The 228684-nt window shown below is 73.1% G+C and carries 210 protein-coding genes, 2 tRNA genes, 1 other RNA gene and 3 pseudogenes (1 of these 216 only partly in view); 139 read left to right on the forward strand and 77 right to left on the reverse strand.

What is annotated here, in order from left to right; all coding sequences use genetic code 11:
• A pseudogene (locus AB0I41_RS01505) lies at positions 1 to 910 on the forward strand (serine/threonine protein kinase); the annotation flags it as partial.
• Positions 911 to 1062: 152 nt separating this feature from the next.
• On the opposite strand, the gene AB0I41_RS01510 reads toward AB0I41_RS01505, so the two are convergent.
• Positions 1063 to 1818 carry a GH25 family lysozyme gene (locus AB0I41_RS01510; RefSeq protein WP_357100544.1) on the reverse strand — a complete coding sequence of 252 codons (756 nt, stop codon included), beginning with the start codon at positions 1816 to 1818 and terminating at the stop codon, positions 1063 to 1065.
• A 123-nt stretch (positions 1819 to 1941) separates the two neighbouring features.
• Positions 1942 to 2493 carry a Uma2 family endonuclease gene (locus tag AB0I41_RS01515; RefSeq protein ID WP_357100547.1) on the reverse strand — a complete coding sequence of 184 codons (552 nt, stop codon included), beginning with the start codon at positions 2491 to 2493 and terminating at the stop codon, positions 1942 to 1944.
• 101 nt (positions 2494 to 2594) lie between these two features.
• Between AB0I41_RS01515 and AB0I41_RS01520 the strand changes: the two genes are divergently transcribed.
• The 3 genes from AB0I41_RS01520 to AB0I41_RS01530 all read left to right on the forward strand — a co-directional run bounded on the left by AB0I41_RS01520 (position 2595) and on the right by AB0I41_RS01530 (position 4866).
• Entirely contained in the window at positions 2595 to 3338 is a 744-nt protein-coding gene (locus AB0I41_RS01520) for a M50 family metallopeptidase (protein WP_357100550.1), read from the forward strand.
• A gap of 131 nt (positions 3339 to 3469) precedes the next feature.
• On the forward strand, positions 3470 to 3961 hold the full coding sequence (locus tag AB0I41_RS01525) for a SigE family RNA polymerase sigma factor (protein WP_357100553.1): 492 nt from the start codon (positions 3470 to 3472) through the stop codon (positions 3959 to 3961).
• Positions 3961 to 4866 (forward strand): hypothetical protein, encoded by a 906-nt coding sequence (locus AB0I41_RS01530; protein WP_357100556.1) that lies wholly within the window; start codon positions 3961 to 3963, stop codon positions 4864 to 4866. Before AB0I41_RS01525 ends, AB0I41_RS01530 begins: the two co-directional genes overlap by 1 nt.
• Positions 4867 to 4916: 50 nt before the next feature.
• Here AB0I41_RS01530 and AB0I41_RS01535 read toward each other — a convergent pair whose 3' ends face one another.
• The gene (locus AB0I41_RS01535) at positions 4917 to 6500 is read right to left on the reverse strand and encodes an acyl-CoA carboxylase subunit beta (RefSeq protein WP_357100559.1); all 1584 of its coding nucleotides are present in this window, start codon (positions 6498 to 6500) and stop codon (positions 4917 to 4919) included.
• Positions 6501 to 6585: 85 nt separating this feature from the next.
• Here AB0I41_RS01535 and AB0I41_RS01540 point away from each other — a divergent pair, with 85 nt between their 5' ends.
• Together AB0I41_RS01540 and AB0I41_RS01545 are read left to right on the forward strand one after the other, a co-directional pair.
• A complete protein-coding gene (locus AB0I41_RS01540; RefSeq protein WP_357100561.1) occupies positions 6586 to 7461 on the forward strand; it encodes a biotin--[acetyl-CoA-carboxylase] ligase in 876 nt (291 codons plus the stop codon).
• 129 nt (positions 7462 to 7590) lie between these two features.
• The gene (locus AB0I41_RS01545) at positions 7591 to 8163 is read left to right on the forward strand and encodes a PH domain-containing protein (protein WP_357100564.1); all 573 of its coding nucleotides are present in this window, start codon (positions 7591 to 7593) and stop codon (positions 8161 to 8163) included.
• A gap of 94 nt (positions 8164 to 8257) precedes the next feature.
• Here AB0I41_RS01545 and AB0I41_RS01550 read toward each other — a convergent pair whose 3' ends face one another.
• On the reverse strand, positions 8258 to 8974 hold the full coding sequence (locus tag AB0I41_RS01550) for a GtrA family protein (protein ID WP_357100567.1): 717 nt from the start codon (positions 8972 to 8974) through the stop codon (positions 8258 to 8260).
• Positions 8975 to 9037: 63 nt separating this feature from the next.
• Positions 9038 to 9574 carry a GtrA family protein gene (locus AB0I41_RS01555; RefSeq protein ID WP_357101191.1) on the reverse strand — a complete coding sequence of 179 codons (537 nt, stop codon included), beginning with the start codon at positions 9572 to 9574 and terminating at the stop codon, positions 9038 to 9040.
• Positions 9575 to 10023: 449 nt separating this feature from the next.
• Between AB0I41_RS01555 and AB0I41_RS01560 the strand changes: the two genes are divergently transcribed.
• From AB0I41_RS01560 to AB0I41_RS01575, 4 genes are all read left to right on the forward strand, one after another.
• The gene (locus tag AB0I41_RS01560) at positions 10024 to 11868 is read left to right on the forward strand and encodes a phosphoenolpyruvate carboxykinase (GTP) (protein WP_357100570.1); all 1845 of its coding nucleotides are present in this window, start codon (positions 10024 to 10026) and stop codon (positions 11866 to 11868) included.
• A gap of 37 nt (positions 11869 to 11905) precedes the next feature.
• Positions 11906 to 12763 (forward strand): hypothetical protein, encoded by an 858-nt coding sequence (locus AB0I41_RS01565; protein ID WP_357100573.1) that lies wholly within the window; start codon positions 11906 to 11908, stop codon positions 12761 to 12763.
• 229 nt (positions 12764 to 12992) lie between these two features.
• Positions 12993 to 14120: a geranylgeranyl reductase family protein gene (locus AB0I41_RS01570; RefSeq protein WP_357100576.1), complete on the forward strand. Its 1128-nt coding sequence runs from the start codon at positions 12993 to 12995 to the stop codon at positions 14118 to 14120.
• A gap of 46 nt (positions 14121 to 14166) precedes the next feature.
• On the forward strand, positions 14167 to 14937 hold the full coding sequence (locus AB0I41_RS01575) for an isoprenyl transferase (protein WP_357100579.1): 771 nt from the start codon (positions 14167 to 14169) through the stop codon (positions 14935 to 14937).
• A 181-nt stretch (positions 14938 to 15118) separates the two neighbouring features.
• Here AB0I41_RS01575 and otsB read toward each other — a convergent pair whose 3' ends face one another.
• The 3 genes from otsB to AB0I41_RS01590 all read right to left on the reverse strand — a co-directional run bounded on the left by otsB (position 15119) and on the right by AB0I41_RS01590 (position 16992).
• Entirely contained in the window at positions 15119 to 15943 is an 825-nt protein-coding gene (otsB, locus tag AB0I41_RS01580) for a trehalose-phosphatase (protein ID WP_357100582.1), read from the reverse strand.
• 92 nt (positions 15944 to 16035) lie between these two features.
• Positions 16036 to 16389 carry a hypothetical protein gene (locus tag AB0I41_RS01585; RefSeq protein ID WP_357100585.1) on the reverse strand — a complete coding sequence of 118 codons (354 nt, stop codon included), beginning with the start codon at positions 16387 to 16389 and terminating at the stop codon, positions 16036 to 16038.
• 162 nt (positions 16390 to 16551) lie between these two features.
• Positions 16552 to 16992 carry an XRE family transcriptional regulator gene (locus AB0I41_RS01590; RefSeq protein WP_357100588.1) on the reverse strand — a complete coding sequence of 147 codons (441 nt, stop codon included), beginning with the start codon at positions 16990 to 16992 and terminating at the stop codon, positions 16552 to 16554.
• Positions 16993 to 17256: 264 nt separating this feature from the next.
• On the opposite strand from AB0I41_RS01590, the gene AB0I41_RS01595 reads away from it, so the two are divergent.
• The 6 genes from AB0I41_RS01595 to AB0I41_RS01620 all read left to right on the forward strand — a co-directional run bounded on the left by AB0I41_RS01595 (position 17257) and on the right by AB0I41_RS01620 (position 22595).
• Positions 17257 to 17601 carry a hypothetical protein gene (locus tag AB0I41_RS01595; protein WP_357100591.1) on the forward strand — a complete coding sequence of 115 codons (345 nt, stop codon included), beginning with the start codon at positions 17257 to 17259 and terminating at the stop codon, positions 17599 to 17601.
• Between the two features lie 31 nt (positions 17602 to 17632).
• The gene (locus tag AB0I41_RS01600) at positions 17633 to 17998 is read left to right on the forward strand and encodes a hypothetical protein (RefSeq protein WP_357100594.1); all 366 of its coding nucleotides are present in this window, start codon (positions 17633 to 17635) and stop codon (positions 17996 to 17998) included.
• Between the two features lie 348 nt (positions 17999 to 18346).
• On the forward strand, positions 18347 to 19762 hold the full coding sequence (locus AB0I41_RS01605) for a PhoH family protein (RefSeq protein WP_357100597.1): 1416 nt from the start codon (positions 18347 to 18349) through the stop codon (positions 19760 to 19762).
• Between the two features lie 287 nt (positions 19763 to 20049).
• Complete coding sequence (locus AB0I41_RS01610) at positions 20050 to 20739, forward strand: lytic transglycosylase domain-containing protein (RefSeq protein ID WP_357100600.1); 690 nt, start codon at positions 20050 to 20052, stop codon at positions 20737 to 20739.
• Positions 20740 to 20854: 115 nt separating this feature from the next.
• Positions 20855 to 21508, forward strand: a complete 654-nt coding sequence (locus tag AB0I41_RS01615; RefSeq protein WP_357100603.1) for a rhomboid family intramembrane serine protease — start codon at positions 20855 to 20857, stop codon at positions 21506 to 21508.
• A 118-nt stretch (positions 21509 to 21626) separates the two neighbouring features.
• Positions 21627 to 22595, forward strand: coding sequence for an NAD(P)/FAD-dependent oxidoreductase (locus tag AB0I41_RS01620; protein WP_357100606.1), 969 nt, complete (start codon positions 21627 to 21629; stop codon positions 22593 to 22595).
• 136 nt (positions 22596 to 22731) lie between these two features.
• On the opposite strand, the gene AB0I41_RS01625 is transcribed toward AB0I41_RS01620, so the two are convergent.
• A complete protein-coding gene (locus tag AB0I41_RS01625) occupies positions 22732 to 23421 on the reverse strand; it encodes a TetR/AcrR family transcriptional regulator (protein ID WP_357100609.1) in 690 nt (229 codons plus the stop codon).
• Positions 23422 to 23561: 140 nt separating this feature from the next.
• On the opposite strand from AB0I41_RS01625, the gene AB0I41_RS01630 reads away from it, so the two are divergent.
• Positions 23562 to 24476 (forward strand): NAD-dependent epimerase/dehydratase family protein, encoded by a 915-nt coding sequence (locus AB0I41_RS01630; RefSeq protein WP_357100612.1) that lies wholly within the window; start codon positions 23562 to 23564, stop codon positions 24474 to 24476.
• A 36-nt stretch (positions 24477 to 24512) separates the two neighbouring features.
• Here the strand turns inward: AB0I41_RS01630 and AB0I41_RS01635 are convergent, their stop codons facing one another.
• Both AB0I41_RS01635 and glpX read right to left on the reverse strand, forming a co-directional pair.
• Positions 24513 to 25484, reverse strand: a complete 972-nt coding sequence (locus tag AB0I41_RS01635; RefSeq protein WP_357100615.1) for a DMT family transporter — start codon at positions 25482 to 25484, stop codon at positions 24513 to 24515.
• Positions 25481 to 26515 carry a class II fructose-bisphosphatase gene (gene glpX, locus AB0I41_RS01640; protein ID WP_357100618.1) on the reverse strand — a complete coding sequence of 345 codons (1035 nt, stop codon included), beginning with the start codon at positions 26513 to 26515 and terminating at the stop codon, positions 25481 to 25483. Before glpX ends, AB0I41_RS01635 begins: the two co-directional genes overlap by 4 nt.
• 158 nt (positions 26516 to 26673) lie before the next feature.
• Between glpX and AB0I41_RS01645 the strand changes: the two genes are divergently transcribed.
• Both AB0I41_RS01645 and AB0I41_RS01650 read left to right on the forward strand, forming a co-directional pair.
• Positions 26674 to 27486, forward strand: coding sequence for a DUF4245 family protein (locus tag AB0I41_RS01645; RefSeq protein ID WP_357100621.1), 813 nt, complete (start codon positions 26674 to 26676; stop codon positions 27484 to 27486).
• 194 nt (positions 27487 to 27680) lie between these two features.
• Positions 27681 to 28523, forward strand: coding sequence for a hypothetical protein (locus AB0I41_RS01650; RefSeq protein WP_357100624.1), 843 nt, complete (start codon positions 27681 to 27683; stop codon positions 28521 to 28523).
• Positions 28524 to 28586: 63 nt separating this feature from the next.
• Here AB0I41_RS01650 and AB0I41_RS01655 read toward each other — a convergent pair whose 3' ends face one another.
• Positions 28587 to 28799: an exodeoxyribonuclease VII small subunit gene (locus AB0I41_RS01655; RefSeq protein WP_357101193.1), complete on the reverse strand. Its 213-nt coding sequence runs from the start codon at positions 28797 to 28799 to the stop codon at positions 28587 to 28589.
• A 22-nt stretch (positions 28800 to 28821) separates the two neighbouring features.
• Positions 28822 to 29988, reverse strand: coding sequence for an exodeoxyribonuclease VII large subunit (gene xseA / locus AB0I41_RS01660; RefSeq protein ID WP_357101195.1), 1167 nt, complete (start codon positions 29986 to 29988; stop codon positions 28822 to 28824).
• Between the two features lie 286 nt (positions 29989 to 30274).
• On the opposite strand from xseA, the gene AB0I41_RS01665 reads away from it, so the two are divergent.
• Positions 30275 to 31261 (forward strand): 4-hydroxy-3-methylbut-2-enyl diphosphate reductase, encoded by a 987-nt coding sequence (locus AB0I41_RS01665; RefSeq protein ID WP_357100627.1) that lies wholly within the window; start codon positions 30275 to 30277, stop codon positions 31259 to 31261.
• A 38-nt stretch (positions 31262 to 31299) separates the two neighbouring features.
• The gene (locus AB0I41_RS01670) at positions 31300 to 31764 is read left to right on the forward strand and encodes a hypothetical protein (protein WP_357100630.1); all 465 of its coding nucleotides are present in this window, start codon (positions 31300 to 31302) and stop codon (positions 31762 to 31764) included.
• A gap of 72 nt (positions 31765 to 31836) precedes the next feature.
• On the opposite strand, the gene AB0I41_RS01675 is transcribed toward AB0I41_RS01670, so the two are convergent.
• From AB0I41_RS01675 to AB0I41_RS01685, 3 genes are all read right to left on the reverse strand, one after another.
• Positions 31837 to 35061: a S8 family serine peptidase gene (locus tag AB0I41_RS01675; protein ID WP_357100633.1), complete on the reverse strand. Its 3225-nt coding sequence runs from the start codon at positions 35059 to 35061 to the stop codon at positions 31837 to 31839.
• A gap of 375 nt (positions 35062 to 35436) precedes the next feature.
• The gene (locus tag AB0I41_RS01680) at positions 35437 to 38733 is read right to left on the reverse strand and encodes a S8 family serine peptidase (RefSeq protein WP_357100636.1); all 3297 of its coding nucleotides are present in this window, start codon (positions 38731 to 38733) and stop codon (positions 35437 to 35439) included.
• 149 nt (positions 38734 to 38882) lie between these two features.
• The gene (locus AB0I41_RS01685) at positions 38883 to 40046 is read right to left on the reverse strand and encodes a DNA recombination protein RmuC (protein WP_357100639.1); all 1164 of its coding nucleotides are present in this window, start codon (positions 40044 to 40046) and stop codon (positions 38883 to 38885) included.
• Positions 40047 to 40100: 54 nt separating this feature from the next.
• Between AB0I41_RS01685 and AB0I41_RS01690 the strand changes: the two genes are divergently transcribed.
• Positions 40101 to 40913, forward strand: coding sequence for a hypothetical protein (locus tag AB0I41_RS01690; protein WP_357100642.1), 813 nt, complete (start codon positions 40101 to 40103; stop codon positions 40911 to 40913).
• A gap of 63 nt (positions 40914 to 40976) precedes the next feature.
• Here AB0I41_RS01690 and ppc read toward each other — a convergent pair whose 3' ends face one another.
• A complete protein-coding gene (gene ppc, locus AB0I41_RS01695) occupies positions 40977 to 43763 on the reverse strand; it encodes a phosphoenolpyruvate carboxylase (protein WP_357100645.1) in 2787 nt (928 codons plus the stop codon).
• A gap of 241 nt (positions 43764 to 44004) precedes the next feature.
• On the opposite strand from ppc, the gene AB0I41_RS01700 reads away from it, so the two are divergent.
• Positions 44005 to 45045, forward strand: coding sequence for a S66 peptidase family protein (locus AB0I41_RS01700; RefSeq protein ID WP_357100648.1), 1041 nt, complete (start codon positions 44005 to 44007; stop codon positions 45043 to 45045).
• A 15-nt stretch (positions 45046 to 45060) separates the two neighbouring features.
• Here the strand turns inward: AB0I41_RS01700 and AB0I41_RS01705 are convergent, their stop codons facing one another.
• Together AB0I41_RS01705 and AB0I41_RS01710 are read right to left on the reverse strand one after the other, a co-directional pair.
• Positions 45061 to 45819 (reverse strand): cyclase family protein, encoded by a 759-nt coding sequence (locus AB0I41_RS01705; RefSeq protein ID WP_357100651.1) that lies wholly within the window; start codon positions 45817 to 45819, stop codon positions 45061 to 45063.
• Between the two features lie 781 nt (positions 45820 to 46600).
• Positions 46601 to 47503 carry a helix-turn-helix transcriptional regulator gene (locus AB0I41_RS01710; RefSeq protein WP_357100654.1) on the reverse strand — a complete coding sequence of 301 codons (903 nt, stop codon included), beginning with the start codon at positions 47501 to 47503 and terminating at the stop codon, positions 46601 to 46603.
• A 163-nt stretch (positions 47504 to 47666) separates the two neighbouring features.
• Between AB0I41_RS01710 and mfd the strand changes: the two genes are divergently transcribed.
• The 4 genes from mfd to AB0I41_RS01730 all read left to right on the forward strand — a co-directional run bounded on the left by mfd (position 47667) and on the right by AB0I41_RS01730 (position 54884).
• Complete coding sequence (gene mfd, locus AB0I41_RS01715; RefSeq protein WP_357100657.1) at positions 47667 to 51320, forward strand: transcription-repair coupling factor; 3654 nt, start codon at positions 47667 to 47669, stop codon at positions 51318 to 51320.
• A gap of 63 nt (positions 51321 to 51383) precedes the next feature.
• Positions 51384 to 52169, forward strand: a complete 786-nt coding sequence (locus tag AB0I41_RS01720; protein WP_357100660.1) for a hypothetical protein — start codon at positions 51384 to 51386, stop codon at positions 52167 to 52169.
• Positions 52170 to 52171: 2 nt separating this feature from the next.
• Positions 52172 to 53170, forward strand: a complete 999-nt coding sequence (locus tag AB0I41_RS01725) for a nucleoside triphosphate pyrophosphohydrolase (protein ID WP_357100663.1) — start codon at positions 52172 to 52174, stop codon at positions 53168 to 53170.
• Between the two features lie 94 nt (positions 53171 to 53264).
• On the forward strand, positions 53265 to 54884 hold the full coding sequence (locus AB0I41_RS01730; RefSeq protein WP_357100666.1) for a DUF885 domain-containing protein: 1620 nt from the start codon (positions 53265 to 53267) through the stop codon (positions 54882 to 54884).
• 19 nt (positions 54885 to 54903) lie between these two features.
• On the opposite strand, the gene nudC is transcribed toward AB0I41_RS01730, so the two are convergent.
• Both nudC and AB0I41_RS01740 read right to left on the reverse strand, forming a co-directional pair.
• A complete protein-coding gene (gene nudC / locus AB0I41_RS01735; protein ID WP_357100669.1) occupies positions 54904 to 55839 on the reverse strand; it encodes an NAD(+) diphosphatase in 936 nt (311 codons plus the stop codon).
• Positions 55836 to 56528: a hypothetical protein gene (locus tag AB0I41_RS01740; RefSeq protein ID WP_357100672.1), complete on the reverse strand. Its 693-nt coding sequence runs from the start codon at positions 56526 to 56528 to the stop codon at positions 55836 to 55838. Before AB0I41_RS01740 ends, nudC begins: the two co-directional genes overlap by 4 nt.
• 233 nt (positions 56529 to 56761) lie before the next feature.
• On the opposite strand from AB0I41_RS01740, the gene eno reads away from it, so the two are divergent.
• From eno to AB0I41_RS01760, 4 genes are read left to right on the forward strand one after another with little or no spacing between them, the layout of a single operon-like run.
• Positions 56762 to 58045, forward strand: coding sequence for a phosphopyruvate hydratase (gene eno, locus AB0I41_RS01745; RefSeq protein WP_357100675.1), 1284 nt, complete (start codon positions 56762 to 56764; stop codon positions 58043 to 58045).
• 30 nt (positions 58046 to 58075) lie between these two features.
• Positions 58076 to 58699, forward strand: coding sequence for a septum formation initiator family protein (locus AB0I41_RS01750; protein ID WP_357100678.1), 624 nt, complete (start codon positions 58076 to 58078; stop codon positions 58697 to 58699).
• Positions 58700 to 58733: 34 nt separating this feature from the next.
• Entirely contained in the window at positions 58734 to 59288 is a 555-nt protein-coding gene (locus AB0I41_RS01755) for a DUF501 domain-containing protein (RefSeq protein WP_357100681.1), read from the forward strand.
• Position 59289: 1 nt separating this feature from the next.
• Entirely contained in the window at positions 59290 to 59802 is a 513-nt protein-coding gene (locus AB0I41_RS01760) for an amino-acid N-acetyltransferase (RefSeq protein ID WP_357100683.1), read from the forward strand.
• 34 nt (positions 59803 to 59836) lie between these two features.
• Here the strand turns inward: AB0I41_RS01760 and AB0I41_RS01765 are convergent, their stop codons facing one another.
• Positions 59837 to 60082 carry a hypothetical protein gene (locus AB0I41_RS01765; RefSeq protein ID WP_357100686.1) on the reverse strand — a complete coding sequence of 82 codons (246 nt, stop codon included), beginning with the start codon at positions 60080 to 60082 and terminating at the stop codon, positions 59837 to 59839.
• On the opposite strand from AB0I41_RS01765, the gene AB0I41_RS01770 reads away from it, so the two are divergent.
• The 17 genes from AB0I41_RS01770 to AB0I41_RS01850 all read left to right on the forward strand — a co-directional run bounded on the left by AB0I41_RS01770 (position 60081) and on the right by AB0I41_RS01850 (position 76762).
• Positions 60081 to 60626: a sigma-70 family RNA polymerase sigma factor gene (locus tag AB0I41_RS01770; RefSeq protein WP_357100689.1), complete on the forward strand. Its 546-nt coding sequence runs from the start codon at positions 60081 to 60083 to the stop codon at positions 60624 to 60626. The two genes, AB0I41_RS01765 and AB0I41_RS01770, sit on opposite strands and share 2 nt — an antisense overlap.
• Before the next feature lie 10 nt (positions 60627 to 60636).
• A complete protein-coding gene (locus tag AB0I41_RS01775; RefSeq protein WP_357100692.1) occupies positions 60637 to 61815 on the forward strand; it encodes a CU044_5270 family protein in 1179 nt (392 codons plus the stop codon).
• Positions 61816 to 61886: 71 nt separating this feature from the next.
• Positions 61887 to 65276 carry a S8 family serine peptidase gene (locus AB0I41_RS01780; protein WP_357100695.1) on the forward strand — a complete coding sequence of 1130 codons (3390 nt, stop codon included), beginning with the start codon at positions 61887 to 61889 and terminating at the stop codon, positions 65274 to 65276.
• Positions 65277 to 65479: 203 nt separating this feature from the next.
• Entirely contained in the window at positions 65480 to 66421 is a 942-nt protein-coding gene (locus AB0I41_RS01785; protein WP_357101197.1) for a Ppx/GppA phosphatase family protein, read from the forward strand.
• A gap of 35 nt (positions 66422 to 66456) precedes the next feature.
• Positions 66457 to 66660: an Arc family DNA-binding protein gene (locus tag AB0I41_RS01790; RefSeq protein ID WP_357100697.1), complete on the forward strand. Its 204-nt coding sequence runs from the start codon at positions 66457 to 66459 to the stop codon at positions 66658 to 66660.
• Positions 66657 to 67034 carry a Fic family protein gene (locus AB0I41_RS01795; protein ID WP_357100700.1) on the forward strand — a complete coding sequence of 126 codons (378 nt, stop codon included), beginning with the start codon at positions 66657 to 66659 and terminating at the stop codon, positions 67032 to 67034. The genes AB0I41_RS01790 and AB0I41_RS01795 overlap by 4 nt, the downstream gene beginning before the upstream one ends.
• 248 nt (positions 67035 to 67282) lie before the next feature.
• Positions 67283 to 67615 (forward strand): PadR family transcriptional regulator, encoded by a 333-nt coding sequence (locus AB0I41_RS01800; RefSeq protein ID WP_280837751.1) that lies wholly within the window; start codon positions 67283 to 67285, stop codon positions 67613 to 67615.
• A complete protein-coding gene (locus AB0I41_RS01805) occupies positions 67612 to 68676 on the forward strand; it encodes a hypothetical protein (protein ID WP_357100704.1) in 1065 nt (354 codons plus the stop codon). The genes AB0I41_RS01800 and AB0I41_RS01805 overlap by 4 nt, the downstream gene beginning before the upstream one ends.
• A 107-nt stretch (positions 68677 to 68783) precedes the next feature.
• Positions 68784 to 69293, forward strand: coding sequence for a hypothetical protein (locus tag AB0I41_RS01810; protein ID WP_357100707.1), 510 nt, complete (start codon positions 68784 to 68786; stop codon positions 69291 to 69293).
• A gap of 226 nt (positions 69294 to 69519) precedes the next feature.
• Entirely contained in the window at positions 69520 to 70206 is a 687-nt protein-coding gene (locus AB0I41_RS01815; RefSeq protein ID WP_357100710.1) for a dienelactone hydrolase family protein, read from the forward strand.
• A complete protein-coding gene (locus AB0I41_RS01820; protein WP_357100713.1) occupies positions 70199 to 70939 on the forward strand; it encodes a uracil-DNA glycosylase in 741 nt (246 codons plus the stop codon). Before AB0I41_RS01815 ends, AB0I41_RS01820 begins: the two co-directional genes overlap by 8 nt.
• Before the next feature lie 20 nt (positions 70940 to 70959).
• Positions 70960 to 71703, forward strand: a complete 744-nt coding sequence (locus AB0I41_RS01825; protein ID WP_357101199.1) for a DUF4129 domain-containing protein — start codon at positions 70960 to 70962, stop codon at positions 71701 to 71703.
• 61 nt (positions 71704 to 71764) lie between these two features.
• Positions 71765 to 72325, forward strand: coding sequence for a hypothetical protein (locus AB0I41_RS01830; protein WP_357101201.1), 561 nt, complete (start codon positions 71765 to 71767; stop codon positions 72323 to 72325).
• Positions 72325 to 73332, forward strand: coding sequence for a MoxR family ATPase (locus AB0I41_RS01835; RefSeq protein ID WP_357100716.1), 1008 nt, complete (start codon positions 72325 to 72327; stop codon positions 73330 to 73332). Before AB0I41_RS01830 ends, AB0I41_RS01835 begins: the two co-directional genes overlap by 1 nt.
• Positions 73332 to 74708: a DUF58 domain-containing protein gene (locus tag AB0I41_RS01840; RefSeq protein ID WP_357100719.1), complete on the forward strand. Its 1377-nt coding sequence runs from the start codon at positions 73332 to 73334 to the stop codon at positions 74706 to 74708. Before AB0I41_RS01835 ends, AB0I41_RS01840 begins: the two co-directional genes overlap by 1 nt.
• A 55-nt stretch (positions 74709 to 74763) precedes the next feature.
• Positions 74764 to 75324 carry a hypothetical protein gene (locus AB0I41_RS01845; protein WP_357100722.1) on the forward strand — a complete coding sequence of 187 codons (561 nt, stop codon included), beginning with the start codon at positions 74764 to 74766 and terminating at the stop codon, positions 75322 to 75324.
• Between the two features lie 103 nt (positions 75325 to 75427).
• A complete protein-coding gene (locus AB0I41_RS01850) occupies positions 75428 to 76762 on the forward strand; it encodes an NAD(P)/FAD-dependent oxidoreductase (RefSeq protein ID WP_357100725.1) in 1335 nt (444 codons plus the stop codon).
• Positions 76763 to 76858: 96 nt separating this feature from the next.
• On the opposite strand, the gene AB0I41_RS01855 is transcribed toward AB0I41_RS01850, so the two are convergent.
• Positions 76859 to 78694: a hypothetical protein gene (locus AB0I41_RS01855; RefSeq protein WP_357100728.1), complete on the reverse strand. Its 1836-nt coding sequence runs from the start codon at positions 78692 to 78694 to the stop codon at positions 76859 to 76861.
• 102 nt (positions 78695 to 78796) lie between these two features.
• On the opposite strand from AB0I41_RS01855, the gene AB0I41_RS01860 reads away from it, so the two are divergent.
• From AB0I41_RS01860 to AB0I41_RS01875, 4 genes are all read left to right on the forward strand, one after another.
• Positions 78797 to 78877, forward strand: a tRNA-Leu gene (locus AB0I41_RS01860).
• Between the two features lie 108 nt (positions 78878 to 78985).
• Complete coding sequence (locus AB0I41_RS01865; RefSeq protein ID WP_357100731.1) at positions 78986 to 79804, forward strand: Bax inhibitor-1/YccA family protein; 819 nt, start codon at positions 78986 to 78988, stop codon at positions 79802 to 79804.
• A 186-nt stretch (positions 79805 to 79990) separates the two neighbouring features.
• Complete coding sequence (locus AB0I41_RS01870) at positions 79991 to 80749, forward strand: Bax inhibitor-1/YccA family protein (protein ID WP_357100734.1); 759 nt, start codon at positions 79991 to 79993, stop codon at positions 80747 to 80749.
• Between the two features lie 37 nt (positions 80750 to 80786).
• The gene (locus tag AB0I41_RS01875) at positions 80787 to 81107 is read left to right on the forward strand and encodes a hypothetical protein (protein WP_357100737.1); all 321 of its coding nucleotides are present in this window, start codon (positions 80787 to 80789) and stop codon (positions 81105 to 81107) included.
• A 13-nt stretch (positions 81108 to 81120) separates the two neighbouring features.
• Here the strand turns inward: AB0I41_RS01875 and AB0I41_RS01880 are convergent, their stop codons facing one another.
• The 3 genes from AB0I41_RS01880 to AB0I41_RS01890 all read right to left on the reverse strand — a co-directional run bounded on the left by AB0I41_RS01880 (position 81121) and on the right by AB0I41_RS01890 (position 84430).
• Positions 81121 to 82383, reverse strand: coding sequence for an acetyl-CoA C-acetyltransferase (locus tag AB0I41_RS01880; protein ID WP_357100740.1), 1263 nt, complete (start codon positions 82381 to 82383; stop codon positions 81121 to 81123).
• Between the two features lie 90 nt (positions 82384 to 82473).
• Positions 82474 to 83277: an SGNH/GDSL hydrolase family protein gene (locus AB0I41_RS01885; protein WP_357100743.1), complete on the reverse strand. Its 804-nt coding sequence runs from the start codon at positions 83275 to 83277 to the stop codon at positions 82474 to 82476.
• A 97-nt stretch (positions 83278 to 83374) separates the two neighbouring features.
• Positions 83375 to 84430 (reverse strand): SGNH/GDSL hydrolase family protein, encoded by a 1056-nt coding sequence (locus AB0I41_RS01890; RefSeq protein WP_357100745.1) that lies wholly within the window; start codon positions 84428 to 84430, stop codon positions 83375 to 83377.
• 183 nt (positions 84431 to 84613) lie between these two features.
• Here AB0I41_RS01890 and AB0I41_RS01895 point away from each other — a divergent pair, with 183 nt between their 5' ends.
• Together AB0I41_RS01895 and AB0I41_RS01900 are read left to right on the forward strand one after the other, a co-directional pair.
• The gene (locus AB0I41_RS01895) at positions 84614 to 84970 is read left to right on the forward strand and encodes a DUF1232 domain-containing protein (protein ID WP_357100748.1); all 357 of its coding nucleotides are present in this window, start codon (positions 84614 to 84616) and stop codon (positions 84968 to 84970) included.
• 75 nt (positions 84971 to 85045) lie between these two features.
• Entirely contained in the window at positions 85046 to 86416 is a 1371-nt protein-coding gene (locus AB0I41_RS01900; RefSeq protein ID WP_357100751.1) for a cystathionine beta-synthase, read from the forward strand.
• A gap of 118 nt (positions 86417 to 86534) precedes the next feature.
• On the opposite strand, the gene AB0I41_RS01905 is transcribed toward AB0I41_RS01900, so the two are convergent.
• The 3 genes from AB0I41_RS01905 to AB0I41_RS01915 form a co-directional block, all read right to left on the reverse strand.
• Complete coding sequence (locus tag AB0I41_RS01905; protein ID WP_357100754.1) at positions 86535 to 87044, reverse strand: GNAT family N-acetyltransferase; 510 nt, start codon at positions 87042 to 87044, stop codon at positions 86535 to 86537.
• Positions 87041 to 87970 carry a ribonuclease Z gene (locus AB0I41_RS01910; protein WP_357100756.1) on the reverse strand — a complete coding sequence of 310 codons (930 nt, stop codon included), beginning with the start codon at positions 87968 to 87970 and terminating at the stop codon, positions 87041 to 87043. Before AB0I41_RS01910 ends, AB0I41_RS01905 begins: the two co-directional genes overlap by 4 nt.
• Positions 87971 to 88271: 301 nt before the next feature.
• Positions 88272 to 89246, reverse strand: coding sequence for a YafY family protein (locus AB0I41_RS01915; protein WP_357100759.1), 975 nt, complete (start codon positions 89244 to 89246; stop codon positions 88272 to 88274).
• A gap of 63 nt (positions 89247 to 89309) precedes the next feature.
• Between AB0I41_RS01915 and AB0I41_RS01920 the strand changes: the two genes are divergently transcribed.
• Complete coding sequence (locus tag AB0I41_RS01920) at positions 89310 to 90437, forward strand: epoxide hydrolase (RefSeq protein ID WP_357100762.1); 1128 nt, start codon at positions 89310 to 89312, stop codon at positions 90435 to 90437.
• Between the two features lie 34 nt (positions 90438 to 90471).
• Here the strand turns inward: AB0I41_RS01920 and AB0I41_RS01925 are convergent, their stop codons facing one another.
• The 7 genes from AB0I41_RS01925 to AB0I41_RS01955 form a co-directional block, all read right to left on the reverse strand.
• Entirely contained in the window at positions 90472 to 91656 is a 1185-nt protein-coding gene (locus AB0I41_RS01925) for an osmoprotectant NAGGN system M42 family peptidase (RefSeq protein ID WP_357100765.1), read from the reverse strand.
• Complete coding sequence (gene ngg / locus AB0I41_RS01930) at positions 91653 to 93470, reverse strand: N-acetylglutaminylglutamine synthetase (protein ID WP_357100768.1); 1818 nt, start codon at positions 93468 to 93470, stop codon at positions 91653 to 91655. Before ngg ends, AB0I41_RS01925 begins: the two co-directional genes overlap by 4 nt.
• A gap of 2 nt (positions 93471 to 93472) precedes the next feature.
• Positions 93473 to 95257: an N-acetylglutaminylglutamine amidotransferase gene (locus tag AB0I41_RS01935; protein ID WP_357100771.1), complete on the reverse strand. Its 1785-nt coding sequence runs from the start codon at positions 95255 to 95257 to the stop codon at positions 93473 to 93475.
• Positions 95258 to 95523: 266 nt separating this feature from the next.
• The gene (gene msrA, locus AB0I41_RS01940) at positions 95524 to 96186 is read right to left on the reverse strand and encodes a peptide-methionine (S)-S-oxide reductase MsrA (RefSeq protein WP_357100774.1); all 663 of its coding nucleotides are present in this window, start codon (positions 96184 to 96186) and stop codon (positions 95524 to 95526) included.
• A gap of 74 nt (positions 96187 to 96260) precedes the next feature.
• Positions 96261 to 96686, reverse strand: a complete 426-nt coding sequence (locus AB0I41_RS01945; RefSeq protein ID WP_357100777.1) for an HIT family protein — start codon at positions 96684 to 96686, stop codon at positions 96261 to 96263.
• 57 nt (positions 96687 to 96743) lie between these two features.
• A complete protein-coding gene (locus tag AB0I41_RS01950) occupies positions 96744 to 97436 on the reverse strand; it encodes a nucleotidyl transferase AbiEii/AbiGii toxin family protein (protein WP_357100780.1) in 693 nt (230 codons plus the stop codon).
• Between the two features lie 2 nt (positions 97437 to 97438).
• Positions 97439 to 97765 carry a hypothetical protein gene (locus AB0I41_RS01955; RefSeq protein ID WP_357100783.1) on the reverse strand — a complete coding sequence of 109 codons (327 nt, stop codon included), beginning with the start codon at positions 97763 to 97765 and terminating at the stop codon, positions 97439 to 97441.
• A 94-nt stretch (positions 97766 to 97859) separates the two neighbouring features.
• Between AB0I41_RS01955 and AB0I41_RS01960 the strand changes: the two genes are divergently transcribed.
• The 4 genes from AB0I41_RS01960 to ilvA are packed head-to-tail and all read left to right on the forward strand — an operon-like array spanning position 97860 to position 102619.
• Positions 97860 to 98999 (forward strand): cystathionine gamma-synthase, encoded by a 1140-nt coding sequence (locus AB0I41_RS01960; RefSeq protein WP_357100786.1) that lies wholly within the window; start codon positions 97860 to 97862, stop codon positions 98997 to 98999.
• A gap of 16 nt (positions 99000 to 99015) precedes the next feature.
• Positions 99016 to 100425 carry an amidase family protein gene (locus AB0I41_RS01965; RefSeq protein ID WP_357100789.1) on the forward strand — a complete coding sequence of 470 codons (1410 nt, stop codon included), beginning with the start codon at positions 99016 to 99018 and terminating at the stop codon, positions 100423 to 100425.
• Between the two features lie 50 nt (positions 100426 to 100475).
• Positions 100476 to 101402, forward strand: coding sequence for a DUF4328 domain-containing protein (locus AB0I41_RS01970; protein ID WP_357100792.1), 927 nt, complete (start codon positions 100476 to 100478; stop codon positions 101400 to 101402).
• Positions 101399 to 102619, forward strand: coding sequence for a threonine ammonia-lyase (ilvA, locus tag AB0I41_RS01975; protein WP_357100795.1), 1221 nt, complete (start codon positions 101399 to 101401; stop codon positions 102617 to 102619). Before AB0I41_RS01970 ends, ilvA begins: the two co-directional genes overlap by 4 nt.
• Before the next feature lie 75 nt (positions 102620 to 102694).
• Here ilvA and greA read toward each other — a convergent pair whose 3' ends face one another.
• Both greA and AB0I41_RS01985 read right to left on the reverse strand, forming a co-directional pair.
• Positions 102695 to 103195: a transcription elongation factor GreA gene (greA, locus tag AB0I41_RS01980; protein ID WP_357100798.1), complete on the reverse strand. Its 501-nt coding sequence runs from the start codon at positions 103193 to 103195 to the stop codon at positions 102695 to 102697.
• 145 nt (positions 103196 to 103340) lie between these two features.
• Complete coding sequence (locus AB0I41_RS01985) at positions 103341 to 103775, reverse strand: DUF4307 domain-containing protein (RefSeq protein WP_357100801.1); 435 nt, start codon at positions 103773 to 103775, stop codon at positions 103341 to 103343.
• A 188-nt stretch (positions 103776 to 103963) separates the two neighbouring features.
• Between AB0I41_RS01985 and mca the strand changes: the two genes are divergently transcribed.
• The 4 genes from mca to AB0I41_RS02005 all read left to right on the forward strand — a co-directional run bounded on the left by mca (position 103964) and on the right by AB0I41_RS02005 (position 110075).
• The gene (mca, locus tag AB0I41_RS01990) at positions 103964 to 104845 is read left to right on the forward strand and encodes a mycothiol conjugate amidase Mca (RefSeq protein WP_357100804.1); all 882 of its coding nucleotides are present in this window, start codon (positions 103964 to 103966) and stop codon (positions 104843 to 104845) included.
• A 48-nt stretch (positions 104846 to 104893) separates the two neighbouring features.
• Positions 104894 to 105187, forward strand: a complete 294-nt coding sequence (locus tag AB0I41_RS01995; protein ID WP_357100807.1) for a hypothetical protein — start codon at positions 104894 to 104896, stop codon at positions 105185 to 105187.
• 247 nt (positions 105188 to 105434) lie between these two features.
• Positions 105435 to 107897 (forward strand): bifunctional diguanylate cyclase/phosphodiesterase, encoded by a 2463-nt coding sequence (locus tag AB0I41_RS02000; protein ID WP_357101203.1) that lies wholly within the window; start codon positions 105435 to 105437, stop codon positions 107895 to 107897.
• A gap of 141 nt (positions 107898 to 108038) precedes the next feature.
• Positions 108039 to 110075, forward strand: a complete 2037-nt coding sequence (locus tag AB0I41_RS02005) for a thioredoxin domain-containing protein (RefSeq protein ID WP_357100810.1) — start codon at positions 108039 to 108041, stop codon at positions 110073 to 110075.
• On the opposite strand, the gene AB0I41_RS02010 is transcribed toward AB0I41_RS02005, so the two are convergent.
• Positions 110068 to 110616 (reverse strand): PadR family transcriptional regulator, encoded by a 549-nt coding sequence (locus AB0I41_RS02010; RefSeq protein ID WP_357100812.1) that lies wholly within the window; start codon positions 110614 to 110616, stop codon positions 110068 to 110070. The two genes, AB0I41_RS02005 and AB0I41_RS02010, sit on opposite strands and share 8 nt — an antisense overlap.
• Before the next feature lie 96 nt (positions 110617 to 110712).
• Between AB0I41_RS02010 and AB0I41_RS02015 the strand changes: the two genes are divergently transcribed.
• From AB0I41_RS02015 to purE, 3 genes are read left to right on the forward strand one after another with little or no spacing between them, the layout of a single operon-like run.
• Positions 110713 to 111186 carry a hypothetical protein gene (locus AB0I41_RS02015; RefSeq protein WP_357100814.1) on the forward strand — a complete coding sequence of 158 codons (474 nt, stop codon included), beginning with the start codon at positions 110713 to 110715 and terminating at the stop codon, positions 111184 to 111186.
• A gap of 47 nt (positions 111187 to 111233) precedes the next feature.
• On the forward strand, positions 111234 to 112394 hold the full coding sequence (locus AB0I41_RS02020) for a 5-(carboxyamino)imidazole ribonucleotide synthase (protein WP_357100816.1): 1161 nt from the start codon (positions 111234 to 111236) through the stop codon (positions 112392 to 112394).
• On the forward strand, positions 112391 to 112882 hold the full coding sequence (gene purE / locus AB0I41_RS02025; protein ID WP_357100818.1) for a 5-(carboxyamino)imidazole ribonucleotide mutase: 492 nt from the start codon (positions 112391 to 112393) through the stop codon (positions 112880 to 112882). The genes AB0I41_RS02020 and purE overlap by 4 nt, the downstream gene beginning before the upstream one ends.
• Positions 112883 to 113004: 122 nt before the next feature.
• Here the strand turns inward: purE and AB0I41_RS02030 are convergent, their stop codons facing one another.
• On the reverse strand, positions 113005 to 117918 hold the full coding sequence (locus AB0I41_RS02030) for a permease (protein WP_357100820.1): 4914 nt from the start codon (positions 117916 to 117918) through the stop codon (positions 113005 to 113007).
• Between the two features lie 156 nt (positions 117919 to 118074).
• Positions 118075 to 119502 carry a UDP-glucose/GDP-mannose dehydrogenase family protein gene (locus AB0I41_RS02035; RefSeq protein ID WP_357100822.1) on the reverse strand — a complete coding sequence of 476 codons (1428 nt, stop codon included), beginning with the start codon at positions 119500 to 119502 and terminating at the stop codon, positions 118075 to 118077.
• A 246-nt stretch (positions 119503 to 119748) separates the two neighbouring features.
• Here AB0I41_RS02035 and AB0I41_RS02040 point away from each other — a divergent pair, with 246 nt between their 5' ends.
• Complete coding sequence (locus AB0I41_RS02040) at positions 119749 to 120912, forward strand: acyl-CoA dehydrogenase family protein (RefSeq protein ID WP_357100824.1); 1164 nt, start codon at positions 119749 to 119751, stop codon at positions 120910 to 120912.
• 46 nt (positions 120913 to 120958) lie between these two features.
• Here AB0I41_RS02040 and AB0I41_RS02045 read toward each other — a convergent pair whose 3' ends face one another.
• Positions 120959 to 121624, reverse strand: a complete 666-nt coding sequence (locus AB0I41_RS02045) for a hypothetical protein (RefSeq protein WP_357100826.1) — start codon at positions 121622 to 121624, stop codon at positions 120959 to 120961.
• A 23-nt stretch (positions 121625 to 121647) separates the two neighbouring features.
• On the opposite strand from AB0I41_RS02045, the gene AB0I41_RS02050 reads away from it, so the two are divergent.
• Together AB0I41_RS02050 and AB0I41_RS02055 are read left to right on the forward strand one after the other, a co-directional pair.
• On the forward strand, positions 121648 to 122166 hold the full coding sequence (locus tag AB0I41_RS02050) for a hotdog domain-containing protein (RefSeq protein WP_357100828.1): 519 nt from the start codon (positions 121648 to 121650) through the stop codon (positions 122164 to 122166).
• Positions 122167 to 122339: 173 nt separating this feature from the next.
• A complete protein-coding gene (locus AB0I41_RS02055; protein ID WP_357100830.1) occupies positions 122340 to 124325 on the forward strand; it encodes an acetoacetate--CoA ligase in 1986 nt (661 codons plus the stop codon).
• A 125-nt stretch (positions 124326 to 124450) separates the two neighbouring features.
• On the opposite strand, the gene AB0I41_RS02060 is transcribed toward AB0I41_RS02055, so the two are convergent.
• Positions 124451 to 125140 carry a TIGR03089 family protein gene (locus tag AB0I41_RS02060; RefSeq protein WP_357100832.1) on the reverse strand — a complete coding sequence of 230 codons (690 nt, stop codon included), beginning with the start codon at positions 125138 to 125140 and terminating at the stop codon, positions 124451 to 124453.
• 151 nt (positions 125141 to 125291) lie between these two features.
• On the opposite strand from AB0I41_RS02060, the gene AB0I41_RS02065 reads away from it, so the two are divergent.
• Positions 125292 to 126437 carry a glycosyltransferase family 1 protein gene (locus tag AB0I41_RS02065; RefSeq protein ID WP_357100834.1) on the forward strand — a complete coding sequence of 382 codons (1146 nt, stop codon included), beginning with the start codon at positions 125292 to 125294 and terminating at the stop codon, positions 126435 to 126437.
• Positions 126438 to 126500: 63 nt separating this feature from the next.
• Positions 126501 to 127592: a sugar phosphate nucleotidyltransferase gene (locus AB0I41_RS02070; RefSeq protein ID WP_357100836.1), complete on the forward strand. Its 1092-nt coding sequence runs from the start codon at positions 126501 to 126503 to the stop codon at positions 127590 to 127592.
• Positions 127593 to 127616: 24 nt separating this feature from the next.
• Here AB0I41_RS02070 and AB0I41_RS02075 read toward each other — a convergent pair whose 3' ends face one another.
• On the reverse strand, positions 127617 to 128213 hold the full coding sequence (locus tag AB0I41_RS02075; protein WP_357101205.1) for an NUDIX hydrolase: 597 nt from the start codon (positions 128211 to 128213) through the stop codon (positions 127617 to 127619).
• Between the two features lie 108 nt (positions 128214 to 128321).
• Between AB0I41_RS02075 and AB0I41_RS02080 the strand changes: the two genes are divergently transcribed.
• Both AB0I41_RS02080 and AB0I41_RS02085 read left to right on the forward strand, forming a co-directional pair.
• A complete protein-coding gene (locus tag AB0I41_RS02080; RefSeq protein WP_357100838.1) occupies positions 128322 to 129362 on the forward strand; it encodes a hypothetical protein in 1041 nt (346 codons plus the stop codon).
• A 274-nt stretch (positions 129363 to 129636) separates the two neighbouring features.
• Positions 129637 to 130641, forward strand: coding sequence for a winged helix-turn-helix domain-containing protein (locus tag AB0I41_RS02085; protein WP_357100840.1), 1005 nt, complete (start codon positions 129637 to 129639; stop codon positions 130639 to 130641).
• Between the two features lie 19 nt (positions 130642 to 130660).
• On the opposite strand, the gene AB0I41_RS02090 is transcribed toward AB0I41_RS02085, so the two are convergent.
• Both AB0I41_RS02090 and cofD read right to left on the reverse strand, forming a co-directional pair.
• The gene (locus AB0I41_RS02090; RefSeq protein WP_357100842.1) at positions 130661 to 131749 is read right to left on the reverse strand and encodes a coenzyme F420-0:L-glutamate ligase; all 1089 of its coding nucleotides are present in this window, start codon (positions 131747 to 131749) and stop codon (positions 130661 to 130663) included.
• Positions 131746 to 132693, reverse strand: coding sequence for a 2-phospho-L-lactate transferase (cofD, locus tag AB0I41_RS02095; protein WP_357100844.1), 948 nt, complete (start codon positions 132691 to 132693; stop codon positions 131746 to 131748). The genes AB0I41_RS02090 and cofD overlap by 4 nt, the downstream gene beginning before the upstream one ends.
• A 97-nt stretch (positions 132694 to 132790) precedes the next feature.
• Between cofD and AB0I41_RS02100 the strand changes: the two genes are divergently transcribed.
• The 5 genes and pseudogenes from AB0I41_RS02100 to AB0I41_RS02120 all read left to right on the forward strand — a co-directional run bounded on the left by AB0I41_RS02100 (position 132791) and on the right by AB0I41_RS02120 (position 137545).
• A complete protein-coding gene (locus AB0I41_RS02100; RefSeq protein WP_357100846.1) occupies positions 132791 to 133741 on the forward strand; it encodes a hypothetical protein in 951 nt (316 codons plus the stop codon).
• A gap of 130 nt (positions 133742 to 133871) precedes the next feature.
• Entirely contained in the window at positions 133872 to 136382 is a 2511-nt protein-coding gene (locus AB0I41_RS02105; protein WP_357100848.1) for a bifunctional FO biosynthesis protein CofGH, read from the forward strand.
• Positions 136383 to 136397: 15 nt separating this feature from the next.
• A pseudogene (locus AB0I41_RS02110) lies at positions 136398 to 136556 on the forward strand (DUF4331 family protein); the annotation flags it as partial.
• Positions 136556 to 136816, forward strand: a complete 261-nt coding sequence (locus tag AB0I41_RS02115; protein WP_357100850.1) for a phospholipase — start codon at positions 136556 to 136558, stop codon at positions 136814 to 136816. The pseudogene AB0I41_RS02110 and the gene AB0I41_RS02115, both read left to right, overlap by 1 nt.
• Before the next feature lie 471 nt (positions 136817 to 137287).
• Positions 137288 to 137545, forward strand: a complete 258-nt coding sequence (locus AB0I41_RS02120) for a WhiB family transcriptional regulator (protein WP_007455784.1) — start codon at positions 137288 to 137290, stop codon at positions 137543 to 137545.
• A gap of 85 nt (positions 137546 to 137630) precedes the next feature.
• Here AB0I41_RS02120 and AB0I41_RS02125 read toward each other — a convergent pair whose 3' ends face one another.
• Positions 137631 to 138080: a metallopeptidase family protein gene (locus AB0I41_RS02125; RefSeq protein ID WP_357100852.1), complete on the reverse strand. Its 450-nt coding sequence runs from the start codon at positions 138078 to 138080 to the stop codon at positions 137631 to 137633.
• Between the two features lie 154 nt (positions 138081 to 138234).
• On the opposite strand from AB0I41_RS02125, the gene AB0I41_RS02130 reads away from it, so the two are divergent.
• Entirely contained in the window at positions 138235 to 138603 is a 369-nt protein-coding gene (locus tag AB0I41_RS02130) for a DUF3499 domain-containing protein (protein ID WP_357100854.1), read from the forward strand.
• A gap of 103 nt (positions 138604 to 138706) precedes the next feature.
• Here the strand turns inward: AB0I41_RS02130 and AB0I41_RS02135 are convergent, their stop codons facing one another.
• The 4 genes from AB0I41_RS02135 to AB0I41_RS02150 all read right to left on the reverse strand — a co-directional run bounded on the left by AB0I41_RS02135 (position 138707) and on the right by AB0I41_RS02150 (position 143131).
• Complete coding sequence (locus tag AB0I41_RS02135) at positions 138707 to 140083, reverse strand: FAD-binding oxidoreductase (RefSeq protein ID WP_357100856.1); 1377 nt, start codon at positions 140081 to 140083, stop codon at positions 138707 to 138709.
• Positions 140083 to 140787 carry a pyridoxamine 5'-phosphate oxidase family protein gene (locus tag AB0I41_RS02140; RefSeq protein ID WP_357100858.1) on the reverse strand — a complete coding sequence of 235 codons (705 nt, stop codon included), beginning with the start codon at positions 140785 to 140787 and terminating at the stop codon, positions 140083 to 140085. Before AB0I41_RS02140 ends, AB0I41_RS02135 begins: the two co-directional genes overlap by 1 nt.
• Positions 140772 to 142118: an aspartate aminotransferase family protein gene (locus AB0I41_RS02145; RefSeq protein ID WP_357100860.1), complete on the reverse strand. Its 1347-nt coding sequence runs from the start codon at positions 142116 to 142118 to the stop codon at positions 140772 to 140774. Before AB0I41_RS02145 ends, AB0I41_RS02140 begins: the two co-directional genes overlap by 16 nt.
• A gap of 500 nt (positions 142119 to 142618) precedes the next feature.
• On the reverse strand, positions 142619 to 143131 hold the full coding sequence (locus AB0I41_RS02150) for an Lrp/AsnC family transcriptional regulator (protein WP_357100862.1): 513 nt from the start codon (positions 143129 to 143131) through the stop codon (positions 142619 to 142621).
• Positions 143132 to 143340: 209 nt separating this feature from the next.
• On the opposite strand from AB0I41_RS02150, the gene AB0I41_RS02155 reads away from it, so the two are divergent.
• From AB0I41_RS02155 to AB0I41_RS02210, 12 genes and pseudogenes are all read left to right on the forward strand, one after another.
• Complete coding sequence (locus tag AB0I41_RS02155) at positions 143341 to 144525, forward strand: spermidine/putrescine ABC transporter substrate-binding protein (protein WP_357100864.1); 1185 nt, start codon at positions 143341 to 143343, stop codon at positions 144523 to 144525.
• A gap of 5 nt (positions 144526 to 144530) precedes the next feature.
• A complete protein-coding gene (locus AB0I41_RS02160) occupies positions 144531 to 145682 on the forward strand; it encodes an ABC transporter ATP-binding protein (RefSeq protein ID WP_357101207.1) in 1152 nt (383 codons plus the stop codon).
• Positions 145679 to 146587 (forward strand): ABC transporter permease, encoded by a 909-nt coding sequence (locus AB0I41_RS02165; protein ID WP_357100866.1) that lies wholly within the window; start codon positions 145679 to 145681, stop codon positions 146585 to 146587. The genes AB0I41_RS02160 and AB0I41_RS02165 overlap by 4 nt, the downstream gene beginning before the upstream one ends.
• Entirely contained in the window at positions 146584 to 147426 is an 843-nt protein-coding gene (locus tag AB0I41_RS02170; RefSeq protein WP_357100868.1) for an ABC transporter permease, read from the forward strand. The genes AB0I41_RS02165 and AB0I41_RS02170 overlap by 4 nt, the downstream gene beginning before the upstream one ends.
• Positions 147423 to 148844 carry an FAD-dependent oxidoreductase gene (locus tag AB0I41_RS02175; protein ID WP_357100870.1) on the forward strand — a complete coding sequence of 474 codons (1422 nt, stop codon included), beginning with the start codon at positions 147423 to 147425 and terminating at the stop codon, positions 148842 to 148844. Before AB0I41_RS02170 ends, AB0I41_RS02175 begins: the two co-directional genes overlap by 4 nt.
• Positions 148844 to 150046 carry a saccharopine dehydrogenase C-terminal domain-containing protein gene (locus AB0I41_RS02180; RefSeq protein WP_357100872.1) on the forward strand — a complete coding sequence of 401 codons (1203 nt, stop codon included), beginning with the start codon at positions 148844 to 148846 and terminating at the stop codon, positions 150044 to 150046. The genes AB0I41_RS02175 and AB0I41_RS02180 overlap by 1 nt, the downstream gene beginning before the upstream one ends.
• The gene (gene speB / locus AB0I41_RS02185; protein ID WP_357100874.1) at positions 150043 to 151056 is read left to right on the forward strand and encodes an agmatinase; all 1014 of its coding nucleotides are present in this window, start codon (positions 150043 to 150045) and stop codon (positions 151054 to 151056) included. The genes AB0I41_RS02180 and speB overlap by 4 nt, the downstream gene beginning before the upstream one ends.
• Before the next feature lie 646 nt (positions 151057 to 151702).
• Positions 151703 to 152155 (forward strand): DUF559 domain-containing protein, encoded by a 453-nt coding sequence (locus tag AB0I41_RS02190; protein ID WP_357100876.1) that lies wholly within the window; start codon positions 151703 to 151705, stop codon positions 152153 to 152155.
• Between the two features lie 205 nt (positions 152156 to 152360).
• Positions 152361 to 153095: a LamG-like jellyroll fold domain-containing protein gene (locus AB0I41_RS02195; protein WP_357100878.1), complete on the forward strand. Its 735-nt coding sequence runs from the start codon at positions 152361 to 152363 to the stop codon at positions 153093 to 153095.
• A 186-nt stretch (positions 153096 to 153281) separates the two neighbouring features.
• Positions 153282 to 153628, forward strand: a pseudogene (locus AB0I41_RS02200) (type II toxin-antitoxin system RelE/ParE family toxin).
• On the forward strand, positions 153612 to 153923 hold the full coding sequence (locus tag AB0I41_RS02205; protein WP_357100880.1) for a helix-turn-helix transcriptional regulator: 312 nt from the start codon (positions 153612 to 153614) through the stop codon (positions 153921 to 153923). The pseudogene AB0I41_RS02200 and the gene AB0I41_RS02205 overlap by 17 nt, the downstream one beginning before the upstream one ends.
• Before the next feature lie 211 nt (positions 153924 to 154134).
• Positions 154135 to 154329: a hypothetical protein gene (locus tag AB0I41_RS02210; protein WP_357100882.1), complete on the forward strand. Its 195-nt coding sequence runs from the start codon at positions 154135 to 154137 to the stop codon at positions 154327 to 154329.
• A gap of 227 nt (positions 154330 to 154556) precedes the next feature.
• On the opposite strand, the gene AB0I41_RS02215 is transcribed toward AB0I41_RS02210, so the two are convergent.
• The 5 genes from AB0I41_RS02215 to AB0I41_RS02235 all read right to left on the reverse strand — a co-directional run bounded on the left by AB0I41_RS02215 (position 154557) and on the right by AB0I41_RS02235 (position 159774).
• Entirely contained in the window at positions 154557 to 155546 is a 990-nt protein-coding gene (locus AB0I41_RS02215) for a transporter (RefSeq protein ID WP_357100884.1), read from the reverse strand.
• A complete protein-coding gene (locus AB0I41_RS02220; protein ID WP_357100886.1) occupies positions 155543 to 156433 on the reverse strand; it encodes an ABC transporter ATP-binding protein in 891 nt (296 codons plus the stop codon). Before AB0I41_RS02220 ends, AB0I41_RS02215 begins: the two co-directional genes overlap by 4 nt.
• Before the next feature lie 11 nt (positions 156434 to 156444).
• On the reverse strand, positions 156445 to 156861 hold the full coding sequence (locus tag AB0I41_RS02225; RefSeq protein WP_357100888.1) for a GntR family transcriptional regulator: 417 nt from the start codon (positions 156859 to 156861) through the stop codon (positions 156445 to 156447).
• Positions 156862 to 157000: 139 nt separating this feature from the next.
• Positions 157001 to 158272: a 4-aminobutyrate--2-oxoglutarate transaminase gene (gene gabT / locus AB0I41_RS02230; RefSeq protein WP_357100890.1), complete on the reverse strand. Its 1272-nt coding sequence runs from the start codon at positions 158270 to 158272 to the stop codon at positions 157001 to 157003.
• A 65-nt stretch (positions 158273 to 158337) separates the two neighbouring features.
• The gene (locus tag AB0I41_RS02235) at positions 158338 to 159774 is read right to left on the reverse strand and encodes a gamma-aminobutyraldehyde dehydrogenase (protein ID WP_357100892.1); all 1437 of its coding nucleotides are present in this window, start codon (positions 159772 to 159774) and stop codon (positions 158338 to 158340) included.
• A 141-nt stretch (positions 159775 to 159915) separates the two neighbouring features.
• Here AB0I41_RS02235 and AB0I41_RS02240 point away from each other — a divergent pair, with 141 nt between their 5' ends.
• Positions 159916 to 161355 carry an aldehyde dehydrogenase family protein gene (locus AB0I41_RS02240; RefSeq protein ID WP_357100894.1) on the forward strand — a complete coding sequence of 480 codons (1440 nt, stop codon included), beginning with the start codon at positions 159916 to 159918 and terminating at the stop codon, positions 161353 to 161355.
• 117 nt (positions 161356 to 161472) lie between these two features.
• Here AB0I41_RS02240 and AB0I41_RS02245 read toward each other — a convergent pair whose 3' ends face one another.
• The gene (locus tag AB0I41_RS02245; protein WP_357100896.1) at positions 161473 to 162705 is read right to left on the reverse strand and encodes an SUKH-3 domain-containing protein; all 1233 of its coding nucleotides are present in this window, start codon (positions 162703 to 162705) and stop codon (positions 161473 to 161475) included.
• 75 nt (positions 162706 to 162780) lie between these two features.
• Here AB0I41_RS02245 and AB0I41_RS02250 point away from each other — a divergent pair, with 75 nt between their 5' ends.
• Together AB0I41_RS02250 and AB0I41_RS02255 are read left to right on the forward strand one after the other, a co-directional pair.
• Complete coding sequence (locus AB0I41_RS02250; RefSeq protein WP_357100898.1) at positions 162781 to 163212, forward strand: YbaB/EbfC family nucleoid-associated protein; 432 nt, start codon at positions 162781 to 162783, stop codon at positions 163210 to 163212.
• Positions 163205 to 163549, forward strand: a complete 345-nt coding sequence (locus tag AB0I41_RS02255; protein ID WP_357100900.1) for a hypothetical protein — start codon at positions 163205 to 163207, stop codon at positions 163547 to 163549. The genes AB0I41_RS02250 and AB0I41_RS02255 overlap by 8 nt, the downstream gene beginning before the upstream one ends.
• A gap of 161 nt (positions 163550 to 163710) precedes the next feature.
• On the opposite strand, the gene AB0I41_RS02260 is transcribed toward AB0I41_RS02255, so the two are convergent.
• Positions 163711 to 164085 (reverse strand): hypothetical protein, encoded by a 375-nt coding sequence (locus AB0I41_RS02260; protein ID WP_357100902.1) that lies wholly within the window; start codon positions 164083 to 164085, stop codon positions 163711 to 163713.
• On the opposite strand from AB0I41_RS02260, the gene AB0I41_RS02265 reads away from it, so the two are divergent.
• Both AB0I41_RS02265 and AB0I41_RS02270 read left to right on the forward strand, forming a co-directional pair.
• Positions 164066 to 167968, forward strand: a complete 3903-nt coding sequence (locus AB0I41_RS02265; protein WP_357100904.1) for a toxin glutamine deamidase domain-containing protein — start codon at positions 164066 to 164068, stop codon at positions 167966 to 167968. The two genes, AB0I41_RS02260 and AB0I41_RS02265, sit on opposite strands and share 20 nt — an antisense overlap.
• Positions 167961 to 168395 carry a hypothetical protein gene (locus AB0I41_RS02270; protein WP_357100906.1) on the forward strand — a complete coding sequence of 145 codons (435 nt, stop codon included), beginning with the start codon at positions 167961 to 167963 and terminating at the stop codon, positions 168393 to 168395. Before AB0I41_RS02265 ends, AB0I41_RS02270 begins: the two co-directional genes overlap by 8 nt.
• A 258-nt stretch (positions 168396 to 168653) precedes the next feature.
• On the opposite strand, the gene AB0I41_RS02275 is transcribed toward AB0I41_RS02270, so the two are convergent.
• Positions 168654 to 168881 carry a winged helix-turn-helix domain-containing protein gene (locus AB0I41_RS02275; protein ID WP_357100908.1) on the reverse strand — a complete coding sequence of 76 codons (228 nt, stop codon included), beginning with the start codon at positions 168879 to 168881 and terminating at the stop codon, positions 168654 to 168656.
• Between the two features lie 274 nt (positions 168882 to 169155).
• Here AB0I41_RS02275 and AB0I41_RS02280 point away from each other — a divergent pair, with 274 nt between their 5' ends.
• The 12 genes from AB0I41_RS02280 to ahcY all read left to right on the forward strand — a co-directional run bounded on the left by AB0I41_RS02280 (position 169156) and on the right by ahcY (position 179417).
• Positions 169156 to 169548: a hypothetical protein gene (locus AB0I41_RS02280; RefSeq protein ID WP_357100910.1), complete on the forward strand. Its 393-nt coding sequence runs from the start codon at positions 169156 to 169158 to the stop codon at positions 169546 to 169548.
• Positions 169545 to 169763: a hypothetical protein gene (locus AB0I41_RS02285; protein WP_357100912.1), complete on the forward strand. Its 219-nt coding sequence runs from the start codon at positions 169545 to 169547 to the stop codon at positions 169761 to 169763. The genes AB0I41_RS02280 and AB0I41_RS02285 overlap by 4 nt, the downstream gene beginning before the upstream one ends.
• Entirely contained in the window at positions 169760 to 169936 is a 177-nt protein-coding gene (locus tag AB0I41_RS02290; protein WP_357100914.1) for a hypothetical protein, read from the forward strand. Before AB0I41_RS02285 ends, AB0I41_RS02290 begins: the two co-directional genes overlap by 4 nt.
• A 50-nt stretch (positions 169937 to 169986) precedes the next feature.
• Positions 169987 to 170571, forward strand: a complete 585-nt coding sequence (locus AB0I41_RS02295; protein ID WP_357100916.1) for a DinB family protein — start codon at positions 169987 to 169989, stop codon at positions 170569 to 170571.
• 89 nt (positions 170572 to 170660) lie between these two features.
• Positions 170661 to 171302, forward strand: a complete 642-nt coding sequence (gene nfi / locus AB0I41_RS02300) for a deoxyribonuclease V (RefSeq protein ID WP_357100918.1) — start codon at positions 170661 to 170663, stop codon at positions 171300 to 171302.
• A 153-nt stretch (positions 171303 to 171455) separates the two neighbouring features.
• Positions 171456 to 172562, forward strand: coding sequence for a hypothetical protein (locus tag AB0I41_RS02305; RefSeq protein WP_357100920.1), 1107 nt, complete (start codon positions 171456 to 171458; stop codon positions 172560 to 172562).
• Between the two features lie 69 nt (positions 172563 to 172631).
• On the forward strand, positions 172632 to 174014 hold the full coding sequence (locus AB0I41_RS02310; protein ID WP_357100922.1) for a phosphomannomutase/phosphoglucomutase: 1383 nt from the start codon (positions 172632 to 172634) through the stop codon (positions 174012 to 174014).
• A 62-nt stretch (positions 174015 to 174076) separates the two neighbouring features.
• The gene (locus tag AB0I41_RS02315; RefSeq protein WP_088963849.1) at positions 174077 to 174262 is read left to right on the forward strand and encodes a Trm112 family protein; all 186 of its coding nucleotides are present in this window, start codon (positions 174077 to 174079) and stop codon (positions 174260 to 174262) included.
• Positions 174259 to 175455 carry an SIS domain-containing protein gene (locus tag AB0I41_RS02320; protein WP_357100925.1) on the forward strand — a complete coding sequence of 399 codons (1197 nt, stop codon included), beginning with the start codon at positions 174259 to 174261 and terminating at the stop codon, positions 175453 to 175455. The genes AB0I41_RS02315 and AB0I41_RS02320 overlap by 4 nt, the downstream gene beginning before the upstream one ends.
• On the forward strand, positions 175452 to 176459 hold the full coding sequence (locus AB0I41_RS02325; RefSeq protein ID WP_357100927.1) for a cation diffusion facilitator family transporter: 1008 nt from the start codon (positions 175452 to 175454) through the stop codon (positions 176457 to 176459). Before AB0I41_RS02320 ends, AB0I41_RS02325 begins: the two co-directional genes overlap by 4 nt.
• A 2-nt stretch (positions 176460 to 176461) precedes the next feature.
• Positions 176462 to 177625 carry a mannose-6-phosphate isomerase, class I gene (gene manA, locus AB0I41_RS02330; RefSeq protein WP_357100929.1) on the forward strand — a complete coding sequence of 388 codons (1164 nt, stop codon included), beginning with the start codon at positions 176462 to 176464 and terminating at the stop codon, positions 177623 to 177625.
• Between the two features lie 304 nt (positions 177626 to 177929).
• Positions 177930 to 179417 (forward strand): adenosylhomocysteinase, encoded by a 1488-nt coding sequence (gene ahcY, locus AB0I41_RS02335; protein WP_357100931.1) that lies wholly within the window; start codon positions 177930 to 177932, stop codon positions 179415 to 179417.
• A 231-nt stretch (positions 179418 to 179648) separates the two neighbouring features.
• On the opposite strand, the gene AB0I41_RS02340 is transcribed toward ahcY, so the two are convergent.
• The gene (locus tag AB0I41_RS02340; protein ID WP_357100933.1) at positions 179649 to 179801 is read right to left on the reverse strand and encodes a hypothetical protein; all 153 of its coding nucleotides are present in this window, start codon (positions 179799 to 179801) and stop codon (positions 179649 to 179651) included.
• Positions 179802 to 180083: 282 nt separating this feature from the next.
• Here AB0I41_RS02340 and efeU point away from each other — a divergent pair, with 282 nt between their 5' ends.
• Genes efeU through efeB form a run of 3 tightly spaced genes read left to right on the forward strand, consistent with a single transcriptional unit; the run spans position 180084 to position 183452 of the window.
• Positions 180084 to 180962, forward strand: coding sequence for an iron uptake transporter permease EfeU (efeU, locus tag AB0I41_RS02345; RefSeq protein ID WP_357100934.1), 879 nt, complete (start codon positions 180084 to 180086; stop codon positions 180960 to 180962).
• A gap of 28 nt (positions 180963 to 180990) precedes the next feature.
• Positions 180991 to 182124, forward strand: coding sequence for an iron uptake system protein EfeO (gene efeO / locus AB0I41_RS02350; protein ID WP_357100936.1), 1134 nt, complete (start codon positions 180991 to 180993; stop codon positions 182122 to 182124).
• A 23-nt stretch (positions 182125 to 182147) separates the two neighbouring features.
• Positions 182148 to 183452 carry an iron uptake transporter deferrochelatase/peroxidase subunit gene (gene efeB / locus AB0I41_RS02355; RefSeq protein ID WP_357100938.1) on the forward strand — a complete coding sequence of 435 codons (1305 nt, stop codon included), beginning with the start codon at positions 182148 to 182150 and terminating at the stop codon, positions 183450 to 183452.
• Positions 183453 to 183541: 89 nt separating this feature from the next.
• Here the strand turns inward: efeB and AB0I41_RS02360 are convergent, their stop codons facing one another.
• Positions 183542 to 184534, reverse strand: a complete 993-nt coding sequence (locus tag AB0I41_RS02360; protein ID WP_357100940.1) for an RDD family protein — start codon at positions 184532 to 184534, stop codon at positions 183542 to 183544.
• 41 nt (positions 184535 to 184575) lie between these two features.
• Here AB0I41_RS02360 and AB0I41_RS02365 point away from each other — a divergent pair, with 41 nt between their 5' ends.
• Entirely contained in the window at positions 184576 to 185589 is a 1014-nt protein-coding gene (locus AB0I41_RS02365; protein ID WP_357100942.1) for a stage II sporulation protein M, read from the forward strand.
• Positions 185590 to 185779: 190 nt separating this feature from the next.
• Here the strand turns inward: AB0I41_RS02365 and AB0I41_RS02370 are convergent, their stop codons facing one another.
• The 5 genes from AB0I41_RS02370 to AB0I41_RS02390 are packed head-to-tail and all read right to left on the reverse strand — an operon-like array spanning position 185780 to position 190893.
• A complete protein-coding gene (locus AB0I41_RS02370; RefSeq protein WP_357100944.1) occupies positions 185780 to 187090 on the reverse strand; it encodes a DUF58 domain-containing protein in 1311 nt (436 codons plus the stop codon).
• On the reverse strand, positions 187087 to 188079 hold the full coding sequence (locus AB0I41_RS02375; RefSeq protein ID WP_357100946.1) for a MoxR family ATPase: 993 nt from the start codon (positions 188077 to 188079) through the stop codon (positions 187087 to 187089). Before AB0I41_RS02375 ends, AB0I41_RS02370 begins: the two co-directional genes overlap by 4 nt.
• Complete coding sequence (locus AB0I41_RS02380; RefSeq protein ID WP_357100948.1) at positions 188076 to 189476, reverse strand: DUF4350 domain-containing protein; 1401 nt, start codon at positions 189474 to 189476, stop codon at positions 188076 to 188078. The genes AB0I41_RS02375 and AB0I41_RS02380 overlap by 4 nt, the downstream gene beginning before the upstream one ends.
• Positions 189473 to 190045 carry a DUF4129 domain-containing protein gene (locus tag AB0I41_RS02385; RefSeq protein WP_357100950.1) on the reverse strand — a complete coding sequence of 191 codons (573 nt, stop codon included), beginning with the start codon at positions 190043 to 190045 and terminating at the stop codon, positions 189473 to 189475. The genes AB0I41_RS02380 and AB0I41_RS02385 overlap by 4 nt, the downstream gene beginning before the upstream one ends.
• On the reverse strand, positions 190042 to 190893 hold the full coding sequence (locus AB0I41_RS02390; RefSeq protein ID WP_357100952.1) for a hypothetical protein: 852 nt from the start codon (positions 190891 to 190893) through the stop codon (positions 190042 to 190044). The genes AB0I41_RS02385 and AB0I41_RS02390 overlap by 4 nt, the downstream gene beginning before the upstream one ends.
• Positions 190894 to 191117: 224 nt before the next feature.
• Here AB0I41_RS02390 and mtrA point away from each other — a divergent pair, with 224 nt between their 5' ends.
• From mtrA to raiA, 5 genes are all read left to right on the forward strand, one after another.
• Positions 191118 to 191807 (forward strand): MtrAB system response regulator MtrA, encoded by a 690-nt coding sequence (mtrA, locus tag AB0I41_RS02395; RefSeq protein ID WP_357100954.1) that lies wholly within the window; start codon positions 191118 to 191120, stop codon positions 191805 to 191807.
• Positions 191808 to 191894: 87 nt separating this feature from the next.
• Positions 191895 to 193574 (forward strand): MtrAB system histidine kinase MtrB, encoded by a 1680-nt coding sequence (mtrB, locus tag AB0I41_RS02400; RefSeq protein WP_357101209.1) that lies wholly within the window; start codon positions 191895 to 191897, stop codon positions 193572 to 193574.
• A 17-nt stretch (positions 193575 to 193591) separates the two neighbouring features.
• Complete coding sequence (locus AB0I41_RS02405) at positions 193592 to 195406, forward strand: LpqB family beta-propeller domain-containing protein (protein WP_357101211.1); 1815 nt, start codon at positions 193592 to 193594, stop codon at positions 195404 to 195406.
• A 49-nt stretch (positions 195407 to 195455) separates the two neighbouring features.
• Positions 195456 to 196121 (forward strand): ComF family protein, encoded by a 666-nt coding sequence (locus AB0I41_RS02410; protein WP_357101213.1) that lies wholly within the window; start codon positions 195456 to 195458, stop codon positions 196119 to 196121.
• A gap of 246 nt (positions 196122 to 196367) precedes the next feature.
• Entirely contained in the window at positions 196368 to 197000 is a 633-nt protein-coding gene (raiA, locus tag AB0I41_RS02415; protein WP_357100956.1) for a ribosome-associated translation inhibitor RaiA, read from the forward strand.
• Positions 197001 to 197077: 77 nt separating this feature from the next.
• Here raiA and AB0I41_RS02420 read toward each other — a convergent pair whose 3' ends face one another.
• Together AB0I41_RS02420 and AB0I41_RS02425 are read right to left on the reverse strand one after the other, a co-directional pair.
• Positions 197078 to 198187 carry a GNAT family protein gene (locus tag AB0I41_RS02420; RefSeq protein WP_357100958.1) on the reverse strand — a complete coding sequence of 370 codons (1110 nt, stop codon included), beginning with the start codon at positions 198185 to 198187 and terminating at the stop codon, positions 197078 to 197080.
• Positions 198184 to 199341: a GNAT family N-acetyltransferase gene (locus AB0I41_RS02425; protein WP_357100960.1), complete on the reverse strand. Its 1158-nt coding sequence runs from the start codon at positions 199339 to 199341 to the stop codon at positions 198184 to 198186. Before AB0I41_RS02425 ends, AB0I41_RS02420 begins: the two co-directional genes overlap by 4 nt.
• Before the next feature lie 169 nt (positions 199342 to 199510).
• On the opposite strand from AB0I41_RS02425, the gene secA reads away from it, so the two are divergent.
• Positions 199511 to 202411, forward strand: coding sequence for a preprotein translocase subunit SecA (secA, locus tag AB0I41_RS02430; protein WP_357100962.1), 2901 nt, complete (start codon positions 199511 to 199513; stop codon positions 202409 to 202411).
• Positions 202412 to 202575: 164 nt separating this feature from the next.
• Here the strand turns inward: secA and AB0I41_RS02435 are convergent, their stop codons facing one another.
• Both AB0I41_RS02435 and AB0I41_RS02440 read right to left on the reverse strand, forming a co-directional pair.
• The gene (locus AB0I41_RS02435) at positions 202576 to 203160 is read right to left on the reverse strand and encodes an Rv3235 family protein (protein ID WP_357101215.1); all 585 of its coding nucleotides are present in this window, start codon (positions 203158 to 203160) and stop codon (positions 202576 to 202578) included.
• Between the two features lie 104 nt (positions 203161 to 203264).
• Positions 203265 to 203492 (reverse strand): helix-turn-helix domain-containing protein, encoded by a 228-nt coding sequence (locus AB0I41_RS02440; protein ID WP_357100964.1) that lies wholly within the window; start codon positions 203490 to 203492, stop codon positions 203265 to 203267.
• 201 nt (positions 203493 to 203693) lie between these two features.
• On the opposite strand from AB0I41_RS02440, the gene AB0I41_RS02445 reads away from it, so the two are divergent.
• Positions 203694 to 204203, forward strand: coding sequence for a hypothetical protein (locus AB0I41_RS02445; RefSeq protein ID WP_357101217.1), 510 nt, complete (start codon positions 203694 to 203696; stop codon positions 204201 to 204203).
• A gap of 49 nt (positions 204204 to 204252) precedes the next feature.
• Here the strand turns inward: AB0I41_RS02445 and AB0I41_RS02450 are convergent, their stop codons facing one another.
• A complete protein-coding gene (locus AB0I41_RS02450) occupies positions 204253 to 205254 on the reverse strand; it encodes a hypothetical protein (protein WP_357100967.1) in 1002 nt (333 codons plus the stop codon).
• 354 nt (positions 205255 to 205608) lie between these two features.
• On the opposite strand from AB0I41_RS02450, the gene pruA reads away from it, so the two are divergent.
• From pruA to AB0I41_RS02500, 10 genes are all read left to right on the forward strand, one after another.
• The gene (gene pruA / locus AB0I41_RS02455; protein WP_357100969.1) at positions 205609 to 207237 is read left to right on the forward strand and encodes an L-glutamate gamma-semialdehyde dehydrogenase; all 1629 of its coding nucleotides are present in this window, start codon (positions 205609 to 205611) and stop codon (positions 207235 to 207237) included.
• A 232-nt stretch (positions 207238 to 207469) separates the two neighbouring features.
• Positions 207470 to 207985 (forward strand): PadR family transcriptional regulator, encoded by a 516-nt coding sequence (locus AB0I41_RS02460; RefSeq protein ID WP_357100970.1) that lies wholly within the window; start codon positions 207470 to 207472, stop codon positions 207983 to 207985.
• Between the two features lie 64 nt (positions 207986 to 208049).
• The gene (gene prfB / locus AB0I41_RS02465; RefSeq protein WP_357100972.1) at positions 208050 to 209171 is read left to right on the forward strand and encodes a peptide chain release factor 2; all 1122 of its coding nucleotides are present in this window, start codon (positions 208050 to 208052) and stop codon (positions 209169 to 209171) included.
• Between the two features lie 118 nt (positions 209172 to 209289).
• Complete coding sequence (gene ftsE / locus AB0I41_RS02470; RefSeq protein WP_357100974.1) at positions 209290 to 209970, forward strand: cell division ATP-binding protein FtsE; 681 nt, start codon at positions 209290 to 209292, stop codon at positions 209968 to 209970.
• Between the two features lie 70 nt (positions 209971 to 210040).
• Positions 210041 to 210916: a permease-like cell division protein FtsX gene (gene ftsX, locus AB0I41_RS02475; protein ID WP_357100976.1), complete on the forward strand. Its 876-nt coding sequence runs from the start codon at positions 210041 to 210043 to the stop codon at positions 210914 to 210916.
• Between the two features lie 138 nt (positions 210917 to 211054).
• Positions 211055 to 211534 (forward strand): SsrA-binding protein SmpB, encoded by a 480-nt coding sequence (smpB, locus tag AB0I41_RS02480; RefSeq protein ID WP_210774828.1) that lies wholly within the window; start codon positions 211055 to 211057, stop codon positions 211532 to 211534.
• Between the two features lie 107 nt (positions 211535 to 211641).
• Positions 211642 to 212017, forward strand: a transfer-messenger RNA (tmRNA) gene (ssrA, locus tag AB0I41_RS02485).
• A 79-nt stretch (positions 212018 to 212096) separates the two neighbouring features.
• Entirely contained in the window at positions 212097 to 212774 is a 678-nt protein-coding gene (locus tag AB0I41_RS02490; RefSeq protein WP_357100978.1) for a hypothetical protein, read from the forward strand.
• A gap of 119 nt (positions 212775 to 212893) precedes the next feature.
• Entirely contained in the window at positions 212894 to 213358 is a 465-nt protein-coding gene (locus AB0I41_RS02495) for a hypothetical protein (RefSeq protein WP_357100980.1), read from the forward strand.
• Between the two features lie 40 nt (positions 213359 to 213398).
• Complete coding sequence (locus AB0I41_RS02500; protein ID WP_357100982.1) at positions 213399 to 214346, forward strand: hypothetical protein; 948 nt, start codon at positions 213399 to 213401, stop codon at positions 214344 to 214346.
• A gap of 3 nt (positions 214347 to 214349) precedes the next feature.
• Here the strand turns inward: AB0I41_RS02500 and mdlC are convergent, their stop codons facing one another.
• The gene (gene mdlC, locus AB0I41_RS02505; RefSeq protein WP_357100984.1) at positions 214350 to 215945 is read right to left on the reverse strand and encodes a benzoylformate decarboxylase; all 1596 of its coding nucleotides are present in this window, start codon (positions 215943 to 215945) and stop codon (positions 214350 to 214352) included.
• Positions 215946 to 216091: 146 nt separating this feature from the next.
• Entirely contained in the window at positions 216092 to 216895 is an 804-nt protein-coding gene (locus AB0I41_RS02510; RefSeq protein WP_357100986.1) for an S-methyl-5'-thioadenosine phosphorylase, read from the reverse strand.
• Between the two features lie 150 nt (positions 216896 to 217045).
• Here AB0I41_RS02510 and AB0I41_RS02515 point away from each other — a divergent pair, with 150 nt between their 5' ends.
• Both AB0I41_RS02515 and AB0I41_RS02520 read left to right on the forward strand, forming a co-directional pair.
• Positions 217046 to 217636, forward strand: coding sequence for a YqgE/AlgH family protein (locus tag AB0I41_RS02515; RefSeq protein WP_357100988.1), 591 nt, complete (start codon positions 217046 to 217048; stop codon positions 217634 to 217636).
• A 90-nt stretch (positions 217637 to 217726) separates the two neighbouring features.
• Positions 217727 to 217799, forward strand: a tRNA-Ala gene (locus AB0I41_RS02520).
• 390 nt (positions 217800 to 218189) lie between these two features.
• Here AB0I41_RS02520 and AB0I41_RS02525 read toward each other — a convergent pair.
• Together AB0I41_RS02525 and AB0I41_RS02530 are read right to left on the reverse strand one after the other, a co-directional pair.
• Positions 218190 to 218738 carry a WHG domain-containing protein gene (locus AB0I41_RS02525; protein ID WP_357100990.1) on the reverse strand — a complete coding sequence of 183 codons (549 nt, stop codon included), beginning with the start codon at positions 218736 to 218738 and terminating at the stop codon, positions 218190 to 218192.
• The gene (locus tag AB0I41_RS02530; RefSeq protein ID WP_357100992.1) at positions 218735 to 219151 is read right to left on the reverse strand and encodes a hypothetical protein; all 417 of its coding nucleotides are present in this window, start codon (positions 219149 to 219151) and stop codon (positions 218735 to 218737) included. Before AB0I41_RS02530 ends, AB0I41_RS02525 begins: the two co-directional genes overlap by 4 nt.
• Before the next feature lie 138 nt (positions 219152 to 219289).
• On the opposite strand from AB0I41_RS02530, the gene AB0I41_RS02535 reads away from it, so the two are divergent.
• From AB0I41_RS02535 to AB0I41_RS02545, 3 genes are all read left to right on the forward strand, one after another.
• Positions 219290 to 219739, forward strand: a complete 450-nt coding sequence (locus tag AB0I41_RS02535; RefSeq protein ID WP_357100994.1) for an AraC family transcriptional regulator — start codon at positions 219290 to 219292, stop codon at positions 219737 to 219739.
• Positions 219740 to 219744: 5 nt separating this feature from the next.
• On the forward strand, positions 219745 to 220155 hold the full coding sequence (locus AB0I41_RS02540) for a VOC family protein (protein ID WP_357100996.1): 411 nt from the start codon (positions 219745 to 219747) through the stop codon (positions 220153 to 220155).
• Positions 220156 to 220539: 384 nt separating this feature from the next.
• Positions 220540 to 222924: an excinuclease ABC subunit UvrA gene (locus AB0I41_RS02545; RefSeq protein WP_357100998.1), complete on the forward strand. Its 2385-nt coding sequence runs from the start codon at positions 220540 to 220542 to the stop codon at positions 222922 to 222924.
• A 241-nt stretch (positions 222925 to 223165) separates the two neighbouring features.
• Here AB0I41_RS02545 and mgrA read toward each other — a convergent pair whose 3' ends face one another.
• On the reverse strand, positions 223166 to 224161 hold the full coding sequence (gene mgrA, locus AB0I41_RS02550) for an L-glyceraldehyde 3-phosphate reductase (RefSeq protein WP_357101000.1): 996 nt from the start codon (positions 224159 to 224161) through the stop codon (positions 223166 to 223168).
• A gap of 57 nt (positions 224162 to 224218) precedes the next feature.
• A complete protein-coding gene (locus AB0I41_RS02555) occupies positions 224219 to 224782 on the reverse strand; it encodes a TetR family transcriptional regulator C-terminal domain-containing protein (RefSeq protein WP_357101002.1) in 564 nt (187 codons plus the stop codon).
• Positions 224783 to 224829: 47 nt separating this feature from the next.
• Between AB0I41_RS02555 and AB0I41_RS02560 the strand changes: the two genes are divergently transcribed.
• The 5 genes from AB0I41_RS02560 to AB0I41_RS02580 form a co-directional block, all read left to right on the forward strand.
• Positions 224830 to 225696, forward strand: a complete 867-nt coding sequence (locus tag AB0I41_RS02560; RefSeq protein WP_357101004.1) for a hypothetical protein — start codon at positions 224830 to 224832, stop codon at positions 225694 to 225696.
• Positions 225697 to 225811: 115 nt separating this feature from the next.
• Positions 225812 to 226780, forward strand: a complete 969-nt coding sequence (locus AB0I41_RS02565) for an aldo/keto reductase (RefSeq protein ID WP_357101006.1) — start codon at positions 225812 to 225814, stop codon at positions 226778 to 226780.
• 5 nt (positions 226781 to 226785) lie between these two features.
• On the forward strand, positions 226786 to 227283 hold the full coding sequence (locus AB0I41_RS02570) for a hemerythrin domain-containing protein (protein WP_357101008.1): 498 nt from the start codon (positions 226786 to 226788) through the stop codon (positions 227281 to 227283).
• Positions 227284 to 227371: 88 nt separating this feature from the next.
• The gene (locus AB0I41_RS02575) at positions 227372 to 228679 is read left to right on the forward strand and encodes a histidine kinase (RefSeq protein ID WP_357101010.1); all 1308 of its coding nucleotides are present in this window, start codon (positions 227372 to 227374) and stop codon (positions 228677 to 228679) included.
• On the forward strand, positions 228676 to 228684 hold the 5' portion of the coding sequence (locus tag AB0I41_RS02580) for a response regulator transcription factor (RefSeq protein WP_357101012.1). Its footprint extends 642 nt past the window's final position; the window shows 9 of its 651 coding nt (coding positions 1–9); the start codon lies at positions 228676 to 228678; its stop codon lies beyond the right edge, outside the window. Before AB0I41_RS02575 ends, AB0I41_RS02580 begins: the two co-directional genes overlap by 4 nt.

Below are 228684 nucleotides of genomic sequence, written 5' to 3' on the forward strand. Positions count from 1 at the left end.
ATCGGCGGCGGCCTTGCCGGCGGCCGCCGATGACGCGACCGCCACGGTGCCCCCCGGCGCGGACGCCGCGCCGACCGCCAAGGTGGACCGGCCGGAGCCTGCCGCCGACGCGGAGCCGACCAGCCGGGTCGAGCCGCCGAAGCCGACCACCCCCACCTCCGTCATGCCGGCCCCGGTGAGCCCGCCGGCCGCGCCCGCGGGCCGCGTCCCCGGTTCGGTGTACGACGGGACGAAGCGCGGCAACCGCAGGCGCAACCTGCTGATCGGCGCGGTGGTGCTGGCGCTGCTGGTCGGCCTCGCGGTGCTCGTGCCGCTGCTCGGCCGGGGTGACGACGACCCGGAGCAGGGCGGGCAGCAGGCCGGCCCGACCAGCGCCGCCGGGACGTCCGCGCCGGCTGCGCCCCCGCCGGCCAGCGCCGTGGCGAGCCCGACGCCGTCGACCAGCCCGTCCACCGACCCGAACGCGTTGCCGGCGGGCTGGAAGCTGCACCGGGACCCGGCGGGCTTCGCGTTGCCGCTGCCGGAGGGCTGGGTGCGCCGCAACGCCGGGGCCGACACGGTGGTCTTCGACGAGCCCAACGGGGTGCGCGAGCTGCTGGTCCAGTGGACCGGCACGCCGAAGTCGGACGCGAAGGCGGAGTGGAAGCGGATCGAGCCGGACCGCAAGAAGTTCGTCAACGACTATCAGTACCTCAGCATCGAGCGCTGTGACTTCTGGAAGACCTGCGCCGACTGGGAGTGGCTGGAGACCCGGGACAACACCCGGATCCATGTGCGCAACCGGGGCTTCGTCACGGCCAGCAACCGGGGCTACGCCATCCGGTGGGAGGTCGCGGAGAAGGACTGGCGGGCCAACCTCGCCAACTTCGACCTGATCGCCAAGGGGTTCAAGCCCGACCGGCAGGACTGACCCACGGGAATCGCGCCGCTGCGAATCCGTGCCCGTGCCGATGGCAACCGACGGCGGGTTTGAACGCGAACGGCGACGGCGGCAGCCGGACCGGGTGTCGACCCCGAGGGTGACCGCCGGTCCGGCTGCCGCCAACCTGTGTCCGGCGCCCGTCAGGCGGTGTTGTTGGCCAGCGCGATCAGCCGGGTCCGGTCGCCGTTCCAGTAGTTGCGGTCGACGTTGCCGCTGATCCCAGAGACGCTGCCGGTGCTGGTGTACTGCCAGAAGCTCCAGACCGGGGCGCCGGCCGGGAGGGTGCCCGGGGTGCTCGACCAGCGGGCCAGCCAGAGCGGGTGGTTGGCCCACGGGCCCGTCCAGCTGCCGGTGCACTGGTTCCACCAGCTCGTCGTCGTGTAGATGACCGCGTACCGGCCGGTGCGGGACCGGTAGGTGTTGAGGAAGTCCTGGATCCAGTTGCGCATGCCGGTCGTGCTCAGGCCGTAGCAGTAGCCGCCGCTGTACGGGTTGGCCTCGATGTCGAGCGCGGCGGGCAGGGTACGGCTGTCGGCCGACCAGGCCCCGCCGTTGCTGGCCAGGTAGCCGGCCTGGGTGGCGCCGGAGGAGATGTTCGGCCGGGCGAAGTGGTACGCCCCGCGGATCACCCCGGCGTAGTAGGAGTTGGTGTAGTTGGCGTTGAAGCTCGGGTCCTTGTAGCTCGTACCCTCGGTGGCCTTGATGAAGGCGAACTGGATGCCGGCGTTGCGGACGCTGGTCCAGTTGATGCTGCCCTGGTAGTTGGAGACGTCGATGCCGGGGGTGGTGGCCGCGGCCGCCGGCCCGGTGGTGGCGACGAGGGCCGCGGCGGCGGTGGCGGCGACGGTGAGGCCGGCGGCGAGGAGCCGGCGCAGCGAGAATCTGGTACGGGTCATGGATGCCTCCGAGGACGCGATCGACTGACGCCAATCCTTGGAGGTGGTTGCCCAAGATCGCAAGAGGGACCGAGGAAACCTTCATCGACGTCGGCCGTTGGCTATCAGCCTGATCGGTATCGGTCAGCGAAGCGACGCGGGATCGAGTTGCCAGCGGAACGGCTCGGTGAGGCTCAGCGTCTCGCCGGCCTTGGCCACCCGGTCCTCGACGTAGTGCGCGCCGTCGAGCCGGTACAGCCGCAGCGCGTGGGTCTCGCCGTCCTGCTCGACCAGCAGGTACCACGGGATGCGCGCGATCGCGTAGAGCTGCATCTTGACGAGGCGGTCGGCGGCGGCATTGCCCGGCGAGACGATCTCGCAGACGAGACACACTCGGCCAACGTCGAGATAGGTTCCTTCGTCGTCGGCGTCGGTCACGACGAGATCCGGAATGACGATCCGGTCCACACCCAGCCGAACATTGATCGCGTCGTAGACGGAAAGTCCTCGAGGTTCTGCCGCGGCCTCGATGCTGTTCGCCAGTCGGCGCGCCACCCGCTGGTGCCGTCGGCTCGGGGCAGGGCTCACCAGCAGGCTCCCGTCGAGCAGTTCGATCCGGTCAGGCGTCTCGCCCAGGGCGAGGTAGTCGGCCTCGGTCCAGAGGCCGACGTGGTGTTCCAGGGGAGCCGCGCTCACCGGCGTCCACCTCCCGATCCGCTCGCCACCCGGTCAGTCTCACACGATACGAGGCCGCACCCACGGAACGACACCAGCTCGGGCCGGTAGGCTCCCCGCCCATGGTGTCGATCGACGGGCTCGGCGACCTCTGGGACAAACTCCTCGGCGCGCAGCCCGACCCACCCCCACTCCTCGTCCTGGTCACCGCCGTCATCGCGCTGGCGGTGGTCGCCACCCGGCTGCCCTGGCGGATCGCCCGCAACGCGGTGACCATCGCGCACGAGGGCGGCCACGCGCTGGCCGCCCTGCTCACCGGGCGTCGGCTGCGCGGCATCAGGCTGCACTCGGACACCTCCGGCCTCACCCTCTCCGCCGGCCGTCCCACCGGCCCCGGCATGATCCTCACCCTGCTGGCCGGGTACGTCGCCCCGTCGCTGGTCGGCCTCGCCGGCGCCGGGCTGCTCGGCGGCAACCGGATCACCCTGCTGCTCTGGGTGGCGGTGGCGCTGCTGTTGGCCATGCTGGTGCTGATCCGCAACGTCTTCGGCGTGCTGTCGCTGCTGGTCACCGGCGGGGTGGTGCTCGCCGTCTCCTGGTACGCCGCGCCGCAGGTGCAGGCCGCCTTCGCCTGGACCTCGGTCTGGTTCCTGCTCCTCGCCGGGGTACGGCCGGTCGTGGAGCTGCAACGACTGCGCAGCCGGGGAGGGATGCCGCAGTCCGACGCCGACCAGCTCGCCCGGCTGACCCCCTTCCCCGCGCTGTTCTGGGTGACCGTGTTCGGTCTGGTGAACCTGCTCGCCCTGGCCGTCGGCGCGGCGCTGCTCGCCGGCCCGATCCTCACCGACGCCGGCCTGACCATCTGAACGGGACGGCGGGAACCGGGACGGCCGGCGGCTTCCCGCCGGCCGAGCCGGCGAACATGATCGGCTGATCCGGCAACCGGCGGGGTGCCGCCGCGCGTGTCACCTCCGACCGCCACGGGGAGGTAATGCAGGTGCCGGACGTCGACGGGTTCGACGAGTTCTACCGGGGCAGCCGGCAACGGTTGCTCGGCTTCGTCTACGTGCTGACGGGCAACCTGGCCGAGGCGCAGGATGCCGTCCAGGAGGCGTACATCCGGGCCTGGCAGCGCTGGTCGACGGTGGGCGGGTACGACGACCCGGAGGCGTGGGTGCGGGTGGTGGCCTCCCGGATCGCGGTCAGCCGCTGGCGCAGCCTGCGCAGCCGGGCCCGGGCGTACCTGCGGCACGGGGCCGAGGAGAGCGTGCCCGCCCCCGGCGTCGACACGGTCGACGTGGTCGCCGCGCTGCGCCGGCTGCCCGAGGAGCAGCGCACCGCCCTCGCCCTGTACTACCTGCTCGGCATGCCCGTGGCCGAGGTGGCCCGGCAGACCGAGGCCCCCGTCGGCACGGTGAAGGCCCGGCTCTCCCGGGGCCGAGCCGCGCTGGCCGGGCTGCTCGCCGTCTCTGACCTGGAGGAGGCCTGATGCGTGAAAACCTGAGCTTCGTCGACCGGCTGCACCGGGACCTGCGCGAGGTCCGCTGGGCCGAGCCGGCGGAGATCCGGGCCCGGGCCCGGCGGCGCAGCCGGCGTACCGCGACGCTGGCGGCGGCCGCCGTGCTCGCGGTGCTGTCCGGTTCCGCGTACGCGGTGGCCGGGCGGTCGGAGACGCCGGCGCCGCCGATCGCCGCCACTCCGGTGTGGACGGCGGCCCCGGGACGGGCCGAGATCCCGCAGGAGGCCCTGCTCTCCCCCGGGGACGTACGTCTGAAGACCGGCGTGCGACTCGGCGAGGCCGGCCTGGGAGAGACGGTACGGGTCGACCCGGTGCTGGAGTCGTGCGGCCGCGAGCGGGGCGTGCCGGCGACGGCGGTCACGTCCCGCTCTTCTCGGTCGCAGACGCTGCTGCGGCCGGCGGCGGACCGCTCCGCGTTGTCGGGTCCGGTGCTCAGCCAGGACGTCTACCGCGTCGACCCCGGCCATGGTCAGCTGCTCTTCGGCACCGTCACGCTGCTGCTCCGCGCCTGTGCCGAGTGGCAGCTCGCCGGCACCATGCCGCTGAAGGGCGGGATGGTGCCGACCGTGAACACGCACCGGTGGGAGCTGTCGGACAGCAGGTTCGCCGGCGACGAGTCCGTGATGCTGCGCCACAGGTCGCTGGCGCCGCGCAGCCGGGCCGCCGGGAAGACGACGGAGCCGACCCCGCCGGTCGAGGTCACCATGGTGGTACGGGTCGGCGACCTGGTCACCGTGATCGCGACCGGCCCGGGCACCGTCAAGGACGCGGTCGAGGACGCCCCTCCCGATTCCGGCCTGAGCTACCCGGAGCTGGAGACGCTCGGTCGCACCGCCGCCGGTCGGCTCTGCGTCGCCGCCAACCCGCGCTGCTGAAACGGAGATCCCCGCGACCACGAGGGACGCGGGGATCTCCGGAACACCTGCTACAGCGGGATGTTGCCGTGCTTCTTCGGCGGCAGGGTCTCCCGCTTGGTGCGCAGCACCCGCAGCGCGCGGACGACCTGGGCGCGGGTCTCGTGCGGCGGGATCACGCTGTCGACGTACCCGCGCTCTGCGGCGATGTACGGGTTGGCCAGGGTGTCCTCGTACTCGGCGATCTTCTCCGCGCGCACGGCGGCCGGGTCCTCGGCGCCGGCCAGCTCGGAGCGGTAGAGGATGTTCACCGCGCCCTGCGCGCCCATCACCGCGATCTGCGCCGTCGGCCAGGCGAAGTTCAGGTCCGCGCCGAGGTGCTTCGAGCCCATCACGTCGTACGCGCCGCCGTAGGCCTTGCGGGTGATCACGGTGACCTTCGGGACGGTCGCCTCGGCGTACGCGTAGATCAGCTTCGCGCCGCGGCGGATGATGCCGTCCCACTCCTGACCGGTGCCGGGGAGGAAGCCGGGAACGTCCACGAAGGTCAGCACCGGGATGTTGAACGCGTCGCAGGTACGCACGAACCGGGCCGCCTTCTCCGAGGCGGCGATGTCCAGGGTGCCGGCGAAGTGCATCGGCTGGTTGGCCACCACGCCGACCGGGCGGCCCTCGACCCGGCCGTAGCCGATCAGCAGGTTCTGCGCGTAGAGCGGCTGCACCTCCAGGAACTCGCCGTCGTCGAGCACGTGCTCGATGACCCGGTGCATGTCGTACGGCTGGTTGGCCGAGTCCGGGATGAGCGTGTCCAGGTCCCGGTCGGAGTCGCTGATCTCCAGGTCGGCCGGGGCCTCGTACACGACCGGCTCGTCGAGGTTGTTCGACGGCAGGTACGACAGCAGCGCCTTGACGTACTCGATCGCGTCCTCCTCGTCGGTGGCGAGGTAGTGCGCGTTGCCGCTGCGCGAGTTGTGGGTGCGCGCGCCGCCCAGTTCCTCCATCGCCACGTCCTCGCCGGTGACCGTCTTGATGACGTCCGGGCCGGTGATGAACATGTGCGAGGTCTGGTCGACCATCACGGTGAAGTCGGTGACCGCCGGGGAATAGACCGCGCCGCCCGCGCACGGGCCCATGATCAGCGAGATCTGCGGGATGACGCCGCTGGCCCGGACGTTGCGGAAGAAGATCTCGCCGTAGAGGCCGAGGGAGGTGACCCCCTCCTGGATCCGCGCGCCGCCGGAGTCGTTGATGCCGACCACCGGGCAGCCGATCTTCATGGCCAGGTCCATCACCTTGACGATCTTCTCGCCGAACACCTCGCCGAGAGAGCCGCCGAAGACCGTGAAGTCCTGGGCGAAGACGCAGACCTGCCGGCCGTCCACGGTGCCGTAGCCGGTGACCACGCCGTCGCCGTACGGGCGATTCTTCTCCAGCCCGAAGGCCGTCGACCGGTGCCGGGCCAGCTCGTCCAGTTCGACGAAGGAGCCTTCGTCGAGCAGCAGCTCGATCCGCTCCCGGGCGGTCTTCTTACCCCGCGCGTGCTGCTTCTCGACCGCGCGCGCCGACCCGGCGTGCACCGCCTCGTCGACCCGTCGCTCCAGGTCCGCCAGCTTGCCCGCGGTGCTGTGGATGTTGATCCCGGTCTCGGTAGTCACCCAGGGAATATAACGATGGTTCAGGACGACGCCGCTGTGCAGTACACCTCAGTACGCTCCGTCGCCGGGCCCGTAGGCTGGCGGGATGCCGGGCTCGCCGTACACCGATCTGGACCGCCCGCCGCTGCCCGCGGCGCGGCTGGCCCGCGCGCTGACCGCGCCGCACGGCCCGTGGCGCCGGCTCGACCTGCGGGCCGAGACCGGCTCCACCAACGCCGACGCGGAGGCGGCCGCCCGGGCCGGCGAGCCGGAGGGCCTGGTGGTGGTCGCCGAGCGGCAGACCGCCGGGCGCGGCCGGCGCGGCCGGGTCTGGCAGTCGCCGGCCCGGGCGGGCATCGCGACCAGCGTCCTGCTCCGGCCCGGTGAGGCCGTCGCCCATCCCGGCTGGCCGCCGGCGCCCCCCTCCGGGTACGGCTGGCTGCCGCTGCTCGCCGGCGTCGCGCTGGTCGAGGCGGTGGCCCGGCTGGCCGAGCTGGACGCCCGGCTGAAGTGGCCGAACGACCTGCTGGTCGGCGACGCCAAGTGCGGCGGCATCCTGGCCGAGGCGGTGCCGGGCACGTCCCCGGCGCAGCCGCCCGCGATCGTGCTCGGGATCGGGCTCAACGTCACGCTTCGCGCCGACGAGCTGCCGGAGAACCCGACCGGCCTGCCGGCCACCTCGCTGCAACTGGCCGGCGCGGCGGCCACCGACCGGGACCCGCTGCTGCGGGCGCTGCTCCGCTCGCTCGCCGACTGGTACGACCGCTGGCGCACGGCTGGCGGCGACGCGGTGGGCAGCGGCCTGCGCGACGCCTACCTCGCCTCCTGCGCCACGATCGGCCGGCGGGTACGGGTGCTGCTGCCCGACGGCGACGAGCTGACCGGCCTCGCCACCGGGGTGGACGCCGACGGCCAGCTGCTGGTCGACACGGGCGCCGGCGAGCGGCGGCTCGCCGCCGGGGACGTGCTGCACCTGCGCTGAGGACCCGCGGTCCGGGGGCGGCCGGTGGTCCGTTCGTGCGCGGAGCGCGATCGGGGCCGCCCGCTGATCCGCCGGGTCGCGGCGACCGGTTACGGTCAGCGCGTCCGATCCGTGCCGAGGAGGTTTCCCGTGGCGTTCCCCGAAGACGTGCTCACCGAGGACGAGCACGTCGTCCTGCACCTGCACCCGCACTGGAAGGCGCTGCTGCGGCCGATCCTGGTGCTGGTCCTCGGCGTCGCCGCCGTGGTGGCGGGCTGGGTCCTGCTGCCCGAGGGCGACGGCGGCACGATCGCGCTGTACGTGATCGCCGGGCTGGTCCTCGCGCTGGCGCTGTGGCTGGGCCTCTGGCCGTTCCTGGTCTGGCGCACCACGCACTACCTCTTCACCAACGAGCGGGTGCTGCTCCAGCAGGGTGTGCTCTCCCGGGACCGGCGGGACATCCCGCTGACCCGGATCAACGACCACGCGATGAGCCAGCGCTTCGTCGAGCGGCTGCTCGGCTGCGGCACGCTCACCATCGAGTCGGCGGGTGAGCGCGGCCAGTCCGTGCTGCGCGACGTCCCGTCCGTGGGCCAGGTCCAGACCAAGCTCTACGAGCTGGTCGAGGCCCACCACGACAAGCACTCGCTGGGTGACGGCGAGATGCGCGACATCCTGGCCGACATGCGCGAGGGCAAGCCGCTGCGCGATCCCACCAGCTGACCGGTCGACTCCGGTACGTCGCCGTGGCGGTGTCCGAGACGCTCGGACACCGCCACGGCGGAGACAGGCAGGGCTGCGGGTGGCCCGGGACGGGTCAGCGGCGGGGGCGGCGGGTTCCGGCGTGCAGCTCCGCGGCCAACTCGGCGTCGAGGTCGGCGCCGACCGTGCTACCCAGGCCCGCGTCGAGCGGGGCCGGGCGTCCCTTCGGCTGCTTGAAGACCGGCTCGGCGGCGGGGGCGCCCTGGCGTTGCCCCGGCTGCGGCTGGGCCTCCTCCAGCTCGCCGACCGACTCGGCCAGTTCGGCCACCGGGTCCATCTCGGCCATGGTGTCCCACTCGTCCCGCTGGATGGTGTGCCAGGTCTCCTCGGCGTGCGCGGGCACCGGCTGGAACACGAACGTCCGGTAGGACCAGAACCGGAACAAGGTGGCCAGCAGCACGCCGCCGGTCTTCGCCACGTTGAGCGCGAGCAGGCTGTGCACGCCCAGGCCGTACTTGGCGGCGGCGAGGACGCCCAGCTCGATCACCAGGCCGGTCGCGTTGAAGAGGAAGAACAGGGCATATTCCCGCTTCAACGCTGATTTGGGTCGGTCCCGGTACGTCCAGTGCCGATTCATCAGGTACGACGTGATCGTCGCCACCACGGTGGCGATGACCGTCGCCTTCAGTTGGCCGTCGACAAAAACGGTGAGTGCCAGGACATTGAACACCGCGTAATTGATGACGGTGTTGATGCCCCCGACGACGCCGAATTTGAGCGCCTCGTGGATGAACTTCTGCCAGCGCTCGGGCAGCAGACGGACAAGACGCATGCGGAACACCTTAGGGCAGTGGACGGGGCCGGCAGGTTCCGGCCGGACGGGGTGGGCGGCAGGTCACGCCCCTGACGGCCGGTCGTGCGCCGCCTCCGGAGCCGGGGGTTTTCCCGCTTCCACGAAGACGAACCGTCGGTACGCCCAGAAGCGGAACAGCGTCCCCAGGCCGGTGCCGGCGATGAAGCTGGCGATGTTGTCGGCCAGTGGCGTCTGGAACACCGCCGGCCAGATGCTGCCCAGGCCGTACCGGCTGATCGCCAGGCAGGCCACGGCGATGCCCAGCCCCACCCCGTTGAAGAAGAAGAACAGCGCGTACTCGCGGGCCGGGTTGGAGCGCTTGCGGTGGCGCCAGGTCCAGAACCGGTTGCCCACGAAGGCGACGGTGGCCGCGAGGACGGTGGAGATCGTCTTGGCGGTCACCTGCTCGACGCCGCGCACGTTCGCCAGGTAGTTGAAGAGCGCGAAGTCGAGGAGGAAGGCGATTCCGCCCACAGTGGCGAACTTGCTCAGCTCGCGGACGAGGTGACCGAAGCGGTCCAGCAGTGTGCGGACCAGACCCGGGCGGGTCTGCGGGGACCCTGGCTGGTCCCCGGTCATCGTCGCGGCCACCCGCCGAGCGTACCGGTCGGGAGCGAGCCGGACGCGCAGCAACGGCGAGCCGGCCCGGATCACCTTCCGGCGGGCTTCCGACGCCGCCCGGAGGTGAGCGGGGGGTGACTCTTTGTGGACCGATCGCCGTTCGGCTCGCCCCGTCGGCGTGCCTGTCACCGGAAGCCCTGTTCCTCCCTTCGCCGTCGTCCGTTCCGACGGCCGACAACAGTTCGCCGCAGGAGTTGCGTGAAACTGCGCGCAAAAGCGGGTATTAGCTCGTGATGCCGCAGCTGGGCCGTACCTTGTGCAGTTCTTCACAACCAGTACCACTGACTCGCGGCTCGGCCCGGTTTACGCTGAGCGCAATCCCAGGTTTCCACGACGGCGACGCGGCTCGCGCCCGCCAGACTCGTGCATCCATAGAACGGTCAGCGTCGACCACAAGGAGATGTGTCATGGTTGCTCCGGCTACTGTTCGGGGTATCGATCAGGCCCCGACTGCCCACCCCAAGCTGCTCGCCTGGGTCAGAGAAGTCGCGGAACTGACCACCCCCGACCGCGTGGTCTGGGTGGACGGGTCCGAGGAGGAGTGGCGGCGCCTCACCGACGAGTTGGTCGAGGCCGGCACCCTGATCCGGCTCAACCCGGAGAAGAAGCCCAACTCGTTCTACGCGCGTACGGACCCGACGGACGTCGCCCGGGTCGAGGAGCGCACGTTCATCTGCTCCGTCGACGAGGCGGACGCCGGCCCCACCAACAACTGGATGGCGCCGGCCGAGATGAAGCGGACGATGACGGAGCTGTACCGCGGGAGCATGCGCGGACGCACGATGTACGTCATCCCGTTCTGCATGGGCCCGGTCGAGGCCGAGAACCCCATGTTCGGCGTCGAGATCACCGACAGCCCGTACGTGGTCGCCTCGATGCGCATCATGACCCGGATGGGCGCCAGGATCCTCGAGGCGATGGGCGACGACGCCGACTTCGTGCACGCGCTGCACTCCATCGGCGCCCCGCTCGCCCCCGGCCAGCAGGACGTCGCCTGGCCGTGCAACGAGACGAAGTACATCTCGCACTTCCCGGAGACCCGGGAGATCTGGTCCTTCGGCTCCGGCTACGGCGGCAACTCGCTGCTCGGCAAGAAGTGCTACTCGCTGCGCATCGCCAGCGTGATGGGCCGCGACGAGGGCTGGCTCGCCGAGCACATGCTGATCCTCAAGATCACCTCGCCGGAGGGCAAGGTCCACCACATCGCCGGCGCCTTCCCGTCCGCCTGCGGCAAGACCAACCTCGCGATGGTGGAGCCGACCATCCCGGGCTGGAAGGTCGAGACCATCGGCGACGACATCGCCTGGATGCGCTTCGGCTCCGACGGCCGCCTCTACGCGGTCAACCCGGAGTACGGCCTCTTCGGCGTCGCGCCGGGCACCGACTGGAAGACCAACGCCAACGCCATGCGGACGCTGGACCGCGGCAACTCCGTCTTCACCAACGTGGGCCTCACCGACGACGGCGACATCTGGTGGGAGGGCATGGGTGAGCCGCCGGCGCACCTGATCGACTGGAAGGGCAACGACTGGACGCCGGAGAGCGACAGCCTCTCCTCGCACGCGAACAGCCGGTTCTGCACCCCGATCACCCAGTGCCCGATCCTCGCCGAGGACTACTACGACCCGAACGGCGTGCCGATCGACGCGATCCTCTTCGGCGGCCGTCGCCGGGACACCATCCCGCTGGTGACCGAGGCCCGCGACTGGGTGCACGGCGTCTACATGGGCGCGACGCTCTCCTCGGAGACCACCGCCGCCGCCTCCGGCGCGGTCGGTGTGGTCCGCCGCGACCCGATGGCGATGCTGCCGTTCATCGGCTACCACGCCGGCGACTACTTCCGGCACTGGATCGAGATGGGCAAGGGCGTCGACGGCGACGCCGCCAAGCTGCCCAAGGTCTACTACGTGAACTGGTTCCGCAAGGACCCCGAGGGCAACTTCCTCTGGCCGGGCTTCGGCGAGAACTCCCGGGTGCTCAAGTGGGTCGTCGAGCGGATCGAGGGGCAGGCCGACGCGGTCGAGACCCCGATCGGCATGGTGCCCGCGCAGGACGCGCTGGACGTCGAGGGCCTGGACATGACCCCGGAGGACGTCCGGATCGCCCTCAAGGTGGACCCGGAGGAGTGGCGCGCGGAGCTCCCGCTGATCACCGAGTGGTTCGAGAAGTTCGGCGACAAGCTGCCGGGCGTCCTCTGGGCCGAACTGGACGCGCTGCGCGCCCGGCTCGACGCGGAGCAGCCGCAGAGGTAGGTGTGACGGTTGCCCCTATCGGGCAACATCGGATCCCATGAGGACGGCCGCCGCGACCACCGAGGTCCGGCGGCCGTCCGCCGTCCGGGCGCTGACCACGCTGCTCGTCGTCACGGCGGCGGCCACCGTCGTGGTCGAGCTGCTCAACTGGTGGTACGCCCCGGAGCAGGAGTTCGGCCTGGCCGTGCGTACCGGCTGGGCGATGCTCCGCTCGCTCGGCTTCCTGGTGCTGGTCGGGCACGTCGACCGGGGTCGTACCGTGGCCCGGCCGTTCGGGCTGATCCTCGCGGTGACCACCGTCTTCGCGGTCGGCCGGCTGGTGGTGCCCCGGCAGGGGGTGCCGCCGCTGCCCGGGCTGCTCGGCTTCGCCCTGCTCACCGCGCTCTGCGTGAGCGTGGTCGCGCTGCTGCACCGTTCGGAGGCGGTCGGCGGGCACCTCGTCCGGCACCGGAAGACCCTGGTCGTCTCCGGCGGCACGATCTCCTGGCGGGAGGTCGCCCCGAAGCGGCCGCCGGTCACCGGGTGGCTGCTCACCAGCCGGGTCGCCGCCTTCACGTACAGCCCGCTGATGCTGGTGCCGGCGCTGGTGGCCGGGGGCGCCATCCTGGACGGTCGGCTGATCGCCGCGCCGGCGGTGCTGATCTGGTTCCTCGCCGGCATCGCGGTCAGCTACGCCGTGCTCTTCTGCACCGCGTTCCTCATGCGCGGCCGGCGGTGGGCCCGCACCCTGCTGGCGGCGATCACCCTGGGCGTGCTCGCCGTCCACCTGCCGCTGTGCTGGTGGCTGCTCGGCGTCGACGGCCTCGTCCGCGACGGCGGCCCACTCGTCGTCGCCGCCGCCCTCGCGCTCTACGGCCTCCGGCGCGCCGCCCAGGCCGAACCACCCCCACCCTGACCATCCACCACCCGCCCCCAGCCCGGCCCCCGCCCACGGCCCGTCGGCGCGGCCCCACCCGCACGATCAAGAAGTCTGGGTCGGGATCGGCCTGGTCCCTGACGCGGACCTCTTGATCGGTCCGGCCGGGCGGGGTGCCGGCGGCGGGGTGTTCGGTGCGGCAGCGGGGTTCGTGGACGTACGGCGGGCAGGATGGGCCGGTGGGCGGCTGCGGGCGGGAGGCGACGCGGTGAGCGACGAGTTCGACCTGATCGTGGTCGGGGCGGGGCCGGCCGGTGCGGCCGCCGCGCTGGCCGCCCGCCGCGCCGGGGCCCGGGTGCTGCTGCTCGACCGGTCCGACTTCCCCCGGGACAAGGCCTGCGGGGACGGCATCGCCGCGCACGCGCTGGACGTCCTCGCCGGGCTGGGGGTGACCGACGCGGTGACCGGGTACGCCTCGCTGCCCGCGCTGCGCCTGGTCGGCCCGGGCGGCGGGGCGGTGGCCCGGGCGCTGCCCCGGCCCGCGTACACCGTGCCCCGTGAGGTCTTCGACGCCCGGCTGGTCGCCGCCGCGGTGGCCGCCGGCGCGGTGCTGCGCCGGCACACCGTCCGGCGGGTCGAGCCGTTCGACGACCGGGTGGTGCTCGACGGGGAACTGGCCGCGCGGGCGGTGGTCGGCGCGGACGGCGCCGGATCGGTGGTACGCCGCGCGCTCGGCCACCCGGCCAACCCGGACCGCCACCTCGCGCTCGCCATCCGGGGGTACGCCCCGGCCCTGCCCGGCCCGCCCGAACAGCTCATCGTCACCTCGGCGTCGCGCTGGCCGGCGTACGCCTGGTCCTTCCCGATCGGCGACGGACGGGCGAACGTCGGGTACGGGGAGGTGCTGCGGGGCGAACCGCTGAGCCGCGCGCACCTGCTGGACCGGCTCGCCGCGCTGCTGCCGGCGACCGACCCGGCCACGGTGTCGGGGCTGCGCGCCCACCACCTGCCGCTGTCGACGTACCGGCCGTCGCCCGGCCGGGGCCGGGTTGTGCTGGCCGGTGACGCGCTCTCCCTGATCAACCCGTTCACCGGCGAGGGGATCTTCTACGCGCTGCTCTCCGGGGCCCTGGCCGGCGCGGCCGCGGCGGCGGCACCGGGCCGGGCGGCCGACCGGTACGCGCCGGCGCTGCGCCGGCGGCTCGGCACCCACCTGCGGCACAGCTCGGTGGCCGCCGCGCTGGCCCGGCACCGGCGGGTGGTCGACGCGGCCGTCCGGGCGGCCCGCCGCGACGACCGGGTCTACCGGAGCGTGGTCGAGTTGGGGCTGGGTGACGGCCGGCTGGACGCACGTACCCTCGCGATGATCGGCATCGGTCTCTCGGCGCGTAGTTAACCTCCGAGGTCACCATCGGCCCGGCGGGTCGCTACCCTGCAAGGTGATGACTCTGCGGAACCTCCTCTACTCCGTGTACGAACGTCGGCTCACGGCATCGCTCGCCGGCAAGCCGGTGCCCCGGCACGTCGGCGTGATGTGCGACGGCAACCGCAGATGGGCGCGGGAGATGGGCTTCGTCGACCCCAACGACGGGCACCGGATGGGCGCCGAGCGGATCAAGGAGCTGCTGCGCTGGTGCGACGCCGCCGGTGTGGGCCACGTCACGCTCTGGCTGCTCTCCACCGACAACCTCTCCCGGCCCGCGGAGGAACTGGACCCGCTGCTCCAGATCATCGAGGACCTGACCACCGAGCTGGCCGAGGACGGTAACCCCTGGCGGCTGCGGATGGTCGGCGCGCTGGACGTGCTGCCGGCGCGCCACGCGCAGGCCCTCAAGGCCGCCGAGGAACGCACCCGAAACCGCGCCGGCGGCGCGCAGGTCAACATCGCCGTCGGGTACGGCGGCCGGCGCGAGATCGCCGACGCGGTGCGCTCCCTGCTGCTGGAGCACGCCGCCAACGGCGGCACCATCGAGGAGCTGGCCGGCTCGCTCGACGTCGACCACATCTCCGAGCACCTCTACACCAAGGGCCTGCCCGACCCGGATCTGATCATCCGGACCAGCGGTGAGCAGCGCCTGTCCGGCTTCATGCTCTGGCAGTCGGCCCACTCGGAGTTCTACTTCTGCGAACTCAACTGGCCCGACTTCCGCCGCGTCGACTTCCTCCGCGCCCTGCGCTCCTACGCCACCCGCCAACGCCGCTACGGGGCCTGACCCCCGCCCCGCCCCGCCCCGCCCCGCTCTCTGCGCGATCTTGCACTTGCGGCCCGGTTCATGCCCTGTATGTGCTGGATGTCCGGGCAGAAAGTGCAAGATCGCCGGGCTGGCTGGCTGGCGGGCTGGCGGCGGGGGCAGGTCAGGGGGGGGCAGGTCAGGGGGGGGCAGGTCAGGGGGGTCAGGTCAGGTGGGGCAGGGCCCGGGTGAGGAAGTCGCCGAGAGCGGCGGGGGAGTCGAGGGTGAGGTCGGCGGCGTCGGCGACCTCGTGACCGGTCTCCGGGTTGGCCACGGCGACGCAGACGCCGAGGAAGTCCGGGTCGGCGGCGGCCCGGGCCCGCAGCGCGGCGAAGGCCTTGATGTCGGAGACGTCGTCGCCGAAGTACCAGGCGCCGCCGGCGTCGCGTACCACCTCGCCGATGACCAGGCCCTTGTCCCGGTCGACCGGGGGCTTGAGCTCCAGCACCATCCGGCCGGCCTGCACCTTCAGCCCCAGCCGTTCGGCCTGCGCCCGGCCCCACTGCTCGACCTGCGGCCCCAGTTCCGGCGCGGTACGCCAGTGCAGCGCGACGCTCAACCGCTTGAACTCCACCAGCGTGCCGGCCGGCAGTTCGGCCCGGGCCAGGTCGGCCAGCTCGGCCATGGTCGGCACCCAGGGCAGGGCGGCCGGCTCGGTCACCGTCTCGCCCCCGGAGTGGCTGTGTTCCAGGCCGTACAGGCCGTAGAGGTCGATGCCGGCGAGGCCGCCGAGGTGGTCGCGGAGGAACTCGACCGGGCGCGCGGAGACGATCGCCACCCGCTGCACCACCGGGGCGAGCGCCTCCAGCGCGGCGAGCACCTTGGGCGCGGGCTGCACGGCGGTGGGGTCGTCGTCGACCGGCGCGAGGGTGCCGTCGAAGTCGAAGAAGAGCACGGTGTCGGCCGCCCGCGCGGCGGTGGCACGCCAGGCGTGCTCGGCGTCCAACGGGGTCCTCGGCTGCTGGTTGCCCAGATTCAACGGCGGCACGCGCGACAGCGTACCCCGGCGGTGGCGGCTCATTCATGGCCGCGAGATGACGCCTCGACACCGCCGTCGGTGGGGCGATTCCGGGTGCTCGATCAGCGTTCGGCGGCTCCCCGGCGCGGGCGTCCGAACGGCACCACCGTGGCCTCCTGGCCGTGGCTGAGCAGGTAGCCCTCGACGAATCCGGTGTTCCGGTCGCCGGCGTGCGCCTCGATCTCGTTGAGCCGGGCGACCAGGAACTCGGTCAGCGCGCTGACCCGGTCGTTGAGCCGCTCGTGCAGCTCGGCGACCACGGCCAGCACCACCGCGGTGCCGGCGGTGGTGAGCGCGAACAGGTTGACGACCAGCGGCAGCTGGTCGCCCTCGACGGCGCCGATCGCGACGTTGGCGGTCACGCACGATGTCAGTGACACCACCGCGACCACGACTGCCCACCATTTCAGGGTCATGGACAGACCCCTCCTTCTGTCCCGCAGGGCTGGGTTCGGCCTTGTCCCGTCCCCCCGCCGACGACGAGCCCAAGCAGTACGAATACGGACGCTAGCGTGCCCGTTCCCGACCCGTAGCGGAACGAAGAGGTCTGACCAGGCGTTCTTTCGCCATCTGAGGAACTACCCGGCCCGTTCGTCTCGTTTTCCGACGTCGACCGGCATGGTCGGGCGGTAAGCGAGGTAACGAATGGTTTCCCGGATGTGGAACTTCTCCGCCTCCGAGACGTCCGGGTCGACCAGTCGCCGCAGCAGCGCCTCCACGTCCGGGTCCATCGGGGGCGGCGTCGCGGCACCGCGGGGGGCGCCCGCCCGGTCCCAGCCCAGCGCGGCGAAGGCGGCGGCCGGGTCGAGGCCGAGCCCCTCGCAGAAGGCGACCACCCGCTCCGCCTCCGGGTCGCTGGCCCAGTCGCCGCGTACCCAGCGGTTGATGGTCTGGCGGGAGACGCCGGTGCGGCGGGAGACCTCGGTGCCCGTCCAGGCCCGCGTGGCGCGGGCGTCGTCGAGGGCCCGGCGGACGAAGCTGGCGAAGGCGATCTTCCGGGCGGGGGCGGTCTCGGTCACCCCGTGACGGTACGGCCGGACGGCCGTGGCGGGGAGTCCGCGTATGCGACTGTCACGCGAACGGGACGACTCTCTCCGGGTGCGAGCTAACGATTCAGGAGTCCTTCTGAGGGGTGCCACCTGGGCAGGGTAGAGGGACTTAGGTGCGGCGGTAAGCGGACGAAAAGCTGATACTGTCACGCCCATGGGACAATCTACGGTGTGTCACGTGCATGAGACGATCGGTGCTCACATGCGTCACGCTCCCCGCGCCAGGGAGGTGCGGTGACCGAACTCGCGACCCGCGCCCAGGCCTTCGGTCTGATAGCGGAGGGAGTGGCCGCGGGACTGAGCGCGCCCTGGCGCCTCTACCTCGCCCGAGGATGCCGTTACCTGTCACTGAGCGTGGGGGACCGGGACGAGTGGGACGCCTGGCGTACCCATCTCGGTTGTCCCGAGCTGAGCGTCCGGGTCTACGACGCCGGCGGCGAGATCCGCCGCTCCTCGGTCGCCGAGGTGGTCCTGGACGGCTGCCGGATCAGCGTCGAGCTGGTCGAGGAGGTCGGCACCGACGACCTGGACCGGCTCCTGGTCGTCGACCCCACCACGATCGAGCCGGAGGACCGGTGACCTGGTCGGCGAGGCGCGGCGGAGCCGCCGGATGAGTCCCTTCCTCGCGATCTTCCTCGTCCTCGTCCTCGGCGCCACCAGCTACGCGGCGGGCCGGCTGCACGGGCAGCTCAGCTACCGGATCGGTTACCGCTTCGGCTACCGGCAGGGCTACTTCGACGGCGACCGCGGGGCGTGGAACCGGCGCCGCCGGGACGCCCAGGCCGCCATCGCCTCGGCCCTGGCCGGGCCGGTGAGCGGGCCGCCGGTGGTGACCACCGCCACGGTCACCACCACCGCGGTCGGCACCCCGGCCGGCCGCCAGGGCACCACCTACACCGGTTCCTCGTTCACCGCACCGGTCGCGCCGGTCACCGGCCGGCACCCGACCGGGACCCTCGTCCGGCGGCAGGGCTGAGGACGGCCCGCGCCGACAGACCCGGTGCGTCGTCCGCGGCGGACACGCACCGTCGGGACCACGTCAGACCGGTGACGGTGGTCCCACCGGCCGGGATGCGCGCAGGGGGCATGCATCCCGGCCGGTCCGCCGCGCCGTTCACGTCCCGGTCGGGGGAGATCCACCTTTCGCACTAGCCGAGGGGCCCCGGCGCCGCTAGCGTCTAGGCATGGCGCGGGGTTCTCCCGGGCCAGCCGGTCCGCCCGGAACTGCGACCTCGCGCACGGGGTTCCGCATCCGACCCCGTGTCCCCGGGCACCGGAGGAGGCGGAACGCGGGTGGTGGGTGCCCATCCGTCGGAGCAGGCCTGTGACGACTCGCCGTACGACCGCCGGTGCCGACCAGACCCCGGCCGCGACTGCCACGACCCGCCGAGCCACCCGGAGCCGCCGTACGACGGCTGCCGCCCCGGCCGGCACCGAGGAGCCCCGACCAGCCGGCCAGGCGTTCGTCCTGGACACCTCGGTGCTCCTGTCCGACCCGGCGGCCTTCCACCGCTTCGCCGAGCACGAGGTGGTCCTGCCGCTGGTGGTCATCTCCGAGCTGGAGGGCAAGCGGCACCACCCCGAGCTGGGCTGGTTCGCCCGGCAGTCCCTGCGCATGCTGGACGAGCTGCGGGTCGAGCACGGGCGGCTGGACCGTCCGGTGCCCGCCAACGACTCCGGCGGCACGCTGCGGGTGGAACTCAACCACTCGGACGACGGCGTGCTGCCGCCGGGCTTCCGCAACGAGTCCAACGACGCCCGGATCCTCTCGGTGGCGTTGAACCTCGCCGCCGAGGGCCGGGAGGTGACCCTGGTCAGCAAGGACATGCCGCTGCGGGTCAAGGCCGCCTCGGTCGGGCTGCGGGCCGACGAGTACCGGCACGGCCAGGCCAGCGACCCGACCTGGACGGGCATGGCCGAGCTGGAGCTGGGCGAGGAGCAGATCGGCCGGCTCTACGCCGGCGAGACGCTCGACCTGGACGCCGCGGCGGGCCTGCCCTGCCACACCGGCCTGGTGCTGCACTCGGCCCGCGGCTCGGCTCTCGGCCGGGTGCTGCCCGACAAGACCGTCCGGCTGGTGCGGGGCGACCGGGAGGCGTTCGGGCTGCACGGCCGCTCGGCCGAGCAGCGCGTCGCGCTGGACCTGCTGCTGGACGAGTCCATCGGCATCGTCTCGATGGGCGGCCGGGCCGGCACCGGCAAGTCCGCGCTGGCGCTCTGCGCCGGCCTGGAGGCGGTGATGGAACGCCGCCGGCACAAGAAGGTGATCGTCTTCCGTCCGCTGTACGCCGTCGGCGGCCAGGAGCTGGGCTACCTGCCCGGCTCGGAGTCGGAGAAGATGTCGCCCTGGGCGCAGGCGGTCTTCGACACGCTCGGCGCGGTGGTGCACGAGAACGTGCTGGAGGAGGTCACCTCCCGGGGCATCCTGGAGGTCCTGCCGCTGACCCACATCCGGGGCCGGAGCCTGCACGACGCCTTCGTCATCGTCGACGAGGCGCAGTCGCTGGAGCGCGGCGTGCTGCTCACGGTGCTGTCCCGGATCGGGCAGGGGTCCCGGGTGGTGCTCACCCACGACGTCGCCCAGCGGGACAACCTCCGGGTGGGCCGGCACGACGGCGTGACGGCGGTGATCGAGGCGCTGAAGGGTCACCCGCTCTTCGCGCACGTCACGCTCAGCCGTTCGGAGCGGTCGCCGATCGCGGCGATGGTGACCGATCTGTTGGAGGACATCCCGCACTAGCCGGTCCCGGGCGCCGGTTGCGCCCCTCTCCGTCCACATTCATTTTGTGGCGCAGATCACAAATAGGTCTGTTGGTTTCCCATCAGCCTCACCGTGCGCGATGGTGTCCAACGAGCGCCCACGCCCCGAGAGGATCGTCGAGCATCGTTCGTCCCACCCTGAGGACGAGCCCCGGCGAGGATCGGTGCGTCGGTTGCGACCGGCTCCGGTCGGGGCGCTCGCGGCACGACCGCGCCGGAGACGGCCGGCCCCGCGCCGCGTCCTTGCCCCCGACGAAGGGACACTTCGTGAGTCGGCTGTGGAGCCGGTTCGGCGCCCGTACGGCCGCTGTCGCACTGCTCTCCGTGGGCGTTGCCGGCGGTTTCTACCTGGGCGAAGACCGGGAAACCCAGCAACAGGGCCTGACCGCGCAGGTCGGCCTCCAGGTCGACCAGGCCGAGTACGACTACCAGCGCGACCGGCAGGCCGAACACCAGCGGAGCTCCGCCAAGCAGCGGGCCGCCGAGTACCAGGCGAAACTGCGGGCCGCCGCGGCGGCCAAGGAGGCGGCCGAGCGGGCCCGCGAGGCCGAGGCCGCGGCGGCATCCCGGAAGAAGGCGCGGGAGGCGGCGGAAAAGGAGGCCGAGGCCAAGACCGCGCCGTTCACCGGCCCGATCCCCGCGTCCTGCAACGAGTACAGCGGCAACCGTGAGATCGGCTGCGCGCTGCTGCTCGACGCCGGCTTCAAGATCGACCAGATGCCGTGCCTGGACAAGCTCTGGAACAAGGAGAGCGGCTGGAACCACAAGGCCTACAACTCCTCGTCCGGGGCGTACGGCATCCCGCAGGCCCTGCCGGGCAGCAAGATGGGCACCGTGGCCGACGACTGGAAGACCAACCCGGCCACCCAGATCAAGTGGGGCCTCGGCTACATCGAGGGCCGGTACGACGACCCGTGCGGCGCCTGGTCGCACAGCCAGAGCACCGGCTGGTACTGATCGTCACGACCGAGGGTGGGGCGGGTGGGCGACCACCCGTCCTGCCCTCGTCGTGTCCCGGGCCGCCGCGCCGCCCAGTTGGCGGTCGGCCACGATTGCTGATAGCTCTTTTCAGGTGACCCTGCACCCGACGGGCGGCGACCCGACCCGGTTCGGCACCGACGCGTTCTACGCCTCAATCGGCCGGGCCTTCGTCGCCATGTGCGCGGTGGTGCCGTTCCTCTTCCTCATCGAGGCGCTCGACCAGGGGCTCGACTTCGGTCTCGACGTGGCGGCGGGGATCATCCCGCACCGCATCCAGGGCCTCGACGGGGTCTTCTTCTCGCCGTTCCTGCACCACGGCTTCGACCACCTCTACAGCAACAGCATCCCGCTGATCCTGCTCGGCACCTTCGTGCTCGCCGCCGGCACCCGGCGCTTCCTCTGGTCCACCCTGATCATCGTGCTGGTCAGCGGGCTCGGCGTCTGGTTCACCGGCGCGCCCAACTCGGTGGTCGTCGGCGCCAGCGGGGTGATCTTCGGCTACCTCGGCATCCTGCTCACCCGTGGCCTGGTGGAGCGCAGCTGGTGGAACCTGGCGGTGGTGCTGCTGGTCGGCCTGCTCTACGGCTGGCAACTGCTCGGCATCCTCCCCACCGACGAGCGCATCTCCTGGCAGGGGCACCTGTTCGGGCTGCTCGGCGGGGTGGTGGCGGCGATCCTGTTCCGGCGCCGTCGGCCCGATCCGGACGGGCCGTACCGCTCGGAGTCGACCCTGACGATGCCCTGAGCGCCGCCGACCCGCCGGGGCGCGGCGAGGAACGGGACATGCTTGCCCGGCCGGGGCGGCGGGCCTACCGTCGGCATCAGCACGCGTTGATCCGCCAGCGGAAAGCGACGGTACGCCCATGCGCGAGGTCGATGTCGCGGTGATCGGGGCCGGCCCGACGGGCCTGTTCGCCGCGTACTACGCCGGGTTCCGGGGGCTGTCCGTGGCGGTGGTCGACGCGCTGCCCGAGCCGGGCGGGCAGATCACCGCGATGTACCCGGAGAAGCTGATCCTCGACGTCGCCGGCTTCCCCGCCGTCAAGGGGCGGGACCTGGTGGCCAACCTGGTCGCCCAGGCCGCGCCGTTCCAGCCGGAGTACCTGCTCGGCACCCGGGCCGAGAAGCTCGCCCACGTCGACGGCCGCCCGGTGCTCGGGCTCGCCGGCGGTGACCGGCTGCGCTGCGGCGCGGTGGTGGTCACCGGCGGGCTGGGCAGCTTCACCCCCCGCCCGCTGCCGGTGGCGGAGAGCTTCGTCGGCGGCGGGATCGTCTACTTCGTGCCGGAGCCGGCGGCGCTGGCCGACCGGGACGTGCTGATCGTCGGCGGCGGGGACTCGGCCTTCGACTGGGCGCTGACCCTGCAACCGCTGGCCCGCTCGGTGACGCTGGTGCACCGGCGGGAGCGGTTCCGGGCGCACGCGGCGACGGTCTCCCGGGTGCTGGCCCTGCCGGTACGGGTGATCGTCAACGCCGAGCTGACCAGGCTGCACGGGGACGTGACGGTGACCGCCGCCGAGATCACCGTGCGCGGCGGCGCCGCGGAGACCCTGCCGGTCGGCGCGGTGGTGGCGGCGCTGGGCTTCACCGCCGACCTCGGCCCGCTGGCCGAGTGGGGGCTGCGGCTGGACCGCCGGCACATCGTGGTCGACAGCGCGATGGCGACCAACCTGCCGCGGGTCTTCGCCGCCGGGGACATCACCGAGTACCCGGGCAAGGTGCGCCTGATCGCCACCGGCTTCGGCGAGGCGGCCACCGCGGTCAACAACGCCGCCGTCGCCATCGACCCGACCGCCCACCTCTTCCCCGGCCACTCCTCCGACGCCGGCTGAGCCGGCCACCCTCCACTCCCCGTCGATCTTGCAGTTTCGGCCTCCGTTTTGCCCCTTTGCTCCAGCTTCGCCCGGGCCGCAAGTGCAAGATCGCGAGGGGAGGGGGAAGGGGGAGGGGGAGTGGGGAGGGGGCCGTTCAGCGGGGCAGGCCGATGAGGTCGGCCATCAGCCCGGTCTGGTGGTCGAAGTAGGCGTCGCGGTGCGGGATCGTCCGGTTCAGCCGGCCGAACAGCTCGAAGCTGATCAACCCGAACAGCTGCGTCCAGCCGGCCATGCCCCGGGCCAGCAGCGACTCGGGCAGGCCGGGGAAGAACCCGGCGGCGATCTCGGCCAGGTCGGCGCGGACCGGCTCGGGCAGGTCGTCGGCGGGGGCGGCGAGTCGACCGTCGGCCAGCCCGTCGCGCAGGATGCCGACCATGGTCAGCGGGGGGCGTTGGGCCGGCAGGACGGTGTCGTCGGGGGCGGCATAGCCGGGCACCGGGCTGCCGTAGAGCAGCGCGTACTCGGCGGGGTGGGCGAGCGCCCAGTCCCGGGCGGCGCGGCACGCGGCGTGCCAGCGGCCGCGTAGGTCGTGGCGGTCGACGGTGGCGTCGGCGGCCTCCACCGCGTCGCCGAGCGCCTCGTACGCCTCCAGGATCAGGGCGGTGAGCAGGTCGTCGCGGCTCGGGAAGTAGCGGTAGATGGCCGAGGAGGCCATCCCCATGTCCCGGGCGACCGCCCGCAGCGAGAGGTTGGCGCCGTCGGTGGCCAGGTGGCGGCGGGCCACCGCCTTGATCTCGTCGATCATCTCGGCGCGGACCCGGGCGCGGATGGAGGAAGCGGGCATGGCGCCACTCTGCCACGGATCGGAGCGGCAATCAAAAGAGAGAGCACCGCTCTTGACGAACAGCGGGCGGGCGGTCATGCTGGTGTCGGCAAGCGAGAGCAGTGCTCTCGATCCGTATCCCCGCTTCGGAAGGCGTTTCCATGTCACTGCACGTGATCGTCGGCTCCGGCCCGGTCGGCACGGCCACCGCCCGTCTCCTCGCCGAGCGGGGCGAGCGGGTCCGGGTGGTGACCCGCCGGGGCGCCGGACCGGAGCACCCCGCCGTCGAGCGGGTCGCCGCCGACGCCGCCGACGCCGACCGGCTCACCGCGCTCACCGAGGGCGCGGACGCGCTGTACAACTGCGCGAACCCGGCCTACCACCGGTGGCCGATTGACTGGCCGCCGCTGGCCGGCGCGCTGCTCACCGCCGCCGAGCGGACCGGCGCGGTGCTCGCCACCGTCAGCAACCTCTACGGGTACGGGCCGGTCGACGGCCCGATGACCGAGCAGACCCTGCTCGCGGCCACCGGCGCCAAGGGGCGGGTGCGCAACAAGATGTGGGCCGAGGCGCTCGCCGCCCACCGGGCCGGCCGGGCCCGGGTCACCGAGGTACGCGGCTCCGACTACCTGGGCGCCGGCGCGATGTCCCTGCCGATGATGGTGCTGCCCCGGGTGCTCGCCGGGCAGCGGGTCTTCCTCCCGGTCGACTGGGACGCCCCGCACACCTGGACGTACATCCCGGACGTCGCCCGTACCCTCGTCGTCGCCGCCACCGACGCGCGGGCCTGGGGCCGGGCCTGGCACGTGCCCAGCGCGCCCGCCGCCCCCATGCGGGAGCTGGCCACCCGGGCCGCGGCGCTGGCCGGCGCTCCCGCGCCGAAGCTGACCCGGATGCCCTACCCGGTGCTCTGGCTCGGCGGCCTGGTCAACCCGTTCGTCCGGGAGCTGCGCGAGACCGCCTACCAGTTCGACCGGCCGTTCCTGATGGACTCGGCCGCCGCCGCCACCCTCGGCGTCGAACCGACCCCGCTGGACCGGTCGCTGAAGGAGACCGTGGCGGCGCTGCGCCGCTGACCCGTCCGCGTCGGCCGCGGCGAGCCCCGCCCGGGCTCAGCGGCGGGGCGCCGGGCCGAGCGCGGCGACCAGCACCGCCACCAGGGTCAGGGCCGCGCCCGCCAGCGTCGCCGGCCCCGGGTGCGAGGCCGCGGTCGGCCGGGCCAGGTCCAGCAGTACGGCGCCGACGATCTGCCCGGCGATGGTGGCCAGCCCGAGCAGCAGCACCCCGGTGAACCGGACGATGGCCGCCGCGATCGCGATGAACACGATGCCGATCGGGCCGCCCAGGTAGAGCCACGACTCGCCCGGGAGGGCGCCGGTCGGCCAACCCCGGACGGCCGCCTCGACGGCGAAGGTGACGAGCAGGGCGGCCGTGCCGACGGCGAAGTTGACCAGGGTCGCCGCCAGCGCGCTGCCCGCGGCGACCCGGACCCGGCCGTTGACCGCCTGCTGCCAGGCGATGCCGACCCCGGCCAACAGCGGCAGCAGGGCCAGCACCAGGATCCCCGGGTCGCCCAACTGGTCACCCACGGCCAGCAGGACGGCCAGCACGGTCAGCGCCGCACCGGCCAGCCGGCTCGCCGTCACCGGCTGCCGGCCGGCCGGGCCCACCCCGGCCTGGTCCACCGCGACACCGCTCGCCGACTGTCCGGCGACCACCGCCACGGTGAAGACGGCCACCCCGAGCGTGCCGACGGTGAGCCCCTGGGTGGCGACCAGGAACGCGCCGCACAACCCGCCCAGGCACTGCCAGGGCCGCAGCGAGCCGTCCCGCAGCGCCGTGCGCAGGTCGCGCAGCCCCCGCCGCCCAGCCGGGGTGGCGGGGACCAGTACCAGCAGCACCAGCAGGCCCAGCCCGAACGAGACCACCGCCGCGGCGATCCCGTCGGCCAGGCGTACGCCCAGCTCGCCGTTGATCCGGGACTGTACGGCCACGGCGACCCCCGAGGCGCTCGCCAGCCCGACCGCGGCGATCCGCCGGGACGCCGGGACGGTCGGAGGGGCCAGCGTCCCGGTCGCGCTCACTCCTGCTCGGCCAGCGGCCGCCCGTCGAAGTCGATCGCCGAGTAGAGGGCCAGCTTCTCCAGCCGGTGGTACGAGTCGATCACCCGGATGGTGCCGCTCTTGGAGCGCATCACGATCGACTGGGTGTACGCCCCGCCGGCCCGGTAGCGCACGCCGCGCAGCAGGTCGCCGGAGGTGACGCCGGTGGCCACGAAGAAGCAGTTGTCCCCGGTGACCAGGTCGTCGGTGCCGAGCACCCGGTCCAGGTCGTGCCCGGCGGCGAGCGCCTTCTCCCGCTCCTCGGCGTCGCGCGGCCAGAGCTTGGCCTGCATCGCCCCGCCCATGCACTTGAGCGCGCAGGCCGAGATGATCCCCTCGGGCGTGCCGCCGATGCCCATCAGCACGTCGACGTCGGACTCGCCCCGGGCGGCGGCGATCGAGCCGGCGATGTCGCCGTCGGAGATGAACCGGATGCCCGCCCCGGCCCGCCGGATCTGCTTGACCAGGTCCTCGTGGCGGGAGCGGTCCAGCACGCAGACCGTGACCTCGGAGACGTCGGTGCCCTTGACCTTGGCGATCCGCCGCAGGTTGTCGGCCACCCCGGCGTTGATGTCCACCACGTCGGCGTACATCGGACCGACGGCGAGCTTCTCCATGTAGAAGACGGCGCTCGGGTCGAACATCGAGCCGCGCTCGGAGACCGCGAGCACCGCCAGCGCGTTCGGCATGCCCTTGCTCATCAGCGTGGTGCCGTCGACCGGGTCCACCGCGACGTCCACCTCGGGACCGGTGCCGTCACCCACCTCTTCGCCGTTGAAGAGCATCGGCGCGTTGTCCTTCTCGCCCTCACCGATCACCACGACCCCGCGCATCGGGATCGAATTGATCAGCTTGCGCATCGCGTCGACGGCTGCCCCGTCGCCGCCCTCCTTGTCGCCCCGGCCGACCCACCGGCCCGCGGCCATCGCCGCGGCCTCGGTGACCCGGACCAGATCGAGGGCAAGGTTGCGGTCGAGATCCTGGGGGATCCGCGTCCTGGTGTTCGTCGTCATGACGGCTTCCTCCTCGCGACGTTGCGGGGTGGACCGGCAGGGTGCTGCGGTCGCCACTGCCGGCTTTGTCGCTGATCCTCACACGATGACAGGTCCGGTGCCGGGGCGGGGCGGTGGTGGGCGGGTTCGGTCACTCGCACGGCTGCGAGAATGGACCGGTGGACCCCACACAGCATGCCGACCGCGTACCCGCCGACCAGACCCCGCCCGACGGCGAGCCGCCGGTCGCCCCGACCGGGGCGACCGACACGGCGGCCGGCTCCGGCCCGTCGACCGGCCCGGCCGGCACCGGTCCGGCGGCGGAGGTCGGCGCGGCCGAGCCGGCGCTGGTGGAGACGACGGCCGGCGCGGGTGCCGGTGACCCGGCGCTGGTCGAGCCGGCGCCCGACGCCGCCCCCGTGGACGTCGACGTGCCGCCGGCGCGACCGACGGCCGGCGGGCGGCCGGCCCGTAGGGAGAAGGCCCGCTCCGAGCGGTCGCCGAAGGACATGGCGCTCTCGCTGCTGGTGCTGCTCGTCCCGATCGCCCTGCTGCTCGCCTTCTACCGGGGTTTCCTCGGTGGCGAACAGCCGACCGTGATCGACGCCGCCCCGGCCTACGAGCAGGCCCGGTCGGCGAACGCCTTCCCGGTCAGCGAGCCGGCCAGGCTCAGCTCCGGCTGGCGTACGGTCAGCGCCAGCTACCGCACGGTGGAGGGTGGCGCCAACCTGCGCGTCGGGTACCTCACGCCGGAGGGGCGGGGCGTCCAGCTGGTGCAGAGCAACGTGCCGCCGGAGAAGCTGCTGCCCGCCGAGCTGACCGCCGAAGGGCAGCCGCAGGGGCCCACCGACCTGGGCGGGCGCAGCTGGCAGCAGTACACCGGCCGGGGCAACGACCAGGCCCTGGTGCTGCTCGAACCGAACCGGACCATCCTCGTCGTCGGCGACGCCGGGGACAACGAGCTGCGGCAGCTCGCCGGCTCGCTGAGGTAGGGCCCCCGGCGGCGGTGTTCCACCAGGTGGACCGGACAGGGATTGCCGAACGCGGCGTCAGGGAACAGAAGGTACGCGACCTCGCCGGCTCGATCCGTCGGCCGGACGGGACTCGTGCGCCAGGGCAGGTGCAAGGCCCCGACGCCACGCTTCCGGCGCCCCAGCGGGCCGGACGACCCACTTGAGAGGTTCTCGTGACCATTCGACGCTTCAGTGCGGCGGTCTTCGCGGCGACGCTGCTCACCCCCGGTCTGGCCGCCTGCAACGCCAGCGGGACGGGTGACCCGGCAGCGTCCGGCTCCGCGACGCCAGCCGCGTCCGGCTCGGCCATCGCCCCGAGCGGTGACGCCGACGCCAAGCAGGCCCTGCTCAACTCCACCAACGAGATCAGGAACGGCAACTTCCGGTTCACCATGTCCGGCGCCGGTTCGACCGCCGAGGGGCAGGTGCACGAGCCGAGCCAGAGCGCCGAGATGCGCGTGCTGATCGGTGACGCGTCCTCGGACCTGTCGATGAAGCTCGACCTGATCCACGCCAAGCCGGACAGCTGGGTGAAGCTGGAGCTCGGCGGCAGGTCCGCCGGCACCATTCCCGGCGCGCAGAAGCTCAACCTCGGCAAGTACCAGCACCTCGACCAGACCCGGATCAAGGGCAACAAGGCGCTGGGCTTCGACTTCGACAAGATCGACCCGGCCGGCAGCGAGGTGCTGACCCAGGGCATCACCGAGGTCCGGCAGACCGGCGAGGGCGCCTACGCCGGCACGCTCGACGTGTCGAAGGCGGCCGAGGCCGGCTCGGTGGACCAGTCCGTGATCACCGCACTCGGCCAGCAGGCCAGGTCGGTGCCGTTCACCGCCAAGCTGGACCCGCAGGGCCGGCTCAGCGAGATGGTGATCCAGATTCCGGCCGCCGGCCAGAACGCCGCGCAGGACATCAAGGTCACCTACACCGACTACGGCAACGCCACCGCCGCGCAGAAGCCGCCGGCCGACCAGGTGGTCGAGGCGCCCCAGGAGTTCTACAACCTGTTCAACTGAAGCCGTCGACGGGGCGGCGGGGCGGCTCTCGGCCGTCCCGCCGCTGCCCGGGCGGGACCCGCGTCAGGAGTCGGCGGCCTGGCGGGCGGCGTCGATCCGGGCCCGGGCCCCGTCCAGCCAGCGCTGGCAGACCTCGGCCAGCTTCTCGCCGCGCTCCCAGAGCGCCAGCGACTCCTCCAGCGAGGTGCCACCGGCCTCCAGCTTCTCCACCACCTGGGCCAGCTCGGCGCGGGCCTGCTCGTAGCTGAGCTGCTCGTCCCTGGTCTCGTCGGTCATCGCACCCATCCCACCACACTCCTCAGCCGTCGACGGTCGCGGTCAGCTCGCCGTCGGCGAGGCGTACCCGCAGCGGATCACCCTTGGCCACCTCGGCGGCGGCGCGTACGACATGGCCGTCGGCGCGCTGCACGATCGCGTACCCCCGGTCGAGGGTGGCCGCGGGGGACAGGGCGCGCAGCCGGGCCAGGGTGTGCCGCAGGTCGTCGGCGGCGGCCCCGAGGCGATGGTCGAGGCAGCGGCCCGTGCGGTCCCGCAGTGCGCTCACCTCGGCGGCCCGCTGGTCGACCATCACCTGTGGGCGGGCCAGCACCGGTCGGGAGCGGAGCAGGTCGAGCCGGTGCGACTCGCGGTCGACCAGGTTGCGGACCGCGCGTTCCAGCCGGGACCGGGCCTGGCCGATCAGGCGGACCTCCTCGGTGAGGTCGGGCACGACCCGCTTGGCCGCGTCGGTCGGCGTGGACGCGCGGACGTCGGCGACGTAGTCGACCAGCGGGGCGTCCGTCTCGTGGCCGATCGCGCTGACCACCGGCGTACGGCAGGCGAAGACCGCCCGGCACAGCGCCTCGTCGGAGAAGGGCAGCAGGTCCTCAATGCCACCGCCGCCCCGGGCCAGGATGATCACGTCGATGCTCGGGTCGGCGTCGAGCACCTTCAGCGCGTCGACGATCTGCGGCACCGCGCTCGGGCCCTGCACCGCCACGTTGACCGTGCGGAACTCCACCGCCGGCCAGCGACGCCGGGCGTTGGTGAGCACGTCCCGCTCGGCCGCCGAGGCGCGGCCGGTGATCAGGCCGACCCGGCCGGGCAGGAACGGCGGGCGGCGCTTGCGGGCCCGGTCGAACAGCCCCTCCGCGGCGAGCAGCTTCTTGAGCTTCTCCAGCCGGGCCAGCAGCTCGCCGAGCCCCACCTGGCGGATCTCGTCGGCGCGCAGGCTCAGCGTGCCCCGGGCCGCGTAGAACTCCGGCTTGGCGTGCAGCACCACCCGGGCACCCTCGCGCAGCTCCGGCGCGCCCGAGTCGAGCACGTCCCGGTTGGTGGTGACGGTCAGGCTCAGGTCGGCGGACGGGTCGCGCAGGGTGAGAAAGACGGTGCTCGCGCCGGGGCGGCGGCTGATCTGCGCCACCTGCCCGTCCACCCAGACCCAGCCGAGGCGGGCGATCCAGGCTCCGACCTTCTGGCTGACCACCCGGACCGGCCAGGGCTCCTCGGGGGTGCTGCGCGGGGCGTCGGTCACCCGCCCACCCTACGGTCAGGCTCCGACGACCAGCGGGAGCCCCGACAGCGCGTGCCGCTCGCCGGGGCGGGCGGTGAGCACCATGGCGCGCATCCTCTCGTACCCGAAATGTGGTTTTCGGATGGTGGCCGGTGGCCCTGCGCGCATGCCGGTCCGCCCATTCTGTCAGTCCGCGACCCCGGCTGTGGTACGGGTCGCAGCCGCTGCCGCCGGAAAACCCGGCACGTACGATGGACGGGTGACCCAGGCTGAGACGACCCCCCGGACCGGCAAGCGCGTGCTCCTGGCCAGCCCCCGCGGCTACTGCGCGGGCGTCGACCGGGCGGTGCAGACCGTGGAGGAGGCGCTCAAGCTCTACGGCGCCCCGATCTACGTGCGCAAGGAGATCGTGCACAACAAGCACGTGGTGCGGACCCTGGAGGCCAAGGGCGCGGTCTTCGTCGAGGAGAACGCGGAGGTGCCGGAGGGCGCCACCGTCATCTTCTCCGCGCACGGCGTCGCCCCGGAGGTCTACGAGCAGGCGAAGGCGCGCTCGCTGAAGGCGATCGACGCGACCTGCCCGCTGGTGACCAAGGTGCACCAGGAGGCGAAGCGGTTCGCCGCCGAGGACTACGACATTCTGCTGATCGGCCACGAGGGGCACGAGGAGGTCGTCGGCACCGCCGGCGAGGCCCCCGCGCACATCCAGCTGGTGGACGGCCCCGACGGCGTCGACAAGGTCACCGTGCGGGACCCGAACAAGGTCGTCTGGCTCTCCCAGACCACCCTGTCGGTGGACGAGACGCTGGAGACCGTGGCCCGGCTCAAGTCTCGGCTGCCGCTGCTCCAGTCGCCGCCCAGCGACGACATCTGCTACGCCACCTCCAACCGCCAGCACGTGGTCAAGGAGATCGCCCCCGACTGCGACGTGGTGATCGTCGTCGGCTCGCGCAACTCCTCCAACTCGGTGCGGCTGGTCGAGGTCGCGCTGGACGCCGGCGCCCGCGCCGGGCATCTGGTCGACTTCGCGCACGAGATCGACGACGCCTGGCTGACCGGCGCCGGCACCGTCGGCGTCACCTCCGGCGCGAGCGTGCCGGACGAACTGGTGCAGGACGTGCTGGCCCACCTCGCCGGGCGGGGATTCACCGACGTCGAGGAGATCACCACCGCCGACGAGCGGTTGACCTTCTCGCTGCCGCAGGAGCTCAAGCGCGACATGAAGGCCGCCGCCGCGCGGGCCTGACCGGGAACGGATCACCCCTCGGGCACGTCCCAGTAGGCATGAAGACTCCTCGGATGGCCCTCGCCGCTCTGGTCGTGTGCGCGGCGCTGAGCGCCTGCGGCGGCCAGGCCGGCGGCGACCGGACGGGCACCACCAGCCCCTCGGAGGGATCGCCGGTGACCAGTTCGCCCAGCACGGACCCGGCGGAGCCGGTCGACCCGGCAGCGCCGCTGCCGACCGTCCCGCCGACCGTGGGTGCGCCGACCGCCGTGCCGCCGACGAAGCGGCCGCCGGTCGGCCCCGGCCGCCCGCCCGGCCCGGGCGCCACCACGATCACCGGCACCGTGCAGCCCGGGGTGGAGCCGAACTGCCTGCTGGTCGACGGCTACCAGCTCATCGGCGGCCCACGGGACGTCCTCACCGTGGGCGCCAGGGTCACCGTCACCGGCCAGCCCCAGCCGGACATGATGACCACCTGCCAGCAGGGCACCCCGTTCGTGGTCGAGTCCGCGAAACGGGCCTGACCCTCCCCGGCCACGACGGACGAGAGGCCCGCCCCCCTTCGGGGACGGGCCTCTCGTCTCGGTCGGTGCCGGTCAGTTGACCGCCTGCACCACCACGTCACCGCTGCCGATGAGGATGTTGGTGTCGGTACGCACCACGACGTTGCCGTAGAGCACCCGGCCGCTCTCCGGCGCGACCTTCGCCGTCACCGAACCGGACACCTCCCACGACGTGCCCGTCTGTCGCGGGGCGTTGGCGTCGGTCACCGTCACCGAGCCGAAGGCCGGGTTGGTGAAGACGTCGATGTAGTTGAAGCTGGTCGAGCCCGCGGGGACCGCATAGCCCTCGACCCGCACCTTCCAGGCACCCGGTGCCGGGTTGGCGAGGGTCACCGACTCCTCGGAGTCGCCGTCGGCGCTCCTGCCGGCCTCGACGCACGTCCCCGACGTGCAGTTCAGCACGTACAGGTCGAGGTCGGCCCCCGGGTCGGAGGTGCCGCCGATGGTCGCCCGCAGCTGGGTCGAACCGGGCGCCACCGTCAGGTCGTACTCCTTGGTCTCCTGGGCGCCGATGGTGAACGGCCCCCGCCGGGCGCTGCCCAGCGAGCCGCCGCCGACCGCCCGGCCGGTGAACGCGCCGAGCGTGCTGGTCAGGGTGTACGACCGGGCGACCGGCGCGCCGGCCGGAGCGGAGGCGATCACGTCCGGGTCGGGGGAGACGGTCGCGCCGAGCGCCGAGGCGGTCAGCGTGAACGAGGTCCACTCCGCGTCCGAGGTACGCCGACCGTCCACGGTGACCTCCCAGACGCCGGCCAACGGGTTGGCCGTGGTGCGGCTGTTGGGCGAGCCGGTGGCGCAGACGCCCGCGGTCGGCGAGTAGCAGGAGGTCGACGCGTTGTTGTCGATCGCCACACCGTACGGGTGGTAGCGCAGGAACCGGGCCTGGCCGGTGCCCGCCGCCCCGCTCGGGCCGGTGAAGTCCACCTTGAGCGCCGGCGTGCCGGCCGGCACCTTGAAGAAGTAGTGCAGGGACTGGTTGCGCCCGACCTTGTCGGTGATCTGCACCTGGTAGTTGGCGGTCGGCTCGAAGGTGTACGGCGCGATCACCGTGTTCATGGTCTGGTGATCGATGCCGGTGGTCGCCGGGTCGTCGAGCCGCAGGACCGCCGAGTGCGCGCCCGGGGTCGCCGGGTTGATCGTCACCGCGACGGTGACCGGCTTGTTCAGCGGCAGCGCGACCGACGACTGCGCCGCGAACGTGCCGTCGTTGCCGACCCAGGACAGGTCGTACGTCACCGGCTTCGTGCCGCCGCTGGTGCGGGTGAAGGTGTACGTGCGGGTGTACTCCCGCCCGACGGTCACGCCCTCCCGGTCGTAGATGCCGACACCCACGCCCGGCTTGGCGAGGAAGCCGGAGAGCACGGTGCTCACCGGCACCGAGGAGGTGATGTCGACCGTCCTGATGTTCTTGCGCAGCTGCTCGTAGGCCGCCTTCACGTCGATCAGGCCGGCGCCCTGCTCGTAGGTCCCGGTGTTGTCGATGAACCGGGCCGAGGACATCATGGCCTGCCGGAGCTGGGCCGGCTTGCGCTGGAAGCCCTGGGCCTTGGCGGCGCCGACGAGCAGCGCCCCGGCGCCCGCCGCCTGCGGCGAGGCCATCGACGTGCCGTTGAACATCGCGTACCCCGGGGGCAGCGGGTAGGTGCCGGCGACCGGCCCGCCCGGCTGCCAGGTGGGGATCGTCGAGATCGCCGAACCGGGCGCGATCACGTTGGGCTTGAAGCCGCCGTCCTCACGCGGGCCGCGCGAGCTGTAGTAGTGCAGGCTCTCCGCGTACGGCGAGCTGGAGCCGTAGTTGGCCCGCCAGGTGGCGTCGGTGACGTACGAGCCGATGCTCATCACCCGCTCGGCCACCGAGGGGTCGCCGACGGTGTTGGCGCCCGGCCCGCTGTTGCCGGCGGAGATGAACATCTGCACGTCGTACTGGTCGATGAGCCGGTTGTAGAGCAGCGCACGGGTGTTGTTGCCGTCGTTGAGCGAGGGCAGACCGCCGATCGACATGTTGATGACGTCGACGTTCGCCTGCTTCGCGGCGTAGATCATGCCCTCGATGAGCGCGCTGGAGGTGCAGCCGGCCACGAACATGCAGACCCGGACGGAGACCAGCTTGGCGCCGGGGGCGGCGCCGGTCATCGCACCGCCGAAGAGGCCGTTGCCGGCGGTGATGCCGGCGACGTGGGAGCCGTGGGCGCCGGAGACGATGCCGATGTTGACGAACTTGTCCTTGCCGTTCACCTGGACGACGAAGGGCATCGACTCGTTGATGTCGGTCGCCGGGTTGTCCGTGCCGAAGGTCCCCACGTCGTTGCGGACCTTGTAGTCGGCCATCGCGGCCTGGTCGGCGAAGGAGCCGTTCTGGTTGGTGTCGACCCAGACGGTGCTGCCGCCGTCCCAGAGCACGCCGAACCGGCCGCTGCTGCCGGCCGGGTTGCCGTCCCGGTTGACGTCGTTGCCGACCTCGCCGCCGAGGTTGGGGTCGCGCTCGTCGAACACGCCGAAGCGGTACGAGCCGGAGCCCGGGGCCGTCCACGTCCGGCCGTCCGCCGCGAAGCTCGGGCCGGACACCTTGCTGGTCATGCTGATCCAGGTCGGGTCGGCGTCGTCGGTCGGGTGGGTGGCGGTGACCCAGTCGACGATCTTGCGCTCGCCGGTGGTGGTCTTCTGCAACGCCGGGTGCGACAGGTCGATGCCGGTGTCGAGGATGCCGACGGTCACGCCGCGCCCGTCGAGCGTCGGGTTGGCCGCCGTGAACTGGGCCGCCCCCATGTCGCCGATCGGCATGTACGGGTTGACCGCAGGAGTGCCGGGCCCGGGCGCGGGCTGCGCCGCCACCGGCTCGGCCGCCTCCGGCCGCGGGTCGGGCAGCGGCACCGACGCGTCGATCTCCGCCGCCTGCACGCCGTCCAGTCGCGCGACCCGGTCGGCCCGCTCGGTGGCCACCTCGGCCCGCAGGTAGCCCAGGTCGTCGTCACGGTAGAGGACGGTGGCGCCGAGCCCGGCGAGGCGGTCGGCGGCGGTGGCGGACTGACCGTCCCGGGCGCCGATCAGCACGGTGACCGTCTTGCGGCCCGCGGCCTTCGCCTCGGCGAGGCGGTCCTGGTCGGTGGGGGTCCAGCCGGTGCCGCTCTTGACTACCGCGGTGGCCGGCTCGGCGCTGGCCGGGGTGCCGACGAACGCCAGGGTCACGGCGCCGGCGGTGACCGCCGACGCGACGAGCGCGGCCGAGGTACGGCCGCGCCTGATCGGGGGTTTGCTCACGTCTCTTCCTCCGAAGGGAGAGCGAGGGGCACTGGCAGAGCCAGGGCGGGGGGATGCGACGGCACGGTCGGTTGACGCGGGCCGCCGTCACTACCTCAGCGACAGGTGTGACAGCGGCGTTACGCGGACGACCGCCGTGGTAACGGCGGCGCGGACGGTTGCCCGGCGGCAAACATAAAAGGGACAGGTCATGGCCGTCGATCGTCCGATCGTCCAGCAGACCGCGCCGCTTCGGGCAGCGGTCTCCGTTTCGGGTCGCGGGGTGGCCGTGACCGTGTCAGACGGAGGGCGCCGGCCACCGCGCAGGAGCCCGCCCCCAATGGACCGGGGACGGGCTCCTGATGGTGCTCAGGCGGTCGACCGACCGCCGGGTGTTCAGTTCACCGCGCCGACCGAGACCGAGCCGCGGCCGACGACCGCGCCCTCGGTGGTGGTGACGGCCAGGTCGCCGTAGAGCTCCCGGCCGGCGGTCGGGGCGGACAGGGCGGTCACCGTACCGGTGAGGGTGGCGGTGTCGCCGTTGTCCAGCGGGAGCGGGGTGGTCGGGGCGGACAGCGTGCCCAGCGACGGCGCCGAGAACGAGTCCCGGTAGTCGTAGGCGGTGCTGGTGCCCGGACCGTCGACGGCGTACCCGTCGATCACGACCCGGTAGGTGCCGGCGGCCGGGTTGGTCAGGGTGACCGCCTCCTCCGAGTCACCGTCGGCCGAGCGGCCCACCCGGGTGGCGCCCAGGAAGACCGACAGGTCCAGGTCGGCCCCGAGGTTGGCGGTGTTGCCGATCCGGGCCGTGAAGCTGGTCGTCCCGGCCGGCACCGTCACCGTGTACTCCTGCTGCGCGCCCTCGGCGATGGTCGGCCGCTCGGCGTGCACGCTGGCCAGCGGGCCGCCCTGGCCGGTCACCGCGACCGGGCCGAAGGTGTTGGCCAGGTCCCAGGTCACTTCGGTCGGGGTGCCGGCGGTCACCGACGGCAGCTCGATCACGGCCGGTTCGACCTGGACGCCCTGCACCCGCGCCTGGAGCTGGAACGGGTTGTTCAGCGACGGCGACGTGCGCCGGGCCTCCACCTCGATCTCCCAGACACCCGGGATCGGGTTCTGGTAGTCCCGCTCCTGTGGCTTGCAGACCGCCGGGTCGGAGAAGTTGGTGTAGCAGGCGGTGCTGGCGGTGCTCTCCACCGGGATGCCGTACGGGTTGACGGCGATGAACCGGGTCTGCGAGCCGGTGGCGATGCCGGAGAGGTTGACCTGGAGCGCGCCCGCCCCGGCCGGCACCGTCACGAAGTACGAGATGAAGCTGTTCCGGTCGACCGAGCCCTCGGTCGAGTAGGCGTAGGCCGGCTTCTTCACGTCGTTGGCGGCGACCACCACGGTGGAGACCTCGAAGTCGACCACGTTGGTGGCCGGGTCGTCGATGGTCATCAGCGCGCCGTGCGCACCGTCGGTACGCGGCTCGGCGACCACGTTGATGGTGACGGCCTTGTTCAGCGGCAGCACGACCGACCGCGGCGCGGTGAAGGTGCCGTCGTTGCCGCGCAGTTCGACGTCGTGCCGGACGGCGCCGGACGGGCCGCTGGTACGGGTGACCTTGACCTTGTACGTCTTCGTCTGGTTGACCTTCTGGCCGCCCTGCCCGGAGGCGCAGCGGTTGTAGACGCCGGTGCCCCGGTCCGGGTTCGGCACGAACTTGCCGGTGCCCGCGTCGTAACGGGTCAGGTTCTTCGACAGCTCGGTGCAGACCGGCGCGTCGGAGGTGTACGAGCGGGCCTGGACGCCCTCGCTGAGCAGCGCCCAGGCGCCGGGCACGTCGAGCATGCCGTAGCCCTGCGCGTACGTGGCGACGTCCGCGATCGGCTTGGCCGAGGAGTAGACCGCCCGGCGCAGCGCGGCCGGGCTGACCCCCTGGTCGTTCGCCCTGGCCGCGGAGAGCAGCAGCGCGGCGGCGCCGGTGGCCTGCGGGGAGGCCATCGAGGTGCCGTTGAGCATCTGGTAGCCCGGCGGCAGCGGGTAGCCGGCCTCGGCGACCGGGACGCCCGGCTGCCAGGTCGGCGCGGTGGAGATCGCCGAGCCGGGGGCGGCGATGTTCGGCTTGAAACCGCCGTCCTCACGCGGGCCGCGCGAGGAGAAGTTGAACAGCGCGTTGTCCTTGCGGACGGCAGAGCCGTAGTTGGCCAGCCAGGTGTCCCTGCTGATGCTGGCCGCGACGCTGACCACGTTGGACGCCACCGACGGGTCGCCGACGGTGTTCAGGCCCGGGCCGGAGTTGCCCGCCGAGATGAACAGCTGCACGCCGTAGCTGGTGATCAGGTCGTTGTAGAGCTGGGCGCGGGCGTTGGAGCCGTCGTTCACCGCCGGCAGGCCGCCGATCGACATGTTGACCACGTCGACCCTGCGGTTGATCACCAGGTCGGCCATGCCGGTGGTGAGCGCGGCGGCGGTGCAGCCGCCGCCCCAGGAGCAGGCCCGGGCGGAGACCAGCTTGGCGCCGGGCGCCGCGCCGTCGAAGGCGCTGTTGCCCAGCATGTCGTTGGCGGCGGTGATGCCGGCGACGTGCGTGCCGTGGGTCGACTCGATGATGCCGATGTTGACGTAGTCCCAGGTGCCCGGGATGCCGATCGGCGAGGTGTCGACGTTGCGGCGGAACTCCACCACGAACGGCATCTGGTCGCGGACGGCGGTGGCCGGGTTGTCCGTGCCGAAGTGCCCGACCTGGAACTTCTCCTTGTACGGCCGCATCAGCTCGTCGTCGGTGAAGTCCTTGTTCTGATTGACGTCGACCCGGATATCGCCGTTGACGGGGTTGTAGAGGATGCCGAACGTGTCGGTAATGTCGCCGTCGCGGTTGACGTCACCGGCCGGGTCGCTGCCCCGCGTGATCGACTCGCTGAAGGTGGCGAACCGGTAGGTGCCGGCCGGGGCCGTCCAGGCGGTGGTGCCGATGGTGAAGGTCGGGCCGGTCACCTCGGTGTTCATCCGACGCCAGGTGGCGTCCTCCAACGGGTCGGTCGCGGTGACCCAGTCGACGATCTTGCGCTCGCCCGTGGTGGTCTTCTGCAGCGCCGGTTGGTCGAGGTCCACACCGGTGTCCATGATCCCGATGGTGACCCCGCGCCCGTCCCACTCGGGGTGGGCGGCCTTGAAGGCCTCGGCGCCGGTCTCGTTGGTCGGCATGTACGGGTTGACCCCGCCGGTGCCGGCACCCGGGCCGGCCAGGGTCTCGCCCTGCTCGGCGGCCTCGGCGCCGGCGGGCGCGGTCTCGGGGGCCGGGTCGGGGAGCTGGATGGTCTCGTCGAGGTCGACCGCCGCGACGCCGGGGAGCGTGGCGGCCTTCAGCACCTTCGCGGTGGGGACCTTGGCCAGCACGTAGCCGATGGAGTCGAAGCGCTGGCTGACCGTGCCGCCGAGGTCCTTCAGCGCGGCGGCGACGTCCTTCGCCTCACCCTTCTCGGTTGCGACGATCAGGGTGACGGTCGGCGCGTGCTTCGCCTCGGCCTCGGCGAGCAGCTTGGCGTCGTGCGAGCCCAGCGCCTCAACGGCGTTGGCCGGGGCGTCGGGGGATGCGGGAGCGGCGCTCGCGGTGGCGGCGCTACCCGCGCCGGTCATGGCGCCGGCAGCCACGACCGAGGCGAAGAGCCCGGCGGAGGTACGCCGGCTCAGGTTGCGGGGTTTGCTCACGTTCTCTTTCCTCCAGAGAACAGGGCCCTGAGATGACAGGGCACGCGTGAGCAAAATCCTTTGTGCTGCGTAGTGGCGGTGTCACTACCGGGCAGTACCTTGTGACCACTTCGTGATACGCGGGGGTGCGCGCTGTCACACGGGTGCCATCAGCCGACCCGGTCCACCGTGGAGGTGCCGTCCGACAGCTCCGGGGCCTGCGGCTGCCGGGGCGCCACCTCCACCTGGGCCGGGGTCGCCAGCTCCTGGTCGGAGACCCCCAGCTCGGCCAGCTTGCGGGCGCTGACCAGCACCCGCGCCTCCAACGAGCCCACCGCCCGGTTGTACGCGGTCACCGCCCCGCCCAGCGACGTGCCGAGCTTGCCGACGTGGTCGCCCAGGGTGGACAGTCGCCCGTACAGCTCGCGGGCGAGCGAGTGGACGGCGACCGCGTTGCGGGCCAGCGCCTCCTGCCGCCAGGAGTAGGCGACCGTGCGCAGCAGGGCCACCAGGGTGGCCGGGGTGGCCAGCACCACGTCGCGGGCGAAGGCGTGCTCCAGCAGCGTCGGGTCGCGCTGCAACGCCACGTCCAGGAACGGGTCGGCCGGCACGAAGAGCACGACGAACTCGGGGGTGGAGTCGAAGGCCGCCCAGTACGACTTGGCGGCCAGCGCGTCGACGTGCGCCCGCAGGTGCCGCGCGTGGGCGTCGAGGTGGGTGTCCCGCCCCCGCTCGTCGCGGGCCTCCATCGCGGTCAGGTAGGCGTCGAAGGGCGCCTTGGCGTCCACCACCACCGTCCGGCCCCCGTGCAGCCGGACCACCAGGTCGGGGCGTACCCCCTGGTGGTCGGTGGCGGCGGTGACCTGCTCGTTGAAGTCGCAGTGCTCCAGCATGCCGGCGGCCTCGACGATCCGGCGCAGCTGGTGCTCGCCCCAGCGGCCCCGCACCTGCGGCGCCCGAAGCGCCGCCACCAGCTGCTTGGTCTCGGTGCGCAGCTCGCCGGAGACCGTGCTCATCGCGCGGACCTGCTCGCGCAGCTCGGCGTACGCGTCGACCCGGTCGCGCTCCAGCTCGCCCACCCGCTGCTCGTAGCGGCGCAGGGTGTCGTGCAGCGGGGCCACCGCCCGCGCGACCGCCTCCTGCGACTGGGCGGTCGCCTCGTAGCTGAGCGCCCGCATCGACTGCTCCAGCCGCCCCTCGCCCTCGCGGGTGGCCGCCAGGGTCGCCTCCAGCCGGGCGATCTCGGTGGCCGACCGGGCCCGGGCGGCGTACCAGCCCACGGCGCCGCCCGCGGCCAGGCAGACGACCACCACGGCCAGCGTCGAGAAGTCCATCACCCGAGCTTGCCAAACGCGTACGACTCGACGCCTGCGGGTACGTTCAGCGGCATGGAACTTCTGCTCGTGGTCGTCCTGGTGGCCCTCCTGGCCGGCGGCTTCTTCTGGTGGCAGCGGGAACGGGCCGCCCGGGACGCGCGCAGCCTCGCCGACGTGCGCGCCGACGCCCAGCGCTGGTACGAACGCCTCGGTGGCCAGGTGATGAACCTGCACGGCGACGACCCGGCCGTACGCCAGGCACTGGTCGACGCGGCGGAGCGCTACAACGCCGCCGGCAGCCAGCTGGAGCAGGCCGGGACGATCCAGCAGTACCGGCTGGCCCGGGAGACCGCGCTGGAGGGGCTGGCGTACGCCCGGGCGGCCCGGGTGGCGCTCGGCCTGGACCCGGGGCCGGAGCTGCCCCCGCTGGCCGCCGCGCAGGGCACCGGCGAGCTGACCAGGGAACGCCAGGTGCAGGTGCAGGGGCAGACCTTCAAGGCCGGCCCGCAGCCCGGCCGGGACACGCCGTACTACTACCCCGGCGGGCGCCTCCAGGGGCGGCCGGTGCCGGCCGGCTGGTACTCGACGCCGTGGTGGAAGACCGCGCTGGGCGCGGGCGCCGGAGTGCTCGGCGGGATGCTGATCGCCGACGCGCTCTTCTCGCCGGCCTTCGCCGACCCGGGCTACGGCGCCGAGGCCGGTTACCAGGAGGGCTTCGGCGACGGCGCCGACCAGGGCGCCGGGGACCAGGGCGCGGACTACGGCGACCAGGGCGACTTCGGCGGCGGCGACCAGGCGGCCGACTTCGGCGGCGGTGATTTCGGCGCGGGGGACTTCGGCGGCGGGGACTTCGGCGGCGGTGATTTCGGCGGCGGTGACTGGTGACCGCCGGCTGAGCGGCACGCGACGGGCCCCGGTCGAGGAGACCGGGGCCCCTCCGTGCGCCCGTCAGCCGGTGTTGCGCATCCCGGCGGCGATGCCGTTGACCGTGGTGAGCAGGGCCCGCTCCAACGCCGTACCGTCGCTCGGCGCGCGGCGGCCGCCCGGCGCGGTCGCCACCGCCCGCCCGGCGGCGCCGGAGTCCCGGTACTGGCGCAGCAGCGCCACCTGGAGGTGGTGCAGCGGCTCCAGGTAGGTGTCGCGGACCGCGAGGGTGCGCTGGAGCACCGGCGAGTTCTCCAGCAGGGCCGGCGAGGCGGTGATCGCCAGCACCTCCTGCTTGGTCAGCTCGTACTCCTGCTCGATCTTGTCGAAGATCGGGTGAAGCTTCTTCGGGACCAGGCTCTCCACGTAGCGGCGGGCGATGCTCAGGTCGGTCTTCGTCAGCATCATCTCGACGTTCGACAGGAACGTGCGGAAGAAGTGCCAGTTGCGGTGCATCTCGGCGAGCACGTCCGCCAGCCCGGCCGCCCGCGCCGCCGCCAGCCCCGAGCCGACCCCGAACCAGCCCGGCACGATCTGCCGGGTCTGCGTCCAGCCGAACACCCACGGGATGGCCCGCAGTCCGCCCAGCCCGGCCCCGGTGTTCGGCCGCTTCGCCGGCCGGGAGCCGATGTTGAGCGCGCCGAGCAGCTCGGTGGGGGTCGAGGCCCAGAAGTACGCCGGCAGGTCCGGGTCCTCGACCAGCCCCCGGTAGGAGCGGAACGCCGACTCGGAGACCACGTCCATCGTCGCGTCCCAGCGCTCCAGCATCTCGGCCGGCTGGCGGGGCGCGGTGTGCAGCAGCGTCGCCTGGAGCACCGCCGCCACGGTCAGCTCCAGGTTCTCCCGGGCCAGCGCCGGCAGCGTGTACTTGTCGGAGATGACCTCGCCCTGCTCGGTGACCTTGATCGCGCCGTCCAGCGTGCCGTACGGCTGGGCCAGGATCGCGTCGTGCGTCGGCCCGCCGCCGCGCCCGACCGTACCGCCCCGGCCGTGGAAGAGCCGCAGGTGCACGCCGTGCCGGGCGGCCACGTCCCGCAGCGCCCGCTGCGCCCGGTGGATCGACCACTGGCTGGTGGTGATGCCGGCCTCCTTGTTGGAGTCGGAGTAGCCCAGCATCACCTCCTGCACGTCGCCCCGGGCCGCGACCAGCGCCCGGTAGGCGGGCAGCGACAGCAGCTCGTCGAGCAGCTCGCCGCCGGCGTTCAGCTCCGACGGGGTCTCCAGCAGCGGCACGAAGCCGATCCGGGCCCGCCCGCTGTGCACGTCGATCAGCCCGGCCTCGCGCCCGAGCACCACCGCGGCGAGTACGTCGTCCACGCCCAGGGTCATCGAGATGATGTACGACTCGATCACCTCGGAGCCGAACCGGTCCTGCGCCTCGCGGATCGCGCCGAACACGTCGAACGTCTTCCGCGCGTTCTCGGTCAGTGGGGTGTCCAGGGTTGACAGCGGCCGGCGGCCGGCCAGCTCGTCGGCGAGGAGCTTGGTCCGCTCCAGCCGGGTCAGCGACGGGTAGTCCGACACCTCGCCGACCGCCGCGTAGAGCTGGGCCAGCACCGCGTGGTGCGCCTCGGCGTGCTCGCGGACGTCCATGGTGGCCAGGTGCAGGCCGAACGCGGACACCGTACGGATGGTGGAGGCGAGCCGGCCCACGGCGGTGAGCTGCCCGGAGTTGCGGGCCAGCGAGGCGCGGAGCAGCTCCAGGTCGGCGATCAGTTCGGCCGAGCCCCGGTAGTCCCGCCCCGGCACGTGCGGGGTGCCCTGGCGCAGCCGCTCCCGGGTGTTGGCCAGCTTCGCCCTCACGCACCGCGCCTTGAGCCGGTACGGCTCCTCCGCGTTGACCCGGCGGAACCGGGGCGCGACCTCGGGCAGCGCGTCCAGGTCGGCGGCGAGACTGGCGGAGAGGTCCAACGACACCGCGCGCAGCCGCCGGGAGACGGAGACCTCGTTGATCAGGTGCTCCATCGCCGCCTCGGTGGCGGTGATGCCGTGCTCGTGCTGGATGTGGAGCACCTCGCGGGTGACCAGCGGGGTGACGAACGGGTTGCCGTCCCGGTCGCCGCCGATCCAGGTGCCGAAGGTCAACGGGCGGGCCGTCGGCGAGGTCTCCACGCCCAGGGTGCGCAGCGTGTCGGCGAGGTCGCCGAGCACCTGCGGGGCGGCCTCGGCGTACAGGTCGCGCAGGTAGTAGATGGCGTTGCGGGCCTCGTCGGTCGGGTCCGGCCGGTCCAGCCGCAGCTCGTCGGTCTGCCACATCAGGTCCAGCAGCTCGGCCAGGCGCCGGTTCGCCGGGCCCTCGTCGCTGGCGCCGTAGAGGATGGCGTTGGTGGTCTCGGTGTCCAGCTCGTCGGCGATGGCGCGGAGCTTGGACAGGATGGAGCGGCGGGCCGCCTCGGTGGGGTGGGCGGTGAATACCGGGCGCACCGCGAGCCGGCGGGCCGCCGCGGCGATCTCCTCGGCCGGCACCCCGCGCTCGGCGATCATCTTGGCCGCCTGGTCGAGCCAGCCGCCGTGGGCCGCGCGGCGCCGGCGCAGTTCCCGGGCGCGGTGCACCTGCTCGGTGATGTTGGCCAGGTGGAAGTAGGTGGAGAAGGCCCGGGCCAGCTTGGTGCCGGTGGTCACGTCCAGCCCGCCGAGCCGCTGCGCGGCGGCCGGGGCGTCGGAGCGGACCTGGGCGCGGATCTCCTCGACCAGGTCGAGCAGGGGGCGGCCCTCCTGGCGGGCCAGGGTCTGGCCGAGCAGGGTGCCGAGGCGGCGGATGTCGGCCCGCAGGGCGGCGTCGGGGCCGTCGTGGTCGTGCTGGTCGGTCACCATGCGCTCCTCACGTGAGTACGAAGGACAGCGCTGTCCGACTCCGCCGATCGTATCCGTGGAGACCCCTCGGTAAGGAGGGGGCACGCGATGTCACCTTCCCCACGATCCCGGTCCGCGCTCACGTGTCCGGCCGGGCGTCCATTTGCCAGGCCGACCGGCGGCGGGCGCGGAGGCGCTGGCGGTGGCCAGACCGTCACGGTCTGAAAACCACCTCGGGCCGGTTCGGTAGCGTCCGATCATGACGCCGCTGAACTATCCCGCCAAGCCGAGACCGGGCGATCGGGTTGCCGTGGTCTCCCCCTCCGCCGGGCTGCCGGCGCTCTTTCCCCACGTGTACGAACTTGGCCTGCGCCGGCTGCGCGAGGAGTTCGGCCTGGAGCCGGTCGAGTACCCGACGACCCGGATGACGGACGCGGACCCGCGGGAGCGGGCGCGGGACCTCACTGCCGCCTTCGCCGACCCGACGGTCACCGCCGTGCTGGCCACCGTGGGCGGGGACGATCTGATCACGGTCACCCCGCACCTCGACGACGCGGTGCTGCGGGCCAACCCGAAGCCGTACTTCGGCTACTCCGACAACACCAATATCCTCAACCACCTGTACCGGCTGGGCATGGTGGCGTACCACGGCGGCTCGGTGCTGGTGCATCTCGGCCGGCCCGGCAGGCCGCACCCGCTCACCATGGACTCGCTGCGAGCGGCCCTCTTCACGTCCGGCTGGTACGACCTGACGCCCGCGCCGGAATGGGGCGACGAGCCCGGTGACTGGCGCGATCCCACCTCGCTGGCCCACGAGCCGGTGATGTTCCCCGGGGAGGGCTGGCGCTGGCAGGGGCCGGCGACCGTGGTGCAGGGGCGTACCTGGGGCGGCAACCTGGAGATCCTGCACTGGCTGATGGCCACCGACCGGGTCCCCGCCGCCGTCGAACTCGCCGGCTCGGTGCTGATCATCGAGACGTCGGAGGAGCTGCCGGCCGCCCAGGAGGTGTTCCGGATCGTGCGGAACATGGGGGAGCGGGGGCTGCTCGCCACCTTCCCGGCGGTCGTTGTGGGCCGCCCCAAGGCGTGGGACTTCGACAGCCCCCGGTCGGTCGCGGAGCGGCTGGCGTGGGGCGAGGCGCAGCGCGACGCGGTCACCCGGGCGCTGGCCCCGTACCACCCGGACGCGGTGGTGGTCTTCGACGTCGACCTCGGCCACACCGATCCGCAGCTGATCATTCCGTACGGCGGGGAGATCCGGGTGGACGCCGTCGAGCGCCGGATCTCGGTGCGGTACTGATGCCGGTGGGGCGAGTCAGCCGATGACGGCGAAGGCGCGGACCGGGAAGGTGCCCATGCCGGCCAGCATCGGCGGCGCGGCGGTGAAGCGGAACCCCTCCGGGGGCAGGGCGTCCAGGCCGGTCAGGTGCTCCACCACCGGGATGCCGGCGGCCAGCAGCACGCTGTGCGCCGGCCGCTCGCCGCCGGACGCCGGGCTCATGTCGTCGATGTTGATCGAGTCGATGCCGACCAGCGCGGCGCCGGCGTCGACCAGGGCACGGGCCCCGTCGCCGGTGAGGTACGGGGCGTCCGGCGCGGCGTACCGGTCGGTGCCGAAGTGCGTGGACCAGCCGGTGTGCAGCAGCACCGCGCGCCCGGCGACGTCGTACGGCGCCAGCAGCAGCCGGCCCACCGCGCGGGTGCCGGCCGGCACCCGGACGACCACGCCGGGCAGGTCGGCGAGCCGGTCCAGCGGGGTGCCGGTGAGGTCGGCGCCGTCGGCCCAGCGGTGCGCGGGAGTGTCCAGGTACGTCCCGGTGTTGGCGATCATGTCGATCCGGCCAACCTGGAACTCGGTGCCCGGTGCGTAGTTCGCCCGGGACGCCTCCCGGGTCAGCCACTCGGTGATCCGGGGGGCCGGCCAGCCGGGCAGGGTGGTCATGCCGTCGGTGATCACGTGACTCAGCTCGACGAGGCGTCGGTCCGTGTCGACCTGGTCCGCCGCGACGCCCCGGCCGCCCTTGTGTGGCTCCTCGACGATCGTCTTGCCGCTGATCCGTACCTCGGCGACCATCAGCAGCCCGAGGTGCCGGACGAATAGCGCGGCCAGCGCCTAGTCGTCGATCTCCCGGCCCGGGATGTCCAGCCGGAAACCGTCGGTCCGCAGCCCGCCGCCGTTGGCGAACGTGACCTCCGCGTCGAACCGCGCCCGATACTGACCTGTCACCCACCCACCCGACCACGCCCCACCCGCACCGGTCAAGATCCCCCCCACCGGGCGTTCGCGGTCCCGCAAGATCCGCCGCTGTTTCCGCGACCTTGCGGCCTGCGTCGCGCGGCAGACCACAACTCTCCGGCAGTTCCGCGGATGTCGACGGGCCGGCGACGTGTGGTGGGCGGCGGCTGGGAGGTGCCGGTCAGGATCCGCGCTGTTTCCGGGAAGTAGTGGCGTCGGGCGCGCGGGGAGACCACTACTTGCGGGAACTTGTGTGGATCTTGAGGGAGCGGGAGGGGGCGGAGGTGCCGCGCCTGGGGGGGGTTCGCGGCACCTCCACGCTGGGGCGCGCCCTGCGGCGGCCGCCGGTTCCCGGCGGAGCCGCGGGCCTCCCCGAACAGGTCCGCGCACCCCCTCGGCCGCCCTCGACGGGGCGGCCCGATCCGGGCTGACGCGATCCATCCTCGGTGCTGTGCTGACCCCGATTCTTGAAGAATCTTGCTCGAATCACCGGCCGGGCCGACCCCGAGGCCGCCGGCCCGAGTCGCCGGGCCGACCCCGAGTCGCCGGCCCGAGTCGCCGGGCCGGCCCGAGTCGCCGGGCCGGCCCGAGTCGCCGGACCGAGTCGCCGGGCCGGGCGTCAGGCCAACTCGGTGGAGGTGAGTAGCTGGCGCAACCGGGCCGGTGGATGGCCGACCTGCTCCCGGACCACCCGGGTCAGGTGCGCCTGGTCGGCGAAGCCGTGCTCGGCGGCGATCCTGCCCAGCGGCTGCCCGTCGTCGTCGGCGAGCACGTCGAGCACCGCGCGGACGCGCAGCCGGTTGCGGTACGTGGTGAGGCGCTGCCCGGTGACCCGCTGGAACACCCGGCTCAGGTGGTGCGGCGAGCAGCCCACCTGCGCGGCGACCTCGGTCAGGCCCATCCGGAAGTCGGAGCCGGCGAGCACCTCCCGGGCCCGGTCGGCCAGTCGGCGGTGCGCGACCAGGGTGGCGGGACGCCGGCCGGCGGCCCGTTCGATCTCCGCTCCGGGCTCGCCGGCGCCGATCGGGCTGACGCTGAGCAGCCGGCCGACGAGGCGGTGCACCCGCTCGGTGAACTCGAACCGGTCCACGCCGCGCGCGCAGCGGGCCACCAGCATCCGGTGTTCCAGGTCGAGCCGTCCGTCCACGCTGCCGTCCCAGCCGCGCCGGTCCAGCCACTGCCCGGCGTCCGGCCGGTCGGCCAGCAGTTCTGGCGACAGCTCCAGGCACGTGTAGACGTCGCCCTCGCCGAGGGGATGGCTGACGTACATCTCGTCGCCGGGGCGGCTGAGCAGCACCGAGGTGGCGTCGGCGAAGGTGAGCTGCCCGTTGAGCCGGCGAAGGGAGGCCCCGGAGCGGCCGAGGAAGACCCGGTGCCCCAGGTTGGGCACCGGACCGTGCCAGCCGGGGTCCTCGACGAGGCAGCGCACCTGGTAGAGGAGCATGCCCTCGGCCACGCCCAGCACCCGCCACCGACCCGGGCTGGTCCGTGCCCGGGGATCACTGCCGACCTGGTCCGGCATCGTTCCTCCCGTCGCCGGGAGCCGTCGGGGTGGGTCCGGCACGGCCCTGCGCCACGGCTCGACCCGGATTGTCTCCTCAGCGGGATAGTCTCGACAGGTGCACCCCCCGTCCGGCTGGACGCGGGGCCGTCGTCGTGCGTCGACTTCCTGGAAGTGATCACAGATGCTCACCGGACTCTTCTCCGCCGCCCTGGCCGACCCCGGGCTGGCCCGGGCGCGTGACCTGGCGCGCTCCGGTGCCGCCCAGGTCGACGGCCTCGACCTCACCGCCCCGGCGGCGCTGCGCCCGTTCGCCGTCGCCGCCGTCGCGGCCGATCCGGGCGGGGCCGACGGGCGCGGTGGCGGCGCCGGGCGCCCCGTGCTCGCGGTGACCGCCACCACCCGCGAGGCCGACGACCTGGCCTCGGCGCTGGGCAGCCTGCTCCCGCCCGAGCAGGTGGCGGTCTTCCCGTCCTGGGAGACGCTGCCGCACGAGCGGCTCTCGCCCCGCTCCGACACCGTCGGTCGCCGGCTGGCCGTGCTGCGCCGGCTGGCGCACCCGCAATCGGCCGACGCGCGCGGGCGTACCGGGCCGCTGCGGGTGGTCGTCGCGCCCGTGCGGTCGCTGCTGCAACCGCAGCTCAAGGGGCTCGGTGATCTCGAACCGGTGCAGCTCACCGCCGGCGACGAGGCCGACCTGGAGGAGGTCGCCCGGCGGCTCACCGACATGGCGTACGCGCGGGTCGACCTGGTCACCAAGCGCGGCGAGTTCGCCGTGCGCGGCGGCATCCTGGACGTCTTCCCGCCCACCGACGAACACCCGTCCCGGGTCGAGTTCTGGGGCGACGAGGTGGAGGAGATCCGCACCTTCGCCGTCGCCGACCAGCGCACCATCGAGCAGGTCCCGCTGCTCTGGGCGCCACCCTGCCGGGAGCTGCTGCTCACCCCGTCGGTGCGCGAGCGCGCCGCCGCCCTGGCCGGGGAGCACCCGGAGCTGGCCGAGATCCTCGACAAGCTGGCCGAGGGCATCCCGGTCGAGGGGATGGAGTCGCTCGCGCCCGCGCTGCTCGGCAACGAAAGCCTCGAGCTGCTGCTGGACTGCATGCCGGCCGGCACCCACGTACTCCTGTGCGACCCGGAGCGGATCCGCACCCGGGCGCACGACCTGGTCCGTACCTCGGATGAGTTCCTGCAGGCCAGCTGGGCCGCGGCCGCCGTCGGCGGCCAGGCCCCGGTCGACCTCGGCGCCGCCGCCTTCAAGACCCTGGCCGAGGTACGCGCGGCGGCCCGTACGCTGCGCCAGCCCTGGTGGACCCTCGCCCCGTTCGGCCTGGTAGAGGCGGACGCCACCGTCCCGGCCCGGCAGCCCTGGGAGGACGAGCCCACCGAGGTCGACGTCACCGGAGACGACGCGATCGCGGTGAGTCTGGCCGCCCAGCCCGCCCCGCTCTACCACGGCGAGACCCCCCGGCTGGTCGACGACCTGAAGCGCTGGGCCGGCGAGGGCTGGTCGTCCGTGCTGGTCTTCGAGGGGCACGGCCCCGCCCAGCGGGCCGTCGAGGTGCTCCGCGACGCCGGGCTCGGCGCCCGGCTGGTCGAGGAGCTGCCCACCGCGCCCGCCCCCGGTGAGCTGCTGGTCGGCTGCGGCTGCCTGACCGCGGGCTTCGTCGACGAGGCGTCCCGGTTCGTGCTGCTCACCGGCAACGACGTCACCGGCGGCCGGGGCACCTCCACCCGCGACATGCGCAGGATGCCGAGCCGGCGGCGCAACACCATCGACCCGCTGGAGCTCAAGGCCGGCGACCACGTGGTGCACGAGCAGCACGGCATCGGCCGGTACGTCGAGCTGGTGCAGCGCACCGTCAACGGCGCCTCCCGGGAATACCTGGTCATCGAGTACGCCCCGAGCAAGCGCGGCCAGCCCGGCGACCGGCTCTTCGTCCCCACCGACCAGCTCGACCAGCTCAGCCGCTACGTCGGCGGCGAGCAGCCCACCCTGCACAAGATGGGCGGCTCGGACTGGCAGAAGTCCAAGGCCCGGGCCCGCAAGGCGGTCAAGGAGATCGCCGCCCAGCTGATCCAGCTGTACGCCGCCCGCAAGGCGTCCAAGGGCCACTCGTTCGGCCCGGACACCCCGTGGCAGCGGGAGCTGGAGGACGCCTTCCCCTGGCAGGAGACGCCCGACCAGCTCGCCGCGATCGATGAGGTCAAGCGGGACATGGAGCAGACCGTCCCGATGGACCGGCTGATCTGCGGCGACGTCGGGTACGGCAAGACCGAGATCGCGGTGCGCGCGGCGTTCAAGGCGGTGCAGGACGGCAAGCAGGTGGCGGTGCTGGTGCCGACCACGCTGCTGGTGCAGCAGCACTACAACACCTTCGCCGAGCGGATGAGCCAGTTCCCGGTGCAGATCCGGCAGCTGTCCCGCTTCCAGACCCCGAAGGAGTCCGAGCGGACCCTGGAGATGGTGGCCGACGGGACCGTCGACATCGTCATCGGCACCCACCGGCTGCTCCAGACGGCCACCCGGTTCAAGCAGCTCGGCCTGGTCGTCGTCGACGAGGAGCAGCGCTTCGGCGTCGAGCACAAGGAGCACCTGAAGACCCTGCGCGCCTCGGTCGACGTGCTGAGCATGTCGGCCACCCCGATCCCGCGGACCCTGGAGATGGCGATCACCGGCATCCGGGAGATGTCCACCATCGCCACCCCGCCGGAGGAGCGGCATCCGGTGCTCACCTTCGTCGGGGCGTACGACGACCGGCAGGTGGCCGCCTCCATCCACCGCGAGCTGCTCCGCGACGGGCAGGTCTTCTACCTGCACAACCGGGTCGAGTCGATCGACAAGGCGGCCCGGCGCATCCGCGAGCTGGTGCCCGAGGCGCGGGTGGCGGTGGCGCACGGCCAGCTGGGCGAGGACGCGCTGGAGAAGGTGATGGTCGGCTTCTGGGAGAAGGAGTTCGACGTCCTGGTCTGCACCACCATCGTGGAGTCCGGCATCGACATCCCGAACGCCAACACGCTGATCGTGGAGCGGGCCGACCTGCTCGGCCTGGCCCAGCTGCACCAGATCCGGGGCCGGGTCGGCCGGGGCCGGGAGCGGGCGTACGCGTACTTCCTCTACCCGCCGGAGAAGCCGCTGACCGAGCACGCCCACGAGCGGCTGGCCACCATCGCCCAGCACACCGAGCTGGGCGCCGGCATGTACGTGGCGATGAAGGACCTGGAGATCCGGGGTGCCGGCAACCTGCTCGGCGGCGAGCAGTCCGGCCACATCGAGGGCGTCGGCTTCGACCTGTACGTCCGGATGGTCGGCGAGGCGGTGTCGGCGTTCAAGGGTGAGCGCCCCGAGGAGGAGGCCGACGTCAAGATCGACCTCCCGATCGACGCGCACCTGCCGCACGACTACGTCGGGGTGGAGCGGTTGCGCCTGGAGATGTACCGCAAGCTCGCCGAGGCCCGCGACGAGGAGCGACTGCGCGAGGTCGTCGCCGAGCTGACCGACCGGTACGGCGAGCCGCCCGCCCCGGTGCAGAACCTGGTCGCGGTGGCCCGGTTCCGCCTGCTGGCCCGCCGCTACGGCCTGACCGACGTGTCGATGCAGGGCAAGCACATCCGGTTCGGCCCGCTGCCGCTGCCCGACTCCAAGCAGCTGCGGCTCAAGCGCTACCACCCGGACTCGGTCTACAAGTCCGCGCTCGACCAGGTCAGCGTGCCGCGGCCGAGCACCCGTCGGGTCGGCGGCGAGCCGCTGCGCGACCAGGCACTGCTGGAGTGGTGCGGGCAACTGCTCTCCGACGTGCTGGGCGAGCCGGCCGCGCTGGCCGGGGCGTCGGCGTGAGGCCCGCCGCACCCCTGGTGGGCGGCGTCACAGCGCCGTACCGGGCATGAGAGAGTGACCGGCATGCGTGCACGCCGTCTCATCGCCGCCGCCAGCGTCGCGGCTCTCGGTGTCCTCTCCCTCGCCGCCTGCGGGAAGTCCTCGCCCGACGTGGCCGCGTACGTCGGTGACCGGACCTATTCGGTCGACCGGGTGGACGCGATCTACGACGACGCCCAGGCGACGTTCGCGGAGGCGGTGCGCCAGAGCGCGACCCAGGCCGGCATCACCCCCACCGCGGACCAGCTCCGCTCCGGGGTGACCCGGCAGGACGTGGTGAACCTGCTGGTCAGCATCGACCTCGGCAAGCGTGTCGTGGCCGAGCAGGGCCTCCAGGTGTCGGACCAGATCACCCCGGAGCAGCTCGCCCAGCAGCTCCAGATGCCGCCGCAGGCCGAGTTCGCCAAGCTGTGGGGTGAGTGGGCCGACATCTCCATGGTGCTCAGCCAGCAGCTGCCGCCGGCCGACCTCAGCGATGATTCGGTGATGGCCGTCTACCACGCCATCGAGAAGACCGGCGGGATCCAGTCCGGGCTCTCGGTGGCCGAGGTGCGGCAGCTCTTCGGCGAGGGCGGCTTCGTCCGTACCGCGTCGGCGCTCAGCACCGCCCTGGAGGAGCAGGCCGACAAGGTGGACCTGTCGATCAACCCGCGCTTCCGCCCGCTCGGCGTCCCGTCCTGGGTCAACAAGGGTCAGGAGCTGGTCTTCTACGCCCTGCCGTACGTCGACGCCAGCGGCCCGGTGACCGACATCTCGACCCCGGAGCCGGTCGACACCCCGGCCGAGTCGACCCGGCCGGTGGCGCCCTGAGCATGCCCGCACGGATCGTCCTGCTGGTCACCTCGCCCCGGCTGCCGGCCGGCCTGCTGACCGCCGCCGCCTGGGACGTCGTACGCTCCGCGCCGGTGCTGGTCGGCGGGGAGAGCGCGCTGACCACGGCGGTGCGAGCGGCGGGCGCCCAGGTCACCGTGGTCGAGACCGGAGCGACGCAGGCACTGCTCGACGCGGTGGCGGCGCACGGCACGGCGGTCTGGCTGGCCGGCCCCGCCGGCGACGAGGCGCTCGCCCGGGAGCTGGGCCTGCGGTTGGCCCGCGAGCCGGGGCTGGCCGAGCTGGAGCTGATGTACGGCTCCTGGGATCCGCCCGGCGCGCGGCTGCTCGACGCGGTCGAGGTGATGGACCGCCTCGCCTCGCCCGGCGGCGACCCGTGGAAGCGGTCGCAGACCCACCGCAGCCTCGCCGGTTTCCTGCTGGAGGAGTGCTACGAGGCGTACGACGCGATCAGCGCCGACGACACCGACGCGCTCCGCGAGGAGCTGGGTGACGTGCTCCTCCAGGTGCTGCTGCACGCCCGGCTCGCCGAGGAGCTGCCCGAGGGCGAGCGGTGGACCGTCGACGACGTGGCCGGCGGCCTGGTGGACAAGATGGTCCGCCGCAACCCGCACGTCTTCGCCGGGCTGGAGGCGGGCACGCTGGAGGAGATCGAGGCGAGCTGGGAGCGGATCAAGCGGGCCGAGAAGGCCCGCGCCTCGGTGCTGGACGGCATCGCGCTGAGCCAGCCCGCGCTCGCCCTGGCCGCCAAGATCCTGGACCGCGCCGCCCGTGTCGGCCTGGCCGTCCCGCCTCCGCTGGCGGAGTCCCAGGTCGATCCCGAGGCGCGACTCGGCGCTAGCCTCCTGGCCACCGTCGCCGCCGCGAGGCAGGCCGGGATCGACCCCGAGGCCGCCCTCCGCCGCACCACCCTGGCGTACGCGGAGGCCGTCCGCACCGCCGAACGCGCCGCGTCCACCCCACCCGCCAACGGGAGTTGATCAAGAGGTTTGCGTCCGGAGAACCCGCTCGGCAGGACGCAAACTTCTTGATCACCGGCATGTGGGTGGGCGTGGGGGTCGGTAGGGTCGGGGGATGGAAGCGTTCGTGCCGCTGGCTGAGCGGATCGTCGAGGCGTTGCTGGAGAGCCGCCCCGGGCTCGCCACCTCCGCCGGGGACCACCGGTACGACGACCGGCTGCCCGATCTCTCCCCGGAGGCCGTCAAGGCCGACCAGGGGATGCTCCGGGAGGCCGCCGACGCGCTCTCCGAGCTCGACCCCGACGCGCTCGACGTCGAGGAACAGGTCGACCACGCGCTGCTCACCTCGTTCGTGGACCGGGCACTGTTCGAATCCACCGAGATCCGCGGCCACGAGTGGGACCCGCTGCGGCACAACCCCGGGCCGCTGCTGCACGCGCTGCTCGCCCGCCCGTACGCCCCGGCCGAGGAGCGCCTCACCCACCTGGCCGGCCGGCTGTCGGCCGTACCCGACGCCCTGGCCACCGCGCGCGCGACGCTGCGCGACATGCCGCGGATCCACGCCGAGACGGCGGTGGGGCAGTTCACCGGCACGGCGGCGCTGATCCGCGACGAGGTGCCGGCGCTGCTGGCCCAGGCGCCCGCGCTGTACGACCGGGTGGAACCGGCCGCCACCGCGGCGATCGCGGCGCTGGAGGAGTTCGTGGCCTGGCTGCGCATCGGTCTCGCGGCCGACGCCGGGCCGGGGCGTGACCCCCGGCTGGGCCGGCGGCGCTGGGAGGCGCGGCTGTGGCACACCCTCGACACCGAGCTGGGCGCCGCGGAGGTGCAGCGCCGCGCCTGGGCCAACCTGGAGCGGGTCACCGAGGAGATCCGCGCCGCCGCCGTCGAACTGGTCGGCGGCCCGGCCGACGACGAGACGGTACGCCGGGCGCTGGACCTGCTCGCCGCCGAGCACCCGGACGATCGCACCATCGTGGACCTCGCCTCGACCACCCTGGACGAGGCGGTCGACTTCGTCCGGGACCGCGACCTGGTGACCCTGGTCGACGACCCGTGCGTGATCCAGGAGATGCCCGAGTTCGCCCGTGGCGTGGCGGTCGCCTACTGCGACTCGCCGGGCCCGCTGGAGACGGCGGCGCTGCCGACCTTCTACTGCATCTCGCCCACCCCGGCGGACTGGCCCGCGCACCGGGTCGAGTCGTTCTACCGCGAGTACAACGACCACATGATCCGAAACCTGACCGTGCACGAGGCGATGCCCGGGCATTTCCTCCAGCTCGCCCACGCCCGCCGGTACGCCGGCCCCACCCGGGTCCGCCCGCTGACCGAGTCCGGGGTGTTCGTCGAGGGCTGGGCGGTCCACACCGAGGAGTTGATGGCCGGTCTCGGCTTCGGCGGCCTGCCGGTGCGGTTGCAGCAGCTCAAGATGCAGCTGCGGATGACCATCAACGCGCTGCTCGACCAGCTGGTGCACTGCGAGGAGATGCCCGAGGCGGACGCGATGGCGCTGATGACCGGGCGCGGCTTCCAGGAGGAGGGCGAGGCGGCCGGCAAGTGGCGGCGGGCGCTGCTGACCTCCACCCAGCTCTCCACGTACTTCGTGGGCTACAGCGAGATGGCCGACATCGCCGCGGCGCGCCCCGCCGGGGTGCCGGTGCGCCAGTGGCACGACGCGATGCTCGCGCACGACTGCCCGCCGCCGCGCCACCTGCGTACCCTGCTGGGCATCTGACGCCGCCGCCGCGCGGGCCTCAGCGCCGCCCGGCGCTCACCGCCGCGTCGACCAGCCAGCGCGAGATGGAGTACGCCGGCGGCAGCTCCGCCGGCAGCGCGTCCAGCGGAAACCAGCGCGCCTCGACCAGCTCCCGCCCGTCCACCACCGGTTCGGCGGACGGGTCGGCGGCCGTGGCGGTGAACCCGGTCAGCAGCGTCCCCGGCCCGGACATCGCCCACGGCTGGCTGCCGAAGTAGGCCACCCGGTCGACGGCCAGCCCGACCTCCTCGCCGACCTCCCGGTGCACCGCCGCCTCCAGCGTCTCGCCGGTCTCCACGAAGCCGGCGACCAGCGCCCACAGCTCCGTCGGCCCGTACGCGTGGCGGACCAGCAGCAGCTCGTCGGGGCCGCCGGCCGGGCCGCGGCGGGTGATCGCCACCAGCACGGCGGCGGAGAGCCGCATCGGGACGTACAGGTCGCAGTCGGGGCAGCGGCGGGCCGTCTCGCCCGGCACGTCGGCCAGTTCGGCCCGGCACGCCCCGCACCACCGGTGGGTACGCCGCCAGGTGACCACCGCCAGCGCCCGCCCGGCCGCAGTGGCGAACCGTTCGGGCAGCTCGGCGGCGAGCGACCGCCAGCTGCACCAGCGGCCGGCCGGCTCGTCGGTCGCGGCCGGCTCGGCCGGCTCGGCCGGGTCGGCGACCTCGGCCGCCCAGACCGGTACGCCGTCCAGCGTGCCGACCGGCACCCAGCCGGTGTCGGCGGGCAGCTCGCCGACGCGGGCGAACCGCCCGTCGGCGCGGGTGAGCACCCGGCGCCCGGACACCGGCAGAGCCAGGTCGCCCGGAGCTGGCAGAGTGGTGCGGTCCGCCCCGGGAAGGAACCCGTCGCCGACGGGTGGCACCGGCTCGCTGGCGGGGGACGGCCGGTGGACGGCCGGGTCGGTGGGGAGGCCGGGGGAGGGCGCGCTCACGAGGCGGTCGGCCGCCGGTCCACCACGCCCGCGCCCGCCGGCACGTCGAAGGCGGCCGGGTCGACCGTCTCGGTGTAGCGGGTCAGCGCCAGCTCGGTCGGGGTGCCGCCGAGGGTGCCGGTGAAGCTGCCCAGCAGGCCCTCGGTGGTGACGCAGGTGGTGAAGTCGCCGGCCGAGCGCCGCACCTCGACGCAGGTGGCGTGGTGGCCGGCGACGGTGGTGTCGCTCTGCGTGATCTCCGCCTCGGGGTCGAGAGCGGCCTCGGTGAGCAGCCCCATCACGGCCGGCGGGGTGACCAGCCCCCGCTTGTCCGCCTCGGTGTAGGCGACCACCGAGGGCTTGCCGGCGGTCAGCTCCGGGGGCAGCACGGTGCAGGCGGTACGCCCGTCGGTGTTCTCGCACCGGGTGACCGCCTCCTGGGTCACGATGATCTTGCCGTCCGGCCAGGTGTAGGAGGAGCGCAGCGGCTCCTGCGTCTGCGCGATCGAGGCCGTCCGGCCGCCGGAGAACTGGTAGTCCGTGGCCCAGGTGCCGGTCAGTGCGCCGTCCATCCGGGCGGCCAGGTCGTTGACCAGGTCGGCCCGGCCCAGCGCCCGTCCGGCGTCGTCCAGGGCCTGGCATCCGGTTACCGTGAGCGACGCGGCGACCGAAACGGCCAGCACGCGGAGAGTGGTCGATACGGCGGGCATGGCGACCAGCGTGGTCGATCGGGTCCACCCGACGCAAACCCGTTGCCGGTTGACGCCCGAGAATCCGGGAATGTCCGCGTCACCCGCCGCGGGGAACGGGGTCCACGGGGCGGTCCGTGCGACGGCCGAGAGCGTGCGGTCGACCGTCGCCCGATACGCTGCGTTCAACACCTGCCCCAGCCGCACCGTCGCGGCCTATACCGGATTCGCACACACGAACGAGGAGCGACTCAGTGGCAACCATCGAGGGAATCGTCGCCCGGGAGATTCTCGACTCGCGGGGCAACCCGACGGTCGAGGTCGAGGTAGGGCTGGACGACGGCACGATCGCCCGCGCCGCGGTGCCCTCCGGCGCCTCCACCGGCGCCTTCGAGGCGATCGAGCTGCGCGACGGTGACGCCGACCGCTACCAGGGCAAGGGCGTCGAGAACGCGGTCGCCAACATCGAGGACAAGATCGTCGACCAGCTCATCGGGTACGAGGCCAGCGAGCAGCGGCTGATCGACCAGAAGATGCTCGACCTCGACGGCACGGACAACAAGGCCGAGCTGGGCGCGAACGCCATCCTGGGCGTCTCCCTGGCGGTGGCGAAGGCCGCCGCGGGCAGCGCCGAGCTGAGCCTCTTCCGCTACCTGGGCGGCCCGAACGCGCATCTGCTGCCGGTGCCGATGATGAACATCCTCAATGGTGGCGCGCACGCCGACTCCAACGTCGACATCCAGGAGTTCATGATCGCGCCGGTCGGCGCGCCGAGCTTCCGCGAGGCGCTGCGTTCCGGCGCGGAGGTCTACCACGCGCTGAAGTCGGTGCTGAAGAAGAAGGACCTGTCGACCGGCCTCGGCGACGAGGGCGGCTTCGCCCCGAACCTGCCCACCAACGCCGCCGCGCTGGACCTGATCGCCGAGGCCGTGGAGAAGGCCGGCTACCGGCTCGGCACCGACATCGTCTTCGCCCTCGACGTCGCCGCCACCGAGTTCTACGACAACGGCACCTACACCTTCGAGGGCAGCGCCAAGTCCGCCGAGGAGATGAGCAACTACTACACCAAGCTCATCGGCGACTACCCGATCGTCTCCATCGAGGACCCGCTGTCGGAGGACGACTGGAGCGGCTGGGCCACCCTGACCGCGGCGGTCGGCGACCGGATCCAGATCGTCGGCGACGACCTCTTCGTGACCAACCCGCAGCGCATCGCCCGGGGCATCACCGAGAGGGCCGCCAACGCGGTGCTGGTCAAGGTCAACCAGATCGGTTCGCTGACCGAGACCCTGGACGCGGTGGACCTGGCTCACCGGGCCGGCTTCCGGTGCATGATGAGCCACCGCTCCGGCGAGACCGAGGACACCACCATCGCCGATCTGGCGGTGGCCACCGGCTGCGGTCAGATCAAGACCGGCGCCCCGGCCCGCTCGGACCGGGTGGCCAAGTACAACCAGCTCCTGCGGATCGAGGAGGAGCTGGCCGACGCGGCGCGGTACGCCGGCGTGGGCGCGTTCCCGCGTTACCGTTCGGCCTGACCCGCGAAGCCTCGGGGGAGGGGTGTGACGATGCAGCAGCGCCGCACACCGGGCGGTCAACGCCCTACCCGTCGACCGACCGGTCGGCCGGGCGGGGCCCGGGCCGCCCGGCCGTCCGTGCGCGACGGCGGGGTCCGTGCCGAGCCGCGGGCCGCCGCCGGCCGGGCGCGGGGCGCCGAGGGCGTACGCTCCGCGAGCCGTCCCGCCGCCGCCCGTCGTACGGCGGCCGGCGGCACCATCAAACGGCTCACCGCACCCCACCCCCGACGCTTCACCGGGCGGGCCACCGTGCTGTTCGCGGTGCTGATCGCGCTCGCCCTGGCGTACACCTATCCGGTCCGGGTCTACCTCGACCAGCAGGTCGACATCGAGCGGATGGAAGCCTCGCAGGCCGCCCAGCGGCAGGAGATCGCCAGGCTGTCGGTCGAGGCGGCGAAGTGGCAGGACAAGGCGTACATCGAGATCAAGGCCAGGGAGCGGTTCTACATGGTCCGGCCGGGCGAGACGCCGGTGATCGTGTTGAACGACCCGGAGGGCGCCGCCCGGGATGCGAACGCGGGCAGGCCGGCGGTCCCGCCGAAGACCCCCGATACCTGGTACGACACGCTCTGGTCGAGCGTGCGGGCGGCGAACGGCGACCGCCCCGACAAGTGAGCACCACCCGAGCACCGGACGAGAGATGGGCACCGTGACTGTCGTACCACCGCAGGAGCCGGCGGCGGAATCCGTACCCCTGCCGCAGCGGGAACTGGCCACCGAGGCCGACCTGGCCGCGGTGGCCGCGCAGCTCGGACGCTCGCCGCGCGGCACCCGGGCGGTGGCCCACCGGTGCCCCTGCGGGCTGCCCGACGTGGTGGAGACGACGCCGCGGCTGGCCGACGGCACGCCCTTCCCGACGCTGTTCTACCTGACCTGCCCGCGGGCGACGGCGGCGTGCAGCCGGCTGGAGTCGGCGGGGCTGATGAAGGAGATGGCCGACCGGCTCGCCGAGGACCCGGAGCTGGCCGCCCGCTACCGGGCGGCACACGAGGACTACCTCACCCGGCGGGGGGCGATCGGCCGCGTGCCGGAGATCGACGGCATCTCCGCCGGTGGGATGCCCGGCCGGGTGAAGTGCCTGCACGTGCACCTGGGGCACGCGCTCGGCGCCGGGCCGGGGGTCAACCCGTTCGGCGACGAGACGCTGGCGTTGGTGGAGAAGTGGTGGGCGGCCGGGCCCTGCGTGGACGTGCCGGCGGAGTGACATGAGCAGTGCCGACGAGATCGTCGTACGCCGGGCGCGCACCGCGGACGTGCGCGGCATTCGGCGGCTGGTCGACACCTACACCGACGACCGGCGGCTGCTGAGCAAGGCGACCGTCACGCTCTACGAGGACGTGCAGGAGTTCCGGGTCGCGGTGACCGGCGACGGCACCGTGGTCGGCTGCGGGGCGCTGCACGTGATGTGGGAGGACCTGGCCGAGATCCGCACGGTCGCGGTGGACCCGGTGTGCCGGGGCCGGAAGCTCGGTCACCGGATCGTGGGCGAGCTGATCGACGCCGCCCGGGAACTGGGTGTCGCGCGGATCTTCGTGCTCACCTTCGAGACCCGGTTCTTCGGCTCGTTCGGCTTCACCGAGATCGACGGGGCGCCGGTGCCGCAGCCGGTCTATGAGCAGCTGCTGCGCTCGTACGACGAGGGTGTCGCGGAGTTCCTGGACCTGGAACGGGTCAAGCCGAACACGCTCGGCAACACCCGGATGCTGCTGCGCCTCTGACCGGCGCTACGCCTCTCGGCCCGGGGCCCGTCGGTCAGGTCCGGCGCGGGTGGACGGTGAAGAAGTCCCAGATCAGCTCGGTCGCCACGAGACCCGCTCGGGCGCCGGACTTCAGTGTGCGGCCGATCCGCCGCTGCCAGGTCGCGGAGGCCCCGTCGAGCTCGACGGTGGCCCGGAAGCCCGTGTCGCGGGTGGTCTTCGAAATTTCCCCACCGCCCCTGTAATCCGTGGCGCCGACGCCGACAAGTACCCGCGACAGGGCGATCTGCGGAGGTGCCATGCAAGGACGTAAAGAGCGGGTGACCGAGCTGTTCCGCCGACATGCCGACGACATCCATGCGTACGTGACCTGGCGGGTCGGCAGGCAGGATGCCGGGGACGTGGTGGGTGAGGTGTTCCTGGTGGCCTGGCGGTCACTGGACAAGGTCCGAGCGGGCGAGGAGCGGGCCTGGCTGTTCGGGGTGGCGCGCACGTTGGTGCTGGCCCGCCGCCGGCAGGATGCCGCCGCCACCGCGCTGGACGAGCGGATGGCCGCCTCGAGCGTCCCGGAGGCCGGGCCGGATCGGCTCGCCGACGACGTCGCGCTCCGTGACCAGGTACGGCGGGCACTGGACGCGCTCGGCATGCGGGACCGCGAGGTGCTGGTCACGGCCGCCTGGTTCGACCTGACGCCGGCGGAGGCGGCGCGGGTGCTCGGTGTCTCGCGTCCCACCTACGCGGTCCGGCTGCACCGGGCACGCAGCCGGTTCCGCACCGCGTACGAGCAGGTCGTCAAGAGCGAGTACGAGGCCTCGTCGGCCATCGGCAATCCAGTGACAGTGTGAAGGGGGCACGATGAACATCGATGACTTGGTGCGTCGGGGGCGACCGGATTCGACCGGGTGGGCGCGCAGCGACGCGGGACGGCGGGCACTGGACGGGGCTGTCGCGGCCGCCTCGGCCGAAGACCCGGCCGACCGTGCCGTGGCCGGCCGGGCCAGGGCGTCGCGACCGGCGCTGCGCTGGTCGTTCCTCGGTACCGGGATTGCCGGGGTCGCCGCGGCCGGGGTGCTGGCGGTGTCGGTTGTCTCGGCGCCGCAGGACGCGCCGACGGACGTCCCGCCGTTGGCCGGCGGGCAGCCGGGAGCGGTGGACAGCGCCGGCGGAGGCGCGACGCCGCTGACGGCGCGCGACATCCTGCTCGCCGCAGCCAACCGGGCGGAGCAGGCACCCGCCGAGACCGGCAGGTACTGGCACGTCAAGACGATCGACGTGTACGGGCCGGTGCCGGTGGGCACCGGCGCCGGCGCGTACTCGCTGCTCCGGAGCAGCATCAACGAGAGCTGGGACGCCGGTGACCCACGGGAGGCCAGCTGGAGCGGCTACCGGGATCTCGGGTCACGGCCGCGCAGCGCCGACGACGAGCGGGCCTGGCGCGCGGCCGGTTCCCCGACCAAGTGGAACATCGACGTCGACGGCCCGACGAAGCTGGTCCTGTCGACCCGGCCGGGCAAGGGCAGCCTCGACCGGGATCCCGAGTCGCCCCGCTACCTGGAGGACATCGGGGAACTCACCCTGGAGCAGGTCCGGCAACTGCCGGACGAGCCGGGCGCGCTGCGTACGTGGGTGACCGACCAGATCCGGACGGGCAGGGACATGGGGTTCGCCGCCGGCAGCGCCGAGAGCAACCGCCTGCTCTTCGGATTCCTGAGCCGGCTGCTGCTCGACACGCCGGCCCCGCCGAAGGTACGCGCCGCGGCGTTCCGGATCCTCGCCGACATCCCCGGTGTGCGCAGCCTCGGCACCGTCCAGGACGAGCGAGGACGTTCCGGGCAGGGCGTGGAGTTCCGCAGCGGCTCCGGCACCGAGTGGCAGCTGATCGTCGACACGTCGACCCATCGGCTGCTCGCCAGCAAGATCATCTCGATCCCGAAGGACGCGTCGGTGTCCGGCGGCAAGGAGCACAGCACCCTGGTGCTGACCGCGGAGTGGTCCGACGCCCTGCCGAAGGCGCCGACGCTGCCGCAGGAGTAGCGGTTTCTGTCGCACATCGACGGCCGGCCGCGCTCAGGCGGCCGGCCGTCGCCGTCCCCCAAGGAGGTTCTGTGAAACGTCTACGGTGGCTGGCGATCCCCGCCTGCCTCGCCGTCGTGTCAACCGTCAGCCCACCCACACCGGCCGTCGCGACGGGCGGTGTGACCGTCGCGGCGCGGACCACCCCACCGGTTGCGGCGGCGGAGGCCACACCACGCTCCGTCACGCTCATCACCGGAGACCTCGTCGAGATCCGCGGCGACGGGATCATCTCGGTACGGCCCGGCGCAGGGCGGGAACGGGTCGGCTTCCTCCGCCAGCGCCATGACGGGCACGACCTGGTCATTCCCGGCGACGCCATCGGCCTGCTCGCCGCCGGCCGGCTGGACCGGCGGCTGTTCGACGTGACCGCACTACTCGCCGCCGGCTACGACGATGCGCGGCGCGACAACATTCCGCTGCTCGTGCGCTACCGCGACTCCGCGGCCCGAGCCGGCGCCCGCGACTGGATGCGGCGGCACCACACGCAGTTGACGGGCGAGGCGGCGGCGGTCGACGCGCTGAGCGCCCGCGCCGCCAAACGAGACGCCGGCGCCTGGTGGTCCAACCTGATCGGCGCCGCCCGGAAGTCCGCCGGCGGCAAGCCGGTGACCCTGGCCGGCGGTGTCGAATCGATCTGGCTGGACGGCAAGCTCACCCTCAGCCTGGACCGGAGCGCCGCGCAGATCGGCGCGCCGGAGGCCTGGCAGGCCGGGCTCACCGGGCGCGGGGTGACCGTCGCGGTGCTGGACACCGGCGCCGACGCCGGCCATCCCGACCTCGCCGACAAGATCCGGGAGAGCCGCAACTTCACCGATTCCGCCGAGGACGGCGATGTGATCGGGCACGGCACCCACGTCGCGTCCACTGTCGCCGGCAGCGGTGTGGCCTCGAACGGCCAGTACCGGGGCGTCGCTCCGGACGCCGAACTGCTCATCGGAAAGGTCTGCGGCGACCGGTCGTGCACCGAGTCGGCCATGCTGGCCGGCATGCAGTGGGCGGCCGAGCAGGGCGCCGACGTGGTCAACATGAGCATCAGCGGCCCGGACACCGCTGGCGTGGACCTGCTCGAAGAGGCGGTCAACCGGCTCACCGAGCAGTACGGCACCCTCTTCGTGGCGGCGGCCGGCAACGGAGGCGGCGGCGCGAGTTCGGTCGGCACGCCCTCCACCGCAGAGGCGGCACTGTCGGTGGCCGCGAGCACCCGGGACGACGGGGTGGCCGACTTCTCCAGCCGCGGTCCCCGGCTCGGCGACGGCGGGACCAAGCCGGAGATCGCCGCCCCCGGTGTCGACATCGTGGCCGCCCGCTCCGGCCAGGCGCCGCCAGAGGCGTCCGACCCGGTCGGTGACCGGTACGCCCGGTCGAGTGGCACGTCGATGGCGGCACCCCACGTCGCCGGGGCGGCGGCGCTGCTGGCCCAGCAGCACCCCGGCTGGACCGGCGCGCAACTCAAGGCGGCGCTCATCGCCACCGCGATGGGGCTGCCCGGCGCGGACACCTCCGCGCAGGGAGCGGGCCGGGTCGACCTCCGCACGGCGCTCGCGGCGAGCGTCGTACCGGACACCGGCAGCCTCAACCTCGGGGTGCAGGAGTGGCCGCACGAGGACGACGCACCGGTGACCCGGACGGTGACCTACCGCAACGACGGGTCGGCGTCGGTGACGCTGGACGTGGCGGCCACGCTGGCGGGGCCGGACGGGGCGCCCGCGCCGGAGAAGATGATCACCGTCAGCCCGCAGCGGATCACCGTACCGGCGGGCGGGACCGCGGCGGCGACCGTCACGGTGGACACCTCGGTCAGCGCGCCGGACGGCCGGTACGTCGGGCGCGTCACCGCCACGGCGGGCAACGGGGCAGCCGTCGCCACGCTGCTGTCGGTGCTGCGTGACGTCGAACGGTACGCGCTGACGACGCGGGTGCTGGACCGCCACGGCGCGGAGGCCATCGACTACGTCAGCCTCGTCACCTCCTGGGCCGACCACTCCAACGTCGTCGAGTGGAGCCCGGGCGAGCGCACCACCCGGCTGCCGGCCGGTGACTACACCGTCGGCGCGTTGGTCTTCACCGACCCGTACCAGGACGCGGAGACGATCACCCTGCTCGCCCAGCCGAAGCTGCGCCTCACCAAGGACACCCGCCTTGTGCTCGACGCCCGCGCGGGCCGACCGATCATGGCCACCGTCCCGGAACCGACCGCCAGCTTCACCCACGCGGACATCGGCTACCGGGTCAACGCGCCCTACCCCATCTGGGACACCACGCTCGGCTGGACGAACATCCGCCGGGGCTTCGACAACCTGTTCACCGCGCAGATCGGGCCGCCGGCGACCGGCGACACCTTCCAGTCCGACATCTCCGCCGGCTGGGCCCGGGCCGGTGCCGACGGCAACTTCATGGACACCCCGTACGCGTACCACCTGGGCTGGATCACCCCGGGCGCGTTGCCGACCGGCCTCATCCGGCACATCCGCCCAGCGGACCTGGCGACGGTCAGGAGCACCTACCACGGGCCCGCCGGCCGCCACGGCGCCGCCGGTTCGATCGCGATGGGCGGCACCGGTTTCGTCGTCGACCCGGAGCTGCGGCTGCCGGGGCAGCGCGTCGATTACCACCACGGCAGCGACAACGTGCGCTGGTACCGCACTTTCGTCCAGATCGACACGTCGAACGTTACCGAGATCGCCCTCGGGCAGCGTGCTGTCGATTACCAGCCGGCTGGGACCTACCGGGAGACCTGGAACAGCGCCGTCCTCGCCCCGGCCTTCGGTGACCGGCCGGCCGACTCGGAGCAGGGAGTACGGCGGACCCCCGAGGGGCAGGTCGTCGTCGACGACGGCCTGCTCGTCGATCCGACGCCCGGGCGCGCCAGCCTGTCGAAAATGCGGCAGGACAGCGGGCGTACCGCGCTCTACCGCGACGGCGAACTGGTCGCTGAGAGCACGAGGTACGGCTGGCTGCGTGCCGACGTGCCGCCGGAGGAGGCGACGTACCGGCTGGAGGCCGCGGTGGACCGGGCCAGCTACGCGGACGTCTCGACGAAGGTCTCGGCGGCATGGACGTTCCGCTCTCGGCACGAGCCGGCCAGCCTGCCGGTGGCCCTGCCGCTGCTGGCGGTCCGGTTCGCCCCCGCCCTGTACGGGGGGCGCACGGCCCCGGCCGGGAAGCCCTACTCGATTCCGATCCGGGTCGAGCACCAACCCGGCTCGACCGCCGGCACGGTCACCGGACTCACCGTGCAGGTGTCGTACGACGACGGGGCGACCTGGCGGGCCGCGCCGGTCATCGGCTCCGGCGGCAACTGGATCGCGGCGGTGACGCATCCGGCCGACGCCGGCCACGTGTCGCTGCGGACCACCGCCACGGACAGCTGGGGCGGCCAGCTGGAGCAGACCGTCATCCGGGCCTATCTGCTCCGTTAGCTCCCCGACTGGCGTGCGGACCGGTCGGCCCCGTCGGCCGGTCCGCACCGGAGCATGCAGCGCGCGCAGGGCATCGTCGAGCTCCGGCTCGCGGCACCGGCCCCGGCGGGTGACGCCGCTCGGCGCCGAACCGCCGGGCCGCGACGACGACAACCGGCCGGCCACCGGGGCGCTGACGTAGGGTTGCTGCCGTGACGACGCGTGTGGCCGCCATCGACTGCGGGACCAACTCCATCCGCCTGCTGGTCGCCGACCTGCCCGACCCGTCCGCCGGCCCGCAGGCGCCGCTGGTCGACCTGGCCCGCCGGATGGAGATCGTCCGGCTCGGCCAGGGCGTCGACAAGACGGGCCGGCTCGCCCCGGAGGCGATCGAGCGGACCCGGGTGGCGCTGGCCGACTACGCCGCCGAGATCGAGAAGCTGGGCGCCGAGCGGGTGCGGATGTGCGCCACCTCCGCCTCCCGGGACGCCTCCAACGCCGGCGACTTCCGGGCCATGGTCGAGCAGACCCTCGGCGTCCCGCCCGAGGTGGTCACCGGCGACGAGGAGGCCCGGCTCTCCTTCACCGGCGCGGTCCGCGGGCTGCCCGCCGACGCGGAGCCGCCGTACCTGGTGGTCGACATCGGGGGCGGCTCGACGGAGTTCGTCGTCGGCACCCGCGAGGGCGGGGTGCAGGCGGCGATCTCGATGGACATCGGCTGCGTCCGGATGACCGAGCGGCACCTGCACGGCGACCCGCCCACCCGGGACGAGATCGCCGCCGCGCAGGCCGACATCGCGGGCGCCGTGGACCGCGCGCTGGAGGCCGTACCCGGCCGCCAGGCCGCCACGTTGGTCGGCCTCGCCGGGTCGGTCACCACCGTCGTCGCGATCGCCCAGGGCCTGACCGAGTACGACCCCGCGCGCATCCACCACGCCCGGGTGCCGTACGAGGGGGTGGCCGAGGTGACCGCCGACCTGCTGGCCAAGACCCGCGAGCAGCGGCTGGCCATCCCGGTCATGCACCCGGGCCGGGCCGACGTGATCGGCGCGGGTGCGTTGGTGCTCCGCGTGATCATGGAACGGGCCGGCATGCCCTCCGTGGTCGCCTCCGAACACGACATCCTCGACGGCATCGCCTGGAGCCTCTTGCCGGCGACGAATTAGCTGGTGGTCCTGGCCAGGGGCGGTATGATTTCCATATGGTCACCACGGTCAATCTTCCGGACACCCTCCACGAGCGGCTCAAGGAGCTGGCCGAGGAGGAACGCAGGTCAATGAACGCCACCATCGTTGTGGCGGTCGAGGAGTACGTCGCGGCTCGGAGCCAGCGTGCGAAGGTGCGGGACTTCGCCCGGGACGTCGCGGAGCGCGATGCCGAGCTGCTTCGCCGACTGGCCCAATGATCAACTATCTCGACATCGACGACCTCATGGAGATCGCCTCGGTAGTGCTGAGCGAGGCGCCTCAGGTTCGCGACTTCGGACTGCTTTCGTCGGCGGCCGTCCGCCCGGCCACCGTGGCGTTCGGCCAGGAGGCGTACCCGGAGTTGTGGGGCAAGGCCGCCGCGTTGCTGCACTCGATCTGCATGAACCACGCGCTGGTCGACGGAAACAAGCGCCTCGCCTGGGCTGCCGCCCGCGTCTTCCTCGCGCTCAACGATGTGGCGATCAAGGACGTTGACGTCGACCAGGCCGAAGCTCTCGTGATGTCGGTGGCGAGCGGTGTGATGACCGAGGTGGCGGACATTGCCCGCGAGCTTCGGAAACTCTATGTCTGATCCGGCCCCGGTCTGGGCGTCGGACCACTTCGAGATCGAAGCGATCCTCGGTGCAGCGGAGGGGTCGGTGGGGAGTCAGGCGATGGCGGCGATGTCGCCATCCTCGAAGTAAATGGCCTGATGGAGACGTCCAACCCGTCCAGCCACTCGCGCACCTCGTTGACGAGGTAGATGTCCCACTCGTCCCCAGCCACGAGCCGCTACTGCGTTCTTGACGGTACTTCGCACTGCGCAGTAGTGTGTGAAGCGTGGACACCACACAACTGCTCAAGGGTGTGCTCGACCTGGCCGTCCTCGCGGTGCTCCGCGACGAGGACGGTTACGGTTACGACATCCTGCGCCGGCTCCGCGAGGCCGGTCTCGACGAGGTCGGCGACGCCTCGGTCTACGGCACGCTGCGCCGGCTCTTCGGCGCCGGGCTGCTCACCACGTACGTGGTGCCGAGCGAGTCCGGGCCGCACCGCAAGTACTACGCGCTCAACGCCGCCGGCCGTGACCAGCTCACCCGCTCCGGCAAGACCTGGCGCTCGTTCGCCACCACGATGGACACACTGCTCGACGATCGGGGGATGGCGGCATGACCGTCACTGGGCAGGAGATCACGGACTATGTGGAGCGGGTGCGGGCCGCGCTGGCCGACCTGCCGCCGGAGGCCCGCGAGGAGTTGACCGAGGACCTGCCGGAGCACCTCGCCGAGGTCGCCGCCGAGGACGGCGGCTCGCTGGTGGAGCGGCTGGGCGAGCCGGAGGCGTACGCGGCCGAGTTGCGGGCCGCGGCCGGCGCGGCGGCGCCGTCCGACGGCCGGCGCGGCCTGGATCAGCGGATCGGCGCCGTCGCGGGCCGGGTCCGCGTCCGGCTCTCCGGCTTGGACGCCCGGCTGGGCCCTCCGCTCGGGTACGCCTCGGCGAGCGAGTTCCTCCGCCTGCTCCGCCCGGCCTGGTGGGTGCTGCGCGGCTATCTCGCCGCACTGCTGCTCACGGTGCTGACCGGTGAGCCGCTCGCCCTGATCCCGCAGTTGGGCGGCAACGCGCTCGTCGGCCTCGTGCTGCTGGTCGGGAGCGTGCTGGCCTCCATCTGGCTGGGTCGGCGCGCCGACGGGCTGGGCCGCTGGCCTCGCCACCTGCTGCGCGCGGGCACCCTGGTGCTGGTCGTCTTCGCCCTGGCCGCCCTGGTGCAGGTGGACGAGCGGGCCCGCTGGGGCGGCGACTACGGCTACCAGCCGATCTCTGTGCGCAACCCGTACGACGAGGTGCAGGACGTCTACGTCTACGACAGCGAGGGGCGGCTGGTGGAGAACGCCCGCCTCTTCGACCAGAACGGCACCCCGATCCGGCTCGGCTGGCCCGCCTGCGCCGACCCGGCCCTGCCCGACGTCAACCCGGTGCAGCGGGGCTACCCGTACTGCCCCGAGCAGGCACCCTTCCGGCCCCGCCCGCCGGCCGCGGTCCCGGTTCCGCCGGGTACGGCGCCGACCACCGCCGCTCCCCCGGCCACCGCGACACCGACCGGCGCCGCACCGGCGCCGACCGCGAGCGCGTCAGGCCCGACCGCGAGCGCCCCGGCGCCGACCGGAAGCGCCTCGGGTCCGACCACGCCGGCCCCGACCGGTCCGGCCGCGCCGGCGCCCGTCCCGACCCGGTGAGGATCGACTCTGGGAAATGGCTGAACGGATGAGGTGAACGGGACAGCGCATCTCGATCTTGGTGGCTACGGTGTCGTCTGCTCGTCCACCCCTCGGAAGGATCCTCAGTGTCAGAGCAGGTAGCACCGCCCCCCGCGCCGCAGGCCGCGCAGCCCGAGCAGCTCGCGCAGCCCGAGGCGGCTGAGCCGGCCGCCCCGGCAGCGCCCCCGGTCGAGCCGGCGGCGAAGGGGTCCGGCGGCCGGAAGGCGCTGGGCATCATCGCCGCGGTGGGCGTGTTCCTGGTCGTCGCCGGCCTCAAGTTCGGCCTCGGCACGGCCATCGGGAAATTCCTGAACTCCGACGAGACCGCGGAGGCCAGGGCCGGGGACTGCATCGCCGAGCTGCCGGAGGTCACCGGCACCGAGGAGCGCTCGGTCAGCAGCGCCGAGGTGGTGAAGTGCACCTCGACCGAGGCCGTCTACACGGTGGTCGGCCGGGTGGAGGACCAGACCGAGGCGCAGGCCAAGACCGGCCAGGGGTGCGAGCAGTACATCAAGCCGGGCGAGGACGGCTACGTCTTCTACAACATCGCCCCCGGTGGCAAGGGCTACCTGCTCTGCCTCACCAAGAAGGCCTGACCGGTCGCGACCACGTCGGCCTGGCCGGCCTCGGCAGATCCGTCGGACGGCGGCGCGGGATGTCACCCGCGCCGCCGTCGTCGTACGCGGGTTCGCCACGCGGTGAACGGGAGGTATATGCCACTGTTCCTGCGTCTTCCCGGCGCGCGCACGGCGTGGCAGGCTACCGGCACGTAGGACCACTGGGCGACCAGCCAACGATGACTGACCGCTAGGAGGACGGCCGATGGGCGAGATGGTGAGCTACGCCACCAATGGTGGGACGAGCGAGGGGTATCTCGCGATACCCTCCAGCGGTGCGGCCAGCCCCGCGGTCATCGTCATCCAGGACTGGTGGGGTCTGGTGCCCCACATCCGGTCGGTCGCGGACCGTTTCGCCGAGGCGGGCTTCGTCGCCCTCGCCCCGGACTTCCGGCACGGTCAGCCGGCCAGCAAGCCGAGTGAGCCCCGGCAGATGTTGAACAGCGCGCAGATGGACGAGGCGGCGGCGGACATCGCCGTGGCGGCGGACTACCTCGCCGGGCGTCCCGAGGTCACCGGCAAGGTCGGCTGTGCGGGTTTCTGCGCCGGCGCCAGCCTGGCCCTCTGGGCGGCCACCCGCTCCGAGCGGATCGTCGCCACCACCGCCTTCTATCCCAGGCTGCCGTGGGAGGCGATGCGCCCCGAGTGGACCGACTACGCGGGCAAGTCGTCGCTCATCCACTGCTCCGAAGCGGACGGCACCTCCGCCGCGGACGGCGTGCAGACCGTTCGGCGGGCCATCGAGGCCGCCGGCGGGACCTGCCAGACCCATGACTACCCGGGCACCGCGCACGCGTTCTTCAACGAGGACCGGCCGGAGAACTTCGACCAGCGGGCCGCCGCCACCGCCTGGGCCCGCACCCTGGAACTCTTCCGGGTCAAGCTTGGCTGAGCCCCGTACCCCCGCTGAGGTGGTCGCCCGCGCCGCACGGGCGACCGACCTGGCCGACCTCGACGGCGCGGTCAGCGACTGCTTCGCCTGCCCGCGCCTGGTCTCCTGGCGGGAGGAGGTCGCCCGGACGAAGCGGGCCGCCTTCCGCGAGCAGCACTACTGGGGCCGGCCGGTGCCCGGCTTCGGCGCGCCGGACGCCCGGATCGGCATCCTCGGGCTGGCCCCGGCCGCGCACGGCGGCAACCGCACCGGCCGGATCTTCACCGGCGACCGCTCCGGCGACGTGCTCTTCGCCGCCCTGCACCGCGCCGGCCTGGCCAACCAGCCGACCAGCGTGGCCGCCGACGACGGGCTCACCCTGACCGACACCCGGATCTTCGCCGCGGTGCGCTGCGCGCCGCCGGACAACAAGCCCACCCCGGTCGAGCGGGACACCTGCGCGCCGTGGCTGCACCGCGAGGTCGCGTTGATCCGGCCCACCCTGCGCGTCGTGGTCGCGCTGGGCGCCTTCGCCTGGGCCGCGTGGTGGCCGGTGCTGCGCGACGTGTACGGCGTCCGCCCGCCCAGCCCGCGACCGGTCTTCGGCCATGCGGCACACTGGTCCGGAACGGCTGCCCCCGAACTGCTCGGCTGCTACCACGTCAGCCAGCAGAACACCTTCACGGGACGGCTGACACCAGGAATGCTGGACGACGTGTTCGCCCGGGCGAAACAGCTCGCCGGGGTGGACTGAGGCTGCGTGGGACGGTGGCGATGGACCTCGGCGTGCTGCGCAGGTGGTGGCCCGTCGTCGCGGTGACCCTCCTGCTCGCTGCCGCGGCGCTCGCCGCCGGGCACTCCTCGATCGGCGCGAGCCGCATTCCGCCCGCCGCCGACAACATCCCGTACGTCCCGGACTACCCCATCGCCGAGCCGGCCCCCTCCATCCCGATCGACCCGCGCACCGGCGCCGAGCGGACCCAGGCCGACATCCCGCAGTGGATCGCGACGGCGGCGATCGTCCTGCTGGGCCTGGCCATCCTGCTCGCCCTCGGGTACCTGGCCTGGACGCTGATCCGGGGCGCCCTGCGCCGGACCACCCGGGCCGTACCCGTCGCCCGGGCCCGGCGCACCGCCGAGGGCACCGCCCGGGAGGTGGTCGCCGCCCTCGACGCCGGCCTGGTCGAGCTGGACGACGCCGACACCGACCCGCGTACCGCCGTGATCGCCTGCTGGGTACGCCTGGAGGAGGCCGCCACCGAGGCCGGCGTGCCACGACGTACCGGGGACACCCCCACCGACCTGGTCACCCGCCTGCTGCGGGGCGATCCGGCCGCCGGGGTGCCCGCCATCGCCAGCGCCGACGTGCTGGACGGGTTCGCCCACGTCTACCGCGAGGCCCGCTACGCCACCCACACCGTGGACGCCCGGATGCGTGACCAGGCCCGGGCGGCGCTGCGCCGGCTGCGCGGCGAACTGACCGCCCTCACCACCGCCACCGAGGAGGTGCCGGCGTGAGCGCGCGGACCGTCGGGCCGTGGGCGGTGCGATCGTGACCGAGCGCACCGGCCTCGACGACCTGCTCAGCTTCGAGGAGGAGCCGCCGCCGCGCGCCGGCCGGCAGCGCGGCGGGCGGGCCCGGGCCGTGCTGCGTATCCTCGCGGTCGCCGCCGCCGTCACCGCGGTGGTCCTCGCCGTGCTGCGCGCGGTCGGCCTCCAGGTCTCGATCTGGATCGTGGTGGCGGGTGTACTGGCGGTGCTCGCCGTCCGCCGGGTCACCGCCGCGCTCGCCCCGCCGCCCCCGTCCCGCGCCGGCGGGCGCGCCCCCGCCGGTGCGGAGCCCGACGCCTGGAACTGGGCCGCCCGGGACGCCCTGCGGACCGCCATCAACGGGTGGGAACGGCCCCTGGACTGGTGCTCGGGCAACCGGAAGCGGTTCACCGAGCGGATCCTGCCGCGCCTGGGGGAGCTGGCCGACGAGCGGCTGCGCCAGCGCCACGGCCTGACCCGTGACTCCGACCCGGCCCGCGCCCGCACCCTGCTCGGGGAACCGCTGTGGACGTTTCTCAGCACCCCCTCCCGCCGCCCCCCGTCGCCGCGCGACCTCGCGGCGATCGTCGCCGAACTGGAGAAGATCTGATGAACGACGTGGACCGGACCATCCCCGCCACGGAGGTCGGCCACCTGGCCCGGGCGGTGCTGGACGCGGTCGGGACGGTCGTGGTCGGCAAGCGGGAGTCCCTGGAGCTGGTCCTCGCCGGCATCCTGGCCGGTGGGCACGTGCTGCTGGAGGACCTGCCCGGCCTGGGCAAGACGCTGACCGCGCGGTCCTTCGCGCAGGCCCTCGGCCTGGACTTCCGCCGCCTCCAGTTCACCCCCGACCTGCTGCCGGCCGACGTCACCGGCTCCTTCCTCTACGACCAGCGCAGCGGCGACTTCTCCTTCCGCGCCGGCCCGGTCTTCACCAACCTGCTGCTCGCCGACGAGATCAACCGGACGCCGCCGAAGACCCAGTCGGCGCTGCTGGAGGCGATGCAGGAGAAGCAGGTCTCCGTCGAGGGCGTCACCTACCGGCTGGACGAGCCGTTCCACGTGCTCGCCACCGCCAACCCGATCGAGTACGAGGGGACGTACCCGCTGCCCGAGGCGCAGCTGGACCGGTTCCTGCTGCGGGTGTCGTTCGGCTACCCGCAGCGCGAGGAGGAGTGGGACGTGCTGCGCCGCCGGATGGCCCGCCGCCGGGAGGAGGCCGAGATCAAACCGGTGGTCGACGCCGAGACGCTGCGCGCCATGCAGGCCGCGCTGGAGGACGTGGTGGTGGAGGACTCCGTCGGCCGGTACATCGTCGACCTGACCGCGGCCACCCGGGAGCATCCGTCGGTGCTGGTCGGCGCCTCCCCGCGCGGCTCGCTGGCGCTGCTGCTGCTCTCCCGGGTCCGGGCGGTTTTCGCCGGTCGGGACTACGTGGTGCCGGAGGACGTCAAGGAGGTCGCTGCGCCGGCGCTCGCGCACCGGATCACGCTGCGGCCGGAGATGTGGCTGCGCCGGGTCGACCCGTCCTTCGTGGTCGGTGAGGTGCTGGAGCAGACGCCCGTCCCGGCCAGCGGCGCGCTGCCCAGCTACGCGGCCGGCGGGTCCGGGCGCTGATGGCCGTGCCCACCGACCAAGGGCCGGAGCCGGCGGCGGGCTGGGCGCCCACCTGGGCGCTGGGCCGGGCGGTGCTGCTCACCGGGCTGCTGCTGATCGCCGCCGTGCTGCTCGGCCGGGTCGACCTGGTCGTGCTGGCCGCGCCGTTCGCGCTCGGCACCGCGTACGCGCTGCGCCGCCGGCCCACCGCCGCGCCGCAGTTGGAGATCCTCGCCGAGGACGCGCACCTGGTCGAGGGGGGCGCGCTGGCCGGCACGGTCAGCGTCGGCAACCCGGACACCGTCTCGTACGACGTGGTCGTGGTCCGGGCCCGCGTCTCGCCGTGGCTCCGCGTCGAGCGGGTCGACTTCGGCGGGGCAGCCGTGGAGGTGCGCCGCTCCGGCGGGGCGAACCGCCCCTTCGTCACCTCCATCCCGACCGGCGCGGCGGTCGACCTGGAGCTGCACGGCACCGCGCTGCGCTGGGGGCGGCACCCGATCGGCCCGGCCGGCGCCCGGGTCGCCGCCGCCGGCGGGCTGCTGGTCTCCCGGTCGGTGATCACCGAGCCGGTGCGGATGCGGGTCTATCCGGAGACCGAGCCGTTCGAGGCGGTGGAGGCGATGCCCCGGGCCGCCGGGCTGGTCGGCGCGCACCGCTCGCGCCGCCCCGGCGAGGGCGGCGAGTTGGCCGGCGTACGGGTCTTCGGGCCGGGCGACCGGCTGCGCCGCATCGACTGGCGGGTGTCGTTGCGGGCCCGACAGCTGCACGTGGCGGCCACCCTCTCCGACCGGGACGCCGAGGTGGTGGTCCTGCTCGACGTGCTCGCCGAGGCGGGCCGCTCCGGCGGGGTGAAGGGCGCGGCGTCCGTGCTGGACACCACGGTCCGGGCCGCCGCCGCGATCGCCGAGCACTACCTGCACCGCGGCGACCGGGTGGCGATGCTGGAGTACGGGCCGGCGGCCCGCCGGCTGCGCCCGGCCACCGGCCGTCGGCAGTACCTGACGGTGCTGGAGTGGCTGCTCGACGTGCGGGCCGAGGCCTCCCCGCACGAGCCGTACGACCAGGTCTTCGGGCCGCAGGTGCTCTCCGCGGACGCGCTGGTGGTGGTGCTCACCCCGCTGCTGGACGAACGGTCCGCGCAGATGCTGGCCCGGCTGGCCCGGGGCGGCCGGTTCGTGGTCGCGGTGGACACGCTGCCCGCCGACCTCACCCCGCCCGGCGAACGGGGCTGGGCGCCGGTGGCGTACCGGCTGTGGCGGCTGGACCGGGACACGATGATCGCCCAGCTCCGGGAGCACGGCGTGCCGGTGGTGCGCTGGGCCGGCGCGGGCAGCCTGGACCAGGTGCTGCGGGACGTGGCACGCCTGGCCACCGCCCCGAGGGTCGGTGCTCGGTGAGCGCGAGGAAGGCGGCGGAGCGGAGTCCCGCGGTCGCGAACGAGGGCGGGCACCGATGAAGGCGGTCACCGAACGGGTCCGGGCGCTGCGCTCGGCGGTCAACCGGATGAGCCCGGCGCCGCTGCTGGTGCGCGCCGGCATCTTCTTCACGGTGCTGGTCGGGCTGCTGCTGGCGTACCCGGTCGAGATGTTCACCGCGCGGGCGTTGCTCGCGCTCACGGTGGTGGCGGTGTTGCCGGCGGTGGCCCCGCGCCGCGGGTGGCCGACCTTCGCCGCCCTGGTCACCGTGGGTGGCTGGCTGATCGCCTCTGCCGGGTACGACCGGCCGATCGCGCTCTGGCGGCTGCTCGCCGTGGCCGCGGCCCTCTACCTGGCGCACACCCTCTGCGCGCTCGCCGCGCTGCTGCCCTACGACGCGGTGGTCGACCCGGACCTGATGCTGCGCTGGCTCACCCGGGCCGGCGCGGTGGTGCTCGCCGCAGCCGTGGTCGGGGTGGTTCTGGCCTGGCTGGGTGAGATCGGCGGCGGTGCCGGGTTCCAGGCGGCGACGGTCGCTGGGCTGCTGGTGGCGGTGGGGTTGAGCGGGCTGCTGGGCTGGTTGCTGCGTCGCGGATAGCGGGACGATCTGGAGCCGTTGCGCAGGTCACAGCGGTTGTGCTCGGTCACAGAAGGGGGTCTCGGACGGGATTACCCGAGCCCCGCGGGGAAAGATAGATGACGTGAATCCGAAACGGATCCTTGTCGTGGGTGCCGGGCACGTGGGCCTGTACGCCGCTCTGCGCCTGTCCAAGAAGCTGAGCTCCCGTGAGGCCGAGGTCGTCGTCGTCGACCCGCAGCCGCACATGACCTACCAGCCGTTCCTCCCCGAGGCGGCGGCCGGCAACATCTCGCCCCGGCACTCCGTGGTGCCGCTGCGGCGCGAGTTGCGCAGGTGCAAGGTCGTGGCGGGTACGGTGACGCGGATCGACCACGACCGCAGGACGGCGGTGGTGCAGCCGATCAGCGGCCCCACCCGGGAGATCCAGTACGACCATGTCGTGGTGGCCCCCGGCTCGGTCTCCCGGACGCTGCCGATCCCCGGCCTGCACGAGCACGGCATCGGTTTCAAGACCATCGGTGAGGCCATCTACCTGCGCAACCACGTGCTGAACCGGCTCGACGTGGCGGCCGTCACGCCGGACCCGGATGTCCGCCGCTCGGCGCTGACCTTCACCTTCGTCGGTGGTGGCTACGCCGGCATCGAGGCGCTCGCCGAGATGGAGGACATGGCCCGGGACGCGCTGCGGTACTACCCGGAGCTCAAGCCCGAGGACATGCGCTGGGTGCTGGTCGAAGCCACCCAGCGGGTGCTGCCCGAGGTCGACCGGGACATGGGCGCCTACACCGTCCAGCAGTTGCTCAAGCGCAACATGGACATCCGCCTGGACACCCGGCTGGAGTCCTGCGTCGACGGTGTGGTCAAGCTCTCCGACGGCGACACCTTCCGGTCCGACACCATCGTGTGGACGGCCGGCGTGAAGCCCTCGCCGATGCTGGACGCGACCGACTTCCCGCGTGACGACCGCCGGCGGGTCACCTGCCTGCCGACCCTCCAGATCGTCGACGGCGACCGGGTCGTCGAGGGCGCCTGGAGCGCCGGCGACTGCGCCGCCGTGCCGGACCTGACCAAGGAGCCGGGCAACTACTGCTCGCCGAGCGCGCAGCACGCGGTGCGTCAGGCGGCCCGGATGGCCGACAACATCGCGAAGGTGATCCGCGGCCGGGAGCCGGTCAACTACGCGCACAAGCACGCGGGCAGCGTGGCCAGCCTCGGCCTGCACAAGGGCGTCGCCCAGGTGTACGGCGTGAAGATGACCGGCTGGCCGGCCTGGTTCATGCACCGGACGTACCACATGAGCCGGATCCCGTCGTTCAACCGCAAGGTCCGGGTCGTGGTCGACTGGTCGCTGGCGTTCTTCCTCAAGCGTGAGGTGGTCGCCCTCGGTCAGCTGCACGACCCGCGCGAGGAGTTCGCCGAGGCGTCCCAGCCGGTCGGTGCCGGCCGTCCCGCCTGATCCCATCCGGCACGAAGGGCCCCCTCCCGGAAACGGGAGGGGGCCCTTCGTCGTGGACGGGTCTTCGTGGTGGGCGGGTGTTCGTCGCGGGAAGGGTCAGACCCGCCAGGTCCAGGCGTCGGCGATCCGGGTGCCCGGGCCGTAGAGCTGCACCAGGGTGCGTCGCAGGCTCTCCGCGTGCGGGGCGTCGTCGGCGAGTGCCACGCAGGAGGCGCCCCAGAAGTCGGCGTCCGCCCGGGCCTGCCGCCGCTGCTCCTCGCCGATCACCGGCTCGTCGCCCCGCCTCGCCACGTCGGCCAGCAGCGCCGAGGTGGGCTGCTTGTAGGTGCCCATCGCGGCCGTCCCGTGCCGGCCGTACGGGCCGATGAAGAAGCCCTCCGGGATGCCGAACGCGGCGTCGGCCGCCGCCGCCCAGCGCATCGGCCAGGGCTCATGCGGGGTGGCCGCCGGCACCGGCACCAGCACCCCGCCGGGGCGTACGCACTCCCGCCAGTGGCCGCCGGTGATGAACTCGGGCAGCGCGGGGCGCTCGGTCGTCGGCAGGGGAGCGGGGAAGACGGTGAGCAGGGCCGCCCCCACCGCGGCCGGGACCAGCCGCCGGGCCCGGCCGGGCCGCCGCAACGCCCGGTCCAGCGCGAGCACCAGCAGCGTGCCGACCAGCGGCAGCAGGGTCAACCCGAACCGCATCGGCAGCGCGCCGTCGACGACCGGCAGTCCGGCGAGCAGCGCGTACGGCCCGGGCACGGCGCTGCGGTCGCCGTCGTGCACCACCTCCGGGCCGAGCGACAGCGCGCCCATCACCAGCGCGCCGGCGACGCAGGCCACCACCAGTGGCCGGCGCCCCAGCCAGAGCGCGCAGCCGGCGGTGACCAGCAGCAGCGGCAGCCCGAGGAAGGTGTTGTACTCCGCCGGGCCGGTGGTCAGCCGGGCCGACGAGTCGCTGCCGACCACCGACAGCGGCGAGATGGCCCACCAGCTGCGCAGGTCGGCCGAGAAGTAGTGCGGGCTGAACATCCCGTCGGCCACGCCCTGCGGCCCGGCGAACTGGAACCACAGCGGGTAGCCGAGGACGAGCAGGGCCAGCCCGGCGGCGAGCATCAGGCCGCCGGCGAAGCCGGGCAGCGCCCGGCGCAGCAGCTCGCGGTCGGTCACCGCGTACGCGACGGCCATCACCAGCAGGGTGACCGCGGCGAGGAAGAGCACCTCCTCGCCGACGAAGACCTGCGCGATGACCGCGGCGGCCAGGCCCACCGCCGAGGTGACCAGCCGGCGCCGGTCCGGCCGGTCCAGCGACGCCGGTCCCGGGTCGGCCGCCCGCAGCAGCCGGACGACCAGCCAGACGACCACCGGGACCAGCCACTGCGCGGTCATGTGCAGGTGGCTGTTGGACTGGGAGACCATGCCCGGCCCGAAGCCGCAGAGCCCGGCGCCGAGCGCGGCGGCGAGCCGGCGGGCGCGCAGCGTACGGGTGAAGAGCAGGTACCAGGCGACGGCGGTGCCGGCGAGGTTCACCCCGGCCAGCAGGGCGAAGGTGACCGGCGCGCCGAAGAGCAGGGTGACCGGGGCGAAGAGCACGCCGAGCGCGATGACCGTGGTGTTGGTCATCAGGTTCACCCCGTCCGGGCTGTTGAGCCGGTCGGTGAGCAGGCTGAAGTCGCCGAGCACGGCCCGCGAGTCGACCGCCAGGAACCACTCGTAGAGGGTCTGGTCCGCCGGGTTGAGCGCCAGCACCCGGCCGGTCGGGTCGGGCCAGAGGCCCTGGGTGAGCCAGCCGGCGAGCAGGACGAACGCGAGGCCGACGAGCAGGTCGGCGCGGTGCCGGGCGGCGGAGGCCCGCCAGCGGGTGGAGCGGGATCCGGGGGTGGCCGGCTCGGCGAGGCCGACAGCCAGGTCAGGGTCGGTGTCGGACGCCGTACGGGCTGCGCTGGTCACGGGCTCGACCCTAGTGCGGCACAGGTGACGGGGTACGTCGGGTCGCCGGTGAACGGTTACGGTGTCAGTGCACCGCCGCGTGTCGGCGCGCCGGTGCCGCCCGCCCGGGTGGTGGAACGGCAGACACGGCCGCCTTAAAAGCGGCTGCCGAGAGGCGTGCGGGTTCGATCCCCGCCCCGGGCACACACTCTCAGCTTTCCTTCAGCCGGCTCATGAGCGTGTGGGTTGCCCGTCCGTTTACCCTTGTAGGCACGTCGAGCGTGCGACGACCCCCTGAGGGAGGCCTGAGAAGTGAAGACCTCGAACCCGGTGCTGTCCCGGCTCGGCCAGGCGGCCGAGCGGGAGCGTGCCGCCGGGTACGCCCCGCCCGGGCAGTACGGCTATGGCCAGCCCGGCATTCCCCAGCAGTATCCGGGCCAGCCCGGCTACCCGGTGGCCCCGGCCGCCGGGGCGATGTCCATCGACGACGTGGTCGTCAAGACCGTCGCGCTCCTGGGCATCCTCGGCGTCTCCGCCGCGGCCGCCTGGGTGCTGGTGCCGGACAGCCTGCTCCACATCGCCTGGATCGGCGCCGCGATCGTCGGCGTGGTCCTCGGCCTGATCATCTCCTTCTCCCGGATCGCGAACCCGGCGCTGGTCGTCGCGTACGCCGTGGTCGAGGGCGCCTTCGTCGGTCTGGTCAGCAAGGTGTACGAGACCGCCTACGAGGGCATCGTGCTCCAGGCCGTGGTGGCCACCTTCGGTGTCTTCTTCGTGATGGCCATGCTCTACAAGGTGAAGGCCATCCGGGCGACCCCGAAGTTCGTCAAGGGCATGGTCGCCGTGATGGCCGGCCTCTTCGCGGTCATGCTGATCAACTTCGTGCTCGCGCTCTTCGGTGTCAACACCGGCCTGCGCGACGGCAGCCCGCTGGCCATCGGCTTCAGCCTGGTCTGCATCGTGGTCGCCTCGCTGAGCTTCGTGCTCAGCTTCAAGGAGGTCGAGGACGGCGTCCGGATGGGCCTGCCCCAGCGCTACTCCTGGACGGCCGCGTTCGGCATCGTGGTCAGCCTGGTCTGGCTCTACCTGGAGCTGCTCCGGCTGATCAGCTACTTCCAGGGCGACGACTGACCGTCGCCGCCCCTCGGCGCCCGCCACCGCGACCCGCGGCGGCGGGCGTCGTCGTTTCCGGCGCCGGCCGTTCGCCACGCGCCGCGCCCGCGCCGGCCGCCGCCCCCGGGCCCGGCCGTTTCCCCGCCGCCGGCGGACCGCCCGGGGCAGAGTGACACCAGGGGTACGCCGGCGAGGAGGTGGCGGGTGCGCAGCGCCAACCCGGTTCTGGACCGGCTGGACGACAGCAGCCGGGAGCACCGGCTGCCCGGGGCGGGCGGCGCGGAGGCGGTGACCGTCGACGACGTGGTGGTCCGCACCGTCGGGCTGCTGCTGCTCACCGGGGCCACCGCGGCGGTGGCCTGGGCGGTCGTGCCGCAGGCGGTGTGGGTCCCGGCCGCGCTGGCCGGCACCGCCCTGGCCGGCATCACGCTGGTGCTGGTGATCTCGCTGCGCGGCCTCACCCACCCGGCCCCGATCATCGGGTACGCCCTGCTCCAGGGGGTGCTGCTCGGGGTGGCCAGCCGGGCGTTCGAGCTGGTCTACCCCGGCATCGTGGTGCAGGCGGTGATCGGCACCTTCGGGGTGTTCCTCGGGATGGCGGTGCTCTACCGGGCGCGGCTGGTCCGGGCCACGCCGCGACTGGCCCGCCTGGTGATCGGCACGCTGATCGGGCTGCTCGCGGTCATCCTGGTCAACCTGGTCTTCCGGCTGTTCACCGGCCGGCAGGGGGTGGAGATCTACGGCAGCATCTCCGGCCGGGTCGGCTGGCTGCCGTACGTCTTCTCGGGGGTGGCGATCATCGCCGGGGCGCTCAGCTTCATCCTCGACTTCGACCAGGTGGAGCGATCGGTCCGGACCGGCCTGCCCCGCCGGTACGCCTGGCTCTGCGCCTTCGGGCTGCTGGTCGGGCTGATCTTCCTGTACTGGCAGATCCTGCGGCTGCTGAGCTACCTGCGCCGGTGAGCGGGCGCGGGCCGGTGCGGCCGTAGACTCGGCGGCGATGAGCGCAGCGGAGTTGGACCGGGCGGTGGAGCTGCTGGTCCGTCAGGTGGGGCACTGGCAGCAGCCGCGGTGGGCGGCGGTGGCAGAGGGGGGCAACGTGTCCCGCGCCGACCTGGTGCACCGGTTGGTGCAGGAGTTGGCCAACCTCGGCGCGGACGTCGAGGGCGAGCCGCGTCGGGGCGTACCCCGGTTGGACAACGACCTGGCGCTGGTCGACCAGCTCCGGGTGGTGGCGGCCGACCTGGTGGCGGCCGGGGCGCCGGACGCGACCCTGGGCCGGGCCGCCGCCGAGGTGGCAGCGACCCGCTCCGTGCTCTAGTCGGTGCCGCGGCTCAGCTGAGCCGCTCCAGCACCATCGCCATGCCCTGGCCGCCGCCCACGCACATGGTCTCCAGGCCGATGGTCTTGTCGTGCCACTCCAGGGCGTTGAGCAGGGTGCCGGTGATCCGGGCGCCGGTCATGCCGAACGGGTGGCCGACGGCGATCGCGCCGCCCATCACGTTGACCTTCTCCTCGGGGATGCCGAGCTGCCGGTAGGAGGGGATCACCTGGGCGGCGAACGCCTCGTTGATCTCGACCAGGTCGACGTCGTCGACGGTCATGCCGGCCCGCTCGAGGGCCTGCCTGGACGCCTCGACCGGGCCGAGGCCCATGATCTCCGGCGACAGGGCGGTCACGCCGGTGGAGACGACCCGGGCCAGCGGGGTGAGCCCGAGGTCCTTCGCGCGCTGGGCGCTCATCACCACCAGGGCGGCGGCGCCGTCGTTGAGCGGGCAGCAGTTGCCGGCGGTGATCCGGCCGTCGGGGCGGAAGACCGGCTTGAGCCCGGCGACCGCCTCCAGGGTGACTCCGGCGCGGGGGCCGTCGTCGGCGGCGACGACGGTGCCGCCCGGCGTGGTGACCGGGGTGATCTCACGGGCCCAGAAGCCGTCGGCGATCGCCTTCTCGGCGAGGTTCTGGCTGCGGACGCCGAAGGCGTCCATGTCCTCCCGGGTGACGTCGTACACCTGGGCGAGGTTCTCGGCGGTCTGCCCCATCGCCAGGTAGCTGTCGGGGAGCTGGCCGGCCTCGCGCGGGTCGGTCCACACCTCGGCGCCGCCCGCCGCCCGAGCCTTCGAGCGCTCCTGCGCCTCCGCGAAGCGCGGGTTCTCCCAACCGCCGCCGACCAGCGCCTGCGCCTCCGGGGGGAGGGTGTCGGAGTTGCCGCGGGCGTACCGGGAGACCATCTCCACGCCGGCGGAGATGAAGACGTCGCCCTCACCGGCGCGGATCGCGTGCATCGCCATCCGGGTGGTCTGCAGCGACGAGGCGCAGTAGCGGGTCAGGGTGGCGCCGGGCAGGCCGTCGAGGCCCATCAGCGTGGCGACCACCCGAGCCAGGTTGAAGCCCTGCTCGCCGCCGGGCAGGCCGCACCCGAGGTAGAGGTCCTCGACCTGGGTCGGGTCGAGCCCCGGGACCTTGTCCAGCGCGGCCTGGACGATGGTCGCGGCAAGGTCGTCCGGGCGGACCTCGCGCAGCGAACCCTTGAACGCGCGACCGATGGGGGAGCGGGCGGTGGCGACGATGACGGCGTCGCGGGACGACTCAATCGGCATGAACCAACGTTAACTCGCCGGTAACTTGGCGGGGAAGCTGCCGGGGCGGCGGGAAATGTCACCCTGCGGCGGATGGTCCCGCCGCCCCGCTCACTGGCGGGTGGCGGTGGTGGCCGCCGAGGCCACCGCTGGCAGCAGGGCGTGCGCCCAGACCCGGTAACCGTCGGCGGAGGGGTGGAAGCCGTCGGGGCAGAGCGTCCCGGCGTCGGCGCGGAACACCGGCCCGGTCTCGGTGCCCAGGTCGACCACGGTGCCGCCGGCGTCGAGCACGGCGACGGTCTGGGCGCGGGCGATCCGCCGCCCCGACCAGCCGAGCACCTGCCGCAGCGGCTGCCCGACGGCGCGTACCGCGCCCAGGTCCGGACAGGTGCCCACCACCACCTCCACCCGCGCCTCGCGCAGCCGGCGCACCGCCGCGCCGAGGTACGCCGCGGCCTCCCCCGGCCGGCGCATCGAGGTGGCGTCGTTGGCGCCGATCAGGACCACCGCCACGTCGGGGCGCTCGCCGAGCAGCGCCCGGGCCACCTGGGTGGCCAGATCGGTGGAGCGGGAGCCGGAGACCCCCACGCTGGAGAGGTGCACCTGCCGCCCGGTCGGCCCCTCGGCCAGCAGGTGGGCCAGCTGACCGCCGACGGTCTCGTCGAACCGTTCCACCCCGACGCCGAGTGCCGAGGAGTCGCCGAGCAGCACCAGCCGCAGCGGCGGGGCGCCGGCCCGGCCGACCGTGGCGCGCAGCGCCAGGCCGAGCTCCGGCTGGGCGTAGCTGCGGTTGCGGGCCGCGACGGCCTGCCCGGCGAGCACCGCCGCGCCGCCGATGGTGCCCGCGACCAGGGAGAAGGCCGCCGCCTTGCCCAGCCGGACGGCGAGCTCCGCGCCGACGCCGCGTTCGGTCATGACGACACCTCCCTCTGCCGGACACCGCGCCGGCATGCCGACCCCCGGCTGCGGTCGCCATGGGGCTCGGCCGCGTCGCGCCCGATGGTTCGCTCGCTCATGCCGATCCCTCCAGTGTGGGTGAGTCGGTGGCGGGACCGGGTTGCGGCACCGCGCCGACGCCGAAGAACGCCCGCCGGCGCAGGTGCGCCCAGCGGCCGGCCGGTCCCCGGTCGCGGCCCCGGACCTGGGTGCCGCTGACCTCCGTGCCGGCGTGCCGGGCCGCCTCCTGAGCGGCCTTCGGCAGCGACCGTACGCCCTCGCCCCGGCCCAGGACCACCGGCCTGCGCTCCGGCCCGGCGCCGAGCGCCGAGATCACGGTGGGCAGCAGCGCGGCGGCGGCCACCGCGTACCCCTCCGCGGAGGGGTGGAACCGGTCCCAGGCGAACATCCGGGTCGGTTCGGCGGCGAACCGGGGACCGAGCATGTCGCCGAGGGAGACCGTCCAGCCGCCCGCCTCGACCACCGCCACCGTCTGGGCGGCGGCCAGTTGCCGGCTCCACCGCCGGGCCAGCCAGCGCAGTGGCGGCTGGATCGGCTCGATCGCGCCGAGGTCGGGACAGGTGCCGACGACCACCTCGCAGCCGGCGGCCCGCAGCGCGCGGACCGCGTCGACCAGGTAGCGCACCGCCAGCCCGGGCGGGGTGCGGTTGGTGACGTCGTTGCCGCCGATCAGGATCACCGCGACGTCCGGGGCGCATTCCAGCGCCGACTCGACCTGCGGCCTCAGCCCGGCGGAGAGCGAGCCCACCACGGCGAAGCGGTGCACCCGGACCGGCCGGTGCAGCCGTCGGGACAGCCCGGTGGCGAGCAGCGCCCCCAGGGTCTCGCGGCGCCGGTGCACGCCGTAGCTGGCCGCCGAGGAGTCGCCGAGCACCACCATGGTCAGCGGCGGGCCGGGGCACTTGGCGCCGTAGACGCCGTCGCAGCGCGGCGGGGGGGCCTCCGCCATCGGGATGGTGCGCCGGGCCTGGCGGGCCTGACCGAACAGCACCCCGCCGGTCGCGACGAACGCCGCCGCGGTGGCACCCGTGCCGATCGCCGCCATCCAGGCGATCCGCCGGGCCCGCTGCCAGCGCGGACCAACCGGTACGACGGAACCAGCCACCCCCATACCGCCACGTTATCGCGCCGGCCCGACACGCCGCTCTCCTCGTTGGTGGCTGGGCAGTGACCGTTTCGGGTACCTGTCCGGTGACGGTGACGGTGACGGTGACGGTGACGGGGCGACGGGCCGCAGGTCGCGGCGGGCTTGCGCCCTCGCGTCACGCTGGTCTGGCGGAAAGGGGCTGGACTGATGGGGAAGACGTTGAAGCGGAGCGCGGCGTTCACCGCGCTGGTCCGGGCACTGGCGGCGGGCGCGCGGGGTGGCCCGTCGATGGGTGCCCGGCTGGCCGCCCTGCCCCGGATGATCAGGGCGACCGCCCGGGGCGAGTACGACGGTGGCCTCCGGCTGGCCATGATGACGGCGGCGACGGTGTACGTCGTTTCGCCGGTGGATGTGGTGCCGGAGCTGTTCCTGACCATATTCGGCCTGGTGGACGACGCGGTCATGGTCACCTGGCTGGCCGGCAGCGTGCTGGCGGAGACCGAGCGCTTCCTGGAGTGGGAGGAGCGGCGCGGCTCCGTCATCCCCGGGCAGGTGATCCCCTGACGGCACGTACCCTGGCGACGAACGAAACGTCTGCCCGGCCGCCGGCGCCGGTGCCGCAACGAAGGGCACAACGAGGTGCAGTACTACGACAACGTCGTCGAGTTGATCGGCAACACCCCGCTGGTACGGCTGCGCAACGTCACCGAGGGCATCCAGGCCACCGTTTTGGCGAAGGTGGAGTACCTCAACCCGGGCGGCTCGGTGAAGGACCGGATCGCGCTGCGGATGGTGGAGGACGCCGAGGCCGCGGGCATCCTGAAGCCGGGCGGCACCATCGTCGAGCCGACCAGCGGCAACACCGGCGTCGGGCTGGCCCTGGTGGCGCAGCTCAAGGGCTACAAGTGCGTCTTCGTGTGCCCGGACAAGGTCAGCCAGGACAAGCAGGACGTGCTGCGCGCGTACGGCGCCGAGGTGGTGGTCTGCCCGACCGCCGTCGCGCCGGAGGACCCGCGCTCCTACTACAACGTCTCCGACCGGCTGGCCCGGGAGATCCCCGGCGCCTGGAAGCCCGACCAGTACAGCAACCCGGCCAACCCGCGCTCGCACTACGAGACGACCGGCCCGGAGCTGTGGAAGCAGACCGAGGGCGGGCTCACCCACTTCGTGGCCGGCGTCGGCACCGGCGGCACCATCTCCGGCATCGGCCGCTACCTGAAGGAGGCCTCCGAGGGCCGGGTCCGGGTCATCGGCGCGGACCCGGAGGGCTCGGTCTACTCCGGCGGCACCGGCCGGCCGTACCTGGTCGAGGGGGTCGGCGAGGACTTCTGGCCGGAGACGTACGACCGGGGCGTCGCCGACGAGATCATCGAGGTCTCGGACAAGTCGTCCTTCGAGATGACCCGGCGGCTGGCCCGCGAGGAGGGGCTGCTGGTCGGCGGCTCCTGCGGCATGGCCGTGGTGGCCGCCCTGGAGGTGGCCCGCAAGGCCGGCCCGGACGACGTGGTCGTCGTGCTGCTGCCGGACAGCGGCAAGGGCTACCTGTCGAAGATCTTCAACGACACCTGGATGGCCCGGTACGGCTTCCTGGACAACTCGGGCACCGAGCCGACCGTCGCCGACGCGCTCGCGAGCAAGCCGGGCGGCATGCCCGAGCTGGTGCACGTGCACCCCACCGAGACGGTCCGCGACGCGATCGACTACATGCGCGAGTACGGCGTCTCGCAGCTGCCGGTGCTCAAGGCCGAGCCGCCGGTGGTGACCGGCGAGGTGGCCGGCTCGATCGCCGAGAAGGACCTGCTCGACGCGCTCTTCACCGGGCAGGCGCACCTGCACGACACCATCGAGCGGCACATGGCCGAGCCGCTGCCGATGATCGGCGGCGGGCAGCCGGTGAGCGAGGCGGTCGGCCTGCTGGAGAAGTCCGACGCGGCGCTGGTGCTGGTCGACGGCAAGCCCAAGGGCGTGCTCACCCGGCAGGACCTGCTCGCCCACCTCGGCGCCCGCTGACGCGCTGAACAGACGACGAGGCCTCTTCCCGGCGGAGGGGCCTCGTCGCGTTCCGGCCACGTCGGCGGGCTCAATCCGCGGTGGACTCCGACCGGGAGGACGTGACGGCCGGCGGCGGTCAGAGCGGCCGCTCGTAGCGGAGCTGGGGGACCGTCACCGGGCCGAAGTGCTCGTCGCGCGCGGCGCCGGTGGCGATCCACCCGCCGCGCTCGTAGAAGCGGCGGGCGTGGTGGTTGTCCCGCAGCACCCAGAGCACCGCCCGGGCCTGGTCGCGCGACCGCATGGCGTCCAGCGCGTCGACCATCAGCTCCCGGCCCGTGCCCCGGCCACGCTCGGCCGGGTCGAGGTGGATGGCGTTGAGCAGCCCGGTCGCCGGATCGCCCTCGTCGTCCGGGCCGAGGTAGCTGAAGCCGACCAGCCGGCCGTCGCGCTCGGCCACGGTCATCCGGTGGTCGTCGCGCTCCCAACGGAAGCGTTCGACCCAGTACCGGCCCATCGCCTCGGGCGTCGGGTCGGCCAGCGCCTCCGGCGGCAGGAACGAGGAGTACGCGGCCACCCGGGACCGCTGATGCAGCGCCCCGACCCCCATCAGGTCGTCGACGGTGGCGGGGCGCAGCGTGACGGTCATCCGGCCGAGGCTACCCGGCGGGGCGGGACCTGCACGGTGGCCAGGTCCTCGGCGATCACCAGGTCCCCGGCGAAGTGCTCCCGGGCCTCGTCGGCGAAGCGGAGCGGGTCGGCGTACCGCTGGGAGAAGTGGGTGAGCACCAGCCGGCGTACCCCGGACTCGGCCGCCACCCGCGCGGCCTGGGCCGCGGTCAGGTGGCCGACCTCGGCGGCCAGGGCGGCCTCCGACTCCAGGAAGGTCGACTCGATGACCAGGAGGTCGGCGTGTTCGGCGAGCGCGTACACCTCGTCGCAGAGGCCGGTGTCCATCACGAAGGCGAACCGCTGGCCCGTTCGGGTCACGCTCACCTCGTCTCGGGTGACGCGGCGTCCGTCCAGGTCGAGGTGGCCGACGCGGAGCAGTTCCCCGACCGCCGGCCCCGCGATGCCGTACGCGGACAGCCGCTCCGGCAGCATCCGGCACCCGTCCGGCTCCACCAGCCGGTAGCCGTACGTCTCGATCGGGTGCCGCAGCCGGCGGGCCTCCAGCGTGCCCACCCCGAGGGTGATCCGCTGCCCGTCCGCCTCGATCGGCTCGACGCGCAGCTCGGCGGTCTCGTGGAAGCTCGACGCGTGCCGCAGCCGGGCGAAGTAGTCGGCGCCGCCGGCCGGGAAGTGCACCGCCACCGGGTGCGGGACCCGGTCCAGGGAGAGCCGCTGGATCACTCCGGGCAGGCCGAGGCAGTGGTCGCCGTGGAAGTGGGTGACGCAGATCCGGGTCAGGTCGGTGGCGGTGACCCCGGTGTGCAGCAGCTGCCGTTGGCTGCCCTCGCCCGGGTCGAAGAGGATCACCTCGTCGTCCCAGCGCAGCACGTACCCGTTGTGGTTGCGCTGCCGGGTGGGGGCCTGGCTGGCCGTCCCGAGCACCACCAGCTCGCGCATCGACACGAAGTCTTCCCCCCCCCCGGATGTGAAGCGACCCCCGGGGCTTCCGCGCTCGCGCGCGGGCCGGCTGGACTGGGCCGGCACCCCGGGGGTCGGGTGGCTGTCGTGGTTTCGCCGCACCGCTGCCACACGGTCTCGACGATGGTGCCTGTGCCCGCCTCGCGGCGGACGGATTTCACTGTCGAGGACAGCGGCTAGCGGACAGCCACCTCACGAGTCCGATTGCTATACAAGTCTGGACCACCTCCTTTCCCGTGTACGGCCACGCTATCGACTCCCCGGCGGCCCCGGCAACGGATTTCGATCACAGGCCCGGCCGGGAAGGTCCGGCGGACGCCCGCAGCGCCCGGCCGGCGAGGTCGCGCAGGTGGCGGCGGAGTTCGGGCGGCTCGTGCACCTCGACCTCACAGCCCAGCGTGGTGAGCCGGAACGCGAGCCAGTCCAGGGTGTCGACGTGCGAGACGAGCCGGCAGGTCCGCTCGTCGACCGCCGTCAGCTCACCGTCGCCGACCCGGCCCCGTACCTCGTCGACCGGGGCGTGCAGGGTGGCCACCGCCCGGTACGTGGGCGCGAGCGCGTACAACTTCTCGTGCACGTACGCGGCGGCGTCGGCGGCCGGCAGGTCCCGGGGTACGACGCGGACTCCGGTGGCCGCGGCGTCGGCGAGCCGGTCCACCCGGTAGATCCGCCAGTCGTCGCGGTCGTTGTCGTACCCGACCAGGTACCAGCGGTGCCCGGCGGCGACCAGCCGGTACGGGTCCACGTGCCGGCGGCTCTCGGTGCCGTCGTGACTCCGGTAGCCGAACCGGACCCGCTGCCGGCCGGTGATCGCGGCGGCGAGCGTGGTGAGCACGTCGGGGTCGACGGGATCGGGTGCGCCGAACGGCGCCATCGGCACGGTGGCCGCGGTGAGGTTGCGGACCCGGTATCGCAGCCGGGACGGCAGCACCTGGTCGAGCTTGGTCAGCGCCCGCAGCGCGGCCTCCTCGATCCCGGTCACCGCCTGCCGGGCGGCGGTCCGCAGGCCGACCGCAACGGCCACCGCCTCCTCGTCGTCGAGCAGCAGCGGTGGCAGGGCGGCCCCGGCGACCAGCCGGTAGCCGCCGGTCACGCCGAGGCTGGCTTCGACCGGGTAGCCGAGGTCGCGCAGCCGGTCGACGTCCCGGCGGATGGTGCGAGGACTGACGGCCAGGCGCTCGGCCAGTTCGCTGCCGGGCCACTCGCGCGGGGTCTGGAGCAGCGAGAGCAGTCGGAGGAGTCGACCCGGGGTGTCCGTCACGATTTCCAGCATGCCAGGGAACGAGGACGGGAACTGACCTAGATCCCCGTTACCGTCCCCGCCATGACCGACGAGATCAGGAACTTCCGCATCGACATCCCCGAGGCCGACCTGGCGGACCTGCACCGCCGGCTGGACGCCACCCGGTGGCCGCGCCAGCTCCCCGGCCAGGACTGGCAGCGCGGCGTGCCGGTCGACCACCTGCGCGAGTTGGCCGGGCACTGGCGCACCGGGTACGACTGGCGGGCACAGGAGGCGCGGCTGAACGCGTTCCCGCAGTTCGTCACCGAGATCGACGGCCTCGACGTGCACTTCCTGCACGTCCGCTCGCCGGAGCCGGACGCGCTGCCGCTGCTGCTCACCCACGGCTGGCCGAACTCGTTCGTCGAGTTCACCGAGCTGATCGGCCCGCTCACCGATCCGCGCGCCCACGGTGGCGGCCCCGGGCCGGCGTTCCACGTGGTGGTGCCCTCGGTGCCGGGTTTCGGGTTCTCCGCCGGGCCGGCGGAGGCCGGCTTCTCGGTGGCCCGGGTCGGGCGGATGTTCGCCGAGCTGATGCGCCGGCTCGGGTACGACCGGTACGGCGTCCAGGGCGGCGATCTCGGGGCGTACGTCGCACCGGAGGTGGCCCGGGCCGCGCCGGAGCGGGTGGTCGGGGCGTACGTCACCGGCGGGCTCGGCATGCCCACCGAGGCGGACCTGCCGGAGCTGACCGAACCCGAGCTGGCGTTCTACCACCAGATGCGGGAGTGGGCCGGCGTCGGGGTGGACCACCACGGCCTGCTGCGGGCCGCCCCGCAGACGTTCAGCTACGCGTGGCAGGACTCCCCGGTCGGGCTGCTGGCCTGGATGATCCACAAGTTCAAGGAGTTCACCTGGACGGTGGACGTCCCGGAGAAGGCGATCGACCGCGATCTGCTGCTGACCAACGTGAACCTCTGGTGGTTCACCGGCACCTCCGGCTCGTCGTCCTGGTTCATGTACGACAACACCGCGTTCGCCTGGCCTCGCGGGCAGGACCTGGTCCCGACCGGCGTGTACTCCGGCGCGCCAGGCATCCGTCGGCTCGCCGAGCGGCACAACCGGATCACGCACTGGCCGGAGGGGAACCCGGGCAGCCACTTCGTGGCGATGGACGAGCCGTACGCCTTCGCCGCCGACCTGCGCGCCTTCTTCGCCCAGGTCCGGTGAAGGCGGGTCGCGTGGGCATGGGCCGAGCCGCGGGTCAGGCCTGGTCGGTGACGCCGATCGGGCCCTCGCGGGGGCCCTCCCCGGACGCCGGCTGCACCGCCAGCGACGGGAAGTCGGCCAGGTCGCCCTCCGGCTCGGCGTCCCACTCGGGGAAGACCAGGTCGCTCTGCAGGTAGAGGCAGAGCAGTTGGGTGAGGTGGCGCAGCCCGTCCAGGTGGGTGCGTTCGTGGCCGTGGGTGGCGTCCACGCCGAAGCCGAGCAGCGCCACCCGGGCGTGCGCGCCGGCCTCGACCGCCGCCGCCACGTCGGAGCGGTAGTGGTCGAAGACGTCCCGGACCAGGTCGACGCCGTGCGCGCGGGCGATCGAGGCGAGGTTGCGGGTCAGGTGGTAGTCGAACGGGCCCACCCCGTCGCCCATGGCCAGGGTGGCCGCGTCCTCCCGGGACTGCTGGCCGGGGGCGACCACCGCCGCATCGACCGAGACGATCTCGGCGACGTCCGGGTCGAGGCCGTGGCTGGCACCGTGGCCGATCTCCTCGGTGACGGTGACCAGCAGGTGCGCGGTGACCGCCGGGGTGACCCCGGCGTCGACCATCGCCTTGAACGCGGTGAGCACGGCGGCCACGCCGGCCTTGTCGTCCAGGTGCCGCGACTTGACGTACCCGCTCGGGGTGATCGTCGGGTTGGGCAGGAACGCCACGAAGTCGCCCGCGTCGATGCCGAGCGCGCGGAGGCCGGCGACGTCGGTGACCGGCTCGTCGAGCCGTACCTCGACGTGCTCCCAGCCGACGCCCTGGAGGTCGACGTCGTCGTTGTAGCGGTGCCCGCTGGCCTTCAGCGGCAGCACCTGGCCGGTGATCACCCGCTCCAGGTCGTCGGTGAAGACCCGGACGTGGGCGCCCTCGGCGAACCGGGCGCTGTGCGTACCGATCGTCTTCAGCTCCAGCCGGCCGTTCTCCTTGAGCCGCTTCACCATGCCGCCGATGGTGTCGGTGTGCACCACGATCGCCCGGTCCGCGCCGGTCTCGCGGGGGCCGGGCAGGCAGGCGCTCAGCGCCCCGCGCCGGGTCAGCGTGGAGGAGATGCCCAGCGCGGAGAGCCGCTCGCCGACGTACTGCTGCACGTGGTCGGTACGCCCCGACGGGCTGGGGATCTCCAGCAGTTCCAGCAGCACCTGGCGCAGGTGGTCCAGGTCGATCTCCAGCGGCTCCGGGCTCACGCGGCACCTCCCGGGCCGGCCGGGGTCCAGAGCCGCTGCGGGGCCCGGGTGCCGGGGAAGAGCAGGTCGACGAAGCGCTCGGCGGTCGGCTGCGGCTCGTGGTTGGCCAGCCCGGGCCGCTCGTTGGCCTCGATGAAGACGTGTTCCGGCCGGTCCGGCGCGGGGACCAGCAGGTCCAGCCCGGTCACCGGGATGTCCAGTGCCCGGCTCGCCGCCACGCAGGCCTCGGCGGTCGCCGGGTGCAGCTCGGCGGTCACGTCGTGGATGGTGCCGCCGGTGTGCAGGTTGGCGGTCCGGCGGACCGCCAGCACCTCGCCCCCGGGCAGCACGTCGTCCATCCGGTGCCCGGCCTCCGCCACCACCTCGCGGGTCATGTCGTCGATCGGGATGCGGGACTCGCCCCCGGTGGCTGCGGCCCGCCGGCGGCTCTGCCGTTCGATCAGCGCGGTGACGTCGTGCACCCCGTCGCCGGTCACCTGGGCCGGCCGGCGGACGGCGGCGGCCACCACCTCGTGGTCGATGACGATCACCCGCAGGTCCTCGCCGTCGCGCAGCTCCTCGATCAGCACGTCGGGGCAGAACCGCCGGGCCAGCTCGACCGCCGCGGTCAGCGCCTCGGCGGTGCGGACGCCGACGGTGATGCCGTTGCCCTGCTCGCCCCGCGCCGGCTTCACCACCAGCGGGCCGACGTCGGCCAGGAAGGCGAGGTCGTCCGGCCCGCCGGTGGCGGTCCGGCCGCGCGGCACCGACAGGCCGACCTCGGTGAGGATCCGCCGGGTGACCCGCTTGTCGTCACACCGGCCCAGCGCCACCGCCGAGGTCAGCTCGGACAGCGACTCCCGGGTGTGGATGGTCCGGCCGCCGCTGGTCAGCCGCAGCTCGCCCCAGTGCGGGTCGGTGACCTCCACCCGGATGCCGCGGCGCATCGCCTCGTCGGCGACGATCTTCGCGTACGGGTTGAGGTCGTCGTACCCGGGAGGGGTGGCGGGCAGGAAGAGCCGCTCGTTGATCGGGTTCTTCCGCTTCACGCAGAGCGTGGCGGTGCGGTAGAAGCCCAGCCGCTCGTAGAGCCGGACCGCACCGGAGTTCTCGGCGAGCACGGACAGGTCGACGAAGGCCCGGCCCCGCTCGTCCAGCCGGTCGGCCAGCCCGGTCAGCAGGGCCTGGCCGGTGCCGGGCGGGGCGGTGTTGAAGTCGACGGTCAGGCACCAGAGGCTGGCGCCGTTCTCCGGGTCGTCGAAGACCGCCACGTGGTCCACCCCGGTGATGGTGCCGACGATCTCGCCGGCGGCCGCCTCGGCGACCAGATGCAGGAAGCGGTCGGTGCCGGCGTTGTCGACCAGCACGTCGACCGGGGCGGTGACCATGCCGTTGCGGGCGTAGATCCGGTTGACCGCGTCCGCGTCGTCGGCGTCGCGCAGCGGCCGGATCACCAGGCCCGGGATCTCCCCGTCGCCGTCGGTGGCGGCCGGACGCCGCTCGCCGAGCGGCAGCCGGTAGGTCAGCGACGGGTCGATGAACAGCTCGTCCGGGAGCCGGGACACCAGCACGTGCGGGTCGCGCAGGTAGATGCAGATGTCGCGGGCACCGGCCGCCTCGGAGCGCAGCACGTCCGCCACCGCGGCCTGCTGGGTGAAGGTCTGGCCGAAGACCAGCCGCCCCCAGCCGCAGTCCAGCACCACGCCCGCGCCGTCGGTGCTCTGGTTGCGGAGCTCCGGTGTGCCGGGCGCGACCGGATCGCCGCCGGGGCCGATCCGTTCCCGGCGCCGGCCCGACGTCCGCTCCCGCTCGGTGGTCGCCACCGTCTCGGTCATGGTCAGTCGATCCCGTGGCTCTGGAGCCACATTTCCAGGAGTCCCAGCTGCCACAGCTTGTTTCCGTTCAACGGGGTCAGTTCGGCGTTCGGGTCGGCGAGCAGCGCGTCGACGTAGTCGGCGCGGAACAGGTGGCGGCGGCGGGCGGCGGGAGCCCAGAGCGCGTCGCGTACCCGGTCGAGGAGCTTGCCCTCCAGGTGGGTGAGGCCCGGCACCGGGAAGTAGCCCTTGGGCCGGTCGATGACCTCGTGCGGCAGGACCCGGCGGCCGATCTCCTTGAGCACGCCCTTGCCGCCCTGGGCGAGCTTCAGCTCGGGTGGGCAGCTCGCGGCCAGTTCCACGAACTCGTGGTCGAGGAACGGCACCCGGGCCTCCAGCCCGTGCGCCATGGTCATGTTGTCCACCCGCTTCACCGGGTCGTCGGTCAGCATGATCTGGGTGTCGATCCGCAGGCCGGCGTCGACGGCGGTCTCCGCGCCCGGCCGGGTCAGGTGCGCGGCCACGAACTCCCGCGCCGGGTCGCCGTCGGCGAGCCAGGCCGGGTCGACGACGCGGGCCAGGCCGGCCGCGTCGCGGTCGAAGAACGCCTTCGCGTACGCCCCGAGCGCCTGTTCCCGGTCGACCCCGGCCAGCGGCGGGTACCAGTGGTAGCCACCGAGGATCTCGTCGGCGCCCTGCCCGGACTGGACCACCTTGACGTGCCGCGACACCTCCTGGCTCAGCAGGTGGAAGGCGACGCAGTCGTGGCTGACCATCGGCTCGCTCATCGCCGCGACGGCCGCCTCCAGCGGCGGCACCAGGTCGCCGGCGGCCACCTTGAGCTGGTGGTGGTCGGTCTCGAAGGTCTTCGCGACCAGGTCGGAGTAGACGAACTCGTCGCCCTCCCGGCCGCCGACGGAGTCGAAGCCGATGGAGAAGGTGGACAGGCCCGACTGCCCCTCGCCGGCCAGCAGCGCGACCACCAGGCTGGAGTCCAGGCCGCCGGAGAGCAGCACGCCGACCGGCACGTCGGCGACCATCCGGCGGCGCACGGCGGTGGTCAGCGACTCCAGCAGGGCGTCCTGCCAGTCCCGCTCGGACCAGTCGGCCCGCTCCGGGGCGCGGGTGAAGGCGGGGTCCCAGTAGACCCGCTCGTGGGTACGGCCGTCCGGCTCGTAGACCCGGACGGTGGCCGGGGGCAGCTTGGTGACGCCCCGCAGGATGGTCCGCGGCGGCGGCACGATGCTGTGGAAGCTGAGGTAGTGGGCGAGCGCCACCGGGTCGATGGCGGTGTCGACGCCGCCGCCGGCCAGCAGCGCCGGCAGGGTGCTGGCGAAGCGCACCGTCCCGGGCGTCTCGGCCAGGTAGAGCGGCTTGATGCCGAGCCGGTCCCGGGCCAGCACCAGCCGGCCGGTGTCCCGTTCGGTGATCGCCACGGCGAACATGCCGATCAGGTGGTCGACGAAGTCGAGCCCCCACTCGGCGTACGCCTTGACGACGACCTCGCTGTCACCGGAGGAGAAGAAGCGGTGTCCCTTGGCCTGCAACTCCTCGCGCAGCTCACGGTAGTTGTAGACGCACCCGTTGAAGACGCCGGTGAGCCCCGAGCCGGGGTCGACCAAGGGCTGCCCGCTCGCCGCCGACAGGTCGATGATCTTGAGGCGCCGGTGGCCGAGGGCGATCGGCCCCTGGGACCAGACCCCGCTGTCGTCCGGGCCCCGGTCGCTCATCGTGGCCGCCATGCGCTCCACCGCCGCGACGTCGGCCCGCGAGCCGTCACGGCGGAACTCCCCAGCCAGTCCGCACATGGCAGGCCATGCTGCCAGATGACCTTGCGATCCGCCTTTTGAGCTGATGACGAATGAATGATGTCGTGCTATATTCCGCGCCCGCGCCGATTCCTTGCTGTGGCGGTTGCGGAACGTCACCCCGGGGGTCGGCCTCTGCGTCCGTGCTGCCGCTCTGGCCGGATTCGCCGGGCCGGCTCCTGTGACGTATGTCCCAGTAGCGGAACGACTGCCAGGCCCCGCGAAAATCCGCAGGGCCTGGCAGTCGTTCCGGGCGTCAGACGGCCTCAGCCGGCGGTACGGGCCACGCCGACCGGGCAGCTCAGCCCGTTGGGGCCGTGGTTGCAGTACCCGTTCGGGTTCTTCGTCGGGGCGAGGTACTGCTGGTGATAGTCCTCGGCGAAGTAGTAGTCACCGAGCGGCGCGATCTCCGTGGTGATCTCGCCCTTGCCCGCCCGCGCCACGATCGGCGCGAACGCGTCCCGGGACGACTGCGCGGTGACCATCTGCTCGTCGGTGGTGGTGTAGATCGCCGAGCGGTACTGGGTGCCCACGTCGTTGCCCTGGCGCATGCCCTGGGTCGGGTCGTGGTTCTCCCAGAAGACCTTGAGCAGGTCCGCATAGCTGATCTTGGTGGGGTCGTAGACCACCTGGACCACCTCGGCGTGCCCGGTCATCCCCGAGCAGACCTCCTCGTACGTCGGGTTCGGCGTGCTGCCGCCCGCGTAGCCGGCGGAGGTGGTGATCACCCCGGGCAGGGTCCAGAACAGCCGCTCGGCGCCCCAGAAACAGCCCATGCCGAAGACGGCGACCTGGGAACCCGCCGGGAACGGGCCCTTCAACGTCGACGCGAGCACCTCGTGCCGGTCACCGATCGGCATCGCGATCGAACGACCCGGCAGGGCCTGGCCGGGGGTGGGCAGTTCGGCCTTCATACGGCGAAGGAACACGGTGGGACTCCTCTCGTACCTCTCCCCGCGTGCAACGCCGCCGGGCTCCGGTTCCTTACCCGTCCCTCGCGTACTCAGGCACCGGTGGGCGCGAGGGCGGCGGCGATCCGCCGGGCGTGCTCCTCGGCCTCGGCGTCGTCCGCGTAGCGGGTGCGCGGCCAGAAGAAGCCGCGCAGGCCGTCACCCTTCGTCCGGGGCACCACGTGGGTGTGCAGGTGCGCGACGGACTGGGACACCTTGTTGTTCATCGCCACGAACGTCCCACCGGCCCCCAGAGCGGACTCCACCGCGACGGCGAGCCGCTGGACCAGGCCGAAGTAGCCGGGCAGGTCCGCCGCCGGCAGGTCGGGCAGGGTGACCAGGTGGGTGCGGGGCACCACCAGCACGTGCCCCTTGAAGACCGGCCGGGTGTCCAGGAAGGCCACCCCGTCCGGCTCGTCGGCCACCCGGAACGCCGGCACCTCGCCCGCCACGATCCCGCAGAACACGCACCCGCTCATCGGGCCAGGTTAGGTGCTGCGCGGGCGGGCCGCCGGCCGCCGGGCGGCCGTTCCCGGTCATGGCGATTCGAGGTAGCCGTCCCACTCGCTCTCGGCGATGCCCGTCGGCCCAGTCTCCCCGCTGGCCAGGCGGGCCCTGATGTCGGTCTCCCAGCCCGACGCCCACGCGCGTAACGCGTAGATCTCCTCGTCGGTGAGCCCGTAGGACGCGAAGGTCTGGTCATCCAGCTCATCGACGGCGCCCAGCCGGTCGGCCAGTTCCTCCAGGGAGAAGCCGACCGTGTGCCGCGCGCCCAGCGCCTCCAACTCGGGCCGGCTCAGCCGTTCGTTGGCGGCGTGGATGTCGATGTAGTCGCGGTGAGCCGCCCGGTCGTGCAGCGCTCTGACCTTGAGGCCGATCGCGTCGTCGAAGGCGAGGACCGGGCCGATGCTCAGAGCCGCCGGAGGGCCGATCGCCTCCTTCAACAGGTCCACCTCGCACGCCGTCGTCTCGCCCGATACCAGCAGCCGGGCCATCCGGTTGCCTGCCTCGACGACACGGCAGCGGAAACCGGCCGCGACGTAGGCCTCCGCAAGGCGAGCTGCCACCGCCTGTAGCGGTAGGACCGTTGCGGTCGCGAAGTCGATATCCCTGGACGGTCGGCTGAGCAGGTTGTGCGCTGACAACGCGTAACCGCCCGCGAGCACCAGGCCAAGATCGTCGCCGGCCGAGAAGCCGACATGCAGCAGTTGCTGATGCACCTCGTCCATGATCAGGCGGCCAGCTCAGGTAGGCGCCGCTCCCAGAGGGCGATGAGGCGACGAGCGGTGAGCCGCCGGATGCGCGGCCAGTCCCGGCGCAACAGTGCCGCATTGACGTATCGGATGATGTCCTCGCGTTGGCCGCAGTCCATCAGCGTCCGGTACAGCGTCAGCCGCTCGCGGGGATCGGCCACGTCGAATTCGCTCAGGCCCGACCAGGCGAGCCGTACCGGCAGACTGACCCGGCCGTGCTCAGGCCCGTTGAGCAGCGCGAGGGAGGCCGGGATGCGATCGGCCGCGCCGATCAGGCGGGAAGGCAGCGTCACGGACGAGGTCACCGAGCCAGTATGGCCCACCCGTCCGACAGGCCGCCGCTGTGACGACCGCCGGGTTCCGCCCGGGGCGGCACACCGGCGGACTAACGTCTCGGGAATGAGTCACGGCTTCGAGACGCTCGCCATCCACGCCGGCCAGGACCCCGAGGCCCGCACCGGCGCGGTGATCCCACCGATCTACCAGACCAGCACCTACGCCCAGGACGCCGTCGGCGCGCCCCGGCACGGCTACGAGTACAGCCGCTCCGGCAACCCCACCCGGGACGCGCTCCAGGAGTGCCTCGCCGCCCTGGAGGGCGGCCCGGTGGCGCTCGCCTTCGCCAGCGGCCTGGCCGCCGAGGACACCCTGCTGCGCACCGTCTGCAAGCCGGGTGACCACGTGGTGATCCCGGACGACGCGTACGGCGGCACCTACCGCCTCTTCGCCCGGGTCGCCGAGCGCTGGGGGCTGGACTACACCCCGGCCAGGGTCTCCGACACCGATGCCGTCCGGGCCGCCATGCGCGCCACCACGAAGATCGTCTGGGTGGAGACGCCGACCAACCCGCTGCTCGGCATCGCCGACATCGCCACCCTGGCCGCCGTCGCGCACGACGCCGGGGCGCTGCTGGTGGTCGACAACACCTTCGCCTCGCCGTACCTGCAGCAGCCGATCGCGCACGGCGCCGACGTGGTGGTCCACTCGACCACGAAGTACATCGGCGGGCACTCCGACGTGGTCGGTGGCGCGCTGATCGCCGCCGACGCCGGCCTCGGCGACGAGCTGCGCTACCACCAGAACGCGATGGGCGCGATCAACGGGCCCTTCGACGCCTGGCTCACCCTGCGCGGGATCAAGACCCTCGGGGTACGGATGGACCGGCACTGCGACAACGCCGAGCGGATCGCCGCGTACCTGGACGGGCACGCCAAGGTCGGTCAGGTCAGCTACCCGGGTCTGCCCTCGCACCCCGGTCACGAGGTGGCCGCGAAGCAGATGCGCCGGTTCGGCGGCATGATCTCCTTCCGCGCCTCGGGCGGTGAGGAGCACGCCGTGGAGATCTGCAACCGGGCCAAGCTCTTCGTGCTCGCCGAGTCGCTCGGCGGCGTGGAGTCCCTGATCGAGCACCCGGGCCGGATGACACACGCAAGTGCTGCCGGCTCGCCGCTTGAAGTTCCCGGCGATCTCGTGCGACTGTCTGTCGGCATCGAGACGGTCGACGACCTGCTCGCCGATCTGGAGCAGGCGCTGGGCTGACCGCTGGCTGGGGAGGGTGGCCGTGCAGGACATCATGCCGACCTGGGTGGGGGCGACCGCCAAGCAGATCGCCCGGGGCGTACGCCGGGGCGACGTTTCGGCCACCCAGGTCGTCGCCGATCACCTGGACCACATCGACCGGGTCGACGCCGACCTTGCCGCGTTCCGCACGGTACGCGGCGGGGAGGCGATCACCGAGGCGGAGAAGGTCGACGAGCAGGAGGACCTGGCCAACCTCCCGCTGGCCGGGGTGCCGGTGGCGGTCAAGGAGAACACCGCCGTCGCCGGCCTGCCCACCTGGAACGGCTCGGCGGCGGTGCGTACCGGCGTCGCGGAGGCCGACCACGAGGTGGTCCGGCGGCTGCGTGGCGCCGGCGCGGTGATCCTCGGGGTGACCCGGATGCCGGAGCTCGGCCTCTGGGCGCTCACCGACGACGAGTCCGCGGTCACCCGCAACCCGTGGGACACCCGGCGCACCCCCGGCGGCTCCTCCGGCGGATCCGCCGCCGCGGTGGCCGCCGGGCTGGTGCCGATCGCGCACGGCAACGACGGCCTCGGCTCGATCCGCATCCCGGCGGCCTGCTGCGGCCTGGTCGGGCTCAAGCCCGGCCGGGGCGTGGTCCCCGCCCAGCTCGGCGTGGAGGACTGGTTCGGCCTCACCGAGCACGGCATGCTCACCACCACGGTCGCGGACGCCGCGGTCGGCTTCCAGGTGCTCGCCGGCCGCCGCGCCGACAAGCTGGTCCCGCCGCCGCGGCTGCGGGTCGGCGTCTCGCTCCGCTCCCCGGTGCGCGGCGTCTCGCCGGACGCCCCCAACCGGGACGCGGTGGCCGCCGCCGGCCGGCTGCTCGCCGCCGCCGGCCACGACACCGTCCCCGCCGACCCGGTCTACCCGACCGCGCTCGGCCTCCAGGGCATCGCGACGTGGTTCGCCGCGGCCGCCGCCGACGTGCGCGCCGCCGGGATCCACCGGCGTGACCTCCAGCGGCGCAGCCGCCGGCACGTCGCGCTCGGCGAGTGGGCGCAGCGGCGGGGGTACGTCCGGGAGGCCGACCGGGCCGCCTGGCGGGAACGCTCGATCGGCTTCTTCGCCGACCACTCGGTCGACCTGCTGCTCACCCCGGCGCTGGCCGGCCCGCCGCCGGAGGCCGCCGCCTGGTCCGGCCGGTCCTGGGTGGCCAACATGAAGGCCAACATCCGGTACGCCCCGTACGCCGCACCCTGGAACATCGCCGGCCTGCCGTCCATCGTGGTGCCGGTCGGCCGGCGCCCGGACGGCCTACCCGTCGCCGCGCAGTTGATCGGCCCGCCCGGCTCGGAGCTGCTGCTGCTCGGGGTCGCCGGGCAGTTCGAGATGGAGGCGCCGTGGTCCCGGCACGCCCCCGGCTATCCCCGGGTCGGAACGGGGTCACCGGCCGTCGCATGATCGTCTAGCGTGTGCGCGCACCTCCCGCCGCACCCCCTGGACGGTCACCCATGCGCTGCCAGACCTGCGGGGACGCCACGTCCCCGAGCTTCAACGAGTGCCAGAACTGCCACACCCCCCTGGGGCAGCCTGCCGTCACGCCCGGGCTGGAGACCTTCGCGGTGCGCGGCATCGGCCTGGCCGCCTCGATCGCGGTCGGTGCGACCGCCGCGTTCTACCTGCTGGCCGCGCTCTCCCCGGTGTACGGGAGAGTGCTGGCCGAGCACGCCGCGGACGACCGCGACGCCGACGTGCTGCTCGGCGCCGCGGTGCTCGAGGGGTTGCTGGCCCTGCCCTTCGCGGCGGCCTACCTGACCGCCGGCATCCTGGTGATCATCTGGACCTGGCGGGCGCGGAAGAACACCGACGCCTTCCCGGGCGCGCTGCCCTCGCTCGGCGCGGGCTGGGCGATCGCCGGCTGGCTGGTGCCGTTCGCCAATTTCGTGGTGCCCGCCCGGGTGGTCGCCAACATCGCCCGGGACAGCCTCCGGCGACGGGGAACCGGCGCCCTGGTCGCCGTCTGGTGGACGGCGTGGCTGGTCTTCAGCCTCGGTGAGCGGCTGGTCAGCCTGAAGGACGAGATGGAGTACGCCGAACTGCCCGAGGACCCGGTCGGCGACGCCGAGTTCCAGGCGTTCGTCGACTACTACCAGGGCGCGCTCGGCCGGCACGCGATCCCGGCCATCGCCTGCGTGGTGGCCGCGGTGTCGTTCATCGTGCTGATCCGGCGGATCTCCGCCGCCCAGCAGGACCGGATCGCCCGCGCCACCCCGGCCTGGCCGGTCACTCCCGGGATGACGATGGCAGCGGGCACGCCCGTGGTGCCCGCCTACCCGCAGCCGCAGCCGGTGACCGCACCCTCGCCGCAGGTGGTGGCCGATCCGACGGTGGCGTCGCCGGAGGTCCCCCCGGTGCCGGGTGGCACGATCGGGGCATGACGGAACTGGTCGGTCTCGCCGACGTACGGGCCGCGCGGGAACTGCTCGCCGGCGTCACCCGCACCACCCCGCTGGAGCCCTTCCGGCCGCTGAGCGCCGCGCTCGGCGGCCCAACGTGGCTGAAATGTGAGAACGTGCAGCGCGCCGGGTCGTACAAGGTGCGCGGCGCGTACGTGCGGATCTCCCGGCTGTCGGCGGAGGAGCGGGCCCGCGGCGTGGTCGCCGCCAGCGCCGGCAACCACGCCCAGGGCGTCGCGCTCGCCGCCGGCCTGGTGGGCGCCCACGCCACCGTCTTCATGCCGGTGAACGCGCCGCTACCGAAGGTGGCCGCCACCAAGGGGTACGGCGCGCAGATCGAACTGGTCGGCAACACCGTCGACGAGTCGCTGGTGGCGGCGCAGACCTACGCCGAGCGGACCGGCGCGGTGCTGATCCACCCGTTCGACCACCCCGATGTCATCGCCGGTCAGGGCACGGTGGCGCTGGAGATCCTCGAACAGTGCCCCGACGTGAAGACGATCATCACCGGGGTCGGCGGCGGTGGTTTGATCTCCGGCATGGCGGTGGCGGCCAAGGCGCTGCGCCCCGACGTACGGGTGATCGGGGTGCAGGCGGCCAGCGCGGCCGCCTTCCCGCCCTCGCTGGCCGCTGGCGAGCCGGTACGCCTGCCGTCCTTCGCCACCATCGCCGACGGGATCGCGGTCGGCCGGCCGGGCGAGATCACCTTCAGCCACGTCCGCAAGCTGGTCGACGAGATCGTCACGGTCTCCGAGGAGGACATCTCCCGGGCGCTGCTGATGCTGCTGGAGCGCGGCAAGCAGGTGGTCGAGCCGGCCGGCGCGGTGGGCGTGGCGGCGCTGCTGGCCGGGGTCGTCGAGGTGGAGGCGCCGGTGGTCGCGGTGCTCTCCGGCGGCAACATCGACCCGCTGCTGATGCTGCGGGTGATCGAACACGGCCTGGCCGCCGCCGGGCGCTACCTGCGGGTCACGGTGCGCTGCTCGGACCGGCCCGGTCAGCTCGCCTCGCTGCTCACCGAGATCGCCGAGCACCGGGCCAACGTGGTCGACGTGGAGCACCAGCGGGCCAACCCGCACCTGCGCCTCGGCGAGGTCGAGGTGGCACTGTCGGTGGAGACCCGCGGCGTCGAGCACTCCGACACGCTGATCAGCGCCCTGCGGGCCAGCGGCTACCAGGTGGTGTTCGCGGCCGAGGCGTGACACCGGCGCCGGTGTCACGCCTCGGGCGTACGCGATCGGGAACCGCCGGGTCGCGCGGACCCGGCGGGGCCGGACTCAGCCGGAGAACGGCTCGAAACTGACCACCGTCACCTTGATGTCGGCGCCGCTCGGCGCCGTGTAGGTGCAGGTCTGGCCGGGGCGACCGCCCAGGATCGCCTTGCCGAGCGCCGACTCGGGGCTGTAGACCGTCAGGTCGGTGGTGGCGGCGATCTCCCGCGAGCCGAGCAGGAAGGTCTCGGTGTCGTCCTGGTCGTCGTCGAAGTAGATCGTCACGACCATGCCGGGCGCCACCGAGTCGGCGGTCGGCGCCTCGCCGACCTTGGCGGTGCGCAGCAGCTCCTTGAGGTAGAGGATGCGCCCCTCGGCCTTGCCCTGCTCCTCGCGGGCGGCGTGGTAGCCACCGTTCTCTCGCAGGTCGCCTTCCTCGCGCCGGGCGTTGATCTCGGCGGCGATGACCGGCCGGTTGGCGATGTGCTCGTCGAGCTCTGCCTTCAGGCGGTCGTACGCGTCCTGGGACAGCCAGGTGGCGGGCGCCTCGTTGTCATTGGTGGACACAGGCGTACTCCTCGGTCGTGCGGAAAACTGGCTGACAGGTGAGTTACCAAGTTACCAGTGCGGCACACCCGCGGGGTGCCGCCGATCACCGCCGGTGCCGGTACCCGAACCGGTCGTACCGGGCGGCCGGGCCGGTCAGCGGGGGTCAGCCGGCGGGCCGGCAGCGGATCACCTCGCCGATGAAGGGCCGGGCGGTGGTGGCGATCCGGTGCTGGACGGCGGCGTGCCGCTCGCCGGGCGCCGCGCTGACCGCGACCTCGTCCCGGCCCACCTCGGCGCCGTCGTGGGAGCGGGCCCGCAGCACGCACACCGCCGAGCCGCCCTCGGGCAGGGTGACCCGGAAGTCGACGCTCACCCCGGAGTCGGTGATGTCCGTGTAGGTGATCACCTGGGCGTCGTACGCCGGGTCGCCGTACCGGGCGTAGAGCTGCGCCGCGACCAGGCCCAACCCGGCGACCAGGGCGGCCACCAGCACCCGGACCAGCAGCGGTCGACGGCGGCCCGGCTCCCGGCGGCGGCCGTACCGGCCGAGTGGGAACACCGGCGCGCCCGGGGTGAATGTGGTGTGCGTCTCGGTCACCGGCGGGTATCTCCTGGCGTCGTTGTCGGGGGCATCGGCAAGAATGGGGGAGTTCCATGCTCCCAGCCCGTCCTGTCGTCAAGGATGACAGGTCGGCACCGGCAGGGTCCGGCACGGGGGAGGATTCCGGCAGGTCAGCCGGGTGGCCCGGGTGGGTCGCCGGTGGGCACAGACGAGGAGCGCCCAAGTTGGCAGAGCAGCTGCGTCTCATGGCGGTGCACGCGCACCCCGACGACGAGTCGAGCAAGGGCGCCGCGACCATGGCGAAGTACGTCGCCGAGGGCGTGGACGTCCTGGTCGTGACGTGTACCGGTGGGGAGCGCGGCAGCGTGCTCAACCCGAAGATGGACCGGCCGGAGGTCTGGGCCGACATCGGCGAGATCCGCCGTGCCGAGATGGATGCCGCCCGGGCGATCCTCGGCGTCGAGCAGGCCTGGCTCGGCTTCGTCGACTCGGGGCTGCCCGAGGGTGACCCGCTGCCGCCGCTGCCCGAGGGCTGCTTCGCCCTGGCGGACGTCGAGGTCGCCGCGGGCCCGCTGGTGCGGCTGATGCGTGAGTTCCGTCCGCACGTCGTCACCACGTACGACGAGGAGGGCGGCTACCCGCACCCCGACCACATCATGACCCACAAGGTGACCGTCGCCGCCTTCGAGGCGGCCGGCGACCCGGAGCGCTACCCGGAGCTCGGTGAGCCCTGGCAGCCGCTGAAGCTCTACTACGACATCGGCTTCTCCAAGGGCAAGATCACCGCTTTGCACGAGGGCATGCTCGCCGCCGGCCTCCCCTCCCCGTACGAGGAGTGGCTCAAGCGCTGGGACGACCGCCCCGACAAAGGCCCGCGGATCACCACCCGGGTGGAGTGCGCCGACTACTTCCCCGTCCGCGACGACGCGCTGCGCGCCCACGCCACCCAGATCGACCCGGACGGCTTCTGGTTCCACGTGCCGATGGAGCTGCAGCGGCGCGCCTGGCCCACGGAGGATTTCGAGCTGGTCCGCTCGCTGGTCGACAGCCCGCTGCCCGAGTCGGACCTCTTCGCCGGGGTGCGCGAGACGGCCCCTGTCCGCTGACCGGGCGGCGGGCTACCCTGAAACCCCACCGCACATCGGAGAAACACCATGCTGACCGCTGCCCAGGTGCTCGCGGAGAACAACTTCGGTGACACCCGCACGGGTGGCCTGGCCGGGCCGATGGGCCTGTTCCTCATCCTGCTCCTGGCCACCGCCACCATCCTGCTGATCCGCAACATGAACTCCCGGCTGCGTCGGCTGCCCGACCGGTTCCCCACCCAGGGACAGGCGGCCGACCGGGGCCACGCCGACGCGTCGGCCGTCGATCCGGCGGACGGGACCTCGGCGCAGGAATCACGCACGGACACCCCCAACAGCCACCAGCAGCACCGGAACGGGTAGTCGGGGCGTGATTCACGCCGATCCGGGTCGTCAGCCCCTGTTGCGGCCACCCGGATTGGCTTAGCCTTCCGCCGGGGGCACCGAAAGTCCCTGAGCCGTGCGCGGGAGGGGGCGCCATGACCGTCGCAGCAGCGTCCGTCCCGGGCACTCCACGTGTGCCGGCGGACGGAGCGGGCCGGTGACGTCCGGCAGGGCCGTCGACCAACTCGACCGGTCCGAGACGCGCGGCACGCCGCCACCGGTGCTCCTGCTGGTCGCCGCCGTCACGCTCACCGCCCTGACGGCGGTCCTGATCGGCCTGAACGTCCCCGCCGTGCTGCCGCCGGACGACCCCCTTCCCGCGCCGGCCCGGTTCGGCATCGCGCTGGCCGCGTTCGCCGTCGCCCAACTGGCCCGGCTGCGGTTCCGCACCGCCACCGGCATGGTCAGCATCACCTGGGGTGAGGCCGCCCTGATCGTCTGCCTCTACCTCGTGCCGGCCGGGTGGCTGCCGGCCGCGGCGCTGCTCGGCTCCGGCCTGGCCTGGGCGGGGATGTCCCTGGCCGTCGACCGCCGGCCCCCGCTCGAGGTGCTCCGGATCGCGGCCTCGCTGACCGCCGCCACCGCGCTGGCCGTGGCGGTCGCCACCGCGCTCGGTGCGCCGCTGCTGGCGGCGCCCACCCCCGGGCTGGCGCTCGCCCTGATCGCCGGCTCGGTGACCTACCTGCTCGCCACCGCCTGCCTCGGCGGCGCCACCCTGGCGCTGCGGCACGGCGTCGCCATCGGCCCGCCGGTGCTCGCCGCGCTCCGCGGCAAGCTGCTGATGTTCGTCGGCAACGTGGCGGTCGGCCTGGTCGTGGTCGCCCTGCTGGAGATCGACGCCCGCTGGCTGCTGCTGCTCCCGCCCCCGCTCTGGCTGCTCCAGCAGACCTACCGGCACCGGCTCCGGGCCGACCAGGAACGGCGGGACTGGCGGGCGTTCGCGGAGGCGACCGCCGCGCTCAACCAGCTCGACGAGCGCGGGGTGGCCACCGCCGCGGTGTCCGGCGCGTTGACCCTCTTCGGCGCCGAACTGGTCGACGTCGACGTGTCCCGGGGCGACGGCCGCTGGCGCCGGTACCGGGGGGACGCCTCCGGCCGGGTGCGCGACCGCGAGATCGGCCCGCCCGCCCGGCCGGCCACCGCTGAGCACGAGCTGGCCCGCCCGCTGGCGGTCGGCGACGTCGAGGTCGGCGAGCTGCGGGTCCGCTTTCCCGCCTCGGCGCCGCCGAGCCCCCGCGAGCGGGACGCCGTGGCGGCCTTCTCGGACGCCCTCGCCGCCGCGCTGCACGACGCGGCCACCCACCGGGAGCTGCGGCTGGTCAGCGCACGGTCGTCGTACGAGGCGGTGCACGACGCGCTGACCGGGCTGGTGAACCGGACGGCCATGCTCAGCAAGGGCGACCAGACGCTGCGGCAGCTCGCCCACGACCACCCGGTGGCGCTGCTGCTGCTGGACATCAACCAGTTCAAAGAGGTCAACGACACCCTCGGGCACGCCGCCGGCGACCAGCTGCTGCGGCTCACCGCCAACCGGCTCGGCATCCTCGCCCGGCCCGGCGACCTGCTGGGGCGCCTCGGCGGGGACGAGTTCGCGCTGCTGCTGACGTCGGTCCCGGTGGTCGGCGACCGGTCCGCCCCGATGGCGTACGCGCTGCGCCAGGCCCGGGAGATCGCCGAGCGGCTGGCCGCGCCGACCGAGGTGGCCGGGGTGCGGATGTCCGTCGAGGTCTCGGTGGGGGTGGTGGTGACCGGGGCGGGCAGCGCCGACCTGACCGAGCTGCTGCGCCGGGCCGACATCGCCATGTACCAGGCCAAGGAGGGCGGCGGCAGCGTCGCCGCGTACGACAGCTCCCGCGACGCCGCGAGCACCGACCAGCTGGCGCTGCTGGCGGAGCTGCGGGAGGCGCTGCAGGCCGACGACCAGCTGGTGCTGGCCCTGCAACCGGCGGTCGACCTGGCCACCGGCGCCCCGACCGGGGTGGAGGCGCTGATCCGCTGGCGGCACCCGCGCCGCGGCTGGCTCGGCCCGGTCGACTTCATCCGCCCGGTGGAGAACAGCGAGCAGCTCGGCGCCTTCACCCGGTACGTGCTGGACAAGGCGCTCGCGGTGGCGGCCGACTGGGGCCGGGATGGGCTGGACGTGCCGATCTCGGTGAACCTCTCGGCCCGTAGCCTGCTCGACCCCCGCCTGCCGGCCGAGATCGCCGACGCGCTGCGCCGCCACCAGGTGCCGCCGCAGCGGCTGGTCCTGGAGATCACCGAGACGGTGGTGATGAGCGAGCTGGAGGTGATCGACGAGGTGCTGGCCACGGTGCGCGCGATGGGCGTCCAGCTCGCCGTCGACGACTTCGGGACCGGCTTCTCGTCGCTGACCTTCCTGACCCGGATCGCGGTGGACGAGCTGAAGGTGGACCGTTCGTTCGTCCTCCGGATGGCCGAGTCGCCGGAGGCCGCCGCGATCGTCCGGACCACCGTCGGGCTCGCCCACGAGCTGGGGCTGCGGGTGGTCGCGGAGGGTGTGGAGACCGCCGAGCAGCGGCTCGCCCTGGCCGAGCTGGGCTGTACCGCCGCCCAGGGCTACCACTTCTTCAAGCCGATGCCCGCCGACAAGATCGGGGCGGTGCTCGGGTCGCTGCGCGACTCGGCCGAGTCGAACGTCTTCCCGCTGCGCGCCGACGGCGCCTCCTGACCCCACCGGGTCCGACCGCTGTGCGGCCGGCGACGATCGTCAGCATGCACGGATGTAAATACATGAACGTGAGCGGCGGAAGGCCCCGCGATGCCGTCGGTCCGGCCGGCGGGGGTTCGCCCGGCTGGATATGGTCGTCGGGTGAACCGACTCGCCGACGCGACCTCGCCGTACCTGCTCCAGCACGCGGAAAACCCGGTCGACTGGTGGCCCTGGTGCGCGGAGGCCTTCGCCGAGGCGAAGCGGCGGGACGTGCCGGTGCTGATCTCGGTCGGCTACGCGGCCTGCCACTGGTGTCACGTGATGGCGCACGAGTCGTTCGAGAACGAGCAGGTCGGCGCGCTGGTCAACGACGATTTCGTGGCGATCAAGGTGGATCGGGAGGAGCGGCCGGACGTCGACGCGGTCTACATGACCGCCACCCAGGCGATGACCGGGCAGGGCGGCTGGCCGATGACGGTTTTCGCCACCGGAGACGGCACCCCGTTCTTCTGCGGCACCTACTTCCCCCGGGCGAACTTCGTCCGCCTGCTCCAGTCGGTCGCCACCGCCTGGCGCGACCAGCGCGAGGCGGTGCTGCGCCAGGGGGCCGCCGTGGTCGAGGCGATCGGCGGCGCCCAGGCCGTCGGCGGGCCGACCGCCCCGCTCACCGCCGAGCTGCTCGACTCCGCCGCCGACCAGCTCGCCCGGGAGTACGACGCGGCGAACGGCGGCTTCGGCGGGGCGCCGAAGTTCCCGCCGCACATGAACCTGCTCTTCCTGCTGCGGCACCACCAGCGCACCGGCTCGCCGCAGAGCCTGGAGATCGCCCGGCACACCGCCGAGGCGATGGCCCGGGGCGGCATCCACGACCAGCTCGCCGGCGGCTTCGCCCGGTACTCGGTGGACGGTCACTGGACCGTGCCGCACTTCGAGAAGATGCTCTACGACAACGCGCTGCTGCTGCGCTGCTACGCCGAGCTCTGGCGGCTCACCGGCGACCGGATGGCCCGCCGGGTGGCCCGGGACACCGCCCGGTTCCTCGCCGACGAGCTGCACCGCCCCGGTGAGGGCTTCGCCTCCGCGCTGGACGCGGACACCGAGGGCGTCGAGGGCCTCACCTACGCCTGGACGCCGGACCAGCTGGTGGAGGCGTTGGGCGAGGAGGACGGCCGCTGGGCCGCCGACCTGTTCGCCGTCACCGAGGCGGGCACCTTTGAGCACGGTACGAGCGTGCTCAGGCTGGCCCGGGACGTCGACGACGCCGACCCGGAGATCCGGGCCCGGTGGCAGGAAGTCGTCGGCCGGCTGCTGGCCGCCCGCGACACTCGCCCCCAGCCCGCCCGCGACGACAAGGTGGTGGCGGCCTGGAACGGACTGGCGATCACCGCCATCGCCGAGTTCCTCCGCGTCGCCGCCCTGTACGCCTCGCCCGACGACGAGGACGCCAACCTGATGGAGGGCGTCACCATCGTCGCCGACGGCGCGATGCGGGACGCCGCCGAGCACCTGGCCACCGTGCACGTCGTGGACGGGCGGCTGCGCCGGGCGTCGCGCGACAAGGTGGTCGGCGAGCCGGCCGGCGTGCTGGAGGACTACGGCTGCGTGGCCGAGGCGTTCTGCGCCCTGCACCAGCTCACCGGGGAGGGGCGCTGGCTGCACCTGGCCGGTGGGCTGCTGGACACCGCCCTGGCCCGGTTCGCCGCCCCGGACGGCGGCTTCTACGACACCGCCGACGACGCCGAGCGGCTGATCACCCGGCCGGCCGACCCGACCGACAACGCCACCCCGTCGGGGCGGTCGGCGATCGTGGCGGCCCTGGTGGCGTACGCCGCGCTGACCGGCGAGAGTCGCTACCGGGAGGCGGCCGAGGCGGCGCTGGCCACCGTCGCGCCGATCGTCGGGCGGCACGCCCGGTTCACCGGCTACGCGGCGACGGTGGGGGAGGCGCTGCTCTCCGGGCCGTACGAGATCGCGGTGGCCACCGACGACCCGGCGGGTGATCCGCTGGTGGCGGCCGCGGTGCGGCACGCCCCGCCCGGCGCGGTGGTGGTGGCCGGCCGGCCGGACCAGCCTGGGGTGCCACTGCTCGCGGACCGGCCGCTGGTCGACGGGCGGCCCACCGCGTACGTCTGTCGGGGTTTCGTCTGCCAGCGGCCGGTGACCTCGGTCGACGAGCTGGTCGCCCAGCTCAGCTGAGGTCCGGCGCCGCGCCGAGCTGACCCGGCAGGGCGTCGAACCACTCCAGCACCGCCCGCTCGTACGCCAGCCCGAAGCGCAGCGTCGCCACCGAGTACGGGTCGACCGTGTCCGACTCCGCCGGCAGTGCGGCCGCGACCTGCTCGTAGCCGGCCAGCCGGGCGGCATGGGCGGCCCGGTGCGTGGCCAGGAACTCCGCCAGCCGTCCCGGGGGCAGGTGCCGCCCGAAGAGCACGGTCAGCAGCAGGGGGAACCGGATGCTCTCCTCGGCCGGCGGCCTGGCGGCCCACTCGGCGAACGCGGCCCGGCCGGCGTCGGTGATCTCGTACGGCTGCCGGTCGCGGCGCCCGCGCTCCCCGGCGCGGATCAGCCCGGCGGCGGCCATCGCGGTCAGCTCCCGGTAGACCTGGCTCTGGGTGAGCGACCAGAACGCGCCGATCCGCTGCTGGGCGTACTCGACCAGGTCCCAGCCGGTCATCGGGCCGTCGTGCAGGAAGCCCAGCAGGGAGGCGGCGGTGGCGTTCAGTGGCCGGTCCGGCATCGAGGTCTGCTCCTTCGGATTCGCTTGACATCCCATTGTGTCAGGTTGCACGATGGTCTCATCAACCTCCCACAGTGGGAGGTTGGGGAGGGTGCCATGCACACGGTTCTTGTCGTGATCCACGCCGTCAGCGGCACCGCCGGGCTGCTGCTCGCCCTGCCCGTCCTGTTCGCTCCCAAGCGGCGCGGCCGGCACACGCTGCTCGGCCGGGTGTACGCGGGTGCCGCCGTCGGGCTCAGCCTCAGCGCCTTCGGCCTCTTCGCCTACGACCCGGCCCGCCTCTGGGGGCTGGCCCTGCTCGGCGGGCTGACCCTCGGCTGGCTGGTCGGCGGGCTCTGGTTCGCCCGCCGCCGCCCGACCGGCCTCGGTGGCCGGGGCTGGCGCATCTGGCACCTCAACCTGATGGGCAGCACGGTGATCGCCTTCGTCACCGGCTTCGCCGTCCAGATGACCGACGGCAACCTGATCGCCTGGCTCGCGCCGACCGTGGTCGGCTCGGCGCTGATCGCCCGGCGCACCGCCCGCGAGATCGCCCGCACCCCGCGCCGTGTCGTGGCCGACGCCGCCTGAGCCCTCGCGGCGGTGACCCCCGGTCGCCCGGATAGGCTGGCGGCGCTATGGATTCCCGTACCGGTCTGCCCGTGGTCGGCATGGTGGGCGGGGGCCAGCTGGCCCGGATGACCCACCAGGCCGCCATCGCCCTCGGCCAGTCACTGCGCGTGCTGGCGCTCGCCCCGGACGACGGCGCCGCCCTGGTCGCCGCCGACGTCCAGTACGGCGACCATACCGACCTCTCCGCGCTGCGCGCCTTCGCCAAGGGCTGTGACGTGGTCACCTTCGACCACGAGCACGTGCCCACCGAGCACATCCGCGCCCTCGCCGCCGAGGGGGTGAAGCTCTTCCCGCCCGCCGACGCGCTGCTGCACGCGCAGGACAAGCGGATCATGCGGGAGCGGCTCGGTGGCCTGGGCGCCCCGAACCCGGCCTGGCGGCCGGTCGCCGAGCCCGCCGACCTGGTCGACTTCGGCACGGCACGGGGCTGGCCGGTGGTGCTCAAGGCGGCCCGCGGCGGGTACGACGGCCGGGGCGTCTGGATGGTCGACGACGCCACGCAGGCCGCCGAGCTGGCCGCGACGCTGCTCGCCGGCGGCACCTCGCTGATCGTCGAGGAGCGGGTGGCGCTGCGCCGGGAACTGGCGGTGCAGGTGGCCCGTTCGCCGTTCGGGCAGGTCGCCGCGTACCCGGTGGTGGAGACGGTGCAGCGGGACGGCATCTGCGTCGAGGTGCTCGCCCCCGCGCCCGACCTGCCGGAGGAGCTGGCGCTCGCCGCCCAGCAGCTCGCCATCGACCTGGCGACCGCGCTCGGCGTGGTCGGTCTGCTGGCGGTGGAGCTGTTCCAGACCGACGCCGGCCTCGTGGTCAACGAGCTGGCCATGCGGCCGCACAACTCCGGGCACTGGACCATCGAGGGCGCCCGCACCTCGCAGTTCGAGCAGCACCTGCGGGCCGTGCTCGACTACCCGATGGGGGACACCTCGCTGACCGCGCCGGTGGTGGTGATGGCGAACGTGCTCGGCGGTGAGCCGGGCGGGATCTCCGTCGACGAGCGGCTGCACCACCTCTTCGCCGCGGAGCCCGGCGCCAAGGTCCACCTGTACGGCAAGCAGGTGCGCCCGGGCCGGAAGATCGGGCACGTCACCGTGCTCGGGAACGACCTGGACGACGTACGGGCGCGGGCGGCGCGGGCCGCGCGTTGGCTGCGGGAGGGGCGGGCGTGAGCACCGTTGGGCTGATCATGGGCAGCGACTCGGACTGGCCGGTGATGAAGGCCGCCGCCGAGGCGCTGGACGAGTTCGGGGTGCCCTACGAGGTCGGCGTCGTCTCCGCCCACCGCACCCCGATCAAGATGATCGAGTACGGCCGCGCCGCCGCCGACCGAGGCGTCAAGGTGATCATCGCCGGGGCGGGCGGCGCGGCCCACCTGCCCGGCATGGTCGCCTCGGTGACCCCGCTGCCGGTGATCGGCGTGCCGGTGCCGCTGAAGCACCTCGACGGGATGGACTCGCTGCTGTCCATCGTGCAGATGCCGGCCGGGGTGCCGGTGGCCACGGTGTCGATCGGCAACGCCCGCAACGCCGGCCTGCTGGCCGTCCGCATCCTCGCCGTCGCGGACCCGGCGTTGCTGACGCGGATGGCCGCGTACCAGGCGAGCCTGGAGGAGATGGTGGCCGAGAAGGACGCCGCCCTCCGCGCCTCCCTCGGCTGACCCCGACCGGCCCCCGCGGGCTCGCACCCGTGCTCGGGTCCGGACCGCCGTCGCCCACCCCGCACGCGCGCACCCCGCAGGCTCTGCGCTACAAGGCAGTCACGCCGCAGGGACCCTCGAATTCATCTCATGCCGCGCAGCGCGGTCTGCAACCGCTCCTGGGCGCGGCGGCGGCGCTCGTTGCTCGCCCCCAGCCCGAGCAGGACCACGCCGACGGGGATGAGCACCAGCCACGGGCCGAGGCTGAACAGCGCGTGCACCGCGGCGATCGCGGTCACCGTGGCCCCGACGATCACCGGCGCCTGCTGCCGGCTCGTCGTACCGAAGATCAGCACCGCCACCGCGCCGAGCAGCAGCAGCACCTGCCGCAGCATGCTGGACTCGGTGGCCAGCACGATCGCCAGGGTCGGCACGAACGTGGCGACCAGCGCCGGCCCGTACGCCACCCAGCTCGACAGGTCCGGCCGGTGCCGCAGTTCCAGCACCCCCACCAGCAGGGCCAGCGCCGCGAACGGCAGCGTGTACGCCTCGGGCAGCGCCACGTCGGCGACCCGCATCAGGATCCACCAGGCGGCGATCTCGCAGGCCACCACCGCCCAGAACAGGATCTGCCGTTCCAGCGGGCGGCGCCCCGGCCGGCTCGCGGCCACCCCGAGCACGGCGCCCCAGGCGGCCAGCAGGGCGGCGATGTGCCGGGGTGAGTCGTAGGCCAGCGCCAGCGCGATCAGCGCGGCGGCGTATCCGGTCCACTCCACGGTGGCCGCCTCGCGCTGCGCCTCGGGGCGGCGCAACCGGGGCAGGGCCGCCGCGAAGACCTGCAACGCCGCGCCGACCGCCAGCACCCCGAACGCCGACCAGACCGCGGCGAACCCGGCCACCAGGCCGGCGGTGAGCACGAAGAGCTGCGCCATCAGCGAGGCGAAGAGCCAGCCGAGGATGCGGGCCCGCTGGGTGGTGCCGAAGAGCGCGGCGACCGTGCCGACGCCCACCGCCCCACCCAGCGTGAACAGGGTCAGCTCCCGGGTGCCGAGGCTGCCGGCCAGCCCGGCGCCGCCGCCGGCCAGCCCGATCACGAAGACCAGCACCCGGGTCACCCGCAGCGACCGGGCCCGCTCGGCCAGCGGCGGCGGTGGGGTCAGCGCGAGCCCGAGCATCGAGATGGTGAACACGGCGAGCGCCGCCAGAGTGCTCTCCGGCCAGGCGTGGCCGAGGGCGACCGGGGTGATCAGCAGGGTCACCGCCAGCCCCGGCAGGACCCATGGCACGGCCCGCGAGCGCCGGCCACCGCTGAGCGCGGTGGCGGCCAGCGCCGCGGTCGCGGTGAGCAGCAACGCGGTCAGCACGTGGGTCGGATCGACCGCCTCCGGCGGCGGGGTGAGCAGCTCCGGCGGCGGCCCCTGCCAGATCCGGGAGAGCATCCGGTGCGGCTCCACCAGGGCGACGTAGAGCAGCGGCGCGAGCGAGGCCAGGGCGAGGAGCGTCGGCAGGGCCGCCGCGGCGAGCGAACCGGCGGCCGGGCTGATCCGCCAGCGGCGTGCGGTGCGGTCGTCGGGCAGCCGGCGCAGCGCGCCGTCCAGCAGCACGGACCACCGGCGGACCGGCTGGGCCGAGCCGACCGGCGGGACGGTGGCCGCCCGGACCAGTTCGGCGAGCACCCCGAGCAGCGCCGCCGCGGCGGCGTACACGCCGGAGGGGAGGTGGGCGAAGATGGCGGCCAGCGCGCTGACCGTCGCGCCGCCGACGATCGCCGCGCTCGCGTACGGCAGGTACTGCGGCACCTGGCGACGGACCGCGGCCGCCCCGGCGAGCCCGACGCTGGACGCCGCCAGCGCGGCGGTCAGCACCACCTGGGCCGAGTGACCGAACTCGGCGGCCAGCGCGGCGACCGCACCCGGCAGTGCCAGCAGGGCCGCGCCCGCCGCCACGCCGCCGATCCGCACCATGTGCGGCGGCATCCCCTCGGTCTCCACGTCCTCGACCAGCGCTGGGGCGAACCCCCGGGCCAGCCCCGCGACCACCAGGCCGATCAGCGCGATGGCGCCCAGCGCCAGCGCGGTGGTCCACGGCCGGACCAGCCCGGCCGCCGCCGCGTGCAGCGCCACCGCACCGGCCACGACGGCCCGGGACAACCCCGCGCGCGGATCGGCAGAGGCCGCGGCGGCCATCCCGAAGACCGTCGCGACCATCGTCCCGACCAGCACCGGCGACCACCAGGGCAGCGCGAAAGCGGCCGGCGCGCCGATCGTGGCGAGCACGGCGGCCGCCCCGGCCACGTCGTACTTCCAGGGCGACGGGAGCAGGATCCCGGCCGCCGTGCCCAGCATCGCCAGCGCCACCGGGGCCTGCCAGGTGGCGCCGCCGGTGGGCGCGGCCGGCCAGCCGGCGAGGTCACCGGCCCAGATCGGGCCGGGGGTGGCGAGCACGCCGACCCCGCCGCGCAGGGCGGACCAGCCGGCGAGCAGGCCGATCAGGGTGCCGCCGACGGCGATCCCCAGCACCGGGCCCCGGCGCCACTCCTCGGGCATCGCCCGGGCGGCGACGGCGACCACCAGCACCAGCGTGGCGGCCACCGCGAGCTGCTCGCCGGCCGAGATCACCGCGGCGATCCGGGCCAGCGTGGCGATCAGTGCGGCGGTGACCGCCGCGGCGGCCAGGTCGGAGCCGTCGAGGGCGAGGTCGGACCGGCGACCGGCGTCGATCCGCGGGGCGAGCAGGAGCAGTATGGTGGCGACCAGCAGCAGCCCGCCCACCCAGGCGTCGGCGGCGGTGGTGCCGGGGGCGCCGAAGGCGGCGGCGACGACCGTGAGTGCGCCCAGTGCCGTGCCGGCCGCGTGGGGCAGGGCGATGCGCCGCTGGGAGACCTGCACCATGGCCGCGTAGCCGAGCGTGACGCAGACGGCGAGGAAGCCGGCGGCCAGGATCGGCACGGTCAGCTCGCGCAGCATCGCCGGGGTCGGCGCCGGGACGGCCGGTTCGGTGGCGGTGACGAAGGCGGCCACCGCGCCCGGCAACGCGAACGACGCCCCGCCGGCCGCCCAGCCGGAGAGCGTGTCGGCCGCCGCCGGGGTGATCCGCACCCGGGGCGCGAGCGCGACCAGCACCCCCGCCACGACCAGGGTGACCAGCGCCGCCGCGGTCAGCGCGGGACGGCTCAGCGCGGCTCCGGCCCCGATCACCCCCACCACCGCCGCCGTGACCGCGTGCACCAGCGCGGCGCGGGTGGTGCCGGCGGAGAGACCGAGCACCCCGATACCGACCGCCGCCAGCACCATCGGCCACGGCGCGGCCGCCCAGCCGAGGGCGAGGGAGGCCGGCACGGCGAGCGCGGTCAGCCCCGCGCCGACCACCGCGAACTCGCGGCGGATCTCCGGGGGCAGGGCGACCACCGCCGCGACGGTCAGCAGCAGGGCGCTGGCGGCAAGCTGCCAGGCCGCCGGGCCGACCGCCGCCGCCAGCTCGGCGGGGAACCGCGTCAGGTCGGCCGACCAGGCCGGCAGGGCGGCGCGGGCCGGGGCCAGGCCGGCGCGCAGGGCGCCGCCGGCGACCACCACCCCGCTGACCGTGAGCGCCGCCGCGGCGGCGAACTGCGGCCCGCGCCGGGCCGCCTCCGGTACGGCCCGCACGGCCAGCCCGGTGAGCGTGATGACGGCGGCGATCAGGAGCAGCGCCCGACCGGGGTAGGCGACCGAGGCGACCCGCCCCAGCGCCCCGATCACGGCCAGGGTCATCATGCCGGCGGCCACGTCGGGCAGCGGCGGTCGCCGCAGCACCAGCGCGCCGGCCAGGGCCACCGCCGCGGCCAGCAGCAGCGCCGCGCCGGCCACCGTGGCCGTCGGCACGGTGCTCGCGCGCAGCAGCGCGGTGACCGCGTACGCCAGGGCGAGCGCCACCGCGGCGCCGTGCAGCAGCCAGGTCACCTGGGGCAGCCACGGCACCGGCCGTACGGCGTCGCCCGGCGCCGGGGCGGCGACGGTCGCGTCGAGCACCTCGCCGGCCTCCTCGGGCGCCGCCTCGGGCCGGCCCTCGGGGGCCGTGCGCTGCCGGGGTGCGGTCGGCGGGGCCGGCGCGTCGGCCGGCAGGTCGCGGCGGACCGGGCGTTCCAGCAGCAGCGACGAGCGGGCCAGCCAGAGATCGAGCACGGCGACGACGGTCAGCGCGAGCGCCCACCCGCCGGGGCCGGTGATCCGGTCGTACGCCAGCAGCGGCACCACCGGTTGGGCGGCGAGCACGGCGGCGAAGCGGGGCGCGCGCAGGCCGGAGCCCCGGGCGTAGCCGAGGGCGACGGCGGCGGTCACCGCGAAGATCACCCCGGAGAAGACCGCGCCGGACGCCCCGCCGCTGATCCGGTCCACCGCCCAGAGCGCGTACCCGGCCAGCGGCACCAGCAACAGGCCGACCGTGGCGATCGTCTCGGCGGTCGAGGTGAGCCCGCGCCGGGCCAGCACGGGCGGGGCGAGCAGCAGCAGCACGGTGGCGACCAGCAGGATGCCCAACCGGGCCAGGGCGTCCATCGAACTGGTCGCGACGGCGGCGAAGACCACCGCGGCCACGGCCAGCAGCAGCGCGCCCAACCCGAGCGGGATGTTCTGCACCTCGCGGGAGGACGCCTCCGGCGGGTGCTCGGGATCGTCGGCGTCCAGCCAGGTGGCGGTGGCGCGCGGGGGCGGTGGCGGGCCGTCCCCCGGCCCCGGCGGCGAGGCGCCCTGCCGGGGCACCCGGGGCGGCGCGCCGGTGGCGGCGGTCGGCGGGCGGCGGCCGGGTTTGCGGCGCAGCACCCGGCGGGGCCGGGTGGCCTGTCCGATCCGCTCCTCGCCGGCGTGGGCGAGGATGTCCCGCTGGAAGAGGGCGGCCTGCATCTTGGCGGCGATCTGCCGCTGCTCGGCGAGGATGGCCGCCTCGCGGGCCTTCATCTCCGCGATGGACCGCTCGATCTCCGCCAGGTGTTCCCGCCACTGCGGCTGTTCGGCGCCGCAGTGCGGGCAACGGGCGGCCGGTTTGATCTCCCGCCCGCACGAGGAGCACTGAAAGCTCTCCACGACACCCCTCCACCCGGCCGGCCCGCGCTGTGGACCTCCAGTGTCGAGCATGCCCTGCCTCGGCGCGGATTTCGACACCTGGCGCTGCGTTTCGGAGCAACAAAGAGCGCCGGCCGGGAAGCGTTGCTTCCCGGCCGGCGCGTCGGCGCGTACCCGTCAGGGGCGGCCCATGCCGCGGTACTCCCAGCCGGCCTGGGTCCACAGTGCGGAGTCGAGGCAGTTGCGCCCGTCGACCACCTTGCGGCCGGCGGCCAGCTCGCCGAGGGCGACCGGGTCGGCGTTGCGGAAGTCGGCCCACTCGGTGAGCACGCAGACCAGGTCGGCGCCGGTCACCGCGTCGTTCATGCTGGCCTCGTAGGTCAGCTCGGGGGCCACCCGGCGGGCGTTCTCGGTGCCCTGCGGGTCGTACACGTGCACGTCCGCGCCGGACTTCGCCAGCAGGGCGGCGACGGCGAGCGCCGGGGCGTCGCGGACGTCGTCGGTGTTGGGCTTGAAGGTGGCGCCCAGCACCGCGATCCGGGTGCCGGAGAAGTCCGGGCCGGCCGGGCCGGAGCGCCGGTCGAGCAGGTCGGCGGCGAGCTGGAGGACCCGGGTACGACGGCGGAGGTTTATCAGGTCCACCTCGTGCAGGAAGCGCAGCGCCTCGCCGGCGCCCAGCTCCTGCGCCCGGGCCTGGAAGGCGCGGATGTCCTTGGGCAGGCAGGCGCCGCCGAAGCCGAGCCCGGCCTGGAGGAACCGGTTGCCGATGCGCGGGTCGTACCCGATGGCCCGGGCCAGCTGGGTGACGTCGCCGCCGGCGGCCTCGCAGACCTCGGCCATCGCGTTGATGAAGGAGATCTTGGTGGCCAGGAAGGCGTTCGCGGCGACCTTGACCAGCTCGGCGGTGGCGAAGTCGGTGACCACCAGGGGCACCTCGCGGTCCTCCGTGGCGGCCAGGTCGAAGACGCCCTTGTGGGCGGCGTAGAGCATGCCGTTGGCCCACTCGCTCTTGACGCCGACCACGATCCGGTTGGGGCGCAGCACGTCGTCGACGGCGAAGCCCTCCTGGAGGAACTCGGGACTCCAGGCCACCTCGACGCCCAGGTCGGTCGGGGTGTGCTTGCCTACCAGCTGCTCGACCCAGTCGGCGGTGCCGACCGGGACGGTGGACTTGCCGACGATCAGCGCCTTGCGGGTCAGGTGCTGGGCCAGGCTGGTCACCGACGCCTCGACGTACGACAGGTCGGCGCCCATGCCGTCGGCGCGCTGCGGGGTGCCCACGCAGATGAAGTGCACGTCGCCGAAGTCGGCGACCTCGGCGATCTCGGTGCTGAACCGCAGCCGGCCGGCGGCGAGGTTGCGCTTGAGCAGCTCGTCCAGGCCCGGCTCGTGGATCGGGACCTCGCCCGCGTTCAGCATGGCGATCTTGTCGGCGTCGACGTCGAAGCCGAGCACCTCGTAGCCCAGCTCCGCGTAGCAGATGGCGTACGTCGCGCCGAGGTAGCCGGTGCCCAGGAAGGTCACCCGCGGTCGGGGCGCCCCCGAGGGCGGCGTCACCGGAGCGATGGCCGGCACCGGCTGGATGTTCGGGTACGGGATCGTCACGCCTGTCTTCTCCGCTCGCACTGGCGGCGCGTCGCTGCGTCGCAATCGGCTGGGGCGCCATGGCGGGCACCGAGGGACTTTTGTTGTCTTGGGTGAGGGTAGTTGTGCCGGGTCGACGCCTGTCGTGCGCGAGCCTACCTGCCGGTAAGGTCCGGCTGAACCTGGTGACTATCCTTCAGTCTGCGGCAGTCGGCGGTCTCCGGACTCCACAGACTGCGCATGATAGCGGTGAAAGGGGAGGCCGACATGGCCGCAGAGCAGTCGTTCGACGTCTACCGGTTGCCCGAGGAGCACGAGGCGATCCGGGCGGCGGTCCGTGAGGTCTGTGCCGCGAAGGTGGCCCCCAACGCCGCCGAGGCGGACGAGACCGGCGAGTTCCCCAAGGCGTCCTACGACGCGCTGCGGGCCGCGGACTTCCACGCCCCGCACATCCCCGAGGAGTACGGCGGCGCCGGTGCGGACGCGCTGGCCACGGCCATCGTGATCGAGGAGGTGGCGCGGGCCTGCGCCTCGTCCTCGCTGATCCCGGCGGTGAACAAGCTCGGCACCATGCCGCTGATCCTGGCCGGCTCCGAGGAGCTGAAGCGGAAGTACCTGACCCCGGTCGCCTCCGGCGACGCGATGTTCTCGTACTGCCTGTCGGAGCCGGAGGCGGGCAGCGACGCCGCCTCGATGACCACCAGGGCGGTGCGGGACGGCGACCACTGGGTGCTCAACGGCGTGAAGCGGTGGATCACCAACGCGGGCGTCTCGGAGTACTACACCGTCTTCGCTGTGACCGATCCCACAGCGCGCTCCCGGGGCATCTCCGCCTTCGTGGTCGAGAAGTCCGACCCCGGGGTCGGCTTCGGCGCGCCGGAGAAGAAGCTCGGCATCAAGGGCTCCCCGACCCGCGAGGTCTACCTGGACAACGTCCGCATCCCGGCCGACCGCATGATCGGCGCCGAGGGCACCGGCTTCGCCACCGCGATGAAGACCCTGGACCACACCCGGGTCACCATCGCCGCGCAGGCCGTCGGCATCGCGCAGGGCGCCCTCGACTACGCCAAGGGGTACGTCGGCGAGCGCAAGCAGTTCGGCAGGCCGGTCGCCGACTTCCAGGGCATCCAGTTCATGCTCGCCGACATGGGCATGAAGCTGGAGGCGGCCCGGCAGCTCACCTACGCCGCAGCCGGCAAGTCCGAGCGCGGCGACGCCGACCTGACCTACTTCGGCGCGGCGGCCAAGTGCTTCGCCTCCGACGCCGCCATGGAGATCACCACCGACGCGGTGCAGCTGCTCGGCGGCTACGGCTACACCCGCGACTACCCGGTCGAGCGGATGATGCGGGACGCCAAGATCACCCAGATCTACGAGGGCACGAACCAGGTGCAGCGCATCGTGATGGCCCGCCAGCTCCTCAAGGGCTGACCGCGGTCGGGCGGGCGGGCCGGTCCTCCCGGCCCGCCCGCGGCCGTCAACGGTTCTCGGTGGTCTCGCTCGTGGACCCGGCCCCGTGGCGGGGCGGCGCGGTCCACGGCGACTCGGTGCCGCTGCGCCGGGGCAGCGGATCGGTGTTGGGGTCCGGGTAGCCGAGGGTGAGCGGGGCGGTTTCCTGCTCGTTCCGCGCCCCGGACGGCGGCCAGTCACTGAGCGTGAAGGCGTTCTCCGGCGGTGTGCCGTCGGCCGGGGTCAGCTCCGCCCCGGTCGCCGGTGCCGCCGGCCCGCTCCGCCACCGCTGCACGCTGAAGGTCGCCATCAGCAGCAGCAGGCCGATCAGGAACAGCGTGCCGTTCTGCACCGGGTGGTGCAGCGGCAGCGGGTCCCCGAGGATCTTCCAGTCCTTCGGGATCTTGTCGAGGACGGTGAACGGGGCGATGAACATCCCCACGTACGGGGTGACCAGCAGCAGCCCGGCGACGAGGGGGCCGAGCGGCGAGATGCGCAGCGTGCCGAGCAGGCCGAGCAGGATGCCGGCGACGCCGAGGTAGACGGCCGGCTCGATCAGGTTGGGCGTGCTGTACGTACCGATCTCCACCCAGCGGTTCACGGTCCGACCTGACCCGTCCTGCCCGAGGGTGACCAGCACCCAGGTGATGGGCGCCACCACCAACCCGGCGAGGGAGCTCCAGAGATGTCGCATCCGCGCACCGTACCGTTTCCTCCATGACCGAGCACCCCTCCGCCGCACCGCCGGGCAAGCCGACCTCGTACTCCCGGGTCACGCTGAGCCGCATCATGACCGCCGTCGACGTGAACCTCTACGGAACGGTGCACGGCGGTGTGCTGATGAAGTTCGTCGATGACGTGGCCGGGGCCGCCGCGGCGCGGCACAGCGGGGGCACGGCGGTCACCGCCGCCATCGACGAGATCGTCTTCTCCGAGGCGGTCCGGGTCGGCGACCTGGTGCACGCGCACGCCCAGGTGAACTGGACCGGGCAGACCTCGATGGAGGTGGGCGTCCGGGTGGTCGCCGAGCGCTGGGACTCGGCCGAGGACGAGCCGGTCGGGGTGGCCACCGCGTACCTGGTCTTCGTCGGCGTCGACGTGGGCGGCGCGCCCCGGGCGGTCCGGCCGGTGCTGCCGGAGACCCCGGAGGACGAGCGCCGGTTCCGGGAGGCGGAGATCCGCCGGGCGCACCGGCTGGCCAGGCGCCGGGCCATCCAGGCGCACCGGGCCGGCTGAGGCGTCCCGCCCGGCCCGGGGCGGGCCGACCCCACACAGCTGGCGGGTCCGGCGTGTGGAACGGCCCCGCCCCCTGACCGGCGCCGGGTGCGGAGAATGACGCTTCGAGGTAGGGCAAGATGGCGCCACGGCCCACTCACGGTGTGGTGCGGGGCCCGAGGGAGGGTGGATCAGTGGGTGACGTGCTGTGGACGCCGCCGGCGGACGTACTCCAGCGGTCGCGGATCGGTAACTACCTGCGCTGGCTGCGTGAGCACCGCGGGCTGGACTTCGCCGACTACGACGAGGTGTGGCGCTGGTCGGTCGAGGACCTGGACGCGTTCTGGCGCTCGATCTGGGACCACTTCGAGGTGGTCGCGCACACCCCGCCGACGGCGACCCTGACCGACCCGACGATGCCCGGCACCCGCTGGTTCCCCGGCGCGACGCTCAACTACGCCGAGAACGTGCTGCGGATGCCGGGCCGCTCCGACGACGACCCGGTGGTCATCGCGCACAGCCAGACCCGCGCGCCGGTCACGCTGACCGCGGCGCAGCTGCGCGAGCAGGTCCGCCGGGTGGCGGCCGGGCTGCGCCGGCTCGGCGTGGTCGCCGGGGACCGGGTGGCCGCGTACGCCCCGAACATCCCCGAGACGTACGTCCTGCTGCTGGCCGCGAGCAGCCTGGGCGCGATCTTCTCCTCCTGCGCGCCCGAGTTCGGCACCCGCAGCGTCACCGACCGTTGGCAGCAGATCGAACCGAAGGTGCTGGTGGCCGTGGACGGCTACCGGTACGGCGACAAGCCGGTGGACCGGCGCGGCGAGGTGGCCGCCATCCGCGCCGCCCTGCCCTCGCTGGCGCACACCGTCGGCATCGCGTACCTCGACCCGGCGGGCGCCCCGCCCGAGGGCGCGATCTCGTGGGACGAGCTGGCCGCGGCGACCGACGAGCCGCTGACCTTCACCCCGGTGCCGTTCGACCACCCGCTCTACGTGCTCTACTCCTCCGGCACCACCGGCCTGCCGAAGCCGATCGTGCACGGGCACGGGGGCATCCTGCTGGAGCACCTGAAGATGCTCGCCCTGCACCACGACCTGGGCCCGGCGGACCGCTTCTTCTGGTTCACCACCACCGGCTGGATGATGTGGAACTTCCTGGTCTCCGCCCCGGCGGTGGGCGCGGCGATGGTGCTCTTCGACGGCAACCCGGGCCACCCCGACCTGGGTGCGCTCTGGCGGCTGGCCGAGGAGACCGGGACGACCTACTTCGGCACCTCGGCGCCGTTCCTGCTGGCCTGCCGTAAGGCCGGCCTGGTGCCGAAGGAGATCGCCGACCTCTCCGCGCTGCGCGGGGTGGGCTCGACCGGCGCGCCGCTGCCCGCCGAGGGCTTCACCTGGGTGTACGAGACGGTCAACGAGACCCTCCAGCTCCAGTCCCTCTCCGGCGGCACGGACGTCTGCACCGGTTTCGTCGGCGGGGTGCCGCTGCTGGCGGTCCACGCCGGAGAGATCACCTGCCGGGCGCTGGGCGCGCGGGTGGAGGCCCGCTCCGCCGACGGCACCCCGGTCATCGGGGAGCTGGGCGAGCTGGTGATCACCGCGCCGATGCCGAGCATGCCGGTGGGCTTCTGGAACGACCCGGACGGCCGCCGTTACCGGGAGGCGTACTTCGAGGTCTACCCCGGGGTGTGGCGGCACGGCGACTGGATCACCATCAACGACCGGGGCGGCTGCGTGATCACCGGCCGCTCGGACGCCACCCTGAACCGGGGCGGCGTGCGGCTCGGCACCGCCGAGTTCTACTCGGTGGTCGAGGGGCTGGACGAGGTCGTCGACTCGGTGGTCGTGCACCTGGAGGACGATGAGGGCGGCGCGGGGGAGCTGCTGCTCTTCGTGGTCCTCGCCGCGGGCGTCGACCTGGACGACGCGCTGCGCAGGAAGATCTGCCGCGAGCTGCGTACCGCCCTCTCGCCCCGGCACGTCCCGGACGAGATCCACCAGGTCCGCGCCGTCCCGCGCACCCTGTCGGCGAAGAAGCTGGAGGTCCCGGTCAAGAAGATCCTCACCGGCACCCCGGTCGACAGCGCCGCCGCCAGGGGCGCCCTGGCCAACCCCGAGTCGCTGACCGCCTTCGCGGCCTTCGCCCAGCGCCGCGCCACCGAGGAGTCCACGCCGGCCTGACGCCGGCGCGAGCCGCGTGGTCAACAGCAGGATCGCGCGAACGGCGGTGTCCGAGCCGGTCGGACACCGCCGTTCGCCCATTCCGAGTCGATCTCGTGGCTGAGGGTCGGCGCGGCCCGGGCGGGTCACGCCAGGGTGTGGGTGACCTTCTCCGAGGTGGTGCGGGACTCGACGCGGGCCGGGTCGAGGTTGCCGCAGAGGACGACGGTGGCGGTCGCGGTCAGCGGGGCGAGCAGCCAGTCGAGCGGGTCGGGGTGCCGGTCGGCGTCCACCAGGACGCGGTCGCCGGGGGCGATGCCCAGCTCCGTCGCGCGGGCGGTCGCCCGGGCCAGCAGCGCCGCGTCGTCCGGGCCGCCCTGCGGGTACGGCGTGAAGTGGTCGCCGTGGGTGCGTACCTCGACCACGTAGTCGGCGAAACCGGCCGGCACCTCGCGCAGCGGGGCGGCGAACGGGGCCAGCGCGAGGGCGTACCGGTCCCCGGCCGGCCAGGCGTCCGCCTCGGCGACCCGGCCGGCGGCGGCGAAGAGCACGTCCACGTCGCCCGGCGTGTCGGCCACCGTCAACCCGGCCGACCAGCAGCCGAGCAGCACCGCGGCGGTCTGCCAGTGCGGCGGGAGCAGCACCCCGGCCGAGTCGCCGGGGGAGAGGGCGAGTTCGTCGACGACCAGGTTGGCGGTCTTGGCCACCCAGTTCGCCAGCGTCGCGCCGGAGAGTTCGGTGCGCTCGCCGGTGGCGTCGTCGTACCAGGTCAGCAGGGGTCGGGTGGGGTCGGTCGCGATCGCGTCGGCGAAGACCCGGGCAATGTTCTCGGCCATCGGCGCGAACGATACGCCGCCGTGACCCGTACTCGATGACGATGACAAGTCGGCGTACCGTCGGGTCGCAGTCAGCGTCCGGACCGCGCTCCGGCGTAGGCTTGCCCGGAGTGTCGTTCCCCACAGACCCGCCAGTTCAAGGAGTCGCCCCGTGACCGCCGGTCGCCCGCCCCGCGTGCTCATCGACGCCACGAGTGTCCCCGCCGACCGTGGCGGCGTCGGTAGATACGTCGACGGCCTGCTCGGTGCCCTCGGCGCCGTGTGTGGTTCGGGGGTGGACCTGGTCGTGGTCAGCCTCCGTACGGACCTGGAGCGCTACACCCGGATGCTGCCGGGGGCCGAGGTCATCCCCGCCCCGGCGGCCGTCGCGCACCGGCCCGCCCGGCTCGCCTGGGAGCAGACCGGCCTGCCGCTGCTCGCCCAGCAGGTCGGCGCGGAGGTGCTGCACTCGCCCTTCTACACCTGCCCGCTGCGGGCCGGCTGCCCGGTCACGGTGACCGTCCACGACGCGACCTTCTTCACCGAGCCGGAGCACTACGACAAGTCCCGGCGGACGTTCTTCCGCAGCGCGATCAAGACCTCGCTGCGCCGGGCGGACCGGGTGATCGTGCCCAGCAAGGCCACCCGGGACGAGCTGATCCGGCTGCTCGACGCCGACCCCACCCGGATCGACGTCGCCTACCACGGCGTCGACCACGCGGCCTTCCACGCGCCCGGCGCGGAGGAGAAGGCCCGGGTGCGGGCCCGGCTGGGGCTCGGCGACAGCAGCTACGTGGCCTTCCTCGGGGCCAAGGAGCCGCGCAAGAACGTACCCAACCTGATCCGCGGCTGGGCCCGCGCGGTGACCGACCGGGACGACCCGCCGGCCCTGGTGGTGGCCGGCGGCCAGGGGCACGACGACGACATCGACCGGGCGGTGGCCGAGGTGCCGTCGCACCTTCGCCTGCTGCGCCCGGGCTACCTGCGCTACGCCGACCTGCCCGGCTTCCTCGGCGGTGCGCTGGTCGCCGCCTACCCGTCGTACGGCGAGGGTTTCGGGCTGCCGATCCTGGAGGCGATGGCGTGCGCGGCCCCGGTGCTCACCACCCCGCGCCTCTCCCTGCCCGAGGTGGGCGGCGACGCGGTCGCCTACACCAGCGAGGACCCGGAGCAGATCGCCACCGACCTGGCCGCCCTCCTCGACGACGAGCAGCGCCGGCTCTCCCTGGCCAAGGCCGGTTTCGACCGGGCCAAGGAGTTCACCTGGGAGTCCAGCGCCGAGGTGCACATCGCGGCGTGGAGCCGGGCCCGTTCCTGATCGTGGGTCGGCCGTACGGCCGACCCGGCGTCCGGCCCGGGTCGGTTCGGGCATGATGTGCTGATGCTCTACGCCGTCATCCCGGCGGGTGGCAGCGGCACGAGACTGTGGCCGCTGTCCCGCGCGGGGCACCCCAAGTTCCTCCACCCGCTCACCGGCACCAGCGCCTCGCTGCTGCAGGCGACCGTGCAGCGGCTGGCGCCGCTGACCACACCGGACCGCATCCTGGTCGTCACCGGGGCGGCGCACGCGGCGGCGGTGGCCCGGCAGCTCACCGGGCTGCCCGAGGAGAACATCCTGGTGGAGCCCTCGCCGCGGGACTCCTGCGCGGCGATCGCGCTGGCCGCCGCCGTGATCGCACAGCGGGACCCGGAGGCGGTGATGGGCTCCTTCGCGGCCGACCACCTGATCCACAACGCCGACGCCTGGGCGGAGACGGTGCGCGCGGCGGTACGCGGCGCGCAGCGGGGGCTGCTGATGACGGTGGGCATCACCCCGACCCGCGCCGAGACCGGGTACGGCTACCTGGAGACCGGCGAGCCGACCGGCGACGGTCCACTGCGCCCGGTGACCGAGTTCAAGGAGAAGCCGGCCGCGCCGGTCGCCGAGGCGTACCTCCGCTCGGGGCGGCACCTCTGGAACGCCAGCATGTTCGTCTGGCGGGTGGACGTCTTCCTCGCCGAGCTGGCCCGCCAGCAGCCGGCCCTGCACGTCGGGGTGACCACCATCGCCGCCGCCTGGGGCACCCCCGAACAGGACGACATCCTCGGCACGGTCTGGCCGACGCTGCCGAAGATCTCCGTGGACTACGCGGTGATGGAGGGCGCGGCGACCGCCGGCCGGGTGGCCACCGTCCCCGGCGACTTCGGCTGGAACGACGTCGGCGACTTCCACACCCTCGGCGACGTGCTCGCCGCCGATCCGGACGGGAACGTGGTGCTGGGCACCGACGCCAAGTCGGGTGTGCTGCTGCGCGACTGCGGCGATCTGGTGGTGGTGCCGCAGTCCGGCCGGCTGGTGGCCGCGCTCGGGGTGCGGGACCTGATCGTGGTGGACACCCCGGACGCGCTGCTGGTCTGCCCGCGTGACCGCGCCCAGGACGTCAAGTTGCTGGTCGACGAGCTCAAGGAGCGGGGCGAGGAGGGCCTGATCTGACCCGCGCCGCCGCCGGCCGTCCCGTCATGGACGGCGGCGGCGCAGCGCGGCCAGGGCCGGCGCGACGAGCTGGACCGTCCCGCTGGCCAGCGGCTCGGGCAGCCGGTCCGGCGGGAACCAGCCCAGCGCCTCGGACTCGTCGCTGACCCGCTCGACCGCGCCGGGCGGGGCGAAGACCGCGAAGCGTACGTCGTGGTGCAGCGAGCCGCCCTGGCAGGCCACCGGGTGGATGTCCACGTCGATCGGGACCGGATCGACGGCCAGCCCGGCGATCCCGGACTCCTCGGTCGCCTCGCGCAGCGCGGCCCCGGCGAGGGTACGGTCGGTCGGCTCGCAGTGCCCGCCGAGCTGCACCCACCGGCGGAACTTGCCGTGCAGGCAGAGCAGCACCCGGTCGCCGGCGGCGTCGAGCACCAGCGCGCTGGCGGTGACGTGCCCGGGCCGGTGGCTCCGGCTCAGCGCCACCGGCCCGGCGGCCAGCAGCTCCAGGGTGCGGTCGCGCGCCTCGGCGGCGGTCGGGCTGGTCGGCGCCCACCCGCTCAGCAGCGCCACCGCGTCGGCGTGCAGCGCCCGCTGCGCGTCCCGCCCGGCGGCGTCCTGACCGGTGCCGGGCGGCGGCACGGGAGCGTCGGGCGGGACGGGGCGGGGCGGCGGGCCGGCGGGGCCGGTCGGGGCGGAAAGATCGGGCACCCCGACACTCTACGAGCGTCGGATTCGTACCCTGGCCCGGTGACCCCGCGACTCGTCGAGTTCGTCGTGGCCGGCAACGAGGCCAGCGACCTGCTGCCGGTCCGTTCCCCGGCGCTGCTGCGCGCGCACCGGGCCCGGCGCGGGTTCTGGACGGTGCTGGACGAGGGCCCGGTGGAACGCTGCCTCGCCCTGCTGCTGGAACGCGAGGACGGCGACTGGGTCGCCCACCACGTGCCCGCCGACGCCGGGCCGGAGAACGGCCGCACCGAGGACGGCGAGGCGCTGGCCCACCACGACGGCTGGGTGTACGTCTTCGGCTCGCACTTCGGGTCGAAGGCCGGCCCGTTGCGCCCGCGCCGGGCGTTCGTGGCCCGGTTCCGCGAGGACGACGCCGCGGCGGGAACCCTGCCGCTGCGGGTGGTGCGCAACCGGTTCCGGGTGCACCGGGTGGTCAACGACGCGTTGGCGAAGGCGCCCTTCACCCCGCTGCCGCCCGGTGACCGGGTCCGCCGCCGGTTCATCGTCGAGACGCTGGCCCGCGGCACCGCCCGGGCGAAGAGCTGGGTGAGCCGGCTGGCCGAGGACGACCTGCCGCTGAACGTGGAGGCCGCCGCGTTCACCCCGGACGGCACCGTGCTGCTCGGGCTCCGCTTCCCGGTGACCACCGCCGGGGAGCCGATCCTCGTCGAGCTGGCCGGGGTGCCGGAGATGTTCGCCGCCGGCGGCGACTGGCCGGTGGCCGGGCGGGCGTACGCGCTGGCCGGGGTGACGCCGCCGGGCGTGCTGGTCGGTTTCCGCGCGATCGCCCCCACCGCCGACGGGGGCCACGCGGCGGTGATCGGCTCGATCGACGCGCTCGGCAAGGGCTCGGTGCTGCTGGACGACCACCCGGCGGGGGGCGAGGTGACCTCCCGGCACGTCCGCTTCCGCTGGGAGCCGGCCGCCGACGACCACCGGGTCGCCGGCGAGCTGGTGGCCGACCTGGCGCCCTTCCACCACGTGGAGGGCCTGGCTGAGCTGGACGGGAGCTGTTTCTACGTCACCGACGAGGACCATCGGGTCGCGCTCTGGATCGGCTGACCGGCCCGCCACGGGCGGAGCGCCCGGGGGACACCTCTGCGGAACCAGGGCCGCAGACCCTCGTGGTGTCACCCGGAGCGCCCACTGCCCCCAGGCAGCCCGGACGGGTGGCTGGCCCCCTCCAGACGCCGTGCCGGGCAGTAGGAGCATGCCAACCGGCGGTCGGGGGCGTCGAGGACTTTCAGTTCACGCTTAAAAGTGGAGGTAAGTGCCGGGCGGGTAGAGTGCAGAGGGTCGGTGGGCCATCCCCCTGCCCGCCCTCAGGAGCGCTTCCATGCTGACGATCCACTTCTCCCAGGAGGACATTCTCCGGACCCGGGTGGCCCCGGCGGCGGACCCGATCTGGGAGCTGGTGCTGAGTCTGCACCTGCTGCAGGGCCGCGCCAAGGACCCGCTGATGGCGCACTGGCGCCGGGGCGTCGCCCGCGAGCTGCGCCGTGATGTCACCTCCGACCAGCTCCGGCTGCTCTTCGCGCTGAACCCGCCGCGCGGCTACTTCCCCGACTTCCTCACCCCGTACGAGAGCGTGGCGGGGTTCGAGGCGGGGCTGGAGGCGGTCCGGTCCACCCCGCTCGACCTGCTGAAGCGGGATCTCACCGTGCTGGCCGGGACGAACCCCCTGCCCTCCTCCGCCGCCGCGCTGGCCAGGGGTGAGCCGGAGGTGCTGCAACTGCTGACCGACTCGATGACGCACTACCGGTCGGTGGCGCTCGAGCCGTACTGGGGGCGGGTCCAGGCGGCGGTGGAGGCGGACCGCACCCGCCGCGCCCGGGCGCTGCTCGACGGCGGCGTGGAGGGGCTGCTGGGCAGCCTGCGCCCCACCATGCGCTGGGAGGCCGGCCGGTTGGAGGTGCACGACTATCCGGACAGCCGGGAGCTGCACCTGGACGGGCGCGGATTGCTGCTGGTGCCCTCGTTCTTCTGCGCGCGTACCCCGGTGGCCCTGCTCGACCCGGCGCTGCCCCCGGTGCTGGTCTACCCGGTGGACCGGCTGGGCGGTCTGGCCCCGGCGCCCGGTGAGGGCGCCGGCCGGGCGCGCGAGGGGGCCGGGCGGGAGGCGCTCGCCGCGCTGCTCGGCCGGACCCGGGCCGCCGTGCTGGAGGCCAGCGACGACGGCTGCACCACCGGTGAGGTGGCCCGACGGCTGCACATCTCGCCGGCCGCCGCCAGCCAGCACACCGCCGTGCTGCGCAACGCCGGGCTGCTGGTCAGCCAGCGGGACCGCAACACCGTGCTGCACACCCTGACCCCGCTGGGCCGGGCCATGCTCGACGCCTGACCCGGCTCCCGCGCGGTCGTCAGATCGCCAGGCAGGCGCTGGCCGTGCTGCCCGCCGGGGGCGGCAGCAGCGCGGAGGGCACGCCCTCGGCGGCCAGCGCGGTGCGCAGCCGTTGCAGGTCCGCGCCGAAGCGCACCAGGTCCGGCCGGTCGACGGGGGTGGGCGCCGCGCCGAGGACCAGCCCGGTGGCCCGCTCCGGCCAGCCCGGCACGGTGGCCACCAGGCCGGCGCGTACCTCCTCGTCGGTGACGTGGGTGAAGGCGGTGCCGGGCGCGACCACGTCGGCGACCGCGGCGACGGCCCGCCGGACCGCCTCCGGGTCGGCCGGCGTCGGGCCGGGGCCGTCGGCGAGGGTCGCGGCGGACCGGAGGCCGGCCGTCCGCGCCTCGGCGGTGCCGAGCGAGAAGAGGTCCATCGCCGCGTCCCGGACCAGGGCGGCCGCGCCCGCGCCGTCGTCGGTACGGGTGGCACCCAGGTAGCCGCGGACCACCGCGACCGGGACCTGGTCGCACTTGCCCTTGATCAGCTCGCCGGCGCCGGCCAGCTCGTCCACCACGGCCATCTCGGTCAGTTGCAGCTCGTTGCCGTACGGGTCGACCTCACCCCGGTGGTCCCGGATGGCGGACATGCCGGCCACGCCGAGCGCCACGTCCGTGAGCCCGTTGCGCCAGGGCCGGCCCATGGTGTCGCTGACGATCACCGCCACGTCCACGCCGTAGCGCTCGCCCATCGCGGCGCGCAGCGCCCGGGCGGATGCGTCCGGGTCCTTGGGCAGCAGCACCAGCCGGGTCCTGTCGACGTTGGAGGCGTCGATCCCGGCGGAGGCCATCACGAAGCCGTGGTGCGTCTGCACGATCCGGGTCGCGCCACGGCTGGCCACCACCCGGGCGGTCTCCGCGGCCAGCACCTCGTCCCGCGCGGCGAGCCGTTCCGGCCCGTCCGCCGGCACGTCGACCAGCCGCCCCTCCGCCTTCGAGACGATCTTGCTGGTGACCACCAGCACGTCCCCGTCGCGCAGCCACGGCGCGGCGGTCGCGATCAGCGCCGCCAGGTCGTCGCCCTCGCCCACGTCGCCGATGCCCGGCACCGGCAGGATCTCCAGCCTCACACCAGCTCCAGTGCGGCCCGCACCAGCTGCGCCGTGGCCGCCTCGTCGGTCATCCGCAACGGCGCGGACCGGACCGTCACCCCCGACACCACGGTGCCCTCGTCCTCCGGCGCGACCAGCCAGCCGTCGAGCAGGCCGCCCTCGCTGCGCCCGCCGTAGAGCCGGCCCACCCCGGCGGCGCTGCACTCCACGCCCAGCACCGACAGGCACCGGTCGGCCATGCCGCGCACCGGAGCGCCGCCGATGATCGGCGAGACCCCGACGACCCGGGCCGGACCCTGGGCCACCGCGTCGCGCAGCCCGGGCACGGCGAGCACCGGGGCGACGCTCACCACCGGGTTGCTCGGCGCGATCAGCACGGCGTCGGCGCCGGCGACCGACTCCAGCACCCCCGGCGCCGGCTTGGCGCTCTCCGCGCCGACGAAGACGAACCGGTGGGTGGGGATGTCCGCCCGGTAGCGCACCCACCACTCCTGGAAGTGGATCGCCCGCTGGCCCTCCTCGCCGTCCACCACGACGTGGGTCTCCAGGCGGTCGTCGGTGGCCGGCAGCAGGCGTACGCCGGGCTGCCAGCGGGTGGCCAGCGCCTCGGTCACCGCGGAGAGGGGATATCCGCCGTTGAGCATGGTGGTCCGCACCAGGTGGGTGGCGATGTCCTTGTCGCCGAGCCCGAACCAGGTCGGCTCCGCGCCGTACGCGGCCAGCTCCGCCTTGACCGTCCAGGTCTCGCCGACCCGTCCCCAGCCGCGTTCCGGGTCGGCCCCGCCGCCCAGGGTGTACATGACGCTGTCCAGGTCGGGGCAGACCTTGAGCCCGTGCAGGAGCAGGTCGTCGCCGACGTTCACCACGGCGGTCACCTCGGCGCCCACCGCACGGGCGTACGCCCGGACGCCGAGCAGGAACCGGGCACCCCCGATTCCGCCGGTCAGAACCACAATGCGCATGACGTCCATCCTCGCGTACGCGACGCCTGCGGTCCGCCGTCGGCCCGGGAGACTAGGCTCACGTCGGCATCTGTCCGTTTCGCCCGAGGGAGAACTCGTGACCAGCCCCGCTGAGCCGGCGCCGAAAGACGCGACGCAGGCTCGCCAGCTCACCAGGCCACTGCGCGAACTGGCCGCGCTCGTGCTGCTCGGCGCGAACGCCGTGCTGCTCTTCGTCGGACTGATCCGACTGCTCGCGCCGACCTCCGAGTACAGCACCTTCTCGGGTCGGGCCGGCAGCACCTACTTCTCCTTCATCGGCATCGAGTCGACCATGCTGCCGCTGCTGGCCGTGCTGCTCGCCACGCACGTGTCGCCGGTCGTCCCGCGGGCGAAGCAGATCACCCAGGTCGCGGTCGGCGAGTACGCCTTCGGCGCGCTCCTCGGCACGCTGACCTTCCTGATCTGGCTGGTCGGTCGGCTGGCCGAGGCGGAGATGCTGGACGCCCTGCTCGGGCTGCTGACCCGGGCCGCCTGGTTCGCGGTCTTCGCCGTCGCCGCGTTCGTCGTCTATCGGGTCTGGCGGACGTTCTACCACGTCCCCCGACCCAAGCCGCAGCCCGGCGTGTACGGCCAGCCGCAGCCCGGCTGGCCGCAGCAGTCCGCCCCGGGCGGCTACCCGTCGGCCGGTTACCCGCCCCCGGGTCACCCTGGCGGTCACCCGGGCGTCGGGTTCCCGGCGGCCGGTCAGCCCGGCGGCCACCCGTCCGCCGGTCAGTACGGCCAGCCGGCCCCGTCCTCGGCCCCGCCGTTCGGTGCCGCTCCTCAGCCGGCCCCTCCGTTCGGTGCCGCTCCTCAGCCGACCCCTCCGTTCGGGGCGCCCCAGTCCGCGCCGCCGTTCGCCGGCCCGAACACCGCCCCGCCGTTCGGGCAGCCGCCGTCGGCCGACCCGACCCAGGCCATCCCCCGCCAGCCGGGCGAGGCGGTCGGCCCCACCGCACCGCTCGGCGGTGAGGACGCTGACCGGACCCAGCGCTTCCACCGGGACGACCCGAACTCGCCGCACTGACCCGACCATCACCACCGTGCGGTGACACCCGCCCGGCCGGGGACGGCGGCGGCGGACGTCGCGCGCAGGCCCATCTCACAACGTGTTCCGTGCCCGTCCGGCCGTCCGACCCAGCGCATAGGCTGAGCGGATGGCTGACCGCACCGATCCCGCCCCGACCGCGGCGAGCGTGCGGCGCGCGCTGCGCCGGGCGGCCACCGGCCGCGCGCTGGACGTCGCGGAGGCGACCGCACTGCTGGCGGCCCGGGGGGCCGAGCTCGACGAGTTGCTTCGCGTCGCCGGGGAGATCCGCGACGCCGGGCTGCGCGAGGCGGGGCGGCCGGGCGTGGTGACGTACTCGAAGAAGGTCTTCATCCCGCTGACCCGGCTCTGTCGGGACCGCTGCCACTACTGCACCTTCGCCACGGTGCCGCACCGGCTGCCGGCCGCCTTCCTGGAGCAGGACGAGGTGCTGGCGATCGCCCGGCAGGGCGCGGCGCTGGGCTGCAAGGAGGCCCTGTTCACCCTCGGCGACCGGCCGGAGGAGCGCTGGCCGGCGGCCCGCGATTGGTTGGACGAGCGTGGGTACGACTCCACCCTGGACTACCTGCGCGCCTGCGCGGTCGCGGTGCTGGAGGAGACCGGCCTGCTGCCCCACCTCAACCCGGGCGTGCTGTCCTGGTCGGAGCTGCAACGGCTCAAGCCGGTCGCGCCGAGCATGGGGATGATGCTGGAGACCACCGCGACCCGGCTCTGGTCCGAGCCGGGCGGACCGCACTTCGGCTCGCCGGACAAGGAACCCGCGGTCCGGCTCCGGGTCCTCGACGACGCCGGCCGGGTGGGGGTGCCGTTCACCACCGGCATCCTGATCGGCATCGGGGAGACCCCGGCCGAGCGGGTCGACGCGATCTTCGCGATCCGCCGGGCGCAGCGGGAGTACGGCCACCTCCAGGAGGTGATCGTGCAGAACTTCCGGGCCAAGCCGGACACCGCGATGCGCGGCATGCCCGACGCCGAACTGCACGACCTGGCCGCCACCGTGGCGGTGACCCGGGTGCTGCTCGGCCCCAAGGCCCGCGTCCAGGCCCCGCCCAACCTGATCGAGGGCGAGTACGACCTGCTGCTGCGCGCCGGCATCGACGACTGGGGCGGGGTGTCGCCGCTGACCCCGGACCACGTCAACCCGGAGCGGCCCTGGCCACAGCTCGACGAGCTGGCCCGGCACACCGAGAAGTCGGGCTTCACCCTGCGCGAGCGGCTGACGGTCTACCCCGAGTACGTCCGGGCCGGCGACCCCTGGCTCGACCACCGGCTGCTGCCGCACGTCGGCGCGCTGGCCGACCCGCGGACCGGTCTCGCCGTCGAGGCCGCCCGGCCGGTCGGCCGGCCGTGGCAGGAGCCCGACGAGACGTACGGCGGGCGGACCGACCTGCACGTCACCATCGACACCACGGGGCGTACCGGGGACCGGCGGGGCGACTTCGACAGCGTCTACGGCGACTGGTCCGAGGTCGCCGGCAAGGTGAGCGCGGGCGCCGCCCCCGGTGGAGGTGCCGTCGACGTACGGGCCGGGCTGCGGCTGGCCGCCGACGAGCCGGCGGCGCTGCTGGAGCCCCGGCACGCCGCCGCGGCGCTGGCGCTCTTCGGTGCGGACGGCCCGGCGTTGGACGAGCTGTGCCGGCTCGCCGACGACGTCCGGCGGGACGCTGTCGGCGACGACGTCACCTACGTGGTCAACCGCAACATCAACTTCAGCAACGTCTGCTACGTGGGCTGCCGGTTCTGCGCCTTCGCCCAGCGGGAACGGGACGCCGACGCGTTCCGGCTCTCGGTGGAGCAGGTCGCCGACCGGGCCGAGGAGGCCTGGGCGGCCGGGGCCAGCGAGGTCTGCCTGCAGGGCGGGATCGACCCGAAGATGCCGGTGACCGGCTACGCCGACCTGGTCCGGGCGATCAAGGCGCGGGTGCCGGGGATGCACGTGCACGCCTTCTCCCCGATGGAGATCGTCACCGCCGCCGCGAAGGCCGGCGTGCCGGTGAAGGAGTGGCTGATTCGGCTGCGCGAGGCCGGGCTGGACACCATCCCGGGCACCGCCGCGGAGATCCTCGACGACGACGTGCGCTGGGTGCTCACCAAGGGCAAGCTGCCCGCCGCCGCCTGGGTCGAGGTGGTCAGCGCGGCCCACGAGCTGGGCATCCGATCCAGCTCCACCATGATGTACGGCCACGTGGACCACCCGGGGCAGTGGCTGGCGCACTTCCGGGTGCTGGCCGGGGTGCAGGACCGTACCGGCGGGTTCACCGAGTTCGTGGCGCTGCCGTTCGTGCACACCAACGCGCCGATCTACCTCGCCGGCATCGCCCGGCCGGGGCCCACCTGGCGGGAGAACCGGGCGGTGCACGCGATGGCCCGGCTGCTGCTGCACGGCCGGATCGACAACATTCAGTGCTCCTGGGTCAAGCTGGGCGACGCCGGCACGGTGGCGATGCTCCAGGGCGGCTGCAACGACCTGGGCGGCACGCTGATGGAGGAGACGATCTCTCGGATGGCCGGCTCCGGCAACGGTTCCGCCCGCACCGAGGAGCAGTTGTGCGCGATCGCGGCCGCCGCCGGCCGGCCGGCGCGCAAGCGGACGACCGCGTACGGTCACCACCGCGCATAGCGTCGAACCTTTCCCCAGCTTCCCTCCGGCGGACCGGACTTGTTCGAGTTCGGCGACGACGTGCGGTACGAGATTCACATCGACAACGATGGAGACGCCCGTCCGGACGTGACCTACCGGTTCGAATTCACCACCGAGATCACGAATCCGAACAGCTTTCTCTGCAACACCGGATGCGCACCGGGCGTGACCGGTACGGCCGGGAGATCGAGATCAGCCGCGCTGACCGGGCCGGCGGGGCGCGTACCCACTCCGCCGTGCGGGAACGCGTCGTCCGGGACGGCGTCCTCCACAGTGCCGGGTACCCGGATCTGCCCGCCCGCCTCTGTACCGTGTGGTGGGACGAGCGGACGCCGGCCGGGGCGGTCCGGGTCGCCGGCGGCGCGGTCGTCGAATTCGTCTGGCCGACCAGTGCTCCGGCGAGGGTGGGCTGATCGCCGCACCGCGTCCGAGCGGTCGCGCCCGTCCACATCGTGGACGGGGCGATGTCGGCATTTCCGGCTCGACGGGCAGCCTCGGCGGAACCGCGTTAACCTGTGCCCCACCGAGATCCTGATCTTGGTGGGCTGGTCCACCGGAGCCTCCGCCGGCGTACCCCGGCGGCGTCCACGACGGCCACGCCACGGCAGAAATCTCGGGCAACTCGCCGGAGAGGGCGTTACTCGTCCGGGGTCTGAATCGATATGGCAGGTTGCGAGGCCGGGCGGCCGAAGTGGTCGCCCGAACGGTGTCGGGAGGGCGACTCCATTATCAAGTTCAGCTTGACGGCGCACGCATTACACGCGTGTAATTTGAATGGGGTTGTTCGCACGGAACGCAACAAATGGGGCCCGTACGGACAAGCACGCCTTTCGCGTGGGGGGTTGCAGCGGCGGTGACGCCGGTGCGCGACAAGGAGGCATCTGATGGACGGCCAGCTTGAGGTGGCCGACCTGCTCGGAAACGCGCCGGAGTGGCAGGAGCGGGCGCTCTGCTCGCAGACCGATCCGGAAGCGTTCTTTCCCGAGAAGGGCGGCTCGACCCGCGAGGCGAAGCGCATCTGTTCGCGGTGCGAGGTCAAGACGGAGTGCCTCGAATACGCTCTCGGTCACGACGAGCGGTTCGGGATCTGGGGCGGGCTCTCCGAACGGGAGCGGCGCAAGCTCAAGCGGCGGGCCGCCTGAGCTGATGTGGGGCCGGGGCGGTGGGGGCCGCCCGGCTCACGCCCGGGGTCGGGGCCGTGGGGGCGGCCCGACCGAGGGGGGTCGGTCAGGCCAGCTCGTCCGGGTCGACCCCGAGCAGGTTCGCCACCTGCTCGATGATCACGTCGTGTACGAGGTCGGCGAGGTCCTCGCGGTCCATCGCCCGGAACTCCAGCGGCCGGCGGTAGAGCACGATCCGCGGCGGCATCTCCTGCCGGCCGGGGCGACCCGGCAGCAGGCGGGCCAGCGGCACCTCGCCGTCCTCGAGCACGTCGGAGTCGTAGACGTTCAGGTCCGGCGGGACGTCCTCGACGGCGAACTCGACCCCGGCCAGCTCCTTGGCGAAGCGGCGCTCCAGCGTCTCGACGGTGTCCAGCACGAGGTCGTCGAAGACCTCGGCCTTGGTGCGGGCCAGCGGGACGGTCGCCGGCACCAGCCGCCCCCGCAGGCCACGACCGTGGCGGTCGCGGTGGGTGCGCCGGCCGGAGCCGGGGCGGCGGTGTTCCGGGCTCGTCATGAGGCACAGGGTAGCTCCCGCGACGGCCTGGCCTGCGGCAGCGGCGCACCTCTGGCGCGGCGGGACGCGACGGGCGCGAATTGTGATCACCGTGACGGGCGTGTCGCAACGCGAACCGGTGCGCCGGACCCGGTAATGGGGATACCCTGCCGCCGTGAGGTCACCACGGCGCTGCTCCCGTAACGGCTGCCCCCGGCAAGCGGTTGCCACGTTGACCTATGTCTACAACGAGTCGACCGCCGTGGTGGGCCCGCTGGCGGCCTTCGCCGAGCCGCACACGTACGACCTGTGTGAGCCGCACGCCCGGAGCCTGACCGCCCCCCGGGGCTGGGACGTGGTCCGGCACGAGGGCGAGTTCGAGCCGCCGCCGCCCACCACCGACGACCTGGTCGCGCTGGCCGAGGCCGTCCGGGAGGCCGCCCGCCCGGTCACCCCCCGTCCCCCCGCGGACGACCACGACCAGCACCAGACCCCCCACACCGGCCGCCGCGGCCACCTCCGGGTGATTCCCCCCAACCACTAACCCCCCGGCCCCCGGGGGCCCGCGGTCGATCATGAAGTTGTTGCCGTTCGCGTCGGCGTGTCGCGGCAACAACTTCACGATCGACAGGGAGGTGCGGCAGGGGTCAGTGGCCGAGGAGGCGGGAGAAGGCGGCGGCGCGCCGGGACGGGCGGCCGGTGCGGTGCTCGGACCGGTCGGCGGAGAACATCAGGCGTAGGCCGGCGTTGACCGCGAGCCAGCGCAGCGGTTCGGGTTCCCACCGGGGGGAGCGGTGGTTGACCCAGGGGAGGGCGGTGAGGTCGCTGTCCACACCCCGGATCAGGTCGGCGAGGGTACGACCGGCGAGGTTGCTGGTGCCCACCCCGTCGCCCACGTAGCCGCCCGCCCAGCCGATGCCGGTGGCGGGGTCCAGCCCCACCGAGGCGGACCAGTCCCGGGCCACCCCCAGCGGGCCGCCCCAGGCGTGGCTGACCGGCACCTCGGGGCCGAGCACGGGGAAGAGTTCGCCCAGCACCCGGCGCAGCGCGAGGAAGACCTCCGGCTCCCGGTCGTACGCGGGGGAGACGCGGGAGCCGAAGTGGTAGGGCGCGCCCCGGCCGCCGAAGGCCAGCCGGCCGTCGGCGGTGCGCTGGCCGTAGATGATGACGTGCCGCTGGTCGGAGAACGCCTCCCGCTCGGCCAGCCCGATCCGGGCCCAGGTCTGCTCGGGCAGCGGCTCGGTGGCCACCATCATCGAGTAGACCGGGGCGATGACGCGCCGCTGCCCGGGCAGCCCCGGCGTGTACCCCTCGGTGGCCCGGACCACCACCGGCGCCCGGACCGTGCCGTGCGGGGTGACCGCCGCGCCGGCCCGGATCGCGGTCACCGGGGTGCGTTCGTGCAGGCGTACCCCGCGGCGTTCCACCGCCCGGGCCAGCCCGCGGACCAGCTTCGCCGGGTGCACCACCGCGCAGTGCGGGGTGTATGTCCCGCCGAGGACCCCCTCGGCGGCGCACCGGGCGGACGCCTCGGCGGCGTCGAGCAGCACCAGGTCGTCGGGGTCGAGGCCGTGCTCGCGGGCCGCGGCCACCTCGCCCCGGGCCCGCTCGAGCTGGACCGCCGAGCGGGCCAGCACCACCGTCCCGCCCTGGTGCCAGTCGCAGTCGATGCCCTCGGCGGCCACCACCCGGCCGACCTCGCGCACGGTCTCCTGCATGGCCCGCTGCATGGCCAGCGCCCGGTCCCGGCCGTGCCGGCGGGCCAGCGCGGGCAGGGAGGTGGGGAAGAGCGCCGAGCACCAGCCGCCGTTGCGCCCCGAGGCGCCGTACCCGGCGATCTCGGCCTCCAGCACGGTGATCCGCAGCGACGGGTCGGCGCTCGCGAGGTGGTACGCGGCCCACAGCCCGGTGTAGCCGGCGCCGACGACGACCACGTCGGCGTCGGTGTCGCCGGGCAGCGGCGGGCGCGGGTCCAGCGGCTCGTCCACCGTGGACATCCAGTGCGAGAGCTGCTGGTAGCGCATCACCACTCCGGTGGGGGCAGGTCGTGGCGCAGCCGTGGGTCGGGCTGCGGGGTGCCGAGCGTCTCGACGACCGGCACCACCCCGGCCCAGACCGGCCGGTCGAGATCGCCGGCGGGGTCGTCGGGCGGGCCGGCGCTGACCTTCACCGAGCACTCGTCCAGCGGCAGGGCGAGCACCAGCGTGGCGGCCAGCTCCTTCGCCGACGGCGGCCGGATCAGCGGCCACCGGCCCGGGAGCAGGTGCGCCGAGAGGCGTTCCAGCGCGGCCAGCTTCTCGTCGCCGTCGAGGACGGTGAGCCGGCCGAGCACCATGGCGCACCGGTAGTTCATCGAGGACTCGAAGGCGCTGCGGGCCAGCACGAGACCGTCGAGCAGGGTCACCGTCAGGCAGGCCGGCCCGCCGGCCGCGAGGTGCCGGAACAGTCGGCTGCCGGTGGACCCGTGGACCAGCACCCGCTCGTCGTCGCGGGCGTAGGCCACCGGCAGCGCGTACGGCTGCTCGCCGTCGGCGATGGCGAGGTGGCCGACCCGGCCGGCGTCGAGGACGGCGTGCAGCGTCGCCCGTTCCGGCACGGCGAGGTCGGGCAGCCGGCGTACCCGGGTACGGTCGGTGCCACCGACGGCCCTGGTGCTCGCGGTCCGGCCCCCGGTGTCCCGGGAGCCGGCCCCGTCCGGCCCGGGTCCGCCGCTCAGAGGCGGTTCCATGCCTCGGTCAGTACGGCACGCAGGATCTGCTCGATCTCGTCGAACTGCTGCTGCTCGGCGATCAGCGGCGGCGCGAGCTGCACGACGGGGTCGCCGCGGTCGTCGGCGCGGCAGTAGAGCCCGGCCTGGAACAGCGCGGTGGACAGGAAGCCGCGCAGCAGCCGCTCCGACTCGGCCTCGTCGAAGGTCTCCCGGGTCGTCTTGTCCTTGACCAGCTCGATGCCGTAGAAGTAGCCGTCGCCCCGGACGTCGCCGACGATGGGCAGGTCGTTGAGTTTCTCCAGGGTGGACCGGAAGGCGTCCTCGTTGGCCCGGACGTGCCCGATGAGGTCCTCACGGGCGAAGACCTCCAGGTTGGCCAGCGCCACCGCGCAGGAGACCGGGTGGCCGCCGAAGGTCACCCCGTGGGCGAACATGCCGGTCTCGGTGAGGAACGGTTCCATCAGCCGCTCGCTGGCGATCATCGCGCCGAGCGGGGCGTAGCCGGAGGTGATGCCCTTGGCGGTGGTGATGATGTCGGGCTGGTAGCCGTAGCGGACGGCGCCGAAGTACTCGCCGAGCCGACCCCAGGAGCAGATCACCTCGTCGGAGACGAGCAGCACGTCATACGCGTCGCAGATCTCCCGGACCCGCTCGAAGTAGCCGGGCGGTGGTGGGAAGCAGCCGCCGGAGTTCTGCACCGGCTCCAGGAAGACCGCGGCGACGGTGTCCGGCCCCTCCCGTTCGATGGCGCGGCCGATCTCCTCGGCGGCCCAACGGCCGAACGCCTCGGGCGAGTCGCCGTGCTCGGGGGCGCGGTAGAAGTTGGTGTTCGGCACCTTGATGCCGCCGGGTACCAGCGGCTCGAAGTCGCTCTTGATGCCGGGCAGGCCGGTGATCGACAGCGCGCCCATCGAGGTGCCGTGGTAGGCGATGTACCGGCTGACCACCTTGTACTTGTTCGGCTTGCCGGTGCGCTTGAAGTACGCCCGGGCCAGCTTCCACGCCGCCTCGACGGCCTCCGAGCCGCCGGTGGTGAAGAAGACCCGGTTCAGGTCGCCCGGGGCGAGCGTGGCGATCTTCTCCGCCAGCTCGACCGCCTTCGGGTGGGCGTACGACCAGAGCGGGAAGTAGGCCAGCTCGCCGGCCTGCTTGGCCGCCGCCTCGGCCAGCTCGGTACGCCCGTGACCGGCGTTGACGACGAAGAGCCCGGCGAGTCCGTCCAGGTAGCGGCGGCCCTGCGCGTCCCAGACGTACGCGCCCTCGCCGCGCACGATGGTCGGAACCTCGCCGGCGGAGTAGCTGGCCATCCGGGTGAAGTGCATCCAGAGGTGGTCGGTGGCGTTGGCCATGTCAGCCCCATCGGGTCTCGGGCCGGTCAGGGGTGACACCGGCCGCTCTGCCCACGGTTATCGCACAGCCCAGCCCCGAAAAGCAAGTGGGATCAGTGGCGTATGGCCGTTATGGCGACGGAATCAGCGGATGGCTGCCGGCGATGCAACGGAATCCGAACCTCCGGGTTGCGGCTGGTGGGGGTCCGCCCGGGGGTGGGTGTCACAGGTCGGGCCCTGTCGAGCTGAATCGCTTACGACATCACGGCCGGCCGGGATGGCGGGGCAGCGGCACGTGGCGTCTTGCGACGCGGCCTACCGGGGCGTCGGCGGAGAGCGGCGCCGGACTGTCGTGGCGTCCCACCGGCTGAATCGTTTGCGACGTCAGCTCGAAAGGGCGCGGGCACCACATGGTGGGGCCAATCCAGGGCCTGCTCCCCGGGCGCTGGTGGGACATCGGCGGATGCGCCGAGCGGCAGTCGGCCAGACCGGGCGGCGGCCGGGCGGAACTGGGCGCCGATTCAGGCGGTGCCCCAGCTGTAGGTCTGCTTGCGCAGCTTGAGGTAGACGAACGCCTCGGTCGCCAGCACCCCGGGGACGGCGCGCAGCTTCTGCAGGATCTCCAGCAGGTGGGCGTCGTTGCGGCAGACCACCTCGGCCAGCAGGTCGAACGAGCCGGCGGTGACCACCACGTAGTCGATCTCCTCGAACTCGGCGAGCCGGTCGGCCACCGTCTCCAGGTCACCGTCGGTGCGCAGGCCGATCATGGCCTGCCGGGGGAAGCCGAGCTGGAGCGGGTCGGTGACCGCGACGATCTGCATCACCCCGGCGTCGAGCAGCCGCTGCACCCGCTGCCGTACGGCCGCCTCGGAGAGCCCGACCGCCTTGCCGATGGTCGCGTACGGCCGGCGGCCGTCCTCCTGGAGTTGCTCGATGATCTGCTTCGCCACGTCGTCGAGCAGAACGTGGCTGGCGCCATCACGCACGGTGACGCGCCGCCCGCCGGTGCCGTTCTCCTGTTGCCGGTTCGTCATCGACCGCTCCCCATGTCCGTTCCCCGCGCTGAACCTAATGCCATCGGGCAGTGTGGCGTAATTCGTCGTCAATTGCTATTCCCGCAACGGAATCCCTTGTGGGGTCCGTCACCTCATGTCAGGATCAGTCGTCCCAGGCACCTGACCCCTCCCGCCGGCGCGCCACCCCCGTCCCCGCCGCCGACGGACGACCCCCTAGGAGTCGTCACATGCGAACTCCCCTGAAGCCCCTCACCAGGCGCGGACTGCTCACCGGCACCCTCGGTTCGGCCGCCCTGGTCGCCGCGGGCGGCGCGCTGGCCGGTTGCGGCACCAAGGCCGCCACCCAGACCGAGGAGGGGTGCAAGAGCGAGGACCTCTCCGCCACGGAGAAGAAGCTGGCCTTCGCCAACTGGCCCCAGTACCTGGACGTCGACGAGAAGGACGAGTCGAAGCGCCCCACGCTCGACGCCTTCGTCAAGAGGACCGGCATCCAGGTCACGTACACCGAGGACATCAACGACAACAACGAGTTCTTCGGCAAGGTGCAGAATCAGCTCGCCGGCTGTCAGAGCACCGGACGGGATCTCATGGTCCTCACCGACTGGATGGCCGCCCGGATGATCCGGCTCGGCTGGATCCAGAAGCTGGACAAGGCGAAGCTGCCGAACGTCGAGGCGAACCTGCTGCCGTCGCTGCGCAACCGCCCCTTCGACAGCGACAACCAGTTGGCCATCCCGTGGCAGTCCGGCCTGGCCGGGCTCGCCTACAACGCCAAGGTCACCAAGGAGATCCGCACCGTCGACCAGCTGCTCACCCGCGCCGACCTCAAGGGCAAGGTGACCGCGCTCTCCGAGATGCGGGACACCATGGGCCTGCTGCTCCAGTCCAACGGCCACGACCCGGCCAACTTCACCGGCGCGCAGTTCGACGACGCGCTGAACAAGCTGAAGAAGGCCGTGGACTCCAAGCAGATCCGCAAGTTCACCGGCAACGACTACGCCCCGGACCTGGCCAAGGGGGACATCGCCGCCTGCATCGGCTGGTCCGGCGACGTGATCCAGCTCGGCTTCGAGGACGAGAAGATCAAGTTCGTGGTGCCGGAGTCGGGCGTGATGCTCTGGTCGGACAACATGCTGGTGCCGAACAAGGCCACCCACAAGGGCAACGCCGAGGAGCTGATCAACCACTACTACGAGCCGGCCATCGCCGCCCAGGTGGCCGCGTACGTCAACTACATCTGCCCCGTCAAGGGCGCGCAGGCGGAGATGGAGAAGATCGACCCGGAGCTGGCCAAGAACCCGCTGATCTTCCCGGATGATGCCCTGCTGTCGAAGTCCAAGGTCTTCATGGCCCTGGACGAGAAGCAGGAGAAGGAGTACGAGTCGAAGTTCCAGCAGGTCATCGGGGCGTGAGGACGATGGGGCACGAGTCACCGGCCGGCGACCTGAGGCTGGCCAACCTCACCAAGCGGTTCGGCATCTTCACCGCGGTGGACGATCTCAGCCTGACCATCCCGCAGGGCTCGTTCTTCGCCCTGCTCGGCGCGTCCGGCTGCGGCAAGACCACCACCCTGCGGATGATCGCCGGCCTGGAGGAACCGACCAGCGGGCAGGTGCTGCTCGGCGACCGGGACATCGCCCGGCTGCGGCCGTACAAGCGGCCGGTGAACACCGTGTTCCAGAGCTACGCGCTCTTCCCGCACCTCGACATCGCGGAGAACGTGGCCTTCGGGCTGCGCCGGCGCGGCATCCGCACGGTGGACGACCAGGTCCAGCGGATGCTGTCGCTGGTGCAGCTCGACGGCTACGACCGCCGCCGTCCCGCCCAGCTCTCCGGCGGGCAGCAGCAGCGGGTCGCCCTGGCCCGCGCACTGATCAACCACCCCCAGGTGCTGCTGCTCGACGAGCCGCTGGGCGCGCTCGACCTGAAGCTGCGCCGGCAGATGCAGATCGAGCTGAAGCGGATCCAGACCGAGGTCGGGATCACCTTCGTGCACGTCACCCACGACCAGGAGGAGGCCATGACCATGGCCGACACGGTCGCGGTGATGAACGCCGGGAAGATCGAGCAGCTGGGCGCCCCGGCCGACATCTACGAGTTCCCGGCCACCGCGTTCGTGGCGAACTTCCTCGGCCAGTCCAACCTGCTCGCCGCCGAGGCCGCGGGCACCGCCGGCGCCGAGGTGCCGGTCACCGCCCACGGCGCCCGCTTCTCGGTGCCCGCCGACCGCGCCCGCGCCGACCAGGGCGCGGTCTACCTGGGGGTACGCCCGGAGAAGCTGCACCTGGTCGGCGGAGCCGACCAGGTTCCCGGTGGCCACCAGCACGTCGAGGGTGTGGTCACCGACGCCTCCTACGTGGGGGTCAGCACCCAGTACCTGGTCCGGACCGGCTGGGGCAGCGAGATCTCCGCGTTCGCGGCGAACAGTGGCGCCGGCGGTCAGTTGCCGGTCGGCAGCCGGGTGGCGGCGCACTGGGACCCCCGGCACGCCTTCCTGCTGCCCCGGGAGCCGGGCCAGGAGGACAGCACCACCCCGCTGCTCGACGAGCCGGTCGGGGCGACTTCATGAGCGCTCTGGCTCACGTCTCCACCCCGTCGGGGCAGGCGGCCGGCCCGCCGCCCCGGCGGGGGCGACACCGGCTGCTGCCGTACCTGCTGCTGCTGCCGGGCGGGGCCTGGCTGCTGGTCTTCTTCGGCCTGCCGCTGCTGCAACTCGCCGCGGCCAGCCTCTACGACCCCAGCGGATCGCTCTCCACCGGGTACGCGCTGACCTGGGCGTTCGGCAACTACCCGGACGCGGTGCAGGCGTACTGGCCGCATTTCGTCCGCTCGTTCCTCTACGCCGGGATCGCGCTGGTGCTGGCCCTGCTGATGGGCTACCCGCTGGCGTACGCGATCGCGCAGAAGGCCGGCCGGTGGAAGAACCTGCTGCTGGTCTGTGTGGTCGCCCCGATGTTCACCAGCTTCCTGGTGCGCACCCTGGCCTGGAAGACCATCCTGTCCGACAACGGCGCTCTGGTCGGGCTGCTGCGCGACGTGCACCTGCTCGGCCCCGACGGCCGGCTGCTCGCCACCCCGGTGGCGGTGATCCTCGGCCTGACGTACAACTTCCTGCCGTTCCTGGTGCTGCCGCTGTACGCGAGCCTGGAGCGGCTGGACCACCGGCTGCTGGAGGCGGCGAGCGACCTGTACGCCAGCGGAGTGCAGGCGTTCCGCCGGGTCACCCTGCCGCTGTCGATGCCCGGCCTGATCGCCGGCACGCTGCTCTTCTTCATCCCGGCCACCGGCGACTACATCAACGCGGAACTGCTCGGCACCCCGAACGAGTACATGATCGGCAACGTCATCGACTCGGCGTTCCTGGTCCGGCTGGACTACCCGCAGGGCGCGGCGCTGTCGTTCCTGCTGATGGCGGCGATCCTCGTGGTGGTCTTCGTCTACCTGCGCCGGGCCGGCACGGAGGAGGTGCTGTGAGACTGTCCCGTTGGTTGGCCGACCGCTGGGTGATGGGCGTCGCCCTGCTGGTGCTCGGCTACCTCTCCCTGCCGATCCTGGTGGTGGCCGGGCTCTCCTTCAACCGCCCGTCCAGCCGGCTGTCGTACGACTTCCACGAGTTCACCCTGGACAACTGGCGGCAGCCCTGCGCCACCTCGGAGATGTGCGACGCGGTGGTCCGTAGCGTGCAGATCGGCTTCATCGCCACCGTCGTCGCCACCGTCGTCGGCACCCTGATGGCCTTCGCCCTGGTCCGGCACCGGTTCCGCGGCCGTACCGGGATCAACCTGCTGATCTTCCTGCCGATGGCCACGCCGGAGCTGGTGATGGGCACCTCGCTGCTCGCCCTCTTCGTCGCCGCCGGCGTGCCGCAGGGCTTCTGGACCATCGTCATCGCGCACGTCATGTTCTGCGTGTCGTTCGTGGTGGTGACGGTGAAGGCGCGGCTGGCCGGAATGGACCAGCGGCTGGAGGAGGCCGCGATGGACCTCTACGCCAGCGAGTGGCAGACCTTCCGGCGGATCACCCTGCCGCTGGTGCTGCCCGGCATCGTGGCCGCCGCGCTGCTCGCCTTCTCGCTCAGCTTCGACGACTTCATCATCACGAACTTCAACGCCGGCACCACCGTCACCTTCCCGATGTACGTCTGGGGCGCCGCCCAGCGGGGCATCCCGCCGCAGGTCAACGTGATCGGCACGGCGATGTTCGTGATCGCGCTGCTGCTGGTCGGGGCCGGCTCGCTGCGCGGACGGCGGGCCCGGCGCGCCGACCTCGCGGTCGCCCCGGCGGCCGGCCGGCGGGCGAAGAGCCCGTCATGACCCTCCCGCATACCGGCCGGGCGCTCGCCGAGGCGGCGCCCGTGCCCTACTGGCTCGACCGCCCGGACCGGCCCGACCCGCTGCCGCCGCGGCACGGTACGCACACCGCCGACCTGCTGGTCGTCGGCGGCGGCTACAGCGGCCTGTGGGCGGCGCTGCTCGCCAAGCGGGACGATCCCGCGCGGGACGTGCTGCTGGTCGAGGCGGGCACCTGCGGCTGGGCGGCGTCCGGGCGCAACGGCGGGTTCTGCGCCGCCTCGCTGACCCACGGGCTGGCCAACGGCGTGGACCGCTTCCCCGGCGAGATCGACGAGCTGGAGTGGCTGGGCCGGCAGAACCTGGACGCCATCGCCGCGACCGTCGAGGCGTACGGGATCGACTGCGACTTCGAACGCACCGGCGAGCTGGCGGTGGCGGTCGAGCCGTACCAGCTCGCCGGGCTCGCCGAAGACGCCGAGCTGGCCCGCCGGTACGGCCACGACGTGCGGCTGCTCGACGCCGACGAGGCCCGTGCCGAGGTGGACTCGCCGACGTACCTCGGTGGGCTGTGGGATCGGGACCGGGTGGCCATGCTGGACCCGGCGAAGCTGGCCTGGGGCCTGCGCCGGGCCTGCCTCGACGAGGGGGTGCGGATCCACGAGCACACCCGGGTGACCGGCCTGCGCCGCGACGGCGCCGGGCTGCGGGCGGCGACGGCCGGCGGGCCGGACGCGGCGCCGGGGACGGTGCGGGCCCGGCAGGTGGTGCTCGCCACCAACGCCTTCCCGCCGCTGCTGCGCCGGCTGCGCGCCTGGCTCGTGCCGGTCTACGACTACGCCCTGATGACCGAGCCGCTGACCCCGGCGCAGCGGGACGCGATCGGCTGGCGCAACCGGCAGGGGCTGGCCGACACCGGCAACCTGTTCCACTACTACCGGATCACCGGCGACGGGCGGATCCTCTTCGGCGGCTACGACGCGGTCTACCACTACGGCAACCGGGTCGCCCCGGAGCTGGAGCAGCGGCCGGCCACCTTCACCGCCCTCGCCGAGCACTTCTTCACCACGTTCCCGCAGCTGGAGGAGCTGAGCTTCAGCCACCGCTGGGGCGGGGTGATCGACACCTGCACCCGGTTCTGCCCGTTCTTCGGCACCGCGTACGGCGGTCGGCTGGCGTACGCGGCCGGCTTCACCGGGCTCGGTGTCGGCGCCACCCGGTTCGGCGCCCGGGTGATGCTCGACCTGCTGGGCGGCGAGGAGACCCCGCTGACCCGGCTCGACCTGGTCCGCAGCACGCCGCTGCCGTTCCCGCCGGAGCCCGTCCGGGCCGCCGGCATCAACCTCACCCGCTGGTCGCTGGCCCGCGCCGACGCGCATGAGGGCCGGCGCAACCGCTGGCTCCGTACTCTCGATCGTCTTGGTTTGGGGTTTGATTCCTGATGCGCATCCTGCTCGTCGGCGCCGGTGGCGTCGGCTCCGCCGCGGTCGCCATCGCCGCCCGGCGTTCCTTCTTCGAGACCATGGTCGTCGCCGACCACGACCCCGGCCGCGCCGAGCGCGCGGTGGCCGGGCACGGTGACCGGTTCGTCGCGGCAGAGGTCGACGCCTCCGCCGCCGACGCGGTCGCCGCGCTGTGCCGGGAGCACCGGATCACCCACGTGCTCAACGCGGTCGACCCGCGCTTCGTCATGCCGATCTTCGACGGCGCCTTCGCCGCCGGGGCCGACTACCTCGACATGGCCATGTCGCTGTCCCACCCGCACCCGTCGCGGCCCTACGCCGAGACCGGGGTGAAGCTCGGTGACGACCAGTTCGCCGCAGCCGACCGGTGGGAGGCGGCCGGCCGGCTGGCCCTCTGCGGCATCGGCATCGAGCCGGGCCTGTCCGACGTCTTCGCCCGCTACGCCGCCGACGAGCTGTTCGACGAGATCGACGAGATCGGCGTACGCGACGGCGCGAACCTCACCGTCGAGGGCTACGACTTCGCGCCGTCGTTCTCCATCTGGACCACCATCGAGGAGTGCCTCAACCCGCCGGTGATCTGGGAGGCCGACCGGGGCTGGTACACCACCGAACCGTTCAGCGAGCCGGAGGTCTTCGACTTCCCCGAGGGGATCGGCCCGGTCGAGTGCGTGAACGTCGAGCACGAGGAGGTGCTGCTCATCCCGCGCTGGGTCAGGGCGAAGCGGGTCACCTTCAAGTACGGCCTCGGCGACGAGTTCATCGAGGTGCTCAAGGTCCTGCACAAGCTCGGCCTGGACGCCGTCTCCCCCGTCCGGGTCGGCGGTGTCTCCGTCTCCCCACGCGACGTCGTCGCCGCCAGCCTGCCCGACCCGGCCACGCTGGGCGACCTGATGCGCGGCAAGACCTGCGCCGGCACCTGGGTCACCGGCACCGGCAAGGACGGGCGGCCGCGTGAGGTCTACCTCTACCACGTGGTCGACAACGAGTGGTCCATGCGCGAGTACGGCCACCAGGCCGTCGTCTGGCAGACCGCGGTCAACCCGGTGGTGGCCCTGGAACTGCTCGCCACCGGCGCCTGGTCCGGGACCGGGGTGATCGGCCCGGAGGCACTGCCGCCCCGCCCCTTCCTCGACCTGCTCACCGGGTACGGCTCGCCGTGGGGTGTCCAGGAGCGATGAACCGCTACGGCCCGATGTACGGCCCCGACGTCACCTTCCTCGGGGTGGACCGCTGCTCGCTGGCGGAGCCCTCGTCGTTCGCCGACGCCGACGTCGTCATCGTCGGGGCGCCCTTCGACGGTGGCACCTCGCACCGGCCGGGCACGCGGTTCGGCCCGTCCGCCATCCGGCAGGCCTGCTATCTGCCGCACGACGGCTCCCGCCCGTCCCTGGCGTTGCGCGTCGACGGGCTGCGCGACCTGCGCGTCTACGACGCCGGCGACGTGGAGATGTTCTCCGGCGACATCGAGCGGTCGCTGGCGTCCCTGGAAGCCGCCGTGTACGCCGTCGCCTCCGCCGGCGCGATCCCGATCGTGCTCGGCGGGGACCACTCCATCGCCCTGCCCGACGCCACCGGGGTGGCCCGGCAGCACGGGCCCGGCCGGGTGTCGCTGGTGCACTTCGACGCGCACGCCGACACCGGGCACATCGAGTTCGGCTCGCTGCACGGGCACGGCCAGCCGATGCGCCGGCTCATCGAGTCCGGCGCGGTACGCGGCGACCGCTTCCTCCAGATCGGCCTGCGCGGCTACTGGCCGGACCCACCCACCCTGGCGTGGATGGCCGCGCAGCGGATGCGCTCCTACGAGATGACCGAACTGGTTTCTCGTGGGCTCGACACCTGCCTCACCGAAGCCTTCGCCATCGCGACCGACGAGTGCGAGGCGGTGTTCCTCTCCGTCGACGTGGACGTGGTCGACCCCGGCATGGCACCCGGCACCGGCACCCCGGAGCCGGGCGGGCTGACCTCGCGGCAACTGCTCGACGCGGTCCGCCGGGTCTGCTACGAGCTGCCCGTGGTCGGGGTGGACGTGGTCGAGGTCGCCCCGCCGTACGACCACGCCGACATCACCGCGTACCTCGGCAACCGGGTGGTCCTGGAGGCGCTGTCGGCCATCGCCCGGCGTCGCCGCGACGCCGCCGGCGGCCCACCCTGGGACCCGACCCAGCCCCTCCTCGACGCCCGCTGACCCCCCCCCCGCGATCTTGCGCTTTTTGCCCCGACATTTTGTGCAAAAAGTGCATTCTCTGGGCCGCAAGTGCAAGATCGCGGAATGGTGGCGGTGTGGGGAGCGAGGTTGGGGAGGGGGGAGGGGATCGGGGGAGGGGGTGGGGGGTAGCAGAGGGGGTGGGGGGTGCGGGGGTTTTCCACAGGGGGGTGGGTTGTCCACAGGGGCTATCGCGTGGGGAGTGGGTTGGGAAGCGGTTCGGGATCCTGCTGTCATGCCTACTCAGCTTTGGCGCGCCGATGCTCTGATGCGCACTCTCACCGTGAAGCGGATCCGGATGCAGGTCAGCAGAGAGGAGCTGCTCCGGGTGCGGAGAGGTGTCTATGCGGATCAACCCTGCGGGGCCGAGGACGAACTGCGGGCACTGATGTTGTGCCTACCCCAGGAGGCCATGCTGACCAGGCAGAGCGCGGCCCGTCGGCACGGGTTCGGGGTGCTGCGTGAGGGCCAGGTCCACGTCCAGTTGCCGGCCGCAGTGCCCAGGCCCCGGCTTCCCGGGCTGGTCGTGCACCACTCCGTCCTCCCCGTGCGGCCGGTTCTCGTTGGCGGCGTTCCGTGCGTCCCGGCGGCCCGGTGCGCCGTTGATCTGGCGCGCACCCTCCGCCGAATGGATGCCCTGCCGGTGCTCGACGCCGCCATCCGGTCGGGCGCGGTCACGCAGGGCGAGTTGGTGGCGGAGCTGTCGGCCCATCGCGCTCTCCGCGGTGTCCGGCAGGCTCGTGAACTCGTGCCGTTGGCGGACGGTCGGGCGGAGTGTCGCCAGGAGAGTCAGCTGCGACTGGTCTTGGTCGACGGGCGACTGCCGCCTCCCGAGCCGCAACTGTGGGTGCACGATCGCGACGGCATCCGTCGCTACCGCCTTGACCTGGGTTACCGGGAGCGCAGGATCGGCATCGAATACGACGGGCTGTCGCATCTGGACCGGGAGCGACTCCGGCATGACCGGGATCGGATGAACTGGCTCCACGCGAACGGGTGGCGGATGCGCTACTTCACCGACCGTGACCTCTATCGTCGCCCAGCCCACATAGTCGCCACCATCCGCGCCGCTCTTGCCTGACCCCTTCAAGCGATCTTGCACTTACCGCCCGGGCTATTCGGGTCAAGCTGGACACTTGCCGGGCCGAAAGTGCAAGATCGCCGAGGTTGGCGACGGGTTTCCCGGGGCATTGACACGCGTCGCACCGACCGTGATCATGTTGGGACGCTGCGGCCGTACGGGGGTCCGCGGCTCGATTCTCCGGAGGGCCTTCATGGGTCGTGCCATGTCCGCATTCGCCCTGGGTGTCACCGCTCTCGCCGCCGCCGTGCTGGTGGACACCGCGCCCGCGTACGCGGCCACCGAGCAGCTGCGGTTGGACTTCGACGCCACGCCGACCGGGCAGGTCGAGCCTGGCCCGTGGACGTCCGGCTGCTTTGCCGACGTCGCCACCCCCGGCGACTCCGGCTGCATCGCGGTGAGCGCGCCGGGCAGCATCTCCCGGGCGACCCGTCCCAGCGGCGCCGGCAGCAGCCCGGCGATCGCCTTCCCCGCCTCGGGCAGCGCGGTGGTCCAGGTGCCCGACGCGCCGAACCTCAGCCCGGGTACCCAGGACTTCACCATCAGCACGCTGGTCAAGGTCACCTCCGGTCAGGTGACCGGCGGGGCGAACCTGATGCAGAAGGGCGTCTTCGCCGACACGAACCAGTGGAAGCTCCAGCTCGACAACGGCAAGCCGGGCTGCCGCATCGAGGGCATCGACTCCCAGGGGGGTAACCCGTTCGTGCTGCTCACCGCCGACACCTCGATCGCCGATCAGGGCTGGAAGTTCGTCCAGTGCAAGCGGCGCGGCGACGTGCTGAGCCTGGTCGTCGGCACCGAGACGGTGAAGACCTCGACCGGCGCCACGATGGACATCACCAGCACCGCGACGGTGAACATCGGTGCCAAGGGTCCTGGGCTGACCAACAACGACCAGTTCCGCGGCGAGCTGGACAACGTAATCTTCAGCATCGGCTGACGAAGCATCCTTCCGGTGGGCGGGCGCCCGGTGCCCGCCCACCGGTCTGCGCGGTGACGGCGTGGATGGAGCTGACAGTTCCGCGAACGATGTCCGCGCTTGTTTAGCTCAAGCTGTAGCTGGGGCGTGGCGGAGCAGGCCAACCGACGCTGGGCCGTCCGGGTGACCGGCGAGGTGCGGCAGTGGCTGCGAAACCTGCGGCGTGCCGATCCCGACGCGTACCGGTGTGTCAGCGTCGCCATCGACATGTTGGCGGAGACGGGCCGGGGCTGGGTCGCCCACTCGTGGACACTCTCCGCGGCTCCAACGTCAACAACCTCAAGGAACTGAGGCCCCGGTCCGGACGTGACGTGGCCGTCCGGGTGCTCTTCGTCTTCGACCCGTGGTCGCAGGCGGTGCTGCTGGTGGCGGGTAACAAGGCGCACAACTGGACCCGGTGGTACGAGGAAAACATCCCTCTGCCGGAAATCGTCTACAAGGCATGGCTTGACACGAGAGGCAGCAAAGGGGTGAGAAATGACCGAGTTCCATGACTGGGAGGATGTCCGGAACGAGCTTCGCGACGACGAAGCCGAGTACGAAAGGGAGCGCGCCCGCACCGAAGCGTGGGTGAGCGCGTACCACCTCGCGGAGGAGCGCAAGCGACTGGGGCTCACCCAGCGTCAGGTGGCCGAGTTGATGGGCGTCACGCCGGGCCGGGTCAGCCAGATCGAGAACGGCGACCTCGACGTCAACGAGGTGGCCACGTTGAGCCGTTATGCCAACGCCCTCGGGGCGCGGCTGCGCATCATCTTCGACTACGGCAACGACCTGCGCCAGATCGCCTGACGGGGCCTCCCGGTGCCGGGAGGCCCGTCCAGTCGGCCAGGGGCAGCCATCGGCGACCTCCTCGCGCATCGTGACGCAGCTCATCGGTGATCGCCAATACCGGTTGCCGGCGTCGATCGACGCCCCTCATCCTGGTGCCTCGGTCGTCGCCAACGGGCGCGGCGTCGTGAATGGAGAAGGGGCGGTCGTGATGGTCGGGACGAGGGAACGGATGATGGTACAGCTCCAGCTGGTCAGCGGCGATCGCCACCTGGTCGCCTGGGTGCGTGACGACCGCCGGGTACGCGTCGGCGCCGAGGTGTCGCTGCGCGATCACGCCGAGCCGCACCGCTTCTGGCGGGTGGTCGCCAGGGGCGAGCCGCGCCCGGCGGGCGAGATCAACCGTGGCTGGCACAACGACATCTGACTTCGGCGCGACGAGGTGGAGATGTGTACCGACGAACTGGCCGCCGTGCCCTGGCGGGCCCTCGGTCCGGCCGTCGGGCGGCTCGCGCAGCTCGTCACGCCGGTGATGGCGGGGTCCGACGCAACGTCGAACTGCTCCGCTGAGCGAACACCATGGGTGCCACGGGGAGGGTGTGACACCCATGGTGTTCCACCGAGGCGCGGGCTCGGAAACGTGCGGGCGGCGGGTCAGGCGATGCGGCGGAGGCGGCGTACGGCGAAGTAGAGCAGGAGCGCGGCGAGGGCGACGAAGATGCCGGTCTCGATGTACTGGAACAGCCAGAACCGGTTGGCCGGCTGGTAGAGCTGCCAGTTGTAGGCGCCGGGTCCGAGGCCGAGGTCGGCGCCGCAGACACCGCCTCCCGGCCCGGGAGCACCCGGGGGACACACGACCTGAGCATCCGCTGCCACCATCCTCCCGTCGGCGTTGCGGACACCGCTGGAGAGGATCCAGTCGCCACGGGTCATCCGCATCGGTCCGGCCCCGTCCACCGGGAAGGTGAGGGTGCGGGCGGGCTGGTAGTGCGGTCTGGCCAGGACTGCGACTGCCGCCCGGACGCCGACGTACCCGACGAGGGTGACGGTCATGGCGGGCAGCATCCGGCGCCAGAGGGTGCCGGCGAAGATGCCGAGCGTCACGGCGAAGAGGGTGTAGCCGATCGGGGCGACGCCCTGCAGGTCGAAGACGATGATGCCGAGCCGGCCCTCGTGTGCGGCCTGGGTCAGCGGACTGACCCACCATGACATGCCCAGCCCGTAGCAGACCGCGACGGCCGCTGTCACCGCGACGACCAGCCCGAACTTCACCAGTGCCCAGTGGGTCCGACCGACTCCCTGGGTCCAGGCGAATCGGTGCGTGCCGTGCTCCACCTCGCGGGCGACCAGCGGCGCGCCCCAGAACAGACCGACGAGCATCGGCAGGATGAGAAGCAGGACGGCCACGAGGTTCATGCTGCCGTACCGGTTCGCGAAGCGGCGGAACGCCGCCTCGCAGCCGTCCACGGTCGCCGGGGCCACGTCGGCACGGGCCACCTGACGGACACATTCCGGCAGCCCGAGATCGGCGAAGGTGTGCCGCATCGACAGGCCGATCGGGATCATCAGGGCGGCGAGTGCCGCGAACCCGAGCAGGGTGATCAGAATTTGTCTGCGGTGTTGCCGCCAGGCCAGCCAGATCATGCCGGCACCTCCCATTCGGTGTGGCTGGCCGGCGTCTCGCCGTCGGCGAGATAGGCCAGGATGAGGTCTTCCAGGGTCACCTCGTGCACCGTCCACTCCGGATCGATCACCTGACCGTCGGTGCGGACCAGCAGGGTGGACTGGCGCGCGGTGTGGCTGGTCCGGACCACGGCTGCGACTCCGGGGATCGGGCCGTCTTCGTGCCGGGGCCCGATCAGCTGCCGGTGCGCGGCGACCAGGTCGTCGACCGGGCCGGCGAGCTGCACCCGGGCGGCGTGCAGCACGACCAGGTAGTCGCTGACCCGTTCGAGGTCGGCCAGCAGGTGCGAGGAGAGCAGCACGGTGGTCTCCGATTCCGCGACGCTGCCCATCAGCGACTGGAGGAACTCGCGGCGGGCCAGCGGATCGAGGCTGGCGACCGGTTCGTCGAGCAGCAGCAGCCGGGGGCGTTTCGCCAGGGCGAGCGCCAGCGCGACCTGGGCGCGCTGGCCGCCGGAGAGCTTGCCGACCGGCAGGTTCGGCGGGATGCCGAGCTGGGCGAGGCGGTTGCGCGCCAGCGCGGCGTCCCAGCGCCGGTTGATCCTGCCGCCGACGTGGACCAGTTCGGCGGCCGTGAAGTCGCGGTACAGCGGCGTGTCCTGGGCGACGAATCCGATCTCCGGCAGGACCCTCGGGTTGTCGTACGGCGACTCGCCGAAGACCTGGACCGTACCGGCGTCGGGCCGCAGCAGACCCACCGCCAGGTGCAGCAGGGTGCTCTTGCCCGCACCGTTGGGCCCGACGAGGGCGGCGATGCGCCCGGCGGGCAGGCGCAGCGAACAGTCCCGTAACGCCCAGGTTCTCCCGTACCGTTTGCCGAGTTGCTCGGCCTCCAGCGCGATCTCCATCCGATGTCCTCTCATCCTGCTGAGGCGGGCTCGGCGCGCGGCGTCCCAGCGATGAGCGCGGCCCGCATGGTGGTCTCGACGAGGGCGGTCACGTCCTCTGGTGTCAGCCCGGCGGCCCGGGCCCGGTGCAGCCAGGCCACCAGTTCTTCGCGCAGTTCGGCCTGGTGGGACAGTGACGAGCTGGCGAGGGTGCGCCGTACGAAGGTGCCCACCCCGGGGCGCCCCTCCACCAGGCCCTCGATCTCCAGCTCGCGGTACGCCTTCAGCACGGTGTTCGGGTTGATGGCCAGCGACTGCGCGACGTCGCGGACCTTCGGCAGTTGGTCGCCGGGCGTCAGCAGCCCCACCCGCAGAGCTTGTTTGACCTGCTGGATCAGCTGCACGTAGGTGTTCACCTTGGACCGACCGTCCAGCACGAACTCGATCACCCAGTCACCCTTCCATTGTCCTACGACAGTAGGACTATAGGACAGGCTGACGCCGAATGGGACCCGAGGCACGAAAATGGGAACGGCCCGGGTGCGGTGGCACCCGTGCCGTTCCCCGAGAGTGAGACCGGCCCGGCGGTCAGCCGAAGGCGGCGTCCAGGATGTCCAGACCCCGGGCCAGCTCCTCGTCGGAGATGACCAGCGGCGGCAGGAAGCGCAGCACGTTGCCGTACGTGCCGCAGGTCAAAGTGAGCAGGCCGGCGGCGTGACAGGCCGCCGAGACCGCCGACGTGGCGGCCGGGTCCGGGACGAGGGTGCCCGGCTGCACCAGCTCCACCGCGAGCATCGCGCCCCGGCCTCGTACCTCGGCGATGCGCGGGTCACGCTCGGCGATGGTGCGCAGCCGCGCCGTCATCGCCGTGCCGATCCGCTGCGCCGCGCTGGTCAGATCCAGCTCCCGCATGGTCTCGATGCTGGCCAGCGCCGCCGCGCAGGCGATCGGGTTGCCGCCGTACGTGCCGCCGAGGCCGCCCACGTGCACCGCGTCCATCAGCTCCGCCCGGCCGGTCACCGCCGCCAGCGGCAGCCCACCGGCGATGCCCTTGGCCAGGGTGATCAGGTCCGGCACGACCTCCTCGTGCTCGCAGGCGAACCAGTGCCCCGTCCGGCAGAACCCGGTCTGGATCTCGTCGGCGACGAAGACCACCCCGGCCGCCGTCGCCCACTCGCGCAGCGCCGGCAGGAACCCCGCCGCGGGTACGACGAAACCGCCCTCGCCCTGGATCGGCTCGATCAGCAGCGCGGCCACGTTCTCCGCGCCGACCTGCTTCTCCACCATCTCGATCGCCCGCGCCGCCGCCTCGGCCACGGAGAGGCCCCCGTCGCGCAGCGGGTACGACATCGGCACCCGGTAGATCTCCCCGGCGAACGGCCCGAACCGGTGCTTGTACGGCATGTTCTTCGCGGTCAGCGCCATGGTCAGGTTGGTCCGGCCGTGGTACGCGTGGTCGAAGACCACCACCGCCGGCCGCCCGGTCGCGTGCCGGGCGATCTTCACGGCGTTCTCCACCGCCTCGGCGCCGGAGTTGAACAGCGCCGAGCGCTTCTCGTGCTCGCCCGGGGTGATCGCGTTGAGCTGCTCGCAGACCGCCACGTACGACTCGTACGGGGCGACCATGAAGCAGGTGTGGGTGAAGCGTTCGACCTGCGCCTTCACCGCCTCGACCACCCTCGGGGCGGAGTTGCCCACGTTGGCGACCGCGATGCCGGCGGCGAAGTCGATCCACTGCCGGCCCTCGACGTCGGTGATGGTGCCGCCGCCAGCGCGGTCCACGTAGGACGAGATGGTGCTGCCGACGCCCCGGGCCACGGCCGCGCCGCGTCGCTTGTGCAGCTCTTCCGACGATGCCAATGCTGCGCCTTCTCTCGTTCGCGACTGCGGGGCTCGCAAACCCGGCTCACTCCTCGCGCTCACCGTCAGCCCTCGATGTTGTGCATGACGTGCTTGATCCGGGTGTAGTCCTCCAGGCTGTAGACCGACAGGTCCTTGCCGTGCCCGGAGTGCTTGAAGCCGCCGTGCGGCATCTCGGAGACGAACGGGATGTGGGTGTTCACCCAGACGCAGCCGAAGTCGAGCCGGCGGGTCATCCGCATCGCCCGGCCGTGGTCCCTGGTCCAGACCGAGGCGGACAGGCCGTAGTCGACGCCGTTGGCCCAGCGCACCGCCTCGTCCTCGTCGGAGAAGCGCTGCACGGTGATGACCGGGCCGAACACCTCGTCCTGGATGATCTCGTCGGCCTGCCGTACGCCGGAGACGACGGTCGGGGCGTAGAAGTAGCCGCGCTCGCCGAGCGGTGAGCCGCCGGCCTCGACGGTGGCGTGGTCGGGCAGCCGGTCGACGAAGCCGCGCACCCGGGCGAGCTGGTTGGCGTTGTTCAGCGGGCCGTAGAGCACGTCGGCGTCGTCCGGGGCGCCGGTCTTCGTGTTGCGGGCCTGCTCGGTCAGCGCGGCGACGAAGTCGTCGTACACGCCGGGGCCGGCGAGCACCCGGGTGGCGGCGGTGCAGTCCTGGCCGGCGTTGAAGTAGCCGCCGACCGCGATCGCCTCGGCCGCCGCCGCGACGTCCGCGTCGTCGAAGAGCACCACCGGGGCCTTGCCACCCAGCTCCAGGTGGGTCCGCTTGAGGTCCGGCGCGGCGGCGGAGGCGACCTCCATGCCCGCGCGGGTCGAGCCGGTGATCGACACCAGCTGCGGGGTGGGATGCGAGACGAGGGTACGACCGGTGTCCCGGTCGCCGCAGACCACGTTGAACACGCCCGGCGGGAAGAACTCCGCGGCGATCTCGGCCAGCAGCAGCGTCGACACCGGCGTGGTGTCGGACGGCTTCAGCACCACCGTGTTGCCCGCCGCCAGGGCCGGGGCGATCTTCCAGACCGCCATCATCAGCGGGTAGTTCCAGGGCGTCACCTGCGCGCAGACGCCGATCGGCTCGCGCCGCACGTACGAGGTGTGCCCGGCCATGTACTCGCCGGCGGAGCGGCCTTCGAGCAGGCGGGCGGCGCCGGCGAAGAAGCGGAACTGGTCCACCGCCGGCGGCAGCTCCTCGTCGGCGGTGAGCTGGCGCGGCTTGCCGGTGTTGCGCACCTCGGCGTCGACCAGCTCGGCGGCGCGGGCCTCGACGGCGTCGGCGAGCTTGAGCATCGCCTTCTGCCGTTCGCCGGGGGTGGTGTCCCGCCAGCTCTCGAAGGCGGTGGCGGCGGCCTTCATCGCCGCGTCCACGTCCGCCGCGCCGGAGACGGGGGTCTGGGCGAAGACCTCACCGGTGCACGGGTCGATCAGGTCGGCGTACCCGCCGTCCACCGGATCGACGTACTGGCCGTTGACGAAGTTGCGCAGCTGCTGCTGGTCGCTCATGAGGATGTCTCTCCAGGGGTGGCCGGGAGTCTGGTCGCGGAGGTAATCGCAATCTTGTTGCCATCTTGGCTACTGAATTCGAGGCAGACAAGGCCTGCGGCGACTGTTTCCGTGTGGCCGGTCGTCGTCTACGCTGCCGACGTGGAGCCGAGAGCCTTCTTTGTCGCCGGTCGCCCCGTCCACGGTGAGGGCGAGTTGACCGTCATCCACCCGTACGACGGCCGGACGGTGGGGCGTACCACGCTCGCCACGGCCGACCAGGTCGAGGCCGCCGTCGCGGCGGCGGCCGGGGTGGCGGCGCAGGCCGCGGCCCTGCCCGCGCACGTGCGGGCGGCGGCCCTGGACCACGTCTCCCGGCGGCTGGCGGAGCGGGCCGACGAGGTGGCGGCGCTGATCACCGCCGAGAACGGCAAGCCGGTCAAGTGGGCGCGGGCCGAGGTGGGGCGCGCGGTGTCGACGTTCCGCTGGGCGGCGGAGGAGGCGCGGCGGTTCTCCGGCGAGTTGCAGCGGCTGGACACCGACCCGGCGGCGACGGGGCGGATCGCCCTGGTGCGGCGGGTGCCTCGTGGCCCCGTGCTGGGGATAGCGCCATTCAACTTCCCGCTGAACCTGGTGGCGCACAAGGTTGCCCCGGCGATCGCGGTGGGCGCGCCGATCATCGTGAAGCCGGCCCCGGCGACGCCGCTGTCGGCACTGCTGCTCGGCGAGATCCTGGCCGAGACGGAACTGCCGGAGGGCATGTTCTCGGTGCTGCCGCTGCCCAACGAGCGGGCCGCCGAGCTGGTCACCGACCCGCGGCTGCCGGTGGTGTCGTTCACCGGTTCAGGCCCCGTGGGCGCGGCGATCCGCCGGCAGGTTCCGGAGAAGCACGTCACCCTGGAGTTGGGCGGCAACGCGGCGGCGGTGATCTGCGAGGACTGGGCCGCCGACGAGGACCTGACCTTCGCCGCGCACCGGATCGCGACGTTCTCCAACTACCAGGCCGGGCAGTCGTGCATCGCCGTGCAGCGGGTCTTCGTGCACGAGTGGCTCTATGACGGCTTCCTGCCCCGGCTGGTCGCCTCGGTCGAGGAGTTGCGGACGGGCGACCCCGCCTCGGAGCTGACGGACGTCGGGCCGCTGGTGTCTGTCGAGGCTGCTTCCCGCGTGGAGGCGTGGGTGGACGAGGCGGTCGCGGCCGGGGCCACCATCGAGGTGGGTGGCCGGCGTGAGGGCGCCACCTACCCGCCGACCGTGCTCTCCGGGGTGCCGTCATCCGCCAAGGTCTGCACTGAGGAGGTCTTCGGGCCGGTGCTGGTGGTCGCCCGGGTCGAGAGTGACCAGGCGGCGTTCGCCGCGGTCAACGACTCGGCGTACGGGTTGCAGGCTGGCGTGTTCACGCACCGCCTGGACGTCGCGTTCGAGGCGGCGCGGGTGCTGGAGGTCGGTGGGGTGGTCGTCGGGGACGTGCCGTCGTACCGGGCCGACCAGATGCCGTACGGCGGCGTGAAGGGCAGCGGCGTGGGGCGCGAGGGGCTGCGCAGCGCGATGGAGGACTACACCGAACCGCGGGTGATGGTGCTGACCGGCCTGGCGCTGTAGCCGGTCGGCTTTGGCCGGGCGGGTCGGCGCGGGGAGCGGTCACCTCCTTGAGCCGTATGCCTGTCAGGCATATTCATGCCTCTCAGGTATATCGCCCAACCGGCATACGACCGCCGCTCACCAGGTCCCGTCGTCGCGGACCCGGGCCGGGGCCAGGCCGAGCAGCAGCGTGGTGAGCGCGGCGTCGATGTCGTCGCCGAGGAACCACTCGCCGGCCTGGTCGAGGGCGAAGATCCGGCCCCGCTCGTCCACCGCGAGGATGCTGTCCTGCCGCTCGGAGCCGATCGGGAACAGCCGCACACCCAGGACCGCGCCGAAGTCGGCGAGGGTGTCGGCGGTGTGCGCCGCCCGGAGTGGGTTGGTGTCGAAGAGGCGAATCCACACTTCCCGACCCGGTCGCCGACGGAAGGTGCCGATTGCTGGAAAGTCTAAGAAGACGCGTTCGGCCGCCGGGAACGGCTCGTGGCGATGGGAGCGGCCGACCAATTCGCAGGTCTCGGCGATCGCACCCTCCGCCATGGCCCAGTTGAAGGGGTTCTGGTCCCAGCCTGCGTCGGCCAGCGCCTCGGCAACCTCGGGCGGGAAACGGTCGGCCACCGGCACCTGCCGATGAAAACCTCGGGGTTCCGTGATCGCACCGAGTTCGCCCCACGGAAGGGCACCAAGACGCACCAGGGCGATCGTGCACGACTCGCACAGGTTTTCCGTCGGACCACCGGCCGGATCGCCCGGTTCGCGTATGCGAAACACTTCCAATCTGCTGCCGGCGAGTAGCGTTCCCGCCTCGCTCGCGGTCAGCGGGGCCTGACCGGCGGCGGCGCGGCGGTGGTCGTATTCGTGGAGGACGTCGGAGACGACGATCAGTTCGGCGTGCCGGTCCCCGCCCCGGACCAGGTGCCCGGCCGGCAGCTCGTCCAGGTACGCGCGGACCAGCGGGTGGTGGTGCAGCTCGACGTCGCCCTTGGCGCCGTGACCGACGTACGTGCGGCCCTCGACGGTCAGGTGGGCGACCGTGGCGGGGGTCGGCAGCCGCCGGATCTCGCGGAGCAGTTGGCTCGCGGGGGCGACCGTGCGGGGCGCCGGCGTGCCGGCGGCGCGACTGCGGCGGTACATCTGCTCGACCGCCGCGGCCGGCACCCGTGGCCAGGTGGAGACCTCGCCGGTCTCCTTGTCGACGACCGTGGTGGGCAGGTCACCCGGCACGGTGTCGACGCCCGGGGCCACGACGGACCGGACGACGTACCCGAGGTCGAACTCGTCGATCCTCGGACGGCACTCGTAGCCGAGGCGCTGTGAGTCGCGGCGGGCCCACACCGTGGCGAGCTGCTCGGCCTGCTGGCGATCGATCACGGGCTGAAACTACCGGACCCCCACGACTTCGTGGCACCCGGTATGGTTCGCCTGACTGAACGTGACCGGGGGAGGGTGGCGTTGGCCGAAAGTGTTGACCGGGACGCCAATCGCGCGCTCCGCGCGCGGTTCGACGAGGTGTACGGGCAGTACCGGCGACTCCGGTCCGGTTTGGACGAACTGCAGACCAAGCTGGCCGAGCTGCGGGTCACGGAACGCTCCGACGACGGCCAGGTGACCGCCACCGTGGGCGCCCGGGGTGAGCTGATCGCGGTGGAGCTCAGTCCCGCCGTCTTCCACGATCGGGACGCGAGGGCGTTGAGCCGGAAGATCACCACGACGGTGCACCGGGCCACCGCTGCGGCTATTGCCGCCACCCAGGACCTGGTCGCCGGTTACCTGCCGGCGGGGTCGGGCTCGGTGGACTTCCTCGGCAGTGGTGACTTCGGCGCGTTGCTCGGCCGGGCCGACACGGTGATCCAGAGCGAAGGGGAGCGGCGTGGCTGAGGGACAGCTCTGGCTCGACCCGGACCGGGCCCGGCGCGGCGGCACCGACCTTCACCTCGCGGGCGAGGCGGTCGGCACCCGGCGGCAGCAGGTCGGCGGTCGCATCGCGGCGGCGAGCGCGCTGCGCCCCTGGGGCCGTGACGACATCGGCGCCGCGTTCGAGAAGAGCTATCGCGGCTACGAGGAGACGCTGCTGCGCGCCTGGGAGGGGGTCGGTCGGGCGCTGGCGGGGCTCGGTGCCGATGTCGTGGCCTCCGTCGAGGCCACGGTGGAGACCGACACCGCGAGCGGCCGGCGCCTCGACGGGGTGTCCGGCCAGCACGACTACCGGCGCTGACCTGCGGGGGACCGAGCCGTGAGCCTGCTGCCGAGCCCGATCCCGCACCCCCTCGACTACAGCCCCTGGGACCTGCCGGGCTGGGTGTACGAGGCGCTCGACTGGGTCATCGGGGTGGAATGGCCGGAGGGGGACGAGCGCGCCGTCTGGGACCTCGCCGATCAGTGGTACGCCGTCGCCGTGGCGCTCGCCGGGCCGCGCGACGACGCGATCGCCGCCGCGACCGAGGTGCGCAGCGGGTACGGCGGCATCGGCCTGGTGGCCGAGGCGTTCGACACCGCCTGGCGGCGGGTGGCCGAAGGCGACGAGACTCCCCTGCCCGTCCTGTTCGCCGTCAGCGGCGAACTCGGCCGGCTGGTCGAGGAGTGCGGCTGCGACATCGAGGGCGCCAAGCTCGAGGTCTGGATCGAACTGGGCATCCTCGTCGTCGAACTGCTGGCGATCGCCGTGGCGAGCGTGGTGACCGCCGGCGCCGCCTCACCCGCCGTGGGGGCGGCGACCACCGCCAGTCGGCTGGTGGTCCAGCAGATCTTCAAGCGGCTGCTGGCCCAACTGGCGAAGAAGGAGCTCAAGCAGGGCCTGAAGGAGGCCGGGGAGCGGGCCACCAAGGAGGTGGCCCGGGGCGGCATGCGCGGGCTGGGCAAGCGGGCCGTCAAGGGCGGGCTGGAAGAGGCGGCGGAGGAGTCCGGGATCAGCCTCGCCACGCAGGCGTACCAGAACTCCACCGGACGTCGCCACGGCCTGGACCTGGCCGACCTGGGCGCGTCGGCGGTCGGTGGGCTCGCCGGCGGTGCGGTGGCGCCGCTGGCGGGGCTCGGCCGGCATGCCCATGGCCCCGGCGCGCGGATCGCCGAGCACTTCGGCCGGGAGATGACCGGCGAGACCCTTGCCGAGGGCGCGGCGGGCCTGGCCACCGGCCAGGGCGTCATGTCGGTGGAGGACGCGGCGCGGGCGGCCGTCTCCGGTGCCACCGGCTCGGCGACCGGCCAGGTCGACGCGGCGGTGCGCGCCCGCATCGACGGACAGTTGACGTCGCTCGCCGCACCGCTGCCGCCCATGGAGCTGCCCGTCGCGCCGCCGGCGGTGGCCGCGGGCGCCGACCTCCCCTCGCCCCGCGACGGATCGCCTCCCGAGGCGGGCGGGTCGACGCCGACGGTGCTGTCCGGCGGCCTAGGAGCGGGCGCGGGGGCAGCCCTTACGGACGCATCTCCGCCCGCGCCGCTGCCGGACAGGGAGACGTTGGCGGTGGAACCTGTTCCTACCGTGCAGGTCGGTTCGGCGGCAGATCCCCGCGTGCCGTCGTCCGTCATGGTGGAAGCCGACGCTGCCGTGTCGGCTCAGGCAGAGCACGGACGGTCGTCGGACAGCCCCACGCTCTCGTCGGTGACCACCGAACGCCCGCCATCGCCGCAGACGGTCGAGGCGGCCACCGCCGCCGGTCACACCACCACTCAACCCACGGCTGCCAACCCGGCGACCTCCGCCACCGTAAGCACCGCCCCTGTGACGGCCTCCGTCACCACGACGACGGCCGCCACCGTGACGTCGCCCGCCACCGGAACGGTCGGCAATACGGCGACCAGCATCCCTCCGACCAGCGCGAGCGTGTCGGCGTCGGCACATACGCCCGTGGCCGCCGCGCACAACACCGCTGCGGCCCTCACCCCGCCGTCGGTGCAGAGGCCATCGCCGGTGGTGGGCGAGGAACCGGCGCCCCAGCAGGGGGTCGGGGCGCCGGAGCGGGACGCTGCCGTCACCAACGCGCCGAGGGCGAACCGGTTCCCGTCGCTGGAGGCGCTGGCCCCGGCGCCCGCGACCTCACCTCCTTCCGAGGCGCAAACCCCGCCGGGGCCGGCCACCGAGCTGCCGCGCCCGAGGACCCCCGAGTGGTACGCCGCGAAGTGGGCGGCCGAGCGGGAAGCCCTTGAGCGACGCCGCTACCGGGGCTACTTCGAGTCGCAGCGAGCCTGGTACGAGGACCGGCGACGGAGGGATCTGGCCGGACACCTCTTGGAATCGGCGAGCCACTACCTGGACCGGGCGCGTTGGCTGAAGCAGCGCGCACGTGATGTGGTCAAAGCCGGGCTGACACTCCGCGCCGAGCACATGTTCAAGGCCAGCGAGGTCGCGGAACGCGATTCATACGAGTACACCGACTGGGCCGACGGGGTGCGAACCGGCAAGGTCGTGCCGGACGAGGTCCTCATCGACGACCCAGCCGACTTCCAGCGGATCAACGACGACGTCGCCGACCTGGCCCTCGGCGCGGTCGAGACCAGCGACCAATCGGCGCTGACCGGCGCCGACGGTGATCCGCCTCCGATCGACCGTTCACGTCGGTACGGGCAGTGGGGTGGGCTGCGCCCGCCGCTGGCGCTGCACCAGACCGACCTCGAACGGCAGATGCCCCGCAACCCCGACGGCAGCGTGGTGCGTACCGCCGATCCCCGACAGGGCGGATGGTTCGGGCTCGCCAACGACGGCGGGCCGGAGGCCGACCCCACCCGGGGCATCAACTGCCTCGACTGCACCCTGTCGCTCTACGAGACCTGGGTACATGGCCGGCCGCGGGTCTCCGCGCCGCGTACCTTCGACGGCTACAGCGGGGGCGACATCCGGCGCCCGATCCTGGGAGAGAAGAACGGCCCGCAGCGGGTGGAGGAGGTGACCGGCGGGCGTTTCCAGAACCTCGTGGGGGGTCGGGAGCGGGGGACGGGGAGCCCTACCCCGCTGTCCGACGCGGTCGACCGTGGCTTCGACAACCTGCACGTCCAGCTCAAGATCGGTGGTCACGGCAGTTACGCCTTCCTGATCACCGAATGGGAGAACGGCGGCTCACACGCCTGGGTCGCGCTCAACCAGAACGGGACGATCCTCTATCTCGATCCGCAGAGCGGCGTTGTCCACGACCAGCCCCTCTACCGCCACCAGGGCGTCACCGATCCGGACAACGTCGTCAGCATCGATGCCCTGGTGCTGGGCGGTGACGGCCGGCCGATGCCGTTGGGCGGGCTGGCTCGGGGACAGTTCAGCGTCCTCCCCGACCTGCCCGACTACCCGTCGACTCCGGACGAGGAGGCCGGGTACGGCGACCCGTACCTCAACCGCCTCCACCTGCTCGACGGTCCGGGCGCCGCTTCCGTGGGTAGCGGACCAGCGAGGGATGGCGGGACGACTGCCGGACCCGACCTGGCGCGCGAGGCAAACGAGCCGCTTGACGAGCAGGAAGAACTGCGGCGAGCACGTCAACTGGCGTACGGGGAGCGCGAGGCGGCCGGCCTGCCAACTCGTGAGGTTGTCGCGGCGAACGCCGATCTCGACGCGGTGTTCGGAGCGGGCGTCACCCCTGCGGAGGTGGCCGCCCACCTTGATGCTCCGACGCTCCGGCGGCTCGCCCCGCACCTCGATGACGCGGCGGCCCGGGACGTGGCGCGCTTACTCGCCGATCCGCGAGTCGATCGCATGCTCGATGAGACGTGGCGGACGCCCCCGTACGGCGAGCCGATGCTCGCCGAAGCGCTGGTCAGGCAGCTGACCCAGCGACCCGACCTGGTACGGATGATCCTGGCCACGCCGGAACTCGCGAATTCGCTGACGGCGCGTCCGCTGACGCTGCATCACCTCGCGGTTCATCAGCAGGCCGTCGACGTCCTGGGGGCAGTGCTCGACGACATCGCCGCGCGAAGCGCCGAGGTGGTCGCCGCCGAGACCGCTTCGGCGGAAGCCACGCCGTTGACGGACGAGCAGCGCCGCATCAGCAATTCCTTCACCGGCACCGACGACTTGGCTGTCCAGCCAGGCTTCGACCTCAGTCGGAGGTCTGACCCCTCATACCGTAAGCAATACCTCGATTGGTTGTATCAAGAGGCAGTGGTCGCACAGGTCGAGGTGACAGCTCTTGCCGAACGCCTTGCTGGTCGTGCGGGTGGAAGCGCGACAGCAGAGCCACGTCCAGGTCCGAAGGACAGACAGCGTGCTGAGGACAAGGTCAGCAAGTATCGGTTCGATGTTTCCCTGCTGACGGATCTGGCGGCTGCCAAGGTTGTATTCACCCGACTTGACGACCTCTACCAGGCTTTGGGTGAATTGCGGTCAGATCCCGGGGTGAGGATCGTGGAGTTCGAAGACCGGTTCATCAGCCCGCAAGTCAGCGGATACCGCGACGTGCAGATGATGCTACGCACGGCAAACGGGCACGTGGCCGAGTTCCGATTACATCTTGCTGCACTGGACGAGGTTGCGACGTGGGAACACGCACTTTACGAGGTAAGGCGGGACTTGAAGGCGGTAGCTGATCAAGACAGGCGTAGCATGTCTTCGATGGAGCATGCGCTTCGCAAGGGCATCCTTCGGCAAGAGCGTCAGTACTTCTGGGTGGCGCTGCGGGAGACTTTGGACCGGGGGCAAGGGATTGAGTGAGACGCCGGGGCTGACCCTGCCGGCATTCTTCAGCTATTACAAATCGCCGGTCAAGATTGTACCCACGCCTGAGGGGGGACTGGCGGCATGGCGACTGTCGATCGATACGGGTGGCTGGGAGCCGGCGGTTGAGATAGTTGACGAGATTCTGTTCGCCCGCGGTGGCGAGATCAGTACCCTGACCGTCGACCAATTCGTGCAACGGACGGAGAGCCAGCGCGCTCGGTATCTGGGCGGCACAGGGCCCATCTATGCTCTCTATGAGACGGTGCAGGCGATCGAGGGGGCCGCCGGCGCCGAAGGGCGGCGCATGACGGCGCATGAGATCGCTCTGATCAGCGGGATCAGGCGCAAGACTTTCGTGATGTTCGAGGAACAGCTGCGAGCGGCCGGCGATGAGGGAGCGGACCCGAGCCTTGCCGGGTGACCCCCGGGCAGTGGCCGCCTCGGAGACCCTGCTCCCGAGCCTTGCAGCACGAGCACGGCGTAGCGGTAGTCCTCGATGGCCTGCTCGACGTCCGCTTGTCGGGCCCGCGGTCGTCGCAACGAGTTGCCGGCCCGCCACTCCCGGTTCATCGCGGGCGACCCTGCCAACGGCAATCATCGGCTCGCTGCCCTGAGTGAACCTCAGGGGTGGGTCTGTAGCCGACGCAACAGGGATCGCGCGGATTTGTCGAGGTCGGTGCTAGGACTTGGAACCGCGGTCTGTGACGTAGACGCCCTTGCCCTGCCGGCCTTCGATGAGCCCTTCTGCCTTGAGGATGAGCATCGCGCCCCTGACTACGGTGCTGCTGGCTTTGTAGTGCTCGCAGAGTGCGGCGAACGACGGCAACTTGTCGCCGGGCTTGAGGCGACCGTCCTGGATCTGCTCGCGGATGTCCCGGGCGACTTGCATGTATGCGGGCTCGTACATGTGGTGGTGCTCCCAGCTTGGCGGCTGAGTCAAGAACACCACAGGTGGCCCCGCGTTACAACACAATGTGCTCCTTGTTGTAGCGATGCACAATGTGCAGTATGTTGCTCGTGGGGTTGCTGAGCTTGGCGGCTTGATGCCCCGCCGTGGGTGTCTGGCCTGGTCCCCCGTCTGGGACGGGCACCCGCGGCACCGTCCTGGCGAGTGGCGGGAGGACCGGTGAGCAGTCGGAAGCGCGGGACTCCCCAGCAGGTGATCGACCTTCGGGAGCGGGATGCGGGTTCAGGAGAGTGGGCGGCGTAATGGCGCGCCGCGTTTCCTACGAGGACTACCTCCTCGCGGCGGCGATGACCCTCGCCCGCCGGCATCAGCCGGTGTGGTGCTGGCGTCGGTGGCGTCGGGTCTGCCGCTGCGGGGCCGAGCTGCCCTGCCGGGCGCGGCACCGGATCCCGATCAACCGGGGCCACTGGCCGGGGGAGGAGCGCCAACCGCCGACCAGGTGATGTGGCTTGTCCTCGCGGTGCACCTGCGCGGGCTCGACGGCCTGTGCGTCGGGTGCCGGGCGTGGTGGGGGAGGCTGTCGCCGTACCCCTGCTGGCAGGTCGACTGGGCGACCAGCCGGCAGGCGCGGTCGCGGACGGCGCGCTTCCTCGGTGGTCTGCCGTGACCACCCACGGGCCGGTGCTGCCGGTCTGGACCTGCGGTGGCTGCGACCTGCCGTGGCCGTGCCCGACCCGGAGGCGTGAGTTGCGAGCCGAGTACGACCGGGCGCCGGTCTCGCTCGCGATCTACATGGGGTCCTACCTGGTGTGGGCGGCCGAGGACCTGGTCTGGCTGCCGGCGGGCACCCTGCATCGACGGTTCGTCGGGTGGGTGCGGTGAGCGCCCTGCGGCCGAGCGACGAGAAGTTCCACTACAGCGACGGGTCGCACAAGTGGATCCCGCCCGGGCCCGACTACGACCAGGAGGTCTGGGACGAGCAGGTGCGTCAGCACAAGCTGCGGCACCTCGCCGGTGAGAAGCCGAAGCCGCGTTTCCGGCTGCGCACGATCTGAGCGGGCGGAAATGCCTTGCGACCGCTCGATGCCTGGGTCAGGGTCGCGACATGACGGACCCTTACGGCGACGCCCCCGCCGGCCTCCCCACCCGCTCCTTTGGCTGGTCGGACATGTTCCTCAAGCCCGACGACGACCCGCGCTCCGACGGTGGCTTCGACGACGAGCGCAGCATCCTGGTCAACTACCTGCGCGACCACCGGCTGACCCTGGAACTCAAGTGTGCCGGCCTCGACGCCGAGGCGCTGGCCCGCCGCAGCGTGCCACCGTCGACGATGTCGCTGCTCGGCCTGGTGCGGCACATGGCCGAGGTGGAGCGGGGCTGGTTCCGGCGCACCATGGCCGGCGAGGACGCGCCGCGGATCTGGTGCACCGAGGAGGAACCCGACGGCGACTTCGACGGCGCGGTCGCCGACCCGGCGGTGGTCGAGGAGGCCTGGGCGGCCTGGCGGGCCGAGGTCGCGTACGCCGAGCGTTTCGTCGTCGAGGCTGCCGACCTGGGCGTCAAGGGGCACCGGGGGGACCTGACCATCTCGCTGCGCGAGCTGCTGGTGCACATGATCGAGGAGTACGCCCGCCACAACGGCCACGCCGACTTTCTGCGGGAGCGGATCGACGGTCGGGTCGGCCAGTGACCGACGGGCCATCGCCGCACCGTCAAGGGGGTCCGGGTTGGCCGTGTTCGGCGGCGAACCCTGGCACGCCGAGGACGGTCGCGGAGGCGGTGGCCGTACAGGATCGGTTGCGGCCGCTCGCGGACCTGGTCGGGCCGGGTCCGCGTCGGCCCGCGACGGTGGCCGGCCTCGACGTCGCGTACGCGGAGACCGGTGACCTGCTCGCGGCGGCCGTCACGGTGCTGGACGCGGCGACCCTGGCGGTGGTCGACCGGGCGGTCAGCGTGGGGCGGCCGGCGTTCGACTACGTGCCGGGGCTCTTCGCGTTCCGGGAGCTGCCGGCGTTGCTGGCCGCGCTCGACGGGCTGCGCGTCCGCCCGGAGCTGCTGGTCTGCGACGGGCACGGACTGGCCCACCCGCGCCGGTTCGGGCTGGCCTGTCACCTGGGCGTGGTCACCGGGCTGCCGGCCATCGGGGTGGGCAAGACGCGGCTGGTCGGCGAGTGGACGGAGCCCGGGCCGTGGCGCGGTGACAGCACGCCGCTGGTCGACGGGGGTGAGACCGTCGGGCGGGTGCTGCGCACCCGGGACGGGGTGAAGCCGGTCTTCGTCAGCGTCGGGCACCGGATGAGCCTCGACAACGCCGTCGACCAGGTGCTCGCGCTCACCCCGCGCTTCCGGCTGCCGGAGACCACCCGCACCGCCGATCGGCTCTGCCGCGACGCCCTTGCCGCCGCCACGCCACCGGTCTGAACCCTGCGCCGAACCGGCGCGGCGGCAGGCATGCGCGGCGGCCGGTGAGGGTAATGCCGCACACATGCGAAGCTCTCTGTGACCCGGTCGCCACCTGGCCCGGTAGTAACCTGACCGCCGGACCCCAGCGGGGGCGGAGACGGTGAGGTGGACATGTCCGTGCGTCGGCAGGTGGCGCGACTGGTGACGGTCGGCGCGCTGCTGGGCGGCCTGGTGGCCGTCGGGGCGACACCGGCGTACGCCGAGGAGGACCGGGTCGGGGTGCACGCGGCGAGCAGCTTCAGCGCGGGTGGTTCCCCGGGCGCCGTCTCGATGGAGGTGCGAAAGCGTACCGAGGGCTGCGTGCTGCTGCGCAGTTCGCTTGGGCTGCGGCTGGACGGGCTCACCCCCGACCAGGTGCGGGTCCAGGTGAGCATCGGCGGTCAATGGTTTCCGGTGCCGGTCTCCGGCGGCGGGGGCAGCGTCGGCACCGCCCGTACCTCGCCGGCGAATGCCACGTTGTGCAAGGGGAAGAGCATCACCGTTCGCTACCGGGTCGCGTTCCTCGCGGGCACGCCGGCGGGCAGGTTGGAGGTGGTCGGTGAGGCGACGACCGCCCTCGGCCGGCTGATCGGCCGGGGCGCCGACACCTCCCGGGTCGGTGGCCGGGCCGCCGGGAGCGCCTCGCCGACCCCGAGCCGCAAGCCCACTCCGAGCCCCACTCCCACCGCGAGCGCGACCGGGACCCCGGCCGCCGTCACGGACGTGCCGACCCAGGCCGTCCTCGCCGCCCCGACCACCGGCCAGGCCACCGCCGCTGCCGAAGAATCCTCCGGAGGATCCATGATCATGTGGTTCGGCATCGCCATGGTCGCCGTCGGCGCCGGGCTGATCGCCCTGCTCATCCGCAACAACCGCAAGGACCGCGGGCCCGCCGACGAGCGCCCGGCGTACCCGGGTGTCCCGTTGCCCCGCAACCCCGGTCCGACCACCTACCGCTCCGGCGGCGGGGTGCCGGGCGCGACTCCCACGTCGAGCGGACCGGGGTACGGCCAGCACGCCGCCCCCGCGCGCCCCGGCGGCCTGTACGGCGGGGCCGGTTCGTACCCGACCGTCGCGCCCGCGCCCCGCCCGGCCGGCGGGGTGTACGGCGCCCCGACCTCGGCCCCGCCCGCTGCCACGCCGCCGGCGCCGGAGCGGCCCACCTCCGCCCCACCCGGCCCGCCGTCCGCCGCCCCCGGCGGTGACGCGACGACCTTCATGCCCCGCCTCCCCGGCTAGGACGGGGCGGACGGCACCGCTCCGTTAGGCTCAGGTTCGTTGACGACCTGCTGCGGAGGAGCGAAACCGGTGTCTGACCTGTCCCAGATCGTGAAGGCGTACGACGTCCGGGGGACGGTGCCCGACCAGTGGGACGAGCGCGCCGCCGAGGCGCTCGGCGCCGCCTTCACGCAGGTCCTCAACGCCACCGGTGAGCCCGGTGAGGCGGTGCTGATCGCGCACGACATGCGCGCCACCGGCCCCGGCCTGGCAAGCGCCTTCGCCGCCGGCGTGCGGGCCGAGGGCCGTACGGTGATCGAGCTCGGGCTGGCCTCCACCGACATGCTCTACTACGCCTCCGGCGCGCTGGGCCTGCCCGGGGCGATGTTCACCGCCAGCCACAACCCGGCGCAGTACAACGGCATCAAGATGTGCCGGTCGGGCGCCCGCCCGATCGGGCAGGACAGCGGCCTGGCCGACATCCGCGACCGGGCGCAGGCGTTGCTGGCCGGCGGCGAGCGCCCGGCCGGTGCGCCGCAGGCCCCGGCCCAGCGCCGTGACCTGCTGCCGGACTACGCCGCGTACCTGCGCAAGCTGGTCGACCTGTCGACGATCCGGCCGCTGAAGGTGGTCGTGGACGCCGGCAACGGGATGGGCGGCTACACGGTGCCCACCGTGCTCGGCGACGCCGCCCTGCGGGCCCTGCCGCTGGAGATCGTGCCGCTGTACTTCGAGCTGGACGGCACCTTCCCCAACCACGAGGCCAATCCCCTCGATCCGAAGAACCTGGTCGACCTCCAGCGCGCGGTGGTGGCGCACGGCGCCGACATCGGGCTCGCCTTCGACGGCGACGCCGACCGGTGCTTCGTGGTGGACGAGCGCGGCGAGCCGGTCTCCCCGTCCGCGATCACCGCCCTGGTGGCGGCCCGTGAGCTGGCCAAGCACCCCGGCTCCACGGTGATCCACAACCCGATCACCTCGCGTGCCGTGCCGGAGATCATCCGTGAGCACGGCGGCGAGCCGGTGGTGGCCCGGGTCGGCCACTCCTTCATCAAGGCCGAGATGGCCCGCACCAACGCCATCTTCGGCGGGGAGCACTCGGCGCACTACTACTTCCGGGACTTCTGGTTCGCCGACACCGGCATGCTCGCCGCCATGCACACCCTGGCCGCTCTCGGCGAGCAGTCCCAGCCGCTGTCGCTCCTGGCCAGCGTCTACGAGCGGTACGTCGCCTCCGGTGAGATCAACTCCACGGTGGCCGACCAGGCGGCGAAGCTCGCCGAGGTGCGCGCCGCGTACCCGGAGGCGGACGCCGACGAGCTGGACGGCCTCACGCTGCGCTTTCCGGACGGCGCCTGGTTCAACCTGCGCCCCTCCAACACCGAGCCGCTGCTGCGGCTCAACGTGGAGGGCCCGACCGAGGAGCGGATGATCTCGCTGCGCGACGAGGTGCTGGAGCGGGTTCGCCGATAAGATCGCCTGCGCCGGTCGGCACCGCCGGCCGACGGGACCGCACACGTGGAAGGAGCCGCACCGTGGCCCTGGACCCGCAGTTGCTCGAGATCCTCGCCTGCCCGGACACACACCACGCCCCGCTGGACTACGACGCGCAGGCGCAGACCCTCACCTGCACCGAGTGCGGTCGCGTCTTCGAGGTGCGCGACGACGTGCCGGTGCTGCTGCTGGACGAGGCGCGCGGCGGCCCGGAGGCGCAGCGGTGATGGACGGTTCGGCCGGGGTCAGCGGCCGGCGGGTGGCCGACGAGTCCGTCCTGGACGACCCGGACACCTTCGCCGAGCAGGACCCGGGCGGCATGCTGCGCTTCACCGCCTCGGCCGGCGCGCAGGTGCGCGAGTCGGCGAGCCTGGCCGCCGAGGCCAACCTGTCGCTGCTGGAGGACGACGGTCGCCCCCGGGCGGTCGTCATCGCCGGCATCGGCACCGCCGGGCGTACCGGTGACGTGCTCGCCACGGTCGCCGGGCCGCGTTGCCCGGTGCCGGTGATCCCGCACCGCAGCGCGGGCGTGCCCGGTTGGGTCGGTGCGGCCGACGTGGTGATCGCGGTCAGCGCCTCCGGTCGCAGTCCCGAGGCGCTCGGCGCCGCCGAGGCCGCGCACCGCCGCGGCGCCCGGCTGGTCGCCGTCGGCGCGCCCGACTCGCAGCTCCAGTCGGTCGCCGAGCGGGCCCGCGCCCCGTTCATCCCGGTGCCCCGGCGGGCCCCGGCCCGGGCCAGCCTCTGGGCGCTCACCGTGCCGGTTCTGCTCGCCGCCCGTACGCTCGGCCTCGTGAAGGTCAACGAGGCGGATCTGGCCGAGACGGCGGCCCGCCTGGACGCCGACGCCGACCGGTGCCGGCCCACCGCCGAGTCCTTCGTCAACCCGGCGAAGTCGCTGGCCCTCGGGCTGGCCGGGTCGATCCCGATCGTCTGGGGGTCGTCCCCGCTGGCCACCGTCGCGGCGCGGCGCTTCGGCGACACGCTCTCCGCCAACGCCCGCTACCCGGTGGTCACCGGGGCGCTCGGCGAGGCGGGTCGCGGTCGCGTCGGTCTGCTCGACGGCGTCTTCGGCGGCCTGGTCGAGTCGGCACGGGACATCTTCGCCGACCCGGCCGAGGTCGAGGGCGACCCGACCCGGCTGCGGCTGGTGCTGCTGCGCGACGGCGGGCTCAACGCCGAGGACGACACCGACGAGCCGCTCGCCGTCGAGGAGCGCCGCGCCGACGCGGTGCAGACCCTCGCCGAGCGGCGTGGCGTGCGCTGCGACGTGGTGACCGCCGAGGGCGGCTCCGCGCTGGAGCGGCTCGCCTCGCTCGTGGCGGTGCCCGACTTCGCCTCGGTCTACCTGGCCCTGGCCCACGGTCTGGACCCGATGGCGGTCCCGGCGATCACCGAGATGAAGGAGCTGTCGAACCAGTGAGTGCAAATGGCGGGACGAAGGCGATCGTCGCCGCCCTGCTGGCCAACGTCGGTATCGCCGTCACCAAGTTCGTCGCGTTCATCCTGACGGGTTCCTCGTCGATGCTGGCGGAGGCGATCCACTCGGTCGCCGACTCCGGCAACCAGGGCCTGCTGCTGCTCGGCGGCAAGCGGGCCAAGCGCGAGGCCACCCCCCAGCACCCCTTCGGGTACGGCCGGGAGCGCTACATCTACGCGTTCATCGTGTCGATCGTGCTGTTCAGCGTGGGTGGCCTGTTCGCGCTCTACGAGGCGTACCACAAGTGGTCGCATCCGGAGGGCATCACCGCGTGGCAGTGGGTGCCGGTCACCGTGCTGGTGGTGGCGATCATCATGGAATCGTTCTCCTTCCGGACCGCGATCAAGGAGTCCAACCTCATCCGGGGCCAGCAGTCCTGGGTGCACTTCATCCGCCGGGCCAAGGCGCCCGAGCTGCCGGTGGTGCTGCTGGAGGACTTCGGCGCGCTGGTCGGTCTGGTCTTCGCGCTCGTCGGCGTCAGTATGACGCTGGTCACCGGCAACGGCCGGTGGGACGCCGCCGGCACCGCGATGATCGGCGTGTTGCTGGTGGTCATCGCGGTCACCCTGGCGATCGAGACCAAGAGCCTGCTGCTCGGTGAGGGTGCCGAGGCGAAGGAGCTGGCGAAGATCGAGCAGGCGATGACCAGCGGCCCCGAGGTCGAGCGGATCATCCACATGAAGACGCTCTACCTCGGCCCCGAGGAGCTGATGGTCGCGGCGAAGATCGGCGTGCCGCCGTGCGACAGCGCCGAGGAGCTGGCCCGCGGCATCAACGCCGTCGAGGCCCGGATCCGCAACGCGGTGCCGATCGCCCGGGTGATCTACCTGGAGCCGGACATCTACAGTGCCGCCGCCGAACGCGCGGGGACGGGCGCTGCCGCGCACACCGCCGTACCAGGGCCGGAGGTCGAGCCGGGCGAGGCGGCGGGTGGGGCCGGGAGCTGAGCGTGGAACTGCTGCGCGGGCCGATCCGCGACTACGCCTGGGGGTCCCGCTCGGCCCTTGCCGAGCTGCAGGGGCGCCCGGTGCCCAGTGACGGCCCGGAGGCGGAGCTGTGGCTGGGCGCCCACCCGGGCGCCCCGGCCACGGTCGACCGGGACGGTGACCGGGTGAGCCTGGTCGATCTGGTGACCGCCGAGCCGGGCCGTTGGCTCGGCGACCAGGTGGTCGACCGGTTCGGTGCCCGGCTGCCGTTCCTGCTGAAGGTGCTCGCCGCGGACGCCCCGCTGAGCCTGCAGGCGCACCCGGACCCGGAGCAGGCCCGGGCCGGGTACGCGGCCGACGCCGCGCGCACCGACGGGCAGCGCAACTACGTCGACCCCTACCACAAGCCCGAGCTGCTGGTCGCGCTCTCGCCGATGGCGGCGCTCTGCGGGTTCCGCGACCCGGCGGAGTCGGCCGAGGTGCTCGCCGCGTTCGGCGTACCCGCGCTGGAGCCGGTGGTGGCCGCGTTGCGCACCGGGCCGGCGGGCCTGCGCGACGCCGTACGCCTGCTGCTGACCTGGCCGGCGGCGCAGCGTGCCGGGCTGGTCGACGCGGTGGTGGCGGCGGACGTCGCCGGCCCGGACGCCGAGCTGGCCCGGGCCCTGGCGGCCAGTTACCCGGGCGACCCGGGGGTGCTGGTGGCGTTGCTGCTGCACCACGTGCGGCTGGCGCCGGGGGAGGCGATCTGGATGCCGGCCGGCAACCTGCACGCCTACCTGCGCGGCACCGGGGTGGAGATCATGGCGGCCAGCGACAACGTGCTGCGCGGCGGGCTCACGCCGAAGCACGTGGACGTCGACGAGCTGCTGCGGGTGCTCCGCTTCGAGGTGCTGACCGACCCTGTGGTCGCCGCGCGGCCGGTGGCGCCGGGGGTGGTCTGCTGGCCGGTGCCGGTCGAGGACTTCGCGCTGCACCGGGTGACGGTGGACGCGACCACGCCCGAGGTGCGGCTGTCGCTGCCGGGGCCCCGGGTGGTGCTCTGCCGGGCCGGCCGGGTCGCGGTGGACGACGGGACGGGTGCGCTCACCCTCGCCCCCGGGCAGGCCGCGGTCGGCCCGGCCGCCGCGGGCCCGCTGGTCTTCTCCGGCGAGGGTGAGGCGTTCGTCGCCACCGCCGGTATCCGCTGACGCCCTCTCCCGTCGAGGGTCTTCCCCAGCGTCGGTCTCGCGACACGAGTCCGACTTTCCCGAAATAGCTTGACTCACCTCTGGCGCAGTGTGACTCTATGGGTGCGCAGCGTTGTCGCGACGAAGGTCCGGTAGCGCGCGGGGGAACCAAACCGGGGGGATGCACGGGGCGGCCGGCTCGTGGACGGGAAAGTCTGTCCATTGCCGACCGCCCCGTGCGCTGTCTCCGGCGGTCCTCCGTGCGGCGCTGGACCACGCGCGTAAGGTGGGAGGTCGCGCAGCACATCGTCCGACAGGAGCTTTTATGACCAGCACCCTCCCGGCGTCCACCAGCGGCGCGCGGCCGAGCACCCTCGCCGAGGGCGACTACAAGGTGGCGGATCTGTCGCTCGCCGAGTTCGGGCGCAAGGAGATCCAGCTCGCCGAGCACGAGATGCCCGGCCTGATGGCGATCCGCCGCGAGTTCGCCGACGCCCAGCCGCTCGCCGGTGCCCGGATCACCGGCTCGCTGCACATGACCATCCAGACCGCCGTCCTGATCGAGACCCTGGTCGCGCTCGGCGCGCAGGTCAGGTGGGCGTCCTGCAACATCTTCTCCACCCAGGACCACGCCGCCGCCGCGATCGTCGTCGGCCCGACCGGCACCCCCGAGGCCCCGGCCGGCGTACCCGTGTACGCCTGGAAGGGCGAGAGCCTCGAGGAGTACTGGTGGTGCACCGAGCAGGTGCTGGCCTGGCCCGACGGGGCGGGCCCCAACATGATCCTCGACGACGGCGGTGACGCCACCCTGCTCGTGCACAAGGGCGTCGAGTTCGAGAAGGCCGGGGTCGTCCCGCCGGTCGAGTCCGCCGACTCCGAGGAGTACGCGGTCATCCTCGGCGTGCTGCACCGCTCGCTCGCCGAGGACGGCCAGCGGTGGACCCGGATCGCCTCCGCCATCAGGGGCGTGACCGAGGAGACCACCACCGGCGTGCACCGGCTCTACGAGATGCACCGCGCCGGCGCCCTGCTCTTCCCGGCCATCAACGTCAACGACTCGGTGACCAAGAGCAAGTTCGACAACAAGTACGGCTGCCGCCACTCCCTCATCGACGGCATCAACCGGGCCACCGACGTGCTGATCGGCGGCAAGATGGCCGTCGTGCTCGGCTACGGCGACGTGGGCAAGGGCTGCGCCGAGTCGCTGCGCGGCCAGGGCGCCCGGGTCGTGGTGACCGAGGTCGACCCGATCTGCGCGCTCCAGGCGGCGATGGACGGCTACCAGGTCGCCACCCTGGACGACGTGGTCGAGCAGGCCGACATCTTCATCACCGCGACCGGCTGCTTCGACGTCATCACCAACGAGCACATGGCCCGGATGAAGCACCAGGCCATCGTCGGCAACATCGGCCACTTCGACAACGAGATCGACATGGCCGGCCTGGCGAAGCGCTCGGACGTCACGCGGGAGAACATCAAGCCGCAGGTCGACCTGTGGCGCTTCGACGACGGCCGCGCCATCATCGTGCTCTCCGAGGGCCGCCTGCTGAACCTGGGCAACGCCACCGGCCACCCGAGCTTCGTGATGTCGAACTCGTTCGCCAACCAGACCATCGCCCAGATCGAGCTCTTCACCAAGACCGAGGAGTACCCGGTCGGCGTGTACGTGCTGCCGAAGCACCTGGACGAGAAGGTCGCCCGGCTGCACCTGGCCGCGCTCGGCGCCAAGCTGAGCACCCTCAGCAAGGAGCAGGCCGCGTACCTCGGCGTCGCCGTGGAGGGCCCGTTCAAGCCGGAGCACTACCGCTACTGAGTTCCACCTCGAAGGACCGGGTCGGCCGCCGCGCGGCCGGCCCGGTCCTTTTCGCGTACGCCGACAGTCGGCCCCCCGGCCCCCCGGCGCTCCGCGCCGGCTCCCGCCCGCTTCCCGCCGGCCCGGTGACCCGGTTTGCGCCGTGTCGCGGTGTCCGGGGCCGTCGACCCGCGACACGCCGCAGGTCCAGCGGCATCGGCCGGCCCGAGGGGCGGTGGGCGCGGAGACGACTCAGCGTGGCTTGTGACGGGTGGGTCGGATCCAGGTCCAGACGCACCAGGCGAGCCAGGCCAGCGACACCGCGGCCGCGAGTGGGCGCATCCGCAGCTCGCTGAGGACCACGACCAGCGCCAGCACGGCCAGCCAGGGCAGCAGGCCCCTCATGCCCGTCGCCCGGTGGCGTGGGGGTGGACCGTCGTGGGCTCGCGCCGCGCCGCCCGGGGGCGGACCGCCGGGAAGGGGCCGAAGGTCCCTGGCCGCGGCCTGCCGCCCGGGGTGATGGTGGAAGTGATCAAGGTGGCCTCGTCCGTCCGTGGGGGTGAGCCGATCCTGTCACGGGGCGGACGGGTGAACTCGGGGCGATCGACTTGACGGCGCCCGGGGGGCAGGAGGAAGGTAAACCTGCCCTAAGTTACCTGAGGCAACCCTCATCACCACGGAGTACCGATGTTCGCCACGTACCTGATCGGCCTGCGCGAGGGCCTGGAAGCGACCCTGGTGGTCAGCATCCTGGTCGCCTTCCTCGTGAAGTCGAACCGACGGAACCGGTTGCCGCACGTCTGGCTCGGGGTCGGGCTCGCCGTCGTGCTCTCGGTGGTCTTCGGCTGGTTCATCGAGTACACGTCCACCACGCTGCTGAACACCTCCGAGGAGCGGGAGCTCTTCGATGCGGTCACCTCCGTGGCCGCGGTGGTCTTCGTCACCTGGATGATCTTCTGGATGCGCCGGGCCGCCCGCTCCATCGCCGGTGAGCTGCGCGGCAAGCTGACCGACGCGCTCGCGGTCGGCGCGGTGGCCGTCACCGGGATGGCCTTCCTCGCGGTGATCCGGGAAGGGCTCGAGACGGCGCTCATCTTCTACTCGGCAGCCCGGGGGCTCGCCGACAACAACACCGGGCCGCTGCTGGCACTGGTGGGCGGCATTGCCACCTCGGTCCTGCTCGGCTTCCTGCTCTACGCGAGCGCCCTGAAGATCAACCTCAGCAGGTTCTTCACCTGGACCGGGGCCCTGCTGATCCTGGTCGCCGCCGGCATCTTCAAGTACGGCGTGCACGACTTCCAGGAGGCCGGCGTCCTGCCCGGCCTCAACGACAAGGCCTTCGACATCTCCTCGACCCTCGACCCCAGCACCTGGTACGCCACCCTGCTGAGCGGAATGTTCAACATCACCCCGGCGCCGAGCGTGCTGGAGATGGTCGCCTGGGTCGCCTACGCGGTGCCGGTGCTGGTGCTCTTCCTCAAGAAGCCCTCCCGCGGCGCCGCCAGGCCGGCCGCCCCCGCCGCCCCCACGTCCACCAGTTCGGCGTCCGCGCCGCAGCGCGCCTGACCCACCTGCTCCGAGGAGACAGAAACTGATGCGTACCACCCGCTTCCTGGTGCTTGCCGCCGCCGGCGTGCTGGCCGTCACCGGCATCACCGCCTGCAGCGACGGCAAGGAGCAGGACGGCGCGAAGGTCGCCAACGCGGTGACGGTGAAGGCCACCGACACCGCCTGTGAGGTCGACGTCACCGACCTCGCCGCCGGCCAGGCGACCTTCACCGTCACCAACTCCGGCAGCAAGGTCAACGAGTTCTACGTGTACGCCGCCGGCGACCGGGTGATGGGCGAGGTGGAGAACATCGCCCCGGGGCTCAGCCGCGAGCTGCGCGTCGAGCTGCCCGCCGGGACGTACGAGACCGCCTGCAAGCCCGGGATGAGCGGCCGGGGCATCCGCGGCGCGTTGAAGGTCAACGGCACGGCCACGACCGTCGCCCCGGACGCCGCGCTGGCCCAGGCCACCGCCAGCTACCAGCGGTACGTGACCAGCCAGACCGGCGCCCTGCTGACCAGGACCGAGGAGTTCGTCGCCGCGGTCAAGGCCGGCGACGCCGCCAGGGCGAAGGCGCTCTACCCGGTCGCCCGCACCTACTGGGAGCGGATCGAGCCGGTGGCGGAGAGCTTCGGCGACCTCGACCCGAAGATCGACGGCCGCGAGGAGGTCGTCGAGGAGGGCATGGAGTTCACCGGCTTCCACCGGATCGAGAAGGACCTGTGGACCACCGGCGACATCAGCAAGGACGGCCCGATCGCCGACCGGCTGCTCGCCGACGTCAAGGAGATCGTGGCCAGGGCCAACGCCGAGAAGCTCACCCCGCTCCAGCTCGCCAACGGCGCCAAGGCACTCCTCGACGAGGTCGCCAGCGGCAAGATCACCGGCGAGGAGGAGCGCTACTCGCACACCGACCTCTGGGACTTCAACGCCAACCTGGAGGGTTCGAAGGCCGCGATCGCCGCGCTGCGCCCGGCCCTGGAGCAGCGCTCGCCCGAGCTGGTCACCCAGCTCGACACGGAGTTCGCCAACGTCGAGAAGGCGCTCGGCCAGCACCGGACCGGTGACGGCTGGAAGCTGCACACCGCGCTGAGCAAGACCGAGCTCAAGGAGCTGTCCGACAGCATCAACGCCCTCGCCGAGCCGATCAGCAAGGTCGCCGCCGTCGTCGCCCGGTGACGGCCGGCCCCACAGGAGAATCGATGAGCGAGCAGACCAGCGCGTCCACCACGTCCGCCCGGGGCGGGCTGTCCCGGCGGCGGGCCATCACCCTCGCCGGGGTCGGGGCCGCCGGGGTGGCCGGGGTCGCCGCCGGCGCCGGCGCCCTGGTCCGCGGCGCCGACCACGCGGTGGCCGACGACGTGGCGGCCGGCGCGGTGCCGTTCCACGGCGAGCACCAGGCCGGCATCACCACCCCCGCGCAGGACCGGCTGCACTTCGTCGCGTTCGACGTGATCACCAAGGACCGGGCCCGGCTGATGGCGCTCCTGCAGGAGTGGACGGCCGCCGCCGCCCGGATGGCCGCCGGTCGGGACGCCGGGGTGATCGGCGCGGTCGACGGCATGCCGGAGGCCCCGCCGGACGACACCGGCGAGGCGCTGGGCCTGCCGCCGTCGCAGCTCACCCTCACCATCGGGTTCGGCCCGACGCTGTTCCGGGACGCGCAGGGCAGGGACCGGTTCGGCGTCGCTGACCGGCGACCCGCCGCCCTGGCCGACCTGCCGCACTTCGCCGGGGACGCGCTGCGCCCGGAGATCTCCGGCGGCGACCTCTGCGTCCAGGCCTGCGCCAACGATCCGCAGGTGGCGGTGCACGCCATCCGCAACCTGGCCCGGATCGGCATGGGCGTGGTGAGCGTCCGCTGGTCGCAGCTGGGCTTCGGGCGTACCTCCTCGACGTCGCGGGGCCAGGCGACGCCACGCAACCTCTTCGGCTTCAAGGACGGCACCGCCAACCTCAAGGCGGAGGACGCCGGGCTGCTGCGCGAGCAGCTCTGGGCCCAGCCCGGCGACGGGCCGGAGTGGATGACCGGCGGGTCGTACCTGGTCACCCGGAAGATCCGGATGCAGGTCGAGACGTGGGACCGCAGCTCGCTGGCGGAGCAGGAGCAGATCGTCGGACGGACCAAGGGCAGCGGCGCGCCGCTGGGGCGCCGGGACGAGTTCGACGAGCCCGACCTCGACGCCAGGGGCGACGACGGGGAGCCGGTCATCGCCACCACCGCGCACGTGCGGCTGGCCCACCCGAGTCGCAACAACGGCGCCCGGCTGCTGCGCCGGGGTTACAACTTCGTGGACGGCTCGGACGGGCTGGGCCGGCTCGACGCGGGGCTCTTCTTCATGGCGTACCAGCGGGACCCGCGCAAGCAGTTCGTGCCGATCCAGACCCAGCTCGCCCGCAACGACGCCATGAACGAGTACCTGCGGCACGTCTCCAGCGCGCTCTTCGCCTGCCCGCCCGGGGTCCGCGACGCCACCGACTGGTGGGGCCGCCCGCTCTTCGACTGACCGCTCCCGCCCTCCGTTCGCCGACCGCGACATGGTGGCCGCGGCGTGTTCGCGGCCACGACGTCGAAGGTCGACCTGGCGGCCGGAGGTCAGCCGGGCGGTGCCGGCGGGGTCGGCGCGGCGCGGGGGGCCGGAACCGCCGGGCGGAGGACGGACGGCGCGGCGTCCGCGGTGGCGCCGACGGGTACGACGGGCGTGGCCGGGGCCGGTGCCAGCTCGGGCCAGAGGGTGGCGGTGAGCGTGCGGGCCCGGCGCAACCGGAGAGCCCCGCGGCGGTTCCGCTCGGCCAGCACGGCGGCCAGCAGGAGCGGTTCCGGTACGCGGGGCGGCGGTGGCGGCGACGTCAGCGCGGCCACCTCGCTCCACAGTGCCCCCGCCAACCGGCTCCGGGACGGCTCGGCGAACCGGCGCGCCCGGGTCAGGTACTGCCGCACGGCCAGGGCCAGCGGGTCGTCCAGCCGGGTCAGGTCCAGGGTGACCGCCCACCCGGTCAGCGGCGGAATGATCATCGGAGCCGGCAGCCAGGGCTCCGTCGTCCGGGTGTGCACCACCATCGTGCCGGCCACCAGGTCGCCCAGCCGCCGGCCGCGCCGGTCGGTGAGCATCACCGCCACGCCGGCGACCCAACTCAGCAGCGGCAGCACCAGGCCCGGCCACTCCACCGCGACCCCGACCAGCGCCCGGCTGAGCGACTGCCGCAGCCCGACCGGGCCGCCGTCGGCGCTGACCACCCGCAGCCCGACGGCCATCTTGCCGGGAGTGCGGCCGTGGTTGAAGCGCTCGAAGAGCACCGGGTAGCCGACCAGCACCAGCACCAGGAAGACGGTCCCCAGGGCGCTCGTCAGGGCCCCGTCCACGCCGGACAGCGTGTTCAGCGCCACGGCCGCCAGCGCCGTCCCGAGCAGCACCACCAGGACCAACTGGGTCACGACGTCCAGCAGCAGCGCCAGCACCCGGGAGCCCAGCCGGGCCGCCCGCACGTCGAGCTCGACGGCCTCGCCGCTGACCAGGCCGGCGTCGGCCCCCGTCGGGGACCGGCCGGCGACGCCGGCCGCGGCGGGCACCGGTGGTTGCGCTCTCACCCGCACAGTGAACACTATGAGCGCCGGACGGGGGAGGACGAGTGGATCTCGACGCGTACGTCGCCGAGCACCAACACGAGTGGCGGCGGCTGGAACAGCTCTGCGACCGGCGCCGGCTGGACGCCGACGAGGTCGACGAGCTGGTGACGCTCTACCAGCGCACCGCCACCCACCTGTCCGCGCTGCGCAGCCGCTCACCCGACCCCGGGCTGGTCAGCCGCCTGTCCCAGCTGGTGCTGCGGGCCCGGGCCCGGGTGACCGGCCGGCGTGGCCCGTCCTGGTCCGCGGTGGCCCGGTTCCTCACCGTCGGCTTCCCCGGCGCCGTCTACCGCGCCTGGCCCTGGTGGTGCGCGGTGGCGACCGGATTCAGCCTGCTCAGCGGCTTCCTCATCTGGTACGTGGCCGGCAACCCCGACACCGCCGCGGCGTTCATCGGCCCGCAGGCGGCGGCCGACCTGGTCGACTCCGGCTTCGCCGGCTACTACACCGAGTTCTCCGCGCCGACCTTCGCCTTCCACCTGTGGACCCACAACGCCTGGATCGCCGCCCAGTGCCTGGCGTCCGGGGTGCTGGTCGTGCCCGTGTTCTACCTGCTCTGGCAGAACGCGCTGAACGTCGGCGTGGTCGGCGGCGTGATGGTCTCCTACGGCCGGGCCGACGTCTTCTTCGGACTGATCACCCCGCACGGGCTGCTCGAACTGACCGGGGTGTTCGTCGCCGCCGGGGTGGGCCTGCGTACGGCGTGGGCGTGGATCTCCCCGCCGGCGCACCTGACCCGGGGCCGGGCCGTCGCCGAGGCGGGGCGCTCGGCGATCCTGGTCGCCGTCGGCATGGTCGGGCTCTTCGCGGTCTCCGCGCTGCTGGAGGCCTTCGTCACCCCGGCGCCCGTGCCGGTCGCGCTGCGGGTGGGGGTCGGGGCCGCGGTCTGGCTGGGTTTCCTCGGGTACGTGGTGGTCCTGGGCCGCCGGGCGGTGGCCGCCGCGTCCGTGCCCGCCGAGCGGGCCGACCCCTGGCCGGCCGAACTCCGCCCCTCCCCTCACCCCTCCCCCCGCTGACCCCACCCCCCCGCTCCCGCCCACCACCCCGCTCCCACCACCCCGCTCCCCCCCCACCACCCCGCTCCCGCCCTGTCGATCAAGAAGTTTTGGTCTTCCGGAGCGGCGTGTCGTGACCGAAACTTCTTGATCACCGGAGCGGGCGGGCTTGGGGCGGCAGAGCGGGCGGGAGGTGGGGAGGGGAGCCGGGTCAGAGTTGGCCGAGGGCCTTGAGGCGGAGGTAGGTGTCGGCGACGGTGGGGGCCAGGCGGTCCGCCGGGGCGTCCACCACGGTCACGCCGTACCGCGCGAGGACGGCGCGCACCCGGTCCCGCTCGGCCAGCGCCCGCCAGCCCGCCGCCGCCGCGTACGCGTCCTCCGGCCGGTCCGGCACGGCGGTGGTCAGCCGGGTGAGCACCGGGTCGTGCACGGCCGCCACCACCACCCGGTGCCGGGCGGCCAGCCGGGGCAGCACCGGCAGCAGCCCCTCGCCCAGCGCGCCCGCCTCCAGCGCGGTGAAGAGCACCACCAGGCTGCGCTGCCGCTCCCGGCGGAGGATCTCCGCGACGATCAGCTCGAAGTCGGTCTCCACCAGTGCCGGCTGCAGTGGCGCCACGGTGGTCACCAGCCGGCTGAGCAGGGCCGGCCGCCCGCTGCCGGTGACCGTGGCCCGGATCGCGGCGTCCGCGGCGATCAGGTCGACCCGGTCGCCGGCCCGGGCGGCGAGCGCGGTGAGCAGCAGCGCCGCGTCGATCGCGGTGTCCAGCCGGGGCTCGTCGCCGACACGTACCGCCGAGGTGCGGCCGGTGTCCAGCACACAGACCAGCCGGCGGTCCCGCTCCGGCCGCCAGGTGCGGACCAGCACGTCGGCCCGCCGGGCGCTGGCCCGCCAGTCGATCGAGCGGACGTCGTCGCCGACCACGTACTCGCGCAGGGTGTCGAACTCGGTGCCCTGGCCGCGTCCCCGGCTGACCTGCATGCCGTCGATCACGCGCAGCCGGGAGAGCTTCTCCGGCAGGTGCCGCCGGGAGTCGAAGCGTGGCAGCACCCGCAGGGTCCAGGCCGGGGTGGCGGGCCGCCCGGCGCGCTGCCGGAAGGCCAGCCCGAGCGGGCCCAGCGAGCGCACCGCCAGGGCCACCGCGGGCCGGTCTCCGCGCCGGGTCGGGGTGAGCCGGCTGGGCAGCAGGGCGTCGTCACCGGCCATCACCCGCACGATCCGCCCCGGCGATACCTCCGGCCGGGCTCCCACCGAGGGCACCCAGGCGTCGCGGACCTGGGCGCGCAGCGTACGGCCGGAGGTGTTGGCCAGGCGCAGCGCGACGGTGGCGGTGCCGCCGAGCCGGACGGCACGGTCGCCCTCGCGGGTGGCGGTGAGCGCGTGCAGCGGCGCGGCCAGCGCCCAGTCCAGGGCGGAGAGCAGCAGCACCGCGCCGGTCATCACGACGACCCCGAGGTACGGGTCCGGCCACGCCGGCAGGGTCAGCGCGCCCACCAGCAGCAGGACGGCCGCCCGCCAGGTCATCGCGGCGTCGGCACGGTGGCCAGCACCGTGTCCAGCACCGCGTCCACGCCGACGCCCTCCAGCTCCACCTCGGGGCGCAGCCGCAGCCGGTGCCGCAGCGTCGGCCGGGCGGTGGCCTTGACGTCGTCCGGGGTGACGTGGTCCCGCCCGGCCAGCCAGGCCCACGCCTTCGCCGTGTTGAGCAGGCCCGTCGCGCCCCGGGGCGAGGCGCCCAGCTCCAGCGCCGGGGTGGCCCGGGTGGCCCGGCACAGGTCCACGATGTAGCCGAGGACGGGCTCGGCCACGTACACCCGCCCGACCGCCTCCCGAGCCGCGGCCAGGTCGGCGGCGCCTGCCACCGGTCGTACGCCGGCGGCGGCCAGGTCCCGCGGGTCGAAGCCGGCGTGGTGGGCCCGCAACACGCCCAGCTCCTCGTCCCGGGTGGGCAGCGGCACGGTGAGCTTGAGCAGGAACCGGTCCAGCTGCGCCTCCGGCAGCGGGTAGGTGCCCTCGTACTCGATGGGGTTCTGGGTGGCGGCGACGATGAACGGGTCGGGCAGCGGCCGGCGGGAGCCCTCGACGGAGACCTGCCGCTCCTCCATGACCTCCAGCAGCGCCGACTGGGTCTTCGGCGGGGTGCGGTTGATCTCGTCGGCGAGCAGCAGGTTGGTGAAGACCGGCCCCTCCCGGAAGGTGAACGCGGCGGTGTGCGGGTCGAAGATCAGGGACCCGGTGACGTCGCCCGGCATCAGGTCGGGGGTGAACTGCACCCGCTTGGAGTCCAGGTCCAGCGCGGTGGCGACGGTGCGGATCAGCAGCGTCTTGGCCACCCCCGGTACGCCCTCCAGCAGCACGTGCCCGCGGCAGAGCAGCGCGATCACCAGCCCGGTGACCACGGCGTCCTGCCCGACGACCGCCTTGGCCACCTCGGCGCGCAGCCGGTGCAGGGCGGCGCGGGCGTCGTCCGCGCCGGCGGTCGCGGTCGCGGCGGGTGCGACGGGGTGGGTCACCGGTGGTCTCCTTCGGTCGGGTGGTCGGGGGATGCCGCGACCGTACGGGTCATCCGGTCCAGCGACCGGGCCAGCTCCAGCAGTTCGGTGTCGGAGGACGGCTCCGCGCCGTACAGCAGCTCGTGCGCCTCGTCGGGGGTGCCGCCGGCCCGCGCGGCGACCAGCGCGGCCACCTGGGCGGGCGGGGCGGTGGCGGGCAGGTTGAGCCGGGCGGACAGCCGGTCGAGGGCGGCGGCGCGCAGCGTGTCGGCGGCCGGGCCGCGGGCGCGGGCGCGCTGGTAGAGCCGCGCCCGGCCGAGGACCGTCTCGGCGGAGCGGACCCGCACCGGCAGCGGCTCGGCGACCGGCGGGCCGAGCCGGCGGGCCCGCCACAGCGCCGCCAGCAGCGCCGCCAGCGCGAGCTGGATCAGCAGCGCCCAGAACCAGGCGGGGAACGCCGCCCAGAGCGGGTTCGGCGGGTCCGGCCGTTGGGCCTGCTCCTGCTGGTCGTCGTCGTCGGAGTCGCCGGAGTTGCCCGGGTGGCCGTGGCCGGGCTGGCCGCCGTGGCCGTTGCCGGTGCCGCCGTCGTAGGTGGTGGAGCCGCCGGGGGTGGGTGACCAGGCGGGTTCGCCGCTGCTGCCGGTGCCGAAGTGCGGGGGCGGGGCGGGCCCGTCCAGGTCGAGCCAGACCACCCGGCCGTGGCCGCCGAGCAGCCCGGTGGCCAGCGTCTGGTTGCCCCACTCGCCGATCCGGTCGTTGCGGAACGGGTCGCTGGCGCCGATCACCACCACGTCGGCCGACCAGGGCAGGTGGACCAGCCCGCCGGAGTAGCAGCTGTGCAGGGTGCCCGCGAAGCCGGGGGGCGGGGCGTAGCGCTGGAGCCGGGCGGCGGCGGTGCCGGCCCGGGCGGCTTCGGGGAGGGGGCAGGGCACCCCGTCGGTGTCCGGGGCGACCGCCAGGGCGGCCCAGCGCCGGTCGGCCGGCACCAGCGGCAGGTCGACCGACTCCAGCACCCGCCGGGACGGGTCGACCAGGACGAGACGGCTGCCGGCGGGCAGGTCGCCCAGCGCGCCGACGGTGTCCTGGTGCAGCAGCTCCGGCGCCGGTACGAACAGCGTCGCCGGCCGACCGTCGAGCGCCAGCAGGGCCCGCAGGGTGTCCGTCTCCCGCTGCACGGTGACGCCCTGCCCGCGCAGCGCCTCGGCCAGCCGGCTGCCGCCGTCGTCGCCGGCCGACACGGGGGAGAGGAAGCCCCGTTCGGTGGGGTCCGGCTGGTCGACCGCGTGGGTGACGACGGTGACGGTGAGCAGCACGGTGGCGAGCGCGAACGGGATCGCCAGCCGGTGCCAGCGGCGTCGCCGTCGGGGCGGGGGCGGGGCGGTGGGTGTGGTGGCCGGCGGTGCGGCGGTGGCGGTCATCGCGGCTCCTCCGGTCCGCCGGCCAGCACCCGGTCCAGTTCGTCGGCGAGTTCCCGCATCCGCCGGTCGTGCTCGGCCGAGGCGGTACGCCGGGCGTACCAGAGCTCGGAGAAGATGGTGCCCGCCGCGCGGAGTGTCGGGTCGACCGGGGGACGGTTGCGGGCTGCCGCCTCGGTCAGTTCGGTGACGGTCATGCCGGGGCGCTGCTCCACCGCCCCGGTGGCGACCAGCCGGCGCACCATGGCGCGCAGCCGTTCCCGTACCGCCTCGGCGAAGCGGCCCTCGGCGGCCAGCCGGTCGGCGAGGGAGAGCGCCGGCCCGGACGGCGGCTCGGCCCCGCCCGCGCGGGGCCGGGGCAGCTCCGGGGCCGGCGTGGCGGGCCGCGTCCGGCGCCGCCGCCACCGGGGCAGCCGGAGCCGGGGCAGTCGGCGGGGCATCCACGCCGGCCAGTGGTACCAGGCCAGCGCGGCCAGCGCGGCGGCCAGCAGGAGCAGCAGCGCCGCCAGCGGCAGCGGCACCAGGTCGCCGAGCGCGGCGGTGGTCTCGGTCCACCAGCGGCTGAAGCTCATCGGTCGGCCGCCAGCAGGACGGGCTCGGCGAGGCCGGCGGGGGAGCGGGAGAGCCGGATGTCCAGCCCTTCGGTGCGCATCCGGTTGTCCAGGTGGATCACCGCGTCCAGGCAGGCCAGTGCCGGGTAGGCGACGGTGTTCACCCCGGCCCAGACCGCGATGGCGGCGATCGGGGCCAGGGCCGGGTCGCCGAGGTCGACCAGGTCGAGGGAGTCGAGCCCGGTGAAGACGCCCAGGGCGAGGCCGACCCGCAGAATCCACCAGCCGAGGTAGCCGAGCACCCGGACGACGCCGGCCTGCCCGCCGCCGCGCACGGCGAGCCGCGCCGCGCGTCCGACCGCCCGCTCCACCGGGACCCGGTCCACCGCCAGGGCGGCCGCGACGGAGCCGAACAGGGCGTACGCGACGAACCACACCGGGCCGGTCAGTCCGGCGAGCATGACGACGAGGCCGACCAGGAGCGCGAGGAGCAGCGTGGCGCCGTACCGGGCCCCGCGGGGACGCAGCAGTTCGCGTACGCCGGCGCGGCGGCCGAGCAGCGCGGCGCCGGCGCCCCGGGCGGCCGGGTTGCCGAGCAGCGTCACGATCACCGCCTCGGTCGCGGCGCCCAGCGCCAGCAGGAACCACAGCGCGGCGAACCCGTCGCCGCGCAGCAGCCAGGTCGGCGGGTCGACGCCGGCGGCCAGCCGCAGCGGGTACAGCAGCAGTTGCTCGCCGACGGCGAACAGGGCGCCGAGCGGGAGCAGCAGGCGGCCCTGGCTACGCAGCAGCAGCACCGCCGAGTCGAGCAGTTCGCCGACGGTGAGCGGGCGCCTCGGGAGCACGGCGGTCGGGCCGACGTCGGGCACGCGTACTCCTGCTCCTGACGGGTCTCGGTGGCGGGCGGCGGCGCGCCCGGGGATCATGGTGACACGGCCGGTCCGATCGGGTGGACCCGCACGCCGCGCGGCCCCCGTTGATGACCTTCGGCGGCGGTGTTCCGCGTGGGACGTGCGGTGACACCACCTACGGCAGTACCGTGCCGGGTGACGCCGATCCCACCGAACTGAACGGGGATGGAAACATAAATCCCATGAGAGCCCGGGTACTGGTGGTCGATGACGACCCCGCGCTCGCCGAGATGCTCGGCATCGTCCTGCGCAGCGAGGGCTTCCTGCCCTCGTTCGTCGCCGACGGGGAACGGGCGCTGGCCGCGTTCCGGGACAATCGACCCGACATCGTGCTGCTCGACCTGATGCTGCCCGGTATGAGCGGTATCGACGTGGCGCGGGCGATCCGGACCGAGTCCGGCGTGCCGATCGTGATGCTGACCGCCAAGAGCGACACCGTCGACGTGGTGCTCGGCCTGGAGTCGGGCGCCGACGACTACGTGGTCAAGCCGTTCAAGCCCAAGGAGCTGGTCGCCCGGATGCGGGCCCGGCTGCGGCGCGGCGAGGACGTCGCCCCGGAGATGCTGACGATCGGGCCGCCCGGCAACCAGATCAGCATCGACGTGCCGGCGCACACGGTCAGCCGGGACAGCGAGGAGGTGAAGCTGACGCCGCTGGAGTTCGACCTGCTGGTCGCGCTCGCCCGCAAGCCGCGCCAGGTCTTCACCCGCGAGGTGCTGCTGGAGCAGGTCTGGGGCTACCGGCACGCGGCGGACACCCGGCTGGTGAACGTGCACGTGCAGCGGCTGCGCGCCAAGATCGAGCCGGATCCGGAGCGCCCGGAAATCATCCTCACCGTTCGGGGCGTGGGCTACAAGGCGGGCACCGGATAGCCTGGTCGCACCGTGACCAGTTCCCCGAACCCCCAATCCCGGATCCCCGCCGGCTGGCGTTCCGCCGGGCGGGCGCTCTGGCGTGCCCTGGTCGGTCGGGGTCTCGGCCTGGCCGCCGGCCTGCACCAGACCTGGCGGCGGTCGCTGCAGGTGCGGGTGGTCACCATCACGCTGGTGGTCTCCAGCCTGCTGGTGGGCGGCTTCGCCTACCTGATCGCCAACAAGGTCACCAACATCCTGGTGGAGAACGCCCAGACCGACGTGCTGCTGCGGCTGCGCAGCGGCAGCGAATACTCGGCCAAGCAGTTCTACCTCTACAGCCAGCCGCAGGAGGCGCAGCTCCAGGACACCATCGAGGGCACGGTCAACTACCTGGCCGGGGGCGACCCGCAGCAGACCAGCGGGGTGGTCGTGGCGATCACCGCCGACAGCTACGCGGGGATCATCGATACCCGGACCTCCCCGAGGATCGACGTCCGGCCACTGATCAGCCCGCAGCTGCGGGCCGCCGTCGCGGACGGCAAGGTCGCCCACCAGATCCGTACCGGCCGGCTCGGCGGCGAGAAGACCAAGTACCTGGTGTACGGCTCGCCGGTGCCGACCCGGTTCGGTCAGCTGGAGCTCTACTACCTGGTGCCGCTGACCCGGCAGGACGCCACCGCCGCCGACGCCAGGGCCACCGTGCTCGCCACCGGGGTGGCCCTGGTGCTGCTGCTCGGCCTGCTCGCCGCCCTGGTCACCCGTCTGGTGGTGACGCCGGTACGGGTGGCCGCCCGCACGGCCCAGCGGCTCTCCGCCGGCCTGCTCGACCAGCGGATGGTGGTCAACGGCGAGGACGACCTGGCCCTGCTGGCCGCCTCGTTCAACCAGATGGCCACCAACCTGCAACGGCAGATCCTCCGGTTGGAGGAGATGTCCCGGCTGCAGCGCCGGTTCACCTCGGACGTGTCGCACGAGCTGCGTACCCCGCTCACCACCGTCCGGATGGCCGCCGACCTGATCTTCGCCGAGCGCGACGAGTTCGATCCGGCCGTCGCCCGCAGCGCCGAACTGCTCCAGGCCGAGCTGGACCGGTTCGAGGAGCTGCTCACCGACCTGCTGGAGATCAGCCGCTTCGACGCCGGCTTCGCCATGCTGGATGCCGAGCCGACCGACCTGGTGCCGGTGGTGCACCGGGTCGCCGACCGGCTGGCCGGCCTGGCCGAGCGGGTCGGCGTGCCGATCCAGCTCGAGGTGCCGACCACCCCGGTCATCGCCGAGGTCGACCCCCGGCGGGTCGAGCGGGTGCTGCGCAACCTGTTGGGCAACGCGGTCGAGCACGGCGAGGCGAAGCCGGTGCTGATCACCCTCGGGATGGACCAGACCGCCGTCGCGATCACCGTGCGCGACCACGGGGTCGGGCTCAAGCCGGGGGAGGAGAAGCTCGTGTTCAACCGTTTCTGGCGGGCCGACCCGTCCCGGGCGCGGCAGACCGGCGGGACGGGTCTGGGCCTGTCGATCAGCCTGGAGGACGCCCGGCTGCACGGCGGCTGGCTGGAGGCGTGGGGCGCGCCCGGGCAGGGCGCCCAGTTCCGGCTCACCCTGCCGGCCCGCGCCGGGGACCGGCTCACCACCTCGCCGCTGCGGCTGGTGCCGGCCGACGCCGCGCTGCCCTTCGGCGGCCCCCGCGACGGCGACCTGCTGGCGATCGGCCCCACCGGCGGGGCCGCGCTGGCGATCGGGCCGGGCCCGGCCGTCGGCGACGACCGGGCGGAGGTGCCCTCGTGAACGCACCGACGGTGACGCTGCCGGGCCGGTGGACGCTGGCCGGGGCACTCTGCGTCGCGCTGCTCGCCGTGGCCGGCTGCGGCATCCCGGACAACACCGAGGTGCAGGTGGACGGGTCCGGGCCGGCGGTGGAGGCGGGCGCGTCCAGCTTCCGCGGCGACGAGCCGCCCACTCGGACGGCCGCCGGCACCGACCGGGAGGCGTTCGTCCGCAACTTCCTCTCCGCCGCCGCGGGGGAGCCGGACCGGGCGTACGCGCGGGTCAAGAAGTTCATCGCGCCGGAGAACAAGAGCCGCCTGCAGGAGAAGCAGGGCAGCGAGATCGCGGTCAACGTGGTCCGGCTGACCGAGGATCCGGCGATCACCGCGAACCGCAACGGGCTGTTCTCCGTGAAGCTGCGGGTGCAGCAGATCGGCCTGCTGCGGTCCAACGGCGTCCTGGCTCCCCCGGTAGCGACCGAGACGGAGTACAAGTTCACCCTGCGCGGCGCCGTCTCGCCGGGGCAGGCGGGCACCGAGGAGGCCGGACTCTTCGTCACCGACCCGCCGAACGTGCTGCTCCTCAGCGACCAGGCGCTGCGGCAGTACTACCAGACCCGGCCGGTCTACTTCTGGAACTCCAACCAGCGCCGGCTGGTCGCCGACCAGCGTTACCTGCCGCTGGCGGTGCCCGACGAGCGGCGGGTCAACGAGGTGGTCAAGTGGCTGATCGCCGGCCCGTCGGAGTGGCTGCGCCCGGCGGCCCGGCCCCTGCCGGACCGCACCGCGCTGATCAACAACGCCATCGAGGCGGACGGGCGCTGGGAGGTCACCCTCGAACTGCCGGGTGACGACAACCGCGAGCTCGGCAAGATCGGCATCCAGCTGGCCTGGTCGCTGCCGGAGTTGAGCGGCCAGCTCCAGCTGACCACCCGCAACCAGTCCCGGGTGGAGATCCCGAGCCTCAAGCAGCACCGCCTGGCGCACCCGCTCTACCCGATCGACGACGAGCCGCAGCGGTTCACCGTCTACGACGGCGCGGTCCACGCGCTGACCTTCCCCGGTGAGGCGAGCGGCGTCGTGCCGCTCGTGCCGGCCGCCAACCACGACGTCGTCTCGGCCGGGCTCAGCCGGGTCGGGGACAGGATCCTCGCCGCCCTGGTGGTCACCGCGCCGGGCGGCCGGCAGCGCCTGGCCGTCGGGTACGGCGCCGACCCGGTGCAGGCGGTCGACCCGGGGACGCAGACGTTCCGCGGCATCGGGCGGCCGGTCTGGCTGCGCCCGCTCGACCCCGGCCAGCCGTACGGGCTGGTGGTGGCCGACGGCCGGCTGTACCGCTTCGACGACCGGGCCCGGATGGTCCCGGTGTCGTTGACCGTTGTCGGTTCGGTGACGGCGGTGGCCAGTTCGCTGGACGGGCAGCGGCTCGCGCTCGTCGTCGGGGGCCGGCTGTACCTGGCGGCGGTCAACCTGGACGGCGGCCTGGTCTCGGTCGGCCCGGCCCGCGCGGTGGCCACCTCGCTGACCGACCTGTCGGCGGTGGACTGGGCGGCGGAGAACACCCTGGTCGTGGCCGGTACGGCCGGCCGCTCGGCGGTCTATGAGGTGAGCATCGACGGCGCGTTGGAGACCCCACTGGTGGCCGACGTGGGCGCCCGGGTGACGCACCTGGCCGCGTACCCGACGAACCCGGTGGTGCCGCTGCCCAGCGCGCTGATCATGTACGAGGCGAACGCCGTCGCCTACCGCTACCCGTCACCGGACGCCATCCGACGGGAGCAGGTGCTGGCGGTGACACCCCCGCCGACCGGCGTCCGCCCCGACAGCCCGACCGCCCCCTTCTTCCTGTTCTGAGCGTGCCGTGCGGGACGTCGGCGGGCTCTGGGCGGACCTGACCGACCTGGTGCTGCCGACCGGGTGCGCCGGCTGCCGGCGGCCCGGGTCGGCGCGCCGGCGGGGGTTCTGCCCGGACTGCGCCGACGCGCTCCAGGCGCTGCGCCCCGGCCGGGTACGCCCCACCCCGGCCCCACCCGGCCTGCCGCCCTGCCACGCCCTCGGCCCGTACGCCGGGCAGTTGCGGGAGGCGCTGCTGGCGTACAAGGAGCGTGGCCGGCACGGTCTGGCCGGGCCGTTGGGCGCGTTGCTGGCCGAGGTGGTGGCCGGTGCGGTGGGCCCGCCGCGGCCGGTGCTGCTGGTGCCGGTGCCGGACACCGCGGCGGCGGCCCGGTCCCGCTACGGCGACCACCTGACCCGGCTGGCCCGGCACGCGGCGCGGCGGCTGCGCGGGGCGGGCTGGGACGTGCGGACGGCCCGGCCGCTGCGGGCGCTGCCCCGGCCCGACTCGGTGGCGCTGGACAGCGCCGGGCGGGCCGCCGCGGCGGCGTCGGCGTTCCGGGCACGTGGGGGCGGGGGTGGGCGCGCCACCGACGGCCGGAGCGTGGTGGTGCTGGACGACATCCTCACCACCGGGGCGACCCTCGCGGCCGTGGCCCGCGCATTGCACGGTCTGGGAATAACGCCAAACGCCGCGGCCGTGCTCGCCGCAACGCAAAAACGGCGCCAATGGTGACGCTTCGTGTTTCCGTTTCACCCCTTGGTGTATGAGGTGTGAATTTCCTGAGGGTTCTCGGCAGTGGGGGTGACTGTCGGGCGAACAGGAGTTAGCGTTTTCGTGTCGGGGGTAGGAGGTTTCACACCCGCCCCCGGCGGTGGAAGGAGGCGTAGCCGTAACTGTCCGGTCGACGCCGCAGGGATGCTCCCGAAGGTCGATCGACCGGGTTGACGATCAGACGACCATCCGAAAAAGGGAGGTCACGTGGACATCGTGGTCAAGGGCCGAAACGTTGAAGTGCCGGACCATTACCGGGTGCACGTAGCTGAGAAACTCGCGAAAATCGAACGCTACGACCACAAGCTCATCCGAGTCGACGTGGAGTTGTTTCACGAACGCAATCCCCGCCAGTCCGACACCTGCCAGCGAGTGGAGATCACCTGTGTCTCCCGGGGGCCGGTGATCCGGGCGGAGGCCTGCACGAGCGATTTCTACAGCGCGCTCGACGCGGCCATCGCCAAGCTGGACACCCGACTGCGCCGGGCCGCCGACCGCCGCCGCGTGCATCGGGGCCGGCACGCGCCGATCTCCGTCGCCGCCGCCACCGCCGACCTGCCCGTGGCCGAGCTGGGCGAGCTGGCCGCGCCGTCCGGCGGCACCGCCACCGCGGTGGCCGAACGCCCCGAGGAATCGGCCGACGAGTACGACGACCAGCCCTGGCACATCGCCCGGGCCAAGGTGCACGCGGGCGAACCGATGACCGTGGACGACGCCCTGTTCCAGATGGAACTGGTCGGGCACGACTTCTACCTGTTCCACGACAAGGAGTCCGGCCGGCCGAGCGTCGTCTACCGGCGGCACGCGTACGACTACGGCATCATCGCGCTCGACACCTGACCCCTGTCCCACCCCTCGCAGCCGGCTACGGAGCCGTGGTGGTCCGCGCCCACCCCGGCTCCGGGGCCGGCGCGGGTTCAGCCCGGGTCCGCCGCGAGTCGGGCGTGCAGCACCGAGTCCACCCGGGAGCCGTCCGGGCCGGGCAGCCGGCCGCGCATCAGCCCCTCCCGGCGGAAGCCGGCCCGTTCCAGCACCCGCTGGGCGCCGGCGTTGTCGGGACGGGTACCGGCCCAGAGCCGGGCCAGCCCGACCTGGTCGAACGCCCACCCGGCGAGCAGCCGGACCAGCGCGCTGCCGAATCCCCGCCCGCGCCACTCGGGCAGCAGGCTGACACCGAGCATGGCCTGACCGGTGGACGGCTCGTCGTACACCAGCGCGCAGCCGCCGGCCACCGTTCCGCTCGCCGCGTCCAGCACCGCCAGGTCGGCCGAGGCGCCGGTGAGCCAGTGGCTCTCGGCCAGCACGCAGCGCCGGCGGACCGCCTCCCGCGAGGGCGCGACCGGGGGCACCCGGTTGGCCGCCACCTCCGGCAGGCCGTGCAGCCGGTGCAGCGCGTCCACGTCGTCGGGGGCGAGCCGGCGCAGCGTCACCACGCCGTCGGTGAGCCGGCCGTCGGGCAGGTCCGGCAGCGGTCGGGGTGCCGGGCCGGCGGGATCGTCGGCGAGGCGTACCCAGGCCAGCAGGTCGTGCCGGCCGCCGCCGCGGGTGGGGTTCGCGTCGCGGCGTACCCCCTCGGGCCGGAACCCGGCGGACAGCGCCACCCGCTGGCTGGCCGCGTTCTCCTGGTGGGTGAGCAGTTCCAGCCGGGCGACGCCGTCGGCGAAGACCCGCGCGGACAGTGCCCGGGTGGCGGCGGTGGCCACTCCCCGGCCGCGCGCCCACGGTGCCACCCAGTAGCCGATCTCCGCCTGGCCGCGGGCCGGGACCACCTGGCTGAGGCCGATCCCGCCGAGCAGCCGGTCGGAGGCCGGGTCCGCGATCGCGTACGCGGCGCCGCCGGTGGCCCGGGCGGCCGGGGCGCCTTCGGTGATCCACCACCGGGCGGTCTCCTCGGTGTACGGGTCGGGCATGCCGGAGATGAACCGCCGGGTGAGTGGGTCGGCGCAGGCGGTGGCGGTGTCCGCGACGTCGTCGAGCCGGAACGGGCGCAGCCGCACCCCGTGGGACTCCACGATCTCGGGGGTCACGAGGTCAGGTCCTCGGCGAGCAGCGCGGCCACCCAGGCGTCGCCCCGGCCGTCCCGGGTGACCAGGCGGCCCCGCGCGGTGCCCTCGAAGGAGAACCCGGCCTTCTCCGCCACCCGGCGGGAGGCGGTGTTGCCGACCAGCGCCAGCCACTCGATCCGGGCCAGGCCCAGGGTGGTGAAGCCCCAGGCGGCCAGCGCGCCCACGGCGGCGGGCAGGTAGCCCCGGCCCCGGGCGTGCGGGGCGGTCATGAAACCGACGTTGCCGTTCAGCGGGTCCGGGCCGAGGCGCAGGTCGACCGAGGCCACGTACCGGTCGTCGGCGTCGGCGACGGTGTAGTACGCCCCGGTGCCCCGGGCCCAGGCCGCGTCGGCGAAGTCGCGGAGGAAGCCCTCGGCGTGCTCCCGCCGGTACGGGTGCGGCACGGTGGTCCAGCGGATCGTGTCGGGGTCCTGGCAGGTGGCGACGATCGCGTCCAGGTCGCGCTCCGCCATCGGGCGCAGCCGTAGCTCGGTGCCGGTCGTGGCGGCGAAGAGGACGGGCTGCGGCCGGCCGAAGACGGCGGCCCGGCGTGCGTCGAGGGTGTCCGGGCCGGCCGGGCCGGGCTCGCCCGGCGCGGGCACCTCGCCGGGGAGCAGCGAGCCGATCCAGCCCGCCGGCCGGCCGCCCTCGGTCGGGTGGGCCAGCCGCAGTTCGCCGGAGACCTGGAACCCGGCGCGCAGCGCCACCAGCCGGGAGGCGTGGTTGCCGACCTCGGCCTGCCAGATCAGCCGGCGCAGCTTCAGCGCGTCGAACGCCCAGCGGGCGACGGCCCGGGTGGCCCGTACGGTGACGCCTCGGCCGCGTGCCCAGGGCGCGGTCCAGTAGCCGATCTCGGCGGAGTCCAGGGCCCGGTCGATCGAGACGAGGCCGCAGGAGCCGAGCAGTTCGCCGGTGTCCGCGTCGCAGACCGCGAACGGCGCCCCGGTGCCCTCGGCCCACGCCGCCGGGGTGATTTCGGTGACGAAGGCGTGGGCGCGTTCCGGCAGGTACGGGCGCGGTACGGTGGTCCAGCGCTGGATGTCCGGGTCCTGGCAGGCGCGGTGCACGGCGTCCGCGTCGGTGGCCCGCCAGGGGCGCAGCAGCAGGCCGTCCTCGGTGATCTCCACAGGCTCCATCCGAGCCATCGTGCCGGATCGTTCGCGGTGGGCGTAACCGGATAACCGCCGCTGGCGGCCCCGCCCGCGCGATATGTCGGTTTCGCCGGGCCGGACCGCCGCCACCAGTGACCATCACGCCGATGGAGCGCCTACGATGGTTCGAGACTGTCTAGGGGAGCGTTGATCCGTGTCGATTCTGGAAAAGGTCCTTAGCGCGGGCGAGGGCCGCATGGTGCGCCGGCTCAAGGCCATCGCCGCCGCCGTCAACTCGATCGAGGACGACTACGTCAACCTCACCGACGAGGAGTTGCGTGGCCTGACGGAGCAGTACAGGGAGCGGCTCGCCGATGGCGAGACCCTCGACGACCTGCTGCCGGAGGCGTTCGCCACGGTCCGCGAGGCGGCGGCCCGGGTGCTCGGCCAGCGCCCCTACGACGTCCAGGTGATGGGCGGCGCGGCGCTGCACTTCGGCAACATCGCCGAGATGAAGACCGGTGAGGGCAAGACCCTGACCTCGGTCATGGCGGTCTACCTCAACGCGCTCTCCGGCAAGGGCGTGCACGTGGTCACGGTCAACGACTACCTGGCCCAGCGTGACGCCGCCTGGATGGGCCGGGTGCACGAGTTCCTCGGTCTCACGGTTGGTGTGGTCCTGCCGAACCGGCCCGCCTCGGAGCACCGCGCCGCGTACGAGTGTGACATCACCTACGGCACCAACAACGAGTTCGGCTTCGACTACCTGCGCGACAACATGGCCTGGTCGCGGGACGAGCTGGTCCAGCGCGGCCACAACTTCGCGGTCGTCGACGAGGTCGACTCGATCCTGATCGACGAGGCCCGGACGCCGCTGATCATCTCCGGCCCGGCCGAGCACTCCGCCCGCTGGTACCAGGAGTTCGCCGGCGTGGTGGCCCGGCTCCAGCCCGGCACCGACGGCGAGGGCGACTACGAGGTCGACTACGCCAAGCGGACCATCGCCATCACCGAGCGCGGGGTGGCCAAGGTCGAGGACCGGCTCGGTATCGACAACCTCTACGAGTCGGTGAACACGCCCCTGGTCGGCTATCTGAACAACGCCATCAAGGCCAGGGAGCTCTACAAGCGCGACAAGGACTACATTCTCAGCGAGGGTGAGGTCCTGATCGTCGACGAGTTCACCGGCCGCATCCTGCACGGTCGCCGCTACAACGAGGGCATGCACCAGGCGATCGAGGCCAAGGAGGGGGTGGAGATCAAGCAGGAGAACCAGACCCTGGCCACCATCACCCTGCAGAACTACTTCCGCCTCTACGAGAAGCTCTCCGGCATGACCGGCACTGCCCAGACCGAGGCGAGCGAGTTCAACAAGGTCTACAAGGTCGGCGTCGTGACGATCCCGACGCACCGGCCGATGGTCCGGCTCGACCGGGCCGACGTGATCTACAAGACCGAGAAGGCCAAGTTCAACGCGGTGATCGAGGACATTGCCGAGCGGCACCAGCTGGGTCAGCCGGTGCTGGTCGGCACGGTCTCGGTGGGGAATTCCGAGATCCTCTCCCAGCTGCTGCGCCGCCGCGGCATCCCGCACTCGGTGCTGAACGCCAAGTTCCACGCGAAGGAAGCGGAGATCGTCGCCCAGGCCGGCCGCAAGGGCGCGGTCACCGTCGCCACCAACATGGCCGGCCGGGGTACGGACATCCTGCTCGGCGGCAACGCCGAGTTCCTCGCCGCCAACGAGTTGAGCCAGCGTGGCCTCGACCCGGTGGAGAACGAGGAGGAGTACGCCAAGGCGATGGAGGAGGTCCTGCCCGCCTGGAAGCAGGCCTGCGAGGCCGAGGCCGAGGAGGTCGCCGCGGCCGGCGGCCTCTACGTGCTCGGCACCGAGCGGCACGAGTCCCGCCGGATCGACAACCAGCTGCGCGGTCGCGCCGGCCGGCAGGGTGACCCGGGTGAGTCCCGCTTCTACCTGTCGCTGCAGGACGAGCTGATGAAGCGCTTCCGGGCCGGTGCGGTCGAGGCGGTGATGGAGCGCTTCAACATCCCGGAGGACGTGCCGATCGAGTCGAAGATGGTCACCCGCCAGATCAAGAGCGCCCAGGCGCAGATCGAGGGCCAGAACGCCGAGATCCGCAAGAACGTCCTCAAGTACGACGAGGTGCTCAACAAGCAGCGCCAGGTGATCTACGCCGAGCGGCTGCGCGTGCTCAACGGCGAGGACCTCTCCGACCAGGTCCGCAACATGATCGACGACGTGACGACCGCGTACGTCACCGGCGCCACCAGCGCGGGCTACGCCGAGGACTGGGATCTCGAGCAGCTCTGGTCCAGCCTCAAGCAGCTCTACCCGGTGGGCACCACCATCGAGGAGATGGAGGAGGAGGCCGGCGGTTCCCGGGCCAGCATCGACGCCGACTTCCTGCTCGCCCGCCTCAAGGAGGACGCGCACGCCGCGTACGACCGGCGCGAGGAGCAGCTCGGCGAGGAGGCGGTACGCCAGCTGGAGCGGATGGTGCTGCTCCAGGTCATCGACCGCAAGTGGCGCGAGCACCTCTACGAGATGGACTACCTCCAGGAGGGCATCAGCCTCCGGGCGTACGCCCAGCGCGACCCGGTCATCGAGTACCAGCGCGAGGGCTTCGACATGTTCGCCACCATGATGGACGGCATCAAGGAGGAGACGGTCGGCTTCCTCTACAACCTGGAGGTGCAGGTCCAGGAGCCGGAGGCTGAGGAGGTCCAGCTGCTGGAGAAGCCGGTCGAGATCCGGGCCAAGGGTCTCCACCGCGCGCCGCAGCAGCAGGGCCTGCAATACTCCGCCCCCACCATCGACGGCGAGGCCGGCCAGGGTGCGGTGGCCGTCGAGCGGCCCGAGCAGCAGGCGCCCGCCCTCGGCGTCGGGCGGTCGGAGACCCCGGCCCGCCCCGCCGCCCCGCGGCGTCCGGTGGCCAACGGGGCGAGCGGTCAGGCCGCCGCGGCCCGCGCCGCCGGCCGGCGGCCGGTGCCGGGTGAGGCCGAGGCCGGCAACGGCCCGTCCCGCAACGCGCCCTGCCCGTGCGGCTCCGGCCGCAAGTACAAGCGCTGCCACGGCGCGCCCAACGGCGGCGCCTGATCCCGACGCGGGGCTCTCGGCCCCGCCCGGTCGACACGACGAGAGCCGCGGTCCTTCGGGGCCGCGGCTCTCGCCGTCTCTCCATTCCGGGGTCTGGTCCCGCGCCGGGGAGCATGCGCCAAGGTCGCGCTACGTCCTGGCGGGTGGAGCGGGGCGGTGGTGGGTCAGAGCACCTGGAGGGCGGTGCAGAGCCAGCCGCCCCGGCGGTGTTCCAGGCGTACCGCCAGGGCCCAGCTGCGGCCCGCGCCGGCGAGCACCGCGGCGGCCTCGACCGCCGCCGCCCGTGGCTCACAGACCCGCAGCCGGCGTAGGTGCAGGGCGGGCCGGGCCGACCGCCGCCGGAGCGGGCCGGTGCGGGCCGACGCCCGGGCCAGTTGCTCGGTCACCTCGGTGGCCCGCCCCGGCTCGACCAGGGACCGGAGCTGCCCGGGCGGGCGGTAGCCGTTGAGGATCTCCAGGAAGGTGGCGACGAACCGCTGGGCGGCCCGGGTGGCCTCGGGCGTGGCGGTGGCGAGGGCGCCCGGCGGTGGGTCCGAGCAGGGCCGTGGCGGCCCGGGGCGGGAATCGTGCCGCCGGCCGGGCGGGCGGCCGGCGGTCTGGTGCGCCGCACCGAAGAGGTCGAGGGCGAGCTGGCCCGTGGGGCGGGGCCAGAGGTCCGGTGACTCGTCGACGTAGGGCGGGTCGCTGACCGGGGCCGGGCGCAGCCGGACCGGGGGCCGGGAGGGCCCGGGACGTCGGGAGTCGACCATGGTGCTCACCCCTGAATCCTTGCGTTTGCCTTCGTTTGCCTCCGACAGACTCCGATTTTCGGGCATGGCACTGCCGGGCGTCAATACCCTCCGGGTCGGGGTGGTTACTCGGGGTCGCGGTCGGCGAGCGGGTTGCCGCGTACCCACTCGGCGGTCTCGGCGTACTTGCGCTGGATGTACTCCTCCAGCTGGGCGCGCTCGACGCGCCACTGACCGCGTCCACCGATCTTGATCGCGGGCAGTTCCCCGCTGCGCACCATGTGGTAGACCTGCGAGTCCGACACGTTCAGCTCGGTGGCCACGTCGGAGAGCAGGAGAAACCTCGGCTCCACGGATAACCCCCGGTGTTGGCGTCGTTTGCCTCAGTTTGCCACCGCCGGCCGAACCCGCCCAGCACCACCCGGCCCACGCCGGCGCGGTGCGGCAACTTCCCCTGCGGCGGTGCGCGGTGTATGACGGTCTCGGCGTACGGCATGATCGGCGCCCGGGACCGGCAGACCAGCCCGTCCCGCGAACGATCGGGGGATACGACGGTGAGCGACGAGCTGGTCCGGGTGTACGTCCCGGCGACCGTGCCGATGCTGGCCCGGCTGCGGGAGCAGGGGCTGTCGGCCGTGGAGGCGCACGCCGTCACCCCCGCCCTGCGCGAGTGGTACGCCGAGGGCGACGAGGAGGAGTTGGAGTACGTCGCGTTCACCCGCGCCGCCCAGGACGCCCTCCAGTTGCTGCGTGAGGACCCGGCCGCCCCTCGGCGCCGGGTGGTGGTCTCGGTGGACCTGCCCCCCTCGGCGGTCGGCCGGAGCGACGGGGACCTCGGCTCCAGCACTGTGCGGCTCGACCAGCCGGTGCCGGTGACGTCGGTGGCCGCGCTGCACGTGGACGGGGCGGAGGCGGTGGACGACGTGGCGGCGGCCGTCGAGGTGGTCGCCGAGGCCCTCGCGGGCGACCCGGACGCCCGGTTCACCGTTGACAGCGCCGAGGACCACGAGCTGGAGTGGTACGACGCCTCCGAGCTGGACCTGCTGCTCCGCGCCGCCTCCTGACCCGGCCCGGGCTGCGGCGGGACGCTCGCCGCCGGGGAGCAGGCCGGCCTCAGTCCTCGACCGTCTCCGGCTCGTCGTCGCGGGGCGCCGGGCCGAGGGTGCGGCCGAAGGCGATCAGCGCGGTCAGCGCCCCCACGAAGAGCACCCAGATGCCGTTGTCCAGCCGGGAGGTGCCGAGGCTGGTCTGGGCGACCGCGTCCGCCTCGCTCAGCGCGCCGGCCAGGTCGAGCAGGGTCCGGCCGCCGATCCGGATGATCACCTCGGCGAGCAGCAGGAGCAGGCCCGGCCCGGCCCCGGCGACCAGGTACGCCGGCCAGCGCAGCGTGGGCGTCGCCGGGTCGCGGCGCAGCGCCCGGCGGCGGGCCCAGGTCAGGTAGCCGAAGGTGAGCAGGCCGGCGAGCAGCCCGGCGAGGAGCGACTCGGTGCGGGAGACCCACTTCGCGGCGCTCACCAGCGAGGCCTGGGAGCCGTCGGCGCCGAAGAGGTCGAACAGCGGGTCGCGGGCCCGGCTGAACGCCACCACGAAGAGCAGCGCACCCAGGGTGGCGGTGACGACGGCGCCGACCGGTGCGGAGTCGCGGGCGCCGGCCAGCGCCCCGCCGATGATGGCCGCCGCGGCACTGGTGCCGGCGATCGTATTGGTGGTCGCGTTGTCGGCGTAGGTCAGGTTGATCGCGACGGCGGCGGCGAGCCCGACCAGCAGGCCGGTGCCGACCGCCACCACGAAGCGCAGGGCGGCCCGGTCGCTGCCGCGCCGGGCCAGCAGCCCGGTCACCGCCAGGGCGACCGCGGCCCCGGCCACCAGCGCGGCCGAGATGACCCCGGGCAGGGCGAAGGCGGAGAGGCTGATCGCGGTGAGACCGGCCGCCGCCGAGGTGATCGCCTCGCGGGTCGACCAGAGCATCGCCGCCAGCCAGCCGACCGCCAGCAGGGCCAGCACGGGCGCGCCGGGGGCGCGCGCCGGGCGGGGGGCCTCGGCCGCCGCGACCTCGTCGGCCGGGTCGGTGGTGTCCGGCTTCGCGGCCGTCGAGCTGCCGGGCTGCTTGCTCATCGTCTCCCCTTCGACGGGCGCCCGACCACAGCGGCGGGCCGGGGCAGGTCACCGGCCATCCAGCGTACGCGCCCGGCCGGGCCGGCCCCGCGCGCCCGCTCCCGCGCCGCCGGCCTGCGTTCCTTCGGCCGGGCCCGGCATTCGCGTACGGATCGCCGCCCGGCCCGGACCCGAACCTGCCGATCAATGGTTTCGGGGCGGGCGGGGCGCGATCGGTCGGGAGAGCGCGTGGGAGAATCGCCGGAGGTCCCGCCGCCGCGACGCCTCACCCGCGCGGTGCCCGGCGTCCGGCCGTCCGGTCGGTGCCCGCGGGTCCGATTTCGCCACCGCTGCCGAGATCGCACAGGAGCCTTGATGGACGCCGTGTTCTCCGTACCCGAGCCGCGCAACGAGCCGGTACGCACCTACGAGCCGGGCAGCGCCGACCGGGAGCGGCTTCAGCGGCGGCTGACCGAGCTCGCCGCCGAGCGGATCGACCTGCCGATGACCATCGCCGGCGAGCAGCGGATGGCCGGCGGCGAGTCGATCGACGTGGTCCAGCCGCACAAGCACGCCCACGTGCTCGGCGTCACCGGCCACGCCACCCACGACGACGCCCGCGCCGCGGTGAAGGCCGCCAAGGACGCCGCGCCGATGTGGCGGGCGCTGCCGTTCGAGGAGCGGGCCGCGATCTTCCTGCGCGCCGCCGAGCTGCTCGCCGGCCCCTGGCGGGACACGCTGAACGCCGCCACCATGCTCGGCCAGTCCAAGACCGCCGTCCAGGCGGAGATCGACGCGGCCTGCGAGTTCATCGACTTCCTCCGGTTCAACGTGCACTTCGCCCGCCAGCTCCTGGAGGCGCAGCCGCAGTCGTCGCCGGGGGTGTGGAACCGGTTCGACCACCGCCCGCTCGAGGGCTTCGTCTACGCGGTCACCCCGTTCAACTTCACCGCGATCGCCGGCAACCTGCCGTCGGCGCCGGCCCTGCTCGGCAACACCGTGGTCTGGAAGCCGGGCCCGACCCAGCAGTTCGCCGCGCACTTCACCATGCGGCTGTTCGAGGCGGCCGGCCTGCCGCCCGGCGTGATCAACATGGTCACCGGGCGCGGCGAGCAGGTCTCCGACGTCGTGCTCGCCGACCCGGACCTGGCCGGCATCCACTTCACCGGCTCCACCAAGGTCTTCCAGCACCTCTGGCGGACCGTCGGCGAGAACATCGCCACCTACCGGGGGTACCCGCGCCTGGTCGGCGAGACCGGCGGCAAGGACTTCGTGGTCGCCCACCCCAGCGCCGACGTCGACGCCCTGCACACCGCGCTGATCCGCGGCGCGTACGAGTACCAGGGCCAGAAGTGCTCGGCGGCCTCGCGGGCGTACGTGCCGCGGTCGCTCTGGGAGGGCGGGCTGCGCGACCGGCTGGCCGCCACCGCGGACTCGCTGACCTACGGCGACGTCACCGACTTCAGCAACTTCGGCGGCGCGGTGATCGACGACAAGGCGTTCAGCCGGCACACCGCCGCGCTGGAGCTGGTCTCCGGCGACGACACCTGCCGGATCCTCGCCGGCGGCACCGCCGACGACTCGGTCGGCTACTTCGTCCGCCCCACGCTCTTCGAGTGCAGCGACGCCGCGCACGAGACCTTCACCACCGAGTACTTCGGTCCGATCCTCGGCGTGCACGTCTTCGACGACGCCCGCTTCGACGACGTGGTCACCCAGGCCGAGTCGATCGCGCCGTACGCGCTGACCGGCTCGATCTTCGCCACCGACCGGCGGGTGGTCGACGCGGTCGCCGAGCGGATGCGGTACGCGGCCGGCAACTTCTACATCAACGACAAGCCGACCGGCGCGGTGGTCGGGCAGCAGCCCTTCGGCGGCGCCCGGGCCAGCGGCACCAACGACAAGGCGGGCTCCTGGCACAACCTGGTCCGCTGGATGTCGCCGCGGACGATCAAGGAGACGTTCGTGCCGCCGACCGACCACACGTACCCGCACATGGGCTGAGCCGGCGACGGCCGTCGGTGGCGCGCGCGGCGTCACCGGCGGCCGGGCCGCGCTGCTGGCCCCACGGGGGAGCCGGCCCGGCCGTCCGGCGTGCCCGGGACGCCGTCCGGCCGGTAGGCATCGATAGTCCTGGCAGCACTGTCGTCCGCCGACAGTGCACATTGGAAATTCTCCCGGGTGGCAAATAGGGAAATCCTGGACGCCGTGTCGGCAAAGTGGCAGCTTAGAGGGCATGGCGGAATCCGGAGTCAACCCCACCGCGGCGGCCCTGCTGGGGCTGCTGCACGAGGGCCCGATGACAGGCGGCCAACTGATGGCCGCCGCCGAGCGCCGACTGGCGCCGTACTGGTCGATGACCCGCAGCCAGGTCTACCGCGAGTTGCCGGTGCTGGCCGAGCGGGGTTTCGTGCGGCTGGGCAAGCCAGGGCCGCGGATGAGTCAGCCGTATGCGATCACCGCCAGCGGGAAACGGACATTTTCCCGCTGGTTGGCGGAGAACCCGGGGCGGGACACCATCCGCAACCCGATCGCCCTGCGGATGGCCTTCGGCAACCTGCACTCGGCCAGCCAGCTGAAGAACCTGTACGCCTCGGCGAACGAATACCACACCGAGGCCCTGGCGCACGTCCGTGAGCAGGTGAAGAACGCCAAGAAGGAGGGCGAGACCTACGACGCCACCGCGTTGGAGTTCGCCGTCGCCTACCACAAGGCGGCGCTCTCCTGGCTGAAGGCCGCCCCGGTTGGCTGATCATCTGCCCGGGTCGGCGGTGTGACGTGAGCGGACCGCCGCACGCACAGTACGCTTGTCTGTCGTGACCGCTGCCGATTACGCCGAACAGCTCAAGGAACTCGACGCCACCCTGCGCAACATCGAGGCGGTGCTCAACCTCGACCGCCTGCACGAGGAGAAGGCCCGGCTCGAGGAGCAGGCGTCCGCGCCCGACCTGTGGGACGACCAGGCGAAGGCGCAGCAGGTGACCTCGCAGCTGTCGTACGTCAACGGCGAGATCGGCAAGCTCGGTAGCCTCCGCTCCCGGCTCGACGACGCCGGTGTCCTGTTGGAACTGGCCGAGGCCGAGTCCGACCCGGGGGTGCTCTCCGAGGTCGAGACGGAGATCGCCGGGCTGGGCAAGGCCATCCAGGAGATGGAGGTCCGCACCCTGCTCTCCGGCGAGTACGACTCCCGGGAGGCGCTGGTCGCCATCCGGGCCGGCGCCGGCGGGGTGGACGCGGCCGACTTCGCCGAGATGCTGCTGCGGATGTACCTGCGCTGGGCCGAGCGGCACGGCTACCCGACCGAGGTCTACGAGACCTCGTACGCGGAGGAGGCCGGCCTGAAGTCCACCACCTTCACGGTCAAGGTCCCGTACGCCTACGGCACCCTCAGCGTCGAGTCGGGCACCCACCGGCTGGTGCGGATCAGCCCCTTCGACAACCAGGGCCGCCGGCAGACCAGCTTCGCCGGGGTCGAGGTGCTGCCGGTGGTGGAGCAGACCGACCACATCGACATCCCCGAGAACGAGATGCGGATCGACGTCTACCGTTCCTCGGGTCCGGGTGGGCAGAGCGTCAACACCACCGACTCGGCGGTCCGGATCACCCACATCCCCACCGGCATCGTGGTGACCTGCCAGAACGAGAAGTCCCAGCTGCAGAACAAGGCCTCCGCGCTGCGGGTGCTCCAGGCCCGCCTGCTGGAGCGCAAGCGGCAGGAGGAGCAGGCCAAGCTCCAGGGCCTCAAGACGGAGGCCGCCGGCTCGTGGGGCGACCAGATGCGCTCGTACGTGCTGCACCCGTATCAGATGGTGAAGGATCTCCGAACCGAGCAGGAGACCGGCAATCCGTCCTCCGTCTTCGACGGCGAGCTGGACAGCTTCATCGAGGCCGGCATCCGTTGGCGCAAGCAGCAGCAGCTCGCCGGCGACGCTGTGTGATCAAGCGTGGGCGGAGCGCGTCCTCGATCTCCTGGTTGAGGGGGGAATCGATGACGCGCCTCGCAGAGGTGGGGCGTAGGACTTGGCTCAGCGGTTACACCGCGTAGACTCACCACCCGTGATTCAGCTTGAGCAAGTGACGAAGACGTACCCGAAGGCGTCCCGGCCTTCGCTCGACAGCGTGTCCGTCTCGATCGAGAAGGGCGAGTTCGTCTTCTTCATCGGTCCATCCGGCTCCGGCAAGTCCACGATCATCAAGATGCTGCTGCACGAGGTCAGCCCGAACAAGGGCCGGGTCGTCGTGAACGGCAGGGACGTCACCGCGATGCGCTCCTGGAAGCGACCCCACTTCCGGCGTTCGATCGGCTGCGTCTTCCAGGACTTCCGGCTGCTGCCGAACCGCACCGCGTACGAGAACGTGGCGTTCGCCCTCGAGGTGATCGGCAAGACCAAGGCGGTCGCCCGCCGGGTCGTGCCCGAGGTGCTGGAGCTGGTCGGGCTCGGTGGCAAGGAGCACCGCTACCCGCACGAGCTCTCCGGTGGTGAGCAGCAGCGCGTGGCCGTGGCCCGGGCGTTCGTGAACCGTCCGCTGATCCTGCTGGCGGACGAGCCGACAGGAAACCTGGACCCGGACACCTCGATCGAGATCATGCGCCTGCTGGACCGGATCAACCGCACCGGCACGACCGTCGTGATGGTCACGCACGACTCCAACATCGTGAACCAGATGCGCCGTCGCGTCATCGAGATCGAGAGTGGCCGCATCGTGCGCGACCAGGCCCGCGGCGTCTACGGGTGAGCCGGCGCTCCACCCCTGCCGTACCCCCTGACGACGAACACCTCATGCCGGAGAGCCGGAGGAACACCCGATGCGGATGAAATACGTCCTGTCCGAGGTACTGGTCGGACTGTGGCGCAACGTCACGATGTCCATCGCCATGATCATCACCATGGCGGTGTCGCTGTTCATGCTCGGCGCGGCCGGCCTGCTGTACCAGAAGGTCGGCGACATGAAGGACCTCTACTACGAGAACGTCGAGGTCTCGATCTTCCTGGCGACCGACGTCAGCGAGCAGCAGCGCACCGACCTGGACGCCAAGCTCAAGAGCGACCCCCTGATCAAGGAGGTCTTCTACGTCAACAAGGACGAGGCGTACAAGCGCTTCCAGGAGATGTACCAGGACGCCCCGGACCTGGTGAACGCCGTCAAGGCCGACCAGCTGCCCGAGTCGTTCCGGCTCACGCTGGTCAACCCGGAGCAGTACAAGAACATCTACGACCAGTACAAGGACACCGAGGGGGTCGACGAGATCGTCGACCAGAGCCGGCTGCTGGACAAGGTCTTCGGCGTCCTCACCAGCATCCAGACCTTCGCGCTGGCCATCGCGGTGTTCATGGCCGCCGCCGCGCTGCTCCTGGTGGCGAACACCATCCAGGTCGCCGCGTACAGCAAGCGGCGTGAGGTCGCGGTCATGAAGCTGGTCGGCGCCTCCAACTGGTTCATCCAGGCCCCGTTCGTGCTGGAGGCGGTGGTCGCCGGTCTGATCGGTTCGATCCTCGCCCTGGTGTTCATGGCGGCCGGGAAGTACTTCGGCGGCAGCGGCTCGCTGTCCGCCCTGGAGGGCCTGATCACGCCGGTCTCCTGGGGTGACATCTTCCTGATGTTCCCGATCATGGCCGGCATCGGCGCCCTGTTCAGCGCGGGCACCGGCTGGATCACGCTCCGCTTCTACCTGCGGGTCTAGTTGCCCGACGGCTCTGCCGAGGGCCCTTCCGCGCCGGAATAAACGGCGCGGGAGGGTCCTTGTCGTTCGGGTAGCATGATCTCCGCCCCGCGGCCGGTCGCACCGGTCGTGGGTCACATGGGAAAGGGGGTGGCGCCGGTGCCACGGGAAAAGGGTCGCAAGGTGGTCGCCTCCAACAAGAAGGCGCGCCACGACTACGCCATCCTCGACACGTACGAGGCGGGCATGGCGCTGACCGGCACCGAGGTCAAGTCGCTGCGGGCCGGTCGGGCCTCACTGGTCGACGCGTTCGCCCAGGAGCGCAACGGCGAGCTCTACCTGCACAGCATGCACATCCCGGAGTACACCCAGGGCACGTGGACCAACCACGAGCCCCGGCGTACCCGCAAGCTGCTGCTCAAGCGGCTGGAGATCGACCGGCTGATCGGCAAGACCCGCGAGGGCGGGCTGACCATGGTGCCGTTGCAGGTCTACTTCTCCGACGGCTGGGCGAAGGTGGAGATCGCCCTGGCCAAGGGTAAGAAGTCGTACGACAAGCGTCAGGACCTCGCCAAGCGGGACGCCGACCGGGAGATCGCCCGGGTGGCCGGCCGACGTGGCAAGGGCATGGACGACTGATTTGTCGTCTTTGTCCGGGTCGATGATCGGGGCCGGGGCTCGGGATGAATCCGGTTGCGGCAGGCGTTAGTCTTGACGGAGCCGCCACCAGGAGGGCGGCCGACCGAGGGGGTGACTGGTTTCGACTTCGTACGTTGCGGCAGGGGAAGCGAGCCGAGGAAGCCGACGTCGTCTCGAGAATCGTTCGTCGGAAACCAATAAGCGCCAAGAACAATCGCGCTGACTTCGCTCTCGCCGCCTGAGGCGAGTAGTGAGTCTGTCGGCCTGGGAACGCCTTCGTCCCAGTCAGCCGGCATCAGCTAGGAGGCTGGCCAACCGGACCCGGTCGCGGGGTCCGTGCGGCGAGATCAATCAGCGACTGGGCCCGTCACACCAACTCGCTCGCGTGAGCGGTGGGGCCGAGTAGAGGCATAGCGAGCTGCGCTCGGAGAAGCCCTGACAAACCGGCGAAGGACCCGGGTTCGATTCCCGGCACCTCCACCACCTCATGTGCGCCCCGGTCCAACTGGACCGGGGCGCACAGTCGTTTCCAGATGTTGACCCTGTGCCTAGACTGCCGGACGTGACCAACGAGAAGCTTCGGCTCTCCGTGGCCGTACCGGCCGGGCAACGCGCCTTCGTCGCCGTGGTCGGGCTGCTCTTCGCCGTCTTCGGCGCGGTCTTCGTGCTGCTGTCGCTGCTCGCGGACGGGATGACCCGTCGGATGCTCGGCACCGACGATCCGATCTCCTCGTACCAGGACGGGCGGGACCTCCCTCCGGAACTGCTCCCTCCCGAACTGCGTGATCCGTCGACGACCGGGCTCGGCGCGGGCCGGTTCATCGGGCTGTGCGGGGTGCCGTTCGCGCTGCTCGGGCTCTACCTTGTGCTCCGGGTACTGCGTACCGCCGCCTGGCTGGAGGGCACCCGGGTCACGGTGCGGGGTGCCCTCGGGGCCCGGACGGTCGACCTGGCCAATGCCGACATCACCGCCGGCACGCGCACCTTCCGGGACGCCGACGCCGACGCCGGCCCCGATCACGTCCATCGGGTGCCGACCATCGTCGCCCGTGACCGGGTGACCGGTCGTACGGTGACCGTCCCGCTGCGCGGGGCGGGGCTGACCACGCTCCCGCCGCATGAGCTGCGGGCGCTCGCCGATGCGATGTCCGCCGGTCGCCCCACCGAGGGGCGGGACGGCGACGTGCATGTCCTCGCCGGGCAGGTCCGGACGATGGCGGCCAACCCACTCGGCCTCTGAGGCTGGTGTGACCGCTGGTGCGGACGGGACCAATGAGGCGTTCCTGCCCTCTGGACAGGCCGTGAGCTGCGGGTTCACCATCGCTGTAGGCGGTAGTGCACGCAGCGCGGGAGGTGCCCATGGTCACCGGTCCGATCCAGCAGCCGTCCGTCGCCCCGCTGGCGGTCCGGCCGCCCGCCGCGCGCCGGCCCACCCCGCCCGGCGACCTGCCCGCCCTGGCCCGGGCGCTCGCCGTGCCGCCGGGGGAGCCGCGCTGGCGCGAACGGGTCATCGTCCACCTCGCCCCGGTCCGCCGGGGCTTCGCCGAACACGTCCGGATCACCGAGGGGCCGGCCGGCCTCTACGCGGAGGTGCTCGCCCAGGCGCCCCGGCTGCACCGCGGCGTCCGGCTGCTCACCCGGGAGCACGCGGCCATCGTCGCGGCGCTCGCCGACCTGCAGCGCGCCGTCGAACGGCCCGGGGTGTGCGCCGAGGAGCTGTGCCGGCGTACCGACGAGCTGCTGCGGGCGCTGTCCCGGCACCGGCAGCGCGGCGCGGACCTGCTCTGGCAGGCGTACCAGACGGATCTCGGCGGGGAGACCTGACCGGCGGGAACCGGCCCGTGGCGGACGGCGTCCAAGCGGTATGCGTCGACTTCTCGCCCTGCTGGGCCTGCCCCTGGTGATCACCGTGGCGGGCTGCGCACCGGCCGGCTCGGACCCGGCCGGCGGGCCGTCCGCCACCAGCCCGGACCACCGCTGGGAGGCGTTCGACCAGCGGGCCGCGGAGGTCGTCGGGGCCTGGCGCCCCGGACCGGCCTGGCGGACCGGGTACGTGCCGTTGCAGGACCAGACGGTCCTCGTCGGCGACCCCGGCTTCACCACCGACACCGAGACCGCCTTCCGCGCCGGCTGGTACCGCGACCAGGTCGAGGTGCCGGCTGCCCGCCCGCCCGACGGCACGATCCGGTTCCCCGACGGCACGATGACGGCGCCGCTGGTCAGCGCCGCCGAGGCGTACCGGCAACTGGACCAGGGCGACCCGCCGCCGTGCGAGGGGCGGCCGAAGGTGCCCGGCCCGACGGTCAGGCCGGGTCCGGACGGGCCGGTCTCCAGCCAGGTCACCACCGCCTGCGTCCCGCTCACCGTCACCGCGGTCACGCTCGGCACCGCCCCGGTCCGCACCAGCCGGGGTCTGGCCGACGTGCCGGCCTGGCTGTTCACCGTGGAGGGACTGGCCGCCCCGGTGGCCCGGGTCGCCGTGGCGCCGCAGTCGATCACCCCGGTGCCCGAGTCGACGGCACCGGCCCGGCCGGCCCCCGCCGGCGTGGTGGGCGCCGAGCACATCGAGCGGGTGGACGGGGGCCGGCTGACCTACCTGCTCGGGGTGGGCGCCTGCGACACCGGGATCACCCCGCTGGTGCAGGAGCACGAGGACGCGGTCGTGGTCGGCGGCGGGGTCGTCCGGTCCACCGGCGTCTGCACCGACCAGCTGAAGCTGGAGCCGGTGACGGTCACCCTCTCCGCGCCGCTCGGCGGCCGGCCGGTGCTCGACGTGCTCACCGGTCGGGTGCTGACCCAGCGGGCCGGGTGACGGTCAGAGTATCCGGGGCACCTCGGTGCTGATCGGCGCCGGCAGCACCGTCGGGCCGTCGGCGCGCAGCGCGTCGGCCAGCGCGTCGGGCAGTTCGTCCGGCGCGCCGACGACCCGGGTGGCGCAGCCGTAGCCCCGGGCGATCGCGGTGATGTCCAGCCCGGGCAGATCGAGCCCGGGCACGTCCGGCGTGTGCTTCAGCTCGGCGAACGACTTGAGGATCGCGTACTGCTGGTTGACCGGCACCAGTACGACGACCGGCAGGCGCAGGCAGGCGGCGGTCCACAGCGCCTGCACCGAGTAGTGGAACGAGCCGTCACCGATCACCGCGATCACCGGCCGGCCCCGACCGGTGTCCCGCTCGGCGAGGGCGATGCCGACCGCCGCCGGCAGGCCGTACCCGAGCCCGCCGCTGGCCATGGTGAAGTACGACGCCGGCCGGACCACCGGCAGCCGGCGGCGCAGCGCGGCCAGGTTGGACGGTGACTCCTGGACCAGCACCCCGTCGGTCGGCCAGCAGGCCGCCAGCGCGGCGAAGAGCGCGTCCGCGTCCGGCGAACCAGCCGGCTTCGGCGGTGCCGCCGCCGGCCGCGGCTCCGGCGCCGGTCGGTCGGCCGCCGGCAGCAGGTCCAGCAGCGCGGCGAGGGTCAGCCCGGCGTCCCCGAGCAGGCTGTCCCCGACCGGTGCTCGGGCGGCCTCGTCCGGGTCGTCGGTGACGTGCAGCAGCCGGGTGCCGTCGGGCAGGTGCGCGCCCGGGATGTGCGGGTAGTACCGGAACACCGGCGCGCCGACGACCAGCACCGTGTCGTGCCCGCGCAGCTTCCCGGCCAGCGGCGCGATCGCGTAGGGCAGCACCCCCCGGTAGTGCGGATGCTGCTCCGGGAACGCGGCCCGCTCCGGCGCCGGGGCCGACCAGACCGGCGCGGCCAGCCGCTCGGCCACCGCCACCGCGACCGGCCAGGCCGCCGCCCGGTCCACCGCCGCGCCGAACACCAGCACCGGCGAGTGGCTGGCGGCCAGCACCGCGGCGAACTCCCGCAGCCGCCGGGGATCGGGCCCGAAGCGGGTGGCCACGGTACGGACCTGGGGCGGCGGGTCCGCCGGCTGGCCCCAGTCGTCGAGCGGCAGGGACAGGAAGACCGGCCCCGTCGGCGGCTGGGCGGCGGTCGCGTACGCCCGCATGACCGCCGCCGGGATGTCCTGCGCGCGGACCGGCTCGTGGCTCCACTTCACGTACGGTTGGGGCAGCTCGGTCGGCGCTCGGTTGGCCAGCCGGGGCTCCAGCAGCAGCATCTCCCGGCTCTGCTGGCCGGCCGTGACGATCAGCGGGGTCCGGTTGTGCCAGGCGGTGACGAGGTTGCCCATGCCGTTGCCGGTACCCGGGGCGGTGTGCAGGTTGACGTGCGCCGGGCGTCCGGTGGCCTGCGCGTACCCGTCGGCCATCGCCACCGCGGAAGCCTCCTGCAGGGCGTGCACGTAGCGGAAGTCCGCCGGGAAGTCCTGGAGGAAGGGTTGCTCGGTGGAGCCGGGGTTGCCGAAGACGGTGGTCAGCCCGAGGGCTCGGAGCAACTCGTACGTGGTCTCCCGGACGGTCGCCATCGCCCCCTGCCTCCGTGTCCCGGCGCGTCGGCGCCCGCCGGACGCCCCGGTGAACGGGCCCCCGACCTGCCGAATCTATCCGGGGCAGATGGACAAGTCGGGCGCTTTGCCGCTCACCGTGCCCGGCACAACCCGGCCGGTGCCGCTCAGGGCAGCAGGAAGGGGGTCTTGATGCCGTCCAGGGCGTGCCCGCACGGGCAGTCCCGGTCGGTCGGCAGCGCGCCCACCGCGTCCAGCAGCACCCCACGCAGTCGGTCGGTGTTCTCGGCGAAGACCCGGAACACCTCCTCCTGGGTGACCGACTCGCCGGCCTGCACACCGGCGTCCAGGTCGGTGACGAGCGCGATGGAGGTGTAGCAGAGGGCCAGCTCGCGGGCGAGCACCGCCTCCGGGTGGCCGGTCATGTTGACCACCGTGCCGCCCGTCGCGGCGTACCAGTGGGACTCGGCGCGGGTGGAGAAGCGCGGGCCCTCGACCACCACCACCGTGCCGCCGTCCACCGCCGCCACGTCCCGGCCGGCCGCGGCGGCCAGCAGCGTACGCCTCCCGACCGGGCAGTACGGGTCACCGAAGGGTACGTGCACCGCGCCCCGGTCGTAGTAGGTCTGAGCCCGGCCGCTGGTGCGGTCGATCAGCTGGTCGGGGACCACGAAGGTGCCCGGGCCCAGCTCCGGCCGGAGCCCGCCCACCGCGCACGGGGCGAGGACCTGGCGTACCCCGAGCGACCGCAGCGCCCACAGGTTGGCCCGGTACGGGATCAGGTGCGGCGGGTGCCGGTGGTCGCGGCCGTGCCGGGGGAGGAAGGCCACCGGCCGGCCGCCCACCTCCGCGACGGTGACCGCGTCCGAGGGAGCCCCGTACGGCGTCTCGACCACGTGCTCGGTCGCGCCGTCGAGCAGCGCGTAGAGCCCCGACCCGCCGATCACCGCGATGTCCGCCGTCAGACCCATCGATTCTCCCTCGTTCCCGCTCGATCATCCGCCGGTCAGACCTTAGCCACCACCCCGGGCGCAAGCTATCGTGCCAGGCATGGCGGTGACAGCGCGGATGGCCGACGGCGACCGGTTCCACGACCCGGCGCGTGGCTGACGGTGTCCGAGATGCAGGAGGAGGGACGGGCGATCGGCGGTCGAGCCATGGAGTCCATGACCGGGCGGCTGCTGGTCGCGACTCCGGCCCTCAAGGATCCGAACTTCGATCGCACGGTGGTGCTGCTGGTCGCCCACGAGGCCGGCGGGGCGCTCGGCGTGGTGCTCAACCGGGCGACCGAGGTGCCGGTGGCCGACGTGCTGGGTGACTGGAGCGACCTGGCCCGCCACCCCGCGGTGCTCTTCGAGGGCGGCCCGGTGCAGCCGGAATCGGCGATCTGCCTGGCCCGGATGCGGCACCCGATGCGGCGGCTCAAGGGCTTCCAGCAGATCTCCGGCGCGGTGGGCACCGTCGACCTGTCGGCCGACCCGGAGAAGCTGCGCGACGGCATCGGCGGCATCCGGGTCTTCGCCGGCTATTCCGGGTGGGGTTCGGGGCAGTTGGAGCAGGAGGTCGAGGACGGCTCCTGGTTCGTCTTCGACGCGCTGCCCGGGGACGCCTTCGTCGACCGGCCGGACGACCTGTGGCCGATGGTGCTGCGGAGGCAGGGCGGGATGATGGCGGCGGTCGCCCACTTTCCGCCCGACGTGGCGCTGAACTAGGCGCCGCGGGGTGGGGACCCCGCGAGATGACCATGCCGGCCGGCGTGTGTATAGTTCTCTGCGTGCCCGGGACACCGGGGACGACAGCAAGGGGCCGTGGCGCAGCTGGTAGCGCACCACACTGGCAGTGTGGGGGTCAGGGGTTCGAGTCCCCTCGGCTCCACCTTGTAACCGCAAATCAGCGGCACAGTTGATAGACGATCAACTGTGCCGCTGATTGTCATTTCCCATATGTCTCGGGATGGGCCTTGTCGAAAACCGCCGCGCCGTCGCAGGTCAGGCTTTCGCAGCGGTGCTCGCCATCGCCCCCGGCGGTCGCACCATGAAGACATCGATCGGGTCCTGGGCTTCCACGACGAATCCGTGGCGCTCGTAGAGTCAACGCAGCACCCAGCCCGCGCCGTGCGCCGACGTGGTCCGTGCGGGCACCGCCACGTCCGGTCGCGTCCCGTTCCCCATCACCCCGGCCTCCAGGGCCGGAGTATCTCAGTCTGCCTGCTCTGAACATGCACGTGGGCATCTCAAACCCCAACTGCCCAATCCCGCCACGACCTCAGTCGCGGACCGAGTCGTCAGCGTCGTCCGCCACTGGACCGGCTGCCAGGAATTCCCTGCTGAAGGCCCTCATGGCGGCATCCCAGGTGGCGTCCAGGTCGGCATCCGGCGGGAACCGGCCAGCCAACTCCAGGTCGACGAGTCCGTGCGCGACGCCCCACAAGGCCCGGGCGGTGTCGCGGTTCCCCCCGAGGACGGCGAGCAGAGGCTCCTCGGCGTACGCCTCGGCTGCGACCGTCGTATCGTCTCGCCGCAGCGGTCGCCTGGTGGCCAGGTCGTACAGCCGCGGGTGCTTCGTCGCCCAGGAACGGTAGGCCGCGGCGAGGCCGCGAAGCCCTGGACCGGCGGCGGCGAGCGCCGCGCCGACCTGGCGCAGCGCCCGCTCTTGCAGTGCCGCCTCGATTTCGGGCTTGCCGGCCACGTGTTTGTACAGCGAAGGCGCCCGCATGGCGAGTTCCTCACCAAGCCGTCGCATGGTGAGGGCTGACAGGCCCTCGGCTTCGAGGATTCGCTCCGCGGCGTCGATCACCTCGTCACGACGGCTCACGCGCGGACGGTCCGGTCGCCTGACGGCGAGGCCGGCGAAGCGCTTCGAATCCAACCTCTGGTGAGGACGAAGGCGGCGATCAGCAACAGGGCGAGTGCACCGTCCCACCCGATGATTGCTCCGCTGCCGGGTATGCCGCCCTGCCCCGCATAGATGATCGCCGTGACGGTCAGCGCAACCTTGTTCAGGATGATCGCGGCCCATACGCCCCGCGAGGCGTGGGGTCGGCGAGCCAGTACAGCGAACAGAATCGCGAACACGGCAAGGCCGTATGTCCGCCAGGTTTCGACGATGGTGGTCGGCCCGTCGGCGTCGAGTACGACCGGGATGGATGCGACAGCGGCAGTTGCGGCGGCTCCGGCGGCGACCCACAGAGCGGCCCGGCCGAGCGTGGTGGCGGATAACGTTGTCATGTCTGCTCCAGGCGCATCGGTGGCTAACGTCATTAGCCAGTCTAGGCTAACAGCGTTAGCCAGGCAAGCCTGGGCTTGAGTGGGGTGGGACGCCGGCGGCGCTGGGCAACTCCGGCGCGACGTGGCACGATTTCGCAGGTGACCAGCAGACCCGCCGTGGCGCAGCACCTGCGCGACCTCGCGCGGCTGCGCCGCGTCCGCGACCGGATCGACCGGGAGTACGCGCAGCCGCTGGACGTCGAGGCGCTCGCCCGCGGCGTGAACATGTCGGCCGGGCACCTCAGCCGCGAGTTCCGGCTGGCCTACGGCGAGTCGCCGTACGCCTATCTGATGACGCGGCGCGTCGAGCGCGCGATGGCGCTGCTGCGTCGTGGCGACCTCAGCGTCACCGAGGTCTGTTTTGCGGTCGGCTGGGCGTCGCTGGGCACCTTCAGCACTCGCTTCACCGAGTTGGTCGGTGTGCCGCCCAGCACCTACCGCCGCCATGCGGCGCGCGCGACGGCGGGGATGCCGTCGTGCGTGGCGAAACAGGTGACCAGACCGATCAGGAATCGAGAAGCGGGGGTCACGAAGCCGCAACTAGCCTGACCGCCATGGACATCACCATTCACTACGCTTTCCTCCCGCAAACCGACCCGGACGCCGCCCTGGCCTTCTATCGCGACACCCTCGGCTTCGAGGTCCGCAACGACGTCGGATACGGCGGGATGCGGTGGATCACGGTCGGCCCCGCCGGCCAGCCCGGCATGTCCATCGTCCTGGAGCCGCCGGCCGCCGACCCCGGCGTCACCGACGACGAGCGCCGCACCATCGTCGAGATGATGGCCAAGGGCACCTACGCCCGCATCACCCTGGCCACCGCCGACCTCGACGGCGTCTTCGAGCGGCTGCAGGCCAGCAGCGCCGAGGTCGTCCAGGAGCCGACCGAGCAGCCGTACGGCGTTCGCGACTGCGCCTTCCGCGATCCGGCGGGCAACCTGATCCGCATCAACGAGCTCCGCTGAGCCGTCCGGTGGTCGCAGCCATGATGGCCACGCCGACGGACAGCCCGACCGGTAGGAACCTGGCCGCCACCCGGGCCGTTCGGCTGGGGCTGGGCCACACCCGCGACGTGATCATGATCGAGGGCGAAGTCGAGCCGCATCTCCCCGCGCCGCATCCAGGCTTGGCGCGAGGTGAACGAACTGCCTGACCGCGAGCTGATGCGCGACGGCCGCTGGTTGGTCTGACGCCTCGGCCGGGCGCGCCGCGTGGCCGGGGCCCGGAGGCTCCACCGGCCGAAGCGGAGGAGAACCAGACGTACTGCTCGAAGCTGGTCAGATCGAGCCAGGCGACGCCGACGGAGACCGCGAAGGCGGGCCCGCCCGACAGATGGAGACATGATGAGCATGGCCACGAGGACCGAATCGCAGTCGCCTGCGCTGCACGGTGCCGACAGCCACGATCTGATCCGCGTGCACGGCGCGCGCGAGAACAACCTCAAGGACGTCAGCGTCGAGATCCCGAAGCGCCGGCTGACGGTGTTCACCGGCGTCTCCGGCTCGGGCAAGAGCTCTCTGGTGTTCGGCACGATCGCCGCGGAGTCGCAGCGGCTGATCAACGAGACCTACAGCGCCTTCGTGCAGGGTTTCATGCCGACGCTGGCGCGGCCCGAGGTCGACGTACTCGAAGGGCTGACGACCGCGATCATCGTCGACCAGCAGCGGATGGGTGCCGACCCCCGCTCCACGGTCGGCACCGCCACCGACGCCAACGCGATGCTGCGCATCCTCTTCAGCCGACTCGGGCAGCCGCACATCGGCTCGCCCCAGGCGTTCTCCTTCAACGTCGCCTCGATCAGCGGAGCGGGCGCGGTCACGCTCGAGCGCGGCGGGAAGACCGTGAAGGAGCGGCGCAGCTTCAACATCACTGGCGGCATGTGCCCGCGCTGCGAAGGCCGGGGCTCGGTCACCGACTTCGACCTGTCTGCGCTGTACGACGACAGCAAGTCGCTCAACGAGGGTGCGCTCACGATCCCCGGCTACAGCGTCGACGGCTGGTTCGGCCGCATCTTCAGCGGCTCCGGCTTCCTCGACCCGGACAAGCCGATCCGCAAGTACACCAAGAAGGAGCTCCACGACCTGCTCCACAAGGAGCCGACCAAGATCAAGGTCGACAACATCAACCTGACGTACGAGGGCTTGATCCCGAAGATCCAGAAGTCGATGTTGTCCAAGGACGTCGACTCGCTGCAGCCGCACATCCGCGCCTTCGTGGAGCGGGCGATCACCTTCACCACCTGCCCCGAGTGCGACGGCACCCGGCTCAGTGAGGCGGCTCGATCGTCGAAGATCAACGGGATCAACATCGCCGACGCCTGCGCGATGCAGATCAGCGACCTCGCCGGATGGGTGCGCGGTCTGCACGAACCGTCGGTGGCGCCGCTGCTGGCTTCGCTGGGGGGGATCCTCGACTCGTTCGTCGAGATCGGGCTCGGCTACCTCGGCCTCGACCGTCCGTCGGGCACGCTGTCGGGTGGCGAGGCGCAGCGCGTCAAGATGATTCGCCAACTCGGCTCCTCGCTCACCGACGTCACCTACGTCTTCGACGAGCCCACCACGGGCCTGCACCCCCATGACATCCAGCGGATGAACAACCTGCTGCTGCGGCTGCGGAACAAGGGCAACACGGTGCTCGTCGTGGAGCACAAGCCGGAGATGATCGCGATCGCCGACCACGTCGTCGACCTCGGCCCGCGCGCAGGCACCGAGGGCGGCGAGTTGGTGTTCGAGGGCACCGTCGAGGGGCTGCGCGCCAGCGGCACGCTCACCGGGCAGCACCTGGACGACCGCGCCTCCCTGAAGCCATCGGTGCGGACGCCGTCGGGGGTGCTGGAGGTGCGCGGCGCCGGCACCCACAACCTGCGGGACGTCGGCGTCGACATCCCGCTCGGCGTGCTGGTGGTGGTCACCGGCGTGGCCGGGTCGGGAAAGAGCTCCCTGATCCACGGCTCGGTCTCGGGCCGGGACGGGGTGGTGTCGGTCGACCAGGCAGCGATCAAGGGCTCGCGGCGCAGCAACCCGGCGACGTACACCGGACTGCTCGATCCGATCCGCAAGGCGTTCGCGAAGGCGAACGGCGTGAAGCCGGCGCTGTTCAGCGCCAACTCCGAGGGCGCCTGCCCCACCTGCAACGGCGCCGGCGTCATCTACACCGACCTGGCGATGATGGCCGGTGTCGCCACCACCTGCGAGGAGTGCGAGGGGAAGCGGTTCCAGGCCTCGGTGCTCGAGTACACCTTCGGGGGCCGCAACATCGCCGAGGTGCTCGCGATGCCGGTGACCGAGGCCGAGGAGTTCTTCGGCGCCGGCGAGGCGTGCACGCCGGCCGCGCACGCCATCCTCGACCGGCTCGCCGACGTCGGGCTCGGCTACCTCAGCCTCGGCCAGCCGCTCACCACACTGTCCGGCGGCGAGCGGCAGCGGCTCAAGCTGGCCACCCGCATGGCCGAGAAGGGCGGCGTCTATGTCCTCGACGAGCCGACCGCCGGCCTCCACCTCGCCGACGTCGAGCATCTGCTCGGCCTGCTCGACCGGCTCGTCGACTCCGGCAAGTCGGTCATCGTCATCGAGCACCACCAGGCGGTCATGGCGCACGCCGACTGGATCATCGACCTCGGCCCCGGCGCCGGCCACGACGGCGGCCGGATCGTCTTCGAGGGCACACCCGCCGACCTCGTCGCCGCCCGCTCCACCCTCACCGGCGAGCACCTGGCGGCCTACGTCGGCACCTGACCGAGGCCCTCGCGGACACGGTGAGACGAGCTCTCAACGCAGCACGGTCCCGCCGGGCCGCCCCTGCGAGGTGCGCAACCACCGCGCCGGCCGCCGCCGCATGGTGACCCCGGCCGGGCCGCACCCTGGCGCCCGCCCACGGCACCGCCCACGACGGGCGGGCGGCCGGGACGGGCGGGCAGCCGGGACGGACGAGGGCCGGGACGGACGGCGGCCGGGCGTGTCGGGTCGGGTCGGCGGCTCAGCCGAGCAGGCGGTCGATCTCGGCCAGCTCCTCGGCGGTGAAGTCGAGGTTCTGCACCGCGGCGACGTTTCCGTCCAGCTGGGCCACACTGCTCGCGCCGATGATCAGGCTGGTCATCCGCGGGTCGCGCAGCGCCCAGGCGAGAGCGAGCTGGGCGAGGGTCTGCCCCCGCCGCGCGGCCACCTTGCCCAGGTCGCGGATCGTGGCCAGCTTCTCCTCGGTCAGGTCGCTCTCGTTGAGGAAGATGCTGGTGCGTACCCGGGAGTCGTCCGGGACGCCGGCGAGGTAACGGTCGGTGAGCAGGCCCTGGGCCAGCGGGCTGTACGCGATGCAGCCGGCGCCGACCTCCTCCAGCGTGTCCAGCAGGCCGTCGTCCTCGGTCCAGCGGTTGAGCATCGAGTACGACGGCTGGTTGATCAGCAGCGGCGTGCCCAGATCGCGCAGGATCGCCGCGGCCCGGGCGGTCTGCTCCGAGTCGTAGTTGGAGATGCCGACGTAGAGCGCCTTGCCGGAGCGGACGATGGCGTCCAGCGCGCCCATCGTCTCCTCCAGCGGGGTGTCCGGGTCGAACCGGTGCGAGTAGAAGATGTCGACGTAGTCCAGCCCCATCCGGCGCAGCGACTGGTCCAGCGACGAGACCAGGTACTTGCGCGAGCCCCACTCGCCGTACGGGCCGGGCCACATCAGGTAGCCGGCCTTGCTGGAGATCACCAGCTCGTCCCGGTACGGCTTGAGGTCCGTGGCCAGCAGCCGGCCGAAGGCCTCCTCCGCCGCGCCGGGCGGCGGACCGTAGTTGTTGGCCAGGTCGAAGTGGGTGACCCCGAGGTCGAACGCCCGGCGGACGATGTCCCGCTGTCGCTCGAAGGGCCGGTCCGGGCCGAAGTTGTGCCACAGGCCGAGGGAGATGGCGGGCAGCCGCAGGCCACTGCGCCCGCTGCGCCGGTAGGTCATCGAGTCGTAGCGGTCGTCCGCGGCGAGGTAGGTCACGATCATGAGCGTAACTCCCGCCGGGTCCGCCACCGCCCGTGGTCCGCGCTGCTCGTTCTGCGGTCAGCCGGTGGGGGCCAGGGCGTCGAGGTGGGCCCGGATGACCGCCCTGCTCCGGTCGGGGCTCTCGCCGTGCAACGTCATGTGCAGGATCAGTCCGTCGACCAGGGCGTAGAGCCGGTGGGCATTCAACGGGCGGTCGACGCCGGGTCCGGCCACCCGGTCGACGATGTTGGTGAAGGCTCGCAGGAGCAGTTGGTGCATCTCCCCGCTGAGCGCCCCGAGTTCCGGGTCGACCATCGACTGGGCGGAGAAGGCCAGCCACACCTGACACTCGGCGAGCCGTTCGGCGTCCAGGGGAAGCATCTCCGCTATCACCCGTTCGGCGACGTCCACCGGGTCGCCCGTGACGTCGATCGCCTCGATGCGGGCCTGGATCCGCTCCGCCACCAGGCGCATGGCGAACACCGTCAGCTGTGACTGGGACGCGAACGAGTTGCGCAGCGATCCGGTCGACAGGCCGGCCTCCTGGGCGACGTTGCGCACGGAGGCGTGGGCGAGTCCCTCCCGGCGGACGACCCGCCAGACGGCCTCGGCCAGCGCGGCACGACGGGCGACGGTGTCCACGATTTTCGGCATTCCTCTTTTTAGCACAGCCGTGTTAAGTTCTCTTCGTGGCACAGTCGTATCAAATAACGCTCGTCGAGATCGGTGCGAGCGCAGGGGCAGAGGTCGTCGTGCTCTCGCTGCTCGTCTGGGCCCTCACCCGGCGCTCGGCGCCGGACATCGCCGGGCGGGCCCCGGCGGCTCCGACCGCCCGCCGCGAGACGATCGGGGTCCTGGCGTACGGGCTGGCGGCCCAACTGCTCGGAGCGGCCATCGGGATCGCGCTGGGATGGCACCCGATCAGCTTCCACCTCGCAGGGACACTGATCGGCGGCCATGAGCCCATCGGGATCCCTGAGACCCTCGGCTGGTGCGCCTACAACCTCACCGTGTACGCGGTCGCGCCGTACCTGTGGTTCCGCCGCCGCTACGACCGCACCGCACTGTGCCTGCGCAGCTCCGACCGACGTCGTGATCTCCTCGTCATCGGCGTCGTCCTGGTGTTCAGCGCGGTCAGCCAACTCGTCGGCCTCAGTGCCGCGATCCTGGCCCTGGACCCTCGCCAGCTCACGCTCGGGATACCCCTCACCTTCACCCTGTACCTGCTCGGCACCGGCCTGCCGACGCTCGTCTTCGTGCAGGCGATCCTGGTACCGCGATTCGCCCGGCTGACCGGCACCTCGGGTGCCGTGCTGCTGGGCGGCCTGACGTACGCCGCACTGCACCTCGGGGATGCCTGGGCCCGGTTCGAAACGGTCGGGCAGGCCGTCACCTCGATCGGGCTGGTGCTGCTGGTCTACACGTTCCCCGGCATGTTCAAGGCGTTCCTCACCGTGCGGACCGGCAACGCCTGGGTTCATCTGTGGGCCTACCACGCCATCGCTCCACACACGCTGATCGACACCGCATGGATCGTGCGGGTCTTCCGGATCTAGTCGGCACGATGAGCGTCGCGGTTCCGGTTCCGGTGTCGGGGCCGGGTGTTCCGGCGTGCGTCAACATGGGAGCCAACACCGGTGCCCTACCGGATTATCCGGGTAGCGTCGAATCATGCGATACATCCCGCTGGAGACCCCCAAGCCCATTTCCAAGATCGGTCTCGGTACCTGGCAGTTCGGCTCCAGGGAGTGGGGCTACGGCCCCGACTACGAGCGCCGGGCGGTGGACATCGTCCGGCGGGCGCTCGACCTGGGGGTCACCCTCTTCGACACCGCCGAGCTGTACGGCTTCGGCCGCAGCGAGCGGATCCTCGGGGCCGCCCTCGGCGCCGACCGGGACAAGGTCGTGGTGGCCACCAAGATCTTCCCGGTGCTGCCGGTCGCCCCGGTGGTGCAGCAGCGGGCGATCGCCTCGGCGGCCCGGCTCGGCGTCCGCGGCATCGACCTCTACCAGGTGCACCAGCCCAACCCGGTGGTCGCCGACACCACCACCATGCGCGGCATGGCCGCGTTGCAGGACGTCGGCCTGGTCGCCGAGGTCGGGGTGAGCAACTACAGCCTGCGCCGCTGGCAGTTCGCCGAGGCGGCGCTGGGCCGGCGGGTACTGAGCAACCAGGTCCGCTACAGCATGGTCGACCGGGGTCCCGAGGAGGATCTGATCCCGTACGCGGAGCAGGCCGGCCGGATCGTCATCGCGTACAGCCCGCTCGCGCAGGGCTTCCTCTCCGGCCGGTACGACCCGAAGCACCCGCCGAGTGGGGCGGTGCGCCGGGCCAACCCGTACTTCCTGCCGGAGAACCTGGCCCGCGGCACCGCCCTGATCGCGACGCTGCGCGAGGTCGCCGAGGCGCACGACGCCACCCCCAGCCAGATCGCGCTGGCCTACCTGCTGCACCACCCGAACGTGGTGGCCATCCCCGGCGCGTCCGGCGTGGAGCAGATGGAACGCAACGCCGCCGCCGCCGAGATCGACCTCACCGACGACGAGTACGCCGCCCTGGCCACCGCCGCCCGGCAGTTCCGGCCGGTCACCGGGCTGGCCGCGGTACCGAAGCTGATCCGCGCCCGAGCGGGGAAGTGAGCGGCATGGACGACATCACCGCGCTGATCCTGGACGACCACGCCGCCTTCCGGCGCGGCTTCGCCCGGCTCGACGACGCCCGCGACCCCGCCGAGCTGCTGGCCGTCTGGGAGGCGCTCGCCCTGCACCTGGACATCCACGCCGAGGCGGAGGAGACGATCCTCTACCCGCACCTGGTGCGGCACGGCGACGACGGCGAGGACGAGACCACCGACGCCATCGGCGACCACAACGAGATCCGCGACGCCATCGCCGAGTCGAAGCTGCACCCGGTGGGTTCCGACGAGTGGTGGGCGGCGGTGTGGAAAGCCCGCCGGGAGAACAGCGAGCACCTCGCCGAGGAGGAGGACGGGGCGCTGCCGGACTTCCGCCGGCACGCCGGCGTCGAACTCCGCGCCGAGCTGGGTGCCCGCTGGCTGACGTTCTACGGCGAGCACAAGAACGGCCGCAACCTGGCCTTCGCCGACAAGGACCCGGAGAGGTACGTGGAGGAGCACCGCTGAGCCTCGGTGGGCCTAGCCACCAGGGCGCCGCGCTGATCTCCCCGATGCGGGGGAGTCGCCGGGCGCGGCGGGGCGGGACAATGGCCGGGTGAGTCCTCGGGCGCTGATCGCGCCGCTGATCCGTGGCAGCACCTGCCGACGCGGCGTGTTCCTGCTGCTCGGCGGGGTGCTCGCGCTGCCGTACGTGCTGCTGGTCGGCACCTTCGTCCAGCTGCTCTCGCGCGGGGAGGTGCCCCGGCTGCTGGTCTTCCCGCTGGTGGCGATCGCCGCCGTCATCGGCGCGGTGCCGTTCTTCCTCGACGGCAGCCGGGCGCTGGAGATCGCCGCCGCCCGCGCCCTGCTCGGCGTGTCGCTGCCGGAGCCCGCCGCCGGGCACCCGGCCGACCGGGAGACCCGGCTGCGCGCCGCACTCTGGATCGCCCTGCACATGATCGTCGGTGGATTGGTGATGTTCGCGCTGATCAGCGCCCTGCCGATGGCGCTGGCGTTCATCGCCGCGCAGTTCGGCATCGGCGCGGAGATCGTCGCCCGGGACGGCTTCGGCCCGATCGACGGGCGGGCGACCGGCTGGCTCACCCTCACCGGGGTGCTGATGCTGCTCGGCCTCGGGTACGCGGTCGCCGGGCTGGGCGCGCTCGCCTCGTCGATGACGCCGGTGCTGCTCGGCCCGTCCCAGGGCGAACGGATCGCCGCCCTGGAGGCTCGCGCCACCCGGCTCGCCGAACGCAACCGGCTGGCCCGGGAGCTGCACGACTCGGTGGGCCATGCGCTGACCGTGGCCACCCTCCAGGCCGGCGCGGCCCGCGAACTCCTCGACGACGACCCGGAGTTCGCCCGCCGTGCGCTCGCCGCGATCGAGGAGACCAGCCGGCACGCGATGGACGACCTGGACCACGTGCTCGGCCTGCTCCGGGAGACCGGGGACGCTGCTCGTACCCCGGCCGGCACCGCGCCGCAGCGCACCCTGGCCCAGCTCGACCGGCTCGTCGCGGACACCCGGGCGGCCGGGCTGCCGGTGAAGGTGCGGGTCGACGGCGAGCTGGCGGAGCTGCCCGCGGCGGTGTCCCGGGAGGGCTACCGGATCGTGCAGGAGGGGCTGACCAACGCCGCCCGGTACGGCCGCGGCCCGGTGCGCCTGCGGGTGGACGTACCCGGGGAGGCGACGGCTCCAGGTCGCGGTGCGGCGTCCGACGGGCCGAGCTGGAGTCGTCGTTGCTTGGAGATCGAGCTGGAGAACGCGCTGGGTGGCGCGGCGCGGCCGGGACGCGGCGGCCGTGGTTTGGACGGCATGCGGGAACGGGTGCTGCTGCTCGGCGGGCGGATCACCGCCGGCCCGGAGGGCGGCCACTGGCGGGTCCGGGTGTGGCTGCCGGTGCCGAGGGGGGAGACGCGGTGAGCACG

Origin of the sequence: Micromonospora sp. NPDC050200 (genome assembly GCF_040656135.1) — a bacterium.
GTDB lineage: Bacteria > Actinomycetota > Actinomycetes > Mycobacteriales > Micromonosporaceae > Micromonospora.

Coding starts and splice junctions, on each gene's coding strand:
- AB0I41_RS01970 (WP_357100792.1), top strand. CDS start 100,476: ATGCGCTGCCAGACCTGCGGGGACGCCACGTCCCCGAGCTTCAACGAG.
- AB0I41_RS01540 (WP_357100561.1), top strand. CDS start 6,586: ATGCCGGGCTCGCCGTACACCGATCTGGACCGCCCGCCGCTGCCCGCG.
- AB0I41_RS02500 (WP_357100982.1), top strand. CDS start 213,399: ATGCGTCGACTTCTCGCCCTGCTGGGCCTGCCCCTGGTGATCACCGTG.
- AB0I41_RS01725 (WP_357100663.1), top strand. CDS start 52,172: ATGCCCGCACGGATCGTCCTGCTGGTCACCTCGCCCCGGCTGCCGGCC.
- AB0I41_RS01760 (WP_357100683.1), top strand. CDS start 59,290: ATGAGCAGTGCCGACGAGATCGTCGTACGCCGGGCGCGCACCGCGGAC.
- AB0I41_RS02175 (WP_357100870.1), top strand. CDS start 147,423: ATGACCCTCCCGCATACCGGCCGGGCGCTCGCCGAGGCGGCGCCCGTG.
- pruA (WP_357100969.1), top strand. CDS start 205,609: ATGGACGCCGTGTTCTCCGTACCCGAGCCGCGCAACGAGCCGGTACGC.
- AB0I41_RS02450 (WP_357100967.1), bottom strand. CDS start 205,254: ATGAGCAAGCAGCCCGGCAGCTCGACGGCCGCGAAGCCGGACACCACC.
- AB0I41_RS01840 (WP_357100719.1), top strand. CDS start 73,332: ATGGCCGTGCCCACCGACCAAGGGCCGGAGCCGGCGGCGGGCTGGGCG.
- AB0I41_RS01765 (WP_357100686.1), bottom strand. CDS start 60,082: ATGGCACCTCCGCAGATCGCCCTGTCGCGGGTACTTGTCGGCGTCGGC.
- AB0I41_RS02160 (WP_357101207.1), top strand. CDS start 144,531: ATGGGGCACGAGTCACCGGCCGGCGACCTGAGGCTGGCCAACCTCACC.
- AB0I41_RS02165 (WP_357100866.1), top strand. CDS start 145,679: ATGAGCGCTCTGGCTCACGTCTCCACCCCGTCGGGGCAGGCGGCCGGC.
- AB0I41_RS01690 (WP_357100642.1), top strand. CDS start 40,101: ATGGAACTTCTGCTCGTGGTCGTCCTGGTGGCCCTCCTGGCCGGCGGC.
- AB0I41_RS01620 (WP_357100606.1), top strand. CDS start 21,627: ATGCGCGAGGTCGATGTCGCGGTGATCGGGGCCGGCCCGACGGGCCTG.
- AB0I41_RS01585 (WP_357100585.1), bottom strand. CDS start 16,389: ATGACCCTGAAATGGTGGGCAGTCGTGGTCGCGGTGGTGTCACTGACA.
- AB0I41_RS01815 (WP_357100710.1), top strand. CDS start 69,520: ATGGGCGAGATGGTGAGCTACGCCACCAATGGTGGGACGAGCGAGGGG.
- AB0I41_RS02380 (WP_357100948.1), bottom strand. CDS start 189,476: ATGACCGCCACCGCCGCACCGCCGGCCACCACACCCACCGCCCCGCCC.
- AB0I41_RS01880 (WP_357100740.1), bottom strand. CDS start 82,383: ATGCCGATTGAGTCGTCCCGCGACGCCGTCATCGTCGCCACCGCCCGC.
- speB (WP_357100874.1), top strand. CDS start 150,043: ATGAACCGCTACGGCCCGATGTACGGCCCCGACGTCACCTTCCTCGGG.
- AB0I41_RS01565 (WP_357100573.1), top strand. CDS start 11,906: ATGAGGACGGCCGCCGCGACCACCGAGGTCCGGCGGCCGTCCGCCGTC.
- AB0I41_RS01705 (WP_357100651.1), bottom strand. CDS start 45,819: ATGGTCGCCGAGGTACGGATCAGCGGCAAGACGATCGTCGAGGAGCCA.
- AB0I41_RS01655 (WP_357101193.1), bottom strand. CDS start 28,799: ATGACCGACGAGACCAGGGACGAGCAGCTCAGCTACGAGCAGGCCCGC.
- AB0I41_RS01740 (WP_357100672.1), bottom strand. CDS start 56,528: ATGCCCGCCGTATCGACCACTCTCCGCGTGCTGGCCGTTTCGGTCGCC.
- AB0I41_RS02370 (WP_357100944.1), bottom strand. CDS start 187,090: ATGACCTGGCGGGCGGCCGTCCTGCTGCTGGTGGGCGCGCTGACCCTG.
- AB0I41_RS01560 (WP_357100570.1), top strand. CDS start 10,024: ATGGTTGCTCCGGCTACTGTTCGGGGTATCGATCAGGCCCCGACTGCC.
- AB0I41_RS01920 (WP_357100762.1), top strand. CDS start 89,310: ATGACCGACGAGATCAGGAACTTCCGCATCGACATCCCCGAGGCCGAC.
- AB0I41_RS02235 (WP_357100892.1), bottom strand. CDS start 159,774: ATGAGCGACCAGCAGCAGCTGCGCAACTTCGTCAACGGCCAGTACGTC.
- efeB (WP_357100938.1), top strand. CDS start 182,148: ATGAGCGAGCAGACCAGCGCGTCCACCACGTCCGCCCGGGGCGGGCTG.
- AB0I41_RS02120 (WP_007455784.1), top strand. CDS start 137,288: ATGGACGGCCAGCTTGAGGTGGCCGACCTGCTCGGAAACGCGCCGGAG.
- AB0I41_RS02085 (WP_357100840.1), top strand. CDS start 129,637: ATGCTGACGATCCACTTCTCCCAGGAGGACATTCTCCGGACCCGGGTG.
- ftsX (WP_357100976.1), top strand. CDS start 210,041: ATGCGGATGAAATACGTCCTGTCCGAGGTACTGGTCGGACTGTGGCGC.
- AB0I41_RS01825 (WP_357101199.1), top strand. CDS start 70,960: ATGGACCTCGGCGTGCTGCGCAGGTGGTGGCCCGTCGTCGCGGTGACC.
- AB0I41_RS02105 (WP_357100848.1), top strand. CDS start 133,872: ATGGCTGACCGCACCGATCCCGCCCCGACCGCGGCGAGCGTGCGGCGC.
- mtrA (WP_357100954.1), top strand. CDS start 191,118: ATGAGAGCCCGGGTACTGGTGGTCGATGACGACCCCGCGCTCGCCGAG.
- AB0I41_RS02540 (WP_357100996.1), top strand. CDS start 219,745: ATGGACATCACCATTCACTACGCTTTCCTCCCGCAAACCGACCCGGAC.
- AB0I41_RS02115 (WP_357100850.1), top strand. CDS start 136,556: ATGCGCACCGGGCGTGACCGGTACGGCCGGGAGATCGAGATCAGCCGC.
- AB0I41_RS02060 (WP_357100832.1), bottom strand. CDS start 125,140: ATGGCCGAGAACATTGCCCGGGTCTTCGCCGACGCGATCGCGACCGAC.
- AB0I41_RS02190 (WP_357100876.1), top strand. CDS start 151,703: ATGGATGCCCTGCCGGTGCTCGACGCCGCCATCCGGTCGGGCGCGGTC.
- AB0I41_RS02040 (WP_357100824.1), top strand. CDS start 119,749: ATGGCCGCAGAGCAGTCGTTCGACGTCTACCGGTTGCCCGAGGAGCAC.
- AB0I41_RS02495 (WP_357100980.1), top strand. CDS start 212,894: ATGGTCACCGGTCCGATCCAGCAGCCGTCCGTCGCCCCGCTGGCGGTC.
- AB0I41_RS02295 (WP_357100916.1), top strand. CDS start 169,987: ATGACGGACCCTTACGGCGACGCCCCCGCCGGCCTCCCCACCCGCTCC.
- AB0I41_RS01845 (WP_357100722.1), top strand. CDS start 74,764: ATGAAGGCGGTCACCGAACGGGTCCGGGCGCTGCGCTCGGCGGTCAAC.
- AB0I41_RS01960 (WP_357100786.1), top strand. CDS start 97,860: ATGAGTCACGGCTTCGAGACGCTCGCCATCCACGCCGGCCAGGACCCC.
- AB0I41_RS01895 (WP_357100748.1), top strand. CDS start 84,614: ATGGGGAAGACGTTGAAGCGGAGCGCGGCGTTCACCGCGCTGGTCCGG.
- AB0I41_RS01795 (WP_357100700.1), top strand. CDS start 66,657: ATGATCAACTATCTCGACATCGACGACCTCATGGAGATCGCCTCGGTA.
- AB0I41_RS01805 (WP_357100704.1), top strand. CDS start 67,612: ATGACCGTCACTGGGCAGGAGATCACGGACTATGTGGAGCGGGTGCGG.
- AB0I41_RS02050 (WP_357100828.1), top strand. CDS start 121,648: ATGACCGAGCACCCCTCCGCCGCACCGCCGGGCAAGCCGACCTCGTAC.
- AB0I41_RS02150 (WP_357100862.1), bottom strand. CDS start 143,131: ATGACGAACCGGCAACAGGAGAACGGCACCGGCGGGCGGCGCGTCACC.
- AB0I41_RS02215 (WP_357100884.1), bottom strand. CDS start 155,546: ATGATCTGGCTGGCCTGGCGGCAACACCGCAGACAAATTCTGATCACC.
- AB0I41_RS02275 (WP_357100908.1), bottom strand. CDS start 168,881: ATGTACGAGCCCGCATACATGCAAGTCGCCCGGGACATCCGCGAGCAG.
- AB0I41_RS02385 (WP_357100950.1), bottom strand. CDS start 190,045: ATGAGCTTCAGCCGCTGGTGGACCGAGACCACCGCCGCGCTCGGCGAC.
- AB0I41_RS01630 (WP_357100612.1), top strand. CDS start 23,562: ATGTCACTGCACGTGATCGTCGGCTCCGGCCCGGTCGGCACGGCCACC.
- AB0I41_RS01935 (WP_357100771.1), bottom strand. CDS start 95,257: ATGTGCGGACTGGCTGGGGAGTTCCGCCGTGACGGCTCGCGGGCCGAC.
- AB0I41_RS02305 (WP_357100920.1), top strand. CDS start 171,456: ATGTCCGTGCGTCGGCAGGTGGCGCGACTGGTGACGGTCGGCGCGCTG.
- AB0I41_RS02435 (WP_357101215.1), bottom strand. CDS start 203,160: ATGGTCGACTCCCGACGTCCCGGGCCCTCCCGGCCCCCGGTCCGGCTG.
- efeU (WP_357100934.1), top strand. CDS start 180,084: ATGTTCGCCACGTACCTGATCGGCCTGCGCGAGGGCCTGGAAGCGACC.
- AB0I41_RS02155 (WP_357100864.1), top strand. CDS start 143,341: ATGCGAACTCCCCTGAAGCCCCTCACCAGGCGCGGACTGCTCACCGGC.
- AB0I41_RS01685 (WP_357100639.1), bottom strand. CDS start 40,046: ATGGACTTCTCGACGCTGGCCGTGGTGGTCGTCTGCCTGGCCGCGGGC.
- AB0I41_RS01890 (WP_357100745.1), bottom strand. CDS start 84,430: ATGGGGGTGGCTGGTTCCGTCGTACCGGTTGGTCCGCGCTGGCAGCGG.
- AB0I41_RS02530 (WP_357100992.1), bottom strand. CDS start 219,151: ATGACAACGTTATCCGCCACCACGCTCGGCCGGGCCGCTCTGTGGGTC.
- ngg (WP_357100768.1), bottom strand. CDS start 93,470: ATGACCGAGACGGTGGCGACCACCGAGCGGGAGCGGACGTCGGGCCGG.
- AB0I41_RS01510 (WP_357100544.1), bottom strand. CDS start 1,818: ATGACCCGTACCAGATTCTCGCTGCGCCGGCTCCTCGCCGCCGGCCTC.
- AB0I41_RS02140 (WP_357100858.1), bottom strand. CDS start 140,787: ATGGAACCGCCTCTGAGCGGCGGACCCGGGCCGGACGGGGCCGGCTCC.
- AB0I41_RS01575 (WP_357100579.1), top strand. CDS start 14,167: ATGACTCTGCGGAACCTCCTCTACTCCGTGTACGAACGTCGGCTCACG.
- AB0I41_RS02015 (WP_357100814.1), top strand. CDS start 110,713: ATGCACACGGTTCTTGTCGTGATCCACGCCGTCAGCGGCACCGCCGGG.
- AB0I41_RS02070 (WP_357100836.1), top strand. CDS start 126,501: ATGCTCTACGCCGTCATCCCGGCGGGTGGCAGCGGCACGAGACTGTGG.
- glpX (WP_357100618.1), bottom strand. CDS start 26,515: ATGACGACGAACACCAGGACGCGGATCCCCCAGGATCTCGACCGCAAC.
- AB0I41_RS01950 (WP_357100780.1), bottom strand. CDS start 97,436: ATGGACGAGGTGCATCAGCAACTGCTGCATGTCGGCTTCTCGGCCGGC.
- AB0I41_RS02195 (WP_357100878.1), top strand. CDS start 152,361: ATGTCCGCATTCGCCCTGGGTGTCACCGCTCTCGCCGCCGCCGTGCTG.
- AB0I41_RS02010 (WP_357100812.1), bottom strand. CDS start 110,616: ATGCCGGACCGGCCACTGAACGCCACCGCCGCCTCCCTGCTGGGCTTC.
- AB0I41_RS02220 (WP_357100886.1), bottom strand. CDS start 156,433: ATGGAGATCGCGCTGGAGGCCGAGCAACTCGGCAAACGGTACGGGAGA.
- AB0I41_RS01520 (WP_357100550.1), top strand. CDS start 2,595: ATGGTGTCGATCGACGGGCTCGGCGACCTCTGGGACAAACTCCTCGGC.
- efeO (WP_357100936.1), top strand. CDS start 180,991: ATGCGTACCACCCGCTTCCTGGTGCTTGCCGCCGCCGGCGTGCTGGCC.
- AB0I41_RS02570 (WP_357101008.1), top strand. CDS start 226,786: ATGGACGACATCACCGCGCTGATCCTGGACGACCACGCCGCCTTCCGG.
- AB0I41_RS02565 (WP_357101006.1), top strand. CDS start 225,812: ATGCGATACATCCCGCTGGAGACCCCCAAGCCCATTTCCAAGATCGGT.
- AB0I41_RS01530 (WP_357100556.1), top strand. CDS start 3,961: ATGCGTGAAAACCTGAGCTTCGTCGACCGGCTGCACCGGGACCTGCGC.
- AB0I41_RS01600 (WP_357100594.1), top strand. CDS start 17,633: ATGAGTCCCTTCCTCGCGATCTTCCTCGTCCTCGTCCTCGGCGCCACC.
- mfd (WP_357100657.1), top strand. CDS start 47,667: ATGCTCACCGGACTCTTCTCCGCCGCCCTGGCCGACCCCGGGCTGGCC.
- AB0I41_RS01670 (WP_357100630.1), top strand. CDS start 31,300: ATGAAGACTCCTCGGATGGCCCTCGCCGCTCTGGTCGTGTGCGCGGCG.
- AB0I41_RS01945 (WP_357100777.1), bottom strand. CDS start 96,686: ATGAGCGGGTGCGTGTTCTGCGGGATCGTGGCGGGCGAGGTGCCGGCG.
- AB0I41_RS01775 (WP_357100692.1), top strand. CDS start 60,637: ATGAACATCGATGACTTGGTGCGTCGGGGGCGACCGGATTCGACCGGG.
- AB0I41_RS02280 (WP_357100910.1), top strand. CDS start 169,156: ATGCGGGTTCAGGAGAGTGGGCGGCGTAATGGCGCGCCGCGTTTCCTA.
- AB0I41_RS01885 (WP_357100743.1), bottom strand. CDS start 83,277: ATGACCGAACGCGGCGTCGGCGCGGAGCTCGCCGTCCGGCTGGGCAAG.
- AB0I41_RS01700 (WP_357100648.1), top strand. CDS start 44,005: ATGACGCCGCTGAACTATCCCGCCAAGCCGAGACCGGGCGATCGGGTT.
- AB0I41_RS02210 (WP_357100882.1), top strand. CDS start 154,135: ATGATGGTACAGCTCCAGCTGGTCAGCGGCGATCGCCACCTGGTCGCC.
- AB0I41_RS02515 (WP_357100988.1), top strand. CDS start 217,046: ATGCAGGAGGAGGGACGGGCGATCGGCGGTCGAGCCATGGAGTCCATG.
- AB0I41_RS01555 (WP_357101191.1), bottom strand. CDS start 9,574: ATGACCGGGGACCAGCCAGGGTCCCCGCAGACCCGCCCGGGTCTGGTC.
- AB0I41_RS02145 (WP_357100860.1), bottom strand. CDS start 142,118: ATGGCCAACGCCACCGACCACCTCTGGATGCACTTCACCCGGATGGCC.
- AB0I41_RS01730 (WP_357100666.1), top strand. CDS start 53,265: ATGGAAGCGTTCGTGCCGCTGGCTGAGCGGATCGTCGAGGCGTTGCTG.
- AB0I41_RS01720 (WP_357100660.1), top strand. CDS start 51,384: ATGCGTGCACGCCGTCTCATCGCCGCCGCCAGCGTCGCGGCTCTCGGT.
- AB0I41_RS02460 (WP_357100970.1), top strand. CDS start 207,470: ATGGCGGAATCCGGAGTCAACCCCACCGCGGCGGCCCTGCTGGGGCTG.
- AB0I41_RS02205 (WP_357100880.1), top strand. CDS start 153,612: ATGACCGAGTTCCATGACTGGGAGGATGTCCGGAACGAGCTTCGCGAC.
- AB0I41_RS02510 (WP_357100986.1), bottom strand. CDS start 216,895: ATGGGTCTGACGGCGGACATCGCGGTGATCGGCGGGTCGGGGCTCTAC.
- AB0I41_RS02135 (WP_357100856.1), bottom strand. CDS start 140,083: ATGCGCTACCAGCAGCTCTCGCACTGGATGTCCACGGTGGACGAGCCG.
- ilvA (WP_357100795.1), top strand. CDS start 101,399: ATGACGGAACTGGTCGGTCTCGCCGACGTACGGGCCGCGCGGGAACTG.
- AB0I41_RS01750 (WP_357100678.1), top strand. CDS start 58,076: ATGCAGCAGCGCCGCACACCGGGCGGTCAACGCCCTACCCGTCGACCG.
- AB0I41_RS02545 (WP_357100998.1), top strand. CDS start 220,540: ATGGCCACGAGGACCGAATCGCAGTCGCCTGCGCTGCACGGTGCCGAC.
- AB0I41_RS01710 (WP_357100654.1), bottom strand. CDS start 47,503: ATGCCGGACCAGGTCGGCAGTGATCCCCGGGCACGGACCAGCCCGGGT.
- AB0I41_RS02180 (WP_357100872.1), top strand. CDS start 148,844: ATGCGCATCCTGCTCGTCGGCGCCGGTGGCGTCGGCTCCGCCGCGGTC.
- mdlC (WP_357100984.1), bottom strand. CDS start 215,945: ATGGCGACCGTCCGGGAGACCACGTACGAGTTGCTCCGAGCCCTCGGG.
- AB0I41_RS02020 (WP_357100816.1), top strand. CDS start 111,234: ATGGATTCCCGTACCGGTCTGCCCGTGGTCGGCATGGTGGGCGGGGGC.
- AB0I41_RS02045 (WP_357100826.1), bottom strand. CDS start 121,624: ATGCGACATCTCTGGAGCTCCCTCGCCGGGTTGGTGGTGGCGCCCATC.
- AB0I41_RS01905 (WP_357100754.1), bottom strand. CDS start 87,044: ATGACCGTCACGCTGCGCCCCGCCACCGTCGACGACCTGATGGGGGTC.
- AB0I41_RS01625 (WP_357100609.1), bottom strand. CDS start 23,421: ATGCCCGCTTCCTCCATCCGCGCCCGGGTCCGCGCCGAGATGATCGAC.
- cofD (WP_357100844.1), bottom strand. CDS start 132,693: ATGCGCATTGTGGTTCTGACCGGCGGAATCGGGGGTGCCCGGTTCCTG.
- AB0I41_RS01995 (WP_357100807.1), top strand. CDS start 104,894: ATGCTGACCGCTGCCCAGGTGCTCGCGGAGAACAACTTCGGTGACACC.
- AB0I41_RS02340 (WP_357100933.1), bottom strand. CDS start 179,801: ATGAGGGGCCTGCTGCCCTGGCTGGCCGTGCTGGCGCTGGTCGTGGTC.
- mgrA (WP_357101000.1), bottom strand. CDS start 224,161: ATGATCGTGACCTACCTCGCCGCGGACGACCGCTACGACTCGATGACC.
- AB0I41_RS01550 (WP_357100567.1), bottom strand. CDS start 8,974: ATGCGTCTTGTCCGTCTGCTGCCCGAGCGCTGGCAGAAGTTCATCCAC.
- ahcY (WP_357100931.1), top strand. CDS start 177,930: ATGACCAGCACCCTCCCGGCGTCCACCAGCGGCGCGCGGCCGAGCACC.
- AB0I41_RS02125 (WP_357100852.1), bottom strand. CDS start 138,080: ATGACGAGCCCGGAACACCGCCGCCCCGGCTCCGGCCGGCGCACCCAC.
- AB0I41_RS01835 (WP_357100716.1), top strand. CDS start 72,325: ATGAACGACGTGGACCGGACCATCCCCGCCACGGAGGTCGGCCACCTG.
- AB0I41_RS01770 (WP_357100689.1), top strand. CDS start 60,081: ATGCAAGGACGTAAAGAGCGGGTGACCGAGCTGTTCCGCCGACATGCC.
- AB0I41_RS01875 (WP_357100737.1), top strand. CDS start 80,787: ATGAGCGCAGCGGAGTTGGACCGGGCGGTGGAGCTGCTGGTCCGTCAG.
- AB0I41_RS02425 (WP_357100960.1), bottom strand. CDS start 199,341: ATGGAGCCTGTGGAGATCACCGAGGACGGCCTGCTGCTGCGCCCCTGG.
- AB0I41_RS01790 (WP_357100697.1), top strand. CDS start 66,457: ATGGTCACCACGGTCAATCTTCCGGACACCCTCCACGAGCGGCTCAAG.